The sequence below is a fragment of the Galbibacter orientalis DSM 19592 genome, assembly GCF_000260115.1.
Lineage (GTDB): Bacteria > Bacteroidota > Bacteroidia > Flavobacteriales > Flavobacteriaceae > Galbibacter > Galbibacter orientalis.
In genome coordinates, this window is record NZ_JH651379.1 from 2734837 (window position 1) to 2965522 (window position 230686).

The following is a 230686-nucleotide window of genomic DNA, read 5'->3' on the forward strand; positions in this document are numbered from 1 at the left end:
TTTTGAATCCCTCCAATAATTTTATCACTAACTTTTTCCAGCCAGCGTTCAAACTTTCCAAACCAGTTCTTTTTATTCTGAATTGGTTTCATAAATAAAGCAGACATCATAGGGACATAGGTAAGGCATAAGAAAATAGCACCTATCATGGCAAAACCAAAAGTAAATGCCATTGGCCGAAACATTTTCCCTTCTACCCCCGTTAGAAAAAGAATGGGCGCAAATACGATAAGAATGATAATTTGTCCAAAAAAGGCGGAACCCATCATCGTACTTCCGGCATCATAGGCTACTTCATCCATTTTAGCCTTATTAAATTTTATTTTGCCGGAACGCATCCGTTTTTGTATTTCATATACCGTACCCTCAATGATGATCACAGCACCGTCTATAATAATTCCAAAGTCAATAGCTCCCAAACTCATTAGATTGGCCCAGACATTAAATTGCTTCATTAATATAAAAGCAAAAAGAAGTGATAAAGGAATGGTAGTCGCTGTTATAAGTCCACCTCTTAAGCTACCTAATAGTATCACCAGGGCAAAAATCACGATTAAAGCACCTTCCAGAAGATTCTGGGTCACGGTACTCGTAGTTCTTTCAATTAAAACACTTCTGTCAAGAAAGGGTTCTATTGATAAACCTTCAGGCAAAGATTGTTCTACCGTCTCCATACGATCCTGAACATTTGCAATTACTTTATTAGGATTTGCACCTTTCAACATGAGCACCATACCGCCAACAGCTTCACGGCCGTCCTGGGTAAAAGCACCATAGCGTACCTGGCTACCAAACTGGACCTCTTCAGCTGCATCTCCAATTGTTACAGGTACTCCATTTTCATTCTTGATAACAATAGATTTTATATCATCTAGTGACCTGATTAAACCCTCACCACGGATAAAATTGGCCATATTATTTTTTTCTATATATGCACCGCCTGTATTAACATTATTTTTTTGCAGGGCATCGAAGACTTGGGAAATAGAAACGTTTAACGCATTCAGTTTTTCGGGATTAATGGCAATTTCATATTGTTTTATAGAGCCCCCAAATGAATTTACCTCTACTACACCTTCGACGAGGGTCATTTGACGCTTTACGATCCAATCCTGGATGGTACGCAATTCCGTAGGGGAATAAACAGTGTCATACTCTTTTTGGGGCTTTATCGTATATTGATAAATCTCACCCAAACCTGTAGTAATGGGCCCCATAGCGGGACTTCCAAATTTTTCAGGTATTTGGTCCCTGACTTCGTTCAGTTTTTCCTGAACCAGTTGACGGGGTTTGTAAATGCCCATATCGTCCTCAAAAACAATTGTAACCACGGAAAGGCCAAACCGGGAAACAGATCGTATTTCAGTAACCCCGGGCAGGTTCCCCATGGAAAGTTCTACGGGGTAGGTCACAAATTGTTCAATATCTTCTGTGGCAAGGTTAGGGGACTGGGTGATCACCTGAACCTGGTTGTTAGTAATATCTGGTACCGATCCCAGGTTGACGGTCATCATGGACCAAATACCCGTCCCTATCAGCGCTAAGGTAAGTAATCCAATAATAAATTTATTATTAATGGAAAATGCGATTATCTTATTAATCATATAAATAAAAATTTAATTCAGTTAAAATTCTTGATAATAATTTTGTGCCTAACAAAATCTATCAATAGGACCAAGGATCTAGTATGAGAACCAGGATTTGGTCAAAAAAGGATATAATTATCCTTTAAAAAAACTGAATTAAACTTTTGGGGGATCTAAAAAGGAAAGAATAGGTTCTTCCACTGAGCTGTCAAAATGGACAAAGGCTTTTGATGGAATTTCAATAATCAAAGCCTTGAAATTTGAAGAACCGAAATCTACTGTATGCACATGGCAGCAATGACAACTACAAAAAGGAGGGCATAAATCTGCTACTTTATCATGTGAATGGTCGATATCTAAATTCTGCGTAGCAACCACTGTTACTTCTGAATCAGAAATCACTTGTGAAGTATCACTATCATTACAGGCTAATAAGTTAAGCCCGAATATATATAGAGATAATATGATAGCGATCATTTTCACACTACAAAGATAAAAAAAAATCAATGCACAGATTGTGCAATGATATAATGAGTACGTTTTTAAAGTATATTCAATTATTTCAAATCTTGAAATAATCGCGAAAATCTATACCACAATGAACAGCCAAAATACAATAATTATGTCCCCGATCATCCAATTGTTATTTTTGTTCCATTAGTAGTTCTTTGCTTTTATCAAACACTTCGCTTTTACATCTTCAGGAACAAGCCTTCCGATGAAATAAATCCCAATCGGTATTAAGATTAGGCTGTCAAGATATCCAATTATCGGGATGAAGTCAGGAATAATGTCAATTGGACTTAACGCATAACCGATAATTATAAAAATCGAAAGTTCGGCTTACCAGGGAGTTCGCTTTTCTTTCGAAGTCAAATGGAGCATCACTATTCGCTGCTTTAGGTTCTTCCCCAGGTTTTTAGATTTTCAATAATACATTAGGCCTGTTCAAAATACTTAAGAATTGTTGCACAAAGGGGGAGCCAAATAGAATTTGATTCTATTTATTGTCTTTTAGTTTAAGATAATCATATATCTTTGCATTTACGAATAAAATCGGTGCAAAGGTTACCTATCCGGTTACCTGATTTTATTGAAACAGTGTAAGTGTCTGGTTATTAAAATATTGTCTAGTGGTAATTTAGTTCTGCCACCCCGACTAACCTAGAAATAGGTCAAAACAAAACACTGTTAATCTTTTGATTTTCAGTGTTTTTTGTTTTTTATGCATTTGTTTGATTTCATTTAAAACCATATAAAAGGTGTGCAATTCGGTGTGCAATGTTTCATCAAAATTGTACTATCTTTATAGGACTTTCGAGTATGATTTGACTTTCGATTTAACACTATTGTTTAACTCAAAGTCATTGAAAATGAAAACAAAACACACTTTTACGGTAATTTTCTTTACTAGAAAATCAAGAAGTAATCCCAAACAACTTTCTATTTATGTACGGATTACGATTAACGGAAAACGATCAGAAATCAGTTTAAAAAGAAGCATTCCTTCCAAAGATTGGGACAACAACAAAAGCCGAGGCAGAGGCAGTTCGCAAAAGGTAAGAACCCTAAACACTTATTTAGACGAGGTATATAACAAGCTTTTGGAATGTCATAAAGAACTTTTGGTAGAAGATAAGTTTATATCTTCAGAAGCTATCAAAGCGCGGTATTTGGGAGAGGATGATAATAGTAAAACCTTACGGGAACTTATTGCATACCATCACGGTAATATGGCATTTGCCCTGAAAAAGGGCACAATGAAAAATTATTACACTACCGAGAAATACTTGTACAAATTCCTGCTTAAGAAAAGAAGATTAAAGGACATTTATCTAAAACAATTGAACTACGAATTTGTAACTGATTTTGAACATTTTCTTCGTAATTACAAGAATTCCAAGAAACAACTCATGTTGAGTAATAATGGGGTTATGAAACATTTGGAACGTTTCAAAAAAATGGTAAACCTTGCCGTTAAACTAGAATGGATGCACAAAAACCCGTTTAACCAATTCCAATTAAAGTACCAGAAATACGATAGAGCATTTTTAAGTGAGAGAGAACTGGAACTATTAGAAAGTACAGAATTTAAAAATGAAAGGTTACAGCGAGTAAAAGATTGCTTTCTGTTTTCCTGCTATACAGGCTTGTCTTATATAGATGTAAAGGAGCTTACCGAAGACAATATCGTAAAGGGTATCGATGACAGGTATTGGATATATACCAAAAGAGAAAAAACCGATGAATGTGTTAAAGTACCATTACTGCCTAAAGCGTTGGAGATTATTGAAAAATATAGAGCCTTACAAAAAGAAGACTATACAGATGGTCTATTACCCATAAGTTCTAACCAAAAGACCAATAAATACTTGAAGGAGATAGCAGGATTATGCAACATCCATAAGAATATTACATTTCACGTTGCCCGGCATACCTTTGCCACAACCATAATGCTTTCCAATGGTGTTCCTATTGAAACGGTGTCAAAATTATTAGGACATTCCAAGCTTACGACAACACAGTTATATGCAAGGGTAATAGAAACAAAAATTAGTGAGGATATTTCCAATTTATTGGAGAGATTTAAAATAAGAGGTAAAAAATTAAAGGCCAAAAGCTAAGTTAATGAGAGTTTTGAATTGTTCAGTTTTAAGGGAAGCATACATGCCAGTGTCTTATAACCTCAAAAAATACCTGAAGTTCCCCCAAAAATATGCTAAAAGTGGAATAGGAAGCCTAAAAGTCTCTTCTTCTTTTTTAAAAACCTTACTTAAACACATTCTATGCTGTTTTAAGCACTCTGATTTTAACGTACAACTTAATTGGGCGGTAAAATAAAACCCTTAAAGGGCTTAAATCTATCTTATTTTTATAAAATTAATGGCTTGTGCAACGGTTACCTTTGCTAGCGTGCGTTACTATATAAATCTTTTCCAAATTTCCTTTTCTTTATCTCTTTTTACCTCAATGGTATTTGTAGAATGTCTTTCGTAATATTTGTTTTCAAATCGAGCAGGCTCATCTAAAGCCTCAATCTTCAAAATCATTACAGATTTTCCATAATATTTGAAGTAGTCAATATTGCGTAAAATTTGGTCTTTATAATTACTTGGGGTAATATCAATTCTTGAAATTATATTTTCGATTTTTTCTCGATACTTTTCGTCACTCGGATAATTTTTCACTTCTGCATCTAAGCCTGTGACATAAAAGTCTTTGTACTGCTTTGAATTTATTTTATAAAAATCCTCAAATCTATTTTTGTCTTTTAGGCCATCTGCTACACCTATTACAATATATCCAATACTATTCCTGCCTGCATTAGCTATGGCAGTTAAAGTTCGTATCATTTTGGTTAAACTTTGTTCATCAAATTCATTTCCTTTTGTCAATCGGTGAGTACCAATTTTAAAGTCATAACTGGTGTTTTCAGTTTTGGAAGCACCCAAAAGACCTTCCAATTTCATAACTCCATTGTTTAAAACAGGGTCAGTTTCGCTTCTATTTATAAAATAAGGGTTGCAAATCCCTTTAATGGCATTAATTGCGTCCTCTCTTGGTCCAGATAAGTTAAGTTCTTCTGCATTACTTGTTATAAACTTATCTCCAACTCCTTCAAAGGCTTTAGCTAATTTTTTGTGGTCATTTATTATTTTTTGTTCTTTAACTAACATATCATAAAATGTCAAAAAGACCACTTGAAATGACCGATTAACATATTTTGTTCGTTTTTTGAACAACGTTTTTTCAAAATTTGACCCTGTTGATTCAAAGGTTTTTCTGAATTCACTATATACCGCCTGAAATGTATTAATAATGTAATCGTTACCCATTTTTTTTATTTTATCATCAACAATCTTGTGTCTAGACTTATCTTGTGAGTAAAAATTATCAATATTGCCAGCAGTAGCTGAAGGTCTTGGGTTCAAAAGAATAGCACCTAACAAATGAGCGACCATTTCTTCATCTCGAGACTGTCTAATGTTTTTGTTTGATACGAGATTGTGTTTTCTCCAAAATATTCCGCCCATATCAATTCCATACTTTAAACTTTTGTTATTTATTGATATGGACTTCATATTATTTAGTAGTAATTTGTCACTTACAGAAACATCTCCACGAATGCTCTCAGAAATTTTCCGAACTAAATAACCAAAAGAATTATCGAGCCCAGCTTGTCTCAATTCTTGATTGGATAAATGACGACCATTAGAATTGATTCTTTTAAATATGTCGTCAATAATGCTATCATTTTCAATACTTGTAACGGATAAAGGAATTGGATAGCTTGCAATGTTTTTACACAACTCTCTATCTAAAACTGGTTGTTTTTGTCGAAGCTTCTTGCTATCCTTTAAAAGTTTTGTGCTAGCAATAGTTTCCAAATCAAAATATTTTCCATTTAGTGTGAATTCTCCTTCGATAAAGGTTGTAATCGCATCAAGTCTTTGCATTCCATCAATAATTTCAAAGCATTTGGATTTTTTGTATTTAACTTCCGCAACTAAAATTAAGGGGACTGGTAAATTCAGAGACAATGAATCGATGAATGCTTTCTTTTCTTTTATTGTCCAAACTAATTTTCTTTGATATCTTCTATTAACAAGTAGCTTTTCATTTTGGTAATAGTCGAATATAGTTTCAACTGTTTCTGGTCGGATGGTTAATTTTTTTGATATTTCCATTGGTTGGTTTTAATGCACGCTAACGGTTCCTGTGAGAGGTTTAGGGGTGAGATTCCCCTTTACCTACTCGACTTTATTCCACGTTTAGTACTTCAATCGTTTGATTTAATTCAGGTGGATTTTTAATTCGCACGTTTATTTTCGTGTAATTCCATTCGCTTTTTATTCGGTCTGCTGAAATATCTAAACTCGCTTTTCCTTCAGTCCCAACAATCCGAACAGATGAATTTACAGTTTTGTTATCATTCGAGTATTCAACTTGTCCTTCTAAAATCGCGAGTTTGTCAATCGGCTCAATTTCACCCAGTAATTCCGTTACTCTTATATCGGATTTAGCTTTTTCGAGTGCGTTTTCATAAAGTTCAGTATCGGCATATGCTTGAGCCAAATCAGTTGTAATTCCGCCCATTCCAGATGAGAAAAAAATCACGAGTGAAATTATCATTATTCCGCTTACTGGAACGAGCCATTTCCAGTTTAGTTTCCACCAACTTTTTTGTTCAATCAGTTCGTTATTCATCTCGGTTTTTTATTAGTCACAGGTTTAATTATTCCACCAAAATTTTCTCGCTTGCACGATTTTTTTCAAATGGTGGGCAACGTCTGTATAAACACATATCATGTATTTATCTTTATTATATTTATTTGAACTAAAATAAATATAATCCTTTCAAATTAAGTAATTTTTCTAAGAAAGAAAGCATTTTATAGATATAAGTATCTTTAATACTAAGCTAAATAAACTCCTTAAGCATAAAAATTACTTAACAAAGAAAACTAAAAATTAAATATTATCATTACGGAAATCCTCATTTTGTATTTTAAAAAGTAGCTTTTCAGGAATATTAAATGAAGAACTATGATATTTAATCTATTCAAGTGGACAAAGGGGGTATAGCAAGAGGGTAACACGCTAAAGCCATGTTACTGGTTTTCATTTTCTCGAAATTCCCTTTATTTATAGGAGTTATCGGCGATTTTCACACATTTTATTTTACCCTATTTTATTTCATTTTACAGTAAAAACCTGCTCATGCCTATAAAACCCGTAGATTTTTACAGTAAAAAGTATGATTTCGCATGTCTGTTCTATATAAATTTCAGATGTATTTTAAGAAAATTTCTTGAAATGAATTTAGGTGTTTTCGAAAGGTTTTTTACTAAAAAATGCGCTCAGCCTTTTAAAACTAGGGTGTTTTTTAGTAAAAAATGAATAGGAAGCCTTTTTAGACTTCCTATTTAATTTGTAGTTGAGAGAACTTTAAAAGCCTGCCTAGCTTCAATGTAGAGTTTTTAAGTAAATGTTTCTTATCTCGAAACATTATAGTATTTTAATAGCTCCTATAAAATCCCATTCAAAAAATAGTATTAGTTATGGTAAGATTTGGGGGTGATTTTCGATTTCTTAGAAATCTCGTTTTTCAACTGTAGAGTGAAACGCTATTTTTAATATTTTAAATGGTGTTATTAAGTATTCTACTTTAAAGCCTCAGGAAAATATCTATGTTCAATATCATTTTCTAGAATCGCTTTGATACGTTCGTATTTAAAGATATCATCAAACGGAAGTAGTTCAATAATCATTTGCAAAACCATCTGAACACTATCTTTAGCTGTTTTATGGCGTAGCATAGCAGTGTAAAATTCCGCATTACCGTCTAATGCTAAAATACAGACTTCTAGTAAAGCTGAAACTTGCAATAAATGCTCTTCATGGCTTTCAACATTAAAACTTCCTTCCATGAACTTGCGGTTTCCGTAATTCTTAGGTTGTAGACCATGATGCTTTTCAGCAATGATATCCCTCATTACCTGTAATTCTCTTTTTTTGCGATTTTTTAGTTTCTTCTTCTTCATAACTGCTCGGTATTATTTTTAACTAACATTTGATACGCATCGTCTAGAAATTCCCCTTCTTCAAAGGGCATGAGGCTACTGGCTAATTCCAAAGTTTTGCGAATATCCAATTCAAGTTCCTTGCTATGGGGTTGAGGATTGTTATCTTTTTGGGTGACTAGAATACAGACATTGATTAAAGCATCAATAGTGGTAAATAAATCTGAATACCCATTGAAATACACAAATGAAGGCTTGAACTTACCCTTTCGAGATTGTGAAGGGTGGAGAACATTCAGCTTACTATGTGCTCCCCTTTTTAATTTTTTTACTAGTTTATGCTTCTTTTTCATAAGGCAATCCATTTTCTTTTATGATTTCTTCCAAACATCCCATTTCTTCAAATGGTAACAATTGTAGGATATGTTCCAGTGCTGTCTGAATATTGACATGGGGTTGAGGGATTAGCCTATTAAACCTACTATCCGCATGCTCCAAGGCTATGATACAGACTTTCATAATCCCCGCTATATCATAAAGGATATCCGAAAGTTCATGCACCATAAAATTTGTTTTGTAGTAATATTTATCTGAATCAGGACTTAGCCTGCATAGCTTTATGTTAACCAGTTCATTAATTTTTGCCTTAATCAAATCATCATCTTTTGGTTCTTTAGGAGCATCTTTCTTAGAGGAATTATTTACTACTGCTGTGTTTAAAGTTTCATCATCTTTATTGTTTGTCCCATTAATCAGTTGTTTGCAATGGTTTAAATGCTGGTTGTATAAGGCATCAACCTCTTTGAAAAAATTATTGAATTCAGCACGTATGTTACGAACCTGTACTTCACTTATCTGATATTCATCCCCATACCTTGCCACACTATAGGCATGTTCCAACAAGATGAGTAATTCGCTTTTGTCAATTTTTGAAACATCTGAAAAGGGTTTAAGCTTGGGAAGGAACGGTTCACAATATTTTATATGGCTTATAATACTGTGGGTGATTTTACTTTTTCCTATACACATTTGCTCTATAAACCGAAAGGTCAGCTCAAAGGCTTGATGCAGGTTAAATGTAGCAATGCCATATTGTTTTTCAGCTATGAGCTTATCAGCGGCTTTTACAAAGGCATCGATTTTCTGCATTTCTGTATTATAGTATCGGATAGCCCTTTTATGTAGCGTGTTTAATTCCAAGTTTTTATAATCCATTATATTCTCCCCTTCGGAATGAGCAAATAGCGTGAACCCCAAACAACAATGTTCTACAAAATAAAGACTGCCACGTTCCAAAGCTGTTTCTGATGTAGCTTCTGTATAGATTCGTATTTTAAAAACGGGATATTCCTTTTCTATTTTAGCAATAAGATTTATCACTTCATTGGGGATAGGTTCGATATTGGCATCCACAAACGCAGTGATAAAATAATATGGGTTTTCTCCTTCGTTTTGAAGTTCTGATAGAAATATACTATCAAGGGTAAGCATATTGAGCATTCCATCAAGTAAAGCTGATAGTTTATCTTTCTGCTCAAAATTCTCTGGGATATTAACGTGATTGGTCATGATTATAAATTTTAAGTGTTCCTATTTATTTATGAGTTGATGAATCTTAGCTTTGGGTATGTTGCTTTTTACTAGCTCCCTGAATCCCATGCGTTCCCAAACAATACCTTCGTTTAACCTTAAAACTTTTGTAAAACAACCTGTTTTAGAGAGTATAAAGGGAACGAGATTAAAGGGGATATTAAGCTCATGGATATCATTATGTTTCTTGTCAATCCTAAGTATCGTATACCTCGCATTGGCATAATCATTTGAAAAAATTGGCCATTCAAAATATTTCATGATGGCAATAGGTTCTTGGCTATTGATGATTTCTTTTATAAGTTTGGAATCCATTTTATTTTCCTTTTGGTTTTCCATAAAAGAACTATTGAAATTTGGTGTACCGAACCAAAAGGGCTTGTAGATTACCAATAGTATCTGGTATTTTACCAAGAATGTTTATGGATTTTCTACTATCTTTACGTATTGAATACATACAAATAGTATTATATTTGAATTATGAACACAGCAACAAAACCAAATCATATAGGCAGAAAGATTAGCCGAATCAGGGAATTACGAGGGATGAAACAAGAAGCCCTTGCCATAGAGCTAGGCGTTAGTCAACAAAGTATTTCACTCATAGAACAAAGTGAAACCATTGAAGATGAAAAACTGGAACAGGTAGCAAAAGTTTTAGGCGTTACCGCTGAGGCAATTAAGAATTTTTCTGAGGAATCTATGATTTACAATATTCAGAATAATTATGAAGGCTCTAATAAAGGAGCTAATTCAATTAGTGTATCAAATTTTAACTGTACTTTCAATCCGCTTGATAAATTGGTAGATGCCTACGAAGAAAATAAAAAATTATATGAGCGTTTGTTGGAAGCTGAAAAGGAAAAGATTGCCTATTTAGAGAAACTATTAAATAAAAAATAATTTTTCTTTGTTAATAGAGAATTTAAAGTGTTTAAAACCATAAGTGATTTCACCCAAAGACGAATCGCTTATGGTTTTAAATTTTTATATAAGAAATAAACCCTTTGCGACCTTCGGGAGTAAAGCAAGATGGTTTTTGTGGCAACAAAAACACATCTTGAATTACCGTTCAGAATTTATTTCAATCCTTTTGTGGTTTCCCGTAATGACAACATTTTTTAATAATCTATTTTTGGTAGAAAAATGAAAAGGGAAGTAAATTTTATTGAGAAATAGGAATATAAAACGTCATCATTATTATATGTAATACAAGAAAACTATAACAAATTTGGTAATTGCCATACACAAGCCTACGCCTCAAAAAACCAAAAGAACTCACTTTTCTTCCACTTCCAACAAACATAATGATATTTTTTAACCTCATTTAATGAGATAAAATAAAATCTTGATTATTTTTGTTGATTGATGAGCGACATAAAACAATGCAAAAATGAACCGAATAAAAAAGGTTTTGGAAGAAAAAGGAATTAAACAAGTTTGGCTCGCTGAACAATTGGGAAAAAGTTACAATATGGTAAACTCATATGTTCAAAACAGAAGACAACCGAGCATAGAAGACCTATACAAAATAGCTGAACTGCTCAAAGTAGATGTGAGAGATTTATTAGAGGATAGACCAGATAAGAATGACTAAAAAAAAATTAAAATTCATAGACCTATTTGCAGGACTTGGAGGGTTTCATAAAGCATTACACGAGCTTGGACACGAATGCGTATTTGCAAGTGAACTTGACCCTACTCTGAGAAATGTTTATCAAGCAAATTGGGGGATTGAAGCCCAAGGCGACATCAAAAGAATAGTTGAAAAAGAAATAGAGTCAATTCCTCCACACGATATTTTGTGTGCTGGATTTCCGTGCCAGCCATTCTCAAAAGCGGGAAAACAATTAGGAAGAGATGATGACAGAGGAACTTTGTTTGACGAAATCGCTAAAATTCTTGCATTTAGAAAACCTAAATTTTTCATTCTTGAAAATGTTCCATTTATCAAGCAACATGACAATGAGGAAACTTGGAACTATATGCACAATGAACTTTCAAACTTGGGTTATGAAGTTGACCACCAAGTATATTCTCCACAGGATTTTGGAGTGCCACAGCACAGAAAAAGAATTTTTATTGTTGGCTCATTAATTGGGCTCGACCATTTCTCATTTGATGAAATTGACGAACAAAAAACATCTCTAATTGACATACATCAATTTATCGAAGAAAAACCAAAATTATTCAAGGAGCTCCCAAAAACAAATCAAGAATGCTTGAAACTTTGGCAAACATTCATCGACCAAATTCCAAAAGAAACCAAACTGCCCGGTTTTCCGATTTGGGGAATGGAATTTGGAGCGACTTACCCTTATGATTCAACTCCGCCAAGTAAAATGCCTAAATATGAGTTAGCAAACTATAAAGGCAATTTTGGAAAACAACTAACCCTTGAAATGACCAAAAAAGAACAACTCCAAAACTTACCTAGTTATGCACGGGTAACACGAAAATTTCCAGATTGGAAACAACGATACATAAAACAAAGCAGGGATTTTTACGAGGATAACAAAAAACATATTAACGGTGTTGTGGCAGAAATTGCAAAATACCCATCACAAAGTTGGCAAAAATTAGAATGGAATGTTGGTGATGGAGAAAGAAAATTGGATAACTACATTTTACAATTTAGGGCTTCAGGAATTAGGGTTAAAAAGGTCGATTTTTTTCCATCACTTGTTTGCACAAACACTCAAATCCCAATCATAGGTTGGCAAAAACGTTACATCACAAGAGAAGAAGGCTTAAAGTTACAATCATTGGATGGAATTTCATTACCACAAAATGATAATGCCGCTTTTAAAGCTTTGGGAAATGCTGTCAATTCTAAAATCGTCAAATTAATTGCGGAAAAACTTATACAGGAACAACCCAAGATTGTCGAATTGAATGGTGCTAAAAAAGTAATTAATGGAACTTCAATATGTTCATATGAAACAAATGAGATAAAGTATGAAAGAATTAAGTAACGTAAACATCCGACCAGGTGTAACGATTCTTTCTGTTTTAAAGCACCTTAATTACAAATCATATTACGCATTAGCTGAATTTGTTGATAATGCTATCGACAGCTATTTGAAAAATGAAGAAGAATTAAAGAATATTGAAGGCGATAGATTCAAGTTAAGAGTTGATATTGAATTTGACACCAATAACAATAGAATCAACATAAAAGATAATGCAGCTGGGATTCATTCAAGTGATTATCAAAGAGCATTTAGAACTGCTGAATTACCTCCTGATAATACTCGACTATCGGAATTTGGTATGGGAATGAAATCTGCGGCTTGTTGGTTTTCCAACATATGGCAGGTTAAGACAAAAGCAATTAATGAAAATGTTGAGCGAACAGTCGCTTTTGATATTTCAAAAATTGTAGAAGATAAGATTCAAGAACTACAAATTGATACAAAATCCGCAAAACCCGATTCTCATTACACCTTAATCACGCTATATGGGATTGAAGAAAAAATGCCTATAAGAAGAGGACTTGGTAAGGTAAAAAGGCATTTAGCAAGTATTTACAGAGATTTTTTCAGAAAAGATATTTTAGACTTATACATTAATGGAGAAAAACTAACATACAAAACTCCAAAAATTTTAAGTACTGCTTATTATGAAACTCCTGATGGTGAAAACATAAAATGGAAACAAGAAGTTGATTTTGACTTTGGTGATGACCATAAAGGAGGAAAATTGAGAGCCAAAGGGTTTGTTGCTATTATGGAAACAATGTCCGTAAGCGATAGCGGATTTGCTTTGTTTAGAAGAGGGAGAGTAATTGAAGGAAGTGCGGATAATGATGAAGGGTTTAGACCACCCGCTCTATCAGGCTCTTTGGGTAGCCATAGATATAAAAGACTTTTTGGAGAATTGCATCTTGAAGGCTTTAAGGTAAGCCACACAAAAGATGGATTTCAGTGGGATGACAATATGGATGCCTTTTTGGAAATTTTAAAAGAAGAATTAGAAAGTGAAAACTCTATACCTATTTTAAAGCAAGCTGATAAATACAGGGTTCGTGAAAGTGCAAAAAAATATCAAGAAGTATCTAAAAAGGTAGTTGACAATACAACAGACAAGATTAAAGATAACATATCACAAGATGTACAATATGTTGTAACAAAACCTATTCCTAACAAAGTTGAAGAACCCTCACTAAAGGAAGTTTATAAATCGTACCATAAAAAATTTCCTTTGAATATTTCTAATATTGATTATATGGTTCACATAGAGTTATCGTATGATGAAGCCATTGATGAATTAATTCAGGTTGGAGACCATTTAATTCCAGAAAGAACACCAAACTTTAAGAATATTGGAGTTAGATTATCTCTTATTCACCCTTTTATGGTAGAGTTTGCAGGAGATGACCATAAAGTAATTGAACCTCTTTTAAGGATGGTTGTAGCTTTAGGCTTGTCTGAAATAATTGTAAAAAAATCAGGTGCTCCAATAACAGAATTAAGAAATAATATGAACGAACTTTTACTTGGTTCTTTATCAAAATTGTAACATATGTCCGAAACTGAAAACATAAATATTATGTCTGATACTCCAAATAATTATAATTGGATGCCTCAATATGGTGAAGAAACAGAAAAGCTTTTGAGCAAGGTTTTTGGTGATGACACAGATGCCAAAGAAAAAGTTAAAGAAGAAACCTACCACATAATGAAATTGTGTGGCAACCCTAATGAAGCAACCAACAATGACACAGGGTTAGTTTTTGGTTACGTTCAAAGTGGAAAAACGCTGTCTTTTACTACACTAACAGCTTTGGCAAGAGACAACAATTATCAAATTGTAATTGTACTTGCAGGCATTTCAACAAATTTGGTAAACCAATCATTTAACAGACTACAAAATGATTTAGGAGTTAATCAAGGGTTTCATAGGAAATGGGTAATGCTTAATAACCCAAAAGCCCCAAATAGAAATCCCCAGGACAAAAACACAATTCAAAGAGAACTTCAAAATTGGAAAAAGCCCAATACTCCTGATGACTTCAAAAAAACATTGCTAATTACGGTAATGAAAAACACAAGTCATTTGAAAAATTTACTTACAGTCCTTAAAAAACTTGATTTATCCCACGTTCCCACTTTGATAATAGATGACGAGGGAGACCAAGCAAGTATGAATACAAAAGCAAGTTCCAATGCTAAAAGAGCAAAAGAAACTGGAATTCATACTGAACAAGAAATGAGTACAATCTATGGTAGAATAAGAGATTTAAAAAACATATTGCCACACCATACTTTTATTCAATATACTGCTACTCCACAAGCTCCTTTATTTATTAATATTTTCGATAATCTGTCACCAAATTTCATTCAACTATTAACTCCGGGAGATAAATACACAGGAGGTCGTGCATTTTGTTTGGAAAACCATTTTATAATAAGGCCAATCCCTTACTCTGAAATTTATAGTGACGACAATGTATTTGATGAAGCACCTGAAACTTTAAAGGAAGCTATGCGGACTTTCTTTTTAAGTGTTACGTCAGGACGTTTATTTGGTGCAAAAAAAGGAAATCCAAAGAATCGTTCTATGATGGTGCATCCATCCCGATTAGTAGATGACCACGGAGTTTATTATGAATGGGTTATTCACATAAAAAATCTTTGGGGAAAGGTTTTATTGGAAAGGCCTGATGATGACGAAACCAAACAGCAAATTATTTCGGAGTTCAGAAAGGCTTATAAAGATTTGAAAGCAAACGCTCCTGAAGTACAGCCTTTTGAAGAACTTCTAGAAACCTTGGGGCATAATATTAGCAGTACCGCAGTCGAACAACTCAACTCAAAGGCAGGAAGTTCTGTTGATTGGGGAAGTAACTATTCTTTTATTCTTGTTGGCGGGCAGGCTATGGACAGAGGGTTTACTGTTGAGGGCTTGACCATTACATATATGCCAAGAAATAAAGGGGTAGGAAATGCTGATACCTTACAACAAAGAGCTCGTTTTTTCGGTTACAAAAAAGATTATTTGGGCTATTGTCGAGTGTATCTGGATGCTGAAAACATTCACCTTTTTAGCGAATATGTCAATCACGAAGAAGATATACGGAAGAAACTTTTAGAGCATAAACTTTCTGGACAACACCTAAATGAATTAGAAAGAAGATTTGTCCTTGATGAAATGTTTAAACTAACAAGAAAGAATGTACTATCCAAAGATTTAACAAGAACCACGTTTGGCAATAAATGGGTTAGAATAAGAGCCCCTCACGACAGTGAAATAATCATTGAAAACAACAGAATCGTAGTTGACAGATTTACTGAAAAATACAAAGAATTATTTGTAGAAGACGAAGGACATAAAGAAAGAACAGAGGAGCAAAAACATCTCGTAGCAAAATTACCCTTGAAAGACCTGTTCACAGATTTGTTGAATGAATTGAAATTTACACGACAGACAGATTCCACAACCTATACCAACCTAAAATCTGTGATTGACTTATACACAGACGAGTTCCCGCCAGAGGATAGTTTAGTATATCTTATTGCCAAAGGTAATGCACGAACAAGACGATTAAAAAAGGATGAAATTCAACAATTATTTCAGGGTAAAAACCCAAGAACAGGAGAAGTGATTTATCCGGGAGACGAAAAAATTAAATCTGATGATTCAGTAACTGTTCAAATTCATAATCTTGATTTCCGAGACACAGACTATAACAATGTAATCACAATAGCAGTATGGATTCCTGCACGTCTTTCACAGTCGCTAATTTCTAAAGAGAATGATTGATTTAAAGAAAATATATGACAAACTTCCCTTGCCTCAAAAGCAAAGCCCTTATAGTTTTTCAGCAAAAACTATTGAGGGGTTTGAAAATCATAGAATAGCCAAAAATCATAGTGATAACCCAAGCCTTTTAATATTAATTTCAGAGAATAACCAAGACTTTTTTATTGCAAATCAGAACCTGTTTAATATTAAGGTAACACACAATACAAAATGCGAAATTGAGACAGATAAGAAAGTAAGTCATAACAATTTTTCTGTTGTTTCTTACATTGGTCAGAATGATGATGTTAAAGATGTTTTTTTGAAGACCTGTCAAGTCTTGATTAAATCACTTGGTCAAAATCCATCCAATAAGAAAATAAAATACACCGTAGATAAATTTATAGAGCTATTTAAAGCAATAAAAGAGCCTCCGAAAAAATCCATTCAAGGACTTTGGTGTGAATTGTTCTTAATAGGGCAGTCTAGTTTCCCTGAAAAAGCTATTTTGGGTTGGCACAGCATTCCCGAAGAAAAATTTGATTTTAGCTTTGATAAACTAAGAATAGAAGTAAAAAGTTCTGCAACAGAATCAAGAACTCATCATTTTAGTACGGCTCAATTAAATCTTATACCCGATACAGAAATCATCATTGCTTCAATTCTCGTAAACACAAGTGTCTCAGGATTAAGTATTGTTGATTTGATGAAGAAAATTAACAGTAAATTAGATGATTTCCCAAGACAAAAAGAAAAGTTACATCTTTTGGTTTATTCAACACTGGGAGTTGATGTTGAGCGTGTTAATGAAATCAAATTTGATTACGGGTTAGCGAAAGAATCTTTACGATTTTATAAATCAAAAGATATTCCTAAGATTGAAACGGTCAACATTCCCAAAGGAGTTTCCAACGTTCGATTTACGAGCAATTTGATGAGTTCTAGTCATTTAGAAATTAAAATTGACACTATTTTGAAGCATTACACTATTACCAAAGAAATTTAAATAAGATTATGGCAGACAAACCTTCAAATACTAAATTTTTCTCTCAAATTGTTGATTTGCTTCAATCAGCAAGAAACAACATAGTACGTACCATTAACCAAACTATGGTGCAAACCTACTTTGAGGTTGGGAAAATGATTGTTGAAGAAGAACAAAAAGGTAAAGACAGAGCTGAATATGGAAAAAGTCTTTTGCAAGACCTTTCAAAAACACTAACTCGTGAATTCGGTAAAGGGTTTTCGGTAACCAATATTCAGCAGATGAGGAACTTTTACCTCACATATCAAAAACAGCAGACAGTGTCTGTTAAATCCGAGAAAACAATTCAGCAGACGGCATCTGTTGAATTTAAACTAAGTTGGTCTCATTACCTAAAACTAATGCGGATTGATGATGAAAATGAGCGAAAGTTTTATGAAATAGAAGCTGTTAAAAACAATTGGAGTGTACGAGAATTAGAACGTCAATATGATTCCGCACTTTACACCCGCCTTATTTTAAGTCGGGACAAAAACAAAGTGAAAGAACTTTCAGAAAAAGGGTTGGTTATTACAAAACCCAAAGACGCAGTAAAAGACCCCTACATTTTAGAGTTTTTGGGATTGCCCGAACATTCAGCGTATTCCGAAAACCAATTAGAAAGTGGATTGATAGATAAACTCGAACATTTTTTATTGGAGCTAGGTAACGGATTTACTTTTGTAGCCCGACAAAAACGAATTTCATTTGACGACAAACATTTTTGGATAGACTTGGTCTTTTATAATCGAATTTTAAGGTGTTTTGTACTGATTGACCTGAAAATAGGGGAGCTAAAACATCAAGACCTCGGGCAAATGCAAATGTATGTAAACTACTATGACCGGGAAATAAGGTTGGAGGATGAAAACAAAACTATTGGGATGGTACTTTGTCAAAACAAAAGTGAATCGGTTGTAGAATATACACTTCCCGAAAATAACGAACATATTTTTGCAAGCCGATATAAAACTGTACTGCCGAGTAAAGAAGAATTAAAACTTTTAATAAAACAAAGTGAATAACTTAATGCTAAAGCATTCATGTTGTGCTATTTAATAATTTTCATACCTTTATAATATCAAAGGAGTTCAAATTATATCTCCAAAGTTCTTTTCTTGGTTTTAGTGTGCAATCAGGTGTGCAAGGACTAACGGAAATCTAAAAATAGCAGTGATAATAAGGGTTAAGGGACTTTTAAATTAGGCCTGCCACCCCGACAAAATAGCTTATAAAAAGCTATAATGAAAATGTAAAATGATGATTTTCAGTAAATTACATTTTTATTAAAAACATTTGATTGTATTTAAAATCAATGAAAAAGTTACCTAATCGGTTACCTCTCAGGTAACCGATTTTTTTTATTACCTTGTATTCGGGAGCGATTACTAGCTCTTATGATTTGACTTTCGTTTTGTATCACTGAATTATTCATGAAAAACGAGAGATTATGCACGTTTCAAACACATTTTCCATTCTTTTTTGGTTGCATACAGCCAAGCAAAAAGACAATTTAGCCCCTATTTACGCACGTATTACTGTTAACGGTAAAAGGACAGAAATTAGCTTAAAACGAACTGTATCGGTTACCTCTTGGGACAGTTCTAAAAATCGGGTTACTGGTAGGACAGATAGGGTGAAAAGTATTAATTCCTTTTTAGACCAGACACATGCTAAATTGCAGGATTGTTATAGTCAACTACAAAGTGAATTAAAGCTCATTACAGCACAAAGTATCAAAGCACGGTTTCTTGGTGCTGACGAAAACCATAAGACGCTTCTAGAGCTTATAAAGTATCATAACACAAACATGAATGGTACTATTAAGCGAGGAACGATGAAAAATTACTTTAGTACAGAAAAATATTTAAAAAAGTTTCTGCTAAAGAAAATAAAAAGCAACGACATCTACCTAAAGCACATCTCTTATAGTTTTATTGTTGATTTTGAAACTTTTTTAAGAACAGCCCCCACCTTAAATAAGCATCAACCATTGAGCAATAATGGTATTATGAAACATTTGGAACGTTTAAAAAAACTCATCAACCTTGCTTTAAAACTGGAATGGATAGATAAAGACCCTTTTGCAAGATATAGCTTGAAGTTTACAAAATTTGACAGGGTTTACCTTAATAAAGAAGAGTTGGAACAGTTGGAGGGTACATCCTTTAAAAACACAACGCACCAAAAGACAAGAGATGTATTTGTATTTGCCTGTTATACTGGGTTATCTTATGCGGACATAAAAACATTAACTTCTTCACATATTGTAAGAGGTATTAACGGAGAGTACTGGATTTATACCCGAAGAGAGAAAAGTAATACTTCGGTTAAAGTTCCATTACTTGATAAAGCATTGTCAATTATTAAAAAATATGACGAGAATCAAGATAGCAGCTCTAATCAAGTATTACTTCCAGTTTACAGCAATCAGAAAATGAATAAGTATTTAAAAGAAGTAATGCAAGAATGTAAGATTCACAAAAAGATTACATTTCATGCAGCAAGACACACTTTTGCTACCACAGTTACGCTTTCTAATGGAGTTCCCATAGAAACCGTTTCTAAACTTTTAGGACATACAAAAATAACGACTACTCAAATCTATTCAAGAGTATTGGAACAAAAGATTGGAGATGATATGTTTGCGTTAAAGTCAAAATTAAATATGGCTACAAAAGATGATATTTGCAATCAAAATTAATAATGGTGGCAGACCTAATTTAAAAGTCTCTTAACCCTTATTATTACTGTTATTCTGTAATTTTTATTTATGCACACCTAATTGCACACTAAAATCAAGAAAAGAACTTCGGAGATATAATTTGCTCTCCTTTCGTATCATAAAGATATGAAAATTATTGAATATTAATCTTGAAGGTCAAGAGTTAACGATTTTTATAAATATTTGTTGTGTGGTTATATTTTTTTCCGTTCTGTTTGTTTGTCAGCGGTGGGGCAGCCAGACTCTTTGATAAGTTTTGGTGTCGCTATAGCTGGTGTGACTTGGCAAAGTGTATGGCTTCAGCGTTGGCTACTCTGAAGTGTTATTCTTTTTTGGTTCAATTTTAAAATTTCCAAGCCTCAGTAATGCTACAATTAATAGCAGCATTTTTTCAGATGAATAATTTTTGGTGCTGTAAAAACTATGGGCAATATTGTTTCTCAAATCCATTCCGTCTGATGTAAACAGAAATTTGAAAAATGCAATGTCATCTTCCGGGATCAATGCTCTTACTTTTTCGTTATCCAATAGTTTGTCAAATGAGATACGTTCTTTTGTTCCGTTTTTCTTAATTTCAATCGTTTGAGCACCAAGTGCTCTGGAAAATTCACGCAATAAGCCTTCAAATTTTAAAACCAAACTGTCAATTGCCAAAACATAGCCTTGTGAATTATGACTGCTTGTTTTTAAATCAATTTCTTGTTGAACAAAGAAAGCCTGTAATGAAGGTGATAACAAATCAATCCAATTAATGCCTTCAATTTTTCCGTCCGGCATTTCATAGGTGAAGTCATAGCGATACCAAGTCTTACTTTTTAGGTAGTCCATTAAACTTTCAAATGATATTTTCCCGCTTTCAATGCCCTTTGAAAAAATCAATCCAATTTGTTGAAGGGAAAATTTAATTTGAAGAAAGTAAGGGTTAAAAGCCATTGATTTATCCTTACTTATATTTTTGTTGACATCAAAAACATAAGTTGATACCAAATCAAGAATTGACATATTGGTTTCGTCTTTTACTTCTACCGATTTTGTGAAAAGCTTCTCTACAGTTAGGTATTCATAAATGTCTTTGCTGTCGCCTTTCTCAACAAGTACAGATGTTTTTGTTTGGATTAGTTCCCACCATAGATTTAGGACTTTATTAAATTCTTCATCTTTCATCTCAACAGAAACTTTTTTTAAATCAATCTTCTTTTTAGATTGTTCAAGAAGCACGGCTGTTTCCTCGATTTTTGATTTATTACCTGCCTTTCTGTATTCCTCTAACGCTTTTGAATAAAAGATGCTGTAAACAAAACTCTCTTTCTTTTGTGTTTCGATTTGTGAAATTTGGTAATCTCCTAACTTTTCGTGGAATTCACTTGGGGAAGCACTTAGTTTTTGGCTAAGAGTTACAAGTAAATTGAGGTAGCTTTCCAAAACCCTTGATTCCAAATTTTCGATTATTTTTTTTGAATAATCGAAAAAAGTTTGAAATGTTTCTTTGTCGATTTTTTTGCCATTTGCAACAATAAAATCCATTATTGAATACTTGGTGAAGTCATTTAATTTGTCTGTTTCTAATAGCGAAACAAAACGCCCAACAGCTTCATTTTTTTTGTAGTTTATGGTTTGACTTAGAACAAAAAGGTTTTCAAAGTATTTACCAAAAGAGCGACATAATAAATTATCCTGATTGGAAAATGATGAGTTTTGCAAAAGCGAAAAATAACTTTCTATCGCTTCTTTGGCATAATCAATATGTTTTTGTGGACTTAGCTGTAAATTCCTGTAAAGTTGACCCACCCATTCCTGTTTAAATTGAGCATAGTAAAACAGGTTCTAAAAAGAGCAGTTTTGTGCTTATAAAAATATAAAATTTATCATTGTTTTTTTCTTTTTTTTCTCATGGATTCACCTTTAAGTTCCACTCTATGTGCTGCATGTACCAGTCGATCTAAAATAGCATCAGCAATAGTTTGTTCTCCGATAATTTGATGCCATCCCATAATTGGTAGTTGTGAGGCTATGATAGTAGCACGTTTTCCATGTCTATCTTCGATGATTTCCATAAAAGCTTGTCTTTTATTAGTATCAAGTTCTTGAAGTCCAAAATCATCAAGAATGAGCAAATCCTGTTTTTCTATTCTATCGATTTCTTTCATGTATGAACCGTCTGCTTTAGCTAGTTTGAGTTTAGCAAAAAGCTTATTGATATTGTAATATTTGACTTTATACCCTAGAGAACAAGCTTGGTATCCAATAGCTGAGGCAATAAAGCTTTTACCAACACCTGTGCTTCCTGTAATGAGTATGTTTTCCTTGTTTTAATAAACTCGCACGATGTGAACCTAATTAATAGGTTTTTGTCAATCATTCGGCTGGATTCAAAAGATATCTCTTCTACAGAAGCTTTATATCTAAACTTGGCTGCTTTGGTTAATCGTTCTATTTTTCTATTGTGTTTATCATCCCATTCAGATTGTAATAAATACGCTACTAGCTCATCATTAGTATATGCTAGATGATTTGCTTCTAGTGTTGTCGTAAAGGCTCTATGCATGCCATATAGCCTTAGTTGTTTCATTTGTTGTAATGTTTGGTCATTCATAATTTATAATGATTTAATTATTTATAATAATCGCCCCCTCTGATGTTTCCATGCTTAGGGATTGTAGATTCTGTATTGGTATCTTCCTGTATAAAATCCAATCCTTTTTCAAGAATACTTTTAACACTTTGATAATTGATGCGTTCATAATCTAAAGCTCGTTTACAAGCATTATCAAGACGTTCATTCCCAACTTTTTTAGCTAGCCCTAATACACCAGCACAAGATTTATAGGATTGTTCAGGATGTTGTCTTTTTCCTAATAATAAAGTGATGAAAGTTTTACAATGGCCTCCAATACCTTCAGCCCAATTTAAAAAGGTGTCAGGATTCCAATCAGCTACATAACGATGTGTTGAAGGCATATGCTCGCTATCGGTAGTGTAACCATGACGTTTTAAGCCTCTTTTATGAACAGCAATCCGTTTTTGCTTATAGTAAATTTCAACGGTGTCTTTTGTATAAATGATGCGAACCTTCTTTCCTATATAACGATAAGGAACGCTGTAATAATGCTTATCTTTATTAATGTGGATATGAGAGGTCTTATATACTGTTCCCATTAGGTAGGCACGTAGTTGATATTTATCTGTAGGCAATGGCAATAATTCTTCTTGCTCCAAAGATGTAAATAAATCTAACCTAGAACAGTCCCTTGCTTGAAAGTTAATTTTATTATGCTTCCCCGTGAGTTCTAATACAGCTTCATTTAAAGCACTTAAGGTATAATAATCATTCCCATTTAATGGAGCAAAAACTCTTGTGTAGATAATCTTTACAGCATTTTCTACTAGTGCCTTATCTCTTGGACGATAGGTTCTTGTTGGAAGTATCGTGGTATCATAATGAGTTGCCATAGCCAATAAACTCTCATTAAGGATAGGCTCATACTTGCTACTTTTTGTAACAGCTGACTTTAAGTTATCAGTTACTATTGCTCTAGGAACGCCTCCGAAAAAATGTAATGCACCTACTATGCACCCAATAAAATCCTCTCGTTTTTGTGAACGACAAGCTTCTACATAGGTATAGCCGCTTGCTCCTAGTACAGCAATAAATACTTCCATTTCTTTTAGTAAACCAGTAGCGGGATCTATGATAGCTAATTTCTTTCCTGTGAAGTCCACAAACATTTTATCCCCAGCCTTATGGTTAAATCGCATGACTGGATTTTGAGTACGAGACCAAACTCTATACAAATGACAAAATCTAGAATAAGAGATAAATACCTTTTTATTTTGATAATAGTCCTCCCAGATCATGTAACGAGTAACTCCAACCTTTTTAAGGCGTTTGCTTACCTCTGGGTATAACTTAAAAACATACTCATGACGAGTCGTTATGTGGGTCTCATCAATATGCAATAATATACGTAAATCTTCAAAACCAAGCTTATCAACCTCTTCACTTGTAAGCTTGCTCTTTAGTAATAATTCGATGTATTTGCGAACAGTATTCCTGGATATACCAAGTTGTTTACTGATGCTCCGCTTACTAACTCCTTGAGTATGTAAACGATATAGTTGTTTGATTTTTCGCATGTCTAAATGTATGTTTGCCATGGTTATTTTTCTTGATTATAACCATACAAGTTATTTAATACATGCTCTTTCTAGAGGTGGGTCAATTTAGACAGGAATACCCGGGTCACTTTAAATAGGATTCAGTGGGTCACTTTCGCAGGATTACATGGGTCAGTTTGGCAAGAATTTCCACTTAGCCAAAGCAAATGATTGTACTTTGCTTTATATTTTGGGTTTTCTGTATTTTCTGCTCGTTTTTTGATGTATTGAAAATCATCGTCAAAAAGTTCTAAAGAGGGATAAGAATTCCCTCCAACCTGAAATTTTGGTAATTGGACTCCTTTTTCCATAATGAAATCCGCAAAATACAGTTCAAATGAACACAGTCTCTTTACTTCTTCGTCTTCTGTTTTATCCCGTAAAACTGTGATATACTTTTCTGTATTAAAATCCAAGTGCGAAAAATTTGTGTCATTTTCAATATAGGTATAATATTCATCCAAGTTTTCAAATTCCATCTTCCAAATTTTTTGTCTATTTAGATAAATTCAATTTTATCAATTTCCCTCATCAACCTGTCCGTTTCACTCAAAGCCACAATGATTTTTTAGTAGTGCAAAATGTCATCAAATTCTAATGTACGACCTTTTCTGTCTTTTAGCCATTTTTGGGCGGGTTGGTAGCCGCTAATGTAGAACTCCCTAGCGGATAAGGGCACGTTATCAAAATATTTATCATCATTTATCCAAACTTTCCCGTGTGTATCTGTGTCGGGAATATAACCTGGACTTATTTTGGTGATTTTTCGGATGAATACATTCTTGTAAATCTTCGACCATTTTCATCATAAATTTTTTGTGTCTTCATCGGTTTCTTTTAATTACACTCAACTTATTTATATGCGGAACTCTTATCATTAGACACCGCTATATACCTGGCTATGCGGAAGTTTTGAAATACCTTATACTTTTAGTTTTCATTATTTCAAACAAGAGTTCCTACTCTTTGACAATTTAATTATGTTCTACAACATATCAAATGGATTTTTTAAATTCTTGTTTTATTAATCTGTATATGATATATCTTCCTGTTTATTCCTCTATTATCGAAATTAATTAATAAAAAGTTATTACCATTACGAAAAACCACAAACAGAAAAACAAACCATACGAATGGGAATTTCAAGATGTGTTTTTTGTGCCTAGAAAACACCTTGTTCTGCACCCGATGGCTGCAATCATATATGGTTTTAAATACTTTAAGTTCTCAAAACTTAGAATTTAAATAATTCGTATAAGTCTACCTCTAAACCATGAGCTATTTCACATAAAGTATATGCAGTAGGATTTACTTTTCCATTCTCTAGCTTCTCAATTGCTTGTCTATCTTTTCCACATGCTCTAGCTAAGTCAGATTGACTCCATCCCTTTTTATTGCGTAGCTCAACAATTTTTTTCCCGATCTGCTTTTTTAATTGATCCCTTGTCATATAACAAATGTCATTCTATTCTATGACAAAAACGTCATATAAAAAGTTGACAATTAAAATATTAATGTTATATTTGTCATACAATTATATGACAAATATGTGTTTTATGTTATCAAAATACTATTTAATCTCGTACACCTTATACTTTCTATAACAGACTGCTTTGTGGAAGTTTTAAGACTAAAGGAAGGTGTTATATGGGAGCGCATAGGGTTTAGGGAACTAGTAAAAAGTAATATCTCCAAGACTAAGATTCATCAACTCATAAATCAATAGGAACACTTAAAATTTATAATCATGACCAATTACGTTAATATACCAGAGAATTTTGAGCACAAAGAAAAACTATCAGCCTTACTCGATAGCATGCTCAATATGCTAACCCTTGATAGTATATTTCTATCAGAACTTCAAAACGAAGGAGAAAACCCATATTATTTTATCACTGCGTTTGTGGATGCCAATATCGAACCTATCCCCAATGAAATGATAAATCTTATTGCTAAAATAGAAAAGGAATATCCCGTTTTTAAAATACGAATCTATACAGAAACTACATCAGAAACAGCTTTGGAACATGGCAGTCTTTATTTTGTTGAGCATTGCTGTTTGGGCTTTACACTATTTGCTCATTCCGAAGGGGAGAATAGAATGGATTATAAAAACCTGGCATTAAACACGCTACTTAAAAGAACTGTTAGGCATTATAATACAGAAATGCAGAAAATCGATGCCTTTGTAAAAGCCGCTGATAAGCTCATAGCTGAAAAACAATATGGCATTACTGCATTTAATTTGCATCAAGCCTTTGAGCTAACTTTTCGGTTTATAGAGCAAATGTGTATAGGGAAAAGTAAAATTACCCACAGTATTATAAGTCATATAAAATATTGTGAACCATTCTTTCCTAAGCTTAAACCCTTTTCAGATGTTTCAAAAACTGACAAAAGCGAATTACTCATCTTGTTGGAACATGCCTATAGTGTGGCACGATATGGCGACGAATACCAGATAAATGAAGTACAGGTTCGTAACATACGTGCTGAATTCAATAATTTTTTCAAAGAGGTTGATGCCTTATACAACAAACATCTAAGCTATTGCAAACAACAGATTAATGGGACAAACAATAAAGACAATGAAACTTTAAACACAGAAGTAGTAAATGATTCCCCTAAGGAAGATGCTCCTAAAGAACCAAAAGATGATGATTTGATTAAGGCAAAAATAAATGAACTGGTTAACATAAAGCTATGCAGGCTAAGTCCTGATTCAGATAAATATTACTACAAAACAAATTTTATGGTGCATGAACTTTCGGATATTCTTTATGATATAGCGGGGATTATGAAAGTTTGTATCATAGCCTTGGAGCATGCCGATAGTAGGTTTAATAGGCTAATCCCTCAGCCCCATGTCAATATTCAGACAGCCCTGGAACATATCCTACAATTGTTACCATTTGAAGAAATAGAATGTTTGGAAGAAATCATAAAAGAAAATGGATTGCCTTATGAAAAAGAAGCATAAACTAGTAAAGAAATTAAAAAGGGGAGCACATAGTAAGCTGAATGTTCTCCACCCTTCACAATCTCGAAAGGGGAAGTTCAAGCCTTCATTTGTGTATTTCAATGGGTATTCAGATTTATTTACCACTATTGATGCTTTAATCAATGTCTGTATTCTAGCCACCCAAGAAGATAACAATCCTCAACCTCATAGCAAGGAACTTGAATTGGATATTCGCAAAACTTTGGAATTAGCCAGTAGCCTCATGCCCTTTGAGGAAGGGGAGTTTTTAGACGATGCGTATCACATGTTAGTTAAAAATAATACCGAGCAGTTATGAAAAAGAAGAAACCAAAGAATCGTAAAAAAAGAGAATTACAGGTAATGAGGGATATCATTGCTGAAAAACATCATGGTCTACAACCTAAGAATTACGGAAACCGCAAGTTTATGGAAGGGAGTTTTAATGTTGAAAGCCATGAAGAACATTTATTACAAATTTCAGCTTTACTAGAAGTCTGTATTTTAGCATTAGATGGTAATGCTGAATTTTACACTGCTATGTTGCGCCATAAAACAGCTAAGGATAGTGTTCAGATGGTTTTGCAAATGATTATTGAACTACTTCCATTTGATGATATCTTTAAATACGAACGTATCAAAGCGATTCTAGAAAATGATATTGAACACAGATACTTCCCTGAAACTTTAAAATAGAAAATTAATAACGTTATTTAAAATATTAAAAGTAGCATCTCACTCTAAAGTTAAAAAACGAGATTTCTAAGAAATCGAAAATCACCCCCAAACCTTACCAGAACTAATACTATTTTTTGAATGGGATTTACAGGAGCTATTAAAATATTTCGAGATAAGAAACGTATACCTAAAAACTCTACATTGAAGCTAGGCAGGCTTTAAAGTTCTCTCAACTACAAATTTAATAGGAAGTCTAAAAAGGCTTCCTATTCATTTTTTACTAAAAAACACCCTAGTTTTAAAAGGCTGAGCGCATTTTTTAGTAAAAAACCTTCCGAAAACACCTAAATTCATTTCAAGAAATTTTCTTAAAATACATCTGAAATTTATATAGCATAGATATGCGTAATCATACTTTTTACTGTAAAAATCTACGGGTTTTATAGGCATGAGCAGGTTTTTACTGTAAAATGAAATAAAATAGTGTAAAATAAAATGTGTGAAAAACGCCGAAAACTGCAATAAACAAAGGGAATTTCGGGGAAATGTAAACCAGTAACATCGCTTTAGCGTGTTACCCTCTTGCTCTTCCCCCTTAGTTTTACAATCACACTTATATAGAGAATTTTTAACTGTTTTCTCATCTAATAAAACACCAAATCCCTTTTGGATAAAGATAAATTTGGTAACACTATTTTTCCTTTCTAATGATCAAGATTTCGTCATTTGAAAATTCCATCCATGCAAAATCATAAACATAGTGGTAGGTTTTACCTTTACTATTTACATGCAAATGCGTATGGTACTTAAAAGTAAAATTCTTTTTTTCTAGCACCACCCGTTGTACTGTTATTTGACCCTTTCTTTTACCAAGAACTTCCAAAAGAATACTTCTGTTTCTATGAAGAATGTTGTCCAGTTCCTTTACGTGGCTGTTTGTAACTTTTCTTAAGTTGACATGGTAATAATTTTTACATTTTACGGAACAGAATAATTTATCATTTCTTCCTACAACTTGTTTACTGCATATTTTGCACTTCCTTTTATCCATAGGTTATAAATAAATATTTAAAATACTGATTATAAGTTTTTTGCACGTAGTCGTTTTTAACGGTTAAAATACAATTATTTAGAATAAGCCTCTATTAATTATAGTCTTTTGAGCTATTTTTATATCAGAAAAATAAATATAAAAAAACAAAATTATGCAACCCGTTATATACCAACCCTTTAAAAAAGCAAAGCGTATCAAGGTTTTTATACCCTATGATATGATTGCTGTTAGAGAGTCCATAAAAAAAATGGATGGTAGTTTTTGGCACCCGCACCAAAAACTTTGGTCGGTCGTCAATACATCGCAAAATTTTGAGCAATTGAAGAGAATTTGTGGCGGAAACCATATTATTGAAAAAGATATGCGTTTTGCCCCGGTACCAAGTGTCCTCCTAAATGAAAATGCATCGGAAGCTCTTTTTGAGCTTGAAAAGGCACTGGTCTTAAAGCAGTACAGCAATTCAAGCATTCAGGTCTATAAAAAAATGTTCAGTGTTTTTTTGGGGAAATTCATGAACCGAAACTTAAGGGAGGTTACAAAAGAGGAAATTGAAGGCTTTTTGTATGAACTTATCACAAAAAGCAAGATCAGTGAAAGCTATCAAAACCAATTGATAAATGCCATAAAAGCATATTATGAGCACGCCCTTAAAATGCCCAGAGAGTATTATGATATCCAACGCCCAAAAAGGGCGGTATCCATACCGAACGTATTGAGTAAAAGTGAGGTTTTGAATATCATCCAATCGCCTAAAAACATAAAGCACAGGGCCATTTTACATACCATTTATGGCAGTGGGTTGCGAATATCGGAACTTTTGAATTTACGGGTTGCAGATGTCCATTCCGACCAAGGGTATTTATTTATAAAGGACAGCAAGGGAAAAAAAGACAGGAAAACCATTTTGCCAGAACAGTTATTGGTATTATTAAGGGCTTATTATAAGGCCTATAAACCATCCTACTGGTTATTTGAAGGGCAGACTGGAGGTAAGTACAGTACAGCCAGCATACGATCCATATTTCGAAAGGCAGTGGACGACACCAATTCCAACCCATGGGCAACAGTCCATACCTTGCGACATTCGTTTGCTACACATTGTATTGAAAACAACATAAACATTAGACATTTACAGAACATGTTGGGGCATAATTCCCCTAAAACAACAGAAATTTACACAAAAACGATTGAAATTAACAATAAGACTATAATTAGTCCATTGGATACTTTGTTAAAAAATAATATATTGCATACATAATAAATATAACTACAATTGTATGGCTATTTATTGTAGTTATACAAGTGTTGTACACAAGCTGATGAAAACCAAGTTACATATATTCAAAATTGTTGCTAAACATTTAAGCTTCACAAAAGCTGCCGAGCAATTGTATATTTCACAGCCTGCTATATCCAAGGCAATTAAAAATTTAGAGCAAGAATATAAAACAACGTTATTTATTCGAAAAAGAAACTCGATAGAAATGACCAAGGAAGGAAAGTCATTTCTTATATACGTTAATAAAATTTTAGCTATCTATTCTGAAATGGACGAACAGTTTCTACATAAGAAAGAAACCTTCCCAAAACTAATAAACTTCGGAGTAAGCACAACCTTGTCTAACTACATTATACCTAAAATAATTGCGAAGTTTAGAGTACAATTTCCTGAAACAAATTTTAACATAATCAGTAATAATTCTGAAAATATTGAAAATTTAATTTTGAATCAGGAAATTGATTTCGGAATTACTGAAGGAAGTATTTCGAATCCAAAATTACAATTTGAAAAATTTATTAAAGATGAAATTGTCCTCGTAACCAATGTTAATAATAATTCTTTTAAAAAAGGAAGTATCGATATCGAAAAGTTGCAAAGAATTCCAATGATTGAACGTGAAAAAGGTTCTGGAACTAAAGTAATTATTAATAAATTTTTATTGGAAAATAATATCAAAAAGCTTAATGTAGCAGTAACTTTAAACAGTACTGAAGCTATTAAAAATTATTTATACAATTCTGATGATTATGCACTTCTTTCAATTAGTGCTATCACTGAAGATTTGTTAAATAATAAACTCAAAATTATAGATATTAAAGATTTAAGTATTGAAAGGTGGTTTTATTTTGTAAAAAGAACAGGTTATCTTTCAAATACCGTGGAATATTTCGAAAAATATATTCGGCTTAACTATAACTTTTAGTTATCTCAAACAACTAATTAATTTGCTTAAAGGTTATTAATTCAATCTACTTTTGTATCAAATAATACTAAATGATATGAAAGAGATTTTTTCAAAAATAGTTTACTTCCTTATAATTATTATTGCCCTTTTAGGCATTATAAACAGTCCAACTGCATTGTTACTTGGTTTTGTATATACACTTATTTTCAATAATCCGTTTAAAGCATACAGTCATAAAGCAATTCATTATTTTCTAAAAATTTCGGTTGTAGGGCTGGGCTTTGGGATGTTTATCAAAGAAACTTTGGAAACAAGTAAAGAGGGATTAAGTTTAACTATATATTCAATATTTTTAACCGTATCGTTAGGTTTGTTGTTAACAAGACTTTTGAAGTTAGATTTAAAACTAGGTCATCTAATTACATCTGGAACAGCAATTTGTGGTGGAAGCGCAATTGCTGCAATTTCCCCAGTAATTAAAGCTAAAAGTAAAACTATAAGTATTGCTTTAGGTATCGTATTTCTATTAAACTCTATTGCGTTGTTTGTGTTTCCTGCAGTCGGTCATTTTCTAAATTTAACACAAGAACAATTTGGCTTATGGTGTGCTATTGCTATACACGATACAAGTTCGGTAGTCGGAGCTGCGCTAGGTTATGGAGACGAAGCCTTGAGAATAGCAACAACAGTAAAACTATCTAGAACTTTGTGGATTATCCCTTTATCAATTTTTTCAATGTTTCTATTCAAAACAAAAGGAGAAAAAATAAAAATTCCTTACTTTATTGTTTTATTTATTATTGCGATTATTATTAATAGTTACCATATTTTACCTGAACCAGCTACTAATTTTATTGTATTAATGGCTACACGATTATTAATAATAACATTGTTTCTTGTAGGTTCTACCATTTCTATAAAAGATTTGAAATCTACAGGAATGAAACCCATTGTATTCGCACTAACTTTGTGGATTTTTATTTCAATTTTTTCATTAATATATATATTGAACTAAAGCCAGTGTACAACACCGTATAAAATTAATTGCTAGTGCAAGCCTACTTACGAAAATCCTCGCGTATTTGCAATTCGGTTATTATTTGCTAAATTAAGTGCTTAAACAACGCAACTAATCTTATACAAAACCGTTGGTGCGCCCAGCCGCTGCACTATTCCAGTAGGTGAAAATCCTATCCGGACAATTGACTGTTCACCCGGAAGAAAGACGAACAGGAATTACCGTGAGGTAGTGAACTGAAGCTTCGTTCTTTCAAATCATCAAGCCGTAATGCTTAGGCGTGAACCCATAGTAGCTTCGAGATGTGTAACCGTAGATTTGGGGAGTGTGTTGACGTATACGAACCCTGCCATACAAGTTGGATCAACAGTCGGGGGAAAACTTGTAAACTACCGGAGTCATAGGGATGGCGTGATGATAGATGGAACAGTGCGGAACTGGGGAGGTCTGTACATTCAAGCTGGCTACTTAAAACCTTGTTTTATAAGCATAGCGAAGTAAGCAAGGGGGTGTACAGAAGTCGGAGAAGCCCATATTACCGAAGATTTGTCGGACAACAAAACCGACAATAGGGAAGGGGCTTTACTTTAGTAATGCTTATATGAAAAACAGAACGACCTATATTGACGAAAGTCTATTAGTAAGTCCATCCGGAGAACCGGATGAGCGTGTTCGTGTATTTCAAAGAAAGCTATACATTAGGGCCAAGCAAGAGGCAGGTTTCAAGGCATACAGTTTGTGGGACAAGGTCTGTACAGATTACGTCTTGATAACAGCCTACCGCAGGGTAAAATCGGGAAAGCCTCAGGGAACCGGAGTAGATAGCGTTAGTTTTGATGATATTGAAAGTAATGGATTACATCAATACCTTAGCGAGATACAATCAGAATTACGCACCAAAACCTACGTTTGTTTACCGGTTAGGCGAGTAAGAATACCCAAAGAGAAAAAAGGAGCATATAGAGTTCTAGGTATACCGACCATCAAGGATAGAATAGTTCAGATGGCAGTAAAGATGGTTCTTGAGCCCTTATGGGAAGCCGACTTTATACCCCACTCTTATGGATTCCGCCCCAAGCGGGGAGCAAAAGAAGCAGTCAAACAAATCAAGAAGAACTTATATGAGGGGCATCAATTTATATATGATGCAGATCTATCAAATTACTTTGATACGATACCTCATACCAAGTTGTTCAAGATGTTAAAAGAACGCCTCAGTGACAAATCGATATTGGCGGTTATTCACCAATGGCTAACGGCACCGGTACAATTAACGAACGGTAAGCTGATAAAGTCAACAAGTGGCACCCCACAGGGAGGAGTCATATCGCCCTTGCTCTCGAACATTTACCTGCACGCTTTTGACCGTATAGTAAACAATCCAAAAGGGAAGTTTGCTAGATCGAACATTCGTATAGTGCGTTATGCGGATGATTTTGTACTGATGAGTACCCAAAGATACAGTCAGGATATGCGAAGGTATATCGGTTTGATTATGTATCGGATGGGATTAAAACTCAATAGGGAAAAGACAACGATATTGCATATAAACAAAAGTAGTCTTTGTTTTCTGGGATTTGAATTCAGGGTAATCCGTTCCAAATTTGATTGGAACCAAAAGAATTATACGAATATACGTCCCAGTCAAAAATCCCGGTCAAAATTGTTTACACAGATCAGAGAGCTACTGTCCAAACGCAGACATTGGAAAATAGAGCACATCATCTATAAACTTAATGAACTGCTAATCGGATGGTTGAATTATTTCTCGATCAGTAAAATAACCCATATATGGGAAACGATAAAGGTAATCATACCACATTTGGATTACAAACTATATAAATGGTTAAAAAGCAAAGGAAGGAAAGCGCATAAGCTGCTACGCCAGCAGCCATACAGGAATTTTGTAAAATACAAAAACCTGTTGGATATAGAAAAATATGCCCGCTTGAAAACCCTTGCGAAAGCTCAATGAAGAATACTATCGGTAAGCCGTGTGAGGGAAAACTTCATGCACGGTTTGATGCAGGGGGTACTGCTATCCGAAATTTATTAACTTAGCAATTAATTCGGGTAGCAGGCTCTACTCTACTAGCAAATACTGAAAAAAACCAAACTAATCAATGACATTAGGATTAATAATCACAATTTTAGCTTTGGGAATTGTACTTTTTATTTTACTTAATCAAAGTAAGAAAGCGAAAACCAAACTAATTTCTGAAATTGAAAAAAAGAATTCAGAACTCACTTCAAAGGTTGACGAAAATAACAAGCTAAATTCTGATTTAGAAAGGTTTAGCGTAATTGTATCCATCGAGAACGAAATAGAATTAAAAAACAAAGAACTTTTAGGAATTAAAACAAGCGCAACTGAATTGAATGACAAATTCATCAACGCAAAATCAATCTTTAAAGAATTAGAAAAAGACATAAAACTCTACCAAAACGATTTAGAATTCGTTGAACTTGGGATTTACGAACCTATTTTTGATTTAGAAACTTCCGAAAAGTATAAAGAAAGAATTAAGCAAATTGTTGCCAGACAAAAGCAATTAATAAAGGGTGGAAACGCCTGTATCTGCCAAACTGAATGGGTTGTGGGAAATAGCCGTAAACAAGGTGAAATAATGACAAGAAGGTATATCAACTTGACGTTAAGAGCTTTTAATGGCGAATGTGATGCACTAATTTCAAAAGTCCGTTGGAATAACGTAAAGCGCTTTGAAGAAAGAATTAAAAAATCATTTAATGCAATAAACAAACTCGGTAAATCCAACAACACCTATATAACAGATCAGTATTTAAATTTGAAGTTGGATGAACTCCATTTAGTCTATGAATTAGCACATAAAAAATATCAGGAAAAAGAAGAAGTAAGAGCAATTCGAGAAGAACAACGAGAGGAAGAAAGAGCGCAACGAGAATTTGAAAAAGCAAGGAAAGAAGCTGAAATTGAGGAAAAGCGTTACCAAAAAGCATTAGAACGAGCAAGAAAAGATTTAGGTTTAGTCAGCGGACAACAATTAGAAGAACTTAATTCTCAAATTGCACAATTAGAACAAAATTTAAGAGAAGCGCACGAAGCAAAGGAAAGAGCAATATCAAGAGCACAGGAAACAAAATCTGGACACGTTTATATTATTTCAAACCTTGGCTCATTTGGAGAAAATGTTTATAAAATAGGAATGACAAGAAGACTTGAACCATTAGACCGAGTGAAGGAATTAGGAGATGCTTCAGTGCCTTTTACGTTTGATTTACACGCAATGATTTTTTCAGAAAATGCACCTGAACTTGAAAATTTATTACACAGAGAATTTGATGATAGACGTATAAATAAAGTAAACTATCGTAAAGAATATTTTAGAGTAACTTTAGACGAAATAGAACAAGTAATAATCGATAAATTCGAGAAAGAAGTCGATTTCATTAAAGATATTGAAGCCCAACAATTCAGAGAAACAAAATCCATTATAAAACAATTAGAGCAAGCTAAAGAAGAACAATCTGAAAAAGAAATTGAGAAATATCCAGATAGCCTGTTCTGAAAAAGTACTTGCTACAACACCGTTTATAATTAATGGCTAGGTCGAGCCTACTTACGAAAATCCTCGAGGATTTTCTATTCAGTTTTTATTTGCTAAATTAGGTGCTTAGACAACGCCACTAATCATACACAACAACGTTAGAGCCAATTAAACCAATATGAGTAACCACATCTTTGCAATAGGAATTGACAACTATAAAAACTGTACAAAACTAAACAATGCAGTAAGAGATATAGAAAATATAGTTGATATCCTAACTGATAAATATGATTTTAATAAGTCAAACGTAACTAAACTTTTGAATGAAGAAGCAACACTAGAAAATATTACGAATGAACTAGAAAATTACTTAACTTCTCAAGACGAAAGTCAAAATCTGATAATCCTCTTCTCTGGGCACGGAGAATTTGACGATTTATTACAAATGGGATATTTAATTCCTCAAGAAGCATTGCCCTATTCAAAGTCAACTTATTTTCCATATTCTACCTTATTTAGCTATATAAAAGCACTTAAATCACATCATATATTGCTTGTTTCAGATTCTTGCTTTTCAGGTAGTGTATTTACGCCATATAGAAAAATAGAAACATCTAAAGAAAAGCTTGACAAAATCCCTTCGAAATGGGCAATTACGTCTGGTAGAATTGAACCTGTATCAGATGGAGAACCAGGAAAAAACAGCCCTTTTGCTGAAGCTTTAATAACCGTTTTGAATAAGAATACAGGCTCTTTAAGCATATCAGAAATATCTAACCGAATAGTTTCAGAAGTAGCAGAAAAAGTAGACCAAATTCCAAGAGGAGAACCTTTGCAGTCATATGGTCATAAAGGGGGAGAATTTATATTCACTAGGAAGATTGATAATAAAGCATCAAACCCTAAAAAGTCTAAAGACTTTTCTGAACGGGAAGAACTTCTTAAACTAATAGAATCTAATTATGAGCTTGAAGAAAAAATAGAAGAAGCTGAAAATGAAAACAAAACTGGTACAATTAGAAGATTAACGAAAGAAAAAGAGAGTTTAACGAATATCTTAAATAAGGAATTACTTAAAGAGCTAGAAATTCAAAGAGTAAATGTTTCTCAAAACATAAAAAATGAAGATAAACTTCCAAAGAATTATTTTGAAAAATATGAGGAAATAATGGAAGTCAGAAAAAAGAAAAATGCAGTAGTTAAAAAGCAAAAATATCAAGAAGCTGCGATTTTAAGAGATGAAGAAAAAAAGCTTGAGAAAGAACTTCAATCCATATTAAATCAAGACCAAGTTTTGGAGAAATTAGATTTAAGCACGGAATCTTTGTATAGTGATTATTTTTTAAGTCAACTAATTATGAACATCCAATCTGGAGTGAAATTTGATAGAAGAGATTTGATAGAAAATATTTTCGGTAGATTATTATTTTTCGACCTTTCATTCAAAAGTGGAAAAATATCACCATTTATCTTTAAGGATACTAGAGCTAAATTAGTTGAAGCATTAAAAACTGAATTAAATAAAACTGGCTCTAATAACTAAGCGTTCGTGTGGTCGGTACGACCAAACATGAACGCCGTGTTGACTGAACCGGTAGTTGATCGGTTAGCCTACTATGGGGATTGGTTTATTTTTTAAGAGGAGTTTAAGGGGGTGTTCCAGATTTATTTTTATTTCGTATGTCACTCAACAATCGTTTTTCTGCCTTTTCAAGATAGCTAAATCAAGTATTCATGTTTTACAAAGTTTTTTTCTTTCATTAATTTAAAATTTAGCCAATAGCTGCCTGTTACGTGCTTGGCAACGTTATTTTATTGAGGGGTATGTAACTGATCTATCCAGTATTTTGGCGGACCTCGAGCTGTAAATGTTGTAATGGTTATTAAGTGTCCTTGTCGGCATTTAGGGCATATATTGTGTAATAACGGTGGTTTTTCTTTTAACCTTACAGGATCAAGCGTTTTCTTTAATTCAGCTAAATTTTGCCTTTTATGATAAGAGCTCAGCATACCATAATGTCTGATACGGACAAAACCTTTGGGCAGTATGTGTAAAGCAAAACGTCTGATGAACTCGGCATCTGGTAAGCACATTGAAGAGCGTTTGCCGCCATGCCGGTAATCTTTCATCGAAAAGGTCACAGAACCATTCCCGACATCCTGTATGCGATGGTTACTAATGGCTATTTTATGGGTGTAGCGCCCTAAGTATTCTATTACTTGTTCGGGACCTAAAAAGGGACGCTTACAATACACTACCCAGGGCTTTTTAAATAGGCTATTATAAAAACCTGATAACATCTCCAGATTAGGCTCTTTTCGTAATTGTGACACAAAGCGTGCTCTGAACACCTTACTCATGGCTTTTACAGGGAACAGGTATTTTCCTCTGTGTTTTACTGGTTTCCATCGTCCTGAAGGTGTTAATCCGCCTCCAGGAACAATACAATGCAGATGCGGATGCAACGATAAATTTTGTCCCCAGGTATGCAGTACTGCAATCATTCCCGATCGAGCGCCTAAAAATTTAGGATTGTTCCCAAAGTCATGAATCACCTGCCAGGCCACTTTAAAAAGGATGTTATAAAGTGGTTTAGGCATATAAAGGCACAAGCGGTTAAGTTCCTGTGGCAGTGTGAATACCACATGAAAGTAAGGCACGGGTAACAGTTCAGCTTCGCGAGCCCGTATCCACTGTTCTTTTTGATGTCCCTGGCACTTGGGACAATGACGATTTCTGCAACTGTTATAGCTTAAGTGTAAGGTGTTACAATCTGGATTATTACAACGGTCTATGTGACCACCCAAAGCTAGGGTTCTACATTTTCGGATGGCATGTAAAGTCCGATGTTGCCAACTGGTATAGCAATAGGCCTGTAAATGGTCTTGATTGCGTTCTAACACCTGAGCTACTTCGTAGGTAGCACAACGCATAGCTATTCGCTATATAACCGATCTAACGGACTAAAAGGCTTTTGCCTACCTAATTGCGCCACATGAAGGTAAACCAGCGTGGTTTGGATATCGGCATGCCCCAACAACTCCTTTATACTAATAATATCCAATCCCATTTCCAGTAAATGGGTAGCATAACTATGCCGAAAACTATGTGTAGTCACCTGTTTTTTAATGCCACTATGTTTACGGGCTTCGCGTATAATCCACTGTATACCCCGGGTAGATAACGGCACAGGTGTACCTTCTGAATGATTGCCGTTAAAGCACCAGATACGAGGATGTTCGGCTGAGATATAGGTTTTAAGACCTCGAATTTGCAGATCAGATAAAGGAACGTAACGATCCTTGTTACCCTTACCCTGACGGATATGTAGCATCTTTCGATCGAAATCCAGATCCTTTAACTGAAGGTTACGAAGTTCGAAGCAACGTAGTCCACACCCGTATAGCATAGCCAGTACCAATCGGTGTTTGAGTAGTTTTGGCGTTTTAAGAAGACGTTTTACCTCTTGACAGCTTAATACTACGGGAAGTCTGTTTGGACGCTTAATGGCTGGAAGTACCACGCGCATCTTCTGTAACTCATAGATACGATACAGATACCTTAATCCGTAAACCGTATGTTTAAAAAAACTCTCTGATGGTGTTTTGTTTTTAGATTTTAAAACATGGAGATAATCTAAAATTTGTTCCTCATCCAAATCTAGTGGACTACAGTTAAAATGCAAGGTGATGTGTGCTAAACAACGTGCATAATTGGTAAGCGTGCTTTGGCTTTTTCCTGATAACGTTACAGAGCGTTCTAGTTTGCGATATAAATCTGTAAACTCAGGTACAGAATGACACGCTTTTTCAATGAGCGTATGACTTTTTTTTCATAATTTTAATATTTCAAGATTTAATATGACTTAAAGGTAGCCAAAAGTGACTTTACTGCACTGGAAAGCTACCTTTAGGTTTAGTTCAACAATGGTAACCGTTGCACAACTCTAAATTTATAAGAAAAGAGGATTATCCTAAATTTTAATAATAGGTAAGTTGTTGTTTTCTAGGCATATGTTGTTTTAAAGAACTGCTTTTAATTTGAAAATTGGTTAAAAGAAAGCTTGTGCAACAGCCACAATGGCTATAAGTAATTGCTTGTTCTCGCCTACTTCTGAAAATCCTCGCGGATTTTCAGTTTGGTGTGTACTTGTAAAGTTAACCTCTAAACCACGCAACTACTCATAGCCGAGACCGTTGTGCATAATACAGCAACCGACTCTAATTTCTATCCTTATAAAACAGATAAATCCAAATAGATCTTGATAATTTAAAATTGGTTGTACTGAATAGGAATGCTATTAGAACTATAATGGCAAAAACTCTTAAAGGTGATATATCAATTATATACCAAAATATCACGAGGCTTGTTATCATTTGTGCCGCAGCAAGTGCATAACTTACGAACATAGCACCAAAAAAGAAACCAGTTTCTCTTTCAAATTTATAATTACATTGCGGGCATCTATCGTTCATTTTAGGAATGTTCAACAGTAAGATATTTCCTTTAGTATTGAAAATCTTTCCCTTTTTACAATTCGGACACTTGCATTTCAAAGCATTCAAAACTTTACTCATTTCACAATATTATTTGTACTGCAAAATTAAGTCAGTTAATCAGTTTTAATCATATAGTATGTTCGCTATTTTTTGTACTTTTAGGACATAAACGATGAAAATACCAGTTCTAAATATTAATCAATTTGAAGAATCTGTACCTCTCAATGATGTGTATATAAATTCTTTTTCGAATCACATACAGCGTAATAAGGATTTAATTAACAAACCGCATAGTCATAATTTCTATCTATGTGTACTATTTACCGAAGGTAAAGGTACACACGAAATTGATTTTAATTCTTATAGTATAAACCCTGGCAAGGTATTTTTTTTAAAACCAGGACAAACACATTTTTGGAAATTTGAAACACAACCTCAAGGATTTATCTTTTTTCATTCTCAAGAATTTTATGAATTAAAGTTTTTACAACATAAACTCCATTCATTTCCTTTTTTTTATTCCAGTCAGAATCCTCCTGTTTTAGAATTAGCTCCTAAAAAACTTTACGAATTAAATCTTAAGTTTCAGGAAGCTTATACCGAATATTTACAAAACAATCTTTTAAGAGAATTAAAAATAGTAAATTCAATAAACAACATTTACATAGAATTAACAAGGATATATACAGTTGATATCAATTTAGAAAAGCTTAATTCTCAAAACTATTCTAATATACTTGAAGCTTTAGAGAATTTAATTAACGCACATTTTTATAGTCAAAAATTTCCTAAATTTTATGCTGACAAATTAAATATAAGTACCAAGCATCTAAATAGAGTAGTAAACAAAACATTAAATAAAACGACAAGCCAATTAATATCTGAAAGGATAATTCTAGAAGCAAAAAGATTGATTGTACATTCTCAAGACAATTTGGCCAATATAGCCAATACACTCAAATTCTCGGACTATTCTTATTTTTCCAAGTTTTTTAAATCAAAAACAGGTATGACACCATTGGATTTTAGAAAAAAATATTATTGATTAAATTATGATTATTTAAAAGTACTATGCACAACAAAGACGTATATAACTCATAGCTAGTGTTTTGCTTAATCGAAGTTAAAGCATATTTGGAAAGGCGCCAAATTTTTAAATTTGACGATTTCCAATAAAAAGATAAATAGTAAAATTTAAAAATCTGGCTTGTGCCTAACCGAAAAATAATCGCTAATTTACACGCTACGAGCCATATGTGTGCCGAGAGTAACGAACGGCTGAAATTCGTTACGTAACTGTTTATAAGATGGTGGAACCGCCTGTGCTGAGCGCAGTCGAAGTGACCCACCGGTGCTGTTCTACAGGGGAGAGCATCAAACCCCCATAAGGTGCTTTGGTAAAGAGTCAAGGTATTGAGCGTTATGGAAACGACTGTGCCATGAGCGTGGTCAGGTATGAATAAAGGAGATGAATGCAAATGAACCTCTGATGAAGTGTCGAAAAAGTGCAACCTTCTGTCAAAAGTGTTTGAAGTATGACAAACATGATAAGTTTAGCGGTTACCTGTTTACTGGCTAAGCGGCAGGCGTCATTTAGGAGGCATGACCTTTATTCGGGCTTATAAGCGGAACTCGGGAATCTGCTCCAAGATGCAAAGTGAAAAGTACAATAGCGCAAACTAGAGGCTAAATAGCGATGCTTGGTTCAGGGACGGACCAGTCTGTAGTAGTGATGAAAGTTTTGTAATGAAACTGGAGCAAAGGGACTGGCTTATACAGTTTATCAATTTTTACAACTCGTAAGAGGATGATTCAATTTGAGAAGACAAAATCAGTGCCTATTACCAAAGAAATGGTATGGGAAGCCTACTTACAGGTAAAGCGAAAAGGAAAAAGCGCAGGGATAGATAATCTAAGTATGTCAGATTATGACAAGCAAAGACATCGACACTTGTACAAGGTATGGAACCGCTTAGCCTCTGGTAGTTATTACCCACCACCAGTTCTACAAGTTGAAATTCCAAAGAAAAACGGATCCATTCGCCAATTAGGGATTCCAACCATTAGCGATAGAGTAGCCCAAACGGTGATAAGAAATCAAATAGAAGAAAGACTGGAAATGATCTTTCATCCAGAATCCTATGGTTATCGACCTAAACGCAGTGCTCATCAAGCACTTGAACAGGTACGCAAAAACTGCTGGAAATATGATTGGGTGATTGATTTAGACATCAAGAATTTCTTTGATGATATCGACCATGACAAGTTGCTTAAAGCGTTAAAGAAACATGTTGAGGAAAAGTGGGTGCTTAAATACATCGAAAGATGGCTCAAAGCTCCACTTCAAACCCAAAAAGGTGAAATCGTAGCAAGAACAAAAGGCACACCACAAGGTGGGGTGATAAGTCCACTATTAGCCAATCTGTTTCTGCATTACACCTTAGATGTTTGGTATGGAAGAATGAAGCCTGCAATTGAATTTGTACGCTATGCAGATGATATTATAATTCATTGTCAGACACAAAAAGAAGCAGAGCAAATTTTGCAAAGCATAAAAGTAAGACTGGAATCTTGTGGATTAACATTGCATCCTGATAAAACAAAAATTGTGTATTGTAAGGATTTTAGAAGGCAAGAAAAGTATGAAAAAGTAAAATTTGACTTTTTAGGATATACATTTCAGCCACGCAGCTCAAAATCGAAGAAATCAGGGAAGCTGTTTCTAGGGTTTGACTGTGCAATCAGCATCCAATCACGCTCACGAATATTTGAAGTGATTAGGAAGATGAAAATTCCAAGAAAGCAATGTGATAGTATTGTAGGTATAGCACATTATTTAAATCCTAAACTTAGAGGGTGGATACGTTACTTTGGTAAATACCGAGGTTATAGTTTGTCCAAGGTGTTTTATGTACTTCGTATAAAACTAGTAAGATGGGCAAGATATCGCTATAAACGGTATAGAAATAATCTAACAAATGCTTATAGATGGTTGGACAGGGTTAGAAAACAATTTCCTAGTCTGTTTTATCACTGGTATGTTGGATATTCGAATTAAGTGTATAGATTTGTATAAGAAGAGCCGTATGATGGGAGACTATCACGTACGGTTCCCTTTAGATTTGAAATAAGAAACAATCCATAATTATATTATTGATATTGTTGAAAAGAGGGGGTCTGGGGGAGACTAATAACTTATTAAAATTGTTCATATTTTTATCAGGAAGAGTGGGGTGAACTTTGTACGGTTCTAGAGCTTAAATCTCTAATCACAGTATTAGTCCCCGCTTTTTTATTCACGGTTACAAAGGACCAGATAGAATACTAATTAGTAATAATTACTAAAGGTTTTAGTCAAAGTAACCATTAATTTAAAAATTTGAAATATGGAAATTTTAGAAACCCTTGGTGTTGATATCAGCAAAAAAGTAATCGATACCCATCTTCACAAAGAAAACCTATTTCAGCAATTTGAAAACAATAAAAAAGGTTTTAAGCAAATGGTTAAGTGGTTAGAAAAGAGTAGTAAAGTCCCTACGGAAAACCTTCTGTTCGCTATGGAACATACTGGGATATACTGTCACAGTATATCTCTCTTTCTGTTTGAAGAAAACTTTAATTATGTGATATTGCCTGGCTTGGAAATTAAACAATCCATGGGAATGACCAGAGGGAAAAATGACAAAGCAGATGCTAAAAGAATAGCTCTTTATTCCTATGAAAAACGGGATCGGCTAAAATCTAATATTCCAAGTTCTGAGAGCATTGTTAAATTAAAACGCTTGTTCTCGCTACGTGAACGCATGGTAAAACAAAGAGCTGGCTACAAAATGAGTTTAAAGGAGCAATCGGAAATACTGTCAAAAAGTAAAAATAAACTACTTCTAAAAATTCAGAAAAGACTTATTAAATGTCTCACTAAAGAAATAGATATTCTTGAAACAGAAATAGAAACTATTATTTCGGAAGACGACAATCTTAAATTCCAGTATGATTTAATAATCACCATTAAAGGTGTAGGTAAACAAACTGCACTTTATATGATAGTATTTACAGAGGGTTTTAGAAAGTTTGACAGTTGGAGGAAATTTGCTTCTTATTGCGGTATAGCTCCTTTTCCTAATACCTCTGGTTCAAGTATAAGAGGAAGAACCAAAGTAAGCCATTTAGCAAATAAAAAATTGAAGAGCTTGTTGGATTTATGTGCTAAATCTTCTATCCAATACAACGAAGAGATGAAATTATATTACCAGAAAAGAATCGCCTTGGGAAAAAACAAGATGTCTACAATAAATATTATCAGGAATAAAATACTGGCTAGAATCTTTGCTGTTATTAACAGAAAATCCCCTTATGTAGATTTAATGAAATATGCAGCATAAACTAATTAAAAAATATGAAATATAATTTGTTTTAGTCATAGAATACCTTTAGAGAGGCTCGGGGTGAAACTCCCCTTGTCTACTCGACACACGACCGTTGGCAACAAGCTTGACCCGTCCTGAAATATGTATACACTAAAACAAATGTATATGTATAAAAATGATGGATATGTAAGACGCTATAGTGAAAGTTTTAAGCTCAAAGTCCTTGAAGCCTTCAAAAAAAAGAATGCACTAATGTAATTCTACTTTTGATTGTAAATATAAATAATTGTGAAAAATTGATTTACCATAGTCCTCTGTATGTTTATCCCTAGAAAAATTCAAATGCTATTTACTGAATTACAATCACTTAATTTATACGTTGCAAAAAATTAATTTATTTTATTGTTTTATTCAAAAACCTCATTATATTTGCACCGCTTTACGGATAAAGCAATACAAAAGGAAAGTTCTTTACTAAATGAGTTACCGATTCGGTTACCTGAATATTTTAAACTAGGATAACTCATTGATTTTAAATAATATACTGTTGGGTTCAGGCAGGCTGCCACCCCGACAAAATAGAGTTACGGGCTCGTAGCTCAGCTGGATAGAGCACCTCCCTTCTAAGGAGGCGGTCATAGGTTCGAATCCTATCGGGCTCACAAAAAGCTTCACTTGTAAAAGTGGAGCTTTTTTGTTTTATGTTAGTTATAATTATTAATTTTTTAAATATTCTTACACACTATTCAAATAAAAAGTAACTGTAGGGAGGTAGATTTAATGTGTTGATTTTATAAACCTTTAGTTCTCTTAAAAATAAGAAGTGTTTTTAAAAGTAAAAAAAGTAGTTTCTATGCTCCTAAAATACATTCTTATAGACCAATTTTTTTACTTTTTTATTATGATTTTAAAGTGTGAAGCTATCAATTAAAAGTTATATTTTTGAAAAAAAATTAAGCGTGATTTTAGATATTCTTATTGCTATGTTGTGGAGTGTATCTCCGTTTGGAGAAGCAAAGGTGGGAATTCCCTATGCAATATTTAATAATGTAAATATGTATGTGTCTTTCTTGACATGTTTCTTAGCAAATGTGCTTGTTTTTCCTATAATGACTTTTTTCCTAGATTACTTAAATAAACATTTATTGCGTTGGAATTTTTACAAAAGAAGCGCCATAAAGATAGCTAGAAGAGTAAAAACTGGTGCTGGATCTAATATTGGTAAATTTGGCTTTTGGGGAATTATACTTTTTGTAATGCTCCCAATACCAGGAACTGGTGTTTATGCTGGTAGTATAGCGTCCTATCTTTTTAGAATGCCGTATAAGCAAGCTTTTCTAGCAAATACTATAGGAATTTTCTTTTCTTGTGTAATGGTGATGGCTATGACAATGGCTACATATCATGGTATAAATTAATGTTTTAATTTGCTAGGTACAAATCCAAATTTCTTTTTGAAAGCTGTTGAGAAATGTTGCGGGTTTTTATAGCCTATTATTTCTGAAACTTGAGTCACCGATAAATTTTTATCAGTTAGCAACTTTTTGGCTTTTGTCATTTTTAAATTATTGACGCAACAAAAAATTGTTTCTCCGTAGAGGGTTTTAAATCCTTTTTTAAGTGTAAATTCATTTGTACCAACAATTTTAGATAATTTTTGAATGGTAATAGGCTCTTTATAATGTTTTAATAAATATTCTTTGGCCTTTTTAATTTTCATGGTGTCTATAACAGAAATATCACTTTCCTTTTTTGTTTTCAAGGAATTATATTGATCAAGCTGTAATAATAACAATTCTAATATTTTTGAGTGAAGAAATAACTTCCTATACTCTCCTTCCCATGGGGAATTTATAATGTCTTCAATAACAATTTTCATAGCGGAATGAATAGCATTATTTTCTTTGCTGATGCACCCCGTTTTATTCTCATTAATAAGCTCTTTAAAGTCGTTAAAATTTGCTTCAGAAGGAATTAGATTTTTAAAGAATTTGGTGTTTAGTTGGATGATTAAAAAATGAGACTTTGTATCCTTAAATTCAATTTCAGTAGAATCATTTTTACAATGGAATATAGTATGTGTATTGCTCGTAAATAGGTGCAAAAAACGGGCATAGTATACCACCCACAGCGGATTAAATTGAGCATAGTGCGGCGGGTGAAAGTGAACCACCTACAGCGGACGAAAGTGAACCACTAAAAAATCGATTCTATTTGTAAAGCTTTAAATATCTTTTTTTATAAAAAGATATTATGGCCAACAAACAAATAGATATGCGAAAAATAAAACAGATTTTCAAACTCTTCAGTGAAGGAATCAGTAAGCGCCAAATAAGCCTAATCACAGGGCTGTCGCGTAATACCATCACTAAGTACATTGACTTTTTTAAGCGCTATCGGCTTACCGATTACGAAGTGTCCGCCATGACGCTCGAGGAGCTGAACAGACTTTTTAAAACCAACCAAAAAGGTAAGAGCCAGCAACTATTGACCCTAGAGACGTATTTTCCCTATTTTGACAAAGAACTGCGCAAAACAGGGGTAACCAAAGAGTTGCTTTGGCAAGAGTACCTTTCCAAACATCCAGATGGCTACAAACTTTCCCAGTTTAGGTATTGGTATCGTGAGTGGGTTAAAGAAGTGTCTCCAGTGATGCATTTTACACACAAAGCGGGCGATAAACTTTTCATTGATTTTACGGGCAAGAAGCTTTCCATAGTAGATCGTTACACAGGTGAAATACAAGATCTAGAGGTCTTTGTCTGTGTATTGGGCAGTAGCCAATATACTTATGTTGAGGCCTGTGAGAGTCAAAAGAAAGAAGATTTTATAGCTTGTATAGAAAACGCACTTTGGTTTTATGGCGGTGTACCACAGGCTTTAGTGCCCGATAACTTGAGGGCAGCAGTCACTAAAAGCAGTCGTTACGAACCAAAAGTAAATGAAACTTTTATTGATTTTTCTGAGTATTATGAAACCTCGGTACTTCCAACCAGGGCCTACAGGCCTAGGGACAAGGCCATCGTCGAAAATGCCGTGCGTATTATATATACACGGGTCTTTGCGCCACTGCGCAACCAAACTTTTCATACTAAAGCTGCACTGAATAAGGCTATATTAGAACTTCTTAAAACCCATAACAACACATCTTTTAGGGGGCGTGAATATTCTCGCTATTCGTTATTTGAAGAGATTGAAAAACATCAGCTTAAACCATTGCCAGCAAAACGCTATGAGATTAAACGTTACGCTAATGCAACGGTTCATAAAAACAGCCACATTTATTTTAGCAAAGACAAACACTATTATAGTTTGCCCTATCAGCATATAGGCAAACGTATTAAAGTGGTTTACTCAGATAGCACCATAGAGATGTTCTACCAACAGGAACTACTTACAGTCCATCCAAGAAACAAACAAAAATATGGGTATAGCACGATAAAGGAACACATGCCTTCCCGTCACCGCTTTATCAGCGAGTGGAGCAGTGAAAAATTCATTGCCTGGGCAGAGCAGGTTGGTAAACATTGCAAGGTGCTAATCATTAACATATTAGAAAAGAAACAACACCCAGAGCAATCCTATAAATCATGTCTGGGCATATTGCACCTCACTAAGAAGGTAGGCAATACGAGGTTGGACAATGCCTGCAAGCGTGCCTTGGACTATGGTGCTCATAACTATAATATCATAGAACGTATCCTTAAAAACGGCTGGGACACTTTAGATGAAAATATCGAAGACCAACCAGATATCCCAAACCATAGCAATATTAGGGGAAGTCATTATTACAAATAAATTTAAGCCAAAAACAATGAATAAACAGACATTGGAACACATGAAACAACTAAGGCTATACGGTATGTACAGAGCCTTTGACAGCAGTTTATCGCCACAAAGTATAAACTACACCAATGATGAACTCATCGCATATCTGCTCCAAAGCGAATGGGATGATCGTCAAAACAGAAAAATAGAACGGTTAACAAAAGCGGCGCGTTTTAGGTACAGTGCCGTTATGGAAGCTATCGATTTTGATGCTTCAAGACATCTGGATAAAAATCAAATACAACGCTTTGCTAGCTGTGAGTTTATAAAGCAAAAACAGAATATCCTTATCACGGGAAGTACAGGTGCTGGAAAAAGCTATATGGCATCAGCTATCGGTCATCAGGCGTGTTCATTGGGATATAAGGTCATGTATTATAACACGAATAAACTTTTTACCATGCTTAAAACATCAAAAGCAGATGGCTCTTATCTAAAACAAATCAATAAACTAGAAAACAAGACCTACTGATTATTGATGATTTTGGACTTAAAGCTTTAGATGCCATAAATAGGCATTCCTTTATGGAAATTATCGAAGATAGGCACGGAGAACACAGTATTATTATCGCTTCACAATTACCAGTGGAAGCATGGCATGAAATTATAGGAGAACAAACCATCGCAGATGCCATTTTAGACCGTCTTGTACATAATGCACACAGAATAGATATTAAAGGAGAATCTATGCGTAAAAAAATGAAAAATAAAGACTAAATTTAACCACAAATGAATCGATTTTGAGCACTTACTTTGCTATGCTCACTTTCATCCGCTGTAGGTGGTTCACTTTGCCCGCCCTATCCAAATAGGTGAGGGGTGTTATTTTTATTAAAATATACTTTTGAATACCCTTCTAAAACAAAAATCATTTCAATAACTCTCTCCGAATAATTGCAGACAATTCTTGAATTTTTAGTTGTTGAATAGTTTCCATGTCCTATTCTAAATTCTTCAAAATTAGATTCTTTATACCATCCTTTTATGCTTGATTCATCAAATACAGTTTGAGTTTCAATAGTGTTTTTCTCGTCTATTTGGATATTTGTGTCTCCAAAATTAAATTGAGTAGGCTTTGTATTATTTATGTTAATTTCAAGTGTTCTCATTATTCCTAATTGCGTAGGTTTTATTCCTTAAAGCGTAGGTTGTAGCTTTATAGGATGGTTTATTTTTGACTGTAAAAATAGTTATTTAAAATAAATCTAAATAAATATAGGCTGTTTTTTTATTTGATATATAAAATAGAAGGGGAATGAAAGTTTTAGAAAGAACTGAAAATATTGACACTGAAAAGTATTTAAATATCTCATCATCTGCGGGGGTAACTTCTAATGTGGTTACTTATGATAGGTATATTGAATTGATTATTGATTCTCTAGAGTTGAGATCAAAAGATCGGTTATTAGATTTATATTTTGGGATGAATCCTATAACATCTTTCATTCTAGACGAAGCAAAAGTTAATTATTTTGCTTTAGAAACATCTCATAAACTGGTAGAAAATGCTATAAATCGTTTTAAAAGAAGTATAGCTAAAAGAAAAGCTCTTTTTAGTGTTTTTGAAGATAATGATATTCCTTATGTAAACAACTTTTTCAATAAGATATTGAGTATCAATCCTCGTATTAATAATTTTGAGCTGCTAGAATATTTAAATTTAACATATCAAAAGCTTTCCGAACAAGGGTTAATGAGTCTTGCCTTTACGATAAAATCTTATGAAGAATCATTAAAGCTATTAGAATGTATCAACGTATCTCCATTTGCAATTAATGATTTTATGATTTTTGATGTTAGTATGTATCACAAATCTTCAGAAAATCATATAAAATCTGTATTATTTAAACTTTCAAAAAATTAAGGTTCATTCTTAAAACCTTTCCATGGTTTTTAAAACGCAGTTTCTCCGTATTGCGTACAAACAGTTCCGTTTAGCGTAGGTTTAATTAGCTTCTTATAAAATACATTTGCATTATTTATAATAAGTCTTAATAAATATTATATTTGTTAGACATAAGAATTTTTAAAATGATTAAAACAGATATACTAATAATAGGAGCAGGGCCAACGGGATTATTCACTGTTTTTGAAGCGGGATTATTAAAATTGAAGTGCCATTTAATTGATGCCTTACCACAACCAGGAGGGCAATGTTCTGAGATTTATCCAAAAAAGCCAATTTATGATATTCCTGGTTTCCCAGAGATTTTGGCTGGCGATTTGGTGAAAAATCTTTTAGAGCAAATTAAATCTTTTGAACCTACTTATACCTTGGGAGAAAGAGCGGAAACGATTGAAAAATTAGAAGACGAAAGCTTTATTGTAACTACCAATAAAGGAACAAAACACCATGCGCCAGTAGTTGTAATTGCTGGAGGATTAGGGAGTTTTGAGCCTAGAAAGCCACAGTTAGAAAATATAGATAAGTATGAAGATAATGGGGTTTCTTATATTATAAAAGACCCAGAAGTTTACAGAGATAAAAAAGTATTGATAGCTGGAGGTGGAGATTCTGCCTTGGATTGGTCTATTTATTTAGCCGATGTTGCTTCGGAAGTTTATTTAGTACACCGAAGAAATGAATTTAGAGGTGCCTTAGATTCTGTTGAAAAAGTAGCAGAGCTTTCTAAAAAAGGAAAAGTAGAGTTAATTACCGAAGCAGAGGTAACGCAGCTACATGGAGAAGATACATTGGAAGCGGTAACCGTAAAACATCTTAAAAATGGCGAATCTCATGTGGAGGTAGATAATTTTATTCCACTTTTTGGATTGTCACCAAAGTTAGGGCCAATTGCAAATTGGGGCTTGGAGATAGAAAAGAATGCTATAAAGGTGAATAATGCGTATGATTATTCTACCAATATTCCGGGGGTTTATGCTATTGGCGATGTAAATACATACCCTGGGAAATTAAAGTTAATTCTTTCTGGTTTCCATGAAGCAGCAGTAATGTGTCAGAGTGCTTACCAGCGTATTTTTCCAGACAAAAAATATGTAATGAAATATACAACTGTTGGTGGAGTTCAAGGATTTGATGGAACTAAAAAAGAAGCTAAAAAAGAAGTGATTAAAAGTATAAACTAACCTCCAATTCATGCTTACAGTATCTATTTTTTTAATCTTTATCGGATTTTACTTTTTATATATCACCTCCAAAAGAGCAGATTATAGGAGTGAATTAGGTATCTATAAATGGGGACACGCTAACGCCTCTCAATCAAAATATATAGGAGTATTATTAATTGTTTTAGGGCTTCTATTAGATATTTATCTGTTAGGGTGGGGAAGTGGAATCTTTTCATTTTTTGTTGTTTTGATGACATTAGCTAGTCTGATAATTTTAATTAGTCCTATAAGGTTTTTCTCACTTAAGAGTATTGTAGTTATTGGAATTTTAGCCCTTTTGTTAGAAATAAACATTTTATAGTATGCCTGCAAATAAAAAATATTTAACTCAGTCTCCTCTTCAACGATTTTTAAAAATAACTGCTGGTTTTGTGGGTGGTTTTATTATAACAGAGGCATTCCATATGGTTTTAGCGCTTTGGTTTGACTTTGGAGCTATTATGTTTACAATTCGTTATGCAGGTTTTATGCTTTGGGCTGCATTAATGATTGTTGCTTTTTTAGCAAAAAGCGGATGGAAAATATGGGGGATTTATCTGTCAATTACCCTTATTCTTTCCGTAATAATATACTTCAGCTCAAATATTAATTCATTATAATTTTTTACATGTCGAATAGAATTTACAATGTTCTTTTTCATACGCATACCATCAGTGGTATTTTTATAAGCGCCTTATTATACCTTATTTTTTTTACGGGTTCTATTTCTTTCTTAAGAGATGAAATAAATGCGTGGGAGCGGAATGAACCAATAGCAGAAGGCTATTTTGAGCATATAGATTTTGATTCGGCTTTAAATTCATTAAAGCAGCATGATACGCTTTATAGTAGAGATATAACTTTTTCTCAGCGTTTTTTTGAAAGAAGAATAGGTGTTTTTATGACGCCACCAAAAGATACAACCATAGTAACCGAAAAAGGAGGTGGAAGAAGAAGAGGTTTCTTTTATTTGGATATGGATAATTATTCCAAAACCGATTATGCATCTGGATATTCTCTGGGAGAGTTTTTTTATAGGCTTCACTTTTTTGCACAATTAAACTTCTTTGGGAGGTCTGGATATTTTTTAGCAGGAATAGTTGCCTTCTTTTTCCTGTTTGCAGTGGTTACGGGGGTACTTGTTCATTGGAAAAAAATAGTATCTAGTTTTTATGTGTTCCGTCCAAAGGCTAAGTTAAAAACTATTTGGACAGATGCTCATGTTGCTTTAGGGTTAATAGGATTACCGTATCAATTTATTTTTGCCGTTACCGGAGCTTTTTTAATTATAGGTTATACAGTAATGTTGCCTCCTGTACAAAAAGTACTTTTTGATGATAATCCTCGGGAAATGCAAAAAGCAATGGAGAGTCAGAAAGTAGAGGAATATGCATTTTATGGAAGTCCTTTACAAAAGGATTTTTCTCTTAACGAATTTGTAAAACGAACAAAGCAAGAATGGCCAAATCTTGAAATTAATGGCTTTAAAGTTTTTAATTACGGAAATGAAAATATGCATGTTCAAGTAATGGGGTCTCCTAAGTTTACCGATGGCTTTGTAGGAACGGGATATCAAACTTTTAACGTGAACGACGGAAAACTGGTAAGTACAAAAGATCCCTACAATGATATTTCCTACGTAGAAGGCGCAAATGATGTTATAAAAAGACTTCATTTTGGAGATTATGGAGGGTATGGAATGAAATTGATTTATTTAATCCTTGGTTTTATAACCTGTTTTGTAATTATTTCTGGGGTTCTTATCTGGCTTGTTGCTAGAGATAAAAAGAATGTAGCCGAACATAAAAAGCGTTTCAATACTTGGCTGGTTAAAATATATATGGTAGGCTGTTTAAGTTTATTTCCAGTTACTGCACTCACTTTTGTAATTGTTAAGCTATTTGCAGACGACTTTGATGGGGCTCGAAATAGCTTTATCAATAAAACGTTCTTTTGGACATGGCTTATTTTTAGTGTTTTACTACTTCTTAAAAAGAGTAATTATTTTACCAATAAGGTATGCCTAATTACTGGTGCAGCTTTTAGTTTACTTATTCCAATCTCTAATGGTATTAAGACAGGAAATTGGCCTTGGGTGTCTTATGCTAATGGGTATTCTCAAATATTAATAATAGACCTTTTCTGGCTTATTGTGGCATTAATTTCTATAACTGTTGTGTTTAAAATGAAAAGGAAATAACACTTTCTTCAACCAAATTTAATTATTCCCTTTTGCGTAGATATTAATCCGTTTTGCGTATTAATTTCAGTAGCTCATATAGGTACTTTTGCGCAAATTATATTTTTAATAAGTCTAAATAAGAATAATATGCGAATTGTTTGCATGAACAAAATACTGCTTTTGTCTTTATTAATTTGCTCCTTAACGGCATTTTCACAAAGTAATAATATAAATGTTACAGGAACAATATACGATAGTGAGGGAGCTCCAATAGCTGGTGCTACTGTTGTGATTGAAGAACTGTTAAAAGGGGTGACTACTAATGTTGATGGGGTTTACAACTTAAGTACAAATGCAAAGAGTGGAAGCTATACTTTGAAAGTTTCTTATTTAGGATTTGAAGCAAAGGAAATTTCAGTCAATTTAAAACAAGGAGAAACGGTAAATGTAGCTCTACAGTTAGAGGAATCTTCTTACGATTTAGATGAGGTTGTTGTTTCTGGACAAAGTATAGTAAATCAAGTTAGAGAAAAGGCTTTTAATGTAAGTGTGGTAGATGCAAAAGAACTGCATAATACAACTTTAGATTTGGGGCACGCTTTGGATAGGGTGTCGGGAATTAGAGTTAGAGAAAGTGGAGGAGTAGGGTCTCAGATGAATTTTTCGATTAATGGTTTTAGAGGAAAGCAAGTTCGTTTTTTTATAGATGGAGTCCCAATGGATAACTTCGGAAGCTCATTTCAATTAAATAATATCCCTATAAATCTTGCGGAAAGAATAGAAGTTTATAAAGGAGTTGTTCCAGTAGGTTTAGGGTCTGATGCTTTAGGAGGTGCCGTAAATATTATTACAAATGCGTACAGCAAAAATCATTTAGATGCTTCGTATTCGTATGGGTCTTTTAATACTCATAGGTCAATGGTCAATGCTATTTATGTTGCTAAAAACGGATTTACAGCACAATTAAATGCGTATCAAAACTTTTCGGACAATTCATATAAAGTAAATGTGGATGTAGCCGATATAAATACAGGGCAGTATTACCCAAATCAAACAGTAAAACGTTTTCACGATCAATATCATAACGAAACAGTGATAGCAAATTTTGGGGTTGTAAATAAATCGTATGCAGACCAATTGTTATTCGGAATAACACTAGGGAATAATTATAGAGAAATTCAAACAGGAGCTCGAATTGTTAGTGTATTTGGGGGATGGCATAGAAGAGGGAATGTAATTATGCCAAGTGTAAAGTATAAAAAGAAGAATTTTTTAGTAGAAGGATTAAATGTTAGAATCAATGCTAATTACAATTTAGGACAAGAAAAAAATATAGATACGCTCCATAGAAGGTATAATTGGTTTGGGGAGTATAAAGAGTATGAAGGGCCAGGAGGAGAAAGATCATATTCTTTATATAAATATAGAAATAATAATGGGGTTGGAGCCGCTGCTTTTGATTATACAATTGCAGAAAAACACCGAATATCTTTAGGGAATACTTTAAATACTTTTAATAGAGAAGGAGAAGATGAGTTAAATCCGAATAACGATACTTACCAACAGCCTAGAAAAACATTAAAAAATATTCTAGGATTGAGTTATGCATATGAAACGGAAAATTGGAATGCATCTGCCTTTACGAAACAGTATTTTCAGCAAAATAAATTTTCACAATCCTATAACCCTACTGGAGATTATGGTGATGTAGCTTATAGAGACCAAATTAATATTTATAATTTCTTCGGATATGGCTTGGCAGTTTCTCACTTTTTTAATGAAAACTTTCAAATGAAAGCTTCTTTTGAAAAGAGTTATCGTCTTCCAGATTCAGAAGAATTATACGGAGATGTTATCAACCTTCAAGGAAATATCGACCTAAAACCTGAGCACAGTTATAACTATAATTTAGGAGCTAGCTATTGGTTGGCTTTACATAACGAGCATCAAATAAATTTCAATCTAAATGGATTTTATAGAGATGCGAGCGATTTTATCCGTCCACGACTTAATAATAACCAAACCATGCAAGTTATGGATAATTTAGGGAGTGTAATCAATTTAGGTGTAGAGGCTGAAGTTAGATACCAAAGCGCTAGACATTTTAATGCAGGGGTTAATTTAACATATCAAGATTTAAGAAATAATACCAAATACGAAGAAGGACAAACTACCGAAAGCATAGTGTATCGAGACAGAATTCCAAACATGCCCTATCTCTATGGAAATGCAGATGCAAGCTACACTTTCGAGAATGTAGGAGGAAAGGGTAATTTATTGAGTATAGGTTATAATATGCTTTATGTGCATGCTTTTTACTTGTATTGGCCAAGCTTAGGCTCGGATAAACTTGATATTCCTGAACAACTTTCACACGATTTAAATGCAACCTATACATACAACGAAAAACTGCAATTTACGCTAGAGTGTAGAAATATTTTTGATGCCGAATTGTATGATAATTTTAGTTTACAAAAGCCAGGAAGAAGCATTACAGGAAAAATAAAATACACTTTTTTATAAGAAAACAGTGGCGTTATAACCGCTATTAGCATTATAAATACAGATAAACTATTTAAGTGCATTATAACAATTAAACAATAGAGTTAAGTATAAATTTTAGTTTAAAATTATTTAAAATGATCAAAAAATCAACTTATTTTTTCAGTCTATTATTTGCTGGAACTTCACTATTAATAGGATGTAGTGATGACGATTCTGGAAATCCAGATGGAGAAACAGAGAATCCAGATGCAACATCAAAGTACATTATAACCGCAACTCCAACAGCTTCGGAAGGGGTGGCAGATTATATTTTAACAGCAGACGATTTATCTCAAGGGAGCATTACTACAGAAGGAAATGGAATAGAACAAGATGGAACGTACCGTTACTATTTAACTACAAATAATAAGTTTTTTAGTTTGTTATATGGGCAAGGAAATCCAGGAGCAGTTACCACGTATGAATTAAGTGGGGAAAGTACTTTGGAAAAAATATCCGATTTTCAGTCGGAAACAGTACAAGCTTTTGGAGCTGTTAATGATGATGTGTTAATGATTAAAATATCAAGAAGTGCCGAGTCTCCAATTGCTTATTGGTATCAATTAGATACAGAAACTTCTCAATTTACTACAGAAGGGCAAATCAACACTCAAGAGCTAGCTAATAAAGAAAATGATGAAATAGCATTTTTCTCTTGGATTACACAAGTGGGAGATAAGGTGTATCTTCCTTATTTTACAGTTAAAGGATGTTGTAATGATACTTTTGGAACTGAGTATCCAAACGAAGCTAATATTGCAGTGTATTCATATCCAGAAATGGAATTAGAAACGGTTATTCACGACGATCGTACAAGTTATATAGGAAGATATTTTGATAACGGACTTTCTGTTGATGAAAATGGAGATGCTTATGCTTTCTCAGCAGCAGTTGCCACTACTAATGGAGAGTTAACTTCTACAAAACCATCTGCAATTACTAGAATTAAAAGTGGTACCACAGCTTTTGACGATTATTATTTTGATATAGAAGCAGCGGCTGGTGGTGCTTATATTGCAGATCATAAGTATGTTGGAAATGGTAAAGCAATAGGGATTTTAAGAGATGAAAAAACATCTGCTTATGAAACAGGTAATTTATTTTATGTGATAGATTTATACAACAAAACGCTAACATTTGTAAGTGGAATGCCAGCAGCTGATGCCATATTAAATGTAACAAAAGGAATGGATATTTTAGTTTCTGAAGATAAAAGTACAGTGCATGTTGGAGTTACCACAGAAACTGGAAGTGCTATTTATAATATAGATGTAGCAAGTGCTACTGCAACAAAAGGATTAGAAGTAAATGGGGGAGTAATTACTGCAATAAGTAAACTTGACCCTGCGGAATAATTAATTAGTTTGAAATTTGATTTTAAAAGTCGTCTGAAGAATATTCTTCCAGACGACTTTTTTTATAGTTAATTATATTTTGGAATTAATAATTCTATTCCATTTTTCAGCAAAAAGAACCTCAGGAATAAGTTGAGTAGATTCTTGAAGGTCAAAAATTACTAGCTTTTTTATTGCTGAAGTTTTAAAATGTAATTCAAGAAAAACCTTTACAATAGCAGCGTTACTTTTTCTATTTTCACTTTTTCTTATAATCTCTATTTTACAATTTTCAACCTCGTTCAAATTGAAGCTTTTTAATTCTTCAATTTCTTTTGTAGATCTATAATAGTAGAGTGTATTTTGCTTTTCATCTAACGCAAAACATACATCAGAAATCATTTCATGAACAGAGATTACGCCATTATTATTTTTAGCTTCTTCCAAAATTGGAATTAATAATTTTCTAGAGGCTTTTTTTATTTGTTTTCCTAAAAGCAATAAAGGAACAAGGCAAACAGTTAATGTAACTGTTCCCCATAGGATGGAAGATGTATCCATTGCTATTAATTTAAATTTTATATAAAAGATTATAGCCAATATTAATGCGTTAACTAATAGTGACAAGATCAATTGTTTTAGTGTTTTTTAGATAAAAACAATTGAATCCCTCATTGAGGGTTTTATTTCCCAGAGCCTGTCCTGAGTTTACCGAAGGGCTCTAAGTCGAAATGGATTAAAACTTTATATAAAACTTCACCAATGGTAATGGAAAGGGTAAATAATAACTTTTATTAAGAAGTGTGATAGGTTAAATTTAGCTCCAATGTATAAAGGATTAAATTTTGCAACACTTATTCCGAGAGTTATATAGTTTAAAAATATAAACTTGAGTTTGTGTAATTTAATATTAAGGTTTTCAAAAAACTCAATATTGTTTCTTGTTTGGAGTGTAGCAACGCCTTGGTATTTAATGCCTACCGCTATATTTTCTGTAGAATTTTGAGATAACGGAAGTTGAATTTTCTCAAAATGATCAATATCAGTTTTAGAAGAATTTAAATAAATAATTCCTCCTAAAATAAAAAGCGATATAATTTTCCAAATTTTCACAATGGCAAAGGTACTTTATTCATCAGTTTTGCAAACATTTTTCTTATTATTTTTAGCGGCTTGTTTCTGTTTATAGATATAGAAATACTATTTTAGTTGAAATGTGTGAATGGAATATTCACTTTCAAATGATTGTGGAATTTCTTAACTTGTAGAGAAAATTTATAAGATGAAAAATACTACTATTTTTTTGAGCTCTTGTATTTTGTTGCTTTTAATTGCTTGTGGTGGAGCGCAAGACTCGGCAACTACTGCTAAGGAATTTACAGAAGTAGAAACTTTAATTAAAGATAAAAAATTTAAAGTAGAGAATCAATGGGCTATGCCGCAAGTGAGTTCTAGTATGGTTCAGTTGGGAAATAGCGGAATTTTAGGCCCAGGAAACAATATGCAACGCATCAGTTTAATTGGAAACACAAATTATTTGGAGATAAAAGGAGATTCTGCAAAAGCATTTTTGCCGTATTATGGAGAACGCCAAATGGGAGGCGGATATAATTCTGACGGGGAAGGAATCCAGTTTGAGCAAGAAATTACAGATATGCAAGTAGATTTTATTGAAAATAAACAACGTTATAAAATCCAATTCACAGCCAATAACGGCGCAGAATCTTTTAATGTTACACTTTTAGTTTTTCCAAATAAGAAAACCTCACTCTCTGTAAATAGTTCTCAAAGAGATTTTATTACCTATGATGGAACAATTTCTGAGCTTTCTAAAGAATAAATTAATTCTAATTACTAATTTTATAAATCTATTCCCCTTTACAAACCTCATTAGATTTTCTTTTTTAAGAGTACAATTAAAAGGTATTGGCAATGTGTAGAAATACACATTTATAATTTTAGAAAAACGAATGATAAAAAGTTTCAGATTACTTCTTCTAACTAGTTTTTTTCTCTTTTTTTTCAGCAAAATAAATGCTCAAGAAGTAGAAAGAGATTCCATTCGGAAATGGAAAATAGATTATGGATTTAAGGGTTTTGAATTTAAATCTACAGACAATAGGTATTTATTACAAATCCAGAGTAGGCTACAATTCCGTTTTGCTACTCCAGACGATCAGGACCCTGTTACTTTTGATGATTATGATGATGAGAATACAAATTTGTTTAAAATAAATAGAGCACGTTTAAAAGTAGGTGGAAACGCCTATCAAACGTGGCTTAAATACTATTGGGAATACGAACTAAGTAGGTCTAATTTACTCGATTTTAGAATTATGATTGAAAAATGGGAGTGGCTTAATCTTAAAGTAGGACAATGGAAAATAGAATATTCTAGGGAACGTAGAATAAGTAGTGGAGAATAGCAAACCATGGATCGTTCTATTCTAAATAGACCATTTACGGTAGATAGGCAGCAAGGTGTAGAATTGTATGGAAGACTTAGAGGAGGGAAGGAATTATTAGATTTTAGTTATTGGGCGGCAGTACTAACAGGTTCTGGAAGAGGCGTAACTGTTAATGACGATGAGCATTTAATGTATTTTGGAAGATTTCAATGGAACTTATTAGGGGAAGATTTGGGTTTTGAAGGAAGTGATATAGAACTGCATGAAAAGCCTGCAGCCATTATAGCTATTGCTGGAGTAACAAATAGGAGTCCGTATACTAGGTTTTCGCAATCTGGAGGAGGTTCTTTAGTTGGTTTTGAGGAGGAAGAGGTTGGAGAATATCGTGTTAATCAATATAATATAGAAACTGCATTTGTTTACAAAGGTTTTAGTTGGCAATCAGAATGGCATCATAAAAATATAATTAATAAACTTGACAATGATGCCGAGACTAAGTTAGAAGGCTTTTATTTACAAGCGGGATATTTAGCACATACAAGTATTAATTGGTGGCCAAAACCTTTAGAGGTAGCTGCTAGATATGCTAGATATCAACCTGATACTAGTTTAGATACTAATTTTCAGCATGAAAAAACGTTGGCTTTTAATTGGTTTTTCACCAAGCATAAAAACAAACTAACATTAGAGGTAAGTCATTTTGATTATGAAACCGCAGATGGGAATGTAGATGATAAAATCCGATTTAGATTGCAGTGGGATATATCATTATAGCTTTAGTTACATTTCAAAATTGAAGCCTTTTTCCGTCAGTTTATTATATATTTCAGGGTCAAACTTATATAGTTTTGCGGCTCTATGAGACACATCTTGTTGTTTTTCTTTAAGGTCAACAAGAAGTTTCATCTTTAAAATCTTTCTTCTAAAATTAGGTTTATCAAGTTCTACTCCTAGAATCTCTTGATACAATTGCATTAAATGCAGTAATGTAAATTTTTCTGGTAGTAGGTTAAAACCAATAGGCGCATTTCGTACTCTATTTCTTAGATGGTGGAGGCTGTAAGTTAGAATTTCATTGTGGTCATAAATCAAGTTTGGAATCTCATCAATTTTATACCACTTAGCGTCAGAAGCTGTAAAACCAGCTCTTACATCATAATCTTCCTTTTTTATTAGTGCGTAATATCCAATAGTAATTACTCTTCCAAGAGGAAAACGCTTGGGGTCGCCAAAGGCTTTTAACTGTTCCAAATAAAGGTCGGAAATTCCAGTTAACTCTCTCAACAATCTATGTGCGGCATTGTCTATGCTTTCATCTTCTTTTATCCAGCCTCCAGGGAGTCCCCATTTTCCTTTGCTAATTCCTTCTGCGTGTTGAATAAGTAATACTTCTAACTTTCCTTGTTCAAATCCAAAAATAGCACAGTCAATAGTAATAGCATTCATTACTTTTTCTTCTACTATTTTCCCCGATTCTTCATCAATAAATTTCTTAACCATCTTTAAATAGGTCGATTAGTTTTAAGTGCATATATACAAAATAATTTCTATATGGCATCTTATCATAAAAATTATTACCAATTATTCACTTTTGATAACATTTTTTTGATAAAATAAAAATATTTAATTAGTATTGTAGTCAAATTAACTATAAGATATAGTTTAAATGACCATTAATGAACAATCAAACTAACCTAAAACCTAGCAATGTATACTTAATTACCGCGGTAGCTAGTCTTGGTGGATTACTTTTTGGGTATGATACTGCAGTAATTTCTGGAGCGGTAGGAGGGCTAAGAAGCTATTTTGTAAGTCCGCTATCAGAAAATATAAATATAGCCACAGAGGCTATTGTGGAATTTAAAGGATTAATAACTATATGTACTTTAGTTATTTTTGCATTATTTAGTTCTTTCATCTTTAAATTCTTTAAAAAAGTAACCGCTATCGGTATAATGGTAGTCTCTATTTTATTAATAGGGAGTTTACTTTATTCTAATTTTTTATCAGATTCTAATGAGCTATCAGAAAATCTAGGAAATTCTATCTTAGGTTTTATGGTTAGTAGTGCATTAGTAGGATGTATTATAGGGGCTGCTGTAGGAGACCGAATTGCAAATTCAATAGGAAGAAGAAATGGTTTAATTGTAGCGGCACTTTTGTTTATTATCTCTGCTCTTGGTTCTGCATATCCAGAAAAGCTACCATTTTTAATGGCTGGAAACCTTACTACATTTATTATTTACAGAATTATTGGTGGAATTGGAGTAGGGTTGGCAAGTATGCTAGCGCCACTTTATATTGCAGAAATGGCACCAGCCAACATGAGAGGAAAACTTGTTTCTTGTAATCAGCTCGCAATCGTTAGCGGGATGTTGGTAGTATATTTTGTAAACTATTTTATAATTAAAGGACAAGCAGATGATTGGATTAATAATATTGGTTGGAGGTATATGTTTTTATCTGAATGTATTCCTGCAATTCTCTTTTTCTTCTTTTTACTGATAGTTCCAAAAACGCCACGTTTTCAAGTTTTAAAAGGAAATGAAGATGCAGCTATTGCTGTATTAACAAAGTACAACGGTTCTTCAAGAGCTTCAGAAATTTTAGAGGATATAAAAAAATCATTTAAAACAAAGAAGGCTCCATGGCTTAGTTATGGTTGGGCTATTATAATAATAGGATTGTTACTGTCTGTTTTTCAGCAATTTGTAGGGATTAATGTAGTGCTATATTATGCTCCTGAAATTTTTAAAGGAATGGGGATGGAAACAGATGCTTCAATGATGCAAACTATTATAGTTGGAGCTATAAACCTACTATTTACGGTGGTTGCAATGTTTACAGTTGACAAGTTTGGGAGAAAAATATTAATGATTATTGGGAGTATTTTTATGGCAATTAGTATGCTCGGATTAGGAACGGTATTGTATGCAGATAGTAGTGGGATTGTCGCATTACTCCTAATGTTACTTTATATTGCTGCTTTTGCAATTTCTTGGGGTCCTGTTACATGGGTCTTACTTTCGGAGATTTTCCCTAACAAAATAAAAGGAGTAATGGCTGTAGCTGTTGCAGTGCAATGGTTGGCAAATCTTGTAGTTTCTTGGACCTTCCCAATGATGAATAATAATTCCCATTTAAACGAACTCTTTAATCATGGGTTTGCCTATTGGATTTATGGTATTATGGCGGTCTTATCGGCTTTCTTTATTTGGAAATTTGTTCCAGAAACAAAAGGAAAAACATTAGAAGAAATGGAAAGTATTTGGGAGGCAGAGGGTACTTTAGAATCAAAAATAAATTAAAGCTATGTATTTTTTAGGGATAGATTTAGGAAGTTCTTCAATTAAGCTATCGGTTTTAAATGCTGAAACCGAAAAATGTATGGCATCAATATCGGTACCCGATTTTGAATTAGAGATGAAAGCTCCAAGGCATGGTTGGGCTGAACAAGAACCCGAAATGTGGTGGCAGTATGTAAAAGAAGGGATTGCTAAGTTAAAAGAAGTACATCAAATTGAAATTGAAAAAATAAAAGGAATTGGAATAGCATACCAAATGCATGGATTGGTTTTAACTGATGAAAATTTAAATCCTGTTCGGTCTTCTATTATTTGGTGTGATAGCAGAGCTGCATCAATTGGCGAGTCTATTTATAATAAAATAGGAGCAGAAGCTTGTCAGGAACAAATTCTAGGAAGTCCTGGTAATTTTACAGCCTCTAAGCTAAAATGGGTGAAAGATAATCAGCCAGAAGTGTATGCTAAAGCAAAGTATATGATGCTTCCAGGCGATTTTATTGCTGCAAAATTTTCGGGAGTTGCGCAAACAAGTACTTCAGGATTATCGGAAGCAGCTTTATGGAATTTTAAAGAAAATAGACTAGCAACCGAAATATTAGAAGCGATGGATATTTCAGAAGAAATTATTCCAGAGATAGTTTCAAATTTCGGAAAGCAAGCAATTATAGATAAAGAAATAGCAGCAGCATTAGGACTGTCTAAAGATGTTCAGATAAATTATAGAGCAGGAGATCAACCAAACAATGCTTTGTCTTTAAATGTTTTAAATCCGGGAGAGATTGCTGCAACGGCTGGGACTTCTGCAGTAGTGTATGGGGTTAGTAATACAGATGATTACGATGCAAATAACCGAATTAACACATTTTTACATGTAAATAATACTCCTGAAGAAAAACGAAATGGAGTAATGGTTTGTATAAATGGTTCAGGGATTTTATACCAATGGCTACGAAAAACATTGTCTGAAGATTCGAAGAACCTTATGGATTATGACAAATTAAATGAGCTAGCATCGCAAAGCGAAATAGGAAGTAAAGGACTTCGATTTTATCCATTTGGAAATGGTGTGGAGCGTATTTTTAATAATAAGCCAGCTTTTTCTGGAATTGAAGGGATGAATTTTAATATTCATCAGAAAACAGATATGGTAAGGGCTGCTTGTGAAGGAATTGTTTTTGCGCTGAATTATGGTTTCGAAATCATGCGTAATGTAGGGGTGGAAGGAAAAGTGGTCAAAGCAGGAAAAGCAAATTTATTTCTGAATCCAGTTTTTAGAGAAATTTTTGCAAATACAACAAATACAACAGTAGAATTATACAATACTTCTGGTGCTGAGGGCGCTGCAAGAGGAGCAGCCTATGGATATGGTTATTTTTCAACCATAGAAGCTGCTTTTAAAGGATTAGAATGTTTAGAAAAAATAGAACCTAATGCAACTTTAGTAGCTCAATATCAGGAAATATATCAAGATTGGAAAAAAAATATAAAATAGATTATCAACATTAAAAGTAAGCACATATGAAATCAACATTTTTTAAGAACATAGACAAAATTAAGTTTGAAGGAAGAGAAAGTGACAACCCTTTAGCGTTTAAATGGTATGACGAAAATAGAGTTGTAGGAGGAAAAACCCTAAAAGAACACTTAAGATTTGCAACTGCATATTGGCATACTTTTAATAATAAAGGAGGCGATCCTTTTGGAGCTCCAACCGAAACTTTTGCTTGGGATAAAAAGGAAGATGCTATTGGAAGAGCTAAAGATAAAATGGATGCTGCTTTTGAGTTTATGAGTAAACTAGGCACTCCATACTATTGTTTTCATGATGTAGATGTTGTAGATGAAGCGCCAACACTTGCAGCGTTTGAAGATAGAATTCAAGAAATGGTAGCCTATGCAAAACAAAAACAACAGGATACGGGAATAAAATTATTGTGGGGAACTTCTAATCTATTTAGTAATCCTCGCTATATGAATGGAGCTGCTACCAATCCAAATTTTGATGTACTAGCTTATGCAGGAGCGCAAGCTAAAATTGCCATAGATGCTACAATAGCGCTTGGAGGAGAGAATTATGTTTTCTGGGGAGGCCGAGAAGGATATATGAGTCTTCTAAACACCGATATGGGTCGTGAGTTAGATCATTTAGGAAACTTCCTTAACATTTGTAAAGATTATGCTAGAAAGCAAGGCTTTACAGGAACTTTCTTAATTGAACCAAAACCTATGGAACCAACAAAACATCAGTATGATTTTGATTCGGCTACTTCCATTGGTTTTATTAATAAATATGGTCTTCAAGACGATTTCAAACTGAATATAGAAGTAAACCATGCTACTTTAGCGGGACACACTTTTGAGCACGAACTTCAAGTGGCAGTAGATAATGGAATGTTAGGGAGTATAGATGCTAACAGAGGAGATTATCAAAACGGTTGGGATACCGACCAATTCCCATTAAATCTTTACGAAATAACAGAAGCCATGTTAGTAATTCTTCAAGGAGGAGGAATTCAAGGAGGAGGAATCAACTTTGATGCAAAAGTTAGAAGAAATTCAACAGATTTAGAAGATAAGTTTATAGCCCATATTTCTGGAATGGATGCTTTTGCACGTGGTTTAATTTGTGCGGATCATGTTTTAGAAAATACAGATTTTAAAAAATTACGCAAACAGCGTTACGAAAGTTTTGACACTGGTAACGGTGCAAAATTTGAAAATAAAGAGCTTTCATTAGAGCAGCTAAGTGAAATAGCAAAAGCTAATGGAGAGCCAAAACAAATAAGTGGGAAGCAAGAATTATTTGAACAAATTCTAGCCAACGCTTTTTAAAAAAAAAGTCTATATAGCTATTAAATAGTTAGTTAAATTAACATACAGATGGGAAATTTTCCGTCTGTATGTTTAATGTAAAATAGATGAATTTTACTTCATATTTTAAGTTAGTTTTATTTGTTGCATGCATTGGATTTTTCAGTGCATGCAATTCTTCATTGAAAAATGAAAGCATACTACAAAGCAGAAAAATCAATTTTAATGAAGGATGGTCTTTTCATTTAAATGATAGTCTTCAAGACAATGACACCATCTCCAATATAACCAAATGGCAGGATGTTAAAGTTCCGCACGATTGGAGTATCGGAATGGAATTCGATGAGAAAAGTCCTACAGGTCACGGAGGCGCTTATCTTGTTGGTGGCTTAGGATGGTACAAAAAATCTTTTAAAGTTGCAGAAGAAAAAAAAGATAAACGCATTGCTATTGTTTTTGATGGGGTGTATTGCAATAGTGAAGTTTGGGTGAATAACCATTATTTGGGAAAACGTCCAAATGGATATATTGGTTTTGAATATAATATTACTCCTTATTTAAATTATGGGGATGTTCCAAACGAAATTTTGGTTAAAGTAAATAACAAAAATCAACCTAATTCTAGATGGTATTCTGGTTCTGGAATTTATAGAAACGTATGGTTAAAAACTACTCATAAGCTTCATGTAGGGCAATGGGGAACTTATATAACTACTCCAAAGGTCTCAAAAGAAACAGCAGAAGTACGTATAGAAACAACTATTAATAATGAAACCCTTCAGCAGCAATCGGCAACTCTTGTTAATACAATTTATTATAAAGGGGAAACGATTACAACTTCAGAAAATGAAATAAATGTTGAAAAAGGGTCGCATAAAAATGTAGTTCAAAATCTTAAAATAACAAATCCAAAATTATGGTCGGATGTAAATCCTACGCTTTATAAAGCAGTAACAGAAATTAAAGTTGAAGGAGAAACTATAGATACTTACAAAACTACTTTTGGAGTTCGAGCGTTTGAATTCGATTTAAATAAAGGTTTTATTTTAAATGGTAAGCCAGTAAAAATAAAAGGAGTTTGCCTACATCATGATTTAGGACCTCTTGGAGCAGCAGTAAATACACGTGCTATAGAGCGTCAATTAGAGATTATGAAAGAAATGGGAGTGAACGGTATTCGTACGGCTCATAACCCACCAGCACCAGAACTTCTAGCTTTATGTGATGAAATGGGCTTTATAGTAATGGATGAAGCTTTTGATATTTGGGAAAAAAGTAAAACTAAATTTGATTACGGAAACGATTGGGAACTTTGGCATAAAAAAGACCTAGAAGATCAGATTTTAAGAGACCGAAATCATGCTAGTATTTTTATGTGGAGTATCGGAAATGAAATTCCTGAACAATGGAGTGAGCGTGGTGCAGAAATTGGACGGGAACTTTCTAAAATAGTAAAGGATTTAGATACTACCCGTTTGGTAACTGCCGCTATGAATCCTCCAATTCATATTCAAAATAAAGAGGTAACTCTTCAGTTTGAAGATGTAGCAGCCCAACCAAATGCTTTGGCCGGATCTGGGGCATTAGATATTATTGGGTATAACTATGCGCATCAAACGTATGAAGATCATCAGAAAAATTTTCCAAAAACTCCGTTTATAGCTACCGAAACTACCTCTGGATTACAAACTCGTGGATATTACGATTTCCCTTCAGATACTACCAAAATATGGCCAGTTCGATGGGATAAAGTTTTTACAGAAGGAAATGCTGACAATACAGTTTCTGCCTTTGATCAAGTAAGGACTCCATGGGGGTCTTTGCACGAAACGACTTGGAAGATTATTAAGAGAAACGATTATTTATCTGGTTTTTATATCTGGACAGGCTTCGATTATTTAGGAGAGCCTACTCCATATGTTTGGCCTTCTAGAAGTTCTTATTTCGGAATTGTAGACTTGGCAGGTTTTCCAAAAGATGTTTACTATATGTATAAAAGTGAGTGGACCGAGGAGCCTGTGCTTCATTTGTTACCACATTGGAATTGGAAAAAAGGACAGTTAGTAGATGTTTGGGCATATTATAATAATGCAGATGAGGTAGAACTGTTCTTAAATGATAAGTCTTTAGGAGTCAAACAAAAAGAAGGAGAAGACTTACATGTTATGTGGCGACTTCCGTTTGAAGCTGGAACTTTAAAAGCTGTTTCTAGAAAAGATGGAAATGTAGTTTTAGAAAGAGAAATTAAAACAGCTGGAGCAGCAGCACAATTACAATTAACTGCCGATAGAACTACAATAAATGCTGATAGAAATGATCTTTCGTTTATAACAGTTGATATTCTTGATAAAAACGGAAATTTTGTGCCTACAGCCAATAATTTAGTAAAGTTTTCTCTTGATGAAGGGAATGGGGAAATTGTGGCAGTAGCTAATGGAGACCCTACAAATCATGAATCATTTAAAGGCAAACAGCATAAAGCTCTAAATGGTAAATGCTTGGTAGTTGTACAAGCAGGTAAAACAAAAGGAAGTATAAAACTTTCGGCAGCTTCAGAAGGGATGGAAACAGAGACTATAACGCTTCAATTAAAATAAATGGAAGTAGACTTAATTTTTTCATATAAAAAATTAATGTTGTCCGATAAAAGTTAACGGGATTTATTGTATTCCACATATATTAAGGGGTAATAGAGATTTTTAAAATAGCCTCCTTGCTATTAAGAAGAATGAATAAAAAGAGGAGTTTAGTAATGTTGTTTTCTCTTACAGCGAAGTGGTCTTGTATTTTTACTCGGACATTAATGATAAAAAATAGAAAAATTAGTTTGAAAACGATAAAAAAATGAAAAAACGAAACTTAATTAAATATTCAATAGGAGCTTTATTTCTGTTATTGATAATAAAACAAGGGAAAGCTCAAATACAAAATGCAGATGTTTTAAATGCACCTGTGGATGTAAGTGAATATTTTTACGACTACCAAAACACTTTTTATTTTGCTGATAAATTAGCAGATTTTGATCCAAAAACTGGAAAAGGAAAAGTGGAATATAAAAGATATCAATATCAAAGCAGACAGGCTTTTAATAATATGCTGATGAAACCAGATACGGTTCCAGCAAATGAGTTTCCTGCAACAGAGTATGAGGTGTCGCCAAATTTACCTTTTGAAATTCAGTTTATTTCTGATAGAACTGTTAGAATTAAAATGACATCAGGGCCACAATTTAATCCAGAAAAGGAATCTTTGATGTTGGTAGATGGGGTAGCTCCACAAAATCCAGATCAATGGAAGTATAGTAAAATAAAAGAAGGACATAAGTATACAAGTGCGCACGGAACTGTAGAAATTCAGACCAATCCGTGGCATGTAAAAATATTTGATGAAAACGGGAAACTACTTACAAGTACATTACATACTAATGATGTAGCTAATACGTACACTCCTGTTTTACCTTTTTCTTATGTTCGAAAAAATAGTGATTATTCCAGAAGTTTTTCAGCGGCATTTACACTGCAACCAGATGAAAAAATATTTGGTTGTGGGGAATCTTTTACGCAATTTAATAAACGAGGACAAAAGGTGGTTTTATATACAGATGATGCCAATGGAGTTCAGAATGAGACCATGTATAAACCAATTCCTTTCTATATGAGTAGTAGAGGGTATGGTGTGTTTATGCATCATTCTACACCAATTACTGTGGATTTTGGGAAGTATTTTAGTGGCGCTAATGAAATGATGATAGGAGATGATGAAGCTGATATTTTTATCTTTTTAGGAGAGCCAAAAGATATTTTAGATGAATACACTAATCTTACAGGGAAGTCGGAAATGCCTCCACTTTGGTCTTTCGGGTTTTGGATGAGTAGGATTACATATTTTTCAGAAAAAGAAGGAAGAAATGTGGCTAAAGAATTACGAAAAAATAAAATACCTAGTGATGTAATTCATTTTGACACAGGATGGTTTGATGTTGATTGGCGTAATAATTATGAATTTGCAGGAGATAGATTTGACGATCCAAAAAAAATGCTCTCAGATTTAAAGGATGAAGGTTTTGAAGTTTGCCTATGGCAATTGCCTTATTTTACTCCTAAAAACACTTTATTTAATGAAATTGTTGAAAACGACCTAGCTGTAAAAGACAGAAAAGGCAACATTCCTTATGAAGATGCTGTGTTAGATTTTTCCAATCCAGCAACCGTAACTTGGTACCAAAACAAACTAAAACATTTGTTTGATTTAGGGGTAAGTGTTTTTAAAGTAGATTTTGGAGAGGCAGCTCCTGCCAACGGAATATACCATTCTGGAAGAACAGGTTTTTACGAACATAACTTATACCCACTTCGATATAATAAAGCAGTAGCAGAAATTACTAAAAAAGAAAAAGGATATACCCTTATTTGGGCTAGAAGTACATGGGCTGGAAGTCAGCGCTACCCATTACATTGGGGAGGAGATGCAGCTACTACCAATACGGCAATGTCGGCAACCTTACGTGGCGGACTTTCTTTAGGGTTGAGTGGTTTTAGCTTTTGGAGTCATGATGTGGGAGGATTTGTAACAAAATCTCCAGAAGATTTATACCGTAGATGGACACCATTTGGAATGTTATCATCTCATGTTAGAAGTCACGGAGAACCACCAACAGAACCTTGGTTATACAACAAAAGTTTTTTAGAAGCTTTTAGAAAAGCTGATAATATGCGTTATAAATTAATGCCGTATATCTATGCACAAGCAAAGGAGAGTTCAGAAAAAGGACTGCCAATGATGCGTGCTTTATTTGTAGAATTCCCAGAAGATGCTGGTTCTTGGTTGGTAGATAACGAATACTTATTTGGTTCGAGTATGTTGGTAGCTCCTCTTTTTGAAAATGGAACGTCTAGAGATGTATACTTGCCAAAAGGAACTTGGATAGATTACCAAACAGGAAAAGCATATGAGGGGGGATGGCACCATATAGAAGCAGGAGATATTCCAATAATAGCATTATTTAAAAACGGAACTGTAATTCCACATATCGATTTAGCACAGTCTACAAAAGATATGGATTGGAGTAATTTAAAACTAAAAGTATTTGCTTCTTCTGAAACTACAACAGCAAAAGGCCTTGTTTATCTTCCGAAGGGAGAAAAAATAGAAACCATAGAAGTAACTAAAGAAGGGAATAATTTTAAACTGAAAAATAATCCACTTCAAGGGAAAACATCTTTCAGTATTATAAAATAAAAGAAATATATGAAAACTAAATTTTTTATAGCATCGGCGGTAGCTCTTGTTACTATAGCTTGCCAAAAAGAGCAGCCTACACAATTTGAAGTAGCTTCTCCAGAAGGGGTAAACAAGATTTCTTTTTCTCTAGAAAATGGAGCGCCAAGTTATAGCGTTACACATGGAGAAAAAACAGTTTTAAATCCTTCGAAATTGGGATTTGTTTTTAAAAATGCAGATTCGTTGAATACTAATTTTGAAATAGCTGGTATTAAAGAACGCACCTTTGATGATACTTGGGAACAGGTCTGGGGAGAGAAAAAAGAAATTCGTAATAATTATAACGAATTGGTTGTTGAATTGCAGGAAAAAGATGAAGCTAAGCGTAAGTTAAATATTGAATTTAGAGCTTTTGATGATGGAGTTGCTTTTCGATATGTTTTTCCTGAGCAAGGAATTAAAGACAGCATTTTCATTATGGACGAGTTAACAACTTTTAACTTGAAAGACGACGGGAAAGCATGGTGGATTCCAGCTTATGGGGAACAGCGTTATGAATATTTATTCAATAACGACCCTGTAAGTACGTTGGATACAGTGCATACACCGTTAACTATTGAGAGTAAAAGTGGATTGTCATTGAGTTTTCATGAGGCAAATTTGGTAGATTTTGCAAGTACAACATTAGCGCATACCGAGGGAACAACTTTAAAAACCGATTTAGTGCCTTGGGCAGATGGAGTAAAAGTTCGAACTACAGAATCGTTTAAAACACCTTGGAGAACTATTCAAATAGGAGAAAAACCAACCGATTTAATTACTTCATATTTAATTTTAAACTTGAATGAACCTAATAAAATAGAGGATACAAGTTGGATTAAGCCTTTTAAATATTTAGGAATTTGGTGGGCAATGCACATTGGAAAATATACCTTTTGGGAAGGTGAAAAACAAGGAGCTACCACTAAACATGCAAAAGAGTATATAGATTTTGCTGAAAAAGTTGATATAGATCATCTTTTAATTGAAGGTTGGAATAAAGGATGGACTCCAGATTGGTATAAAAATGCAATGCATCAGTTTAGTTTTACCAAAGAAGCCGATAATTTTGATTTAGAAGAAGTTACCGATTATGCCAAAAGGCACAATGTTAGAATTATTGGATACCATGAAACGGGTTCCAATATAGATAACTATTTAAAGCAAATAGATAGCGCATTTGCGTTGTACAATAAAGTTGGAATACACGATGTTAAGATTGGTCATGTAGGTTCACTACTTAAAATGAAAGAATGGCATCATGGTCAGTTTGGGGTGAATTACTTTAGATATGTACTTAAAAAAGCTGCAGAATACCATTTAACAGTATTGTTTCATGAGCCAATAAAAGACACTGGAGAGCGTAGGACTTACCCAAACATGATGGCTAGAGAGGGTGCAAGAGGACAAGAATATAACGCTTGGAGTGATGGGAATCCTCCTAATTATACTACAATTTTACCTTTTACAAGATTTCTTTCAGGGCCTATGGATTTCACTGCTGGAATTTTAGATGTTGAGGTTAAACAAGGATATCCAGGCAGACGTGTGCACAGCACAGCAGCCAAACAATTAGCTTTATTAGTAACCGTATTTTCTCCAATCCAAATGTTGGCAGATCTACCAGAAAATTATGAAGGGCAACCAGCATTTGAGTTTTTACATGATGTTCCTACCAATTGGGAAGATACTAAAGTATTGAATGGAGAAGTAGGAGAATATATTACAACCGTTCGTAAGGATGTTGCTAGTGATGATTGGTACCTAGGGAGTATGACCAATGAAAAGGCTAGAGATTTTGAAATTTCATTATCCTTTTTAGAGGAAGGAGCTACTTATGAAGCAAAAATATATGCTGATGCAGAAGGAACAGATGAGACTCACAATCCTTCTTCAGTAGCTATATCTACTAAAGAAGTAAAAGCTTCAGATTCGTTAAACTTACATCTTGGAGCTAGCGGAGGTGTTGCTATTAGATTTAAAAAAATAGATTAGCCATTTGATATGCAAAAGAAACCTTTCAAAAATATTTTTTTATATATAACTTTTGGGCTTGTAGTATCTTTATTACAAGCTCAAAAGTCTTATGACTACCCGTTTCAAAACCCTAAAATAGCTACAGAGAAACGGGTTGATAACTTATTGTCTTTAATGACAATAGATGAAAAAGTAAATGCTTTAAGCACCAATCCAGAAGTTCCTAGGTTAGGGGTAAAAGGGACAGGACATGTTGAAGGATTACATGGCTTAGCTCTAGGAGGCCCAGCAGGATGGGGTGGAAAAGGAAAAGAACCTTTGCCTACAACTACCTTTCCACAAGCATATGGTTTAGGAGAAACTTGGGATACAGAATTACTAAAAGAAATTGCAAAGATAGAAGGTTATGAAGCCCGATATGCCTTACAAAAATATGGGAGAGGTGGACTCGTGATTAGAGCTCCTAATGCAGATTTGGCTCGCGATCCACGTTGGGGGCGTACCGAAGAAAGCTATGGAGAAGATGCCTTTTTTAATGGAAAAATGACAGTAGCTTTTGTAAAAGGATTACAAGGTTCTGATAAAACATATTGGCAAACAGCTTCTTTGATGAAGCACTTTTTGGCGAATAGTAATGAGGATGGACGGACGTATACTTCCTCAGATTTTGACGAAAGGTTATGGAGAGAATATTATGCCTTGCCTTTTAAAATGGGAGTAGTAGAAGGTGGATCTCGCGCATATATGGCAGCGTATAATAAAGTAAATGGGATTCCTGCAATGGTGCATCCAATGCTAAAAGATATTACTGTAGATGAGTGGGGACAAAATGGAATTATTTGCACAGATGGAGGTGCATATAAACTATTATTGTCCGATCATAAGTATTATAAAGATAAATATTTAGGGGCTGCAGCTACTATAAAAGCAGGAATTAATCAGTTTTTAGACGATTTTACAGAAGGGGTTTACGGAGCTTTAGCTAACGGATATTTAACGGAAGCCGATTTAGATGAAGTTTTAAGAGGGAATTATCGGGTCATGATAAAACTAGGAATGCTTGATTCTTCTGCTAACAATCCGTATGCTAAAATTGGTGCAGAAGCAGATAGTATGGATCCATGGGAATTGGAGGCTCATAAAAAACTAGCTTTAGAAGCAACCGAGAAATCGATTGTATTACTTAAAAATGATCCAGCTAAGAGATTGCTGCCTCTTCAAAAAAAGAAAGTAAAAAAGATTGCTATTATTGGAGAATATGCAGATGCTGTTTTGTTAGACTGGTATAGTGGGACTCCGCCATATACAATTTCTCCTTTACAAGGAATAAAAAATAAAGTAGGGGAAAATGTTGAAGTACTGTTTGCAAAAAATAATGCTGATGGCAAAGCTGTAGAAATAGCTAAAAATGCAGATGTAGCCATTGTTTTTATAGGAAATCATCCTACTTGTAATGCTGGTTGGGCGCAATGTCCCGTGCCAAGTAATGGAAAAGAAGCTGTAGATAGACAGGCATTAAATTCGGAATATGAAGATTTAGTAAAATTAGTTTACAAGGCTAATCCTAATACGGTTGTAGGATTGATTAGCAGTTTTCCTTATACAATCAATTGGACTCAAGAAAATATTCCTGCTATTTTCCATGTAACCCAAAATAGTCAAGAATTAGGAACAGCTATTGCAAATGTGCTTTTTGGAGCATACAACCCTGCGGGGAGACTTACACAAACTTGGGTTAAAGATATTAGTGATTTACCGCCTTTAATGGATTATAACATCCGTAATGGTCGTACTTATATGTATTTTAAAGGAAAACCTTTATATGCTTTCGGACACGGATTAAGCTATACTACTTTTAAATATAAGGATATGGAAATTCCGAAGCAAATTAAAGAAAATGAGGAAGTATCAGTAAAGGTAAATATTACAAATGCAGGAGAAGTGGATGGAGATGAGGTTGTTCAGCTTTATGTTAAACACATAAACTCGACTGTAGAGAGACCCATTAAAGAACTAAAAAGCTTTAAACGAATTCACATTAAAGCAGGAGAAACTAAAACTGTGAGCTTGCTATTAAATCCGAAAGATATGAAGTATTGGAATAAAGAAAAGCAAGATTTTATTTTAGAAAAAGATACTATTGAAGTTCAGATAGGGAGTGCTTCAAATAAAATATTTCTTTCAGAAAAAGTAGCTGTTAAGTAAGAGCATACAAGTTGTGAGATACAATAATTTAAAATATATAAATGAAGAAAATAGGATTTACATTATTTATAGTGTCAGTACTTTTAATGTCTTGTAATTCGGAAAAGAAGTCGGCCACATTAAAAGAAGAACCAGTTTATGAAGCTAATTGGGATTCTTTAGCCAAATATGAGGAAACTGCAGAGTGGTTTAAAGATGCAAAATTCGGAATTTATGCCCATTGGGGAGTTCTTTCGGTTCCTTCTTATGCAAATGATTGGTATCCTAGGAATATGCATATTGTGGGTTCAAATGAATATAAGTACCATGTAAAAACGTATGGAGAGCCTAAGGAATTTGGATACCACGATTTTGTACCTATGTTTAAAGCTGAAAAATTTAATGCAGAACAATGGGCTTCTCTCTTTAAAAAAGCTGGTGCTAAATTTGGAGGAATTGTAGCAGAGCATCACGATGGTTGGTCAAATTGGAAGAGTAGCATTAATCCATGGAATTCCTTTGAAAAGGGGCCTCACAAAGATATTGTTGGTCAGCTAGCAAAGGCTATAAAAGCCCAAGATATGAAGTTTGTAACTTCTTTTCATAAAGCTAGAAATCTTCAGCTTTTTCAGAAAGATTCTACAAAATGGTTAGACGACACCTCATATTTCCCCTACAATCCAGAAATGCCAACTTCTTCTGAAGATTCAGAAATAAGCATTATGTATGGAAATATTTCTCCTGAAAAATTCTATCAAAACTGGTTTGGAGAACTTAAAGAAGTGATAGATAGTTACAGTCCAGATTTAATTTATTTTGATAGTAAACTGACTAAAATTCCTGATACTTATAAAAAAGAATTTACAGCCTATTATTTTAATAATTCAGTAAAAGAAAACAAACAAGTTGTAATTACACATAAAGAAGGAGAGCTTCCAAAATCTGTTAGTATTGAAGATTTTGAAAAGGGAAGAATGAATAAAAAGACCGAAGAATTCTGGTTAACAGATGAAACTGTTTCTGTAGGAAGTTGGAGCTATACAAATACTTTAGGATTAAAATCGGCTAACGAAATAATAGATTTATTAGCAGATATTGTTAGTAAAAATGGTGCTTTGATGCTAAATGTTTCTCCAAAACCAGATGGCGAGATTCCAGTAGATCAACAAGAAGTTTTATTACAAATAGGAGCGTGGTTGGCAGTAAATGGAGAGGCTATTTATGGTACTAGAACTTGGGAGATTTTTGGAGAAGGTCCTACGAAGCAAGAGAAGTCGGGGATGTTTTTAGATAAACTTACCTATACAGCTAAGGATATTCGTTATACTAAAAAAGGGAATACGGTGTATGCTATTGTTTTAGGATGGCCTGGAGAGAGTGCAAAAGTGGATTTAACTAGTTTTACTAAAGAGGAATTAGGGAGTCTAAAAATTCAAAGCCTAAGTATTTTAGGAACGGATAGCAAAATTGATTATAATTGGGACGATAGCGGTTTACACATTATAACTCCTAATAAAAAAGTTGATGATAGAGCATTTGTAATTAAAATTGAAATGAAGTAATTCTATCAGAAATAAAAATAAAACGTGGTTGTATAAAAAGTAATTAAACTCTAAATGTCATTCTGAGCTTGTCGAAGGATTATTTTTGAGTGTTCATTGTTTGAAACTTCGACAAGCTCAGTTAGATTTGTCATAGAAATCAGTTATCAAACTATGCGAAAAGCCTAGTTCGATAACTACATATTGCTTTTTTAAACAACCACGTTTTTTATAATAGTGTAATTTTTTTATAAGCTTAGCTTACTCGCAGCTGCTTTATCTACCATCCAAGTTACGTTGCCGTCGTCTTCATTTATAAGCTGAGAAGGGTATAAGTTGCTATTTCGTTCTCCTTGAAGAACTTCATAAAGAGCATTAGATTTTTTCTCTCCAAAAACAATAAAAACAATTTGTTTTGCTTTATTAATTAATGGTACTGTAAGTGTAATTCGGTACATGTCTTGAGGAGCTAAGAAATAAGCAGCAACCTTCTTTTCTTTTTCTTTTAAAATAATTTCTTGATTAGGGAATAAAGAGGCTGTATGTCCGTCGTCTCCCATTCCAAGTATAATAAGGTCAAAAATATCTCCTAATTCTAAATGATCTTCTAAAATAGCTTCGTATTCCTTAGCATAGACTTGAGGTTCAATGCCTTCTTTCCACATAGGAAAGATGTTTTCTTTAGGAATAGGAATATGGTTTAAAAAATTTTTTATAGCCGCTCCAGCATTACTTTTTTCATCATTTAAAGGAACCCAGCGCTCATCGCCCCAAAAAACAAATACTTTATTCCAATTTATTTTGTTTTTATAAGCATCAGAGGCAAGTAAACGATGAAGTTCAGCAGGAGAAGAACCTCCAGTTAATGCAACTGTAAATTTACCTTTTGTTTTAATAGCGTTTGTAGCTTTTTCAACAAATAAATCGGCTAATTGGGTATTTAAATTATCTGTATTTTCAAAAACTTGAATCATTATTTTTTGTCGTTTGAATGTTTATTTACTGCCCAAACATGTCCATTTCGAGCAATTAATGCTTCGGCTGTTTCTGGTCCCCAGCTTCCTGCAGGATAATCAGGGAAATCTAGAGAATCTCTATTTTTCCAAGCTTCCTGAATAGTAGAGATAACATCCCAAGCTTCTTCAATTTGATCAGATCTCATAAAAAGAGTGGTATCTCCAACCATAGCATCTAGGAGTAAAGTTTCGTAGGCTTCTGGAGTTTGATTTGACCCTGTGTCGTAGTCAAAAATCATTTCCGAAGGATTCAAATTCATTTCTAAACCAGTTCTTTTAGTCATAAAACGTAATCTAATATCCATTTGTGGTTGGATATTAATGGTAAGTCTATTAGGTTTAATGCTATCTACTTGCGTTGCCGGAAAGGACGCATGAGGAACAGGTTTAAACTGAATGGTAATAGAAGATGTTTTTTCTTGCATGCGTTTTCCTGTTCTTAGGTAGAAAGGAACATTTTGCCATCTCCAGTTATCTAGGTAAAACTTTATAGCAGCATACGTCTCGGTATTGGAGTTTTTGTCTACCCCATTTTCGTTTCTATATCCTGGAGCTTTCTCGCCTTTTATCCAACCCTCTCCATATTGTCCACGAACTGCGTAATGATGTACTTCTTCGGGTTTTATTCTTCGGATGGCTTTTAAGGCATCGTACTTTCTACTACGGATTTCCTCTGCATCAAAAGAAGCAGGCGGCTCCATAGCTACCATACAAAGTATTTGCAATAAATGATTTTGAATCATATCTCGCAAGGCTCCAGCACCTTCATAATATCCGCCTCGATCTTCCACACCAACTTCTTCGGCTACTGTAATTTGTACAGAATCGATATAGTTTCTGTTCCAAAGCGGTTCGAATAAGGTATTAGCAAAACGGAAAGCAAGAATATTTTGTACAGTTTCTTTACCAAGGTAATGGTCAATTCTAAAAATCTGTTCTTCATCAAATGTTTTAGTAAGCATTTGATTAAGTTCTACAGCCGATGCTTTATCGTATCCAAAAGGTTTTTCAACAATAATTCTATCTTTTGTTTTATCGCAGGCTAGACCAGAACCACTAATATTTTGAGTTGCAGTTTCTATAAATCTAGGCGAAACAGACAAGTAAAATAATCGGTTAGCTCTTACTCCCCAAGTATCATCATATGCTTCGATTTCTTTAAGTAAATCTGTATAAGATTGAGCATCGTTAATATTGGAAGTGAAATAATGAAGCGATTCTTTAAATGTATTCCATTGTTTATCTTCTGGAGCACCGCTTCTCGAAAATTCAGCGAGTCCTTCATGTAGATTATCTCTATACTCATCGTTGCTTAATTCTGTTCTTCCTAACCCGTAAATCGCAAAATTTTCAGGCATCCAATTTTCTATAAAAAGATTGTAAAATGCAGGAATAAGTTTTCTTTTAGCAAGATCGCCAGTACCACCAAATATTACAATAACTGTAGGGGTTACCTTTTTATTCGTTTTCATATTTTTATTAATTTACAGAATGCTATTTTTCATCCCATTCTGTGTGGAAAATACCTTCTTGATCTATTCGTTCGTAGGTGTGTGCACCAAAATAATCTCTTTGCGCCTGTATAAGGTTGGTAGGTAATACTTCACTTCTATACGCATCAAAATAAGCAAGGGTTGTATTGTAAACAGACATAGGGATTCCTTTGTCGATTCCAATTTTTACTACTTCTCTTATTGCTTTTTGCTGTGTATTTAAAGTAGAAGCAAGACTACTGTCGAGCAATAAGTTTGGTAAGTTTTTATCTGCTTTATATGCTTTTCTAAAATCTTCTAAAACGGCAGCACGTATAATACATCCACCACGCCAAATTTTAGCAACTTCTTCTAAATTTAAGCCATAATTAAACTCTTTGGAAGCAATAGTTAATTGTGCCATTCCTTGTGCATAAATGGTTACCATAGCAAAATGGAAAGCATCTTTAAATAGCGCTACTAGATTTTGATTGCTAACATCTTTTGCGTCTCCATTCCATGGATACATAGTAGCTGCTTTAACACGCTCTTCTTTATATTTAGATATATCTCGCATAGTTACAGCCAAATCTATAGATGGCACTGGAGCTTGAATATCCATTGCATTTTGTGAGGTCCATTTTCCAGTTCCTTTAGATTTTGCAGTATCAGAAATAAGACTAACTAAACGTTTTCCGGTAATAGTGTCTTCTTTTTTAAGAATTGCAGCTGTAATTTCTATGAGGTACGATTGTAGCGCTCCTTGATTCCAAGTTTCAAACACCTGTTGAAGCTCGTTATCTTCAAAATTATATCCACGTTTTAAAACATCATAAGTTTCGGCGATAAGCTGCATAATAGCGTACTCAATACCGTTATGAACCATTTTAACATAGTTTCCTGCCGAGCCACTTCCGAGGTAAGTAACACAAGGCTCTCCATCTACTTTTGCAGCTACTGCCTCAAAAATAGGGCGTAATCTTTCGTATGCATTTTCATTTCCACCAGGCATCATACTAGGGCCAAAACGAGCTCCTTTTTCACCTCCAGAAATCCCCATTCCGAAGTAATTAATACCTTTTGCATTTAATTCTTTAACACGTCTATTGGTATCTTCAAAGTAAGAATTCCCTCCGTCAACAACAATATCACCTTCTTCTAAATGTGGTAAAATTGAATTAATAACGCTGTCTACAGGTTTTCCTGCTGGAACCAAAAGCATAATAGCTCTTGGTTTTTTTATAAGTTGAATAAACTCTTTAGTATCTGTAGTTCCTTTAATTGTATGTTTTTCGTCGGCTTCATTTTCAAGGGAAGCTGCTTTTTCGGCATCTAGGTCTAAACCTGCAACAGAGAAACCATGATCTGCCATATTTAGCAAAAGATTTCTTCCCATAACACCAAGACCAACCATACCAAAATCAAAATTTTCCATAACCTACTATTGTTAATTTATTTCTTTAAAGTTATTTTTTTCAATTTCTAAAACCTTATTTAATCTTCTTTTAAAGCGTTCTTCTTCATGGAAGGTGGCATTTAAAAAAGTTTCTGTGAGCTCCCAAATTAAAGCAGAACCAATTACACGTCCTCCAAGGCACATAAGATTCATGTTGTCATGCTCAACACCTTGATGAGCAGAATAATTTTCGGTAATTAACGTAGCACGAACCCCCGAAAATTTATTAGCAGCAATAGAAACCCCAACCCCGCTTCCACAGATGGCAATTCCTCTTTCTATTTTTCCTTCTGAAATAGCTTTGGCTAAAGGAATAATAATATCAGAATAATCATCAGTAGCATCGTAAGAAAAAGCGCCGAAATCTTCAAAAGAATACTTATTGTCCTTTAAAAGTTGTTTTAATTCTTCTTTTTTCTCAAATCCTGCATGGTCGGCTGTTATTCCTATTTTCACTTAAAAATATTTATGAATTTCAAAAAGACGTTAGAAAGTATAAAATTAAGTATTTCTAGATGATTAGCGTAATTTTATTTAGTTATATAACGATAGTTTAATCAAATAGTGATTTATTTAAATCCTTCACAGAGGGTTTAATTCTCCGAAGTTTGTTTTGAGCTTGTCCAAGAGCTCTGCGTTAAAATGAGTTAAAAGTTTTTCGAGAGAATACCTAGTGGCTTCTCTGAGATAGTTTACTTCTTGGTTGTGTTATATAAAAAGGTTAGCTAATTTTATGGCTTTAATTTTTTATAATGAATAAGAAGCACGAATACAAAGCATCAATATTGTGGCCTGTAGCGCAGGGAGGGAGTACAAAAGATTATAAATCTTATTCCCGAAATCATATAGTATCGATTGAAGGGAAACCTACTATTTTAGCCTCTTCGGATGTTGCTTTTAGGGGAGATATGGAACGGCATAATCCTGAAGATTTGTTTCTATCGTCTATAGCTAGTTGCCATATGCTTTGGTATTTACATTTTTGTGCCACTTCTGGGATTGAAGTGTTGAATTATACTGATACTGCTTATGGAGTTATGGAAGAAGAAAAAAATGGTAGTGGAAAATTTACCAAGGTAATTCTGAATCCTATTGTTACAGTTTCCGACATTTCTATAAAAGAAAAAGCTATAAAACTACATCATAAAGCAAATGAATATTGTTTTATAGCTAATTCTTGTAATTTCATTATTGAGCATAAGCCCATTATTAAAATTAAAGAAATAGAATAATTTCTTATTTTGTTTTTAACATTTCTGGAGTAGCAACAGTTCTAAAACCAAGGTGCTCCTGTCCAGAATCTAGGGCTGTAGCCATTCTTGCAGAAATGCGGTAACTAGAACAGTACGTATCGCTACATAAAAAAGACCCTCCTTTAATTACTTTTTCCTGAACATAACGATTGTTTGGGTTGTAGGCTTTAGTTGCTCCTTGAGGATTTACAACAAGACCTTGTTCTAACATTTCTCCGTAATAGTTTACATTAAACCAATCTTGAGTCCATTCCCAAACATTTCCAGACATTTCATAAAGTCCATATGCGTTTGGAGGAAAAGATTTTACGGGTGCTTTGTTTTCATAACCGTCAGCTTTGTTGTTAGTTGTAGGAAATTCTCCATTCCATGTATTTGCTTGAGCGGTTAATTTTGATTTATCTTCTCCCCAAGCATACATTGAGTTATTAACCCCTCCATGAGCGGCTAATTCCCATTCCGATTCTGTAGGAAGTCTTCTTCCTGCCCATTCACAATAGGCTATTGCATCTTCATAAGCTATATGTACTACAGGGTAATCTCCTTTTCCTTCAATAGAACTATCAGGGCCTTTAGGATGCTTCCAATCGGCACCAATTTTCCATTCCCACCATTGAGAAAAATCGTATAAATTAGGCACACTTGTTTTTGTTTTTTTGAAGATAAGTGAACCCGGTTGGAGAATAGAATCGTGAGGCTTAGGAGTTCCAGGAGGAACTTGTTTCTTTATCTCTTCCCATTCAATTGCTCTTTCCGCTACAGTTTTGTATCCGGTAGCGGCTACAAACTTTGCATATTCATCATTTGTAACTTCGGTAACATCCATAAAAAAGCCATCTACTTCCACAGGATGCGCAGGTTTTTCATGATTTAAAGCAAACTTATCATCACTTCTTGCACCTTGGGTATAACTGCCTCCAGGAATCCAAACCATGCCTTCTGGAGTTTTAATATCCTTAGGTTTTTCAATAGCAATAGTAGCGGTTTCTTTAGATTCAAGAACTTCAGAAGTTGCTGTTTTATTTTCTTTACATTGTGTAGTTAAAATTCCAATATAAAGAATGGAAAGGAAACGAAATACCTTCATTTTTTACTTTTTAAGTTGAATTATACCAAACTTACGAAAGTCTTTTTTAAAAATACTTATGTTTTTAGTAGTGTTGTAAGATTTATTTTACGCCCAAGCTATTAACGATACTATGTTTGTAATAACTATAAAGGTAAACTTCCAGATAGGGCTTTTAAAGCTATTTCTGATAGTTTAGCTTGAAAATTAGCATTGCTAAATCGTAATTGTGCATTTATATAATTAAGCTGAGCTGTTCTAAATTCTATAGTAGGAATAGCTCCAATACGATATTTCTGCATTGTTATTTCCAAGTTTTCTTTTGCAATGGCTTCATTATTTTGCTCTAATTCTATAAGGTCTAAATTAGTTTGATAGGTTTGGTAAGCTATGCTTAGTTGAGATAATAAAGCTTTTTCTTGTTGTTCAATAAGAAGTTTGCTGTTATCTATTTTCAGTTTAGCTATTTTTTCACTTCTGTTTTGATTGAAACCATCAAATACATTTACATTCACTCTAAAACCATAATTTAATCCATGAGCAGAAGAACTCGTTGTAAATCCTAAACTAGATTCAGAATCGCTAAAATTATACCCAGTAGTTGCAACTAGGGTAGGGTATCTTAATGCACGAGTCTGCTTTAAATCGAGTTCTGCAATTCGTTTATTTATAACCTGAGCCATCAACTCTGGATTGTTTTCTTTTGCTGTGGTTTCAAGATTAGGGAGAAACAAACTATTATCAACAAGAATTTCATCAACTACTTTAAATGCGGTTTTTTCATCACGAGCTAGAAGTTGATTTAGTTCTACTTTTGTATTTGCATAAAGCTCTTTTTGACGGAGCATTAATGTTTGGTCTGTATTTAAATCTACTTTTGCATTTAAAACTTCTAGTTTAGAAGCTTTTCCAATGGTAAATCTATTTTGGGCAAGATCCACACGTTGCTGAGAGATCACTAGCGTGCTATCCAAAGCAGAAAGCTGTTGCTGTTGCTGAACAAGATCGTAATACGTTATTAAAACATTACTAACATTGGTGAGGATTGATTTTTGTAGTTCAACATCTCCAAGCTTTTTATTTTCTTTGAGTTGGTCATACTTTGCAAACATTTTAAAACCATCAAAAAGAGTCCAATCCATAGCAACTCCATAGCTTAAGCTATTATTTTTTGCATCTTCTAATGAGTTTTCAGTTCCGTCTGAACGTACTTGCGATAAATTCTGAATGCTATTATTGTCGTTTAGGGTACCATATACTTGAGGCAACATTCCAGCAAAACCTAGAGAAGTACTAATTTCATCAATTTCTAAATCGTTTTTTGCAAGTCTAATTTCGTAATTGTTTTCTAGCGCAATTTGTATAGCATTTTCTGCGGAAAGAGTTTCTTGTGCCCTTCCGTAGCATACAATAAAAACTAAAAGTAATAATATGGAAAATTGTTTGTTCATTTTTATAGGTTTTCTAGCGCATCAAATTCAGGTCTATGTTTTTTATTTCTGGACCACATGGAATAAATAGCAGGAATAATAAATAATGTTAGAACTAAGGAAAACATAGTTCCTCCAATAATAACAACTCCCATTCCAATTCTACTAGTAGAAGCAGCTCCAAGCGATAAAGCAATAGGCAATGCACCTAAGGCAATTGTAAGACTCGTCATTAAAATAGGGCGTAGTCTCGATTCTGCAGCTTGGATAATAGCCTCGCCTTTTGGAATCCCTTCTTCTCTTAATTGATTGGCAAATTCAACAATTAGAATTCCGTTTTTGGTAACTAATCCAATAAGCATAATAGTTCCTATTTGGCTAAAAATATTCCAAGTTTGACCGAAAATCCATAAGGAGAACATAGCTCCAGCAACTGCCATTGGAACTGTAAGAATTATAATTAATGGGTCTATAAAACTCTCAAATTGGGCTGCCAAAATCAAGAAAATTAATAATAAAGCCAATCCAAAAGCATACATAGTATTGGAGCTACTTTCAACAAAATCTCTAGATTCTCCACCCAAATCGGTAGTAAACGACTCATCCAATACTTTTTCTTTAATAGAATTCATAGCGTCAATCCCATCACTAATACTCATTCCGGGAGCTAAATTAGCAGACACTGTAGCAGATAAATATCTATTGTTATGGAATAATTGTGGCGGACTACTATGCTCTGATGTGGTTACTAAATTATCAAGCTGAATTAAAAGGCCATCTTTATTTTTAACAAAGATTGAAGTTAAATCTGTAGGTGCATTTCTATCTTTTTTATCAAATTGACCTATTACCTGATATTGTTTTCCATTCATCAAAAAATATCCGAAGCGTTGTCCACTAAGAGAGAGTTGTAATGTTTGAGCAACATCTCTAACAGAAACTCCTAAGCTTTCTGCTTTTTCTCTATTAATGGTTACATAAATTTCGGGTTTATTAAATTTAAGGTCAACATCGGTATATGAAAAAGTAGGGTTTTTTTCGGCTTCCTTCATAAATTCAGGAATCTTTTCTTCTAACTTTTCAAAATTTGGTGCTTGAATAATATATTGAATAGGAGGACCGCCTCTTCTGTTAACAGAAATGGTAGGTTTTTCGGAAACATTTGTTTTTGCTCCAACATAACTTTTGGTCCAATCTCCAAGATTATCTGCAATTTCATGTTGAGAGCGCTCTCTTTCATGAATATCCTTTAAAGCTATAAACGCTCTTCCACTATTTACAGAAGAAGATCCAAAACCAGGAGAGGTAAGAATTAAACTCACTTTTTTTTCTGGAACAGAATCGTTTATAAGCTTAGTAATATGGGTCATATATTGATCCATATATTCATAAGAAGAACCTTCTGGAGCTGTAATACTTAAACTTACAAAACCACGGTCTTCATAAGGAGCTGTTTCTTTTTGCAGGATGTTGTAAAAAAGGCCAATCATTCCAATGCAGACTAATAAGATCGGAAAACTCAACCATTTACGTTTCATAAAACTACTTAAAGAACTGGCATAGCTTTTATTCATCTGAATAAAATAAGGCTCGGTAAGATTGTAGAATTTAGTATGTTTTTGTTTTCCACCTTTCATTAAATACGCATTCAGCATCGGGGTAAGAGTTAACGATACAAATGCCGATACTAAAACAGCTGCAGCAAGTACAACCCCAAACTCTCTAAATAAGCGACCAACAAAGCCTTCAAGGAAAATAACAGGAAGAAAAACAGCAGCTAAGGTTACAGAGATAGAAATTACAGCAAAGAAAATTTCATTAGAACCTTTTATAGCAGCTTCTATAGGACTCATCCCTTCTTCCACCTTTTTATAAATGTTTTCGGTAACTACAATTCCGTCATCTACCACCAATCCAGTTGCTAAAACAATAGCTAAAAGGGTGAGTACATTTATGGAATATCCTAATGCCCACATTATAAAAAATGTAGCAATTAAAGAAACAGGAATATCTATTAATGGACGAAGCGCCATTGACCAATTTCTGAAGAATAAGAAAATTACTAAAACAACAAGAATGATAGAAATTAATAGAGTTTCAGCAACTTCAGTAACCGCTTTTTTCACGAAAACAGTGTCGTCAATTACTACATTCAATTTAAAACCTTCAGGAAGATCTTTTTTAAGCTGTTCGTATTCTTTATAAAAAGCATCCGCTATATCAAGATAATTTGTACCTGGCTGTGGAATTACAGCTACAGCAACCATAGGCTGACCAGAATCGCTCATTTTGGTCTCCATATTTTCACCTTCTAAAGTGGCTTTTCCTACATCGCTAAAACGAACTACTTTTTCACCATCAGCTAAAATAATAATATTGTCAAATCCTTCTTCAGTAGAAAGATTTCCAATAGTTTTTACTGTTAGTTCTGTATTGTTACCAGTTAATTTTCCTGACGGAAGTTCTACATTTTGCGCTAAAAGTGCGGTACGTACATCTCCAACTGTAGCACCATAAGATGCAAGTTTTATAGGGTCTATCCATAGGCGCATGGCGTACTTTCTTTGTCCCCAAATTTGTACACTACTTACTCCCTGAATGGTTTCTATACGTTGTGCAATAACATTTTCTGCATAATCAGAAAGTTCAAGGATGTTTTTAGTATCGCTCTGTACGGTCATTGATAAAATCCGTTGCGCATCTGCATCCGCTTTTGAAACTACTGGTGGCGCATCTATATCGTCTGGGAGACTACGTACTGCTTGCGATACTTTATCGCGCACATCATTAGCTGCTTCTTCTAAGTTTTTATCTAAATTGAATTCAATATTTATTCTACTAGAACCTTGAATACTCGAAGAGGTAATATTTCTAATACCATCAATTGAGTTGATAGATTTTTCTAGTGGTTCTGTAATCTGAGATTCAATAATATCTGCATTTGCACCAGCATAATTGGTTCTAACAGATACTTGTGCAGGATCAATAGAAGGGAACTCTCGAATCCCTAAAAAAGTATAACCAATTATTCCAAATAGAATAATGGTAATGTTCATTACAATGGTAAGAACAGGCCGTTTTATGCTTAAGGTAGAAAGATTCATGGGGTTTCTGAACTAGCGTCTTGGGTTAAATTAACTTTAATAGGAGTGCCGTTATTAATGGCCATTACTCCATATGTTAAAATGGTATCTCCAGACTTAAGTCCAGAAATTATTCGGATTGAATTAGCAGTTCGTGATCCCGTTTTAACTTCTATCTCTTGCGCTTTACCATTATGAGCCACAAATATTTTTTTACCATTCTGAATAGGGATTAATGCTTCGGTGGGAACCATTAATGCATCTGGAACGGTTTCTAAAGGTAAAAGTACATTTACATACATTCCAGGGTATAAATTTCCTTCAGAATTATCTGTTATGGCTCGTATTTTTAAAGTTCTGGTAGCAATATCAACTTCTGGTTCTATGGCGTAAATTTCTGCGGTATATTCTTTATTAGAACTGGTAGTTGTAAATGTAAATGCTCCATTTAGTCTCATTCTAGAAGCATATTTTTCAGGAATAGAAAATGTAAGTTTTAATTTAGTAGTGTTTACTAGTTTAGCAATCATTGTAGTTGGGGTAACATAACTTCCTTTAGAAATAGAGCGTAATCCAATAGTTCCAGAAAATGGAGCTCGGATAGAAGTTTTAGAAAGTTGCGCGGCTATCAAATCAGATTCGGCTTTGGCAGATTGAAAATCGGCACTAGCTACATCATATTCTTCCTGACTTATGGCTTGTTTTTCTAGGAGAAGTTTGGCTCTCCTTTCATTTTCTGAAGCTAATTTTTGTGCGGTTTCTACTTTAGATAATTGTGCACGTAATTCAATATCATTAACCTTAATTAATATTTGTCCTTCGTTAACTTTACTTCCTTCATCAAAATTAATACTTTGAACAACCCCAGTAACCTCACTTCGGATATCTACTTGCTCATTTGCCTCTAAAGAGCCCGAAAGCGATAAATTATCTTTGAATTCTTGCGGTTTTAAAATCATTCCTTTTACGGTAACAGGGGCGCTGTTTTTAGCTTTGGAATTGCTACCATTTTCATTATTGTTTTTATTTATTCGATAGGCAATAAGTCCGCCAATACCAATAAGTAATAGGAGGTAGATAATATGTTTAATTTTCATAAGGAGTACTAATTAGCAGGTATTTAAATAGGTTTGTTATAAATTTTAGTTATAGGGATTGCTAAGAACTTATAGAATCTTCAAAAAGAATAGTATTTTGTCAATTTGACAAGTTAAAGTTTGTTAAAGTTTTAATTTTAACTTTTTGAATCTCTCATTGAGGGTTTTATTCACCAGAGCCTGTCCTGAATATCTTGAAGGGTTCCACGTCGAAATGGATTAAGAATAATAAGAGGCTGTCTAAAAAATAATTAAACTCTAAATAATCCTTCGACAAGCTCAGGATGACATTTAGAGTTTAATTACTTTTTAGACCTCTTAATGATGTAGTATTGATTATAATTACTTATTATTAAACGACTTATCTGGATATGCGGGCGGATCTGGAACTAAACGTGGATCTTTTTTAATTAATTCCATTAAATGATTAATAGCAGCCTCTAATTGCGCATCCTTACCGTTAAAAGTAGCATGTGGTAAATTGTTAACTTCAATATCTGGCTCGAAACCATGTCCTTCTATAACCCATTCACCTTCATTATTATATACTCCCATCATTGGAGCTCTTGCAATTCCGTTATCCGATAGCTGATTGACGCCGCTAAGCCATATTTCTCCTCCCCATGTTCTGGTTCCAATAGCTTTTCCGAGATTTAATTTTCTAAAACCTTCTGCAAAAGCTTCTCCGTCTGAAGCAGTATTTTCATTAACCAAAATTACAATATGACCTCTAAATGCGTATTGCATATTCCAATAGGGTTTTCCAGATCTTTGTTTCCAATACATCCATGCTTTGCGGAGTAGTTTTTCTAAAATAAAACTTTCTATATTTCCACCTCTATTATTTCTAACATCAATAATGAGTCCTTGTCGGTCAAAAACAGGATAGAATTCTCTATACCATTGGTTAAGATCTGGCGCAGTCATAGCCTGCAAATGCACATACCCAACCTTGCTATCTGTTTTATTTTCAACTTCTAATCTTCTAGAATATTCCCAGTCTCTGTAACGTAAACTGTATTCATTTTTAATTGGTTTTACAATTATATCTTTAGTTCCAGATTTACTTTTAACAGTAAGTCTAACTTGCTTTTCTTGCTTATTGCGAATCAAAGCTCCAATATCTAAAACCTCCAATGCCGCATTCCCATTAACTGCAGTTATAATATCTCCAGTATTAATATTTAAATAAGGATCGTCTAAAGGAGATTTTTCATCAGGATAATCTGGATCTGCTTTGTAAATATGTTCAATTCTATATCCGTTATTTTTTGGATCTCTACTAAAAATAGCACCTAAGCTAGCCACCGAAACATCTTCTTTATCCTCTCTTAAATCGCCTCCTCGAACGCTTGTATGTAAAGCAGAAAGCTCTCCAACATACCTTCCAATTAAGTCTGAAAGTTCTTCTCTAGTAGTAATTCTTTCCAGTAGTGGAGCGTACTTTTTATGCATAGCGTCCCAATTTACACCATGCATATTTTGATCATAGAAATAGTCTCTTTCCATTCTCCAAGCATCTGTAAAAATTTGTTTCCAGTCTTCTTTTGGAGAGATAGGAAATTTCCAATTACTTAGGTCTATTTCATTCTCGCTTAAATCACTTACTTTTTTTGTAGTAGCTTCAAACATATAGTATTTGTTGCTTTTTTTTAGTAAGATTTTAGACTTATCTCCAGATAACTTAAAGTTCTGAATATCATTTATAATAACGTCTACTTTCTGAGTTTCGTTGCTTATTTTTACTGAAGCCAAATGAGTTTTGGCGTCTACACCAGTTTCTCTTACAGTAAAATATAAAGCATTTTTTGTAACCGCTAAATTGCTATAATTTCCAGGTTTTATAGGAAGCTCATAGACTCTATTTATAATATTTTGAGTATCTATTTTAACGCTCAATTCAGTTTCTTTCTCTTTCTCTTTCTCTTCCTCTTCCTTTTTCTCTGAATCAACAGTTAACTCATTCTCTTCGGCAAAAGCAGTTTTAGTATCTTTTTGTAAAGGAATACAATATATTTTTTCGCTCGCATCAAAATACGGCTCTGGTTGTCTGGTGCCCCATGGAGAACCAACTAAGGAAGTAAAGCTTCTATCGGAAAGGAAATATATGTATTTTCCGTCATCACTCCATTGTGGGTTTTTATCATTAGCTCTATCAGTAGTAATTGGAAAGTTATCTTTTGAGCTTATATTATAAATGTATAGTTGATTCATGGTGTTATAAGCTGTTTGCACGTATGCCAAATACTTACTGTCTGGCGACCATGAGAAAGAGCCAATTCCTTCATGTTTAGTAGGAATTTCAACACTTTCTCCAGAAGAGATATTTAAAATAAAAAGTCTGTTTTCTAAATCATCGTAGGCTATAAATTTACCATCGGGAGAAGGAATACCGGCATAGCGTAAAACGCTTCCGTTTTTTGTAATTTGTTTTGCTTCTCCAATGCCATTTGCGGGTAATGAAACAAATTCAAATTCTTCAGATTCATCAGATAAAGCATATATATTTTTACCATCAGTAGAAAAAACAGCATCTCTATATCTAACATTACTTTTATTAGTAAAATCTATAGTTCTTCCGCTTTTAGTAGGAAAAACAAAGATCCTTCCCCTAGAAGTAACCACAATTTTTTCTCCAGAATAATCTGGTTCTACAGCTGTAATATATTTTTTAGGATTTTCTTCCCATTTTTCTTGAAGTTGCTCTAAATCTGATACAATTTTTATATTGATTTTTTTATCGGTGTTTTCTTTAATATTGTATACCCATATATCTGCTCCTCTTTGATAAACAATATTTCCTTGGTTTTGTTTTGCATACCTAATGTCAAAATCTTTATGAAAAGTATGCTGTTGTAGGTCTTTTCCATTAAGGTTTACAGACCAAATATTCATTGTTCCATCTCGATCTGTAATATGGTAAACTCGATTATTAAAAAACATAGGATGATGACTTTCTCCTAGATAATCTGTAGTTAGTTTGATGGCTTCTGGTGCTCCTTCTGTATACTTCCAAACCTGTCTTGCTGTTCCACCTTTGTATCTTTTGGTAACATTACCATGATAGGCTGGAGTAACAAAAAAAACGGTTTTTCCGTCATCACTAAAAGAAGCTTCACTTGCCTGACTTAATTGGATAACTTTTTTCTCTTTTGAAGTTAAGTTAATAGCAACTAGTTGTCTGTTAGGTAAGGTAGAGTAGGCTCTGGTATCATAAACTAACTCTTGATTAGGAGTCCACCCATTTACTAAAGAAAAATCACTTTCGTAAGTCCATCGTGTAGGAATTCCACCATCTATAGGAATTGTATAAACTTCTGTTGGACCTTCATAACTAGCAGAATATGCAATTAACTTTCCGTCTGGAGAAATTGCAGGAGCTATTTCTTCCTCCAAATGTGAAGTAATTTTTTGAGCCAATCCTCCTTGGATAGAAACTTTCCATAAATCTCCTTCCGCAGTAAAAATAATAGTATTGTTATGTATGTTTGGGTATCTATAATAACCTTCAAACCCTTGGGCTTGAACTTTAATTGAAAAAAATACTAACCATAAAATACTTGTGAGAAAAACATACTTACTTAATGCTTTTTTTGAGGGTAAATGTGGATCCATTTAAATTGGTTTAAAGTGAGAAAAATAATGAAAGTAAGGTAATAATTTTATTTAATTGAAAAAGTATAGTTTCGCTTCTAAGTTAAATTTACTTCCTTTGAATACCTTGTGGGCTTGTCCTGAGGTAGTTACTTAGTATAACATACTTTTTTATAGAATTCGCAATAACTATAAATTATTATTATATAAAAATAACATATCGATAGTATTTTTCTATTTATAGCTTATCAAGTATCTTGCATACAGAAAAATAAACAGATATAAAATGAATTTACAAGAGTTAAATAAAATAGGATTAACCCATGAAGGGTCTAAAAATACAGCAGAAAAGTTAAATGAGCTTTTAGCAAACTATCAAATATTTTATATGAACGTGAGAGGTTTGCATTGGAATATTAAAGGGAAAGATTTTTTTGTATTACATGAAAAGTTTGAGGAGTTGTATAATGGTTCTTTAGAAAATATAGATGAAGTTGCGGAGCGTATTTTAACTTTAGGGGTAACACCATTACATTCTTATAAAGTCTATACTAAAATTTCAAAAATAGAAGAAGTTGAAAATGTTTTTGATAGTGTTGCGGCTGTTAATACTGTTTTAGACGGATTGAGGCAGCTACTTATTATAGAACGAGAAATTTTAGCAGTTGCTTCCGAAATAAATGATGAAGGAACAGTATCTTTAATGAGTGATTATATTACTGAGCAAGAAAAATTGGTTTGGATGTTTTCTGCAGTAGTAGCAAAATAATTATTAATATTTTTAGAAAAAATAACAATGAGGTTTCATACTAGAAAATGGGTAAAACCAGAAGATTTAAATGCCAATGAAACCCTTTTTGGAGGGAAATTATTAGCATGGATAGATGAAGAAGCTGCACTATATAGTATTATTCAGCTTGAGAATAATTATGTGGTAACTAAATATATGTCTGAAATAAATTTTATCTCTTCTGCTAGAAAAGGAGATATTATTGAAATAGGGATAGAGGTTAAAAAATTTGGAAAAACATCCTTAACATTGAGTTGTGAGGTTCGTAATAAAATGACTAGACAAACCATAATTACAATTGATAAAATTATTATGGTAAATCTGGATGAAGATGGAAAACCACTGCCACATTATAAAACGGAAATAGAATATGTTAAAGACCGATTAAAGTAATTATAAAATCATGCATAAAAGCGCTCAAGAAATGGAGCGCTTTTTTTATTTGGTATGCCTAGAAAAGGCAAATACGTACTGTTTTTTCGTTTAAACGTGAGCGCTAAATTAATATTATTGTATCCACAGATATTACTGTTAGTTTTTTCCATATTTTTTCTTGAATAGTAGATTGTATGGAATAATCTTGGAATACACTAATTTTCTGAATACGCCTCGTTAATAGAGGTTTGAATATTCCTACACTAGTTACTGGTTAAAAGAGTTTACTTCAGTAGAAAAATAAACAATAGAGAAATAACAATGGCTATTCCAAAACTAAGGAGGGTTCCAATTAATATATACTCGGTAAGTTTTCGATCTTTAGCCTCTGTGAGATCGCTAAATCTAAAAATCGATTTGGCTGCAATTAAAAAACCTACTCCTTCCCAATGGTTTGTAGCAATAAAAGTAAAAACAAGTAAACGCTCTAGCATCCCAATATATTTTCCTGCATTTTCTAAGGAATCTCCTTTATCCATTTCTGTTTTAGGAGTGTAAATTGAGATTAATGTTTTTATTAAAATTGAAGTAGGCTGTGTTAGAAATAATATAGCCGTAATAACAAGTAATGTTTGTGTGCTGCTTAAAATATCTAAGTTGAAATTTAAGGATCCTTGTAATTTACTGATAATGAAAATTACTAATATGTGTAAAATTTGATCAATAAAAAATAAAAGTCTTTTAGATTTTTCGGTTTGAAATAAAAGCTTTCCAGCATCAATAAAAAAGTGTGAAACTCCTATAATTAAAGGGATATACCATAAACTTAGATCCCAAATAAATAAAAAAGCTAGCAGCGTATGGAGGAGTATATGTAAATAAAGTTTTCCTGAAGTTAGTTTCTTTTCTTCTTTTTCTACGACCCATTTTTTTGATTGAAATGTAAAGTCTCCTAATAGATGCGCTAAGAATAGTTTTAAAAATAACTCCATTTTTGCTGTTTTATAAAGTGCTTATTTTATGGCGATACATTTTATCAACTTCCATAATTTCTTCAAACGATGCTCTTTTTAAATGTTCGCTCACAGTATTTTGCTTAATTCCTATAATATTCCCTAATTCCTCTTGAGGCAATTCAGGATTTTTGATGGAAAGTGTTACAATTTCTGCCGATTTTTTTGTCCAATTATCCATGGCAATTAAAGCAAGTTTAAAATATAGATTTAACTCTTTATTTAACTCGTTATTAGCCGTTTTTATTGCCAAATTGACCTTATTTTGTTTTAGTTTTTCAAACTCTTCTCCAGAATAAATAAAAGCACTTCCATTAGATTCAGAAATACGTTTGGCTTTGTGTGTTTTCTCTCCAACTCCAATTGCCATACGTACATCTAGCGCCTTTATACTTTTTATAGTAGCTTTTATCAATACAGCCATTTCAAAAGCTTGATACCAATCTCTTATTTCTATTTGAAAACTGTCTCCTCTATAAATTTCCCAATACTTATTTGAAGAATCGATGTTATAAAAAATTTCTTTTAAGGGTGCTAACCATTCTTCGGGATTTTTTATTTCCCTAGAATTAATAATATCTCCTGTTATAATACTTGTCATAATATATTGGGTTTTTACCCGGGAGCATCAAATATCGTGTTTTTTAACGATATATACAAATATCGTCTATTTTAACGATAATTAATCTTATCGCTTATTTAAACGATAAACAGAGATATCGTTTTTTAAATCGATAAATTACAAATCTATTTGAACATTATAACCTTCTAATTCATGGATCAGTTGGTTAACTGTATAATCCAATTTATTAGCATAGTCATGGCGCTCTTTTCTCAGTTGGTTTCGTTTGATACTCTTAAAAAAACGTTTTAAATCGTTTTCTGTCTTTAAAATAAGACCTGGTACTTTTACACTTTTACCATCGTCATCTTTGGCAACCATTGTAAAATAAGAAGAATTACAATGTTTGATTTCTCCAGTTCTAATATTTTCAGCTTCAACACGAATTCCAATAACGATAGATGTATTTCCGACAAAATTAACGGAAGCTTTCATGGTTACTAATTCGCCAATTTCTATCGGCATTAAAAAATCTACAGTATCTACAGAGGCTGTAACACAATAAGATCCTGAATGTTTTGAAGCACATGCAAATGCTATTTGGTCTAGAAGAGAAAGTATGAATCCCCCATGGATTTTCCCACTAAAATTAGAGTGGGAGGGAAGCATGAGTTCAGATATTTCAACAGTGGAAGCGCTTACGGGCTTGAATTTTGGAGTCATTTTAAGATAATTAGTTATTCAAATTTAAAAATTGGTAGGTGGTTTTATAGTAATTTATTTTGATCAGAAGCAGGGAGTTCATCCAATTCGTCTTGCTCGTCTGAAACTCGATTTAGCCATTTCTGGTCTATTTGCTTACTTGCTTTGGCTCCTAACTTTTTAAGTTTTTCTACACGTCCAAGCAGATTCCCTTTTCCTGTAAGTTTAGTCATAGAACTTGCGTAGGAAGTTTGAACAGTATTAAGCTGTTTCCCTACTTTTTCTAAATCGTCTAAAAGGTTTTTAAATTGATCGTACAGCCGTCCGGCTTGGATAGCAATATCTAGTGCATTTTTATGTTGTTTATCGTTTTGCCACATGCTGTCAATGGTGCGTAGTGTTGCCAAAAGGGTGGAAGGGGTAACAATAACTATATTTTTTTCAAAAGCAATATTGTACAATTGTGGTTCTTGTTGGGATGCTATGGCAAAGGCAGGTTCCATAGGGATAAAGAGTAATACAAAATCAGGACTTTCAATTTTGTATAAGTCGTGATAATTCTTTGCACTTAATTGCTCTACGTGTTTTTTAATAGAATTTACATGCTCTTTTAATAAAGCAGGCCTTAAATCTTCATCTTCTTCATTTACATAACGTTCATAAGCAATTAACGAAACTTTTGAATCGACAATCATTTTTTTATTATCTGGTAAATGAATAATTACATCAGGCAATACACGTTTACCTTCATCCGTAGTAAAACTATTTTGCACCGTATATTCACTTCCTTTTTCTAGACCCGATTTTTCGAGGACGCGCTCAAGCACCAATTCTCCCCAATTTCCTTGCATTTTTGTATCGCCTTTTAGCGCTTTGGTAAGGTTGGAAGCCTCTTTTGTAATTTGCTGATTTAAGTCTTTTAAGTTTCTTAATTGTTCTTGTAAAGCAGAATGGCGGGTAATACTTTCCTTATTACTGTCTTCTACTCGTTTCTCAAAATGTTGAATTTTCTCCTGAAGAGGTGTTAAAATATTTGTTATATTTTCTTTATTCTGAAGTGTAAATTTCTGAGATTTCTCTTCTAAAATTTTATTAGCTAAAACCTGAAATTTTTCTTCAAACTTTACTTGGAGTTGTTCTACTTCTGCTTTTTGCTCTTTATTTCGCTCTAATAAATTATCAAAATCTACTTCTTTTCTAGATAGCCGAATTGCAAGGGAATCTTTTTCTTGTCTAATAGCTTCTTTTGCTAAAACTTCTTTTTCTATACTGTTTTTTAACTGTGCTATTTGCTCTAATAATTGGGCTTCTTGGGCGTCAAAAGCCCCTTGGGTATTATTGTTTTTTAATTTCTGAATATAGATACCCAAAAAGATCCCACCAATGGCAAATATAAATGCGACAATTATTAAAAGAAGATTTTCAGTCATTATGTGTATTTTCGTTGAAAATTTTAAATTGAAATTTAGTTGTAAAGATAAAAGAATAGCTTCAATTTAAAACTTTCAAGAATAACAATTACGATTCCTTTTTTAGGATTTTAGTATTTTAAAAGAAATTTTCGCAAAGCATGAGCTTCTATCAACGCTACCATAAATTTAGTATTCTAGCAATTCTACTTTGTTCTTTCCTATTAAATGGACAGCGGAGACCACCTATTCATAACTTTAATGTAGGAGATTATCAGGCTGGAATCCAGAACTGGGGTATTGCATATGGAGACAAGAATTTATATGTAGCTAATAATGAAGGTTTGCTAGAGTTTGATGGCAATACTTGGCGATTTTATGAATTGCCTAATAAAACAATTGTTCGCTCTGTAGCTTATTTTGATAATAAAATTTACACTGGGTCTTATGAGGAGTTTGGATTTTGGGAAAAAACATCCACCGGAGAGTTGCAATATACTAGTTTGAGTAATCAATTAGCAGCAACTAATATTGAAACGGAATCTATTTGGTCTATTTACAAATTAAAAGACGCTATAATTTTTAAATCCTTCAGTGGCATATTTATTTATAAAAATGAAAAAATAAATGTACTAAAATCTGAAACCACCATTTTAGGTGCTAATGTAGTTAATGGCGAATTTTTTGTTTTTGGAAGGAATAAAGGGATCTATAAATTAATAGATGATGAATTAATACTTCAGCAGCAAACAACACTTTTAAAAGATTATAAAGTACAATCTATTGCTTCTTTTGAAGGCAATAAAATTATAATAGGAACATCTCTTAACGGTTGTTTTATATGGGATAATAATAGTTTAAAACCTTGGAAGCATCCTCTTAATGAGTTGATGAAGCATAATCAGCTCAATAAAATAACTATAAACAAGGATTATATTTTCTTGGGAACTATTAAAAATGGAATGTATGTTTTTAATCGTAAGACAGAACAGTTTTACAATTTAAATGTTCAAAATGGACTTCAAAACAACACCATTCTTGGAAGCTTATTTACAGATAGAGGAATTTTATGGCTCTCATTAGACAATGGAGTCTCTGCAATTCCAATACATTTTGATGCGTATTATTTAAACCCTTCTAAACTCGATATTGGCGGTGTTTATGATATGGTTTCTTTAAATAATCAAACCTATATTGCTACCAATACAGGAGTATATGTAGGAAACCAAGATAGTATAGAATTTATTGAAGGTTCTCAAGGACATATTTGGGATTTAACACTGGTTGACGGTGTTATTGTTTGTGGGCATAATCTTGCAACATATCAAATAAAAAATAAAAAATTGGAAGTCATTTCTGATAAAAATGGAGGCTACGTTTTTAAGAAGATAGATGGAAAGCAAAATACGTATATACAAGGAAATTATTCTGGACTTACACTTTATAAAAAAAATGGTAAAGAGTGGAAGGTAAATGATGTAGAAGGAATAGATTTTCCTGTTAAAAAAATAGTTTTCGAAAAAGACCATATTGCATGGGTAGCTCATACTTATAAAGGAATTTATAGAGTTCATTTTTCTGAAGATTACGCTAAAATTCTTCGAATAGAAGAGCAATATAATACAGCGTTATCAAATATTTATTTGGTGAAAATTTTTAAAATAGAAGGACAAATAGCTTTTTATAACAATAATAAGTGGTTTGTTTATAATCCTATAGAGCAAAAAATTGAACCTTTTGAATCGTTAAGAACTATTTTAGGAAAAGATGCTGCGGCCTATCCAATTACAGATGATGGAGTGCAACCTGTTATTTTTAAAAAGGCGGATGGGATGTTATTTATGCGAGAGCAGTTAAATGATGAAAATTCTCAATTTTATATTCCTTCTAGGTATTATGCAAATCGATTGTTAAAAAATGACGAAAGAGCCATTGTGGTAAACGATTCATTAGTTCAGATAGCATTATATAACGACATCCTAGCGGTTAATACAAAAAAGATTAGCGGAAATAAAAAACATGAAAATCCCATAATAAATAGAGTTTTAAAGAACGGAAACCCTTTGCCTTTAGATAGTTTGCATGTATTTAAGCCGCGAGATACTATTATAATTGAAACTTCTGTTCCTTTTCTTACAAATAACTCTATTGTTTATAGCTTGTCTAATGGAGAAAAAACAGAATATAGAGATGCACAAAATGGTAAAATTATAGTTACAAATTTGCCTTATGGAGAAACTACTATAGATATCCGCTCTAAAATGAAAACAGAAATTTCCAAAACAGGAATTAAACTTGAGTTGGAAACAAAAAAACCATGGTATCTAGGTGTTTGGGGAATTCTTCTTGCATTAGGAATTTTAGCAATTATTATAGTAGGAGTTTTTACGGTGAATAAGTTTGTTTTAATTCGCCATAAAAAATATTTAGATGATCAGTTTGAGCATCAAAAAGAGCTTAATAGAAAGGAAGAGGCACTAAGGCATGAGAAAAAACTTAATGAGATTGAGAAGAGACAGCATGAACAAGAGTTAAAAAAGAAAACTAAAGAATTGGCAAATACCGCCATGGAGATGACTAAGAAAAATGAGATTCTTGTAGATTTAAAAGAAGAGTTAAATCATTTTAAGTCAGAAATAATTGATAAAGTACGTTTTAATAAACTCCTTAAAAAAGTAGATCGTAATATTAATAACGCAAACGACTGGGAGATTTTTGAATCTAATTTTAATGAAATTCACGATTCATTTTTCAAAAACCTATTACAACTTCATCCAGATAAGCTTACTTCTAAGGATTTAAAGTTATGTGCATATCTAAAAATGAATTTATCTAGTAAAGAAATTGCACCACTTATGAGTATTTCGGTGAGAGGAGTAGAAATCCACAGATACAGATTACGTAAAAAGTTGGACTTAACCTCAGAACAGAATCTTAATGAGTATTTAATGAATATATAGTTTCTATTTTTTATTACTGTTGTCCGATAAAAGTTAACGGGATTTATTGGACTCCACTTATATCAAGGTTTAAAAGAGGTTTTTAAAATACCTCCCCCTTACTATCAAGAAAAATGAATAAAAAGAAGGAGTTGGTAATGTTGTTTCTTTAAACTACTCATTTTGTAATAGTTTAGATTTAGTGCTTCTTCTTTTCTCTTACAGCGAAGCGGTCTTATATTTTATTCGGATATTAATGGTTTTTATTTAAAAAATCTCCTATACCTAGGCTGCAAAGTTTTTCTGCCACGAATTCACAAATATTTTTTTGCCTTCCCTTACCCATAACCTTAATAAGAGAAGAGAAGAAAAATAAATCTGTGAATCTGTAGCTTAAACTTATAAAACATATTATTGTTGTCCTACAAAAGTTAACGGAATTTATTAGCCTCTACTTATATCGAAGTTTAAATGAGATTTTCAAAATAGTCCTTTGCTATTAATCCCTCATTGAGGGTTTTTTCCCAGAGTCTGTTCTGAGTATATCGAAGAGTTCTACGTTAAAATGGATTAAATTATTTTACTTTGAATACCTCGTAGACTTACCTCGAGGTAGTTGATTTAAGGAGTTATCTATCCTTATTTTAACAAAACTTAGAATGCTATAATCTTAAAATTTTAGGTTTTAAATGAAAAATCATCATTTTTTAGGGTCTAAAAAAACGAAATTAACATTGAAATAATACATCATCACTACTACATTTTGTAATTTTGTATAGAATTACTTCATTTTAACACACTTGAATCCCTCTAAAAACCTGCCTTAAGAACAGTTCTCACTAATGATGTATTTAAGAAGTGGTGTTTTTTTACTACATCGTTATAGTTTATGATAGTTTTAAGAAGCTAACTTTAATATGTAAATAGAAATGAAAAATTATTTGTTAACATTTATATTGTTATGTTGTTTTTCAGGGTTCGCCCAACAGCAAACAATTTCTGGTGTAATTACGGATGATCAAGACATGCCGTTACCAGGAGCATCAGTTTTAATTAAGGGAACCACAACAGGAACCCAAACAGATTTCGATGGAAATTATTCTATTGAAGCTACTAATGGAGATACACTTGTATTTTCTTATGTAGGAATGGAGCCTCAAGAAATTGTAGTAGGAAACACTTCTTCAATAAACGTTTCTCTTACAGTTTCTACCAACCAATTAGACGAAGTAGTGGTGGTAGGTTATGGTACACAAAGGCGTTCCGATTTAACAGGAGCTATTGTATCTGCAAAAGCTGAAGATATAGCAGAACAGCCAGCACTTAATGCAATGCAGTCTTTACAAGGTAAAGTTGCAGGGGTAAACATTATAAATAGTGATGCGCCAGGTACAGACCCTAAGGTTGTTATTAGAGGGGTTGGAACGGCATCTGCTGGGAGTAGTCCTTTATATGTTGTAGATGGAATTATGGTAAGTAATATTCAGAATATCAGTCCTAGCGATATTGCTAGTGTTGATATTATGAAAGATGCTTCTTCCGCAGCAATTTATGGTAGTGATGCTGCCAATGGGGTTGTTTTAATTACAACAAAAAGTGGTAAAAGTGGAAAAGCTAAAATTAAAGTAGAATCTTTCTACGGAGCTAAATCTGTGCTAAATCCAGTAGAGATGGCTAATGGACAGGAGTATATTAACTACTTTAATGAAAAGCAAACGTCAACAGGAGGATCTTATCAATTATCGCCAAATCAAGCGTATGATACAGATTGGTATGATGAACTAATAGGAACGGCTTTTTCTAACAATAATAATGTAGCTATTTCTGGAGGTTCGGAAAATGTTGATTATTTCTTCAGTGTAAATAATTATAATGAAGATGGTTTATTAAAAGATCAACGATATAATAGAACTACTATTAGGACTAACAATACTTTTAAGCTTTTTGAAGGAAGATTAAAATTAACTCCTAATGTAAACTTATCTTTTACAAATGAGAATCCTAAAGGATATGGAGTATTTAATGATGCTTACAGACAATCTCCTTTAGTTCCTGTTTATTATGAAAGCGGTCAATATGGGCAAAGCTTTGTAAATCAATCTACTGGATTAGTTGGTTATCAAGGTGCTCCGGGAGAAACAATTGGACGTTTAAATTCTATTGGGAATCCAGTTGCTAATGCTTTTTATGATAATCAGAAGATTCAAACTACAAACCTTCAAGGGTTATTTAAGGCGGAATTTGATGTTACAGATTGGTTAAAATTGAGTTCTAGATTTGGGGCTACAAAATATTACTACAAAAAGAGAGTATTTAATGATGTTAAAGGGAGATGGTTAACTTCAGACCCTACAAGAACATCAGGTCAATTTGATCAGTTAAAAGAAGAAAATCCTACCTCATTAACTTATGTCAATAACGATCTTTCTTATGAAAATAAAGAGGAATTTCGTTATAACTGGGATACTTTTATAACCATAGATAAGTCGTTCAACAAGCATAACTTTAATATGTTACTTGGGCTTACTAGAGATTTAAGAAATGATAATTATAGAAGTTATGTAAAAGGGTATGATGTTCCAAGTCAAGAACAATATTGGAATATCGATATGGCTTCATCAGATTATGATAAAATAGCTGAACAAGGCTACAGTAATATCAGAACAAAGCTTTCTTATTTTGGAAGACTTCAATACAACTTTGATAATAAATATTTTATTACTGCAAACTTTAGAAGAGATGGAGACAGTTTCTTTAAAGAGAATGAAGAATATTGGGGTAATTTCCCATCATTCAGTGCAGGTTGGGTAATTTCTCGTGAAGAATTTATGAGTAATTCAGGGATTGATTTCTTAAAAATCCGTGGAGGATACGGTAAATTAGGAAATGCAAATGTACCTCAATTAAACACAAATACAGTGAGTACAGATCCTGGAAGTAATAGTAATAACTATGTGTTTGGACCAAACCAATCTTTAATTTTTGGTTCTAGTTTTGGAACCCCAGTAACAGAATTAACTTGGGAAAAAACAAATGAGATTTTTGCAGGATTAGATATTTCAATATTAGAAAGTAGACTGTCTGCTAATTTAGATTACTATAATAGAACTACCGAAAATGCTATTATGAATGTAAAACCTTTATTAAACTCTGCCTTCCAAGCTTCTTATTATGATCATGGAGGGGAGGTAAATAACGAAGGTTTTGAAGTTGCTTTAAACTGGCAAGATCAGGTAAGTGAAGATTTTTCATACAGCATTGGAGTTAACTACGGATATAACAAAAATGTTTTGCAAGATGTTAAACCAGCATACGATGGTAATACAGGAGGTAGTTTGGCAAATGGACAAATAACCAAAAGACTGCAAGAAGGTCAGCCTCTTTACGCTTGGTGGATGTATGAAGCAGATGGTGTATGGCAAACACAAGACGAAATTGATAATAGTGCGAGTTTAGAAAGTGCAAAACCTGGTTATTTAAAATATAAAGACCAAAATGAAGATGGTATTATAGATGATAGAGATAAGGTTTTTATGGATTCTTATTTACCTAAATTTAACTACGGAATTAATTTAGGATTAAATTATAAAAGATTTGATTTTAACGTAGATGCATTTGGTGTTGGAGGAAATAAAGTTTATAACGGACTCAAAGGAGTGCGTATTGATGGTGGGGAAAATGTAACCAAAGAAGTTTACGATAACCGTTGGACAGGACCAGGATCTACAAATGTAAACCCAGGAGCAGATAGAGATGCGGTGGCTTCTAGTTATTATTTAGAAAACGGAGATTATTTAAGGATTAATAATATTTCTATTGGATATACTTTATCTGAAGATGCTATAAAATATTTCTCTAAATTAAGAATCTACGCTACAGCTCAAAATCCATTTTTATTTACTAAATACACAGGATTTACACCAGAATTATTACAATCTGGAGCACCAAATGAGACTGCTGGGATAGAGCTTTCTGCATATCCAAATGTAAAAACATTTATACTCGGGGTTAATATAGAATTGTAAAAAATTAAAGAATAGAAATCATGAAAATAAAATATAATAAATCGCTTTTACTATTGGCAGCTATAGTTACATTAGTTGCTTGTAGTGAAGATTACCTAGATGTAGATTCTAGAGAAGACATCTCTCAGGAAGATAGCGAACAAACCTTGAAAGGAGAGAATTTTGTGACAGGAGTATATGGAATGTTAACAGATTTTTCCTATGCTTTTTCCTACTTGGGAGTTACAGAAATTATTTCGGATAATGCAGACAAAGGAAGTTCTCCAACCGATTCTGGAGCAGATAAAGAGGCTTTAGATAATCTTCAGCACACAACATCTGCTGGGTCTGTTAGAGCAATGTGGGAATTATGGTATAAATCTATTGGTCGCGCTACAAGTTCAATAGAGTTTCTAGAAACATCTTCCATGGAAAATGCTGCCTTAAAAAATAGATTGATTGGAGAAGCTAAATTTTTAAGAGCTTTAAATTACTTTTGGTTGGTACGTTCTTTTGGGGATGTAACAATTCAAGGAGTTTCAGAGCCTTCGGAGAGAGCTCCTAAAGAAGAAGTTTATGCTTATATAGAGCAGGATTTGAAAGATGCTATAGACGCCCTTCCAAAGAAAAGCGAATATGCAAGTAAAGATTTAGGGAGAGCTACTAAAGGTGCGGCACAAGCTTTACTTTCTAAAGTTTTTTTATATGAAGAAAAATGGGATGAGGCGCAAACGTATGCCGAAATGGTTATAAATTCTGGAGAGTATAGCTTAGAACCTAATTATGAAGATATTTGGAGAGTTTATACTGAAAATGGAGTAGAATCTATTTTTGAAGTTCAAGCAAGAGGAGAATCAATTGCTCATGGAGTACAACAGTATTCTCAAACACAAGGAGCTCGAGGAACCAGTGGTTGGGGCTGGGGCTTCAATACTCCATCTCAAAATTTAGTAGATGCTTTTGATGCTGAAGGAGATGAAATAAGAAAAAATGCTACGATTATTTTTCCTGGAGAAACCCTTTGGGATGGGAGAGAAGTAAGTGCTTCTGTAGAAAATGCTGCTTATAATGAAAAAGCATATTCTAGTGCAAACGCAGGAGCTAGTGATACGGATAAAAATATTAGGATTATCCGTTATGCAGAGGTGTTGTTAATTCATGCGGAAGCAGCAAATGAACAAGGAAACGCTTCAGCAGCGTTAGCTTCTTTGAAAAAAGTTAGAGATCGTGTTAATTTACCAGAATATACTAACACAGATCAAACTGCATTACGAATGAAAATTTGGAATGAAAGAAGACTTGAGTTAGCATTTGAGCACGACCGTTGGTTTGATTTGTTAAGAACTGGTCAGGCAAAAGATGCAATGGCTGAAGATGGGAAAACATTTATTACAGGTAAGCATGAACTTTTTCCAATTCCTAATGACCAATTAATTCAAACTCCAGAAATCCCTCAAAATCCAGGGTGGTAAGAAAATTTTAAAAAATATATAATATGCGATTATTATTGGCATTTATAGCTGTCACATTCACATTAGTTGGATGTGACAGTTCTAAAAAATCAGAAAAAAAAGAGACATCAAAGTCAGATGAAGTAGCTGTGGAAGATGGAGAATTTCATCCTTCAACAGAAGACAAAGCTTTGATGGATAAGGTGCAAAAGCAAACCTTCGAATATTTTTGGAGTGGCGCACAACCAAACTCTGGACTTGCAGCAGAGCGGATTCATCTGGATGGAATTTACCCTTCAAAAGACAAGCATGTGGTTACTACTGGAGGTAGTGGATTTGGTATCATGGCTATTTTAGTTGGGGTAGAACGTGGGTATATAACCAAAGATCAGGCATTAGAGAGGTATATAAAAATTGTAGATTTTTTAAAGAATGCAGATCGTTTTCATGGGGCTTGGCCACATTGGATGGATGATAATACAGGAAAAGTAAAACCTTTTAGTAAGTATGATGATGGAGGAGATTTAGTAGAAACTGCTTTTTTAATTCAAGGACTTTTAACAGTTGCTGAATATTATAAAACTGACAATTCGGAACAATCAAAACAATTGGTTGCAGATATCCAAAAACTATACGAAGAGGTGGAATGGGATTGGTATACTAAAGGAGAGAATGTTTTATACTGGCACTGGTCGCCTAACAATGGTTGGAAAATGAATTTTCCTGTTGGTGGATACAATGAGTGTTTAATAATGTATGTACTTGCAGCAGCTTCTCCTACACATCCTATTTCTAAAGAAGTTTATGAACAAGGATGGGCTCGTGGTGGAGCTATAGCAAAGGACACAACATATTATGGTTTAAAAACAGTTTTAGATCATTATGAATATGATAAAGACCCTGTAGGGCCAATGTTCTGGGCACATTATTCTTATTTAGGATTAAATCCAGAAGGACTTAAAGACCAGTATGGAGATTATTGGAAATTAAACCGTAACCATGCTATGATTCAATATAAATATTGTGTTGACAATCCTCATAACTATAAAGGTTATGGAGAGAATTGTTGGGGACTAACCTCTAGCTATTCTATGAAAGGATATGCTGGTCACCATCCAGGAGATAAAGATTTAGGAGTTATTTCTCCAACGGCAGCATTGTCTTCAATGCCATATACGCCAAAAGAGAGTATGCAGTTTTTAAGATTTATGTATAAAGAGCAAGATTCTTTAATAGGTAAATATGGACCGTACGATGCTTTTAGTTTACAAGATAATTGGTATTTACCTAGGTATTTGGCAATAGATCAAGGACCAATTCCTGTTATGATTGAAAATTATAGAACAGGTTTATTTTGGAAATTATTTATGAAGAATGAAGATGTTCAAAAAGGACTAGATAAATTGGGGTTTACCATAACTAAATAAAAAGAAAGTAGTACTCTGTATCATTTTTGTTGATTCTCGAAATATTTATAACTATCTGTAATTCAGATGTTAAATCTTCGTTTTCATTGGGAGCGGCAGCTAATTTATATAGTTAATTTAATATGACTTTTTAAAATAAATGCTTAAATGAAAAATAAAATTAGATTAATTAGTTTTTTTCTGATGTGCTTTCCAGTACTAATGATAGCTCAAACGAAGCTTTATCAAAAGGATAATTTTGTAAAAGGAAAGGAAACGTTGAAATACAGAATACTGCTGCCTGATAACTTTTCAGAAGACAAACAATATCCTTTGGTTCTTTTTTTACATGGTGCTGGAGAGCGTGGAGACAATAATGAGAGTCAGTTAACACACGGAAGTAGTCTATTTACTTCTGAAGAAAATAGAGCTAATTTCCCAGCTATTGTAATTTTTCCACAGTGTCCAAAAAACGATTATTGGTCTAATGCTGATGTTGATCGCTCTGGCGAGGGAGTGAAACTTGTTTTTCATGATGATAAAAAGCCTACAAAGGCCTTGAGCTTAACAATGGATTTATTAAATCAATTTATAGAAAAATCCTTTGTAAAAAAAGAGCAAGTATATGTTGTAGGATTGTCTATGGGAGGAATGGGAACTTTCGAAATATTATCTAGAATGCCTACAACCTTTGCCGCAGCTATGCCTATTTGTGGTGGCGGTAGTGAAGAAGCTGTAAGTAAATACGTAAATACACCAATGTGGGTATTTCATGGCGCACAAGATGATGTTGTAAATCCGTTACATTCTGTAAAAATGGTAGAAGCTATTTTAAAAGCAGGAGGGCATCCTAAGTTTACACTTTACAACGATGCAAACCATAATAGTTGGGATTCTGCTTTTAGTGAGCCTGACTTTTTACCATGGTTATTTTCGCATCAGAAGGACAAATAATTGAGAATATTTTAAAATTCATAAGAGAATAAAAATTAAATAGAAATAAAGAAAATGAATGTATTGAAACCCATATTAGTTGCTTTTGTTTTAAGCCTTACTACTATTGGAATTGCTCAAAGTAAAAAGCAAATACCCGAAGTGGAAGCTTTATTAAAAAAAATGACTATTGATGAAAAAATAGGGCAATTAAACTTATTAACTCCTGGAGGTGGTGTTGCCACTGGGTCTGTAGTGAGTGAAAATGTAGAAGCCAAAATAAAAGCTGGTAATGTAGGGGGACTTTTTGGAGTGGCTAGTCCTTCTAAAATGAAAATTGCTCAGGATATTGCAGTTAAGCAAACCCGTTTGCAAATACCATTACTTTTTGGGTCGGATATTATTCATGGATACAAAACAACGTTCCCAATTCCACTCGGACTTTCTTCTAGTTGGGATATGGATTTAATTAAAAGTACAGCACAAATAGCAGCAAAAGAGGCTACTGCAGATGGAATAAATTGGAATTTTTCTCCAATGGTAGATATTGCTAGAGATCCAAGATGGGGAAGAATAGCAGAAGGAGCAGGAGAGGATGCTTATCTAGGTTCTGCCATTGCTAGAGCTATGGTAACTGGTTACCAAGGAGATAACCTTACCGATGCTAATACAATGTTGGCTTGTGTAAAACATTTTGCATTGTATGGAGCTATTGAGGGAGGACGCGATTATAATTCGGTTGATATGAGTCGTGTAAAAATGTTTAATCAATATTTACCACCTTATAAAGCTGCCATTGATGCTGGTGCAGCAAGTGTAATGACATCTTTTAACGATGTTGATGGAGTTCCTGCAACTGGGAATAAGTGGTTGTTAACCGATTTATTACGAGATCGTTGGGGGTTTGAAGGTTTTGTAGTTTCAGATTATACTTCCTTAAATGAAATGATTGCGCACGGATTAGGAGATTTACAGGCAGTTTCTGCTTTGGCATTGAAGGCTGGTTTAGATATGGATATGGTTGGAGAAGGATTTCTATCGACTTTAAAAAAATCTTTATCAGAAGGAAAAGTTACCGAAGCTGATATAACAAATGCTTGTAGAAGAGTTTTAGAAGCTAAACATAAGTTAGGATTATTTGATAATCCATATCGTTACATTGATAATAGTCGCCCTGCAAAAGATATTCTTACGAAAGAGAATAGAGACGTAGCTCGACAAGCAGCAACACATTCGTTTGTTTTATTAAAAAATGAAAATAATGTGTTGCCTCTTAAAAAGGCAACAAAAATTGCTTTAGTTGGACCATTAGCAGATAGCAGAAATAATATGCTTGGAACATGGGCACCAACGGGAGATGTTAAAAATGCAATAACTATTTTAGAAGGATTTAAAAATGTAGCTCCAGATGCAACCATAACATATGCAAAAGGGAGTAATATTTTAAATGATGCTGAAATGGCTAAAAAGATAAATGTTTTTGGTCCTCGTGTTGAAATAAGTAAAGAGTCTTCAGAAGCTTTATTAAATGAAGCTTTAGCTGCAGCCAAAAAATCGGATGTTGTAGTAGCCGTAGTTGGAGAAGCAACAGAAATGAGTGGAGAAGCAGCAAGTAGAACAGATATTACAATTCCAGATACTCAGAAAAAATTAATAAAAGCACTAGTTGAAACTGGAAAACCTGTTGTATTAGTTTTAATGAGTGGAAGACCATTAGCAATTCCAGAAGAATTTAATTTACCAGTGAGCATATTACAAGTATGGCATCCTGGAGTAGAAGCAGGGAATGCAGTTGCAGATGTAGTTTTTGGAAATTATAATCCATCAGGAAAATTAACTGCTACATGGCCTCGTTCTGTTGGACAAATTCCTGTTTACCATAGCATGAAAAATACCGGAAGACCAGCTCCAGCTTCTGAAGAGTTTCAAAAGTTTAAATCGAATTATTTAGATGAGAAAAATTCTCCTTTATTTCCTTTTGGATATGGATTGAGTTATACTTCTTTTGAATATGCTGATTTAAAAATTAATAAGGATAAAATTTCTCAGGGAGAGGCAGTAGAAGTATCTGTTACTTTAAAGAATACTGGGAATTTCGATGGGGAAGAAGTTGTACAATTATACTTACATGACGTGGTGAGAAGTATTACGCCTCCTAATCGCGAATTAAAAGGATTTAAAAAGGTATTTTTAAAGAAAAACGAAAGTAAAGAGGTAACAATTACTTTACAGCCTGAAGATTTGAAATTTTATAATTCTGATTTAGAATTTGTTGCAGAACCAGGAACTTTTGAAGTTTTTGTAGGTGGAGATTCTAATGCAAGCTTGAAAAAAGAATTTATTTTAGAATAAAAAAGAATTTATAATGAAGAAAACATACGTTTTATTTTTAGTAGGATTTTTATTTGTGACTATGCAAATAAAAGCTCAAGAACGTTTTAAAGACGTTGTTTTTAATACGGTGAAGTCAGAAACTTTTACGTATTCAGATACGCTTCAATTAGATTTTTACAGTTCAAAACAGGATATGTTAGCAAAAAAACCGCTACTTATATTAGTACATGGTGGCGGTTTTTCTTCTGGAAAAAGAGACAATCCAATGGAGAAAGAGTTTTGTAGAGAGATGGCAAAAAGAGGGTACGCTGTGGCTTCTATGAGTTATCATCTTACCAGAAAAGGAAAATCTTTTGGGTGTGATTATTCTTCAGAAGGGAAAATAGAAACCTTTGATTCGGTAACTAATGATATTCTTGACGCTACTGATTTTTTAATTCAGAAGTCAAAAAATCTAAAGTTTGATCCAAGTCAGATTGTATTAGTAGGAAGTAGCGCGGGAGCAGAAGCTGTTTTAAATACAGTCTATATGCCTAATAGTTCAAAAATTAAGTATGCTGGAGTTGTTTCTTTTGCGGGAGCGCTTGTAAGTTTAGAGCATTTAACCAAGGAGACTGCTATTCCTTCGGTTTTTTTCCACGGAAAGAAAGACAATTTAGTTCCTTATTACATTGCACCACATCATTATTGTAAACCTAATCAGCCTGGTTTTTTAACGCTATTTGGAGCTAAAGCAATTACAGAGAAACTTCAAAAATTAGGAGCTTCGTATTTGTTGGCAACAGATCCTGAGGGAAATCATGATTGGGCAAATTTAGCTTACAAATTCACCGATGAAATAGCAGATTTTATATCGAATGCAATAATTCATAAAGAGCAAATTACATATAATCTTCAATTAGCATCTAAAAAATGAAAAGCATATCTAAATTAATACCTTTTTTAATTTTAGCTATTTTACTTACAAGCTGTAAGGAAAAAACTGATCAGGAAGAAAACAATACGGAGGTTGTAGCAGGAGCAGAAAAGCCTAATATTTTATTTATAATGGCAGATGATCATGCTTTTCAAGCTATTAGTGCTTATGGTTCTGAAATAAGTAAATTGGCTCCAACTCCAAATATTGATAGAATTGCTAAAAATGGCGCAATTTTTAATCATACCTACTGTACAAACTCTATTTGTGGTCCAAGTAGAGCGGTAATTTTAACTGGAAAACATAGTCATATTAACGGTTTCAGGCAAAATGGAGAGCGCTTTGATGGAGACCAGCCTACCCTCCCAAAAAAGCTACAAACGCTAGGATATCAAACGGCTTTGGTTGGGAAATGGCATTTGTATGGATATCCACAAGGGTTTGATTATTGGAATATAATAGACGACCAAGGGCATTATTACAACCCTGATTTTGTTAAAATGGGCGATTCTATACAAATAGAAGGCTATGCAACAGATATTATAACAGAGGATGCGATAAGTTGGCTAGAAAATAAAAAAGTGGATAATAAGCCTTTCTTTATGATGTTGCATCATAAAGCACCGCACAGAAATTGGATGCCACCTTTACGTTATTTAACGGTTTACGATTCGATAAAATTTCCTTTGCCCGATAGTTATTTTGATAAACATGAAAGCCAAGTTGCTGCACAACAGCAATTGCAAACTATCTATGACGATATGTATGAAGGGCATGATTTAAAGTTGAGTAAAAAGTTTGCTAGTACTGAATTGTCAAATAACCCATGGACAAACGATTTTGATAGGATGAATGCCGAACAAAGAAGAATTTGGGACGAAGCTTATCTGCCAAAAAATAATGCTTTTTGGGAAGCTAATCTCCACGGAAAGGCATTGGATGAATGGAAAGGACAACGTTACTTACACGATTATTTAGCAACGGTAAAAGCTGTTGATGATGGCGTTGGAAAAGTTTTAGATTACCTAGAAGAAAATGGATTGTCTGATAATACAATTGTTGTTTATACTTCGGATCAAGGGTTTTATTTGGGAGAAAAAGGTTTTTTTGATAAGCGATTTATGTATGAAGAATCGTTTAGAATGCCTTTTTTAATTCAGTATCCTAAAGCAATAAAACCAGGAACTGTGGTAGATGCTTTGACTCAGAATTTAGATTTTGCACAAACATTTTTGGATTATGCGGGGGGGAATGATTTAACAGAAGGTATGCAAGGAAAATCTATAAAGCCTTTACTAGAAGGAACTGTTGAGGATGACGATTTTAGAGATGCCATTTATTATCATTATTATGACTATCCAGCTTTTCATATGGTGAAAAAGCATTATGGAGTAAAAACAAAGCGTTATAAATTAATGCATTTTTATGATGATATAGATACTTGGGAGTTTTACGATTTGGAAGAAGATCCAAATGAACTTCATAATGCCATTAATGACGAGGATTATGAGGAGGTAATAGCAAAATTACATGCTAGATTAAAAGAACTTCAAAAAGAGTACGGAGTTACAGAAAAAGAATTTGAGCAAGCATCAGAAAAGAAAATAGATAATAATTTCAAGAATTTTGATAGAATGCGTGGCACTCCAATTGAATAATTCAATCCCTCATAGCCTGTGCTGAGCTTCTGCATCAAATTGAATTGAAATTGTTTCCTTTGGATACTTAGTGGGTTCCCTCCAAGATAATTTAATGTTCCATTAAGGACCGAAATAAATTAATTTGTTTTCTTTGTGTATCTCTAGTACTGCCTAGAAAAAGTTAATATTAAGCTTTAATATAAATAAAAATGAATAAAATTTTATCTGTTGTATTTTTTACTGTTTGTTCTTTGTTAAGTGCTCAGGATTTAAAAGTAATGACGTATAATATTAAATATGATAATCCTTCTGACACAGCCAATAATTGGCAAAGTCGTAAGGAATTTCTTATTTCTCAATTAAATTTTTATGCTCCTGATATTTTTGGAACTCAAGAAGGACTTCACAACCAATTAGAAGACATTCAGAGGGAGTTGAAAAACTATAAATACATAGGAATTGGAAGAGATCAAGGAGATACAAAGGGAGAATACTCTGCTATTTTTTATAATACCAAAAAGTATGAAGTTGAAAATGAAAGTACATTTTGGTTGTCTCCAATGCCAGAAAAACCTTCTAAAGGATGGGATGCTGCTTTAAATAGAATTTGTACGTATGCTACTTTTAAGGACAAGGAATCAGGGAAAGAATTCTTGGTTTTTAACACACATTTTGACCATGTAGGTAACGTTGCGCGACTTGAAAGTTCTAAGTTGATTTTGAAAAAAATGAAAGAATTAAATCCCAAAAATCTTCCAGTAGTTTTAACAGGAGATTTTAATTTAGACAGTACTTCGGAAGGAGTTGTTGCTATCAAAAAAGAAATGCTCGACAGTCATTTAGAAGCTGGTGAAAATGCTTTTGGACCTGATGGAACTTTTAACGGATTTCATTTTGAGAAACCTGTAAAAAATAAAATCGATTTTGTATTTATTTCAAAAAACGATTTTTCAGTTTTAAAAAGTGGAATTTTAAGCGATTCTAAAAATTTAAAATATCCTTCAGATCATTTTCCTGTAATAGCATATTTAGATTTTAAATAGGATTAAGAAAATCATATTTAAAGAGGAATCATTATTTTTTCACTTTAAAAGAACCTGTGGTAGCATCAAAAGATATTAAATCTTCAGGAAAAAGATTTTGAAAACTTCCTCTTTCAATAAGTTGGCAAGGTTCTCCAAATGTAGATTTCTGAGTATCTAATATGAGCATTTTATCACATAATTGAATAGCCAATTCTATTTCATGTGTAGAAAATAGAATGGCTTTTCTTGTTTTTTGAGCTATGGTTTTTAGGAGTTTTAGAATATATGCTTTGTGGTAAATATCTAAGTGAGTAGTAGGTTCATCTAAAATAATAATAGAGGTATCTTGCGCCAAAGCTCTCGCTATCATTACACGTTGTAATTGTCCGTCGCTTAATTCAAAACACTTTTTATGTTTTAAATGTTCAAGTCCCACAAGACTAACTACTTCTTTTACTTTTTCTTGATCGGTTTGAGAGAGAATCCCAATCCAATTTGTATAGGGTTGTCTTCCTAAGGCAATAACTTCTAGAACGCTTAAATTTTTAGCAGGAATATGTTCTGTTAATACAATACTTATTTCTCTAGCTAGATCGCTATTTTCATATACATCTAAAGCCTTATTTCTAACATTAATTTCTCCTTTTAGCTTGGGTTGAACGCCTGCAAGTGTACGTAAGAGTGTTGATTTTCCAATTCCATTTGCACCAACAATTGCAGTTAGTTCTCCTGCGGATAATTTAAAATTAATATCCTTGGCAATAATATTATTTCCTTTTTTAGAAGGATATCCTACCGCTAAATTTTTGGTTTGTAAAATGATATTTTGCTCTTGCGTATTGATGTTTGAATAAGTTTTAGATGAAGGAGTTATATTTAGTTAGCTGAAAAGTTAAAATGACTCCGAAAAAATGTAAGTAAAAGTATAAATATTTTCTGTAAACTCGATTATCGAGGTTTGATTGCTTTAAATCTTATCATTAATGTCCGAGTAAAAATACAAGACCGCTTCACTGTAAGAGAAAAGAACAAAGACTTAATCTTAACTATTACGAAAAGAGTAGTTTAAAGAAAAAAATATTAAACTCCTTTTTTTATTCATTTTTCTTAATTGCAAGGGGGCTATTTTAAAAACCTCTATTACCCTTTAATATATGTGGAATGCAATAAATGCTGTCTGCTTTTATCGGACAACAATAAAATCTTATAATGATTTATCGAAATGCTTACACTTAAATTCCTCATTGAGGGCTTTATTTCCCAAAGCCTGTCCAGAGTTTACCAAAGGACTCTACGTTGAAATGGATTAAATTATTTTCATACTTTTTTCTAATGCCTTTTAAGCTTGCTTCAATAATAGGTTACTCTTTTTAAAAAATCATTTTTCGTTTATGTACCAAAAGCCATATTACCACAGGAGCTCCAATAATAGAAGTTATAGCATTAATAGGTAATGAATATTCACTTGTTGGTAGTTGGGCAATGGTATCGCAAAGGAGCATCAAAATTGCTCCAAATAAAATTGTTGCAGGTACTAAAATATGATGATTTTGTGTATTAAATAACTGTCGGGTTAAATGCGGTACCGCCAAACCTATAAAAGCAATTGGTCCAGCAAATGCGGTAATACTCCCCGCCAAAAGACTTGTAGCAATAATAATTAAATATCTAGATTTTTTTAAATGAATTCCCATGCTTTGCGCATAGTTTTCTCCTAATAAAAGTGCGTTTAAAGGTTTTAGCACAAGAATTGTGATGATAATTCCAATAACAAATAGAATGGCAAGGAGCGCTAATTGGTTCCAGCTTAAGTTTCCTAAACTTCCAAACGACCAAAAGATATATTGTTGTAATTGATCTTTACTAGTAAAATAAGAAAGTACACTTACAACGGCTGTAGTAATACTCCCAAACATGAGTCCGATTATAAGTAGTGCCATACTATCTTTAATACTACTTGCAACAATAAATATGGCAAGGAGTACCAAAAAGCTTCCTATAGTAGCAGCAATAGCAATAGAAATACTATTTAATAAAAAACCACTAAAAATTCCTGCAAAAAGAGAAGATCCCATAATTAAAATGGCAACTCCCAAACTGGCACCAGAACTAATACCAAGAACAAAAGGGCCAGCTAACGGATTTCTAAAGAGGGTTTGCATTAATAAACCACTAATTGAGAGTCCGCTACCAACTAAAATAGCAGTAAATGCTTTTGGAAGTCTGTAATTTAAAATAATATATTCCCACGATTGTTTTTCTATTTGATTTCCTGTAAGAATATTTACAATTTCTTTTATAGGAATTTTAACCGAACCTAAACTTATATTTATCAGAAAAAAAACAACTAATAAAATAGCCAGTACGATAAATTGTAATCGGTATGTTTTTATTGAATTCAAGGTTTTAGAGGCTTAAAGAAAACGGGATTGTAATCTGATAAAATTTCGGGATGCAAAATATGAATTATATCTTTTAAAACAAGATCTGGTCTATTTGGAGCTAGTTCATAATAAAGTAAACCGCCCGTAGCGCCCGCTGTTAAACTATATGTATAAATGTTTTTGTTTTTATAAGCATCAAATTGCGTGTAATGGATATTACTTTCTTGCAATTGATTATAACTTGTAAATTGCCCAGGACCAATCCAGTAATCGGTAGTTTTTGCTTTTGCTAAAACACTTTCAAAGTTTAAAGATAAACTTCCACTCCCAAAAGAATCTTTCCAAATATAATTGGCATTCGCATCTTTTAAAAAATGAGCAACCCAGCTCTCTCCTGCTGGAGCATACCAAATATCTTTAAACATAGAACCACTTAAAACAGAAGGTGTTTTCTGAGCTTTAGAAGCCAGTTCTTTTGCTTGGTTATAAGATTTTGCAATGCTATTAAAAATGCTGTCGGCTGCTTTTTGCTTATTAAAAAAAACACCAAAAAATTTAATCCATTCTGCTTTTCCTAAGGGAGTGGCCTCAACCCAATCGCCATTATACACTACAGGAGTTCCAGAATTTATAATATTTTCATAGGTTTTATTTTCGCCTTCAACAGTAAAACCCATTACTAAATCGGGTTCAAGGTTTATTAGAACTTCGGTATTTAAAGACTCATTAAGCCCTAAATCCTTTACTTTTCCAGCTTCAATTTTTTCTCTAATAGGTTTTGAAGAAATATAATCTGTTCCAGGAAAACCAATTAAAGTATTTTCTATTCCTAGTGCTTCAATAGAAGGTATATGAGTGGTAGATGTAGCCACCATGCGTTTAACCGGAATAGGGATTATAGCATCATATTTAGAGGCATCAAGGGTAATTGTTTTAAAATCCTCTCTTGATATTAAGGCATATGTAAAGGTTTTATTAGCACTTGGCCAAGGAGCATTTACTTTTACTACAGTTATTTTTTCATGTTTTTCAATGGTAAACCCTTTTGCATACTTAATAGGAAGAGCGTCAAAGTTTTCCTTTTGTTTGACTACATTGTTTGTGATTTGAGTGTTTTTTTTGGGAGTTTCTTTACAAGCCCAAAATAGTATAAAGGTTAGGAATAATATTTTTTTCATTTATAGGTTCTTAAGTATTGGTGTCAGAAAAATTCAGCAATAAAATTAAGATTAATATATCTTTCTGATGGTAAGCTTAAGGAAAATGTTTAATTTCGTGCCGAATTTATGGTTTTAAATCTGTTGTCAACAGGTTTAAATTAAAAGGGAATACGGTGAAAAACCGTGGCTGTTCCCGCAACTGTAAGCTTTATGCCAAATTTGTTTTTGGTGTCTTTTAAAAAGGTAAGATTATTTTTTAAAAGTATAGTATTGACTACTAGAAACCACTGTTTCAAATTGAAATGGGAAGGTGAGATACTATAAAAGCAAGCCAGGAGACCTGCCAAAATTCAAATTTTAGTTATGTCAAACTTTCGGGATAAAGGTTTGCGTATGGGTAAACTCATACTTTTTTCCCTTTATAAAAATTTAGAATGAACAAAAGAATTTTTTCTCTTTGTGCACTAGGATTTGTATCTACATTGGCCATTGCACAAGAAAAAACGAATGCCCAACAGGATGAAGACATCCAAAAGTTGGAAGAAGTAGTAGTATCCGATTCGCGATTTTCATTAAAGCGCGAGCATTCAGGAAAAACAGTAATTAAAATTTCTCAAGAAGAACTACAGCGTAATCAAGGGCGTTCTGTAGCTGAAGTTATTAATACCAAAAGTGGAATTGAAATTAATGGAAGTAGAAGTAATGCTGGTCAGAATTTATCTTACTTTGTTAGGGGAGGAAACAACCGACAAGTATTAGTATTGATAGATGGAGTACAAGTAAGTGATCCTTCACAAATTGCCATGGACTTTGATTTACGTTTGTTAGATCTTAACCAGATAGAATCTATTGAGATTGTAAAAGGAGCAGCGAGTACACTTTATGGAAATAGAGCGGCTACAGCGGTAATTAATATTACAACTAAAAGCGCAGGAAAGAATAAAATAGGAGCTAATTTTGAGAGTAGTATTGGTTCTAATCAATCTTCAGAAGAAAACGATTATAACTTATCTGATTTCTCTAATAGAGCATCTGTAAATGGAACTTTAGGGAAGTTTACTTATTTAGCTGGTTTTGGAAATCAATACACAAACGGACTTTCAGCGGTTATAGGAGAAGAGAAAGACCCTTTTAATAGAGTTAATTCTAATATTAATTTAGGGTATACATTTTCAGATCATTTTTCATTTAAAGTATTAGGATATTACGATAAATTTAAAGCTGATTTTGATAGTTCATCTCCACAAATGGATACCGATGATTATTCTGAAAGCGAACAATTTCGAGTAGCTATAACACCAGAGTATACTTACAAGAACGGAAGTATAACTTTAAATGCTTCTTACAATACTATTGATAGAGATATTTATTCTGCATATCCAAGTGCATATGAAGCCAATAGTACAGTGGTAGATTTATTTAATAAATACAATTTTAGCGATAAATTCTACACAATAGTTGGATTAAATTATATTAAAAGTGAAGCGACTTTAGGAGCTGAAACAGATTTTAATATGACCGATCCGTATGCTAATGTTGTTTGGGTGTCCGATTTTGGTTTAAATATGAATGTAGGTGGACGTATGAATAACCATAGTGACTATGGAAGTAATTTTACCTATAATTTAAACCCATCTTATACTTTAAAATTTACAGATAGCTACTTAAAATTTTTAGGGTCTTATAGTACTTCGTTTATAGCGCCAACACTATCACAACTTTTTGGAGCTTATGGTGCAAATCCAGATTTAGAGCCAGAAGAAGATAGAACTTTAGAAGGAGGAATGGAATATAATACCGATAAATTTAGAGTTAGCGGAGTGTATTTTAACCGATATGAAGAGAATTTTATTAGTTATACTGACATAGGATATTCTAATTCTGAAGAAGATTTTACAGTAAATGGAGTGGAGATAGAAACTACAGTAACTCCAATAGAATCTTTAATTATAGATGCCAATTATACATTTACTGAAAATAGAGATAAAGTGTCTTTACGTATTCCTAAACATAAAGTAAATGCTGGAATTCAGTATGAATTATTGAAGAAAACTAACTTTGGACTTCAATATCAATTTACAGGGAAACGATTAGATATTCAGTACAATCCAGATTTTACTTCTGAAAATGTAGAATTGGATGCTTTTTCTTTACTAAATTTTAATGTAAATCATCAATTCTCAAACAAATTTACGGTGTTTCTTAATCTGGATAATATCTTCAATGAAGAGTATGCAGAGCTTGTAGGATATACTACAAGAGGAAGAAATATACGTGTAGGATTTAGGTTAGGTTTGTAGAAAGTTCGGGGGTTAATTGAGGGAACATCCCGAACTTTTGTTTTGTTGTTAACCAAAAAAGTCTCAGATTTTCTGAGACTTTTTTTATGTTATGAAGCTTAGTTTGTATTACTTCAGTCTATATAAATCGTAATTTGATATTTTTCTATATGGTAAGAAATCATTAGAACTTTTTAGAGTTTTAATATTTAAATCATCTGAAAATTTACGCTTTAAAGATTTAGCGCTAACTCCAGTAATTTGTTCAATTGCAGTAGCTAAAAGAGGTTCATTGATATCTCCTAAAGTTCCTAAATCTCCTAATACTTCAAATTTTTCAATATCTGGAATTAATCCAGTGGTAAAGTCAGAAAAACCATCAGCATTTTCATTAGTTCCTACTAAAGGTTGTAAGGCATATTTATGATTTGGATTGGCATTAGCCAAAGAGTTTTCACCTGTATATGCATATGGTGTAGCTCCACTTGGATTGTCTATCAAAGTAATTGAAAATTCGTTTTTACCTACTGTTGTATCTCCAATATGAATTACTTGAATCCAAGGATCTAAACCATTTATTAATAATTCACTAGCAGAGGCGCTATCGTCAGTAGCAATAATATATACTTTCGATAAGTTTAGGCTGTTTAGTGCAGTACCATCTATATTATCTACAAAATTATTATTTTCATCAAAGTCGCTCCATTTTGAATTCCATGTAGCCTTGGAGAATAAACTTCCTGTAAATTGCCCTGTAATTAAACTTGCTAGTCTTGTAGAAGAAGTTACAGAGCCTCCAGGATTATACCTTAAATCTATAACAAGTTCTGTAGCACCACTAGATTTAAACTGACTAAAGGCATCATTTAACTGTTCATCAAAATCGGCTACAAATTGATTATACATTAAATAGCCAATTTTTGTTCCATTTACATCTAAAGTTTTATGGATGTGAATAGGATTTTCTGTAAGTTCACTTTTATTAAGTTCTACATTCACATTATTTGCTACTACTTGATTATTTTCAATGTTAGCAAAATTCATTGTATATGAATCTGAGTCAAAAAGCGAAAAATTACTTTCAGTAATTCTACCTTGAGAATCTGTAACGGCATATAATTCCGTTCCGTCAATAGCATAAAAAATATCTCCTCTTTTTATTCCTTTAACATCAGCATCACTACCATTGACTACGTATCTAACAACACCAATAACTTTAGTACCTCCTTCAGGAGGTCTAGTTACAACAAATTGAACACCATTAGTTTTAGCAACCCCAGAAAATGAATTAAATAAATTATTGTAATCACTTTCTATGTAACTAAATCTATCTTTAGACGATAAAACATTAGAAAATAAACCTTCTGGAGTGTCATATCCGTTTAGAAATTCATAATAAGAGTTGGTATTGTCATCTTTAGAGTCTGCAAGATTGCCAACTTCAGACTGCCATAGATACCAAGAATTCATAGACTTCCATACAAAGTCATTAACATCACTCTCTAAAGTTATTTCTTCGCCACCGCCACCGTCTGTAGCATCATCATCTTTACTACAACTGTAAGAGAAAATTAGTACAAAAAGTAAAGCCCATCTTAGTTTAAATAGGTGTTTCATTTGTTATTTTTTAAAAAATTATCTGGTTTCATTTTAATATGTACTGCCTAAGCAACTCTAAAATATCAAAATCCATTCCAGTTTATAATTAGCGTTATAAACGTAATATTACTTACATTTATTGAAATATAAAATTTTTTAAATAAGAAAACTCTGCCTTGCGACAGAGTTTTCTTGTAGTACTTATACTATTTTTATTAATTATTCACTTTAATAGTGGTTTCTTTTTTCTTCACAATATATCTATTTTTTGGAAGTTGACTTAGCAATAATCGTTCTTCAGCTTCACTGCTTACTTGCTTTGAAAGAACTCTTTGACCATTAAAATCAAAGACTTGGACTTTATAAGGTTCTAACATCTCACAATCAAAACAATTTGATTTTTTAGAGGGCTTTATATAGTTAAAATTAAAAGTGAAATAATTATCATTATAATTACTCTCTTCTACTTTTCTATTTAAATTTATGTCGTAAGTTAGATAATATGCCATCCCTGATCTTAATTGAAGAGAGGCAATATTATCGCTAACATATAATCTTTCTATAATACTCCCCAAATTTAGGACAGGAAATTAAGTTGTAATTTTAACCCTGTCAATATGAAAACATCAAGAAGAAAATTCAGCGCATCCTTTAAGGCCAAAGTAGCCATTGAAGCGATAAAAGAGCAGACAAGTATACCTGAACTTGCTGCCAAATTTGAATTGCATCCAGCCCAAATATCCAATTGGAAGCGAGAGTTTTTAAAAAACGCAGAACTTGCTTTCGAGTCCAAATCAGAAAAAGATACTCCAGCTGTGGATACCGCACCGCTTTATAGTAAGATCGGTCAATTACAAGTTGAGAATGATTTTTTAAAGAAAGTCTTGGGCAAATGAGTACTACTGAAAGAAGACAAAAGGTAGTAAAATCTCATCCAAGGCTGAGTCTTGCACAACAATGTAAAATCCTTAACATTCATCGCTCTGGTCTGTATTATAAGCCTAAAAGTGAGAGTCCATTGAATTTAGAACTGATGAAGGCAATAGATGCGCAGTTCCTGGAACACCCCTATTATGGAGTCGAACGGATGACTGATTATCTCATCCTTGATCTTGGCTACCACGTAAATGTGAAAAGAATAAGACGGCTGTATAAAATTATGGGATTACAGACCATATATAGAAAACCTAAAACCACCATCAGGGATCCTAAAAACTATAAGTACCCTTATCTCTTGAAGGGCTTAGTAATAGACCGCCCTAACCAAGTATGGCAGACTGACATCACCTATATTCCTATGTTCCGTGGCTTTATGTATATGAATGCTATCATTGATGTATATAGTAGAAAAATACTTAATTGGAGTATTTCAAACTCAATGGACAAACAGTGGTGTATCGAGCTTCTTAGAGACACTATCGCTCAATATGGCAATACGGAGATCCATAACTCCGATCAAGGGTCACAATATACCAGCTCCGAATATATTGAAGTGCTTAAAGAACATGATATTCAAATATCTATGGACAGCAAAGGAAGAGCTTTGGATAACATTTTTATTGAGCGCTTCTGGAAGTCTCTTAAATATGAAAAGATCTATCTAAACCCACCAAACGGAGGTCTAGATCTCTATCAAATGGTCACGGAATATATTGAATTCTATAACACCAAAAGAAGGCATACTGAAATAGGAAAAGTACCACCTGATCAAATTTATAATACAAAAAGAATAGCATCATAAATAATTAGATATATATTTAAACTGTCTTACAGATGGGGAGTAGTGTATTCTGTAGAAGAACTACTAGAATTAGCACTAATACTATTAATGTTATTACTAGAGACTGGATAAACAGCTGTTTTTGGATTAGTATAATTGTGTGATTCAGAAAATAGAAGTTGGTAATTAACATTGTTTGCTGTAGTACCTCCGTTATTTTCTATGGTAGTTTTAAATTCATAACTCTTTCCTGATTCTAATGTTAACACTTGTCCGCTATACACATTTATAGATTTTGAGCTGCCAGATTCTTTTACAGTAATACTTTTTATTTTTAAATTGGCTTTAGTCTTAGGAGCAGGGGTGGGAGGTGATGTAGGATTATTGTTAAGGCTTACTATTTTACGTAGATTTCCTGGCACCTCATCTCTAAACAAGACATCTTTTTCACATGGATCATTTACACCCGCAAATGGGCAAGTAATAATTTTTATTACTCTAATAGAATATACTATATAAGGATTCTTATCCATAGCAAAGTTTGAGTCATTTATATTCTTTAGATCTATTATACCTTTATAGTTAATATTTGTATAAGGATTTGTTCCAGAATATTTTGTGAAGTTTACTTTTTTTATAAGCACCAATTTATTTTTAAATCTTATTAATACTTCGATATAAGCCTTGCTATTAAAACGTTCATATTTTTTGTTAAATTCATTTCTTATATCAAAGTTATATTCATAACATGTTGAGCATTCTTTATTTTCAATAGTTAGGTGATATACATCATAATCACTAGTGTATCCATCATATATAACTTGTTGTCTTATTGGAAAGCCTATTTGAGAGTATAAGTTATTATATATTAGAAGCAAAACCAGAAATATCGGTAATATTGATGTAATTTTAGTTTTCATAATAAAGTATTTAAGAGTTAATACTCTATAAATATATATTTTTTACTCCTTAAACAGAGTTTTTAATCTATATATTAAAAAATATAAAATTAATTGTAACAAAAGTTATTGTTATTCGTCTAGAAAGTAGAGAGCAGTTAAAAGCTGTCTAATCAACCAACAAAATGCAACAAACGGAGTTTTTACATAAAGTAATGCCTTTTAAAGATAAGCTGTTTCGATTAGCAAAACGGTTATTAGTTTCTACGGAAGAAGCAGAGGACGCTACGCAAGAAGTTTTAATGAAATTGTGGTCTAATAAAAAAAAGATCGACAATTATAATAATGTGGAAGCGTTTGCAATGACAATGACGAAGAACTATTGTTTAGATCGTTTAAAGTCAAAACAGGCTGGAAATTTAAAATTGGTTCATACCAATTATGAAGATAATAACACATCTTTGCAGAAGAAAGTAGAGGTAAATGATAGCTTAGAATGGATGCAAAAAATAATGAATACGCTTCCAGAACAACAACGAATGGTATTACAATTAAGAGATATAGAGCAATATGAATATAATGAAATAGAAGAAATGTTAGAAATGAATCCAACTGCAATTAGAGTCACATTATCGAGAGCTCGAAAAGCTGTTAGGGAACAATTACTAAAAAAACATAGTTATGGCATCAGTAAATAAAAATAATCAATCTGAAGATAAGCAAGTGAGAAAGATTTATGAAAATTCTCTATCTGCTGGCGTTCACTCCGAAAAAGGAATATCGGAAAAAGAGATTGAGACAATATTAGAGAAGTATTTTGAAGCCACCACAACGGTAGCTGAAGAAAACGAATTAAAAGTTTATTTTTCTCAAGAAGAAGTTGCGCCTCATCTTGAAGAATATAAACCTTTGTTCAACTATTTTTCTATAGCCAAAGAAGAAAAAAGCACACAAGACATACCATTAAAACCTAGAAAAAATAGAAATTATTTAAAATGGATTTCTGTCGCCGCTGTCGCTGTATTTGTTTTTGGAATATATTTAAATAATAGACCATCTACTCAAGTAACTCCAACTATAGCGCTAGAGGAGGAGTATACACCAGAAGAAATTAGGTCTGCGCAATTGGCGTTGGCTTTGCTAACCGATAATTTTAGTAAAGGAACTCAAGGAGCATCTTATTTAAAAGAGTTTGAAAAGAATACAAATCGTTTTTTGAATAATTAAAAAAGAAAATCAGATGAAACATCCATGTCTAGTTTATAGGCATACAGTAAAAAAATAATTTGGATGTTCCATGTGGCAGTTAAAAACAATAAAAAGGAAAACATGAAAAAAATAGTTTTAATAATAGCACTAACGGTAGTACCGTTTTTATCTCAAGCACAATCAATTTTTGATAAGTACTCAGAAAATAATGAGGTAACATTTGTAGCGCTACAACCAAAAATGTTTCAGATGTTGAGTAAAATCAATATCAGTACCGAAGATCCAGATGCTGCTGCAGTATTTGAACTTGTTAATAATATTACAAGCTTTAAGGTTATTACTACAGAAAATGCAAAAATAACGAAAGATATTGATGGTTGGGTTTCCAATCATTTAAAAAGTTCTTCTTTTGAAGAGTTAATGCGTGTTCGAGATGGGGAGTCTAACGTTAAGTTTTATGTAAAAGAAGGAGCAGATGAGAACCATGTAAAAGAACTTCTCATGTTTGTAACCGATTTAAATTATGAGGAATTAGAATTTAATGGTAAAAAGCCTGAAACTGTACTATTGTCCTTAACAGGAAATATAGATTTACGTCAGATTTCTAAACTTACTAGTAAAATGGATCTTCCTGGAGGAGACCAGTTAGGAAAAGCAGGGAATAATAAATAAAAATGATACTGCCTTTTGAGCGAAGTTGAGCATTTATTTCGACTTCGCTTGATGGGGCATGTATTAATTATAGAACTTAAAAATCAATCAAAATGAAAATCTTAAAAAATATAGTAGCATTAGTAACTCTTGTTTTAGTGGTTGCTTCCTGCGGAAATGGAACGCCAAGTTTGCAGGAGTATTATGTAAACAATGCTGACAATCCAAATTTTATTTCTTTGGATATTCCTGCTAGCATATTGGGTGTTGCTAGTAATTCTTTAAATGAAAAGCAACAGGAAGCTTTTAACTCTGTTAAGAAATTAAATGTTCTAGCTTTTAGAGTAAATGAAGACAATAAAACTGATTATGAATCAGAAAAAACTACAGTTCAATCTATTTTAAAAGATACTAAATATGAAGAACTGATGGTAATTAACAGTGGAAAGCATAAAGGAGTTGTAAAATATTTAGGAGATGACGATACTGTTGATGAAGTTATCCTTTTTGGAAGTGACGACGAGATGGGCTTTGCACTAATTCGTGTTTTAGGGAACAAAATGAAACCAGAAAATATGATGTCTTTAGTAGAAGCAGTTCAAAAAGGAGCGGTTGACTCAGGAGCTTTAGAATCACAATTAAAAGGGATTTTTAATCCTTCATAAAGAGTTAATTCCTCTAAATCTTAACTATTTTAAAATGAGTAGTTTAAAGAAACAACATTACTAAAATTTTCTTTTTATTCACTTTTATTAATAGCAAAGGGTCTATTTTGAAAACCTCAATTAAACCTTAATATAGGTGGAGTCTAATAAATTCCGTTAACTTTTATCGGACAACAATATTTTTATAGATAACAGTCATGTCGACCAACGGGAGACATCTCATTACAGAAAATCCCCTTTTTGGGTTAAAATGAGTTAACCCTATTTTTTGAAGAAGTAAAAAGTAAAAATAAAGGTCTAAAAAGTAATTCATAGTTGTCAAACTGAGCTTGTCGAAGTTTAAACAACTAACACTCAAAAAAATCCTTCGACAAGTTCAGGATGACATTTAGAGTTTAGATACTTTTTAGACCTTTATTATTTAATGAAATATTTAAACCTTATAAATTAATTAGATTCCTGTATAATTTGCAGGAGTAATAGCTTTTAATTCAGCCTTAATAGCATCAGAAACATCAAGAGTTTCTATAAAAGATGCAATAGATTTTTGATTTATTTTTTCGTTAGTACGTGTAAGTCCTTTTAAAGCTTCATATGGATTTGGATAGGCTTCACGTCTTAAAATAGTTTGGATTGCTTCTGCAACAACAGCCCAATTATTTTCTAAATCTTCTTCAAATTTAGAAGTATTCAGTAATAATTTATTCAATCCTTTTAAGGTAGACTGAAATGCAATTAAGGTATGCCCAAAAGGAACCCCTACATTTCTAAGTACCGTACTGTCTGTTAAATCTCGTTGCAAACGAGAAATAGGAAGTTTAGCCGACAAATGTTCAAAAATTGCATTTGCAATACCTAAATTCCCTTCAGAATTTTCAAAATCAATAGGATTTACTTTATGAGGCATCGCAGAGGAACCAACTTCTCCTGCTTTAATTTGTTGCTTAAAATAATCCATAGAAATATATGTCCACATATCTCTATTGAAGTCAATAATAATTGTATTGATACGTTTTAAGGCGTCAAATAGAGAAGCCATATGGTCATAATGTTCAATTTGTGTAGTAGGAAAGGAGTGTCGTAATTGTAAAGATTCTTCTACAAATTGAGTTCCAAAAGCTTTCCAATCGATAGAAGGATAAGCAACTTTATGAGCATTATAGTTACCAGTTGCGCCTCCAAATTTAGCAGCAATCGGAATGTTTTTCATACCATTAAACTGCTCACTTAAACGTACAATAAAAACCTCTATTTCTTTTCCTAATCTTGTTGGAGAAGCTGGTTGACCATGTGTTCTAGCCAACATTGAAACATCCTTCCATTCTTTTGCTAGACTGTTTAGTTTATTAATAATTTCTTCGTAAACAGGCAAATATATTTGCTCTAGAGCTTCTTTAATAGAAAGTGGAATTGCTGTGTTATTTATATCTTGAGATGTTAATCCAAAATGAATAAACTCTTTGTATTCTTGAATTCCTAGTCCATCAAATTTTTCTTTTATAAAGTATTCAACTGCTTTAACATCATGGTTTGTAACCTTCTCAATTTCTTTAATTGCAGCTGCATCTATAGGAGTAAAATCGTTGTAAATAGCTCTTAAATCAGCATAAAGATTTTTATTAAAGTCTTTTAATTGAGGTAAAGGCAGTTCACAAAGCGAAATAAAATATTCGATTTCAATACGAACTCTATATTTTATAAGTGCTTCTTCAGAAAAGAAGTCTGCTAATTTTTCAGTTTTATTACGATATCTTCCATCTATTGGAGAAACTGCGTTAAGTGGTGTTAGTTGCATGTCTTTATTTTAAGAAAGTGCAAATTTAACCTTATATAATAAAAGGGTCAACTATTTTGAGGAAAAGTTGTTAGGGAGAAGTATAAAAGTTGAAAGTATAAGGGTTGAAAGTGAAAAAGTTAAAAGTTAAAGAGATGGATAGAGAAAAGTGAAGAGATAGAGAATAGAGTGAGAGTTAAATTAAAGAAAGTTGAAAAATTAAATTTTATCAAGAATATGTTTTGCTCTGGCTTTGTAGGCGGCAGAATGGTCTGGGATGTCTTTTAAAAGAATAGGTTTTAATTCGGGGTAAATCCAATCGAACTTTTTTCCTAGTAAGTATAAATTTCTCATGGCATATGCCTTAGTAGCTACTTTTACATCAGAAATAAGCCAATCGAAGTTAATTTCTATAAGTTTTTCTAAAAGTGGCTCTGTTAAATAGGAAATAGATTCTTTATTTTTCTTCTGAAAATAAGATTCGCATAAAATTTCACAAACTTTAGCCATTGGTCGTATAGAAGAATCGTTTGTTAGACTAGCTAAATTCTTAATAAAATAGTTAAGTTCTGGAAAAAGCATTGTCAAATTACTCTTACAAACAAACTCTGTAATCCAGCATGCCTTATGTGAGATTTCTTTGTTGTCTAAAAAACATAGATTTAATAATGTAGGGAACTCTTCTTTGTTTAAAAGAATGTATTCCGCTACTTCTATACGGTATTTTCTGTAGCCGCTAACGTAGGAAAGTTTTTTCTCTAAATTAGTTTTCAATTTTTATTTCATTAAATTTATGATTATAAATATACTAATATACCCGCTTTATTTCTTACTTTATAGAAGTATAGTTTTTAATAAAATTATTAAAATGCTTAGAAAAATCGTAACCGTATTGATTGTAATTATTGTAGTGATGCAGTTTTTTCCTCCAGTAGAAAATAAATCAGATACAACACCTCCAACAGACTTATTATTAGTAGAAAATGTACCAGAGAATGTAAAGGCAACTTTAACAAACGCATGTTATGATTGCCATTCTAACAATACAAATTATCCTTGGTATGCATCTATAGAGCCAGTTTCTTATTGGCTTTCTGGACATATAAATGATGGAAAAGAACACTTAGATTTTTCTCAATGGGATTTATATTCAGCAAAAAAGAAAGCTCATAAATTGGAAGAAATAAATGAAGCTGTAACCGAAGGCTGGATGCCTCTAGATTCTTATAAATGGCTTCATGCAGACGCTACTTTAACAGAAGAGCAGAGTCAAGCAGTAGCAAATTGGGCAAATATGTTGCGACTTAAATACGAGACAAGTGCTCAACCGCAATAGGAACACCTACAGTAGCCCTTTCTGCAATAATTTCTACTCCTTCCATGGTCTTTTTTGACATTGATGGTTTAGGATCTATAAAATAGATAGGAGTATTCCTTTTTTTGTAGTTTATTAATCCTGCAGCAGGATAGACTTGCATTGAAGTGCCCACAATCATAATAATATCTGCAACACTAACTTCTTCAATAGCCTTATCTATGAGAGGGACAGCTTCTCCAAACCATACAATATGAGGTCTTATTTGATGGTGATGTTCACAGAAATCTCCTACATTAATATCTTTGGTCCAATCAAAAACTAAATCTTCATCAAATGTGCTTCTCGCTTTTAACAGTTCGCCGTGTAGGTGGATTACATTGGTACTCCCAGCACGCTCATGTAGGTCGTCTACATTTTGAGTAATAATAGTTACTTTGTAGTCTTTTTCAAGATTAGCAATTGCAAGATGTGCCTTATTAGGCTTCACTTCTAGTAATTGTTTTCTTCGGTCGTTGTAAAACTTTAAAACTAATTCCATGTTATTTTTCCAGCCTTGGGGAGAAGCCACTTCCATAACATCGTGTCCTTCCCATAATCCATCGGCATCTCTAAAAGTTTTGAGTCCGCTTTCCGCACTAATCCCCGCTCCAGTAAGAACTACAATTTTTTTCATCTTAATTTTTTATTTGAAGTTATAGTTTTAAAATAGAACAACCAAGTTTTATAAAAAGAGTTGATAGTAAATAATTTTATTATTTATGCTCTCAAAAGGTTGAGGAGCATAAGAAGGAATAAATTTTTTAAATTTACTCGATAATCGAGATTTGAACGTTCCGAGGCTTTTCTCGAAGTAACTTATCTTATTAATTGAGGGAGGAAATTTTAAGCAGTTGTGGATGTCATTAGAGTTATTAAAATATTTGGAGGGTTTTATTACTGAAGAAAGGAAAAAGCGTTTTATAGAAATATTAGCCGAAAGAACGAATCATTTTACAGTTGCAATTGAAGATGTGTATCAACTCCATAATACAAGTGCTGTTATTCGTAGTTGTGATGTTTTTGGAATTCAGAATGTTCATATTGTAGAAAAGCAATTTGGGGAAAGATTGGATAAAAATATAGCTATGGGCTCTCAAAAATGGGTGGATACCACAAAGTATAACAATGTTTCAGATTGTGTTGAGGCATTAAGAAAAAGAGGATATCAAATAATTGCTACGAGCCCTCATGTAGACGCTAATATGCTACAGGATTTTGATTTTTATAAAAAATCTGCACTTTTCTTCGGAACAGAAAAAAGCGGATTGACGCCAGAATTAATCAAGCAAGCAGATGGTTTTTTAAAGATTCCGATGTATGGTTTTACGGAGAGTTTAAATATTTCGGTTTCAGCAGCTATCATCCTCCAAGACCTTACTACCAAATTACGAAGTTCCGACATTAATTGGCAATTAACTTCAGAAGAAATAATAGAAAAAAGAATCGATTGGACTAAAAAATCTATTAGAAGTCTAGATGATGTATTAAAAAGATTTTAGTTTATTTACTAAATTGTAATATTTTTACTATTTTTTATAAATTTTTAGATTTAAATAGGATCCGTATGATTTCAACTTTATTGTACATTCTCGGAGGAGTTATTCTTTTAGTTGCTTTTTTGGGTTTAATTGCTCCTAAAACCTACAATATAAGTAGGAGTATACAGGTTAATAAACCGTTGCCTAAAGTTTTTGAATACATCAAGTTTTTGAAGAATCAAGATCAATGGTCGCCATGGACTAAGAAAGATCCTGAAATGATACAAACTTTTACCGGAGTGGACGGTGCTGTTGGGGCTATTAGTACTTGGAAGGGAAATAAAGATGTAGGAGAAGGGGAGCAGGAACTACTTAAAATTATTTCGAATGAATTAGTGCAAAGTGAATTACGATTTATAAAGCCGTATAAATCAACATCTAATGCTTATCTAAAAGTAGAAAAAGTACTACCAGAAGTAACTACAGTAGAGTGGGGTTTTTCTGGAGATTATAAGTTTCCTGTAAGTATTTTTATGATTTTTATGAATATGGATAAGGCAGTAGGAAAAGACTTTGAAGCAGGTTTAGCAGATTTAAAACAATTGTTAGAAAGAGAACATTAATAGCTTCCCAATTATTTTTAAACTAATAGTATTGACAATCGTATTAGAAAGGAATTTATATCTGAATATTCTTTTATGTATAAAAGATTGAATCATTTTACAATTATCAGAAAAAACTTAATGCCGTAAACAAAATAGAAAGCTTAGTTCCCTCTATTTAAAACCTTATATTCTTCATAGCAATTACTTATAGCATCTAGAATTTGTAAATCGTTTGCAGTTTCAATAAAACTGTCAGAATAATTACAGTTAATAAGAATTTCTTCAATTTCTTGTTTGTCAACTTGAAGTAATGCCATTAAAGTTTCTCTATCAAATTTAGAAGAAAGTAAATTTCGAATCTTGTCATCTTCTTGCATTTTTCGGAGTTTCTTCATTTGTTGTGGTTTCTTTCCGAAGAGATTGTGCAGAAAGTCTGCGGGGTTAAAAATAGAACCCATAATTTTAGAAAAGGCACTCGGATTTCTACTTCCTCCTTCATAACCAACATTTAAACCAGAGATACTGTATCTAGCAGATTGATTAATAGGAATATTTTTAGCATCAATTTCTAAGAAACCTGTTAGCTGAAAAGGTCTAACAACCACTTCCTCTAAAGCAAAAGCCAATTCTGTTAAGCCTATTTTAGTGTTTTGAAATTTCAACATATCATTAGTAACGCGCACCTTAATCGATTTAAAACCGATGTAAGAAAAGTATAGCGTATCATTAACACGTGCTGGAATTATAAAGTCACCATTTTCATCGGTAACAGTACCAATAACTTGGTTTAAGTTTAATACATGGACATTATCAATAGTACTATCGTCGCTTGTATTAACAACAGATCCTTTCAGTTCCTCACCGCTATGCTGAGAAAATGCAATACCAAAAGTTAGAAGGGTAATTATTAAAAATATTTTTTTCATTACTTCAAACATACTAAAAAAGTAAGCTGATGCCTAAAGAAAGTGATTTGGTTATATACAAATATAGTAGGGATCACAATAGACCAACAGTTCGTTACATAGTTATTAATTGGAGCTAAAAGTAGTAAACAAAACAAAAAAATGCGCCATAAGGCGCATTTTTAATTTATTATTAACTAAAATCTTTTTTTAGATCTTCTGTTACCACCATTGTTGTTACCTCCAGAATTGTTTCCTTTTCCGCCTTTTTTACCAAAACGTTTTTCTCCAAAACTTTTAGAGGAACCACTATCGCTTCTACGGCTTCTTTTTCTGTCACCTCCACCTCCAGAACGTCCTCCGCGTCCGCGTGAGTTCTCTCTAGAGTTTTTAGAAACTTCAACATTAACAAAGCGTCCGTCTAATTTAAAGTCGGTAAAGAAAGCCAAAATAGCTTCTGTGTGGTTAGCATCTGTATTAAAGAAAGAGAAACTTTCTTTAACATCCACTTTAAAAATATCGTCTTGACCTAATTGTAATTGCTCACGAAGGAAATCTTTTAAAACCATCCAATCGTAACCATCTCTAGATCCTACATTTATAAAGTAACGTACTTTTCCTTCGCCTCCAGAGAAATCTTGATCTCTAGAACTAGAATTAGCAGAAACATTAATATCTCCAGCTTTTTTATAATACTCAGCAAAACGACCAAATTCAACAGAAACCATTTTTTTAATAAGTTCCTCACGATCAATACCGTCAAAAACATCATTAATTGCAGGTAAGTAATGTTCTACTTCTTTGTTAACTTCTGTATTCTTTATTTTGCTAGCTAAGTGATATAATTGAATCTCACAGATTTCTTCAGCACTTGGAACTTTTTTAGCTTCAAATTTTTGCTGAATAATACGCTCTATGGCTCCAATTTTTCGTAATTCACTTTTGGTAACAATTACCATTGAAATTCCCGATTTACCAGCTCTTCCTGTTCTACCACTACGGTGAGTGTAAGTTTCTATTTCGTCTGGAAGTTGGTAATTTATTACGTGTGTTACATCGTCTACATCAATACCACGTGCGGCAACATCTGTAGCAACAAGCATTTGGATTTGCTTGCTTCTAAAAGATTTCATTACCATGTCACGTTGATTCTGACTTAAATCTCCGTGTAAAGCCCCAGCATTGTATCCGTCTTCAATAAGTTTTTCGGCAACCTTTTGTGTATCGCGTTTTGTTCTACAAAAAATTACAGAGAATATATCAGGATTTGTATCTGCCAATCGTTTAAGTGCTAAATAACGGTCTCTTCCACCAACAACATAATATTCGTGTTGTACATTAGAAGTAGCTGCATTTTTTGCTCCCACAGTAACTTCTTGTGGGTTTTTCATAAACTTTTTAGCAATGGTAGCAACTTCTCTCGGCATAGTTGCAGAGAAAAGCCATGTGCTTTTTTCTTTTGGGGCATGAGAAAGAATTTCATTGATATCCTCATAGAATCCCATATTTAGCATCTCATCTGCTTCATCAAGTACACAATACTCAATTTTAGAGATGTCAACCATATTACGGCTTATCATATCCTTCATTCGCCCTGGAGTAGCTACAACAATTTGTGCTCCTCTTTTTACCTGTTTCGCTTGGTCGGTAATACTCGCACCACCATAAATAGCTACCACATTTATATTTGGTAAATATTTAGAGTATAGTTTTAATTCATTAGCAATTTGCAAACAAAGTTCACGCGTAGGCGATAAAATAAGCCCTTGAGTGGTTCTGCTGTTTACATCTATTTTCTGAATCATAGGAAAGCCGAAAGCAGCTGTTTTCCCCGTACCTGTCTGTGCCAAAGCAACCATATCGGTATCATTGGCTAGTAGGACCGGAATAGCTTTCTCCTGTACTTCAGAAGGCGATTCAAAGCCCATATCTGTAATGGCTTTAAGTAGCTGTTCGTTCAGTCCTAATTGTTCAAATTTGTTCATATATGTGTTTAAAAATAAGGGCGCAAAGGTAGGTTTATTAATTGACACTACACTATATATCTTAAGAATTATTTTAATTCTTTGTTGTTGATTATGAGGTTTTTAGTGGTTGCTTTTTTATATAGAAAGCTATTGGATGTCAAAAAGTAGTATAATATAGGTTGAAAGTTGATTATTTAACAACTTAATTGAAGAATAAGTGAGGAATTGATAATGGTTTAGTGTTGCAAAAAAAAACTTTTTAGAAGATAAGCAAGGTTACTTTACACTCTTGTAAATAGAAAAAACTAATACTATCCAATAAGAGGAAGTTTAGTTTTTTCTCTTTTTTCTAACAACAAAGTAATCCTACCTCTTTATTTGGAAAACATTGGAAAGATCCAAAAGAGATTAATAAAGATGTTCTAAGGTGCTATTGATTATTTTAAGTAAATTAGATTTCTTTTTGGTAGCCTACTACGTCTAATATTTTACCAAATTTTTCTCCTACATTTTTAAAATTAGCGCATTCAAAATAACCACATTTAGAGAATAATGCTATACTTCCGGTATTGTCACCAGTAATTATTCCTAGTAAGTTTTTAATACCGTTATTCTTTGCTTTTTCTTCTATAAAATGCAGTGTTTTCTTACCTATTCCTTTTCCGCCAAATCCGTTTTTAAGATAAATAGTTACTTCTGCGGTACGGTTATATGCTTGGCGTTTTTTAAAATGTGTGGTAAAGCAATAACCTGCTAATTCTTCATCAGCATAAATTAAAAAGGAATGGTATAGATGATGGTCAAAATAAAGTAATTCCTTTAATTCATCTAAAGAAATTGGTTGTGTATGAAAAGTGGCAGTAGAGTTTTCAATATACCAATCATAGATTTCTTTTACTAATGGTAAGTCTTTTTCTTGAATGTTTTTAAAGTCAAGTTTCATCAATTATACTTAATTTTTAGGATTATTAATTAGCTTAGCTATTTGTTTTATTTATCTTCTCTCTTCTCTCTTCTCTCTTCTCTCTTCTCTCTTCTCTCTTCTCTATACTTTATAATCTACTATTTGCAATAGACAATAGATTTTTTGATTATGGTTTTAAATAATCAATGAGTTGTTTCATCGCTTTTGCACGGTGACTCACTTTATTTTTTTCTTCTGAAGAAAATTCAGCAAATGTTTTTGTAGTTCCTTCTGGTTGAAATATAGGGTCGTATCCAAAACCATTGTCGCCTTTTTTTTCAGTGGTAATAACTCCATTTACGATACCATTAAAAATAATTTTTTCTTGATCTGTACGAAGTGCTATTACAGTTTTAAATCTTGCAGCACGGTTGTCTTTTTCTGCTAGTTCTTGTAATAACTTGTCCATATTGTCATCACTATTTTTTTGAGGTCCCGCATAGCGTGCAGAGTATACGCCAGGGGCATTGTCTAAAATTTCTACCTCTAGTCCAGTATCATCTGCAAAACAATTTAGATTGTAATTGTCAAATACATAATTAGCTTTTATAGCGGCGTTTTCCTCAATAGTATCTCCGTTTTCTTCAATTTCTTCAGTGCAACCAATATCCTCAAGAGATAGTAGTTCTATATAATCTGGTAATATGGACTTTACTTCCTTTAATTTGTTTAAGTTATGAGTAGCAAAAACTAGTTTCATGTAGGAGGACTTTATAAGAATTAAATTACTTTATGTTGTTTTTTGATTGTATATTTAGAGTAAAATTATTGGATTTTAACTATTACTTACAAATAAATCAAAAAGAATATATGCAAAAGTATACATTAATAGTTTCTTTTTTCTTGTTAAGTCAGTTTGGTTTTTCACAAATTCAAGTAGTAGATTCTACAAGATCGGAAGAGGTAAAGCCAGAAAAACGCGTTGATTTTACCGTGATGCCATTTCTTAGTTATAATAGAAATTTAGAGTTTATGTTTGGAGTTATTCCAATGATGATGTATAAATTGGATCAGAATGATGATATTTCTCCAAAATCTATGTCAGGTGTTTCGGCAGTTTATACTACTAATGGTTCTTACTTTGTTGCTTTTTTTAATAGGTTTTTCTTTGCTGAAAATAAATGGAGAGCCAAATTTTTTGCTGTAAAAGGAGACCATATTTCACAATTTTATGATGATGATACTGAAGTGCCAGGATTTTATGAATATGCCACTAACACTACTGTTTTAAGTGTAGGAGCCCAACGAAGAATTGTTGAGAGTTTATATGGAGGTCTTACTTATACGTATGCAGATTATGATACCAATTATGATAATGGAAATCCTTCAACAGCGGTAACTACTAATGCTATTGAAATGAATTTATTGTATGATACCAGAGACGCTATTTACTATCCAATGAACGGACATAAAGCACAGCTTCGCTGGATTTCTTACCCAGAGTGGTTTGGTAATGATATGGAAGCTAATAAAATATTGATGGAGTATAATAAGTATATCCCAATGAAGAATGGAAAAGATATTATTGCTGCACGAGCTTCTGCTAAGGTAGGGTTAGGAGATATTGCTTTTGAACAGCAAGTAACTATTGGGAATAAAGATATTAGAGGATATTCTCAAGGGGAATTTCGTGGCGATGGAATAATGGCTATTCAGGGAGAATATCGATATAATTTTGGAGGAAAAATGGGGCTTGTTGGGTTTGCAGGTATGGCAACTTTATATGGGTCGGATGTGGAAGATAATAACTGGAAAATGTATCCTGGAGCAGGGGTTGGTTATAGGTATCAAGCGTTTAAAAAAGCAAAATTTAATATCGGACTTGATGCTGCTGTAGGAAAAGACGATTGGGGAATTTATTTTAGAATTGGAGAAGCCTTTTAGTAGGATTAGTATTAAAACTAATTTTTTTACCTATGGTGATAGGGCTCGTTTCTTAAAATTGTAAATCCTCTATACAGTTGTTCAACAAAAAATAAACGAATCATTTGGTGTGAGAATGTCATTTTAGAAAGTGAGATTTTTCCTTGAGACTTTTTATAGATAGTATCCGAAAATCCGTACGGACCACCAATTACAAAAACGAGTTGCTTAACTCCGCTATTCATGTGTTTCTGTAGGTAATCTGCAAAAACTTCCGAAGAAAATGTTTTTCCATTCTCATCTAATAGAATTAAAATATCTGTAGGATTAAGCTTTTTTAAAATTAATTCTCCTTCTTTTTCCTTTTGCTGAGCTTCGGAAAGGTTTTTTACATTTTTAATATCTGGAATAATTTCAAAGTCAAAATTTACATAAAAACCTAAACGTTTAACGTATTGGTCGATAAGAGAATTAAGCTCCTTTCCGTCTGTTTTGCCTACAGCAATTAATTTGATATTCATGATGCAAAATTATGAAATCTTATAAAATATTCGGAGTTTGCAATAGAATTACATAAAATAAGTCGGTTCAGGCTACTAGCTAAAAAGGTTTTTAATAAATTAGCGCAAAACATTAGGGAATGATTTCTGAAAAACAATTTCAAGAGGAACTCGAGCTAATAATAACAAATGCCATACGAGAAGATGTAGGAGATGGCGATCATAGTTCGTTAGCTTGTATTCCATCTGAGGCAAAAGGAAAAGCAAAACTTTTAGTTAAAGATAAAGGTATTATTGCGGGCGTGGAATTTGCTAAACGAGTCTTTAATTATGTAGATGCTTCTCTGGAAATAGAAACGCTAATAAACGATGGGGCTACAGTAAAAGAAGGAGATATTGTATTTTATGTAGAAGGGAGTTCTCAGTCAATTTTAAAAGCAGAGCGTTTGGTGCTCAATGCTATGCAGCGTATGAGTGCTATTGCTACTAAAACACAGCGCTATGTAAAATTGTTGGAAGGAACAGGAACAAAAATTCTTGATACTCGAAAAACAACTCCTGGAATTCGTGCTATCGAAAAATGGGCGGTAAAAATTGGAGGCGGAGAGAATCATAGGTTTGCTTTGTATGATATGATTATGTTGAAAGATAATCATATTGATTTTGCTGGTGGAATTTCTCAGGCTATAGAGAAAACAAAAAAATACCTAAAAGAAACTAAAAGAGATTTAAAAATAATTGTAGAGGCTAGAGATCTTCAAGAAGTGGAGGTTATTTTAAAAGCTGGAGGAGTGTATAGAATTCTTTTAGATAATTTTAATTATGAAGAGACACGAAAAGCCGTGAAATTAATAGGCAATGAATGTCTCACAGAATCTTCGGGTGGAATTAATGAAAAAACCTTGCGTTTGTATGCCGAATGTGGGGTAGATTATATATCTTCTGGTGCGCTAACACATTCCATTTATAATATGGATTTGAGTTTAAAAGCGGTATAATATGTCAGTAGAAATAGAGGAGAAATTAGCTAAAATACCTGTAGTAAATTACTTCGTAAAACTATTAAAAAATATAAAATTGCCTGGTTTTGAAGGGCTATCGGTTTATGATTTAACCGAAATGTATTTTGTAGGAATAGTAAAAGGGGCTTTAACATACAGAGCAAGTGCTATTTCTTTTAGTTTTTTTATGGCTCTTTTTCCTTTTCTTCTATTTATTCTAAACTTAATTCCGTATGTTCCAATAGAGGGTTTCCAACAAGACTTTATTCATTTTATAGAAAGCCTATTGCCACCGCAAACCGCAAATTTTTTCGATTCTATTATAGAAGATATTGTTAGTAAACAACGTGGCGGATTACTTTCATCGGTATTCTTTTTGTCTATTTTTTTAATGGCAAACGGTATCAATGCCATTTTTGGAGGCTTTGAGACTTCTTACCATGTTGTTATTACTAGAAATATTATTAAGCAGTATTTTGTAGCTGTTGGGGTAGCTTTGTTAATGGCCTTTTTATTTTTGGCTAGTGTAATAGGATTTATTTTTTATGAAATCTATATTGTTCAGTATTTAAGTGAGTTGGCGTCTAAAACAAATGGTATGGATGTTGCAAGAGGAGATGTTATTGGGGCACGAATAGGAAGATTTTTGTTCTTTGTGATTATCTCGTTTTTAACTACAGCAATCTTATATTATTTTGGAACAACAGAAGGTAGACAAACAAAGTTTTTCTCGCCTGGAGCGTTATTAACAACAATATTGATAATTGTAACTACGTATCTGTTTGGTATTTATATAGAGAATTTTTCTCAATACAATGAAATTTATGGTTCCATTGGAGCGTTACTTATTTTAATGCTATATATTTGGATTAATTCGAATATTTTGCTTTTAGGATTTGAGCTAAATGCTTCTTTGAGAAGCCTAAAACGTAACTTTTAAATTTATAATTATGACGAGTAAGAAATTATTTTTGTTTGCAACATTTGTTGTTTTATGCGGATTTACTGCTTTTTCCCAAAGTGTTTTTGGAAAATGGAAAACTATTGATGATGAAAGCGGAAAAGAAAAATCCATCGTGGAAATTTATGAAAAAGATGGAAAAGTATTCGGGAAGGTGGTTGAGCTGCTCAATAAAGACCGTCAAGATGCTGTTTGTGATAAATGCGATGGAGCCAAAAAAGATGCTCCAGTTTTAGGAATGGTAATTATAGAAAACCTTGAAAAAGATGACGACGAATATGCTGATGGAACCATACTAGATCCTGAAAAAGGGAAGGAGTATAAATGTAAAATATGGGTTGATGAGAACGATGCCAATATCTTAAATGTAAGAGGATATATTGCATTTTTATATAGAACACAAACATGGCACAGGGTTAACTAAGTTGCTATAAGGCGTAATTAGAGAAGAAATACGTCTCAAAAAAATAATACTAATAAAGAAAAGAGAACTAAGAAAATATATATTCTTATTCTCTTTTCTTATTTTTGTTTAGAATCCATTCTGGAGAAAATGGCATAAATAGGGTCTATTTAGAGTCCAAAAAAATCCAACACTTAAAACCCAGTATTCAAAGAATGCACTTTATAGATGTAGTTTTACCGATTCCGTTAGAAAAAACATTTACTTATGTTGTTTCAGAAAAGGAAGCTTCTTTTTTAAAAACGGGAATGCGGGTAGCGGTTCCTTTTGGTAAAACCAAAATCTATACAGCGTTAGTGTATAGAGTGCATCAAACGCTTCCAGAGACCTATGTTCCGAAAGAAATAGATCAGATTTTAGATGAAGCACCTATAATTTCTGAAAAGCAATTGAAGGAGTGGGAGTGGATAGCATCCTATTATATGTGTTCGTTAGGAGAGGTTTTTAAAGCTGCAGTTCCTTCTGCTTTTTTGCTAGAAAGTGAAACGCTAATTCTTAAAAATGAAAGTTTTAATATAGGCGAAGAAAATAGTTTGGCTGATGATGAATGGTTGGTTTATGAGGCGCTTCAGCATCAATCAATGCTAAAAGTGCAGGAGGTAAGTAGTATTATTGATCGGAAGAATATTCTTCCTGTACTCAAAAGACTTCTAGAAAAAAATGTAATTCATCTAAAAGAAGAAGTTTACGAGCAATACAAGCCAAAATTAGTGCGCTATATAAAATTGGGGAATGCGTATACTTCTGATGAAAAGTTAAGCGAATTATTAGCCTCTTTATCAAATAGGGCTCATAAGCAGCGAGAGGTGATAATGACCCTTTTTTCTATGGAAGCTACTACAAATAAGCCTATTAAAGTAAAGGATTTAGAGGAAAAAAGTGGTGCATCTTCCGCGGTGGTAAAAACATTGATTGAGAAAAATATTTTAGAAGAATATCACCTTCAGCAAGATCGAATTCAATATGAAGGGGATAAAGTTTCTAGCTTGAAAGATTTAAATGAATACCAAGCATCCGCATTAACCAAAATCAATAATCATTTTAAAACCGATGAGGTTGTTTTGTTGCATGGTGTTACTTCTTCTGGAAAAACAGAAGTGTACGTCAAACTGATAGAGAAAGTAATAAATGAAGGAAAGCAGGTGTTGTATTTATTGCCAGAAATAGCACTTACAACGCAGCTTATAAAGCGCTTGCAGGATTATTTTGGAGAGAAGGTGAGTGTGTACCATTCTAAATATTCGGTTAATGAGCGGGTGGAAGTGTGGAATAATATATTGAAATCGGTTTCCAAGGCGCAGATTGTAATTGGAGCGCGTTCTGCAGTTTTATTACCGTTTTCCAATTTAGGATTGGTTATTGTGGATGAAGAGCATGAGGTTTCTTTTAAGCAATTTGACCCAGCGCCACGTTATCATGCACGAGATACTGCTATTGTTTTGGCAAGTTTACATAAAGCTAAAACCTTACTTGGAACAGCTACGCCAAGTATAGAAAGTTTTTACAATACCAAAATTGGGAAGTATAAGTTAGTAGAAATAAATAGGCGTTACGGAAATGTATTGATGCCAGATATTGAACTTACAGATATTAAAGAAAAGCATCGAAAAAAACGAATGACGGGTCATTTTTCAGATCGGTTAATCGAGGCTATGCAAGAAGCTATAGAAGAAGGAGAGCAGATTATCCTTTTTCAAAATAGAAGAGGTTATGCACCTATTTTAGAATGTAATACTTGCGGGCACTCGCCACAATGCCCTAATTGTGATGTAAGTTTAACGTACCATCAATATAAAAATCAGTTACGCTGTCATTATTGTGGGTATGCTATGGCTAAGCAACTTGCATGTGGGGCTTGTGGGAGTAGTGAGTTAGATACCAAAGGTTTTGGTACAGAACAGATTGAGGCAGAACTAAAAGAAATATTTCCGAAGTTAAAAATTGGGAGAATGGATTCCGATACTACTCGAGGAAAATATGGTTATGAAAAAATAATTACTGCTTTTGAGCAGCAAGAAATAGATATTTTGGTAGGAACACAAATGCTTACTAAAGGACTAGATTTTCGGAATGTTAGTTTAGTGGGAGTAATGAATGCCGATAATTTATTGAATTTCCCCGATTTTAGAGCTCATGAAAGAAGTTTTCAGTTGATACAACAAGTTTCTGGAAGGGCAGGGCGAACCAAAAAAAGAGGAAAAGTTATTATTCAAACTTACAATCCCTTTCATCAAGTTTTACAGCAAGCTTCATTGAATAGGTATGAAGAATTATTTACGGATCAAGTTAATGAAAGACGACAATTTAAATATCCGCCTTTTACAAGAATTATAAAAATTGTTTTTAAAAATAAAGACTATAATAAGGTAAACGAAGCTAGTAGTTGGTATGCTAAAGCCCTGCATACTGTTTTTGATAGTTATACGAAGACTGAAATTTTAGGTCCAGAGTTTCCGCCAGTTTCTCGTATTAGAAATGAATATTTAAAAAATATTGTTATTAAGGTGCCTCAAAATCAATCTACAAAACAAACTAAAGATGCGTTGAGGAAAATTGATAAAACTTTTAATGCAATTGCTGCTTACAGAAGTGTAAGAATAATTTATAATGTAGACGCTTATTAAGGCTGCTGACTACTAAGTGCTTCAGAAAGTTCTTGCTTTTTGTTTCTGCTTAAAGGAATTTGTGTTCCATTTACTTCCACATTTTTACTATTAAACTTTTCTACTTTGTCTAAATTCACAATGTAAGATTTGTGAATTCTTAAGAAACGTTCCTGTGGGAGTTCTTTTTCAAAAGACTTCATTGTAGAAAGAATAACGATGTTAGCATCGTCGGTTACAAGTTTAATGTAATCTCCTAAGGCTTCTACCCAGTTTATTTCATTTAAAAAAACTTTTCTTTTCTTTAAATTACTTTTCACAAAGATATGATCGTCGTCTTCTTTGGAAGCTACTTTTAATTTGAAGTTTTCCTGCGCTCTTTTAACAGATGCTTCGAAGCGTTCTTGTGTAATTGGTTTGTGGAGGTAATCGGTAACATCGTAATCAAAAGCTTTTAAGGCATATTGTGCGCTACCAGTAATTAAAATTACTTGGGGAGGCTCATTTAAAGCCTCTAATAAATCAAAACCATTTACTACTGGCATCTCAATATCTAAGAAAATGAGATCTATTGTTTGTTTTTTAAGTCCATTTCTGGCTTCAATAGCATTACTGTATTCCGCTACTAAGTTTAGCATCGGATGGTTTTTTATTAACCTAGCAACCGACATACGTTGGATACTAGAGTCATCAACAATAATACAATTCATCTTCATTTTTACAAACTAGGTATATGGTTGGATAATATATAGTACAATTTTAGTGAAAAATTAGAGGTAAAACAAAAAAAATGTTGTCAAATACCTTATTTTTGTGGCTTAGAGGGGAAAATCATCCTTCTTTTATCGAAATAACCAAGAGAGGTTTTTTTATTAAAATAATTAATTGTACTTTTGCACCCTTAAAAATTAATAATAATATAAGTTATGAATCATTACGAAACTGTTTTCATTCTTAATCCCGTTTTATCTGAGACTCAGATAAAGGAAACAGTTAAGAAGTTTGAAGATTTCTTAACCTCTAAAGGGGCAGAGTTTGTATCTAAAGAAGATTGGGGGCTAAAAAAATTAGCGTACCCTATCCAGAACAAAAAAAGTGGATTCTACCACCTTTTTGAATTTCAAGTTGCTGGAGAAGCAATTGAGCCTTTTGAATTAGAATTTAGACGCGACGAGCGTGTAATGCGTTATTTAACTGTTAAGTTAGACAAACACGCTATCGCTTGGGCAGAAAAAAGAAGAACAAAACTTAAACAAAAAGCTTAGTAATTATGTCATCTATAGAGCAACAAGCAAAAGGAAAAAAAGACGGAGAGATTAGATATCTAACTCCACTTAATATAGAAACCAATAAGACAAAGAAATATTGTCGTTTCAAAAAGTCAGGTATCAAGTATATCGATTATAAAGATCCAGACTTTTTATTAAAATTGGTTAATGAACAAGGTAAGATTTTACCAAGAAGGTTAACCGGAACATCATTAAAGTATCAAAGAAAAGTGTCTGTAGCAATCAAAAGATGTCGTCACATAGCTTTAATGCCATACGTAGCAGATTTATTAAAATAAAAGAAGGTAACCATGGAATTAATATTAAAGAAAGACGTAGAGAATTTAGGTTTTAAAGACGATGTGGTGACTGTAAAGAATGGTTACGGACGTAACTTTCTAATCCCACAAGGTCAAGCAATTTTGGCTACCAGTTCTGCAAAAAAAGTATTGGCTGAAAACTTAAAGCAAAGAGCTTTTAAAGAAAAGAAAGTAATTGCTGATGCTCAAAAAGTTGCAGATCAACTTAAAGATCTTACTATAAAAATTACAGCAAAAGCTGGAGCAGGAAATAAATTATTCGGATCTATTGGAAATGCAGATCTTTCTGAAGCAATTCAAAAAGAAGCTAATTTAGCAGTAGAAAAGAAATATATCAGCATCTTAGGAGGTAACGTAAAAGTTGCTGGTCCTTATGAGGCTACTATAAGATTACACAGAGAAGTAGTTGTTAATTTCCCTTTCGAAGTAGTTGTAGAAGGAAAATAATAAACATCATTCTTTATAAGAAATAGCTTGAGGCTGTATTAAAATTTAGTTTTTAATCAGCCTCTTTCTTATTTTTACAAACTCATAATATTTTTTTAGTGAAGTATAGAAGACTTACAAAGGAGCAGTTAGAAGAAATGCATCAAGAATTTATAAACTTCTTGGCAGCACAAACTATAACTGTTGATGAATGGAACGATATTAAAAAGAATAAACCGCAAGTGGCTGAAGACGAAATAGATGTTTTTAGCGATTTGGTTTGGGAAGGTGTTTTAAGTAAAGTAACCTACTTAGAAAATATTTCAGCTACCGAAATGCATTTATTTCATTTAGGTGAAAAGGAAATGAGATTAATTGCAGTACGTGTACATCAACCAGGGGTAAACCTAACTACTAAAGAAGGTTTTGCTTGGTTTAAAAACAACTTTTTAACGGATGCTGTTGAAATGATGGTAGCCGCAAAAGCATATACCGAAGATAGAAATAAAGATAAGTTTGAGCTTATTGAAAAAGGTGCAGTAATTACCAAAGGAGAATTATTTACCTATTTTGATGAGATTTTACCTAATTGAGGTGAAAAAGTAGAAAGTTAAAAAGTTAAAAAACAGATAGTTATACTTGTATTATTAACTTATAATTTGATTTTAATTACTAGTAATAAACCAACAACGAGCAATAGATACAATGGCACAAAAACCCAGTATAGCAAAAGGAACTAGAGATTTTACTCCTGAGGAAGTTTCAAAACGTAATTATATAATTAGTACCATTAAAAGGCATTTTGAAACTTTTGGATTCCTTCCAATTGAAACGCCTAGTTTTGAAAACTCAGACACTTTAATGGGGAAATACGGGGATGAAGGTGACCGATTGATATTTAAAATTCTGAATTCTGGCGACTTTCTTTCCAAGGTAGACAATGCTTTGTACGAAAAGAAAGATGCAAATGCTTTAACTTCAAAAATTTCGGAAAAAGCATTGCGTTACGATTTAACTGTTCCCTTTGCTCGGTATGTAGTAATGCACCAAAACGAAATTGACTTGCCTTTTAAGCGGTATCAAGTGCAACCTGTTTGGCGTGCCGACAGACCTCAAAAGGGACGTTTTAGAGAGTTTTATCAGTGTGATGCCGATGTGGTAGGCTCTAAATCGCTTTGGCAAGAGGTGGAATTTGTACAGTTGTATGATGCTGTTTTTAATAGTTTGAAGCTAGAGGGGATAACTATTAAAATGAATAATAGAAAAATACTTTCTGGAATAGCAGAAGTTATTGGTGCTAAAGATAAACTCATAGATTTTACAGTAGCATTAGATAAGCTAGATAAAATTGGCGAAGATGGTGTGAAAAGGGAGATGTTGGAAAAAGGAATTAGCGAGGAAGCACTTACTAAAGTTCAACCTTTATTTTCTTTTACAGGGAGTAATACAGATAAATTAAACAGCCTTCGTTCTCTACTGGAAACATCGGAAGAAGGGATGAAAGGAGTAGAAGAATTAAGTTTTATAATGGAAGCAATTGCTACTTTGGGACTTAAAACTGCTACCTTAGATTTGGATGTTACGCTAGCGCGTGGTTTAAATTATTATACAGGTGCTATTTTTGAAGTAAGTGCTCCTTCCGAAGTTAAAATGGGCTCTATAGGTGGCGGTGGTCGTTATGACGATCTAACGGGTATTTTTGGCTTAAAAGATGTAAGTGGCGTTGGAATTTCTTTTGGATTGGATAGAATTTATTTGGTTTTAGAAGAATTAAATCTTTTTCCTGAAGAGGTGTTAGAAAGTACAAAAGTATTATTCTTAAACTTTGGAGAAACAGAAGCTTTATATTGTTTAAAAGCACTTAAAAAACTGCGTGAAGTAGACGTAAAATCGGAAATGTATCCTGATGATGCTAAGATGAAAAAACAAATGAATTTTGCTAACAAAAGAAATATTCCTTTTGTAGTATTAGCGGGTTCAAAAGAAATCCAAGAAGAAAAGTTTACATTAAAAAACATGAAGACCGGAGAACAATTTGAAGTAACTACAGAAGAATTAATAGAAAAAGTAAGCTAGAATATAGGCTTTATGCTGTTGTTCAGTGTTCTGTGCTCAGTTGGCAGTATTCAGTTGGCAATGCTCAGTAGGCAGATTGCAGTAGGTTTCTGGTTTTTAGTTTATGGTTTATGGTAAACTAAAATCTGACTTCCGACTCCTTCTATAATAGTAGGCAGTGCTCAGTAGGCAGATTGCAGTAAGTTTTTGGTTTGTAGTTTATGGTTTCTGGTGAACTAAAATCTGACTTCCGACTCCTTCTATAATAGTAGGCAGTGTTCAGTTGGCAGATTGCAGTAGGTTTTTGGTTTTTAGTTTATGGTTTTGGAAAACTAAAATCTGACTTCCGACTTCTTCTATAATAGTAGGCAGTGCTCAGTAGGCAGATTGCAGTAGGTTTCTGGTAAACTAAAATCTAACTTCCGACTACCGACTCCCGATTTCTTCAATCTTTCAATCTTTCAATCTTTCAATTTTTCAATAAGTAGTAGGTTTATGGTAAACTAAGAACTTTCAAAAGAATACGAACACAAAGTCTATATGATTTTGTCAGTCTTCAGTCTTGTCTCTTGTCTCTTGTCTTCCGACTAATTTCAGTTAAAAAAAGACATCAATATCCAACATAATTAAGAAGTAACAACATTTTTTTAGACCAACAACAGTAAGCTGTAGCTGAACAACATACAGAAATATATTTTTAAAAATAAGCGCTTTAATCAAAGGAATTAGCATAATAAATTTCTAATTTTAGAAGGTTATTTTATAATTAAATTTTAACCAACCTACTAAATGAAATCTGTTTGGATTCCAAATTATTAAGGAAGTACTATGCTTTTTTAACTTCATTTAGCGCTTATATTTTTTAGATTGAAAACACCTACTAGAATACTTTCTATCGACATTATGAGGGGCTTAACCCTCTTTCTCATGCTTTTTGTTAATGATTTATTTGAGCCTGGAGTTCCAAAATGGCTAGTACATAGCAAAGCTACCGAAGATGCTATGGGACTCGCAGATTGGGTGTTCCCAGGGTTCTTATTCATGGTGGGACTTTCTATTCCTTTTGCATTCCTATCTAGAAGAAAAAAGGGAGAAGGAGACCTTGAAATTCTCAAACATATTTTAGTAAGAACTTTGAGCCTTTTATTAATAGGTGTTTTTATGATTAATATCCATGAGATTAATGCTGAGCTTTCAGGAATTAATAAGTATTTATGGGCAATTTTAGTGTATATATCTATTTTTTTAATTTGGAATAAATATCCAGAAAACTCCAAATATAATATGCTTTTCAAAGTATTAAAAGGACTAGGGATAGTAGGTTTAGTAGTATTAGCCTATATTTTTAAAGGAGGAACCGAAGCCCATCCAACTTGGTTAACTACTGGATGGTGGGGTATTTTAGGACTCATAGGATGGGGGTATTTTGCTGGGGCGTTAACTTATTTATTTACAAAAGGAAAGTTAGTTGGAGTAGTGCTGTTATGGGGATGCTTTGTTTTACTAAATGTACTATCTCAATTAGAATTATTAGGTTTTTTAAATCCTATAAAACCTTATTTTGGAGTTTTAATAAGTGGTAATACGCCTTCCATTGTGCTCTGTGGTTTGGGAGTTGGAATACTTTTAAAAGAAAACAAATCTAATTTTAAAAGACTCATTAGGATTCTTTTACCATTAGGAATAATAGTGCTTCTTATTGGTTTTGCATTTAGAAATTGGTTTATTATTTCTAAAATCCAAGGAACTCCCTCTTGGGCCATGATTTGTAACGGAATAAGCATTCTAGTATTTTGTTTTTTATTTTATGTAATAGATTATTTAAAATTGTCTAGATGGACTGCCCTCTTTAAACCTGCTGGTCAAAATTCATTAACAACCTATTTAGCTCCAGATATTATTTATTATACTATTTGGGGACTAGGTTGGAATATTCTTATATACAAGCAAGAAGAATCTGTATTAATCGCTGTAGGAGGGTCTATTCTCTGGGCAATTGCTATGATTGGTTTTGCTGCCTTACTTTCAAAAATTTATATCAGATTAAAACTTTAAAAAAATGAAACAGATTTATTTAGTACTTACATTTTTGATTAGCTGCTGTTTATTACAGGCTCAAAATGAGCTCCCTCTAAAAGGAATTGCTATTGCAGCGCCCGCAAAACAAGATGTTAATCGGTTTGTTAAATTTATAAATGAAGAGCTTGCACCTCGAAATATTAATACCATGGTATTGAGAGTGGATTATAATTATGAGTATAAATCGCATCCTGAACTGGTAAATAAAAGTGCCCTTTCTTCAGAAGAAATTAATAAAATAGTGGAGGCTTGTAAAAATCATCAAATAGATATTATTCCGCAGATAAATTTATTAGGGCACCAGTCGTGGGCAGGTTCTATAGAAAAACTATTAGAGGTATATCCCGAATTTGATGAAACTCCACATGTTGAAATGCCAGAGGAATACGAATGGCCTAATGAAGATGGGTTGTATTGCAAGAGTTATTGTCCGCTTCATCCAGAAGTACATAAAGTAGTTTTTGATTTAGTTGATGAAATTGTAGAGGTTTTTCAAGCCAATGCTTTTCATGCAGGAATGGACGAAGTATTTTATATTGGAGATACTAAATGCCCTCGATGTGGCGGAAGGGATAAAGCCGAATTATACGCTGGAGAAGTTACCAAAATTAGAAACCATTTGGCAAGTAATGGAAAGCGACTTTGGATTTGGGGAGACCGATTAATAGATGGTAAAACCACTGGAATGGGAATGTGGGAAGCAAGTATGAATAATACGTACCGAGCCATTAATTTAATTCCTAAGGATGTTATGATTTGCGATTGGCATTATGAGCGTGCCGATCCAACGGCAGTGTATTTTGCAATGAACGGTTTTGATGTGGCTACCTGCTCTTGGAGAAAACCAGAAGTAGCCCTCAAGCAACAACAAATGCTTAAAGACCTTAAAGCAAATGCCACCGACGAAATGAAAAACCGTTATAGAGGAATGTTGCATACGGTATGGACAAGTGCTGGCAATTTCTTAGATATGTTTTATGCCGAAGATAGCAAAGAGGTAAATGAGGCAACAACATTTAAAGCGCTGTTTAAAGCCTCATAAACCTTATAATTCTTCGCATTGATAACCAAAAGTTTGTAAAGTATTCTTTATGGTTTTAGCGGTTAGATGTACAGTTTCGACCCTGAGGATTTTATCACAATCCTCAAGGTCAAAATTCCACTGTTCGTTTTTTTGCATTAGTTTATTTAAAGAAGGACGTATTTGTTGTACTTCTTTTTCTTTCCCTACAGAAGTTTTAAATACTAATACTGATTTCATTGATTTAAAATTTCGCAATTAATTGTTATCTAGTAACTTAATTATTCTGGATGGTGTTAATCATTACCTATTAAATCACCATTATAGGCTTTCATAATAAATTAATGTTTAACGCTCCCAAAAAAATGGAGGTTCAATATTTAAGGTTCTTAAGTAAACATAGCCTTGTCCACGGTGATGCACTTCATTATCTATAAAATACAAGATAAAAGACATTACGGTGCCATCATATTCTCCAAAAAGCTTCATTTCTCTTGAAAAATCTTTTGTTTCAAGTTGTTCCCAGTAGCTATTAATTTCTTCGGTAGATTTATCCCATAATTCTAAAATAGCCGACTTTTTCCCTCCATGGTCAAAATCTTCTCTTAGCTTTTCGGTGTTACCAATTACAATTTCTTTCATACCTGGAGCAGCTATTCCAATAAGCTCCATAGTCATTTCTGCAAAAGTTCTCATTCCTCCAATTTTATAGGTAAAGAATTCTTTTTCAGGAAATAGTTCAATAACACGGCGGGTAAGAGTTCTATGCCCTTGCCAATGTTTTAATAACTCATCTGGAGTTAGTATTGTAGTTACATTTTCCTTGGTTTGATTGTTTGAATTTTCCATAATAAAAGATTTTGTTTTTTATCTGATAACAAAATTAGAGGAGGGGGATGACAGCCTTATGTCAGTAGTAAAAAAAGTTTTTTACTGAAGTTTAAAATTATAGATATTTTTCTTCTTGTATAGGTACATTAACTTATAATAAGAAATGTTTTACTCAATAATCGAGATTTGAATGTTCCAAAACCTCTCTTGAGTTTACAAAAGGCCTTACCCCGAGATTGTTTACTCATGTTTTTACATATGGCAACGTATAATTTTAGGTCGCAAACGTAAACGAATACGTCTTAGTACGTAAAATTATACGTAAGTAGTGTAAAGGAATACGTTTAAAACGTAAAAATTTGGATTATTAACGTATGCGCATACGTCTGCCTACGTATAAAGATAGATAGTAAACGTATACAGGGATGTTTTTATAGTTTTAATATAAGTAACATTTAGGGTGTGTGTAAAAAAATAATACTGACAAAAGGCTGTCACAAGACTAGGTTAACTTTGTATAAAATCATTTAAAAAAATGGCATTATATATTGATGACGAAGTTTGGGCTTCTGGAGAATTTTATTTTTTCTGGAAGTCTTATCTTTGGAAGATATGCCAAAACATTATGAGCGATACTACCATAAAACGCTTTAACCGAATAGTTACTATTTTGACACAATTACAGTCGAAAAAAATAGTGAAAGCACAAGACTTAGCAGACCGCTTTGAAGTAAGTTTACGTACAATTTATAGAGATATTAGAACCCTTGAAGCTTCTGGAGTTCCTATTATTAGTGAAGCTGGAATTGGATATAGTATTATGGAGGGGTATAGACTTCCGCCAGTTATGTTTACTAAAGAAGAAGCGGGGAGCTTTGTTGCTGCGGAAAAGTTAATGCAACAGTTTACAGACGATTCTTTGGGGGCGTATTATAAAGCTGCTATGTACAAAATAAAATCGGTTTTAAGAGGTTATGAAAAGGATTGGATTGATGCTATAGAGTCTCAGATTACTATAAATTCGTCTCGAGAACTTTTTAATAAAGACATTCCAAATGCCTTAGAAATAATTTTTGAAAGCATAGCAGAGAAGCGCCAAATCTACCTTCAATACCAAGCACTTCATGCAGATACACATTCTGAGAGATTGATAGAACCTGTAGGGCTCTTTCATGAGCACAATTATTGGTATATGATGGCGTATTGCCATTTAAGAAAAGACTACCGCCAATTTCGAACCGATAGAATCCTACAAATAAAAAGAACGCAAACGCCATTTTTATTAGCTCATGGGGCATTAGATAATTATTTGAAAAAAGAAGATCCTGCAAATAAAACTAAGATTGTAATTTTAGTAGATAAGCAGGTTTCAAAATACATGAAAAGTAATACCAATTATTACGGACTTATTTCTGAGAAAGTAAAAGGGAAAGATGTAGAGATGACTTTTCTAACTGCCGATGTAAAAGATGGTTTTGCACGCTGGTTTTTAATGTTTTCCGATTATGCTACCATTCTAGAACCACAGTCGCTAAAACACAGAGTAAAAGAGATTATTACAGAAGCCGCTTCTAGGTTGTAGGAGGTATTGTTGTATTTGAGTAGTTATTTTTAACCCCTCATTGAGGGTCTAATCCCCCAGAGCCTGTTCTGAGTATATCGAAGTGTTCTACGTCGAAATGGATTAAAATATTTTTCCTTTGAATACCTCGTAGGCTTGCCTCGAGGTAGTTGATTGAAGTTTTTAAAATAAGACTCCTTGCTATTAATACAAATGAATAAAAAGATAATTTTAATAATTTTGTTTAGCTCTAATACGAATCCAAATGCGGGTGACTTTATTTTTTTCATTGTTTTTAACTAGCGTCTTTTGTTTCTTTAAAACACTTATTTTTTGACAGTTAAAATTTAGTCTTTGTTCTTTTTTCTAATAGCGAAGCATTCTTGTATTTTTACTCAGACATTAACGACTTTTAATTAATAAAATGATGAATCCTAAAGTTGATTTCTTTTTTGAAAAAGATACACAGTGGCAAGCCGCATACAAGAAATTGAGAACTATAGTATTGGATTGCGGACTAACAGAGGAGCTAAAATGGGGAGTTCCTTGCTATACATACAATGGAAGCAATGTAGTTTTAATACACGGGTTTAAAGAGTATTGTGCGCTCTTGTTCCATAAAGGGGTATTGTTAAACGATGGACATGCTATTTTAATTCAGCAAACAGAAAATGTACAGTCGGCTCGGCAAATTCGTTTTACAAGTCTGCAAGAAATAGTAGACTTAGAACGGATTATAAAAACCTATATTTTTGAAGCTGTAGAAGTAGAAAAAGCAGGGTTGAAAGTTGAATTAAAAAAGACTAAGGAGTATGAAGTTCCAGAAGAATTTCAGCAAAAGCTAAATGAAGATCCAGAATTAAAAACTGCTTTTGAAGCCTTAACTCCAGGGAGGCAACGCGGGTATTTATTATATTTTTCTCAAGCCAAGCAGTCTAAAACTCGGGGGGCAAGAGTAGAGAAATATATTCCAAAAATTATGGAAGGACTAGGATTGAACGATTAATTCCTAAATGCTTGAATTAAAACTGTTCAAGGACTCTTTGTGGACTTATTTAATGAGAGTTTTGAGATAGCAGCATTAACTAATTCAGGGTTTTATAGTACTCAAAACTCTATTTAAACTCCGAGGGGTAATTCCTAAGTAATTAGCAATATCTTGTTTTGATATTTCGTCTATAAGAGTAGGGAATTGATGGATTAATCGCAGTAAATTATCTTCTAACGTATGAGATTGATTGTAGGCATGTCTCACAGCCGTATAGGTGAGTTTTTTACTTAATGCTTTTAAAATATGCTTATTAAAAGTGATATCTTTTTCTAATAATTGGTTGAAATAAGAAGCTTCTATTTTATAGACTTCAACAGCGTTTATGGCTTCAATACAACAAAAACTAACCTCGCCATTAATGGCTTCTAATTCTCCGAAAATTTCTCCTTCGCCAAAAAACTCTTGGATAAAATCAACTCCATTATCTTCTGTTAAATAACATTTTGTAATACCAGATTTTATAATATATACCGAGAAAACTCTTTTCTTTTGGTCTACTATCTTTTTTCCTGAAGAAAAGGACTGAGCTATAATAGTATCTTCCGATTCTTTTAGGAGCTTTTCTGTTATATACTGAAGGAGGTCGGCGTTTTTTCGTATCATTTTATCACTTCGGACAAATGTCCTTTTTTGGTAGCATTACAATCTATTTCTTTGCAAATTAAAATTAAAAAAAGATATTCAATACGCATGGGCTTCTTAAAAAATATCGCGATAAAATATAATACACATCCTATTTATAATTTAAAATTTGCGATGGTATGTTCGAGTTCGTTATTGTTTTCTGCGAGTTACAATATGCTAATTCCCGAGCTTCCTGCGTATTTAAGTTCTTTAGGAGGCGCAAAATACATAGGACTTATTATAGCCTTGTTTACATTAACAGCAGGAATTTCTAGACCTTTTAGCGGACGCATAACCGATACGGTTGGACGTGTGCCAGTAATGGTTTTTGGAGCATTAGTATGTGTGCTTTGTGGAATGTTATATCCTGTTTTAAACACAGTTGTAGGTTTTTTGCTGCTGCGACTCTTACATGGGTTTTCTACAGGTTTTAAACCTACAGCAACCTCAGCTTATGTTGCAGATATTACACCTCAACGCTCTTGGGGAGAGGCTATTGGGATGCAAAGTTTGTTTTACAGTACAGGAATGGCTGTTGGTCCCGCAGTTGGAAGTTTTATTAAAATGAATTATTCCTATAATACATTGTTTTACCTTTCTTCTGCATGTGCTTTTCTTTCGATGTTAATTATTTTAAACATGAAAGAAACCTTAGAACCCAAGAAAAAATTTACATGGAAATTATTAAAAATAACACGAAGAGATATTATAGCTATTGAAGTTTTACCAGCGGCTTTGGTAACATTTTTATGCTATGTTTCTTATGGGGTAATGCTTACGCTTATTCCAGATTGGACTACAAATTTAGGAATAGCAAATAAAGGATTATTCTTCATTGTATTTACTATCTCATCTTTAATTATCCGATTTATCGGAGGGAAAGCTTCCGATAAGTATGGGCGTACGGTGGTAATTACATTAGGATTAATTGTATTGGCTATTGCAGTTATTGTTATTGGAATGGCAACCTCCTATGTTTTATTTATTGTAGGTGCTATTCTATATGGTATTGGAATGGGAGGCTTAACGCCGTCTTTGAATGCTTGGACTATAGATATGAGTAAAGCTGAAGCTAGAGGAAAGGCTATGGCAACTATGTACATAGCTTTAGAAGCAGGAATAGGTATTGGAGCGTTATTTTCTGGATGGTATTATCAAACAACAATTGAAAGAATCCCGAATGCATTTTATGCTTCATCAATAATTGCTATAATTGGACTTGTTTATATGCTTAGAAAAATTTCAGTAACTAAAAATAACATACATAAATAAAGAAAAAGCATGGAGAGAACTTTTCTCCATGCCATTCTAACGCTAATCAACTAAGCGTTTTACAAACCAAAAGTCGTGTAAGTTTAAATTGACAGTTATAAGATGATAATTTTCTTTTACCAATATATTCTTAACAAGTCCTTTGGTTCCATAACTGTAGGAAATATTTAGGGTTGAATTATTTCTGTTGCTAATAGGTAAACCTAAACCACCAGTAATGCTGTAATTACTTATTTTACTATTATTTATTTCTAAATATCCATCGTCGTAATTAAAACCTGCTCTGTAAGAAATCCGTTTAAAGTAACTTTTATTTCTAGCGCCATTGGTGTATTCTAATCCGATTCCGTATATATTTTGGTCGGTATATGTGCCAATATGGTCTGTTTGATTGGTATTGTCCCAAAAACTCTTCTTATAATCTCCATTAATAGTAAGCTGATTATTAAATAGGCGACTACTAAATCCAAGTCCGAATTGCATGGGAAGTTTAAAATCTGCGGCATCATCTTCCGCTTGGTCTTCAATAGTAATGCTATTATATTCTAAAGTTTTATAAGTAGAACGTTTTAGGTTTCCGTTTAAAGTAGTGGGAAGCTTTATGGTACTACCAATTGTAAGGTTTTTTAAAACGTCAATTTGTGTGCCAAAGCCTAATTGAACCCCAGAGTAAGCAGTTTCTTCTTCTAAAGAAAAAGAAGCACTACTAATACTAAAGTCTTCATTTTCCTGAATATTCCCGAACAATACAGAGGCGCTCATTCCTAAACTAATACGTGGAATAAGGGAATACCCAAAATTCCCAGTAAATTCATTTAAGCCTCCATTTCCAGAAATATTACTCTCAAAAGTTTCTGTAGAACCTTCAATATTGGTTTCTAAACCAATTAAAGAATAACCTACTTGACTATATGGAATAAGGGTTAATCCCATCCCCATTTTACTATTTATAGGAAAAGCTATCGCAATATTAGAAAAATTAAAACTACTGTTATTCTCAGAATTATTTTTATTAGCATAGGTGTTCATTTCTGCTTTTCCTCCAACATCAAATAGAAAGCTATTTTGAGGTATAACCGAATAGGAGGCGGGGTTTAAATTATTGATATAGCCATTAGACTTCATGGCAATTCCAGTAAACCCCATCCCATTTACTTTTCCAATACTACTTTGATTAATTACACCAAGCCCGTATAAGGAATAGGGGGAACTTGTTAAGCTTTCCGATTGTGCAGCTGCAGTAAGGGATAAAAAAGAGAGTATGAGTACGAGGTTAATCTTCATCATAAACAGTATATATTAAGTTTAATTCAATTTTGTAACTAGTATTGGTATTTCCATAAATTACCATTCTATCAACACTAGACTGGTAATTATTTGGAAGTAAAGCAAAGGCTTGGATATCGTCGGTCTGACTGTTTAAAAGTTCTTCAACATAGGTTCCAAAGGGAAGCGCATAATAAATATTATTAAACTCTTGATCTGTTTTATTTAGAATAGCTTGTACAGCGCTACCGTCGCTATAGGTTAGTTGCTGTGTAATGTTATTATTGTTGTCTATTGCATATACATTTAGCGTATCTCTAAGGGAGAGATTATCGTTATACGACTGTAATACTGGATTTATTTTTAACGTAGCATCAAGAATAGTTCCTGTTCCTTCAATATCAAAAAGAGATTTTATGGTAGGAAATTTAACTGTAGTAGCAACTCCAATTCCAGATTGAATAAAAGATTTATTTTCTGAAAGATTACTAGAAAGTCCTTCTTCTTGATTAGTTAGTTGTTGGAGATATTCGTTAGAATTTTCTGTTGAAATCTGATTAAAAAATGAAACATAATCTGTTCCTTTATTTATAGGGATATCAATATAACTCTGAGAGGTGTATGTATCTTCTTCTACTGAATAATAGAGCCTCATATAGCAAGAGGTGGTTTCAGTAGAAAAACCAATTACTGCCCCATCGTCATTAATTCCAGGTTGTAATGTAATTCCTCTAAAATAATTTTTAAACTCATCGGTATTTGTAATCAGTTTTGTTTGTAGTTTGTCAAATATCTCTTTGCCTAGATCGTCATTGATTTTTATTTCTAAAGTATCAGCTTCCATTGGACGTGGGCTGTAGGTAAGCATTCCGATATCTTCTAAATCATATTCAATTTTACTAGTGTTATAAAAGGCATCTTCTTTAGGTTTTATAGCTTCACTAGCTCTTTTTATATGAATTTCGTTGTAAGAAATGGTGTCGTTATAATAATAATTATCGTAATGTAAGTACAAATTAATACTGTCGTAAGTAGCTTCACTATCTATAGTATAGCTATTGGGAAGCATTTCAAAAAAACTAGCTGTTTTTACATTCCCAAATTCGGGGTCGGTATATTTTCCTACTAAAATTCGGTTGCTATTGGAGGTAATAAGACTGTCAAATTTTATGGTAGCGGTTTCAATAGTAAGCGTATCAATTTCAATAACCCTAATCTGACTATTGGCAAAAGAGTTTCCCGCATTAAAGTCTGGGTCATAACTACTGTCGTCTGTGCAGGAACACAGAAAAAATAAAGTTAGAATAGAAATGTAAATAGGTGTTCGCATATGTTTTTTTGGTAAATGTAACGGAGCTATGAGTCATGAAAAATCTTAATATATTATTCAGGGAATTTTGTATATCAACACTGTTAAGAAGCCGATTAATATTTTAAAAAGCACTGATAGATAAATTCATCCTATTGGTATATTAAAATTGAGGGTTTATATATTCAATTTTTTTAGACTTTATCACTGCTTTAGTTTTACCTGAAAATTAAATCTATGAAGCGTTTATACAGTTTAAAATTATTAGTACTATTAGCAGTAACCAGCACAACATTTACAGCTTGTTCGTCTGATGATGACGACGAAGAATTAGGGAATTGGATAGACCGTTCCATTTTTGATGGTACTCCAAGAAGTGGATCGTCTGCCTTTACAATAGATAATATTGGATATATGGGCGTTGGTTATGACGGAGATGATTATCTAAATGATTTCTGGGCTTATGATATGGATGGAAATTACTGGTCGCAGAAAGCAGACTTTCCTGGGGTAGCAAGAAGTGCTGGGGTAGGATTTCAAATAGACGGAAAAGGATATATAGGTTCTGGTTATGATGGACTAGACGAATTAGGAGATTTCTATCAATACAATCCAACTACAAATACATGGAATGCTATTGCAGATTTTCCAGGAACACACAGACGTAGCGCTACAGCTTTTAGTGTAGATGGATACGGATATTTTGGAACAGGTTTCGATGGAGATAACGACCGTAAAGATTTTTGGAAATACGATCCTTCAACCGATACTTGGGTAGAGCTTGAAGGGTATGGAGGAAATAAAAAGAGAGCTGCTACAGCTTTTGTTATTGATGGAATTGTATACCTAGGAACCGGAGTTTCTAACGGGGTATATACAGACGACTTTTGGAAGTTTAATCCAGCTACAAATGAGTGGACAAAATTATTAGATTTAGATGAAGAAGATAGTTACTCCGTTGTTAGAAGTAATGCCGTAAGTTTTACAATGAATGGTTATGGGTATGTAGTAAGCGGAGAACAAAATGGGGCAGTTGCAAGTGCTTGGCAATACAATCCTCTAACAGATGTTTGGGAAGAAATGACAAGTTTTGAAGGTTCTTCTAGATTGGATGCTATTGGATTTTCAAATGGTACAAGAAGTTTTGTTGGATTAGGAAGAACGGGAAGTCTTTATTTAGACGATTTAGATGAGTTTTTTCCTGATATGGAATACGACGATGAAGATTAAAGTGAGAAAATTTCTTACTTGTTTGTTGAGTAGATTAAGAGGTGCGCTGGATCCGCACCTCTTAAAATAAATTTAAGAATTCTTTTAGATGAGGTTAAATAAAACAAAAAGCTACTTGCTTATTATCAGTTCTTTAGTATTATTATCCGCGTTTTGGATTTTTAAGAAGGACGAATTACTCTCCGCAAAGGTTATAAAAGTTAACAACGGATATGGTTATGAAGTATTATATAAAGAGAATGTTATAATAAAGCAAGAGTATATCCCAGCAATTAGTTATAGAAAAGTCTTTGTAAGTGAAGCAGATGCATGGAAGGTTGCTACGTTAGTAAAATATAAATTGAAACAGAGAGAAAAGCCAATTATAGCAATAAAAGACTTAGATAGTTTAGATGTTAATATAAATAAATGAAAGCTCCGAAGAAATTAGTTAATGAAGTTTTACTACACTTTTTAGTGTGGCTTTGTTGGTTTGGTGTTATGTTATTTCAGTCGTATAGCAGAACAGGTACTATAGATTTCACCTCCAATTTATCGCCTAGATTTTTCATTAATATTGTACTTTTTTACTTTAACTATTACTATTTAGTGCCCAAGCTTTTATTGAAAAAAAAAATACTTCCATATTTATTTATTTCCCTAGCAATTATAGTGGTAGTAAACTATATTATGGAGTTAACATTACCTCCTGATTTATTATTTCATCGGGAGGAAATTAAAGGATTGCCTCGACCTGAAGATTTTGCAAGAAGATTTCCTAGAGACGATTGGTTTAAATTTAAAATGTTTATTGGCCCTGCAATAGGTGGCGCATTTTATTTTGTTGTGGGAACAATTATACGAGTATATATTGAATGGAATAAAAATGAACGTATTCGGGAAAAGACAGAAAATGAGAAGATTAATTCTGAACTTCAGTTTTTAAAAACGCAATTAAATCCTCACTTTTTGTTTAATTCTTTAAATGCAGTATATACGTTATCTATTAAAAAATCTCCAGATACTCCGGAGGCCATTATAAGTCTTTCAGAATTAATGCGCTACATGATTTATGAGGCAAATAAGGAGGTGGTTTACTTGGAAAAAGAGCTGGAATACATTAAAAGTTATATTCAACTTCAAAGATTGAGATTGCCTAATGCAGAAGATGTTTATTTTAATATTTATGGCGATGATAAAGGGAAAACAATCAAACCTTTACTATTCATTTCATTTATTGAAAATGCGTTTAAATACGGAACTGATTATACGGGAAATACATGGGTTAAAATAAATATTTCTATTCAGGAGGATAAGGTTCACTTGTTTGTAAAAAATAAAATAGGAATTATACAAAAATCCCCTGAAAGTTCGGGAATTGGATTGAAAAATATTCAGAATAGACTCAAATTATTATATCCTGAAACGCATAAACTAGACATAGAAAACGACGGGAATTACTATACCATAAATTTAACGATACTAAATATTCAAAGTGATGAGGTGTATAATAATAGATGATGAGCCATTGGCAATAGATTTAATAAAAGAATATTGTAGCAAATTAGACTTTATTGATGTAGTAGGCATTTTTACTAATGCCTTAGACGCTATTGTTACCATTAAAGAGAAAAAAGTAGACTTGATATTTTCGGATATTGAAATGCCACAAATTAATGGAATCGATTTTATTAATTCTCTAGACAATAAGCCGCTGTTTATTTTTACCACTGCCTATTCACAATATGCTGTTGAAGGTTTTGAACTTAATGCAGTAGATTATTTAGTAAAACCTATTCCATACCACAGGTTTATAAAAGCTGTTTCGAGAGCAAAAGAAATTATTTCAAACAAAAATTCTACTATGATTACAAATGTATTTTCTTCCGCAGGAGAAAAAAAATTAGAAAACGATTATATTTTCATTAAAGCCGATTACGAAAATGTGAAAGTTAATTTAGAAGAAATAAAATATATTCAAGGCCTGAAAGATTATTTAAAAGTTCATGTTGATGGGACTAATAAACCTATTCTAACCTTGATGAGTTTTAAGGAGCTCTTATCAAAACTTCCAGAAAAGAATTTTGTACGTATTCATAGATCGTTTGTAATTAATGTACCTTTTGTGAAAACGATTCAGAAAAATAAAGTAGTTATTGATGATATACGGATTCCAATAGGAGAAAGCTATAAAGAGGAATTCTATAACCGATTAGGAATTAAATAATAGCTAAAAATGGATAGAAAGAAATTTTTAAAGTGAGGAGTACTAGGTCTTAGAACTCTTACTTTTCTTCTGGGAAGTTTATCTGCTTGCAGTGACTAATGCTGAAAGAATTTTGAATTAGTGATCTGAACTAATTTTTGAGTATTTTGACTTATTAAAATATCTAAACAAAATATTAATCAAATTAAGAAGCTTTTTAAGCAATACAAGGTCAAAACGTTTTTCGCTTCTGCCTCAGCGACTCGTAACGATTTTAAAGACGATTCTGATATTACTTTATTGTAGATTTTGAAGAAACGGACTCTTTTAAATACACGAACTTATATTTTCAACTTAAAGAGAATTTAGAAAAATTATTTCAGCGACAAATTGATTTAATCGAAGAAAGAAATCCAAAGAATAATGGTAAAGCACTAGCCGCAATAACCTATAAGCAAACGGGCGGAAATCGCTAAACGAAATGATAGTACTTTTTATACAACCCCTCTTTAGTTTAATTACCTACCGAGTGGGTAAATAACTTAGGATTAATTACCAGCATTGCCCAAGCCCAATTATTTGTATTGTCGTTTGGTCTACCTTCTTTTATTAAACTCATACTTTCCGAAGCAAACATATGAGAATATCCTACTTTTAAAGTAGCAAATTTCATAAGTTTATGAGTATATTGTAAATCTATTTCGGTACCCAAATAAGAATCTGCATTATTAGCAAGGTCTCCATTAGCTCCAAAGTAATGTACCGAGGTTAATAGGTTTGATTTTTCTCCTGTTTTAAAAACTACTTTACCATAAACATCATTTAAACCTGCGCTATTGGTATAATTTCCCACATAGAAATAATCCATAAATCCGTTAAAAGCATGGTTGGTTCCATATAAAGGGAAAAAGGAATTATTATCTGCTCCTCCTTGGTCGGAGCCACTTAATAATTCAAATCCTAATGCGAATAAAGTATTTTGTGGTTTGTAGCTTCCTTCCAACATAAATTCATAAGCATTTAAATCAACATTTAAAGGATATGCTTTTCCAAATTGATAGTAAAAGCTCCCCGACATATTTATAACGGAAATTGGAAATGTAAAATATGTACCTGCTGTTTGTGTGTAATAAACACCGTCGGCTTCATCATTGATATCAAATTTTTGAAATCCTGTATTTAAAAATAAAAAACTTGCAGAAGCGTTTTCTAAAGTCTTTTTAGCATATAAATACTGCATAGTTTTGTAAGTAAAAAAGCCAGGGACATTGTATGCTGTACCTTCGTTTTGCTGACTTGTTTGGCTAAATGCAAAGCCTGCATCTGCCATAAAAGATTCGTTATGGTATCTTATCAATGCAGCATCATGAAAACGACCTTGCATTGCCCAATCAAGTCCTCCAAAAATACGCTCATTATCGTAAGCAATACTTTGGCGCCCTACTTTAGTCGACCAATTTTTATTTATATTCAATTCAGCCCAAGCCTGAAATAAAGAGAAAGAATCATTACCATCAATAGGCAATATTTGTCTGGTATCTCCCCATGTGCTAACATCCTGCACACTAATCATAACAGCTAACAACTCAGATTTATAATCAATATTTAATCTCGATCGTTGGGCAACAAATGCAGCAGGGTCTGCATCATCGGGAAATAACGAACTATAACCATGTCGGTATTCAAAACGCGGACGAATATCGGCGGATACTTCTACTGTTTGACTTAAAATTAGATTAGAAAAGCAGAGCAAAACAATTAAGGTTGTAGTAATTTTTTTCATACGATTAGATTTAATTTTTCAGTGTTTTAATCCCTCATAGAGGGCTAGTTCCCCGACGCTCTGCGTCGAAATGAATTAAATTTGTTTCCTTTGAATACCTTGTGGGCTTGCCCCGAGGTAGTTACTTAATTAAGCAAAGAGTCATACTTTGTAAAAACCTATGTTCTATTCAATTTATTTTGTTAAAACGATTATACTTCGGCTAAGTTTAGCACAGGTTTTGGTTATAATAAATCCTCTTATGAGGGTTTCAAAAAATGAATCTTAATCAAATCTACGTATTTAAACTTAATTATTAAGTATAAATACGTAATTATTTTATAGTTGATTAAAAATATTCATTATGTTTGTTACAGTTAAAGATAAAGAAATGATTTCTGTAAAGGAAGCTCTTGCGTTAATTCAAAATAATTCTATTTCGTTAGGAGTAGAGGAGGTAAGTGTATCAGAAGCATTAGACTCATATTTATCGGAGGCTGTGTTTTCCCCAATTAATTTACCTCCTTTTCGGCAATCGGCAATGGATGGTTTTGCAGTTCGATCTCATCAGGGAGGATTTTATACAATTAAAGAGGAAATTCAGGCTGGAGATTCAAAAGATATTAAATTGGAAGTAGGAGAAGGAGCTCGGATTTTTACAGGTGCACAAGTTCCAGATGACGCAGATAATGTTATTATGAAAGAGCATGTTTTGGAAAAAGAAGAGCAAATCTTTCTTCAGAAAAAAACAGAAAAAAATAATATTAGAATCCCTGGAGAATTAATAAAAAAGGGTGCGTTAGCATTGCCAAAAGGGACTTTATTAAACAGTGCAGCATTGGCTTTTTTAATTGGTTTAGGAATTGCTAAAGTAAAAATTAATAAAAAACCTAGTGTTGCAATTTTAATAACAGGAAATGAATTAGAATCTGCCGGTGAGAGTTTAACACGAGGGAAAATTTATGACAGTAATTCCATAATGTTAAAAATGCTATTAAAAAAAGCTGGAATAGAAAAAATTGCCTGTTATAACGTAAAAGATACCGAAGAGGATTCTGTTGAGGTGGTAAAGAAAGCAATAGAAAATTATGATCTGCTAATTGCATCTGGAGGTATTTCTGTGGGAGATTACGACTTAATGCGAAATGCTTTTCAAACAAATGGTGTATGTGAGAAGTTTTATAAAATTAATCAGCGTCCAGGAAAACCTATTTATTTTGGAAAGAAAGAAAATACATTGGTATTTGGATTACCAGGAAATCCAGCCGCTTGTTTTATAAATTATCAAGTATATGTACTGCCTGCAATTCAATTAGCTCTTGGTAACGAATCTATTCTATTATTAAAAAAGGCAACCTTAGAAGAGGAATTATTAAACCCTACCAATAAGAGTTTGTTTTTGAGAGCTGAAGTAAGAGGGGGTTCAGTGAAAATAAGCGAGAATCAGAATTCTGCAATGCTTCAAAGTTTGGTAGCTGCAAATGCCTTAGTATATATTCCAGAAACTATAAAAAAAATAGAAAAGGGAGAAGAAGTTCATTATCTAGAGATTCTTCAGTAACTTTATAATCCGAATAGATTTTTACACGATTTTAAGATGAAGAAAAAGAAAAATGTATTTATGGAAGGGGCTATTTTGCCAGACTTTATAGCTAATTCTATTGCAAAACACCAGTCAAAACATTCTATTGGAGCTCATAATATTTTTTTGGGACAAGTGCGTGCAGATGTAATTGAAGGTAAAAAAGTAAGCGCTATTGAATATACAACATACGAAAGTATGGCCGACGAAAAGTTATATGAAATTAGAGAGAAAGCCTTTGCAAAATTTAATTTAACATGTATGCATATTTATCATAGTCTAGGAAAAGTAAATGCTGGAGAAATTTGTCTTTTTGTTTTTGTTTCTTCAGAACGTAGAAAAGAGGTTTATGAAGCAACAGAAGCTATAGTTAATATGATAAAAGAGGAAGTTCCCATTTTTGGCAAAGAAATTTTTGAAGATGAAACTCATCAATGGAAAGTGAATAGTTAGTATTCTAAACATAAAATTAAATACACTTACCAAATACCCAAACTTTAGTAAATGAAAGATATTTCCAACGAAATAAAAACAGCTTGTGTTTCTGTAGCAGAAATTAATATAGAGTTGCACGAAGAGTTGATTCCGTTATATACTAAAGAAGTTTTTGCTTCTATAAAAGGAGGGGTGCAACTGGCTGTAAAGAATGCATTTTCAATACTTCCAGAGGTTTATCCAACTATAATAGATGCAATAGAAGTGTTAGATACTTTAGAAGGAACTTGTTTAAAGTTTACAGTAACAGTTAAGGCAATCCATAAAGATAATTTAGATTCGGAGGCTATGTTAGGTGCTTCTGTTGCTGCTATTATTCTTTCAAAAATGCTAGAAACGACTCATGCAGGAGTTGCCATTGGGGCGGTTAAAATTTTAAAAAGTAAGAGTGCATTACAAGGTTTTAAAAGGATGTTTCCTTCTAATTTAAAGGCGGCAGTAATTGTTTGTTCTGATACTATTTCTGAAGGAAAGAAAGAGGATAAAGCAGGGAAAGCTATAATAGAGAAGTTAAAAGAATCTTCTGTAAAAGTGTCTCATTATGAAGTGATTCCAGATGAAAAAGATAGTATTGCTGAAAAAGCTTTGGAGCTTTCTAAAACCAATAATTTATTAATTTATACTGGAGGAACTGGTCTGTCATTTAGGGATGTCACTCCAGAGGCGTTAGCACCACTTCTAGAGCGAAATATTCCTGGAATTGAAGAAGCTATTCGTAGTTATGGACAAGAGCGAATGCCTTTTGCAATGCTCTCAAGAAGCGTGGCTGGAACTATTGGAAATTGTTTAGTTTTAGCTTTGCCAGGCTCTACCAATGGAGCCCGAGAGTCTATGGATGCTATTTTTCCTCATGTATTGCATGTATTTAAAATTCTAAGAGGGCAATCGCATGATTAGTTGAGAGTCGGGGAGTTGGAAGAAGTAAAAAAGTTAAAGGAAACAAGAATTAAAGAATCAAGAACAAAGATTTGTACATGTCTCTTGTCTTGATTGATAGTTGAAGAAGTTGGAAGTCCGAAGTCCGAAGTAAAAAAGTTAATGAGTTAAAGAGAAAAAGAATAAAGATTTTATGTTGTTTCTCTTGTCTCTTGTCTTTTGTCTTTTGCCTCTTGCCTCTTGCCTCTTGCCTCTTTGTCTCTTTGTCTCTTGCCTCTTTGTCTCCTGTCTTGACTGATAGTAGGTTGTTGTTAGTTGAACTATAAAAGACAAAGATATTAACTAACAACAATTAACTATTAACTATTAACGAATAACAATTTTTTTGCTTCAAGCCATTAACTAATTTCTTTAATCAAATTCAATTTATTAAGAGAAGATTTTGGTGCTTCACATAACGAGCAGCAATAGGCTTCGGGAAGTTCTTCAAAGGGAGTATTTGTAGGAATATCTTGCGTAGAATCTCCATATATTGGGTCGTAAATAGTAAGACATTCGCTACATTGGTAGACTTCGGTTTCTATTTCTTTCTTAGCTTCAGTTTCTTTCTTAGGGGTTTCTTTTTCATCGCCTAAAGTTTCAAAATACATTTTACTCAGTTCCATTAACAATCCTGGTAACTCAACCTTATCTATATCTTGGACATGTGTAATGTACTCTAGCGTATTTGGATCGAAGTTTTTGGCGTATAATAAGTTATAAGTATTTCTAATTTTAAAACTGCCTAACGCTTCTGGTTGTTTATTTTTTTCAATAACAATAGCTGTAAAGTAATATGCTTTTTTATTGTAATCTGTAATTCCAAAAGTAAGACCATAGGTACTTATGTCGTTTTGGTCGAAATTAGCAACCAAGAATTTTTTTAATTTTACGGCTTCTTTATTTGCTACAGGGAGATGCCAATTAAGTTCAAGCATTGAATGGCGAACGTTAATTCCTCGTTTTCCTAGAAATTTTTCCCACTTTAACTTAAATTCTGTTTGAATTCCCTTAATAATAAACGATTTCCATGGCGTAATGCAGATCTTTCCAATTTTGCACTCAGCGCATAAATCGCACATAGCTTTTAAAAAATCTAGATCGTATTTATTGTTTCTCCAATAAAGCCCTAACCAATATTTATCGGAACCCATTCTATTCATTCCTTCATAATAAGGGAAAGGATGAAATGGTACATCCAATGGAGTGTCTACAGTTCTATTATTTGTATCGATGGCATCGTTCACCAATTCAAAAACCATAGTAATTTCTTCTGGTTCTTCTTGTAATAATTCTTCAATAGCAAGTGATACTTTTGAAATATCCCAACTGTAAATAAGCGCTGGGTACATTACTGTTTTTTCCCAATGCGGCAATCTTACGTACAAGTACCAATAATCTTCGTGAGGAGAAGCTATAAAATTTAGATGTCCCGTAAAGAGAGGAACAAGTCGTTGTTTGGGGTCGGTAATATTTATTTTTAGTAAAGGATGATGTCTAAATTGCTCTAAAATATACAGGTAACGATCGCCCGTTAACCAAGAACTTTTTGGAAAAATATCAGCAGAAACGTAGGAACTCATAATGTTTTCTGTTCCTTTTTCATTTGGAGCAATCCATTCTAAGCTATTAAAATTTGAAATGTTTTCTTTAGCTATTTCTTTTGAAAAAAGAATATCTTGTCGAGAGCCAAAAGATATTGTTTTTAAGCCAGAATTCTCTGCCGCTTCTGCAATCGATTTTAATTCTCCAGGAGATAAAACGCCTCCTTTTATAATTAATCTATTTAATTCCTTCTTCATCCCATTCTATTTTACTCGATAATCGAGGTTCTATTATTTAAAAAGCTCGTTTTCAGATGTTCTATTAGTTCTTCTTTTAATGTCTCGTTAACTTATTCAGAAGTAGTTTATTCGATAATCAAGGTTTTACTATTTAAAAAACTTTATTAGTTTTATCAGAAATGTCTTAAGCTAAAACACTATTACTTTTTAATAATTCTCGAACTTCTGTTTTACAACTTCCACAGCCTAAACCAGCCCCAGTTTGCTTACATAATTCAGTAAAATCATTACATCCGCTGTTAATAGCCTCTTCAATATTTCCAGCACCTACTTGACTACAAGAGCAAACGAGTTTTCCTAAAACGGGCTTGGTGTTTGTAGCACCTCGTAAAAGGGTGTTTCTTTTGTCGGAGAGTTCCATTTTCCCTTCAATCATTTCTTTAAACTCAGCAAACTCATCTTTATCGCCCATTAAAATAGCACCCACTAAAAGATCGTCTTTTACAATACATTTTTTGTAATAGCGTTTACTAACATCCATAAAAATGATCTCTTCATAACTAGAGTCGTTTTCAGGAACATTTATTTCTCCAATACTACAGAGATTTAAATCGTTGAATTTTAAAATATTCATTAAAACAGAACCTTTGTAACCGCTACTTATATCCCCAGCAATAAAGTTTGAGAGGATATTTGCTTGCTCTTCTGCTGCTGAAGTAATTCCAAACAATTCATTGTTAAATTGAGCAATTTCTCCAATAGCAAAAATGGAAGCATCAGAGCTTTGCAGATGTTGATTTATTTTGATGCCTCTACCACAGTCAATCCCTGCTTGTTTTGCTATTTCTATGTTTGGCCGTGTTCCAATAGCATATACAATAGCATGGGCGTTAAAGCTTTTTCCACTTTTTAAGGTGATGGATAAATTTCCTGTTTCATCATCGTCAAAAACAGTACTTACTTCATTATCAAAATAGATTTGAACTCCTCTTTCTTGCACATCTAGCGCAAGTAATTTACTTGAAGTTTTATCCAATTGGCGCTCCATTAATCTAGAAGAGCGTTGTACAATGGTAATTTTTACACCTTGATGTTTTAAAGCAGCAGCTAATTCAAGTCCTAAAAGTCCGCCACCAACAATTACTACATGCTGGTCCTGACTAGGAAGTGCGGTATTTTCTAGATGTTTTTTAAATTCATCAGCATCAGTTTTACTTCGCATTGTAAACCTTCCAGGAAGCTCTAATTGTACATCATTAGGAACAAAAGCACGACTCCCAGTGGCTAAAATAAGCTTGTCATAAAAATGTTTATTTCCGTGACTGTCGATAATAAATTTATTGTCTTTATCTATAGAAATTATTGAAGTACTCCCGTGTAAGGCAATTTTAAGCTTTCCAAGTTCCTTTTCTTTTACCTTCTGAAGTTGCTCCCATGAAAGTTCTTCAGTAATATATTCCGGTAATAAAACCCTGTTATAAAAAGGATGTGGTTCTTGTGAGAAAACAAGAATTTCGTCATGGATATTATGCTCTCTATAATTTTGTACAAATCTGAAAGCAGCAGCACCAGCACCTACTACTATTATTTTTTCAGTTTCTTTTTTATATTTTGAAACGGCAACAGCTGTAAATTTAAAATCAGGTTCTTTAGACTGTGGGTCAATAATATTATTTGTAAGATTATTAGCCCTATTTAGATCGCTTTTTAAGACTTTTCCCCAGTGCATCGGAATAAAAATAACACCTTCTCGTACAGAATCTGTTATTTTTGCTCGTAATCTAACTACTCCATTTTTACTTTTTATTTCTGTAATATCTCCGTTTTTAACTCCATAAACATATGCATCTACAGAATTAATTTCTAAAACAGGAGCAGGGTAGTGCGTATGTAAGCGAGCTACTTTGCCTGTTTTTGTCATGGTATGCCATTGATCTCTAACCCTTCCAGTAGTTAAGATTAATGGAAATTCACTACTCGGTTGTATGGATGCATTTTCAACGCTATAAGGAATATTAAAAATAGCTTTTTGAGAAGGAGTATAAAATTTTTTATCTTCAAAAAGGCGTGTAGTTCCTTGATGTCTATACTCAGGAACAGGCCATTGCATGGTACCTTCATTTTTGAGTCGGTCGTAATCTAAAAAAGAAATATCAATATTTGTGCCTTTAGTCATAGCACAATATTCTCGATATATTTCTTCGGTAGCATTATAATTAAACCCTCTGAACCCCATTTTATTGGCAAAATCACACAGAATTTCAACATCTGGTCGTGCTTCTCCAGGAGCGTTTATAGCTTTTGGAAGGTAGGAGATACGGCGCTCCGAATTAGTCATGGTACCTTCTTTTTCCAACCATCCTGCTGCAGGGAGTAGGAGATCTGCCATTTTTGTAGTATCAGATTTGTGAGAAATATCTTGAACCACTACAAACTTTGCATTTTTAAGAGCTTTTTCAACCCTTCTAACATTTGGCATACTTATAAGCGGATTGGTACAGACAATCCAAATAGCTTTAAGTTTTCCTTTTTCTAGCGCTTCAAACATTTCTGTAGCAGTGTAGCCAGGTTTCCCCGAGATACTATTTACTCCCCAAAATTGAGCAACTTCTTTGCGGTGCTCTTCATTAAACAGGTTTTTATGAACCGCCAATAAATTTGCCATTCCGCCAACTTCTCGTCCTCCCATGGCATTTGGTTGTCCAGTAAGTGAAAAAGGACCAGCACCTGGTTTTCCTATTTGTCCTGTTATGAGCGATAAATTGAGTAATGAAAAATTCTTATCTGTCCCAACCACACTTTGATTTAGTCCCATAGCCCACATGCTTATAAAGCCTTTGGCGAGACCAATCATATCGGCTGCTCTTTTTATATCATTTTCTGAAACTCCACAGATTTTGGCTGCTTTTTTAATTGAAGTTTCTAAAATTTGTTCTTTATATTTCTGAAAATCCTCAGTGTGCTCTTTAATAAAATTATAATCAATAAGACCACGTTCTAACAGACGCCTACCTATAGCATTATGAAGCACAACGTCCGTTCCAGGAATAAGTTGCAAATGTAAATCGGCAAAGTTTGCTGAATCCGTTTTTCTAGGATCTATAACTATAATTTTAACATTCGGATTTTCCTCTTTGTGTTTTTCAATTCTTCGGAAGAGAATAGGATGACACCAAGCTGGATTAGCCCCAGAAATAAGGAAGCAATCCGCTAATTCAATATCTTCATAAGCAATAGGGACAGAGTCTTCTCCAAATGTTTTTTTATAACCTACAACAGCCGAACTCATGCATAAACGAGAATTGGTATCAATATTATTAGTGCCTAAAAAGCCTTTTGTAAGTTTATTAGCAATGTAATATTCTTCTGTTAAACATTGTCCAGAAACATAAAAACCAACACTATCTGGACCGTGTTTTTTTATAATCGATTTAAAAACTGAAGCTGCTCGTTCCATTGCATCATCCCAAGAAACACGCTCTCTAGGATGCGATTTACTCCATCTCATTTCGGGATACAGAATCCTATCAGAAGTATCATTCGCAACATAATGGAGGTTCATTCCTTTAGAACATAACATTCCTTTGTTAACTGGGTGGTCTTTGTCGCCTTCCACATAAACTTTGTTTTGAGCGTCTTTTTTAACAACAATTCCACAGCCAACACCACAATACGAACAGGTAGTTTTTACTTCTTCTTTCAACATGAATGTTTGTTTTTTTAGCTAAAATAACTTCGCATTTTGTGCTTAATTATAATAGCTTGAATTCAATTTCCGATATTTTTTTCTGATATAAAATAGGTTCAAGCAATTATTACGGATGTAGTAATTTAGTGGCGTTTAGATTTTTATATTCAGAATTTAACCCCATAAAGTTTATCCATTTACTTACTCAGAGAGACTTTAATGCTACGGCGCTGGCGTAGATTTTTCTTGTTGCTTCTTACAACAAATGCATCTCGGTTTTGTTTTGAACCTCTCATTGAGGGTTTATTCCCTAGAGCCTGTTCTGAGTATTTCGAAGTGTTCTACGTCGAAATGGATTAAATTATTTTTCTTTGAATACCTCGTAGGTTTGCCCCGAGGTAGTTGATTTAATTGACAGTTGCAAACTCTCTAGATGTTTGATGTAATTCCTTTTGGGCAATTTTTTCATCTTGAGCGGAAAATCTAATTGCCAGCGCACAAATTCCAGTAGCTACAACTAACATTCCAATCATTAAATAACCACTAGATACTGCAGAAGCTGCTGCTTCTGATTGAGCTGCTTTTATAACAGCCTCTCCCATGCCTTGATGATCTTCAATTGCAATTTTTTCTGCAATAGCCGATTTAGATTTTAAGAGAATAGCCGCTAAAAAAGCTCCTACATTTCCTCCAGCTCCTACAATTCCAGAAATAGAACCAATAGCTTTTTTATTTATAAATGGAACTACCGAAAATGTTGCTCCTTCTGCCATTTGTACAGACAAGCTAAAGGCAACTAAGAATACGATTCCTGCAATCAAGCTCGTCATGGTAGAAAATACGGTCAGCATAACGCCTTCTATAGCTAATATGGCTACCAAAAAGAGTACGCGACCACGTAAGCCTTTTGTTTTTCCAAATTTATCTCCAAAGAATCCGCCAAGAGTTCTAGCAAAAATATTCATCAAAGCAAATGATAAAACAATGTTACCTGCTGTAATTCTTTCTAATTGAAAGGTGTTTTGTAAATAGTCGTCCATAGTACCATACACTGTAAGTTCAATACCAAAACACGCGGCATATACAATAAATAAAATCCAAACTCTATAATCTTTAATGGCTTCAAGAAACCCTACTTCGTCTTTTTTTCCATTCGGTATTTTCTTACCTTTCTCTTTAAGCGCTTTTATATTTCCTTCAGGAGTATCTTGAGTGAAAAAGAAGTATACAATTCCCATCAAAAAACAGATGGTTCCAGCAATAATCATAGCATACCTCCAGGCGTCGGTTTCTGCTACTCCAAAACTTATTACTGCCGCCGCAATTAAAGGCATTCCTAATCGGTTTGCACCACCACCAAGATTTCCCCATCCTGCAGAAGTTGCATTTGCAGTTCCTACAATATTGGAAGCAAACATTAAAGAGGTGTGTACTTGAGTAATTACAAAAGAAGCTCCTATAAAACCTATTAAAAACCTACAAATTAAAAATTGCATAGGAGTTTGACCTAAACCACTTAATATTACTGGAATAGACCCAATTATTAATAACCATGTATAGCATAAACGTGGGCCGTATTTATCGCACAACTTTCCAATAAGTAAGCGTGCAAATACAGTTCCTGTTACCGCTAATATCACTGCATTCCATTTTTGGTCTGGAGTTAATCCTAATTCTTTTACCACATCGGGCATAAAGGGAACAATACCAAACCATGCGAAGAAACACATGAAAAAGGCTATTGATGAGATCCAAAATGTTCTAATTGGAATGCTCTTTAAATTTGTTAAATTTAACTTGGTTGCTTTGGTTGTTACTGTTGTCTTCATAATACTTAAATTTTCTTTTATAAAATTAAGTATTAATACGTAATAATTAAAATAATAAGTAAGTATTTGAGCGGAATTATGAAATATTGAATTTTAAAGGAATTAAATAAAAACTATTTAATTCCTTGGTTTTAAATTGAATAATATTTAAAAAATCAAGAAAGATGTAGATGAAGGTTTTGTTGTAAATACGTAGTTTTTAAGTTGAATTCCTTATGAGGGAGGGGTTAAAGTAGGTTATAAGTATTTGCTTTGTTAGCAAGCTCCATCTGATTTTTCACTTCTAATTTTTTCATCAAGTTAAAGCGGTGTACTTCTGCTGTCCGTTTACTAATTTTTAATTCTTCGGCAATTTCTTTGTTACTTAATCCTTTAAGTACGTGTTTCAGAATTTGTTTTTCTCTTTTGGTAAGATTAAAGTCGTTTTCAACAGAAGTATCAGTAACTTTTTTAGGTTTTCCATCAACAAAATTATTGATGATTATAGAAGAAACATCACCAGAAAAATATTTCCCACCTTCCGCAACGGTATGTAAAGCTTTTAAGAATTCTTCTTTACTAGAACCTTTTAATAAATAACCGTCTGCTCCAGATTGTATGGATTGTACTACGTATTCTTCAGAATCGTGCATAGAAAGTACCAAGGCTTTTACTTCGGGGTTTGATTTTTTGAGTCGTTTTACAACTTCTATACCATTCATTTCTGGCATTCTAATATCTACAACTAATAAATCAGGTTTATTTTTCGCAATAATTTCCAATGCTTCTTTGCCATTAGAAGCTTCATCAATTACATGTATTGATTTATCGTCTTCCAATAAAGATTTGATTCCATCTCTTACAAGAACATGGTCGTCTGCAAGAATAATATTAATATGTTCCATAGTTGCGTTAGTCGTATTCTAAGTACGAAAATACGGAAAAATACTTAACCTACTAAGTAATGCTTTTATTGAGCTCATAAATTTTAGCCACAGATTCACGGATATAAATTTTCCCTTTTCCTGTAGGGGTTCATGGTAGGATTAAAAAAATAATATAGATGTATTTGTAAATTGGTGGCTAGTAAATTTTTTCGTCAATTATAACAAATCCCTTATTTCTAAATAGGCACATTCATGGTTACTCGTGTTCCTTCTCCAGGGTTAGAGCTCATAAATAATCGTCCGTTGATGTAGTTAATACGCTCTTTCATAAAGGTGAGCCCCATACCACCCTCGCCATTTTCTCTTGGTTTTAATTTATTAGTATCAAACCCTCTACCGTTATCATCAATAGTAATGCTAAGTAACTCTTTACTATGAGAAATTGTAATAATTATATGAGTAGATTCGGCATATTTAATGGCATTATTAACAGCCTCCTGCGTAATTCTGTATATGTTAATTTCTGTAAGAGAATCCAACCGATCGTTAAACTCAGTTTTATTAAACAATACAATATTCTTGCCCGTAAACTTTGCTAATTCTTGAGAGAGCTTTGTAAGTGCTGGAACTATACCATGGTCGGTTAATTCTGGTGGTGTTAAATTAAAAGTAGCTGTTCTAACTCCTTTAATAATATTAGTTGTTAGCTCCTTTAAATGCTCAATTTTTTCAGCGGTTCTCTCTGTGTTTTTAACGTCAATACTTTCAATATTAAATTTTAATCCAGTTAGCATTTGTCCAATTCCGTCATGGATATCTTTGGCAATCCGATTTTGTTCTTGTTCTTGGTTTTCAATTATTTTTGCTGAAAGTGTTTTTTGTTGATCAATTTTAGCTTCGAAACGCTCTTTAGTGAGACGTTCTATTTGAAGCTGCGCTTTTTTACGTTCCGTAATATCAAAGCAAATAAGCAATAATTCATCTTTTTGTTCGCCAGAATGATAAGGAATAATAGACATTTCTAACCAAATAGCTTCACCATTGGCTAGAGTTCCTTTTATTTCTCCCTGCCAGCCCGTATTTTGATGGTTTGCAAGGAGGGTTTCGATATATTCTTGTTCTTTTTTATCCGTAGAAATTACTTCAGAAAACTTTGTTGTATTGCTAAAACTTCTATAATTAAACCGACTGGAAAATTTATTTCCTAGATGAATTAAATAGCCGTCTAAGGAGATACGAGCAAATAATAATGTTTGCTCCATAACTAAACTTAATGCTTTTAATTGATTTACAGATTTTTCTTTTGCCTGACTAAGGGCATCTGCATTAAAAGCCATTTCTTTTGCTTTTTCTTCGGAAACTAATAGGTTTTTAATTGTTTGTTTTGTTCGTTTTGCTGCTGGCCAAAAGATGAATAAAAACTCGGCTAATAAAATGGCGAGGGTTACAATAAGTAAAATGAATTCTAACTTCTGAAGTTTTTCTACTTTTAGTGTTGCCTCTTTATCATATTGATTTACAATACGATCCATAATAGTTAAAAACTGTTGTTCTTGAATTCTTAAATTAGCGGTTTCTTGCTGAATTTGCTTTTTAAAAATTGAAGCATTAATACTTGACTCCTGAAGTATGTTTTTTACAGAAGTTTGGATTTTTGTAAAAGAAGGTTGTAGCTCCTTAAACATAAGTTGTATAGCTTCAGAATTATTACCTTCTATTTGTAAACTATCATTCCCATTTTGTAAAGACTGGTGAGAGGATTCCCACAATTGGAGCGTACTTTTGATATTGTCTAAAACCTCTCCTTTATTAGTAGTAAGGTTTGCATTTGTGTATAATAATACTTCTTTGGTAAGTTTCTGACTTAACATTCGCTGCCTTCCAGCAATGTTAATAATTTTAGCATCATCTTGTTGGTCCCTTAAATATTTACGTACTAAAATCTGACTTAGAATAACAGACACCGCAATAGCACTTAAGGCTATAATGTACAGTTTTCTAAGTTTGTTAAAAGTATTTTGGTCTAAGGAAGTGACCTTTGTGCTCATAGTTTTTAAGCTAATGCTTGTTTAATAAGCGATAAACTCTTGTTGTTCAAGGGGAGTTTTAGAGCTGCTTTATGACCTTTATCCGACATTTTTCCCCATGTTTTTTGTAGAATGTCAATTATCTTTTCATCGGAATGTTTGTCGGCAAAATCTTCAAAATAATACTGAAGAAAGACTAAACATACTACATCTTCTAAAGTTTGAGTTTCTTCATCTTTTTTAAGTAATTTCTTCTTAATTAAAAAAGAAACTCTTTCAGAAAAACTGTCATCGTATCCAACTTCATTTAAAATATCAGCAGTAATTTCAGCATGCATTTTTTTGAGTTCTTCTCTCCATTTTAAATACCCAATTCGGTCCATAGGGTAAGAGTTCCTGTTTATTTTCCAACGCTCTATATGTTGAGCTCTGGCAGCAATTTGTAATTCTTCACTAGCATTAGGCTCAAAAGAAAGCAAGGTTTCTGTCATACGTTGTGAGTACAACAATTCTTTTGGGTATTCTTTTCCTTGATAGGTTTCTGTATTCGGATCTTGAGCGTTTGCACGATCTATTTTTTCAATGGCTTCTTTAAAATTGGGCTGGCTCATATATTGTTTTCTTAATCTGTGAAGCCAATATACACATTTTCATTTTCAATTTTAACAGGATAGGTAGCAATTTTATAATCTTCCCCGTTTAAATTTTCTCCATTTTCTAAGGAAAATGTTTTTTTGTGTAGCGGACAAGCAATTTTTGGAATCCCACTTAAATCGCCCACCATACCTCGAGAAAGTACCATTTCCATTTTATGAGGACATAAATTCTGACAGGCATACCAAGCCGATTTTCGGGTGAAATTGTATACCGCAATTTGCTTTGTTTTGTATTTAACACAAGCGCCTCCATTTTCTGGGAAATCGTTAATATTTCCAGCGTTGAACCAATGCATAACTTTATTTTGTGTAACCGATTGATATTGTTGAAGTAGTTGTTCCATAATTTAAAAATTGTAAGATTAGTATTAATCCCTCATAGAGGGTTTTATTCTCCAGAGCCTGTCCTGAGTTTACCGAAGGACTCTGCGTCGAAATAAATTAAATTTGTTTCCTTTGACTACCTTGTGGGCTTGCCCCGAGGTAGTTGATTGTTATAAACTATTTTTCAGTTTGCAGTTGGCAGAATTCTCACAACTAACTTCCTACCAACTGATAAACTGACCACTGTAAAATTTACCTCAGTGCAAGCACTCGAGAGATAATGAGTTGGAATATTCTTTAATTTGAGCCATGCCAAAGTAAGTAAACCCTTACTATGAGATTAAATCCAAGCTTTAGGCATTTTTTGATCTCTAAGCGCTACATATTCAATGTTGTTATCTCTATCTTCTGAGTTGACAAAATGCTTAAATCTTTTCATCATTTCTGGATCTTCAATAGCTTGTTTCCATTCGCATTCGTACTTATTAACAAGGCTTTGCATTTCTTTTTCTAAATCTTCAGCAATGCCTAAAGAGTCTTCTATGATTACTTTTTTTAGGTGTTCTATACCTCCATCTAATTTTTCTAACCATGGAGCAGTGCGTGTAAGAGGTGCGGCAGTTCTTATGTAATACATTAAAAATCTATCAAGGTACTTTACGCAAGTTTCATCATCTAATTGTTCTGCTAATAGAATTGCATGTTTAGGGGTTGCACCACCATTACCACATACATATAAGTTCCATCCACCATCTACAGCAATGAGTCCAAAATCTTTTCCTCTTGCCTCTGCACACTCTCTAATGCAACCAGAAACGCCTCCTTTAAGTTTGTGAGGGGAGCGTAATCCGCGGTATCTGTTTTCAATTTCAATAGCAAAAGAAACACTTTCATGCATTCCATATCTACACCATGTAGAACCAACACAGCTCTTTACGGTTCTTAAGGATTTTCCATATGCGTGTCCGCTTTCAAACCCAGCATCTATTAATTCTTTCCAAATAAGAGGTAATTCATGGAGTTCCGCACCAAAAAGGTCAATGCGTTGTCCGCCTGTTATTTTTGTATAGAGGTCATACTTTTGAGCTACTTTTCCTAACACCATTAATTTTTCAGGTGAAATTTCTCCTCCAGCAACTCTTGGAACTATGGAGTAGGTTCCGTTCCGTTGAATATTCGCTAAAAATTTATCGTTGGAATCTTGAATGGTAACTTGCTTATTTGCAGTTTCCATATAAATGCTTGCAAATAAAGATGCTAAAGCAGGTTTGCAAGTTTCACAACCATCGCCTTTTCCAAATAAATCTAAAGCTTCGTCGTAATTCTTAACCTTATTTACTTTAATAAGATCATATAATTCTTGTCGGTTATAAGCAAAGTGCTCACACAAGGTTTCTTTTACTTCTTTTCCTAAAGATTTTAAAGTTTCGTTTACTAAATCAACAACCATTGGCTTACATCCACCGCAACCGCTAGTAGCTTTTGTTGCTTTTACAACATCAGAAAGAGAACAACAAGATTCGTCTTTTATCATCCCGCAGATACTCCCTTTAGTAACACTCTCACAAGAACAAATCTGTGCAGTGTCAGGAAAATCCATCACACTTCCTACAGAAGAACTTTCGCCTCCCCGAGCTCCTAAAATTAAGTCTTCAGGATTTTCTGGAAGTTTCATTTCATTTATATGTAACTGAAATAAAGTATTATAATCTGAAGAATCTCCTACTAGAATTCCTCCTAAGAGTTTTGAACCATCTTTAGTTACGTTAATTCGTTTGTAAATTCCTTTGTGTTTGTTTTCAAAAGAGATAACCGATACATCATCATTTTCAATAAAAGGATCTCCAAAGCTAGCAACCTCAGTTCCAATTAATTTTAGTTGAGTGGACATGTCAATAGATGAAACCATGGTAGTATCTCCACCAGTAATTTGCTCTACAGCTACATTTGCCATATCGTAACCAGGAGCTACCAATCCATAAATACCATCATTATAAAGCGCAACTTCTCCAATGGCATACACATTTTCTGCTGATGTTTGCATTTTATTATTTACCCAAATTCCACCACGTTCTCCAACTTTTATTCCAGCTTCTCTAGCTAATTCGTCTCTCGGGCGAATCCCCGCAGAGATAATTAACATATCTACTTTTAAAGAAGTATTGTCGTTAAATTGCATTGCTTCAATAGCATTTTCTCCAATAATTTCTGAGGTAGCTTTTTCCAAATGAACTTTAATATCCATTTGTTCTATTTTACTTTTTAATAGATTACTGGCAGGTAAATCTAGTTGTCTAGGCATTAACCTAGGAGCAAATTCAATAACATGAGTTTCCATGCCCAGTTCTTTGGCTGCATTTGCGGCCTCCAAACCTAATAACCCGCCACCAAGTACAGCGGCTTGTGCTTTTCCTTCTTTTTTTATTTTAGAAGCATAGGTTTTCATTGCGTCTAAGTCTTCTAACGTTCTGTATACAAAGACCCCAGATTTTTCGGAGCCTTTAATTGGAGGGATAAAAGGAGACGAACCAGTAGCTATAACTAGATAATCATATGTATAAGTTTCATTTTTATAAGTAGTTATTTCTCTTTTCTGAGTATCAATATTTGAAATTAATGAAGAAGTATGAAGTGTAATGTCGTTTTCTAAATACCAATTGGTTGGAGCAAGTAAAAGTTCATTGGCAGATTTTTCTCCAAAATACTCACTTAGATGCACTCTATCATAAGCAGGTCTTGGTTCCTCACCAAAAACTTCAATTTTAAAATCATTTCTATTGGTTTTATTTACTAGTTTTTCGCAAAACTTATAACCAACCATTCCATTTCCGATTACTATGATTTTCTTCATGACTACGTAATTTTGAATCAAATATAAGTAAAAATACTTAATTTTAAATACGTAGATTACTTAATTCATGTTTTGACTTTAATTTTTAGAGAATCATAGATTTTCGGCATTTAAAATTTTTAGATGTGTAATATAGAAGGGTTTAAATAAAAATATCCGCACTCAAATTAAAAATATAAAGAGTGCGGATATTGGTAAGTTCTAGGGGAACTTAAAATTTGGTTATTAGAACATGAATCCTAAACCAGCTGAAAATACTGAGTTGTGAATGTCTGTATCTTCTACAACTTCAGATAATCCATAAGAGTATCTGGCTTGTAAAAAGAAGCCGTTTTCAAATTTATATTCGGCACCACCGGTTAACTGAAAATCGATATCATTAATTTGGTCGGTATCAAAATCTCCAGCATCTTCCGTTGGTTGAAAATCTAATTCTTCATTCACTTTAAAACCTACTTGTGGACCTGCATGTAAGTTAAATCCTTCAGCTAAATATACTTTTGCCAAAAGTGGAACTTGAATATAATCTACTTGGAATTCTGCATCGATATCATCCAAATCAAATCCTTGACCTGAATAGAAAACCTCTGGCTGAACAGAAAAACGCTCACTTAATGGCGCTTCAGCAACTAAACCAGCATAAAAACTGGTTCTGTTATCTGGACTGTCAATATCATCTCCAGCTACACTAGAAAAGTTTAAACCCCCGCGGGCACCTAATTGGACCTCATCAGACCAAGATTGTGCGCTTGCTATGGTTCCTACTAATAAAGTTGCTATTACTAAAATGTGTTTTTTCATGATTAAATAGTTTTAATTATTAATTAAAAATTGGTTTGCTGGTTCAAATGTAGGATGCTTATTTAAACGAAATTGTTAACCACTTTATAAGTGTTTTATAAGAAAAGCTTAAAACTATCAACGATTATTTACTATTAAAGTGTGTATGTATTTCAACGGATTTAGCTATCCGTTTATCTATAGAGTCTTACAAAATTTTAGTTAAATATTATTTTCTATTGTATGAGTTTTAAGTTTTGTGAAAACTTTAATGTTTAGCTTTTTTATACCTTTACTCACAAATTGGAATTGTACCTTTTTGAGGGGTATAACGGTAAATTATTTAGAGAAGCTAAAAAATAACCATATTTATTCCCTAATACTTACAAATAAACAGTAACAGATGAAAAAAATATTAGTTGTAGTAATGTTTATAGGTTTATTATCCTGCAAACAAAAGTCAAAAACTCCTCAAGTTTCTAATGAGAATGCGTCTGAAGTTGGAGTAGAAGTAGCTGAAGACACAATAGTAGAAGAAGAAGCTACTACAATACCCGAAAAAAATATAACTCCTCTGGCATCTATTTCTGATACTACTTTTGTAAGATTAGCAGATTATAGTGATGATTTTGTCTATGAAATGAAGTATGCTACAGAAGACAATTTTTTAAAAGCACAAGTTTACGATTGTGGAGAATGTTATGTTCGGGCTGTAACCGCTAGAGGGCTGCTAAAAGCAAATCAGGCTTTTATGGAAAAAGGGTATCGGATTAAGTTTTTTGATTGCTACCGTCCGCATGATGTGCAGAAGAAAATGTGGAAAATTGTTCCAAATGCTACTTATGTTGCCAATCCGGCAAAAGGCTCTATACATAATAAGGGAGGCGCTGTAGATATTACGTTGACTACTTTAGAGGGCAAAGAACTGGAGATGGGAACTCCATTTGATTTCTTTGGAAGAAAGGCAAGACATGCGTATACCGATTTGCCAAAAGAAGTGTTAGATAACCGAAAATTATTAAAAACTACAATGGAATCTTTCGGTTTTGGCGCTATAACTTCAGAGTGGTGGCATTATAATTATAAGCCTACTTTAAACTATAAAGTAGCTAATTTTACTTGGGATTGTAATTAAGAATTTATCAAGGAAACTATGTGGCAGGCTACAATAGCAGCGGTTTCTGTACGTAAACGATTGTCGCTTAAACTTACAGGAGTAAATCCATGATCTACTGCTGTTTTTATTTCATTTAAAGAAAAATCGCCTTCTGGCCCAATAAGAATTAAAACCTTATTGTCTGCCATAATTTTTCGTTTTAAATCGTATTTCTCTTGCTCTTCGCAATGTGCAATAAATAATTGACCCTCTCTTTTTTCATCTAAAAAAGAAGTAAAATTTATGGCATCGTTTAGTTTTGGTAAGTAGCAATTTAAAGATTGCTTCATAGCTGCTTGTAGGATTTTTTCGTAGCGTTCTATTTTTATAGTTTTTCGCTCGGAATGGTCGCAAATTATAGGCGTAATTTCATCAATACCAATTTCTGTAGCTTTCTCCAAAAACCATTCAAAGCGGTCGTTCATTTTTGTTGGAGCCACCGCCATATGTAAATAGTAATTCTTTTTATATTTTAAATTGGCGTCCTTAATAGTTACAACGCAATTTTTTATGTCAGCATTAATTATTTCAGCATCAAAAAGCCATCCTTTACCATTGGTAATATATAAGGTATCTCCTTCTTTTTTACGGAGCACTTTACTAATATGCCTACTTTCTTCTTTGTCGAAAGTAAATTGTTGTGCGTTGCTTTCTAATTCTGGTGCGTAAAAAAGTTGCATAGAGATGTGAGTTAATATGTTGAAAGTTGAAAGTTTAAAAGTTAAGACGTTGAAAGTTGAAAAGTTAGTTTATCAAATCAAGATTAGAGCGCAAATCTAGCTTTTGCTGTAATTGTTTGATTTGTAAAATCTTGGTTTAAAAATTTATAATATCCAACAATTCCAATCATTCCAGCATTGTCTGTTGTGTATTCAAATTTAGGAACAAAAGTTTTCCAACCAAAACGTTGTTCTCCTTCTTTTAAAGCTTTTCTAATTCCAGAGTTTGCAGAAACGCCACCGCCAATGGCTATTTGTTTGATTCCTGTTTGCTTGGAGGCTTTTTTCAGTTTATCAATTAAAATTCCAATTATTGTATATTGAATGGAAGCACATATATCGTACAAATTTTCTTCAATAAAATTAGGATTTTCCTTTACCTCTTTCTGAATAAAATAAAGAACCGCTGTTTTAAAGCCGCTAAAACTAAAGTTTAATTCGCCAACTTTAGGTTTAGGAAATGGAAATGCTTTTGGGTTACCTAATTGGGCATATTTATCAATTAAAGGACCACCTGGATAGGGGAGTCCTAATATTTTAGCCGATTTGTCAAAAGCTTCTCCAACAGCATCATCTATAGTTTCCCCAATAACTTCCATTTCAAAGTGGTTATAAACTTTAACAATTTGGGTATGTCCGCCGCTAATAGTCATTGCTAAAAAAGGAAAACTAGGTTTTGGAGTATCAGGCTCGTCAATAAAATGTGCTAAAATATGCGCTTGCATATGGTTAACCTCTATGAGAGGAATGTTTAAACCTAGCGCCAAGGACTTAGCAAAGGAAGTTCCTACAAGCAAAGATCCCATTAATCCAGGGCCACGCGTAAAAGCTATTGCAGCTAACTGTTTTTTATCGATATTTGCCTTGCTTAATGCTTGATGAACCACCGGAACAATATTTTGTTGATGTGCCCTTGAGGCAAGCTCTGGAACCACGCCGCCATATTCTTCGTGAATTTTTTGGTTGGCAACAACATTGCTCAACACTTTATCGTTGTGTAATACAGCTGCCGAAGTATCATCGCAAGAAGATTCTATCGCTAGTATGTAAACATCTTGAGTATTCATGCTATCTTTGAAACTGGAAATTAATAAGCAAAGGTAAAACATTAAAATCTATCAAAAAACTAAGGAAAATATTATTTAGGGTACTACTTGTTTTAATACTAATAGTGGTATTGACTAGTATTTTTCTGTCGTTACCTTTTGTCCAAACTTCTATTGCTAAAAGGGCTACCAATTATTTAAATGAAACTTTTAATACCCGTATTTATATTGATGGCGTTCAGTTTATGCCATTTTTTGGAGATGTAAATATTAAAGGGGTTTATATTGAAGATTATAAAAAGGATACCTTAGTTTATATAAATAAATTAAATACCTCAATCCTTAGTTTACGCCATGTGGTTAAAGGCGATCTAGAATTTGGCGATATCCGAGCTGATGAATTATTATTGAATTTAAAAATTCATAAAGGAGAAGATAATACCAATTTAAACGTTTTTGTAGATAAGTTGGATAGTGGAGAAGGAGACCCTAATAATCCTTTTTTGATGACCTCGTCTCATATTTCTGTTAATAAAAGTGAGTTTAGGTTGGTGGACGAAAATAAAGAAAATCCGCTTATTGTTGGCCTAGAAAACCTTCATATAGAAGCCGATTCTTTTCAAATTTTAGGACCTAAAGTTACGGTTGGTGTAGACCAGTTAGATTTTACTACAAAAAAGGGAGTGGTTGTAAATCGTTTGCAGACAGATTTTTCTTATACTAAAACAGCAATGAGATTGGATAGTTTATCTATAGAAACTCCAGAATCTTATATTAAAGGAAATGTTGTTTTTGATTATAAAATTGAAGATTTTAAAGATTTTTTAAATGAAGTAAATCTTACAGGGAACTTTGAAGAATCTACTGTAGCTTTGGATGAGATTAATCTTTATTTTGATGAATTTGGAAGCGGAAAAAAGGTAGAATTATCAACAGATTTTGAAGGGGTTTTGAATAAGTTAGCCATGAATAATTTAAAGATGACTTCTGGAAACACCTTGATTGATGGCGACTTTGTATTTAATAATTTATTCGAAAAAGCAAAGCCTTTTAGTATAGATGCTCATATTAATAATGTTTCTTCAAATTATTATCAGCTTACCAATTTATTACCTGGAATTCTCGGTAAAACCTTACCTTCTTCTTTTAGTAAATTTGGTCAACTTTCCGTTTTTGGAAGTATGAGAATTACAGAGCAATCGGTTTATGCAAAAGTAAATTTGATTTCAGATATAGGAAAAGGGTATTCCGATTTAACACTTACAAATATTGACAATATAGACAATGCATCTTATAAGGGATTACTGTCTTTACAAGATTTTGATATGGGAATTTTCCTAGAAGATGAATCGTTGGGGTTAACCAATTTAGATGTAAATGTAGACGGACAAGGATTCAAACAAGAATCGCTTAATACCGAAATAATAGGAGAAATCTTCAGTGTAAATTATAACGGATACGAATATAAAAACCTTAAAGTTTCTGGGATTTTAAAAGATCAATTGTTTGATGGTTCTGTTACCTCAAAGGATCAAAACTTTGATGTTGCTTTTAAAGGTTTGGCAGACCTCTCTGGAACTACCAACGAATTTAAATTTGTGGCTTCTGTAAATAATATTGATTTAAACCGATTAAATTTTGTCTCTAGAGATAGTATTTCGGTTTTTAAAGGAAATATTGTGGCAGATATGTCTGGAAATAGCTTGTATGATCTTGCAGGAGAAATAAGTTTTTATAAAACAAATTATACCAACCAAAATGATAGTTATTATTTTGATGATTTTACGGTTACCTCCGAGTTTAAAGAAGAAGAACGGATTATAACTGTAAATTCTCCAGATATTATAACGGGCTCGTTAAAAGGTAAATATAGAGTTAGGGAGTTGGGGAATTTAGTAAAGAATTCTATTGGAAGTATTTATACCAATTATAAGCCAGAACCCGTAGCCGAAGGGCAGTATGTAGATTTTAATTTTAAAATTTATAACAAAATTATAGAAGTATTTTTCCCAAAAATTGAGTTTGGAAGTAATACATTTATAAAAGGAAGTATTGTTGCAGATGAAGGCGACTTTAAACTAAATTTTAATTCTCCTAAAATTAATGCCAACGGAAATATATTTGATAATATTCAAATTCAAATAGATAATAAAAATCCGCTGTATAATACCTATGTAGAAGTTCAAAATATCGAATCTAATATTTATGATGTTACCGATTTTTCTTTAATAAATACCAAAATTAACGACACGCTATTTTTTAGAACTGAGTTTAAAGGAGGGAAAGAATTTAATGATATTTACAATCTTAATTTTTATCATACCTTTAATAATAAACAGGAGTCAGTAATTGGTTTGAAACGCTCTCAGCTAGGGTTTAAAGGACGAGATTGGATTATAAATGAAGATAACGATACAGATAATAAAGTAAGTTTTAGTAAGACATTAGATACCATAAATATAAGTAGGGTAGTGATGAATTACCAAGACGAGCAAATTAGTTTGGAGGGGACTCTAAGAGATAGTACTTATAAAGATATCGACCTTCAGTTTGATAAGGTTACCTTGGATAAAATAATGCCAGAAGTAGATAGTTTAAAACTAGATGGAATTGTAGATGGTTACTTAAATATTCTTCAGCGTAATAGTAATTATACACCTTCATCTAATGTTAAAATTTCTGACTTTAAAGTAAACGATTTACCGTTAGGGAACTTATTTCTCTCCATTCTTGGGAACGATAATTTGAGTCAGTTTGCAGTAAATGCCAAAATTGTAAATCAGGATAGAGAGTCGTTAAATATTTTAGGAGACATTATTTCTACTGAAAAAAGTACACAACTAGATTTAAGTGGACGGTTGGAAAGTTTAAACCTTAAAGCGTTAAGTCCGCTTGGAGGAGATGTAATTTCTAATATGCGTGGATTAGCTTCTGGAGATTTTAAACTCACTGGCGCCATAGAAAATCCAGAAATGAATGGTGCCCTACAAATAACCGATGGCGGATTAAAAATTCCTTATCTAAATGTAGATCTTGATTTTGAAAAGATAGCCGATGTAAATTTAGAAGGACGCTCATTTAAATTTGGTGATATTGGAATTATAGACACCCAGTACAAAACACAAGCTAAACTAAATGGATCTATAACATACGATCATTTTAAAGACTGGTATCTCGATCTTTATTTGGATACTGAAGACGAACGCTTTTTGGTGCTAAATACAAAAATGCAAGAAGAATCCTTATATTATGGAACAGGATTTATAAGTGGGAAGGCTCAAATTTATGGGCTTACCAATAAAATGATAAATATTGATGTAAATGCAAGAACAGAAAAAGGAACAACTTTTGTAATTCCTGTTAGTGATATTACTGAAATAGGAGATACTTCAATTATTAATTTTATTGATAAAAATGAATCAAAAGAAGAAGCAGAACGTCAAAAACTTGCAGAAGTAAAAGGTGTAGAAATGCAGTTTGATTTAGATGTAACTCCAGATGCCGAGGTAGAAATAATTATAGATCCCAAAACCCGAAGCACTTTAAAAGGTACAGGCGCAGGAAACTTACTTATAGAGATTAATACCAATGGAAAGTTTAGAATGTATGGAGATTTTATTACCTATACAGGAGAATATCTATTTAAATATGGAGGTTTTATAAACAAACGTTTTGTAGTACAACCAGGAGGAACTATCAATTGGGAAGGAGATCCACTAGATGATGTAGATATGAATATTGCTGCCAAATATTCGCTTTACGCAAATCCTGCTGTTCTTTTGGAGAACAGTTTGCTTACTCGTAAATTAGAAACCGATGTTATTATAAAATTACAAGGACAATTAATGCAGCCTTCTTTGGATTACGAAATTAATTTTCCGTCGGCTAATGCTGTTATAAATGCAGAATTACAATACCGTTTAGACGATAACTCTAAAAGAGAGCTCCAAGCTTTTTCATTACTATCTCAAGGGGTATTTTTAAATGAATTAAGTATTAATCAAACCGCTGTAACCGGAAACTTAGTGCAAACTGCTTCGAGTTTATTTAACCAAGTACTAAATTCTGGAGATGGTAAATTTGATGTTGGAGTATCTTATGACATTGGAGAAAAGAATCCAGAATTGGATTTTGTTTCTGAAGACCGATTAGGAGTTACCGTTTCCACACAAATTAGTGAACGGATTTTAATTAATGGTAAAATTGGAGTTCCTGTGGGAGGGGTTACAGAAACAGTTGTTGCGGGAGATGTGGAAGTGCAAATACTTTTAAATGAAGAAGGAAGTTTAATTGCACGAATATTTAACCGCGAGGATCAAATTCAGCAATTCTTTGCACAGCAGCAAGGGTATACACAAGGGTTTGGGATTTCTTACCAAGTAGAGTTTGATACTTTTAGACAACTTTTAAGGAAGATTTTTGAAGCCAATCCTGATAAAGAAAATCAGCCTAAAAAAGAAGCTAAAAAAGAAGAAGAGGAAGAGGAAAGTATGGGGAATGGATTGGTGAATTTCAAGATAAAAAAACGTAAGGAGTCTTCTTGATTTTCGTCTAAAATGTAAAATGCGATTTCCTTAATTTGTAAGATTTGATTTTTATAAATTTCTACTTTCTTATTAATAGTCCCAAAATTTAACATTTTACCTTTCTAAAAGGTACTTTTTTAATCAAATCGGAAATCAGCATATAAAAAAAAATAACGCATTTGTTAAGAATTTATCAACGAAAACGATTGAAACTTTCAATATTGTATTTTTAATCAAAACAATATGAGAAAATTGAAATTTCTTTGGTAGTTTTACGATCCAAATATTAAAATTAATGTCTACGAGTATTAAAAAAATAGGAGTTTTAACCTCTGGAGGAGATGCTCCAGGAATGAATGCTGCACTTCGTTCGGTTGTTAGGACTTGTGCATATCATAATATAGAGTGTGTTGGTATCTATAGAGGATATCAAGGACTTATTGAAGGAGATTTAGAAGTATTAGATGCTAGAAGTGTAAGAAATATTATTAACCGAGGAGGGACAATTCTAAAATCGGCTAGATCTAAAGAGTTTAGAACAAAAGAAGGAAGAGCAAAAGCACACCAACAATTATTAGATAACCAAATAGATGCATTGGTATTAATTGGTGGAGATGGTACTTTTACAGGAGGGATGATTTTTAATGAAGAATATGGATACCCTGTAATTGGAATTCCTGGTACTATAGATAACGATATTGACGGAACCACTTTTACTTTAGGTTATGATACTGCTTTAAATACTGTGGTAGATGCTATTGATAGAATTAGAGATACAGCAAGTTCTCACGACCGTTTATTTTTTATTGAAGTAATGGGGAGAGATTGCGGGCAATTAGCTTTAAATTCTGGAGTTGGAGCAGGAGCAGAGGAAATCCTTATTCCTGAAGCTAACTTAGGATTGGATCGTTTATTACACTCTCTAGAAAGAAGTAGAAAAAGTGGAAAAACATCAAGTATCGTTGTAGTTGCTGAAGGAGATAAGTCTGGTAAAAATGTTTTCGAACTTGCAGAATATGTAGAAGAAAACCTACCAAACTACGATATTAGAGTGTCTGTATTAGGGCATATGCAGCGTGGAGGATCTCCTTCATGTTTTGACAGAGTATTAGCTAGTAGAATGGGAGTTCGTGCAGTAGAATCGCTTATGGAAGGTAAATCTAATCTAATGGTTGGAATTATTAAAGATGAAATAGTTCTTACTCCAATTGAGCAAGCTATTAAAGGAAAAACAACTATTGATTCCGAGCTCATGAGAGTTTGTGAAATCATGTCAACATAAATAACAAACCAAAATAGTAAATGTCACATTGTGACAAAATGATAATTAATAATTTAAAAATTTAGAATAACATGTCAACAGTTAAGATTGGGATAAACGGATTTGGACGTATTGGAAGATTGGTTTTTAGAGCCACAGTAAAAAGACCAAACGTAGAAATTGTAGGAATAAATGATTTATTAGATGTAGAACATTTAGCATATTTATTAGAGTATGATTCTGTACACGGAAGATTTGATGGAAAAATCGAAGTGAAAGATGGAAACCTAGTAGTTGATGGGAAAACAATCAGAATTACTGCTGAAAGAGATCCTAAAAACCTAAAATGGGATGCTGTAGGAGCAGATATCGTTGCTGAATGTACAGGTATTTTTACTACTTTAGAGACTGCTCAATACCACTTAGATGCAGGAGCTAAGAAAGTAGTTATTTCTGCACCTTCTAAAGATGCACCTATGTTTGTTATGGGAGTTAACCATAAAGATGTTAAAGCATCAGATAGAATTGTTTCTAATGCATCTTGTACTACAAACTGTTTAGCGCCAATTACAAAAGTATTACACGATAACTTTGGAATTGAAGAAGGATTAATGACAACAGTTCACGCAACTACTGCAACTCAGTTAACAGTAGATGGTCCATCTAGAAAAGATTATAGAGGTGGTCGTAGTGCTTTATTAAACATTATTCCAGCTTCTACTGGAGCTGCTAAAGCGGTAGCAAAAGTAATTCCAGCAATGGAAGGAAAACTTACAGGAATGGCATTTAGAGTTCCTACTGCCGATGTTTCTGTAGTGGATCTTACTGTAAAATTAGCAAAAGATACTTCTTACGAAGAAATCAAAAAAGTAATGAAATCTGCTTCTGAAAACGAATTAAAAGGAATTTTAGGATATACAGATGAACTAGTAGTTTCTCAAGATTTTGTGGGAGAAACTTGTACTAGTATTTTTGATGCTGATGCTGGAATTGAATTAAACTCTAAGTTCTTTAAAGTAGTTTCTTGGTATGATAATGAAACTGGATACTCAAATAAACTAGTTGATTTAGCAGAATATATCACTGCATTATAATTTAAAATAGGATCTAAAAAGTAATCTGAAAAGATTATAATTTTTATTAAGATCTGCTTACGCTTACTAAACTAACTCAAAAGCTAACTATTTGACAGGTTTAAGCCTTATTAATTTAAGGCTTTCTTCTGTTGAATTCTGGGTAACTCCAAGCAGACTTAATAGTTTTCAGAAAACTATTAACTTAAACTTAAAGTATGATTTTAATTGTAGATAGTGGTGCAACAAAATCTGATTGGATCGCATTAGATGAAGATGGTAACAAGTTATTTGTAACTAAAACATTGGGCTTAAGTCCAGAAGTTTTAACAAGCGAAATTATTAATGAACGTTTGGCTAATAACTTTGAACTATACAAACATCGAAAAGAAGTAACTCAACTCTATTTTTATGGGGCTGGTTGTGGAACTGAGAGAATGCGAAAATTTTTAAAAGGAATCTTCGCAGATTACTTTCCTAATGCAAAAACTTCAGTAAAGGAAGATACTTATGCAGCTATCTACGCTACTGTGGAGCCAGATCAACACGCTATCGTTTGTATTTTGGGTACAGGTTCTAATTGTAGTTATTGGGATGGAAAAGAGCTTTTTCAGAAGGTAACTTCATTAGGTTATATTTTAATGGACGATTGTAGTGGTAATTACTTCGGAAGACAATTAATAAGAGATTATTACTATCATAAAATTCCTGAGAAATTAGCTGTTAAATTTGCAAGTGAATACGATCTTGAAGAGGATAGTGTTAAAAATCATTTGTATAAACAGCCAAATCCAAATACTTATTTAGCAACATTTGCTCGCTTTGTAATCCAAAATAAAGATGAAGAATATTGTCAGTCTTTAATTAAAAAAGGAATGCAATTGTTTATTAGTAATTCAATTACTCAATTTGAGCAAGCAAAAGAAGTTCCAATTCATTTTATAGGAAGTATTGCTTATTATTTACAAGACGAATTAAAGCAGACACTCTCTGAAAATGGATTGTCTATCGGAAAGGTTTTAAGGAGGCCGATTGATGGATTGGTAGATTATCATAAATCTGTTTTATTCGATTAAAAAGAATAAAAACCAACTATAAATTAAAGGTTGTTTCTTGTAAAGAAGCAACCTTTTTTATTGTTCTTAGATATGTTTTTATTAATGTCCGATTAAAAATACAAGACCGCTTCGCTGTAAGAAAAAAGAACAAAGACTAAATCTTAACTATTATAAAATGAGTAGTTTAAAGAAGTTACATTGTTAAAATTTTCTTTTTATTAACAGCAAGGGGGCTATTTTAAAAATCTCTATTAACCCTTGATATAAGTGGAGTCCAATAAATTTCGTTAATCTTTATCGGACAACAATAATATGTTTTATAAGTTTAAGCTGCAGATTCACAGATTTATTTTTCTTCTCTTATTAAGGTTATGGGTAAGGAAGAAGCAAAAAAATATTTGTGAATTCGTGGCAGAAAAACTTTGTAGCCTATGTATAGGAGATTTTTTAAATAAAAATGTTTATTAACTTATGGAAGTTTTTCTTCAGTAAACAAACTCTGGTTTTCATTAGTATCCACAGCGGTAACTCCTGTTTTATTTAAGGTATTATTTTGATTATCTATAAAAGGCAGGGTATAAGAAGTAGTTTCTGAATTTAAAATAATATGATTCCAATTTTGGTTGGAATATTGGTAATAAAGCACATATTTAGAAACATCATTTTTGTTAGGATGATCCCATATAATAGCTACTTTATTTTCTTTTACAACTGCATTTACAATAGGCTTTGCTGGAGGGGTATTATCTAGCCACGGACTAGGAGGAACAAGAGTTTTTTTTGCATAAGAGTGTGTTAAAATACCTACAGCTAAGGAATCGTACTTTAAAAGCGGACCAATACTCCAATGGATGGAGCCTTTGCTTTTAGGAAGAATATTTCGAGTGATGTTGATTTGATTATCAATTTCATTAACATTTTCTAAATCTCCCCCATAATCTACTTTAATTCCAGGCCATAAATGTCTGTTTTTACTATTTTCTTCTTGCCACCAAGTTAATAGCTCAGGGAAGCGTTGCCCTTCTTTATTTATTTTCCAATACAATTGAGGCGAAAAATAATCAATCCATCCTTTATTGAGCCATAATTTAGCGTCGGCGTATAATTTGTTGTATTGGTCAAAGCCAACAACAGAAGCTGGATATCCAGGACGCCAAATTCCAAACGGACTAATACCAAATTTTACATAAGGCTTTTCTTCTTTAATGGCTTGGTAAACCATTTTGATAAAACTGTTTACATTTTCTCGTCTCCAATCGTTTCTAGTTAGTTTTCCTCCAGAATTTAAGTACTGATTCCAACTCTTGTCATCTGGAAAATCTTTGCCATTATTATAAGATTCGTATGGGTAAAAATAGTCGTCAAAATGAATTCCGTCAATGTCGTATCTGCTAACAATGTCTTTTACAACTTTAAGCGAATGTTCTTTAGTTTTATCTAAAGCAGGATCCATCCACCACATCCCATTTTCTAACTTGACAACAAGTTCTGGATGTGTTTTTATGATAGATTGTTCCGATATTTCTTTTCCTTGAGAATGATGCGCTCTGTAGGGATTTAACCATACATGAAGTTCAATTCCTCTTTTATGAGCTTCATCAATCCAAAATAATAAAGGATCGTAGTATGGAGAAGGCGCTAATCCTTGCTTTCCAGTAAGGTAATAGGACCAAGGCTCTATTTCACTTTTGTAAAGAGCATCTGCTTGCGGTCTTACTTGAAAAATAGCCGCATTGTAATGATGAGATTCTAAGAAATCTAAGAGTTCAAGAGCTTCTTTTTGCTGTTCTTCCGAAGAGAGTCCTGGTTTGCTAGGCCAATTAATATTAGCAACAGTAGCAATCCAAGCGGCTCTAAACTCTTCTATATTATAAGGAGTTTTAGGATTCCATTTTAAAGTTGAAGCTTCATCATTAGAAATATCAATCCCCTCAGGATTATTTACGTACGTACTACTGCTAGTGTTAATAGTATTGTTAACAACAGGAGTGTAAGTAGTCTTACATGCAGAAGTCAGTACTAAAATAAATACACTGAAACCTATTTTTAGAAACGACTTCATAAATTATAGAATTGAAGAACAAAAAATAATGGCAAACTTCGATCCTCTTTTATTCGAAAACCGAGATTTAGATGTTTTTGACGCTTGCAAAACGCGCTAGTAAAACACTTTGTTATTTTACTGCAATCATTGAGATTTCAACGTTTACATTTTTAGGGAGTGTTTTTACAGCAACAGTTTCTCTGGCAGGTGCAGTAGCTTCATCAAAATAAGCACCGTATATTTTGTTAATTGTAGTAAAATCATTCATATCATTTAAAAAAATAGAACTTTTTACTACATTTTCAAATGTCATATCAGCAGCGTTTAAAACAGCCTCTAGGTTTTTCATTACTAATTTTGCTTCGTCTTCAACCCCGCTTGTAATAAGTTCGTTAGTTTCTGGGTTAATTGCAATTTGTCCAGAAATATATAGCGTGTTATTGGCAAAAACTGCTTGATTGTATGGTCCTAGTGGTGCAGGTGCTTTATCGGTGTTTATTATTTTTTTCATAATTATTTATTGAATTATTGGTTGAATAAGTTTTATGTTTTTATTCGATAATTGAGTTTTTCTCGAAATATAATTTACAGATTCTTATCTGGTTCACTTCTTTTTTCCCACTTAAGATCGCTTAACATAGACGATTTAATTCCGATAAAGAAGAACCAAGAAGCTCTAGAGCTAAAAGGAACCCAGTTAAAGTTAAGTCTAAAACTTTTTAAATCTCTAGAAAATCTTAACTGTGTATATGTAAATCCTTTTTGTTTAAAGTCGTATCCCGATGAAACTCCTACTTTCCATTGCGGTGTTAGATCTACATTTCCAGAAAACATAAGAGAATTATTACTTATTTCGTTTTGCCTATTGCTATTGGAGTAGGTTAAGGAATAAGCAAGCCTCAAATCCCATGGGAGTTTGGCGGCATACGCTTCTGTGGGTAAATCTTCCTTGTCTTCCTCCTCTTCGTCGTTGGCAAAAGTTCTATCATCACTAAAGTCTTGCGCTCTACCAAATAAGTCGTCTTCCCGACCTCCACTTTGTGTATTATCTACTTGCTCTTTATCTTCTCCTCCAGAAAATGTTTTACTATTAATGGAGTAACTTACGTTTACATTAGCGTTGGTCATTCTAAACAAACTACCGCCGTTTTCGTAGTTAAAAACATCAATTCTAGTTCCATTATTATCAATAGCATAAGGATCTAATGTGGCGCCAAAGTTTACATTCATTTTATTCTGAAAAAACTGCGTTCCACCACTAACTCTCACGGGGCTCCATGGTAGGGAATCGGCTACAATATTATATGCGGTACTAAAGTTTAAGTTATTTAGAAGCATCACTTTTTTGGGCTCCGTAGCCATAGTGTCTTTGTCTCGAACCTTAGCTTCTACCACATTACTTAATGAGAAGCCAATATTATTGGAATTGCTTAAACTAGGAGTTCCATATATACCATTTTCAAATCGGGTGTATTCGCGTTCTACACCATCCTCTCCAACATATTCATCGTAATATTGGTCGAATGATGGCGTGTATCCATAACTTACCGATGGTCTAACAGTATGTCGGATAGCTTGGATTTTTTTATCCTCTCCAAAGTTAAAAGTTCCGTATAATGTTGTACCTATACTTGCATTAAAGTTGTAGGTTCCAAACCTATCAAAATTATTTAAAGTGTCTATGGTAGCTTCGTCTAATAACTCGTTATAATCGTTTCTCTTAATGGTTTTAAGTTGCCATACTTCATTATAATTTGCACCAACAGACGTACTAAAAAACTTAAATATTTTAAAGTTTGTACTAAGTGGAATGGTGTGTTGGAAACCAACTTTAGCATCATCAAACATTTCACTTTTAAACAAAAGAGTATCTATAGTGCTAATTCTATTTTCTGCTCTAAAGTTATACTGAAAGTTTATATTCTGAATAATACCTCTTTTTCCACCATCTCTACTGGCAAACGGATAAATACGCTCCATACTAGCTTGAAGGGTTGGTAAGGTAAGGTTAACCGATTGATCTCTTGTGTTTTGTTGGATAGAGGTGGTAGCATTTAAATTTACCATCGGGTAGCCTGGGAATGTTTTATTGTAGGAAATCGATGATTGTAAAGTGTTATTTAAGAAATTAGGGGTGTTTAATTGATTAAAAGAATCTTGGTAATATTGGCTACTACCAAAGTTAACAGATGCCGAAAGTCTAGAATTTGGATTTGCCTTTGCATCCTGACTATGGTTCCATTGAATATTGTAAATAGTACTTCTACTATAATCTGGAAATCCACGCTGACTCTCAATATTGTTTTCGTATCTAAACCTTAAAGCACCTCTAAACTTGTACCGTTTGGCATAGTTTGTTTCGGTTCTAAAACCATAACTTCCGTTGGTGTAATAATCTCCAAGCAACGCTAGGTCAAAATAATCGCTTATGGCAAAATAATACCCTCCATTTTGTAAAGAGTACCCACGTCTGTTTGTTTGTCCAGGGGTTGGCATTATAATTCCAGAATTTCTTCGCTCTTGAGACATAGGGAAATATGCAAACGGAACTGCAATTGGGGTTGGAACATCTGCAATATACATATTACTAAACCCTGCTATAATTTTTTTGTTAGGAACAAACTTACCTTTACGAACTCGAATGTAATAATCGGGATTTTCGGCATCTTCAGAAGTTGTTATTTTTCCTTCTTTTAAAAAGTATACAGAATCGTTTTCCTTTTTAACAATTTCGGCAAATACATTCATAGATTCCCCCATAGATTGTTCGGTTCTTGAATTAAAGATAAGTGCCTTTTTGGTGTCAAAATTAAACCGAATAGAATCGGGTTCAATAACACTATTTCCTTGTTTAAAATAAGGAGGTTGGGTAAGGTTGCCTGCGGAATCTTTTATTCTTCCAGCATAAACTTCATTGGTAACATAGTCAATTACTATAATTCCAGATTTAAGCTCATAATCTTGATAGAGTACTTCGGCTTCATTATAAAGGTAGATTTTCTTCTCCTTCCGACTCATTTTCATGTAGTCTTTAGCTTTATAATTAATTTTTCCTTGAAGAAAACCTTGTTTTGTACTGTCTTTTGGTATGGAATCTGTTTGTGTAGTATCTATAACAGCAGTATCGATTAATAACTCGGGAGCATTAATCTTTATAGTATCTTGAGCTTCTTTTTGAGCTTCAATATTGAGGGCTTGAACCTTAGGTCTTTCTTGGGCATAAAAAATGCCACTGATAAACAGAGAGAACAGCGCTAAAAGTATGTTACGTTTCTTTGCTCGCAAAGCTTTTAATCCTATTTTTGTATAAAGAATGGCTCGGTTTTTGACGTGCCAAACATACGTATATTTTTTGGTCTGTTTGTTATAGATTAACAAATTTTAATCAAATAAATAACTGTATTAAACCGTTATTATTTTATGAGTAGATTTTTTAGCACCTTATTTTTATTGATGAGTTTAAGCTTATCGCAAATTATATATTCTCATGGAGAAACGCCACCGAACGATGGGAAATTTACAGTAGTTTTAGATGCTGGACATGGAGGGCATGACCCAGGGAATTTAGGTAACGGTTTCAAAGAGAAGGACATTGCTCTTAAAATAGTATTACAAGTAGGAGCAATTTTAGAGAAAGATCCTAATATAAATGTAATATATACTCGGAAGGATGATAGCTTTGTAGACTTATATGTTAGAGGAAAAATAGCGAATGAGGCAAAAGCCGATTTATTTGTTTCTGTACATTGTAATTCTCATAATTCTAGTGCGCATGGTACCGAAACATTTGTATTAGGACTTCATGCTAATAAAAGAAACTTTGAAGTTGCTAAAAATGAGAACTCTGTAATTTATTTAGAAGATGATTATGAAGTAAATTATGCTGGTTATGACATTAACTCTCCAGAATCGTTTATTGGATTAACTATTATGCAAGAAGAGTTTTTAGATAATAGTATTTTATTGGCTAAATCTATTCAAGATAATTTTACAGGAAAACTAAAACGGGTAGATAGAGGTGTAAAGCAAGCTGGATTTATAGTGTTACATCAAACATTTATGCCTAGTGTATTGGTAGAAACAGGTTTTTTAACCTATAAGCCAGAAGGGTCTTATTTAAATTCTAGTAAAGGAAAATCTGACATGGCAACTTCTATTGCAGATGCTGTTTTAAAATATAAACATTCTGTAGACGAAAATATTGGAGATGATTTTTCTTTTGAAGTTAAAGACCATACTTCTCATGCTTCAAATACCACCGCTACAAATTCTTCGGATGGAGTAGATACGGTTGAAGGGGTTACTTTTAGGGTTCAAATTGCAGCAGGTTCGAGCGCTATTGAAACAAAATCATACAATTTTAAAGGTTTGTCTCCTATCAGTAGAGAAAAAGAAGGAAATATATATCGTTATTACTACGGAGAAGTAGCTAGTTATGAGAGTGTTAAAGAGTTGCAGCAAAAAGCTAAAAAGAAAGGGTATGGTACTAGTTTTATAGTTGCCTTTAAAAATGGAGAAAAAGTTAAAGTGAAATCCGTACTTAATTCCATGTGAAATTAGAACGAATCTTACGGAAATTATTTCTAATTTTGTTGCTTACAGTAAAAAAAGAAGCTTTTGAAATTAACTAAAGAACTTAAAACAGGGATTATTGTAATAGGGGGGATTGTCTTGTTTATTTTAGGCTTTACGTTTCTAAAAGGACATAAGTTATTCAATTCTAGTCGTACTTATTACGCCGTATACGAAAATGTAAACGGAATATCTTCTGGTACTGCAGTAAGCATTAATGGTTTACAAGTAGGAAATATAAACGATATCACTTTTATAGACAGCAAGGGTAATTTGGTTATTACTTTTACGGTAGATAGTGAGTTTCAGTTTGCAAAAAATAGTGTAGCAGAAATATATGATACTGGAATTATTGGAGGGAAGAGTTTACGGGTTGTTCCTGTTTATGATAATAGTCCGATATCCAAAGATGGAGATACACTTAAAAGTAATGTGCAACCAGGCTTAACAGATTTGGTAACCCAAAAGTTGGCGCCATTGCAAAAAAGTTTAGACGGAGTACTCAAAAATGCCGATTCGGTAATGGTAGGCGTTGATGATATTTTAGATGAAGAAACCAGAGCCAATATAAAATCGAGTATAAAAAACTTAGACCAAGTAATTGCTAATTTTAGTCAGGCTTCAGGAACGTTAAATACTTTATTAGCCAGTAATAAAGATAAGTTAGACCGTTCCATATCTAATATAGATAACCTTTCTGCTAACTTATCTAAAGTGAGTGATACGCTTGCAAATTCAGATATTGGCGGTGCTGTTGGAGACCTTAAAAGTAGTATGGCAAAACTCGATAATATAATGACGAAAATAGAGTCTGGAAATGGTTCTGTTGGGAAGTTATTAAATGATGAAGAGTTATATACCAACCTAACAGATGCCTCTATGGAGTTGGAATTACTTTTAGAAGACCTTAGGTTGAATCCGAAACGATATGTCCATTTTTCTCTTTTTGGTAAAAAGGCAAAGCCTTACGAAGCACCAGAAGAAGAAACTAACAACGAATAGATGAATTATATTCCTCAGATACTTTTTGCAATAATTTTATTGGCTGGAATAGGTTATTTTGCTAGCAATATTAAAAAGCTTGTTAGAAATATTAAACTAGGTCAGGCAATAGATCGTACAGATAATAAATCGCAACGTTGGGCAAATATGGCTAGAATAGCCTTAGGACAACAAAAAATGGTTGTTCGTCCAATAGCAGGTTTTCTGCATGTAATTGTATATGTAGGATTTATTATTATCAATATAGAAGTATTAGAAATTATTATAGATGGACTTTTTGGAACACACCGAGTTTTTGCGTCTCTAGGTTCTGTATATAATTTTTTAATAGGTTCTTTTGAAATCCTAGCGTTTTTAGTAATTGTATCGGTAACCATTTTTTGGATTCGTAGAAATGTAATAAAATTAAAGCGTTTCTTTTATTCTGAAATGAGAGGATGGCCAAAAAGCGATGGGAATATTATTCTTTACTTTGAAGTAGTATTGATGCTTTTATTTTTAACAATGAATGGAGCCGACTATACATTACAACTAGCAGGAGCAGCTCATTACACGCAAGCAGGCGCTTTTCCTATAAGTCAGCTTTTTGTACCTCTTTTTGAAAACTTTAGTGAGTCTACATTAATTATAATAGAAAGAGCCGCATGGTGGCTGCATATAACTGGAATATTAATCTTTCTTAACTACCTATACTTTTCAAAGCACCTTCATATTCTTTTAGCATTTCCAAATACATGGTTTGCTAATTTAAATCCTAAAGGGCAGTTTGATAATTTAGAATCTGTTACCAATGAGGTTAAATTAATGATGGATCCAGATGCCGATCCATTTGCAATGCCTGAAGAAGGAGAGGTTGAAGATGTTCCTGAAAAGTTTGGAGCCTCGGATGTTACAGATTTAAATTGGGTACAACTTTTAAATGCCTATACCTGTACGGAATGTGGGCGTTGTACAAGCGAATGCCCTGCAAGTCAGACAGGGAAAAAATTATCTCCTCGAAAAATAATGATGGATACTAGAGATCGTTTGGAAGAGGTAGGAAAAAATATGGATGCCAATAAAGGGGTTTTTGTGGACGATGGAAAGCAATTACTAAACAATTATATCACTCCAGAAGAATTATGGGCTTGTACCACCTGTAATGCATGTGTAGAAGCGTGCCCTGTAAGCATTAGTCCGCTTTCAATTATTATGGATATGCGTCGTTATTTAGTAATGGAACAATCGGCAGCGCCAATGGAACTTAATAATATGATGGGGAATGTAGAAAACAATGGAGCGCCATGGCCATATAACCAAATGGACCGACTGAACTGGAAAAATGAATAAAAATTAGCTTATAGTTAAATCTTGTAAGTGATTAAAAATAACCAATTAATTTCGACATTACCGTCGGAGAATTTTACCCCGAGAATTCGGGACTCACAAAGTGAGGAAACCAATAAACATAACTTTAAAAAATGAACAAAGAAGACGTTGAAAAATTGCTAAATGAAAAATTGGAAGATGGAGAACACATAAGTCCTGTCTTGCCAAAAGGGATTAAAAATTATTTAATCGATATAGACGGTACTATTTGTGATGATATTCCGAATGAAGAGCCTGAGCGTATGGCAACAGCACAAGTGTATCCAGATGCTTTAAAAACGTTAAACAAGTGGTTTGAAGAAGGGCATGTCATATATTTCTTCACATCTCGTACAGAAGATCATAGAAAAACCACAGAAGATTGGTTAAATCGTCACGGATTTAAATATCATGGAATGGTAATGGGAAAACCAAGAGGAGGAAATTACCATTGGATAGACAACCACTTAGTTAAGGCTACACGTTATAACGGAAAATTTACAGACCTTATTGACAAGGAAGTAACTATTCAGGTTTTTGACGATGGAAAACACGATTAAGATAATAGATAATTCTGTTATTAACTTATAATTCTATAGTAGGATTGATTACTGTCATTTCGATTAAGGCATAGGGATATTATTTTTTCGAAATGACAGTTTAAAATATAACAGCAAATTAAGGGAAAATAAAGCAGTATGAGCGAAGCAATAAAAGTGCCTACAATGGCAGAAATGATGGCCGAAGGAAAAACTCCAGAAGTATTATTCTGGGTTGGTTGTTCTGGAAGTTTTGATGATAGAGCTAAAAAAATTACAAAAGCCTTTGTTAAATTATTAAACAAAGCTCAGGTAGATTTTGCTGTTTTAGGAACAGAAGAAAGCTGTACTGGAGATCCAGCAAAGCGTTCTGGGAATGAAATGTTGTTTCAAATGCAGGCCATGACAAACATTGAGGTTTTAAATGGTTATGAGATTAAAAAAATAGTTACTGCTTGCCCACATTGTTTTAATACATTAAAAAACGAATACCCTTCTTTGGGAGGGAGCTATGAAGTGGTTCACCATACACAATTTTTACGTTCTCTTTTAGAAGAAGGAAAACTAACTATTGAAGGAGGAAAGTTTAAAGGTAAAAGAATAACGTTCCATGATCCTTGTTATTTAGGAAGAGCTAACGATGTGTATGAAGCCCCACGAGCGCTTATCCAAAAGCTAGATGCAGAACTAGTAGAAATGAAAAACTGTAAAAAAAGAGGGTTATGTTGTGGTGCTGGAGGAGCTCAAATGTTTAAAGAACCAGAAAAAGGAAATAAAGACATTAATATAGAGCGTACCGAGCAAGCCATAGAAACAAAACCAGATATTATTGCAGCTGGATGTCCTTTTTGTAACACTATGCTTACAGATGGGGTTAAAGGAAAAGATAAAGAGGGAACTGTTGAAGTAATGGATGTTGCCGAGCTTATTGCAAATGCAGAAGATTTATAAACGGAACTTTTGCTTTAGTCCCTCATAGAGGGTCTAATTCCCCAGAGTCTTTACTGAGTTTACCGAAGGGCTCTGCGTCGAAATGAATTAAATTTGTTTCCGAATACCTTGTGGGCTTGCCCCGAGGTAGTTGATTAAAAAACACTCTTTAAAGAAAAAATAGAAAAAGGAATCTTTTAAATAAAAAGAAAATGTTTGTAGCTTTTAACGATTTATCAGAATCTGCTAGAGTTTGGATTTACCAAGCAAATAGAAGTTTTACTGAAGAAGAAATAGCAGAATTAACCACAAAACTCGAGAGTTTTATAGAGCAATGGACTGCTCATGGAGCAAATCTAAAAGCCTCTTTTGAAATACGTTACAAACGTTTTATTATCATTGCATTAGATCAAGAATTTAATATGGCTAGCGGATGCTCAATCGACGCCTCAGTTCGATTTATCCAACAGCTAGAGGTAGATTACAATGTTAATCTCCTCGATAAAATGAATGTCTCCTACAGACAAGGCGATTTTATTGCCTACAAGCCCCTTATCGATTTTAAGAAAATGGCTAAACAAAAAGCCGTTTCTCAAAACACCATCGTATTCAATAATTTGGTAACTAATAAAGAAGAATACCAAAATTATTGGGAAGTTCCAGCTAGAGATAGTTGGCATGCACGATTTATGAATTAGAACTCTATTCTACTTTTTTAATGATTCGTTAATTAAAAAGTTAGTGGGGTTTTTATGTTTTATAGGGATGTTTTTATATGCTCAAAGTATAAAAGCCGTTCCTGTATTAGGTTATTTTTAAAGATTGTACCTTATAAATAACTATCATAATAGGTTTTATATTACAAAATAGTCGAAGGTTTAAGTCTCATTTACTGAGTAAAAATTATTCAATGGTTTTAAAAAAAAATAGTGTTGTTTTAGGGCTTCTATTTATTTTCATACAAGGGTTTAGTCAGCAAGTAGACCCATTAGTAACTACCGATAGCGAGCAGCAAAAGGTTTGGGTTGATAGTATATATAATTCGCTTTCACTTCAAGAAAAAATAGGACAATTATTTATGATCAGAGCTTTTTCCGACAAAGGAAAAGCACATATTGACGATGTAAAAAAATTGGTTTCCGAATACCAAGTGGGAGGAGTAATATTCTCAACTGGAGGTCCGTATCGTCAAGCTAAACTTAATAATGAATTACAAAGTCTTTCTAAAGTAAAAATGTTAATGTCAATGGATGCCGAATGGGGTTTATCCATGCGTTTGGACTCTACATTTGCTTTTCCATACAACATGGTTTTAGGAGCTGTTAAGGATAATGATTTAATTAGACGTGTAGGAAAACATATTGGAGAACATACAAAACGGATGGGAATGCATATTAATTTTGCTCCCGATGTAGATATTAATACCAATCCTAAAAATCCAATTATAGGAAACCGTTCTTTTGGAGAAAATAGGGATAAGGTTACAGAAAAAGCAATGGCATTTATGGAAGGAATGCAATCTGCTGGAGTTTTGGCTAATGCAAAGCACTTCCCAGGTCACGGAGATACAGAGCAAGATTCTCATAAAACATTACCAACAATAACATTTAGTAAAGAAAGAATAGATAGCGTAGAGCTCTATCCATATAAACAACTTATTCCAAAAGGATTGGCTAGCGTTATGGTAGCACATTTAAGTGTTCCTAGTTTAGAGTCTCGACCAGGTTTTCCTTCTTCAATTTCAGAAGGTATTGTAACAGGATTATTAAAAGATAAGCTTCAGTTTAACGGACTTATTTTTACAGATGCTTTAGAGATGAAGGGAGTAGCTAATTATGCAGATTCTGGGAATGTAGACCTTTCTGCTTTTTTAGCGGGAAATGATATGTTGCTTATATCAGCAGATACTCCAGAGGGAATAAAAAAGTTAACAGAAGCCTATACTAATGGAATTATTACAGAAGAACGTTTAGCATATTCAGTAAAAAAAGTATTAAAGGCTAAATATAAAGTAGGTTTAAATAATTATAAACCGGTAGCTCAAGCACATTTATATGAAGATTTAAATCGTGTTGAGGATACAATTTTATTTGAAGAAGTAATGGAAAATGCCATTACAGTTGCTAAAAACGATGAGCAAACAATTCCAATTAGAGATCTAGATAAGAAAAGTATTGCTTATATCGGGATGGGAGATGGAGATAATTCTACTTTTGTAGAAACATTAAAAAAATATACCTCTGTAGCTTATATTCATGGAGATGATTTAAGTGATATTGTAAACAGAATAAAACCTTATGATTTAGTTATTATTGGGCATCATAGAAGTACACAAACACCTTGGAAAGCGGCAGATTTTACAGATCAAGAGAAGGTTTGGATTTATGAAATAGCACGACAAAAAAAGGTTATTCTTGATGCTTTTGTAAAACCTTATGCACTTTTAGACCTTCAAAGTATTGATAATATAGAGTCTATAATTGTAAGTTATTTAAACGATCCTATTTCTCAAGAAAAATCTGCAGAGCTTATATTTGGAGCTCTTGCTTCTAAAGGGAGTTTGCCCGTTATGGCACACGAAAAATTACCAGAAAACAGAGGTTTTTTAACCAATTCCTTATCAAGATTAGGGTATAGCGTTCCTGAACGGGTTGGAATGAATAGTAAGACCCTGAAAAAAGTAGATTCTGTAATGAAACTTGCTATTAGTTCTGGAGCTACTCCTGGCGGACAAATTTTAATTGCAAGACAAGGAAAGGTAATTTATAATAAAAACTTCGGAAAGTTCTCTTATGGTGCAGACTCAGAACCTGTTAGGAGCAATAACTTATACGATCTTGCTTCTTTAACCAAAATAACGGCTACCTTGCCAAATATCATGCAATTGGTAGAGAAGAAGGAAATTACTTTTAATTCAACCTTAGGAGAAATGCTTCCTGAATTGAAAGGGAGTAACAAAGAAGATTTAAAATTGTTGGCAGTGCTTTCTCATTACGCTCGTTTAAAACCTTGGATTCCTTTTTATATAAGTACTTTGGATGAAGGGACCAAAAAGCCCTTAGATACGTATTATAAAGATGCTCCAACAAAGAATTTTGATACTCAAGTTGCCGATCATCTTTATATTAGAAATGATTATAAAGATTCTATTATTGATCAGATAAAAGAAAGCGAATTGCTGAGTAAACTTCAGTACAGATACAGCGACCTACCCTTTATTTTATTGCAACGCTATTTAGAAAATTATTACCATAGACCATTAGATAAAATAGCTCAAGATAATTTTTATAAATCTTTAGGGATGAATTATACTACCTTTAATCCATTAGATAAATTTGGAAAAGGAGAGATTGTTCCTACAGAAGTAGATGATTATTTTAGATATCAAACCATTCAAGGATATGTGCATGATATGGGAGCCGCTATGCTTGGTGGTGTTGGTGGGCATGCTGGACTTTTTAGTACTTCAAATGATCTTGCTAAGATGATGCAAATGTATCTTCAAAAAGGATATTATGGAGGCAAACGCTATTTTAGTTCCGAAACCTTAGATAAGTTTAATACCTGTTATTATTGCGACCAAGATAATAGAAGAGGGGTAGGATTTGATAAACCACAATTGGGAGAATCTGGTCCTACATGTGGCTGTGTATCAATGATGAGTTTTGGACATAGTGGCTTTACAGGAACCTATGCTTGGGTTGATCCTACAGATAGCTTGGTTTATATATTTTTGTCTAATAGAACGTATCCAACCATGTTAAATCGAAAATTAATTTCTGAAGGTACGCGTACTGTAATTCAGGAGATTATCTATGAATCGATTGAGAGATAACAGAAATTTAAAAATTCTTTTGTAAATATATTCCTATTGTTTCGACTCAGTTTTAAATCTATAATTAAGGTTTAATTTCCAGAGCCTGTTCTGAGTTTGCCGAAGGGTTTTATGTCTAAATGGATTAAATTATTTTCCTTTGAATACCTCTTGGGCTTGCCCCAAGGTTGTAGATTTAATAGATAGCTTTAAGACCGTTCTATTTTCAGAAAAAGAAAAAGCTATTTAGCACCTAAGAAATTAGTGAGATCTTAAAAGTTTGCCATTAAATCTCTCTGGTGTAATTAATATTTTAACTTAGTATATTCATTTAAATTAAAAAGTATGCGAATAGGGATTGTGTGTTATCCAACATTTGGCGGAAGTGGAGTAGTAGCAACAGAGTTAGGAATGGCTTTAGCAACACGCGGACACGAAATTCATTTTATAACTTACAAACAACCCGTTCGTTTGGCATTACTTAGTGGAAAAATCCATTTTCATGAAGTAAATGTACCAGAATACCCATTGTTTCATTACCAACCATATGAACTAGCATTGTCTAGTAAATTAGTGGATATGGTAAAACTTCATAAACTGGAAGTGTTACATGTTCATTATGCTATTCCTCATGCATATGCTGCTTATATGGCTAAAAAGATGCTGAAAACACAAGGAATTGAGATTCCTATTGTTACAACACTTCATGGTACAGATATAACCCTTGTAGGAAATCACCCTTTCTACAAACCTGCTGTTACTTTTAGTATCAATAAATCTGATGTGGTTACTTCAGTTTCACAAAGTTTAAAAGAGGATACAAACCGACTTTTTGATATAAAAAAGAAAATACATGTAGTTCCAAACTTTATAGATGTATCTAAATATAAGCATAGCTTTACTGATTGTCAGCGTGGGATGATGGCTACAGATAAAGAGCGTATAATAACACATATAAGTAACTTTAGAAAAGTAAAGCGCATTTCAGATGTAATCAATATTTTCTACGGAATTCAAAAAGAAATTCCTTCCAGACTAATAATGGTAGGCGAAGGTCCTGAACGAGAAGGAGCAGAAGCTTTGTGTGATGAATTAGGGATTGGCAACAAAGTTGCTTTTCTTGGAAATAGTAATGAAGTAGATAAAATACTTTGTTTCTCCGACTTATTTTTATTGCCTTCTGAAACCGAAAGTTTTGGTTTGGCAGCATTAGAAGCAATGGTAAATGAAGTTCCTGTAATATCTAGTAATACAGGAGGAATTCCTGAGGTAAATAAAGATGGGTTTAGCGGTTATTTAAGCAACGTTGGCGATGTAGAGTCCATGACAAATAACGCTATTAAGATTTTAAAAGAAGATAAAGTTTTAAATCAGTATAAAAAACAAGCTAGAGAACAAGCTACTTTGTTTGATATTAACCAAGTAGTCCCTAGGTATGAAGAAATATATGAAAAAGCTTATAAAAAGGCTTTTTAGTATAATTTAACTTTGAGTTACTTTCTATAGAATTGTGGTATCTTTGAATTTTACAAATTCTATGAAAACACTAAAAAGTACTTCCTTAGAAGAATTTTATAAAGAAGCTGCTGCATTTACTGGTAGAGATATAGATACTTTATTACCACCTGGAATTAATAAAGAAATAGGGCATTTTAATATTTTCGATATTTCAGAAACTATAAAGCAGGTAAAACGTAAAAATATAATGCCTTATAACCGTAGAGCTTATTATAAAATAAGTTTAATACGTGGGAAGAATAGGGCAGAGTATGCAGATAAAGTTATAGATATTGAAAAAAATGCACTACTCTTTGCTACCCCAAAAGTACCGTATCATTGGTTTCCATTAGAAGAAAATCAAGCAGGTTCTTTTTGTGTGTTTACGGATGAGTTTTTAATAAAAAATTTAACGGGAATAGTTTTAGACGAGTTGCCTATTTTTAAATCTGGAGGCTATCCTGTTTTTGAAATAGAAGATGAAGAAGCAGAGGAACTTCAACTGATTTTCAATAAAATGAAAACAGAAATAGCTTCAAATTATGTATATAAGTACGATTTGCTTCGGAATTATGTAATGGAACTTATTCATCAAGGACAAAAATTACAACCAGCTACACAATTACATACCGATAAAAATGCATCAGCAAGGATAATCTCCTTATTTATAGAATTATTAGAACGTCAATTCCCTATAGAATCTCCCGAACAAAAACTAGTACTGCGTACAGCAAAAGAATATGCAGAGCGCTTGGCTATTCATGTAAATCACCTAAACAAGGTGCTTAAAGATAATATGGGGAGAACAACAACAGATATTATAAGTAGTAGAATTATCCAAGAAGCTAAAATTTTACTAAAGCAAACCGATTGGAATATTTCTGAAATAGCTTATAGTTTGGGCTTTGAAGAAGTAGCTCACTTCTCTAATTTCTTTAAAAGACAAACTTCTGTAGCTCCAGTTAGTTTCCGTTCTTAAATCTTATTATTTGAATTTTGCAAACAATCCTTTGATGTTTGCAAACAGTCCCCTTTGTTTTTAGTTGAACTTTGTACTATCAAAATTTTAATAATAATTAATAATTAAAAAAATGAAAACAGAAAACAACAAAGTAGCTTTGGTAACAGGAGGGAGCAGAGGTTTAGGTAGAGATATGGCTATAAATCTTGCAAAGAAAGGGATTGATGTCATACTTACTTATAGAAGCAATAAAGAACAAGCAGATAACGTAGTAACCGAGATTCAGGCAATCGGACAAAAAGCAATAGCATACCAATTGGACACCTCAAAAATAGCTACATTTGATGCTTTTATCACTCAAGTAACTAATCATTTACAAGAGCATACAGGAAGTCCCAACTTTGATTTTCTAATAAATAATGCAGGAACAGCATTGTATGCACCTTTTATAGAAACTACCGAGGAGCAATTTGATGAGATGCTTAATATTCACTTAAAAGGTGTTTTCTTTTTAACACAAAAGACAGTTCCTTTTATAAATAAAGGGGGACGAATTATCAATATATCTTCAGGACTGGCTCGTTTTTCTTTCCCAGGTTCTTCTACCTATGCAACAATGAAAGGCGGAGTAGAAGTTTTTACCAGATATTTGGCAAAAGAATTAGGAGAAAAAGGTATTGCAGCCAATATAGTAGCTCCAGGTGCTATTGAAACCGATTTTGGAGGTGGACGTGTAAGAGATAATAAAGAAATTAACAATCACATTGCAGGTATAACAGCATTAGGTCGTGTTGGTTTACCTCAAGATATTGGTGGTGTAGTAGCTTTTTTATGTACCGAAGAAGCACGCTGGATTAACGGACAACGCATAGAGGTTTCTGGGGGAATGATGGTTTAAAAACAGATATAGCAAAAAAAAGGTCTAAAAAGTATCTAATCTCTACGTGTTGCAGTGAGTTTGTTAAGCTCCTTTTGACAATTGGAAATTGCTTTTTAGACCTTTTCTTTTGATGTGTTTCTAAATTACCTAACTAAATTATTGTCCAATTAAACTATCAAAAACAAGGCATCAAAAATTAAAATATCCCCTATATTTGTAGCAAGAAAATAATACAATACTATTCATGAGTAATACCATCACAGCAACAGATTTTAATTTTCCAAATCAGGAAAGTGTTTATAAAGGAAAGGTTAGGGAAGTTTATAATATTGGAAACGATTTGTTAGTGATGATTGCTACAGATAGACTTTCTGCTTTTGATGTAATTATGCCAAAGGGAATTCCTTACAAAGGTCAGATTTTAAATCAGATTGCAACCAAAATGATGGATGCTACAAAAGACATTGTTCCAAATTGGTTGGAAGCTACTCCAGATCCAAATGTAGCTGTTGGTCAGCTTTGTGAACCTTTTAAAGTAGAAATGGTTATTCGTGGATATTTATCGGGTCATGCAGCTAGAGAATACAAAGCAGGAAAACAAACGCTTTGTGGAGTTACAATGCCAGAAGGACTAAAAGAAAATGATAAGTTTCCAGCACCAATTATTACGCCTTCTACAAAAGCAGATCAAGGAGATCATGATGAAGATATTTCGAGAGAAGCTATTTTAAAAAAGGGAATTGTTTCTGAAGCAGATTATTTAGTATTAGAAAAATATACCCGTGCATTATTCCAAAGAGGAACTGAAATTGCAGCAGCACGCGGATTGATTTTAGTAGATACTAAATATGAATTTGGAAAAACAAAAGACGGTGAAATTGTTTTAATAGATGAAATTCATACCCCAGATTCTTCACGTTATTTTTATGCTGATGGATATGAAGAACGTCAAGAAAAAAGTGAAGCACAAAAGCAACTTTCTAAAGAGTTTGTGCGTCAATGGTTAATAGAAAATGGTTTTCAAGGGAAAGAAGGACAGCAAATTCCAGAAATGACCGATGCTTATATAACGTCTGTTTCAGAAAGATATATTGAGCTTTATGAAAATATTACAGGAGAGAAGTTTGTAAAAGCAGATGTTAGTAATATTCAATCGAGAATAGAAGAGAATGTGCTCAATTTTTTAAAAGCATAAACCCTTTATAGAGGGTTTAATTTCCAAAGCCTGTGCCGAGTTTACCGAAAAACTTAAGTTCGAAATAAATTAAGATTGTTTGGTTTGACTGCCTCGTGCGCTTGAATCAAGATAGTTGATTTAATAATATAATAGTGATAAATTTTAAGCCTTGACAGTAAATGTTGAGGCTTTTTTGTTTGTGTATTTTTTGTTCTAGATACCTATATGGGAAACAAAAGGGAGAAAAGTGGTTGAAACTTTTACGTTTTAAGATTGACAATTTTAATAGATCAACTAAAGAAGGCTTATGAGTTATCTGGACATCCATACTATCAAGTAAAACATAACTTTTGTTTTAACACAAATAACATTGTATTAACTTACCTTTTATAAAAAATAGTTTTTTTTGCTTACTTTTAGAAAATAGTCTCATTATAAAATAGGTATCGTCTAGAGTGGCATCTTATAAAATTCATAGAAACATAAAATTATCTTCTGAGATAGATATAAACTCTAAAGAAGGGTTTGATCTTATCTTTAAATTATACTATGGAAAACTGTTTCATATTGCCAAAGGATATTTAGTGTTTAATGAAGATGCTGAAGAAATAGTACAGAATGTATTTTTACAACTTTTAGAAAATAAAGATACTGCCTCTAAAATCAATAATCTTAATAATTACTTATATACCTTAACCAAGAATGCTTGCCTAGATCATTTAAAGCATTTAAAAGTTAAATCAAATTTCTCCGAGCAAAAGAAAAAAATTCAACAAGGCTTAATTAATGACGAAGCAGCTTCTTTACTGATAGAAAATGAGTTGAGTAAAAGGATAGAAGAAGCAATTGCGTTACTACCTGAAAAATGTAAAGTAGTATTTGTAAAAAGTAAGTATGAAGGCTTAAAACGAAAAGAAATAGCTAGTATATTAGATATTTCACCACGTACAGTGGATAATCATTTGGCAAATGCTTTAAAGCATATGCGACTGCATTTAAAAGAATACATTACATATTTATTTTAAAAAAAAACTAAATTTCGTTTAGGTAATTCTTCATTTTAAATCGTCTATAATTAAAGAGGCAATTTTTTAAATGAAAGAATTATTAAAAAAATATATTGAAGGGAAAACCGATGCTACAGAAACGGAGACTGTAGAAAATTGGATTCTTAGTAGTGATAAAAATCAGAAGACTTACAATATTTTAAAGACTGCTAATACTATTAATTCCTTTGAGGAAACCGAAGCCCGAATTAATGTAGATAAAGAATTAATTAAGCTTAAAGCGAGCAAGACCAAATCTTCAAAATCAATACGGACTTATTATAAATACGCAGCTATTTTTATAGTGCTGTTAGGAGGGGCGTATATATTTTTAATTCAAAATTCCTTTCAGCAAAAATCCATTCCAGAAAATGCAATAACACTTACGTTAGATGATGGTACAATAAAGGTTATTTCTGAAAACTCTGAAGAAGAAATACTAAGTAGCACAGGAAAAATGGTAGGAGTAAAAGGTTTAAATAAGATTGTATATAAAAACATAGCTAATAACATTGAAACGGAAGCGGTTTCTTATAACACCTTAAATGTACCCTACGGAAAACAATTTAACCTAGAATTGGCAGACGGTTCTGTTATATACTTAAACGCTGGGAGTAGAATAACTTACCCAACAAATTTTAACGGTCAAAAACACAGAGAGGTTTTAATTAGTGGAGAAGCATTTTTTGAAATAGCAAAAGATACATTACACCCATTTGTGGTGAGAGCAAATAACCTTGGAGTACAAGTTTATGGTACAAAATTTAACGTGTCGGCATATAAGGAAGATGCTACCGTACAAACAGTTTTGGTAGAAGGTTCTGTAGGGCTGTATTCTGAAAATGAAGATAAAAAAACAGAAACTACATTTTTAAAGCCTGGATATATGGCAATCTGGGAGAAGGCTGATGAAAATATCTCAATAGGTAAAACAGATGTATCTATTTATACCTCATGGATGCAAGGCGAGTTAGTATTTAAGCATATGCCATTTAGAAATATTTTGAAAAAATTAGAAAGACACTACAATGTGTCAATAGATATGCCTACAGATTCAATTGCAAATTTAACTTTTACAGCAAGTTTTAATGAAGATAAGGCGTTGCCAGAAGTATTAGAAACTTTTAAACAATATTATGGAATTCATTATCAAATAAACAATAATAAAGTAAATATATATTAACACATAAAACTATGGAGTCTATGAATAAATAAAGCTAATGAAACATCCATGTCTAATTTTTAGTCATACATCGGAATGCTTATCTGGATGTTCCGCATGATTACTAAATACAATAAAAAAGCACATGAAAGCTAACTAAGAAACTCTTGATATAAAAAAATCGGAAAATGCAGCCACATTTCCCGATTTAGAGAGTGATTAAATTATTTAACCACATTTTTAAGAAAAGCAAAAATATGAAAAATCTAACTAGGATTAGGAAAAACATTCCTATTCACCAAAGTCATGTTTTAAAAATGAAATTGTCTGTTGTACTATTTTTTTTCATGATAATTCAAGTAAACGCCAATTTAACTTACGGACAAAAAGATAAAGTATCCGTTAACCTCCAAAATGTAAATTTAGATAGAGTACTAACAGCTATTGAGTCGCAAACAGATTATCGATTTATTTATAAAGACGATGAAATAGATTACAAAAAGAGTGTTTCAATCAAGGTAGAGAAATCGCCAATAGAAGAGGTATTACAAGATTTATTCAGAAATACTTCTATAGACTACCAAGTAGTTGGAACCCAAATTATTTTAAAGCCGAATAAGCATATTAAAACAGAGGTTTTAACGCAAAAAACTACTATTGTACAAGTATCTGTAAATGGAAGTGTATTAGATGATAATGGGCAACCCTTACCAGGAGCTAGTATTTTAGAAAAAGGAACAACTAATGGTGCTACCACAGATTTTAACGGGAATTTTTCTTTAACACTTACTAATTCTGATGCGGTTCTAGTTGTATCTTATATTGGATTTGTAGCTAAAGAAGTAGCAGTAAATGGGAATGAAAATATAACAGTAACACTTGAAGAAGATTTTGCAAAACTCGATGAGGTAGTAGTAATTGGGTATGGGCAACAATCAAAAGCTAAAGTAATAGGTTCTGTAGGTAAAATAGAGGAAGAAGAACTTTCCAAAGTAGCGTCATCATCTGTAGGGCAACAATTAGCGGGGAAAATGTCAGGAGTTGTAGTTAATCAATCAAATGGACAACCAGGAGCGGCATCTCAAATTGTTATTAGAGGTACTGGTACGTTAACTGCGGGGACAAATCCATTGATAGTTGTAGATGGATTTCCATTATCCGAAGGGAGTTCATTAAACTCAATTAATCCAGATGATATTGCAACAGTTAATGTTTTAAAAGATGCGGCATCTGCATCTATTTATGGGTCTAGAGCAGTAAATGGGGTTATTTTAGTAACTACAAAACAAGGGAGTAAGAATGAAAAAACTACAATTACGTTAGATACTTATGTTGGGATGCAAGAACAAAGTTCTGGTGTAGAATTGGTGGATGCATACCAATTTGCACAATTTATAACAGAAGCACGAAATTGGGGGTATGTTTCCAAAGATCCAGCAAACCGTAGCGCAACAGATCCTAATTCTGTTCGAGTTACTAAAACTATAAACGGTCAAGGGATAGACGGACGAGAATTGTATTTAGATTTTCTGCAACCCTACCTAGATGGAAAACCAGGTCTTACAAATACAGATTGGATGGATGTTGCCTTTAGAGCTGCAGCAATGTATAATTATAACCTTTCAGCCTCAGGAGGTAATGAAAAAACAAAATTCTATACTTCTTTAGGTTATTTTAATCAGGAGGGAATTGTTATAGGAAGCGATTTAAAAAGATATTCTGCTAACATAAATTTAAATTCGAAATTAACAGATAAGATAAATATAGGTGTAAGTGTAAAACCTTCATTTACAGATCAAAATGCATTAGATCAAGGTAGTAGAAGTTCAGGAGCTATCGCCTTAGTTCCTTTAAATTTTTCTTATTACAGTCCATATACAGACAATGGAGATATTAATATAAGTGAGCAAATAATAAATGAGCAACGAGAAATTGAAGGAGTACGTATTAATGGTACCCCTGTTGAAAATTTATTAGCAACCTCAACAATGGTGAAAGATAATAGGCAACAATTTAGAGTATTTGGAAACGTATTTGCCGATTTTGAAATCGTTAAAAATTTAAAATATAAAATTTCATTAGGCGGAGATTATGAAAACTACACTCGCAATTTTTATTATCCATCCTCGGTTGGTTCATATAGAACGCCAGCTCCTCGTTCTGATGCCGAAGCTACTCAGGATAAACAAACTAGATATAATTATTTAATAGAGAACACATTGAATTATGATTTTTCTTTAGCTAAACATAATTTTGATTTATTAGCAGGTTATACATTTCAAAAGGAAAACATAGATTTTTCAAGTACTGTAGGTACTGGATTTGCCGATGATAATATTAAAAATATAGCAGGAGCAAGTTCTCATACTACAAATTATAATTTAGCAATATGGGCTTTAGAGTCATATTTTACAAGGTTGCAATACGACTATGATGCAAAATATCTTTTTAGCGCAGCTATAAGAAAAGACGGTTCCTCAAGATTTGGTAGTAATAATAGATGGGGATATTTTCCTTCTGTATCTGGAGGATGGGTTTTCACTAGAGAATCGTTTATGCCTTTAGAAGATATACTAACCTTTGGTAAAATATCTGCAAGTTGGGGACAAACAGGGAATAATCAAATAGGGAATTATGGATCGTACGCATTGGTTACAGATTCTAACTATGTTAACGGGAATTCTCTAGCAGCTGGTTATATAACTACATCTGCTCCAAATCCTAATTTAGGATGGGAAGTAGCATCAGCAATGAATATTGGACTAGATCTTAGCTTTTTTCATAAGTTAAACTTCAGCATGGCTTATTATAAAACTAATACCAAAGACTTATTATTAAATGTTCCTGTTCCTCAGCAAACTGGGTATGAGAATGTGTTAGCCAATATAGGGGAAATGGAAAATAAGGGTTTAGAATTTGAATTGAGCGGAAGAAATTTCATGCTAGGAAATGTAGGACTTGGCTTTAATGCTAATTTAACGTCATATCAGAATAAAGTATTGGCTTTGGGACCTGGACAAGAAGAGATTGCAACAGGAAGAGATCAACTTTTTGTTACTAAAGTTGGAGGTTCTATTGCTGAAATATATGGATATGAAGTAGATGGAGTTTTTAAAACTCAACAAGAAATAGATAATACCCCACATTTATCGGGAACACTTACAGGAGATTTCAAAGTGAAAGATATTAATGGAGATGGTAAGATTAATGATGATGATAAGGTGTCTAAAGGAACATATACACCAGATTTTACCTATGGTTTTGGAGGAAGTGTAGCTTACAAAGGTTTTAACTTTAGTTTTAATTTTAATGGAGTTTCAGGACGTACTTTAATGGATGGAGATATGGCTTCTTTAACGGAAGCTGGAGAAGGCTTTTCTGTACCTACAACGTATTATTTTGAAAATCGATACCATCCAGTAAACAATCCAGATGGATTTTTAGGGCAACCTAATTTTGGAAACTTTTCAAATTCTAGAAAAATTTTACGTAGCTCGGTAGTTGTAGAGGAAAATAATGGAGATTATATCAGACTTCGAGATATCAGAATAGCATACGATTTTAGTAAATCAATATTAGAAAGGTTACGTTTATCAAAACTTCAGTTATACGTATCTGGAAATAATGTATTTACAAAGACAGATTATAGAGGATGGAATCCAGATGGAACATCGTCCAATATTCTTACTTCAGGATATAATGATGGATCTAATTATCCATTAGCAAAAACCTATTTAGTAGGATTAAGAATAGCATATTAATCATTAACTGATAAAATACCAGAGATGAGAATATTAAAAATAATATTGATAGGGGGCTTATTCTTTATAGTTTCATGTGAAAAAGAATTAATCCAAAACCCAAATACAGACAAAGTTGCAAATAACTTTTATACAAATGAAGCAGAACTTGAAGAAGGAGTAAATGCAGTATATGCTACCTTACAGTTTGGCGGAAATTATGACATTGCAATTCCAGCATTAGGAGAAATACCTGGAGAAGATGCTTATGATGAAACTCCTGCAAATGATGGAGGAGTGTATGGAGAAATAGACCAATATAATGTAATTCCTCAAAATGGACTCATTGAAAATGTTTGGAGAGATGCTTATAAAGGGATACAACGTGCAAATATAGTTTTAAATAGAATTGAAGATATAGCGTATGATAATGCAACCACTAAAAAAGCAAGAATAGGTGAAATGTTATTTATTAGATCTTTATACTATTTTAATTTGGTGAGAATATTTGGAGATGTACCATTAGTTGTGGAGGAAATAATAAATCCTCAGGATAATTTTGGGCAGACTAGAACCCCAAAAGAAGATGTCTATAATCAAATTATAACAGATTTAACTCTCGCTGTAGACTTGTTACCAAATAGAAATGAGGACAACAAAATGAGAGTTGTAAAAACTGCAGCATATACACTTTTAGGAAAAGTATATTTAACTCTAGGAGATTATCCAAACGCTTATGACAATTTAATTGAAGTTGTAAAATCAAAAAGTCATAAACTTATACCTATAGAAGAAGTTTTTTCAACTGAAAATGAATTGAACGAAGAAATCATTTTTGCAGTACAATTTGCTTCTGGGATTAATGCAAATAGTGAAGGAACAGATGCTTATAGAATGTTTAATCCAACAGGAAGAGTAGAAGGGAATATGACAGGAACTAAAGGACATGGAGTATTAAAACCTGATTTTTATGATTTGTATGAGGAAGATGATCTACGAAAAGGAGTGTATGTAGATGTTTTAGAATCTGGAATTGCTTATAGCAAAAAACTAGCAATCCCATCTACCGTAATTGGAGATTCGGAAAGTGACTGGGTGGTTTTGAGATATGCAGAAGTACTTTTAATGTTAGCTGAGATTGAGAACCAAAGAGGTAATATAGACATTGCAATTGGATATTTAAATGAAATTCGAGAGCGTGTAAATCTAGGACTTTATGAAGGTTTAGAGGATAAAAATTCAGTATTTAACGAGATAGATTTACAACGTAGATTAGAATTAGTATGGGAAGGACACAGATGGTTTGATATTTTACGACAAAATAGAGCAGGAGAAGTATTAGGAGTTTCAGATTCAAATCGTTTGCTAATGCCTATCCCTGCTAAACAAATAGCTACAGATAGTGCTTTAGAGCAAAATCCAGGATATTAATCCTATATAGAGGTCTAAAAAGTATTTAAACTCGATATGTTATCCTAAGCTTGTTAAAGGATTTTTCAAATGTTTGGAGCTTAAAAAATTGATGAGATTGAAAGCTATAAATTACTTTTTAGACCTCTTAAACTATATGTTAATCAAAAATATTACATCAGACCAATTAAAAACAATAAAAAAAAGATGAATCAAACACATAAAATAATAGTCTCTTTATGTTGCTTTTTACTTTTTTCAATAAATATTTCATCTCAGAATTCAAGAGGTTACTTTCAGTCGTATCAAGATATTATTGAGATGATAGATAACCCAAGTGATGATCACGTAATGGTGGTAGCGCATAGAGGGGATTGGCGAAATGCACCAGAAAACTCCATAAAAGCCGTTCTAAACTGTATTGAAATGGGAGTTGAGATTGTTGAAATAGATATTCGAATAACAAAAGATAATCAATTGGTTGTTATTCACGATTTAACGTTAGATCGTACCACAACAGGAACTGGAAAGGTTAAAGACAAAACGCTTGAGGAGATTAAGGAGTTGTCTTTAAAAAATGGAGCCAATGGAATAACTGCTCATAAAGTGCCAACGCTTAAAGAAATGATGCTTGCTGTTAAAGACAAATCTATTTTACTAAACTTAGATAAAGCATGGGAATATTTACCTCAAACAGTTTCAATTTTAAAGGAAACAGGAACTTTAAAACAATGTATTTTTAAAGGAAATGACCCCTATGAGGTAATGATAAAAAAACATGGCAATTTGCTAAAGCAAGTTAATTATATGCCAATGGTTTGGCCAGCAGATTATAATATTTATAAAGCAGAAGATGAACTGATTAAAGATCCTGTAAAATACACAAACGATTATATTGAGCAGTTAAATCCTTTAGCTTTTGAAGTTATTTACAGTGATGAGGAATCCTCTATTTTTGATGCAATTTCTAAAATAAAAGAGCATAAAATATCCGTTTGGGTAAATACTTTATGGGGTAAGTTATGCGCATTTCATCAGGATGATGTTGCAGTTGAGAATCCAGATAAGCATTATGGTTGGGTAATAGATCATGGGGCAAATATTATTCAAACGGATCGTCCTCAATTTTTAATTAATTATTTGAAATCTAAAAATTTAAGAAACGCAAATAGTAAATCTAAAATCCCACTTTTAATAGGTAACCTTGAAGACTCTACTAATAAGGAAATTATGGTTGTAGCGCATCGAGGAGATTGGCGAAATGCTCCAGAAAACTCTTTGCAAGCTATTAAGTCGTGCATAGATATGGGGGTAGATATGGTGGAAATAGATGTTCGAGAAACAAAAGATGGTAAGCTTGTACTAATGCATGATGAGATTTTAGATAGAACAACAAATGGACAAGGATTGGTTAGTAATTGGACGCTGGATAGCCTAAAAACGCTACATTTATTAGATGGCTTAGGGGTTAAAACGCCAAATAAAATACCAACTTTAGAGGAAGCTTTACGTCTATGCAAAGGGAAAATATTAGTAAACTTAGATAAAAGCTATAGTATTTTTGACAAATGTTTTGAGATAGCTAAAAAAACAGAGACCTTAAATCAGATTGTAATTAAAGGGAATAAAACTAAAAAAGAAGTGGAAGCCGAATTTGGGCAGTTTTTAGATGAGGTATATTTTATGCCAATAGTTAAACTTAATAATCCTAATGCCGAACATATCATTGAAGAATATCTAGAAAGTGAAGTGCCTATAGCATTTGAATTTACGGTGCCACAAGATACAATTAGTCTTATTAAAAAATTTAAGGATATCAGAGATAAAGGAGCAGGAGTCTGGGTCAATTCATTATGGCCACAACATAATGGAGGTCATGACGATGAGAAAGCCTTACTAAATCCAGAAATTTATAATTGGTTTATAGATGCTAATGTAGATATGATACAAACAGATAGACCTGCATTACTTCTTCAATACTTAAGAGCTAGAGGGTTACACCAGTAATAATATGATTTATTCGATAATCGAAGTTTAAATACTCGAACACTTGCGTCGAAATATTTTTTAGTATTTCCTTTTAATACTTCGTGCGCTTGAATCAAGAGAGTAGATATAATAATATAATAGTGATAAACTCTAAGAGACTGTCTAAAAAGTAATTCATAGTTGTTATCCAGCTTGTCAAAGGAGCTTGTGAACTGAGTTTGTCGAACTGAGCTTGTTGAACTGAGCTTGTCGAACTGAGCTTGTCGAAGTTTCACAACTAACACTCAAAAAAATCCTTCAACAAGCTCCTTTAGATTTTAGTTTATTGTTGTCCGATAAAAGCAGACCGCGTTTATTCCATTCCACATATATCAAGGGTTAATAGAGGTTTTTAAAATAGCCCCCTTGCTATTAATAAAAATGAATAAAAAGAGGAGTTTAGTAATGTTATTTCTTTAAACTACTCATTTTATAATAGTTAATATTTAGTCTTTGTTCTTTTCTCTTACAGCGAAGCGGTCTTGTATTTTTACTCGGACATTAATGATTTCAGTTATTTTTTAGACAGCCTCTTTTTTGTTATCAATTAATTATATAAAAGTTGTTTTTTCGCTTAACTACTTCTGTTAAACTATTAACAGCTATTATTATCTTACAAACTGCTAATTTTTGGATTTTTGATTATAAATATATAATTGTAAAGTAAAATATTGTATTTAGCTGATAATTAATTATTTGTAGTTTGTGTTTTTGATTTTCTACTACTTTGAATGTTACATTTCTATCGTTTTCGTTTTAGGTATTTTCCATAAAAATAAGTACATTAGTCACCATGAGTAATTACCACATCAAACACTTAGAAGAGTATTTTCAAGTTTACCGAAAGTCTGTTCGCGACCCAGAGAGTTTTTGGGGAGAAGTAGCCGAAGAGCACTTTATATGGCGAAAAAAATGGGATAATGTTTTAGAATGGGATTTCACCAAACCCGAAATTAAATGGTTTGAAGGAGCCAAATTAAACATTACCGAGAATTGTATAGATAGGCATTTGCGCACCCGAGGCGATAAAACCGCTATTATATGGGAGCCCAATAGTCCTGAAGAAGAAGCTTTACATATTACGTATAAAGATTTACACGAGCGTGTTTGCAAATTCGCAAATGTGCTAAAATCAAAAGGAATAAAAAAAGGAGATCGTGTATGTATTTACCTTCCTATGATTCCAGAATTGGCCGTTTCTGTTTTGGCATGTGCTAGAATAGGAGCAATTCATTCGGTTGTTTTTGCAGGGTTTTCTTCCACAGCATTAGCAACACGAATTAACGATTCCGATTGTAAACTATTAGTTACTTCGGATGGTTCTTTCCGAGGAAATAAATCAATAGATTTAAAAGGAATTGTAGATGAAGCATTGGAGAAATGTGATTGTATAGAAACTGTTTTAGTAGCAAAACGTACTGGAACAGATATTAATATGAAAGAAAATCGAGATGAGTGGCTAGCACCATTACTCGAAGAAGCCGACTCAGTTTGTGAACCAGAAATTGTAGATGCAGAAGACCCATTATTTATTTTATACACCTCTGGTTCCACAGGAACGCCAAAAGGAATGGTTCATACCACAGGAGGTTATATGGTAAATACGGCGTATACCTTTAAAAATATATTTCAATACCAAGAAAACGATGTCTATTGGTGTACTGCAGATATTGGCTGGATTACTGGGCACAGTTACATTGTTTATGGACCTCTTGCCAATGGGGCTACAACGGTGATGTTTGAAGGAGTTCCCTCATATCCAGACTTTGGTCGTTTTTGGGAAATTATAGACAAACATAAAGTAAGTCAGTTTTACACAGCACCAACGGCTATTCGTGCGTTGGCAAAAGAAAATTTAGATTTTGTAACTAAACACGACTTGTCTTCTTTAAAAGTATTGGGTTCTGTTGGAGAGCCTATAAACGAAGAAGCTTGGCATTGGTATAATGATAATGTAGGAAAAGGGCAATGTCCTATTGTAGATACTTGGTGGCAAACCGAAACTGGTGGGATTATGATTTCTCCAATTCCATATGCTACGCCAACTATTCCTACCTACGCTACTTTGCCGTTGCCAGGAGTGCAACCTGCATTGATGGATGAAGAAGGGAAAGAGATTAAAGGCAATCGCGTTAGCGGTCGTATGTGTATAAAATTTCCTTGGCCTTCTATTGCCAGAACTATTTGGGGAAATCATCAACGGTATAAAGAAACCTATTTTTCTGCTTTTGAAAACATGTATTTTACCGGAGATGGCGCTTTGCGAGATGCTGTTGGTTACTACAGAATTACGGGCCGTGTAGACGATGTTGTCATTGTTTCTGGTCATAATTTAGGGACTGCACCAATCGAAGACGCTATTAATGAACACCCAGCAGTGGCAGAATCCGCTATAGTAGGTTTCCCACATGACGTTAAAGGAAATGCACTTTATGGTTTCGTTATTTTGAAAGAAGTAGGAGAAACACGTGATAGAAATAACGTTCGTAACGAAATTAATCAGCAAATTACTGAGCATATTGGTCCGATTGCAAAACTCGATAAAATTCAATTTGTAAGCGGATTACCAAAAACACGTAGTGGAAAAATTATGCGACGTATTTTACGTAAAATAGCTTCCAACGATTTATCAAATTTGGGAGATACGAGTACGCTGTTAAATCCAGATGTTGTTGACGAAATTATTAAAGAGAAATTAGATTAGGAGCATAGCGGTATGCGTTAAAAGCAATGTTGTTTCCCGCTCTCGCTCATACACGCTTGCTCGGCGCTGCCTCACAAACGGGGTATCCGCTCCATCGGGGCTAGCAGCTAAATTGTAAGAATAAAATAATTCCAAGGTTGTCTAAAAAGTATCTAAACTATAAATGTCATCTAAAGGAGCTTGTCAAACTGAGCTTGTCGAAGTTTCACAACTAACACTCAAAAAATCCTTCGACAAGCTCGACAATTATGAATTACTTTTTAGACAGCCTCTTTTCTATTTTAAAAATATTTAAGAATTATATAATTCACAATGTAATGAAGTTGTTTTATTTTCGTCAAAGTAGCTATATCTAATTCAATCATGAAAAAAATAATTACCCTAATCATTCTAGTTGTAATAATTATAGCTTGTTCTTCCGAAAATAAAAAGGAAACCTCACAATTAAATTTAGAAAAATACCCTTCAGAATTAGCAGAAGTTTTTAAAGCGCATGGAAGTTTGGATGCGTGGCAACAGAATAAAACACTTCTCTTTACAAAGGGAGAAGAAAACTATACGGTTGATTTAAATTCGAGGAAGTCTATAATAGAATCGTCTAATTATACAGTAGGTTATAACGGAGAAGAAGCATGGCTTATGGAAAAAGATAGTGCTGCTTTTAAAGGGAATCCAGATTTTTATCACAATCTATTCTTTTATTTCTACGCTATGCCGTTTGTTCTAGCAGACGATGGAATTAAATATAGCGAGACAGAACCTTTAGTGGTTGATGGAAAAACGTACCCCGGAATAAAAATTGCATATCAAGATGGAGTAGGAGCTTCCTCAAAAGATAACTACTACCTTTATTACAATAAAGATACACATCAAATGGAATGGTTAGCATATACCGTAACGTTTTTTGATAATAAACCAAAGGACCAAACCAGTGTTATAAAATATGATAATTGGCAAGTGGTAAACGGAATTAAATTACCAAAAACTTTGGTATGGTATGCAAAAGATTCTTTAGGGAATGTTGTTGCTCCAAAAGATAAATCCCCTGTAACTTTTACAAAAGTATCTTTAAATACAAATACTTTAGATAGTAAGACGTTTGAAAAGCCTAACTAATTAGGGTTTCTTTACGTAGTTATAAATCATAATAAATAAGTAAAATAAATTAAGTTTTTAGGTGTTTTTACACTCATACTCATAGTCATGTCGACCAACGAGAGACATCCCATCACCAGAAAACTCTTGAGTTATATATTGGAATGCAATTTCTCCTTTTAGTCAAAACGACTAAAGCCTCACAGTCATGTCGACCAACGAGAGACATCCCATCATCAAATACTGTTGAGTTATATATCGGAATGCGATTTCTCCTTTCAGTCAAAACGACTAAAGCTTCACAGTCATGTCGACCAGCGGGAGACATCTCATCACCAGAAATACTGTAGATTTAAATGTAGGAATGCGATTTCTCCTTTTACTCAAAACGACTAAAGCCTCGCAGTCTTGTCGACCAACGAGAGACATCTCATCACCCGAAAACTCTTGAGTTAAGTGTCGGAATGCGATTTCTCCTTTTACTCAAAACGACTAAAGCTTCACAGTCATGTCGATCAACGGGAGACATCTCATCACCCGAAAACTCTTGAGTTATATATTGGAATGCGATATCTCCTTTCAGTCAAAACGACTAAAGCCTCGCAGTCATGTCGACCAACGAGAGAAATCCCATCATCAAAAACTGTTGAGTTATATATTGGAATGCGATTTCTCCTTTCAGTCGAAACGACTAAAGCTTCACAGTCTTGTCGACCAACGGGAGGCATCTCATTACAGAAAATATTGTTGAGTTATATATTGGAATGCAATTTCTCCTTTCAGTCAAAACGACTAAAGCCTCGCAGTTTTGTCGACCAATGGGAGACATCTCATTACAGAAAATATTGTTGAGTTAAGTGTTGGAATGCGATTTCTCCTTTTAGTCAAAACGACTAAAGCCTCGCAGTCTTGTCGACCAACGGGAGACATCTCATTACCCGAAAAACTCTTGAGTTATATATTAGAATGCGATTTCTCCTTTCAGTCAAAACGACTAAAGCCTCGCAGTCATGTCGACCAGCGGGAGACATCTCATCACCCGAAATACTCTTGAGTTAAATGTAGGAATGCGATTTCTCCTTTCAGTCAAAACGACTAAAGCCTCGCAGTCTTGTCGACCAACGGGAGGCATCTCATTACAGAAAATATTGTTGAGTTAAATATTGGAATGCGACTTCTCCTTTTAATCGAAATGACTAGATGATTTTTTATAATGAAACCATTTTGGAGTAGTATCTTTATTTTATTTTAAATAAATCTTTAAGCTTTCCTCTTTCATTTTTGTAGAGCCTAGAAATAGTTTTCAAAAAAGCAATAGCAGTAATCATGGCATCTCCAGAAGCGGTATGTCTATCTTTTAAAGAAATATTTAAATTTTCAGCAAGCTCATCTAAACTATAATGTTTATTTCTATCAATAAGATTAGAGTTAATTCTAGTAGCTCGATACAATGTCATGGTGTCTAACACCTTATTTTTTAACTTAGGAAGTTGCAACCTTTTTAAAGCATGATTAACCATTCCAATATCAAAATTTGCATGATGAGCAACCAAAACAGCATTTCCAATATAATCTAAAAATTGCTGAATGGCTTCTGCTTCTGTGGCCGTATTTTCAGGGTCGTTTTTTACAATTCCATGAATTTTTACGGTTTCAGGATTAAATTGCTCTTGGTGGAGGTATATTTCAAATGCATTAGCAACTTCAATTGTGTTGCTTTTTAATTTGACAGCGCCAATGCAAAGGATTCTATCTTTGTCATAATCAAACCCAGTGGTTTCAGTATCAAGGATAATAAATTCGTTTTCATCAATAAACTCAGGAAGCTTTTCTGAAAACTTAGCTTCATATGCCTTCCAAAAATCTGGATCTTCTGGTCGATGTTTTTTAAAAAACCGAATCATATAAAAGTACTTATTTTGTAACGCAATTTTATGAGTTCTTGAACTTCGTTAATCGATTTAAAACAGCGCTTTAATTTTATTTTCTCCTCTTTACTTAAGGTTTCTAATTCTATAAATCGTCCAGTATCGTTGTGTAAAAGTCCTTGTTTCGTTCTAAATTTTAATAAAGCCTTGGCGGTATAAGAGCAGGAGAGATAGAGTTCTTTATTATGGGGCTCTAATTCGGCTAATTTCTCAAAACGTTCAGCAGTATTATTAATGTTTTTTATTTTATGTTGAAGTGTTAGCACTCTTCCAGCATCGGTAATTGGCATGATGGCTCTTTTCTTTAAATCAAAAAAGTCTTTATACTCTCCATTGGCTTCTACAAGAAACTGTCTAAAAAATCCAAGCGGCGATGGATTTCTAAGAGAACTAGCCGCCAGAGCATTTAAAAATAACTGATTGGAATCAAGATGGTTAAAAATAGTTTCCGAAAGTTGATTGGTAAGACTGCTATCACCGTAAGAAATATCGTAATCAAAGAAAATAGAACACAATAATATTTCATTATTCCCAGGGTCGGTCATCCATTTAATAAATTGTTTTTTCCATTCGGTTAAAGACAAGGTGTAGTTTGGATTGCGAGCCATCATGTCTGCAGGACAATATTCATACCCTATAGTACTCAGTCCTTTGTTTACTATTTTGGCAAGTTCAATAAAATATGCTTTTGTTTCAGGGTATATAGCTTCTGCTACATCTTCAAAAACAATGGCATTATCTTGGTCGGTATGTAAAAGTTGTTCTTTTCTACCTTGACTACCTAAAGACATCCACGCAAATTTAACTGGTGGAGAGGAGCCTATTTTATCAATACTTCTTTCAATAACTCTCTTAATGGTGGCATCATTTAACTCAAACATAATTCTAGACACATGCGTCATCGGAATGTTTTGTTGAAGATAACCCGACAATAAGTGCATAACTCTACCACGAATAGCTCTTAAAGTTTTTGATTTATTCGCCCTTTTTATAGCTTTCATCAGTGCAGCTGGATTGTTTCCTTGACTTACAATAATATCGTGTTCCGATACTATTCCAATAGCTTTACTGTTTGGAGTGCCATCCTTTGTAATGCAGATATGGCTAATTTTATGTTTCATCATTGCTACTTGTGCTTGGGCTATGGTAAGTCCTTTTGGGTAGCAAATTACTGGAGAAGACATTATTTTTTCAACAGCAATATCAATAGGGAATAAACCCACCGCAATAGTATTTCTAATATCCTTATCGGTTACTACCCCAATGGGGAGATCGTTCTCGATAACGAGGATGGAACCCACATTTTTTTCAGACATTAGCTTTGCTACTTCAGAAACTGCCTCGTTTTTTTCGCATCCTATAATATTTTTAACATAGCGAACAGGTTGTAGCTCGTATAATTCTGGAGATGCTTGCTGCGGAATTTCTTCTCCTTCTGTATATAATTTCCCACGGTGTTCCCGTGAGTAGGGATTTCTGGTGTTGGATGCAAAACTTTCAATTAAAAACTGACCAACACGATAATTTCTTTTGATGATGGGTTGAAAAGAATCAATCGGAATTGCATACAATATAGACTCTTCTTCTGCAATTGCGCTTATCATGTAGTTTTCTTTGGCAAAAATTGGTCGCAGACCAAAAATATCTCCTTCATCGCATTTGTCGAGCGTTTCTGTTTCATTGTTTTCATTTCGCTGAATAGCAATTGCTCCTTTATGAACCACATAAAACTGATTGTGTCCAGCTTCCTCTTGATTAAAAACAACTGCTCCCTTTTGCTTATAAATTACTTTTACCTCCTTAGCTACTTCCAAAAGTTGATGCGGTTTTAGTAATTCAAAGGGAGGAAAACGCTTTAAAAAATCGGCTATACGTTCGGCTATAGTATTTTTCATGTTTTATAATCTTGAGGTTAAAGCAAATTTAACCAAAAAGCCTCTGAAATTTCAGAGGCTTTAAATTTATATTATTTTTCTTCGGATGGCAGAAAACACCAAATCTAGATAATCGGGTTCCAAAGGAACGTAATCTTTCATGAGCGTGTGGTTTTTTAGCGCTGCTAAATACACATTTATAGGTGTTAGTTTTATTTCCGCTACTTCACTCTCCTGAAGACTCAATGTTTCTAGAGGTTGTTTTAATTCAACTAAAAAAATATGATGAAATTCACAATCAATCACATCCTTACTATGAACTACCGAAGAACGATGAACTCCAATTTTTTCTAAATCCTTTTCAGAAATGGTAAGTCCTATTTCTTCTTGGACTTCTCGAACTGCGGAAACTTCTGCAGTTTCCCCAGCAGAAATATGTCCAGCTACAGAAACATCCCACTTATTTGGAAATGTTTTCTTATCGGCAACTCTTTTTTGAATGAGTACTTTTCCTTCTTGCGTATATAGCCAAACATGGGCAGTAGGATGGAAGAGTCCCTTTTTATGAGCCTCCGATTTTAAAAGCACTTTCCCAGTTGCATTTCCTTCGCTATCTAATATGTCTACTAGTTCGTCCAAAAAATTTTATTTATTAATTATATTTTAGGTTACCAAAAAAAATAAAATTCATCCATACAATATGGAGTGTAATTATATTATCGATAAAGTCCTCGTAAATGTTTAGTCAAAATAACTAAAAGTTTCATTTGGTTTTATCTTTAAAAGACTTTCATAAATTAACTTAATTACATTTTCAACATCATCTCTATGCACCGTTTCTACTGTAGTATGCATATAACGGAGTGGTAACGATATTAATGCAGAGGCAACGCCTCCATTGCTGTAGGCAAATGCATCGGTATCGGTTCCAGTAAATCTTGATGCAGCCATACGCTGAAAAGGAATATTTTTTTCTTCCGCAGTCTCAATAATTAACTCTCGTAATTTATTTTGAACTGCTGGAGCGTAAGAAATAACAGGTCCTTTCCCGATTTCGGTATGTCCTTGTTTTTTCTTTTCTATCATTGGAGTAGTGGTGTCATGGCAAACATCTGTAACAATGGCTACATTCGGTTTTATTGTTTGCGTAATCATTTCTGCACCACGTAAACCTATTTCTTCTTGTACAGAATTGGTAATATAAAGTCCAAACGGAAGTTTTTGTTTGTTTTCATGTAAGAGACGAGCTACTTCTGCAATCATAAATCCACCAGCACGATTATCTATAGCGCGACAAACAAATTTATCTTCATTTAAAATAAAAAATTCATCAGGGTATGTAATAACACATCCTACATGAACGCCCATTTTTTCTACTTCCTCTTTGTCTTTTGCACCTATATCTATAAATATATTGTCTAGTTTAGGACTGTTTTCATCCTTATTGTCTCTTGTATGTATAGCTGGCCATCCAAAAACACCTTTTACAATTCCGTTTTTAGTGTGGATATTTACTACCTTAGAAGGAGCTATTTGATGATCGCTTCCTCCATTTCGTATTACATATATAAGTCCGTTGTCCGTAATATAATTTACGTACCAAGAAATCTCATCAGAATGCCCTTCAATAACAACCTTATATTCTGCTTCAGGATTAATAACTCCCACAGCAGTTCCGTAGGTGTCGGTTATAAATGTGTCTACATAAGGCTTAAGATATTCCATCCATATCTTTTGTCCTTCCCATTCATAGCCTGTAGGAGAGGCATTGTTTAAATATTTTTGAAGAAACTTAATTGAATTTGAGTTTATAATCTTCTTATTCGCCATAAATCATATATTTTAAGTTCACGAAAATACTAATATTCGTATACATTTAATAAGTGTCGCAAAACTAATTTGCTATTTTTGAACACACAAAAGCAAAAGTTTACTTGAAACAGTTAATATATATAGTAATTTTCTTTCAAACCCTCAATGTATCTGCACAGATTAGGGAGGGGGATTCCATTGTAGAACCAGTTAAAGATTCGTTGGCAGGACAATATTATTTCTTTGATGGCGACTCTATTCCCAGGAGTATGATCGAATTGGATCCTGTAGTTGTATTTCAGAGATTGAGATTTGCCTCTTATAAAGATAAAGTACGTTATTATATATTGAAGAGGAAAACTATAAAAGTGTATCCCTATGCAAAACTGGCCGCAGATAGATTAACAGAATTAACTGCCCGATTAGATAAAATAGAATCTAAATCGAAGCGTAGGCAGTATACAAAAATTATACAGCGTTATATAGAGGATGAGTTTTCTGCGGAATTAAAAAAACTTACCCGAACAGAAGGACAAATATTAGTGAAGCTTATACACAGGCAAACAGGAGTTACAGCTTTTGATTTGGTTAAAGAGCTAAGAAGTGGTTGGCGCGCTTTCTGGTATAATACTACCGCTAGTTTGTTTGATATTGATATAAAGATAGAATACCAACCAGAAGCAGTTCATGAAGATTATTTAATTGAAGATATTTTACAACGTGCTTTTGCCGACGGAAAGCTAGAAAGACAAGAATCGGCTCTCGATTTTGACTATACAGAACTCACAAATAAGTGGAAAGATGCTAATGATAAGGTGTCTTTTCAGTCAAAAAAGTAACGAAAATCCTGTAAGTACCTCATTTGTAAATAAATAGTTGTAGGATTCATTTTTTTTAATTACATTAGCTACCCTTTCTTCTGAAATTTTTATCGATTGAAGAAGTTTGAAGTAGAAAAGGAGACAAGAATAAAGAGCAAAGAGTATAGATTGTTTCTAACTTTTTTCGAATTTGTAGTTTGCCATTAACCATTAACCATTAACCATTAACCATTAACTAAAAACTAAAAACTTACTGCTTATTGAAAGAAGTCCGAAGACCGAAGTCGGAAGTAAA

Annotated in this window: 184 protein-coding genes, 1 tRNA gene, 2 pseudogenes and 1 riboswitch (1 of these 188 cut by a window edge); of the genes and pseudogenes, 111 read left to right on the forward strand and 76 right to left on the reverse strand. The window is 33.2% G+C overall.

The window, feature by feature from the left end:
- The 3 genes from JOOMADRAFT_RS12065 to JOOMADRAFT_RS20745 form a co-directional block, all read right to left on the reverse strand.
- Positions 1-1604: the start of a CusA/CzcA family heavy metal efflux RND transporter gene (locus JOOMADRAFT_RS12065; RefSeq protein ID WP_008613766.1), read on the reverse strand. 2830 nt of this gene lie to the left of the window's left edge; only the first 1604 of its 4434 coding nucleotides appear in the window; its start codon is at positions 1602-1604; its stop codon lies beyond the left edge, outside the window.
- 138 nt (positions 1605-1742) lie between these two features.
- Positions 1743-2063 carry a DUF6660 family protein gene (locus JOOMADRAFT_RS12070; RefSeq protein WP_008613768.1) on the reverse strand — a complete coding sequence of 107 codons (321 nt, stop codon included), beginning with the start codon at positions 2061-2063 and terminating at the stop codon, positions 1743-1745.
- Positions 2064-2243: 180 nt separating this feature from the next.
- On the reverse strand, positions 2244-2417 hold the full coding sequence (locus JOOMADRAFT_RS20745) for a DUF1232 domain-containing protein (protein ID WP_083833498.1): 174 nt from the start codon (positions 2415-2417) through the stop codon (positions 2244-2246).
- 542 nt (positions 2418-2959) lie between these two features.
- Here JOOMADRAFT_RS20745 and JOOMADRAFT_RS12075 point away from each other — a divergent pair.
- Positions 2960-4210: a site-specific integrase gene (locus JOOMADRAFT_RS12075; protein WP_008613770.1), complete on the forward strand. Its 1251-nt coding sequence runs from the start codon at positions 2960-2962 to the stop codon at positions 4208-4210.
- A gap of 297 nt (positions 4211-4507) precedes the next feature.
- Here JOOMADRAFT_RS12075 and JOOMADRAFT_RS12080 read toward each other — a convergent pair whose 3' ends face one another.
- The 6 genes from JOOMADRAFT_RS12080 to JOOMADRAFT_RS12110 all read right to left on the reverse strand — a co-directional run bounded on the left by JOOMADRAFT_RS12080 (position 4508) and on the right by JOOMADRAFT_RS12110 (position 10039).
- Complete coding sequence (locus tag JOOMADRAFT_RS12080) at positions 4508-6274, reverse strand: GmrSD restriction endonuclease domain-containing protein (RefSeq protein WP_008613777.1); 1767 nt, start codon at positions 6272-6274, stop codon at positions 4508-4510.
- 73 nt (positions 6275-6347) lie between these two features.
- Positions 6348-6794, reverse strand: a complete 447-nt coding sequence (locus tag JOOMADRAFT_RS12085; RefSeq protein ID WP_008613779.1) for a cytochrome c oxidase assembly factor Coa1 family protein — start codon at positions 6792-6794, stop codon at positions 6348-6350.
- Positions 6795-7750: 956 nt separating this feature from the next.
- Positions 7751-8131 carry a hypothetical protein gene (locus tag JOOMADRAFT_RS12095; protein ID WP_008613781.1) on the reverse strand — a complete coding sequence of 127 codons (381 nt, stop codon included), beginning with the start codon at positions 8129-8131 and terminating at the stop codon, positions 7751-7753.
- Positions 8128-8463 carry a hypothetical protein gene (locus JOOMADRAFT_RS12100; protein ID WP_245547674.1) on the reverse strand — a complete coding sequence of 112 codons (336 nt, stop codon included), beginning with the start codon at positions 8461-8463 and terminating at the stop codon, positions 8128-8130. The genes JOOMADRAFT_RS12095 and JOOMADRAFT_RS12100 overlap by 4 nt, the downstream gene beginning before the upstream one ends.
- Complete coding sequence (locus JOOMADRAFT_RS12105; protein WP_008613786.1) at positions 8447-9679, reverse strand: HEPN domain-containing protein; 1233 nt, start codon at positions 9677-9679, stop codon at positions 8447-8449. The genes JOOMADRAFT_RS12100 and JOOMADRAFT_RS12105 overlap by 17 nt, the downstream gene beginning before the upstream one ends.
- A 21-nt stretch (positions 9680-9700) precedes the next feature.
- Positions 9701-10039, reverse strand: coding sequence for a hypothetical protein (locus JOOMADRAFT_RS12110; protein WP_040879730.1), 339 nt, complete (start codon positions 10037-10039; stop codon positions 9701-9703).
- Positions 10040-10180: 141 nt separating this feature from the next.
- Between JOOMADRAFT_RS12110 and JOOMADRAFT_RS12115 the strand changes: the two genes are divergently transcribed.
- The 8 genes from JOOMADRAFT_RS12115 (at position 10181) to JOOMADRAFT_RS12150 (ending at position 20172) form a co-directional block, all read left to right on the forward strand.
- Positions 10181-10603, forward strand: coding sequence for a helix-turn-helix domain-containing protein (locus tag JOOMADRAFT_RS12115; protein ID WP_008613788.1), 423 nt, complete (start codon positions 10181-10183; stop codon positions 10601-10603).
- Positions 10604-11093: 490 nt separating this feature from the next.
- Entirely contained in the window at positions 11094-11297 is a 204-nt protein-coding gene (locus JOOMADRAFT_RS12120; RefSeq protein ID WP_008613789.1) for a helix-turn-helix domain-containing protein, read from the forward strand.
- Entirely contained in the window at positions 11290-12675 is a 1386-nt protein-coding gene (locus JOOMADRAFT_RS12125) for a DNA cytosine methyltransferase (RefSeq protein WP_008613791.1), read from the forward strand. The genes JOOMADRAFT_RS12120 and JOOMADRAFT_RS12125 overlap by 8 nt, the downstream gene beginning before the upstream one ends.
- A complete protein-coding gene (locus JOOMADRAFT_RS12130; protein WP_008613793.1) occupies positions 12659-14221 on the forward strand; it encodes an ATP-binding protein in 1563 nt (520 codons plus the stop codon). The genes JOOMADRAFT_RS12125 and JOOMADRAFT_RS12130 overlap by 17 nt, the downstream gene beginning before the upstream one ends.
- 3 nt (positions 14222-14224) lie before the next feature.
- Positions 14225-16465, forward strand: coding sequence for a Z1 domain-containing protein (locus tag JOOMADRAFT_RS12135; RefSeq protein ID WP_008613795.1), 2241 nt, complete (start codon positions 14225-14227; stop codon positions 16463-16465).
- A complete protein-coding gene (locus JOOMADRAFT_RS12140) occupies positions 16458-17450 on the forward strand; it encodes a PD-(D/E)XK motif protein (RefSeq protein ID WP_008613797.1) in 993 nt (330 codons plus the stop codon). Before JOOMADRAFT_RS12135 ends, JOOMADRAFT_RS12140 begins: the two co-directional genes overlap by 8 nt.
- Before the next feature lie 8 nt (positions 17451-17458).
- Complete coding sequence (locus tag JOOMADRAFT_RS12145; protein ID WP_008613799.1) at positions 17459-18493, forward strand: PDDEXK nuclease domain-containing protein; 1035 nt, start codon at positions 17459-17461, stop codon at positions 18491-18493.
- A gap of 425 nt (positions 18494-18918) precedes the next feature.
- Complete coding sequence (locus JOOMADRAFT_RS12150) at positions 18919-20172, forward strand: site-specific integrase (RefSeq protein WP_008613800.1); 1254 nt, start codon at positions 18919-18921, stop codon at positions 20170-20172.
- A gap of 330 nt (positions 20173-20502) precedes the next feature.
- Here the strand turns inward: JOOMADRAFT_RS12150 and JOOMADRAFT_RS12155 are convergent, their stop codons facing one another.
- The 6 genes and pseudogenes from JOOMADRAFT_RS12155 to JOOMADRAFT_RS12175 form a co-directional block, all read right to left on the reverse strand.
- Positions 20503-21981, reverse strand: coding sequence for a DUF4209 domain-containing protein (locus JOOMADRAFT_RS12155; RefSeq protein WP_008613802.1), 1479 nt, complete (start codon positions 21979-21981; stop codon positions 20503-20505).
- Positions 21982-22058: 77 nt separating this feature from the next.
- Positions 22059-22786 (reverse strand): annotated as a pseudogene (gene istB, locus JOOMADRAFT_RS20750) (IS21-like element helper ATPase IstB).
- A gap of 17 nt (positions 22787-22803) precedes the next feature.
- Positions 22804-24348, reverse strand: a complete 1545-nt coding sequence (istA, locus tag JOOMADRAFT_RS12165) for an IS21 family transposase (RefSeq protein WP_008610833.1) — start codon at positions 24346-24348, stop codon at positions 22804-22806.
- A 101-nt stretch (positions 24349-24449) separates the two neighbouring features.
- Positions 24450-24827 carry a hypothetical protein gene (locus JOOMADRAFT_RS12170; protein ID WP_008613803.1) on the reverse strand — a complete coding sequence of 126 codons (378 nt, stop codon included), beginning with the start codon at positions 24825-24827 and terminating at the stop codon, positions 24450-24452.
- Between the two features lie 89 nt (positions 24828-24916).
- Complete coding sequence (locus JOOMADRAFT_RS20625) at positions 24917-25138, reverse strand: type ISP restriction/modification enzyme (RefSeq protein ID WP_317133730.1); 222 nt, start codon at positions 25136-25138, stop codon at positions 24917-24919.
- Positions 25139-25582: 444 nt separating this feature from the next.
- The gene (locus tag JOOMADRAFT_RS12175) at positions 25583-25798 is read right to left on the reverse strand and encodes a helix-turn-helix domain-containing protein (protein WP_008613808.1); all 216 of its coding nucleotides are present in this window, start codon (positions 25796-25798) and stop codon (positions 25583-25585) included.
- A 297-nt stretch (positions 25799-26095) separates the two neighbouring features.
- On the opposite strand from JOOMADRAFT_RS12175, the gene JOOMADRAFT_RS12180 reads away from it, so the two are divergent.
- The 3 genes from JOOMADRAFT_RS12180 to JOOMADRAFT_RS12190 are packed head-to-tail and all read left to right on the forward strand — an operon-like array spanning position 26096 to position 28024.
- A complete protein-coding gene (locus JOOMADRAFT_RS12180; protein ID WP_008613810.1) occupies positions 26096-27328 on the forward strand; it encodes a HEPN domain-containing protein in 1233 nt (410 codons plus the stop codon).
- A complete protein-coding gene (locus JOOMADRAFT_RS12185) occupies positions 27312-27647 on the forward strand; it encodes a hypothetical protein (RefSeq protein WP_157136681.1) in 336 nt (111 codons plus the stop codon). The genes JOOMADRAFT_RS12180 and JOOMADRAFT_RS12185 overlap by 17 nt, the downstream gene beginning before the upstream one ends.
- Positions 27644-28024 (forward strand): hypothetical protein, encoded by a 381-nt coding sequence (locus tag JOOMADRAFT_RS12190; protein WP_008613813.1) that lies wholly within the window; start codon positions 27644-27646, stop codon positions 28022-28024. The genes JOOMADRAFT_RS12185 and JOOMADRAFT_RS12190 overlap by 4 nt, the downstream gene beginning before the upstream one ends.
- A gap of 673 nt (positions 28025-28697) precedes the next feature.
- Here JOOMADRAFT_RS12190 and JOOMADRAFT_RS12195 read toward each other — a convergent pair.
- Complete coding sequence (locus tag JOOMADRAFT_RS12195; protein WP_008613816.1) at positions 28698-29057, reverse strand: hypothetical protein; 360 nt, start codon at positions 29055-29057, stop codon at positions 28698-28700.
- A gap of 154 nt (positions 29058-29211) precedes the next feature.
- On the opposite strand from JOOMADRAFT_RS12195, the gene JOOMADRAFT_RS12200 reads away from it, so the two are divergent.
- From JOOMADRAFT_RS12200 to JOOMADRAFT_RS12230, 6 genes are all read left to right on the forward strand, one after another.
- Complete coding sequence (locus tag JOOMADRAFT_RS12200) at positions 29212-30318, forward strand: tyrosine-type recombinase/integrase (protein ID WP_008613818.1); 1107 nt, start codon at positions 29212-29214, stop codon at positions 30316-30318.
- Between the two features lie 61 nt (positions 30319-30379).
- Positions 30380-31264, forward strand: a complete 885-nt coding sequence (locus JOOMADRAFT_RS12205) for a LysR family transcriptional regulator (protein ID WP_028284074.1) — start codon at positions 30380-30382, stop codon at positions 31262-31264.
- A gap of 76 nt (positions 31265-31340) precedes the next feature.
- On the forward strand, positions 31341-32261 hold the full coding sequence (locus JOOMADRAFT_RS12210; protein WP_008613822.1) for a YeiH family protein: 921 nt from the start codon (positions 31341-31343) through the stop codon (positions 32259-32261).
- A 604-nt stretch (positions 32262-32865) separates the two neighbouring features.
- Entirely contained in the window at positions 32866-34239 is a 1374-nt protein-coding gene (gene ltrA / locus JOOMADRAFT_RS12220; RefSeq protein ID WP_008613824.1) for a group II intron reverse transcriptase/maturase, read from the forward strand.
- A 148-nt stretch (positions 34240-34387) separates the two neighbouring features.
- On the forward strand, positions 34388-35812 hold the full coding sequence (locus JOOMADRAFT_RS12225; RefSeq protein WP_008613829.1) for a DUF4041 domain-containing protein: 1425 nt from the start codon (positions 34388-34390) through the stop codon (positions 35810-35812).
- 157 nt (positions 35813-35969) lie between these two features.
- Positions 35970-37334, forward strand: a complete 1365-nt coding sequence (locus JOOMADRAFT_RS12230; protein ID WP_008613831.1) for a caspase family protein — start codon at positions 35970-35972, stop codon at positions 37332-37334.
- 269 nt (positions 37335-37603) lie between these two features.
- On the opposite strand, the gene JOOMADRAFT_RS12235 is transcribed toward JOOMADRAFT_RS12230, so the two are convergent.
- From JOOMADRAFT_RS12235 to JOOMADRAFT_RS12245, 3 genes are all read right to left on the reverse strand, one after another.
- The gene (locus JOOMADRAFT_RS12235) at positions 37604-38725 is read right to left on the reverse strand and encodes an IS91 family transposase (protein WP_008611912.1); all 1122 of its coding nucleotides are present in this window, start codon (positions 38723-38725) and stop codon (positions 37604-37606) included.
- A gap of 2 nt (positions 38726-38727) precedes the next feature.
- Positions 38728-39606 (reverse strand): tyrosine-type recombinase/integrase, encoded by an 879-nt coding sequence (locus JOOMADRAFT_RS12240; protein WP_394359000.1) that lies wholly within the window; start codon positions 39604-39606, stop codon positions 38728-38730.
- Positions 39607-40012: 406 nt separating this feature from the next.
- Positions 40013-40369, reverse strand: coding sequence for a DUF983 domain-containing protein (locus tag JOOMADRAFT_RS12245; RefSeq protein WP_008613833.1), 357 nt, complete (start codon positions 40367-40369; stop codon positions 40013-40015).
- A 94-nt stretch (positions 40370-40463) separates the two neighbouring features.
- Here JOOMADRAFT_RS12245 and JOOMADRAFT_RS12250 point away from each other — a divergent pair, with 94 nt between their 5' ends.
- From JOOMADRAFT_RS12250 to JOOMADRAFT_RS12270, 5 genes are all read left to right on the forward strand, one after another.
- A complete protein-coding gene (locus JOOMADRAFT_RS12250) occupies positions 40464-41336 on the forward strand; it encodes an AraC family transcriptional regulator (RefSeq protein ID WP_008613835.1) in 873 nt (290 codons plus the stop codon).
- Between the two features lie 762 nt (positions 41337-42098).
- On the forward strand, positions 42099-43349 hold the full coding sequence (gene ltrA, locus JOOMADRAFT_RS12255) for a group II intron reverse transcriptase/maturase (RefSeq protein WP_008613836.1): 1251 nt from the start codon (positions 42099-42101) through the stop codon (positions 43347-43349).
- A 328-nt stretch (positions 43350-43677) separates the two neighbouring features.
- Positions 43678-44673, forward strand: a complete 996-nt coding sequence (locus JOOMADRAFT_RS12260; protein WP_008613838.1) for an IS110 family RNA-guided transposase — start codon at positions 43678-43680, stop codon at positions 44671-44673.
- Between the two features lie 573 nt (positions 44674-45246).
- A tRNA-Arg gene (locus JOOMADRAFT_RS12265) sits at positions 45247-45320 on the forward strand.
- 297 nt (positions 45321-45617) lie between these two features.
- Complete coding sequence (locus JOOMADRAFT_RS12270) at positions 45618-46076, forward strand: COG2426 family protein (protein WP_040880085.1); 459 nt, start codon at positions 45618-45620, stop codon at positions 46074-46076.
- On the opposite strand, the gene JOOMADRAFT_RS12275 is transcribed toward JOOMADRAFT_RS12270, so the two are convergent.
- The gene (locus tag JOOMADRAFT_RS12275) at positions 46073-46831 is read right to left on the reverse strand and encodes a helix-turn-helix transcriptional regulator (RefSeq protein WP_050989694.1); all 759 of its coding nucleotides are present in this window, start codon (positions 46829-46831) and stop codon (positions 46073-46075) included. The two genes, JOOMADRAFT_RS12270 and JOOMADRAFT_RS12275, sit on opposite strands and share 4 nt — an antisense overlap.
- Before the next feature lie 80 nt (positions 46832-46911).
- Between JOOMADRAFT_RS12275 and istA (JOOMADRAFT_RS12280) the strand changes: the two genes are divergently transcribed.
- Both istA (JOOMADRAFT_RS12280) and istB (JOOMADRAFT_RS12285) read left to right on the forward strand, forming a co-directional pair.
- On the forward strand, positions 46912-48456 hold the full coding sequence (gene istA / locus JOOMADRAFT_RS12280) for an IS21 family transposase (RefSeq protein WP_008613842.1): 1545 nt from the start codon (positions 46912-46914) through the stop codon (positions 48454-48456).
- A gap of 16 nt (positions 48457-48472) precedes the next feature.
- Positions 48473-49203: pseudogene (gene istB / locus JOOMADRAFT_RS12285) on the forward strand (IS21-like element helper ATPase IstB).
- An 83-nt stretch (positions 49204-49286) separates the two neighbouring features.
- Here the strand turns inward: istB (JOOMADRAFT_RS12285) and JOOMADRAFT_RS12290 are convergent.
- Entirely contained in the window at positions 49287-49595 is a 309-nt protein-coding gene (locus tag JOOMADRAFT_RS12290; protein WP_008613843.1) for a hypothetical protein, read from the reverse strand.
- Positions 49596-49741: 146 nt separating this feature from the next.
- On the opposite strand from JOOMADRAFT_RS12290, the gene JOOMADRAFT_RS12295 reads away from it, so the two are divergent.
- The 7 genes from JOOMADRAFT_RS12295 to JOOMADRAFT_RS12325 all read left to right on the forward strand — a co-directional run bounded on the left by JOOMADRAFT_RS12295 (position 49742) and on the right by JOOMADRAFT_RS12325 (position 57675).
- On the forward strand, positions 49742-50350 hold the full coding sequence (locus tag JOOMADRAFT_RS12295; protein WP_008613844.1) for a hypothetical protein: 609 nt from the start codon (positions 49742-49744) through the stop codon (positions 50348-50350).
- Positions 50351-50517: 167 nt separating this feature from the next.
- A complete protein-coding gene (locus JOOMADRAFT_RS12300) occupies positions 50518-51573 on the forward strand; it encodes an NAD(P)/FAD-dependent oxidoreductase (RefSeq protein WP_008613846.1) in 1056 nt (351 codons plus the stop codon).
- 10 nt (positions 51574-51583) lie between these two features.
- Positions 51584-51916, forward strand: a complete 333-nt coding sequence (locus JOOMADRAFT_RS12305; RefSeq protein WP_008613848.1) for a hypothetical protein — start codon at positions 51584-51586, stop codon at positions 51914-51916.
- Position 51917: 1 nt separating this feature from the next.
- The gene (locus JOOMADRAFT_RS12310) at positions 51918-52214 is read left to right on the forward strand and encodes a hypothetical protein (protein WP_008613850.1); all 297 of its coding nucleotides are present in this window, start codon (positions 51918-51920) and stop codon (positions 52212-52214) included.
- An 8-nt stretch (positions 52215-52222) separates the two neighbouring features.
- Entirely contained in the window at positions 52223-53794 is a 1572-nt protein-coding gene (locus JOOMADRAFT_RS12315; RefSeq protein ID WP_008613852.1) for a PepSY-associated TM helix domain-containing protein, read from the forward strand.
- Positions 53795-53956: 162 nt separating this feature from the next.
- Positions 53957-56299 carry a TonB-dependent receptor gene (locus JOOMADRAFT_RS12320; protein ID WP_245547677.1) on the forward strand — a complete coding sequence of 781 codons (2343 nt, stop codon included), beginning with the start codon at positions 53957-53959 and terminating at the stop codon, positions 56297-56299.
- 116 nt (positions 56300-56415) lie between these two features.
- Positions 56416-57675 carry a DUF4374 domain-containing protein gene (locus tag JOOMADRAFT_RS12325; RefSeq protein WP_008613855.1) on the forward strand — a complete coding sequence of 420 codons (1260 nt, stop codon included), beginning with the start codon at positions 56416-56418 and terminating at the stop codon, positions 57673-57675.
- Positions 57676-57747: 72 nt separating this feature from the next.
- Here JOOMADRAFT_RS12325 and JOOMADRAFT_RS12330 read toward each other — a convergent pair whose 3' ends face one another.
- Positions 57748-58215 carry a hypothetical protein gene (locus JOOMADRAFT_RS12330; RefSeq protein ID WP_008613856.1) on the reverse strand — a complete coding sequence of 156 codons (468 nt, stop codon included), beginning with the start codon at positions 58213-58215 and terminating at the stop codon, positions 57748-57750.
- Between the two features lie 195 nt (positions 58216-58410).
- Positions 58411-58767: a hypothetical protein gene (locus tag JOOMADRAFT_RS12335; protein ID WP_008613857.1), complete on the reverse strand. Its 357-nt coding sequence runs from the start codon at positions 58765-58767 to the stop codon at positions 58411-58413.
- Between the two features lie 169 nt (positions 58768-58936).
- Here JOOMADRAFT_RS12335 and JOOMADRAFT_RS12340 point away from each other — a divergent pair, with 169 nt between their 5' ends.
- From JOOMADRAFT_RS12340 to JOOMADRAFT_RS20550, 3 genes are all read left to right on the forward strand, one after another.
- Positions 58937-59494, forward strand: a complete 558-nt coding sequence (locus tag JOOMADRAFT_RS12340) for a DUF4251 domain-containing protein (protein ID WP_008613858.1) — start codon at positions 58937-58939, stop codon at positions 59492-59494.
- Between the two features lie 130 nt (positions 59495-59624).
- Positions 59625-60080: a porin gene (locus JOOMADRAFT_RS20545; protein ID WP_245547678.1), complete on the forward strand. Its 456-nt coding sequence runs from the start codon at positions 59625-59627 to the stop codon at positions 60078-60080.
- Positions 60081-60086: 6 nt separating this feature from the next.
- Positions 60087-60836, forward strand: a complete 750-nt coding sequence (locus JOOMADRAFT_RS20550) for a porin (RefSeq protein WP_245547679.1) — start codon at positions 60087-60089, stop codon at positions 60834-60836.
- Between the two features lie 6 nt (positions 60837-60842).
- Here JOOMADRAFT_RS20550 and JOOMADRAFT_RS12350 read toward each other — a convergent pair whose 3' ends face one another.
- A complete protein-coding gene (locus JOOMADRAFT_RS12350) occupies positions 60843-61562 on the reverse strand; it encodes an NUDIX hydrolase (RefSeq protein ID WP_008613860.1) in 720 nt (239 codons plus the stop codon).
- Positions 61563-61738: 176 nt separating this feature from the next.
- On the opposite strand from JOOMADRAFT_RS12350, the gene xylE reads away from it, so the two are divergent.
- From xylE to JOOMADRAFT_RS12390, 8 genes are all read left to right on the forward strand, one after another.
- Positions 61739-63370, forward strand: a complete 1632-nt coding sequence (gene xylE, locus JOOMADRAFT_RS12355; RefSeq protein ID WP_008613862.1) for a D-xylose transporter XylE — start codon at positions 61739-61741, stop codon at positions 63368-63370.
- A gap of 4 nt (positions 63371-63374) precedes the next feature.
- Positions 63375-64859: a xylulokinase gene (locus JOOMADRAFT_RS12360; protein ID WP_008613864.1), complete on the forward strand. Its 1485-nt coding sequence runs from the start codon at positions 63375-63377 to the stop codon at positions 64857-64859.
- 26 nt (positions 64860-64885) lie between these two features.
- Positions 64886-66199 carry a xylose isomerase gene (xylA, locus tag JOOMADRAFT_RS12365; RefSeq protein WP_008613866.1) on the forward strand — a complete coding sequence of 438 codons (1314 nt, stop codon included), beginning with the start codon at positions 64886-64888 and terminating at the stop codon, positions 66197-66199.
- 86 nt (positions 66200-66285) lie between these two features.
- On the forward strand, positions 66286-68775 hold the full coding sequence (locus JOOMADRAFT_RS12370) for a glycoside hydrolase family 2 TIM barrel-domain containing protein (RefSeq protein WP_008613868.1): 2490 nt from the start codon (positions 66286-66288) through the stop codon (positions 68773-68775).
- 247 nt (positions 68776-69022) lie between these two features.
- Positions 69023-71416: a glycoside hydrolase family 31 protein gene (locus JOOMADRAFT_RS12375; RefSeq protein ID WP_008613869.1), complete on the forward strand. Its 2394-nt coding sequence runs from the start codon at positions 69023-69025 to the stop codon at positions 71414-71416.
- 9 nt (positions 71417-71425) lie between these two features.
- Positions 71426-73432: a glycoside hydrolase family 97 protein gene (locus JOOMADRAFT_RS12380; RefSeq protein ID WP_008613871.1), complete on the forward strand. Its 2007-nt coding sequence runs from the start codon at positions 71426-71428 to the stop codon at positions 73430-73432.
- A 9-nt stretch (positions 73433-73441) separates the two neighbouring features.
- Positions 73442-75619: a glycoside hydrolase family 3 C-terminal domain-containing protein gene (locus tag JOOMADRAFT_RS12385; protein WP_008613873.1), complete on the forward strand. Its 2178-nt coding sequence runs from the start codon at positions 73442-73444 to the stop codon at positions 75617-75619.
- 41 nt (positions 75620-75660) lie between these two features.
- The gene (locus tag JOOMADRAFT_RS12390; protein WP_008613875.1) at positions 75661-77160 is read left to right on the forward strand and encodes an alpha-L-fucosidase; all 1500 of its coding nucleotides are present in this window, start codon (positions 75661-75663) and stop codon (positions 77158-77160) included.
- Positions 77161-77387: 227 nt separating this feature from the next.
- Here JOOMADRAFT_RS12390 and pgl read toward each other — a convergent pair whose 3' ends face one another.
- Genes pgl through JOOMADRAFT_RS12410 form a run of 4 tightly spaced genes read right to left on the reverse strand, consistent with a single transcriptional unit; the run spans position 77388 to position 81539 of the window.
- Positions 77388-78113 carry a 6-phosphogluconolactonase gene (pgl, locus tag JOOMADRAFT_RS12395; RefSeq protein WP_008613877.1) on the reverse strand — a complete coding sequence of 242 codons (726 nt, stop codon included), beginning with the start codon at positions 78111-78113 and terminating at the stop codon, positions 77388-77390.
- Complete coding sequence (zwf, locus tag JOOMADRAFT_RS12400) at positions 78113-79627, reverse strand: glucose-6-phosphate dehydrogenase (RefSeq protein WP_008613879.1); 1515 nt, start codon at positions 79625-79627, stop codon at positions 78113-78115. Before zwf ends, pgl begins: the two co-directional genes overlap by 1 nt.
- A gap of 22 nt (positions 79628-79649) precedes the next feature.
- Entirely contained in the window at positions 79650-81062 is a 1413-nt protein-coding gene (gene gndA / locus JOOMADRAFT_RS12405) for an NADP-dependent phosphogluconate dehydrogenase (protein WP_008613881.1), read from the reverse strand.
- A gap of 12 nt (positions 81063-81074) precedes the next feature.
- Positions 81075-81539, reverse strand: a complete 465-nt coding sequence (locus JOOMADRAFT_RS12410; RefSeq protein WP_008613883.1) for an RpiB/LacA/LacB family sugar-phosphate isomerase — start codon at positions 81537-81539, stop codon at positions 81075-81077.
- Positions 81540-81835: 296 nt separating this feature from the next.
- Between JOOMADRAFT_RS12410 and JOOMADRAFT_RS12415 the strand changes: the two genes are divergently transcribed.
- Entirely contained in the window at positions 81836-82315 is a 480-nt protein-coding gene (locus JOOMADRAFT_RS12415) for an OsmC family protein (protein WP_008613884.1), read from the forward strand.
- 4 nt (positions 82316-82319) lie between these two features.
- On the opposite strand, the gene JOOMADRAFT_RS12420 is transcribed toward JOOMADRAFT_RS12415, so the two are convergent.
- From JOOMADRAFT_RS12420 to JOOMADRAFT_RS12440, 5 genes are all read right to left on the reverse strand, one after another.
- Positions 82320-83423 (reverse strand): formylglycine-generating enzyme family protein, encoded by a 1104-nt coding sequence (locus tag JOOMADRAFT_RS12420; RefSeq protein ID WP_008613885.1) that lies wholly within the window; start codon positions 83421-83423, stop codon positions 82320-82322.
- A 125-nt stretch (positions 83424-83548) separates the two neighbouring features.
- Positions 83549-84853: a TolC family protein gene (locus tag JOOMADRAFT_RS12425; RefSeq protein ID WP_008613886.1), complete on the reverse strand. Its 1305-nt coding sequence runs from the start codon at positions 84851-84853 to the stop codon at positions 83549-83551.
- Positions 84854-84855: 2 nt separating this feature from the next.
- A complete protein-coding gene (locus JOOMADRAFT_RS12430) occupies positions 84856-87936 on the reverse strand; it encodes an efflux RND transporter permease subunit (RefSeq protein ID WP_008613887.1) in 3081 nt (1026 codons plus the stop codon).
- A complete protein-coding gene (locus JOOMADRAFT_RS12435; RefSeq protein WP_008613888.1) occupies positions 87933-89012 on the reverse strand; it encodes an efflux RND transporter periplasmic adaptor subunit in 1080 nt (359 codons plus the stop codon). The genes JOOMADRAFT_RS12430 and JOOMADRAFT_RS12435 overlap by 4 nt, the downstream gene beginning before the upstream one ends.
- Positions 89013-89354: 342 nt before the next feature.
- Positions 89355-92627, reverse strand: a complete 3273-nt coding sequence (locus tag JOOMADRAFT_RS12440) for a S41 family peptidase (RefSeq protein ID WP_008613890.1) — start codon at positions 92625-92627, stop codon at positions 89355-89357.
- Between the two features lie 265 nt (positions 92628-92892).
- On the opposite strand from JOOMADRAFT_RS12440, the gene JOOMADRAFT_RS12445 reads away from it, so the two are divergent.
- Both JOOMADRAFT_RS12445 and JOOMADRAFT_RS12450 read left to right on the forward strand, forming a co-directional pair.
- Positions 92893-93375: a Dps family protein gene (locus tag JOOMADRAFT_RS12445; RefSeq protein WP_008613891.1), complete on the forward strand. Its 483-nt coding sequence runs from the start codon at positions 92893-92895 to the stop codon at positions 93373-93375.
- A gap of 27 nt (positions 93376-93402) precedes the next feature.
- Positions 93403-93789 (forward strand): acyl-CoA thioesterase, encoded by a 387-nt coding sequence (locus JOOMADRAFT_RS12450; RefSeq protein ID WP_008613892.1) that lies wholly within the window; start codon positions 93403-93405, stop codon positions 93787-93789.
- Between the two features lie 266 nt (positions 93790-94055).
- On the opposite strand, the gene JOOMADRAFT_RS12455 is transcribed toward JOOMADRAFT_RS12450, so the two are convergent.
- The 4 genes from JOOMADRAFT_RS12455 to rmuC all read right to left on the reverse strand — a co-directional run bounded on the left by JOOMADRAFT_RS12455 (position 94056) and on the right by rmuC (position 97478).
- A complete protein-coding gene (locus JOOMADRAFT_RS12455; protein ID WP_008613893.1) occupies positions 94056-94763 on the reverse strand; it encodes a DUF3307 domain-containing protein in 708 nt (235 codons plus the stop codon).
- Between the two features lie 10 nt (positions 94764-94773).
- On the reverse strand, positions 94774-95385 hold the full coding sequence (locus JOOMADRAFT_RS12460; RefSeq protein WP_008613894.1) for a hypothetical protein: 612 nt from the start codon (positions 95383-95385) through the stop codon (positions 94774-94776).
- Between the two features lie 138 nt (positions 95386-95523).
- Positions 95524-96069: an acyl-CoA thioesterase gene (locus JOOMADRAFT_RS12465; RefSeq protein WP_008613895.1), complete on the reverse strand. Its 546-nt coding sequence runs from the start codon at positions 96067-96069 to the stop codon at positions 95524-95526.
- 44 nt (positions 96070-96113) lie between these two features.
- A complete protein-coding gene (rmuC, locus tag JOOMADRAFT_RS12470; protein ID WP_008613896.1) occupies positions 96114-97478 on the reverse strand; it encodes a DNA recombination protein RmuC in 1365 nt (454 codons plus the stop codon).
- Between the two features lie 140 nt (positions 97479-97618).
- Between rmuC and JOOMADRAFT_RS12475 the strand changes: the two genes are divergently transcribed.
- From JOOMADRAFT_RS12475 to JOOMADRAFT_RS12515, 9 genes are all read left to right on the forward strand, one after another.
- Positions 97619-100417 carry a helix-turn-helix and ligand-binding sensor domain-containing protein gene (locus JOOMADRAFT_RS12475; protein WP_008613897.1) on the forward strand — a complete coding sequence of 933 codons (2799 nt, stop codon included), beginning with the start codon at positions 97619-97621 and terminating at the stop codon, positions 100415-100417.
- 908 nt (positions 100418-101325) lie between these two features.
- Positions 101326-104421, forward strand: coding sequence for a SusC/RagA family TonB-linked outer membrane protein (locus tag JOOMADRAFT_RS12480; RefSeq protein WP_008613898.1), 3096 nt, complete (start codon positions 101326-101328; stop codon positions 104419-104421).
- 20 nt (positions 104422-104441) lie between these two features.
- Positions 104442-105872, forward strand: a complete 1431-nt coding sequence (locus tag JOOMADRAFT_RS12485) for a RagB/SusD family nutrient uptake outer membrane protein (RefSeq protein ID WP_008613899.1) — start codon at positions 104442-104444, stop codon at positions 105870-105872.
- 23 nt (positions 105873-105895) lie between these two features.
- Positions 105896-107278, forward strand: coding sequence for a glucoamylase family protein (locus JOOMADRAFT_RS12490; RefSeq protein WP_008613900.1), 1383 nt, complete (start codon positions 105896-105898; stop codon positions 107276-107278).
- A 147-nt stretch (positions 107279-107425) separates the two neighbouring features.
- Positions 107426-108211: a carboxylesterase family protein gene (locus tag JOOMADRAFT_RS12495; RefSeq protein ID WP_008613902.1), complete on the forward strand. Its 786-nt coding sequence runs from the start codon at positions 107426-107428 to the stop codon at positions 108209-108211.
- A gap of 54 nt (positions 108212-108265) precedes the next feature.
- The gene (gene bglX / locus JOOMADRAFT_RS12500) at positions 108266-110542 is read left to right on the forward strand and encodes a beta-glucosidase BglX (protein WP_008613904.1); all 2277 of its coding nucleotides are present in this window, start codon (positions 108266-108268) and stop codon (positions 110540-110542) included.
- A 13-nt stretch (positions 110543-110555) separates the two neighbouring features.
- Positions 110556-111440 (forward strand): alpha/beta hydrolase, encoded by an 885-nt coding sequence (locus tag JOOMADRAFT_RS12505; RefSeq protein WP_008613905.1) that lies wholly within the window; start codon positions 110556-110558, stop codon positions 111438-111440.
- Positions 111437-113098, forward strand: a complete 1662-nt coding sequence (locus JOOMADRAFT_RS12510; RefSeq protein ID WP_008613906.1) for a sulfatase family protein — start codon at positions 111437-111439, stop codon at positions 113096-113098. The genes JOOMADRAFT_RS12505 and JOOMADRAFT_RS12510 overlap by 4 nt, the downstream gene beginning before the upstream one ends.
- Before the next feature lie 191 nt (positions 113099-113289).
- The gene (locus JOOMADRAFT_RS12515; RefSeq protein ID WP_008613907.1) at positions 113290-114123 is read left to right on the forward strand and encodes an endonuclease/exonuclease/phosphatase family protein; all 834 of its coding nucleotides are present in this window, start codon (positions 113290-113292) and stop codon (positions 114121-114123) included.
- 31 nt (positions 114124-114154) lie between these two features.
- Here the strand turns inward: JOOMADRAFT_RS12515 and JOOMADRAFT_RS12520 are convergent, their stop codons facing one another.
- From JOOMADRAFT_RS12520 to JOOMADRAFT_RS12530, 3 genes are all read right to left on the reverse strand, one after another.
- The gene (locus tag JOOMADRAFT_RS12520) at positions 114155-114979 is read right to left on the reverse strand and encodes an ABC transporter ATP-binding protein (RefSeq protein ID WP_317133732.1); all 825 of its coding nucleotides are present in this window, start codon (positions 114977-114979) and stop codon (positions 114155-114157) included.
- A gap of 496 nt (positions 114980-115475) precedes the next feature.
- Positions 115476-116507 carry a FecCD family ABC transporter permease gene (locus JOOMADRAFT_RS12525; RefSeq protein ID WP_008613909.1) on the reverse strand — a complete coding sequence of 344 codons (1032 nt, stop codon included), beginning with the start codon at positions 116505-116507 and terminating at the stop codon, positions 115476-115478.
- The gene (locus tag JOOMADRAFT_RS12530; protein WP_008613910.1) at positions 116504-117667 is read right to left on the reverse strand and encodes an ABC transporter substrate-binding protein; all 1164 of its coding nucleotides are present in this window, start codon (positions 117665-117667) and stop codon (positions 116504-116506) included. The genes JOOMADRAFT_RS12525 and JOOMADRAFT_RS12530 overlap by 4 nt, the downstream gene beginning before the upstream one ends.
- 92 nt (positions 117668-117759) lie before the next feature.
- A riboswitch (cobalamin riboswitch) is annotated at positions 117760-118010 on the forward strand.
- A 73-nt stretch (positions 118011-118083) separates the two neighbouring features.
- Between JOOMADRAFT_RS12530 and JOOMADRAFT_RS12535 the strand changes: the two genes are divergently transcribed.
- Positions 118084-119949 carry a TonB-dependent receptor plug domain-containing protein gene (locus JOOMADRAFT_RS12535; RefSeq protein WP_008613911.1) on the forward strand — a complete coding sequence of 622 codons (1866 nt, stop codon included), beginning with the start codon at positions 118084-118086 and terminating at the stop codon, positions 119947-119949.
- 108 nt (positions 119950-120057) lie between these two features.
- Here JOOMADRAFT_RS12535 and JOOMADRAFT_RS12540 read toward each other — a convergent pair whose 3' ends face one another.
- Both JOOMADRAFT_RS12540 and JOOMADRAFT_RS12545 read right to left on the reverse strand, forming a co-directional pair.
- A complete protein-coding gene (locus JOOMADRAFT_RS12540; protein WP_008613912.1) occupies positions 120058-121545 on the reverse strand; it encodes a S41 family peptidase in 1488 nt (495 codons plus the stop codon).
- Between the two features lie 197 nt (positions 121546-121742).
- Positions 121743-122036, reverse strand: a complete 294-nt coding sequence (locus JOOMADRAFT_RS12545) for a hypothetical protein (RefSeq protein WP_157136682.1) — start codon at positions 122034-122036, stop codon at positions 121743-121745.
- A 108-nt stretch (positions 122037-122144) separates the two neighbouring features.
- Between JOOMADRAFT_RS12545 and JOOMADRAFT_RS12550 the strand changes: the two genes are divergently transcribed.
- Positions 122145-122423: a transposase gene (locus JOOMADRAFT_RS12550; protein WP_008611014.1), complete on the forward strand. Its 279-nt coding sequence runs from the start codon at positions 122145-122147 to the stop codon at positions 122421-122423.
- Positions 122420-123268 carry an IS3 family transposase gene (locus tag JOOMADRAFT_RS12555; RefSeq protein WP_008611013.1) on the forward strand — a complete coding sequence of 283 codons (849 nt, stop codon included), beginning with the start codon at positions 122420-122422 and terminating at the stop codon, positions 123266-123268. Before JOOMADRAFT_RS12550 ends, JOOMADRAFT_RS12555 begins: the two co-directional genes overlap by 4 nt.
- Before the next feature lie 26 nt (positions 123269-123294).
- Here the strand turns inward: JOOMADRAFT_RS12555 and JOOMADRAFT_RS12560 are convergent, their stop codons facing one another.
- Positions 123295-124167 (reverse strand): hypothetical protein, encoded by an 873-nt coding sequence (locus JOOMADRAFT_RS12560; RefSeq protein WP_008613916.1) that lies wholly within the window; start codon positions 124165-124167, stop codon positions 123295-123297.
- 164 nt (positions 124168-124331) lie between these two features.
- On the opposite strand from JOOMADRAFT_RS12560, the gene JOOMADRAFT_RS12565 reads away from it, so the two are divergent.
- The 4 genes from JOOMADRAFT_RS12565 to JOOMADRAFT_RS12580 all read left to right on the forward strand — a co-directional run bounded on the left by JOOMADRAFT_RS12565 (position 124332) and on the right by JOOMADRAFT_RS12580 (position 126671).
- A complete protein-coding gene (locus tag JOOMADRAFT_RS12565; protein ID WP_008613918.1) occupies positions 124332-124844 on the forward strand; it encodes an RNA polymerase sigma factor in 513 nt (170 codons plus the stop codon).
- Positions 124828-125373 carry a hypothetical protein gene (locus JOOMADRAFT_RS12570; RefSeq protein ID WP_008613920.1) on the forward strand — a complete coding sequence of 182 codons (546 nt, stop codon included), beginning with the start codon at positions 124828-124830 and terminating at the stop codon, positions 125371-125373. The genes JOOMADRAFT_RS12565 and JOOMADRAFT_RS12570 overlap by 17 nt, the downstream gene beginning before the upstream one ends.
- 102 nt (positions 125374-125475) lie before the next feature.
- Positions 125476-126027 (forward strand): DUF4252 domain-containing protein, encoded by a 552-nt coding sequence (locus JOOMADRAFT_RS12575; protein ID WP_040880090.1) that lies wholly within the window; start codon positions 125476-125478, stop codon positions 126025-126027.
- A gap of 92 nt (positions 126028-126119) precedes the next feature.
- The gene (locus JOOMADRAFT_RS12580; RefSeq protein WP_008613923.1) at positions 126120-126671 is read left to right on the forward strand and encodes a DUF4252 domain-containing protein; all 552 of its coding nucleotides are present in this window, start codon (positions 126120-126122) and stop codon (positions 126669-126671) included.
- A gap of 451 nt (positions 126672-127122) precedes the next feature.
- Here JOOMADRAFT_RS12580 and purB read toward each other — a convergent pair whose 3' ends face one another.
- Both purB and JOOMADRAFT_RS12590 read right to left on the reverse strand, forming a co-directional pair.
- On the reverse strand, positions 127123-128466 hold the full coding sequence (gene purB, locus JOOMADRAFT_RS12585) for an adenylosuccinate lyase (protein WP_008613924.1): 1344 nt from the start codon (positions 128464-128466) through the stop codon (positions 127123-127125).
- A gap of 198 nt (positions 128467-128664) precedes the next feature.
- On the reverse strand, positions 128665-129219 hold the full coding sequence (locus JOOMADRAFT_RS12590) for a hypothetical protein (RefSeq protein WP_008613925.1): 555 nt from the start codon (positions 129217-129219) through the stop codon (positions 128665-128667).
- A gap of 94 nt (positions 129220-129313) precedes the next feature.
- Between JOOMADRAFT_RS12590 and JOOMADRAFT_RS12595 the strand changes: the two genes are divergently transcribed.
- A complete protein-coding gene (locus JOOMADRAFT_RS12595; RefSeq protein WP_008613926.1) occupies positions 129314-129781 on the forward strand; it encodes a heme-binding domain-containing protein in 468 nt (155 codons plus the stop codon).
- Here JOOMADRAFT_RS12595 and JOOMADRAFT_RS12600 read toward each other — a convergent pair.
- Positions 129750-130436, reverse strand: a complete 687-nt coding sequence (locus JOOMADRAFT_RS12600) for an SIR2 family NAD-dependent protein deacylase (protein ID WP_008613927.1) — start codon at positions 130434-130436, stop codon at positions 129750-129752. The genes JOOMADRAFT_RS12595 and JOOMADRAFT_RS12600 overlap by 32 nt on opposite strands.
- A 223-nt stretch (positions 130437-130659) precedes the next feature.
- Between JOOMADRAFT_RS12600 and JOOMADRAFT_RS12605 the strand changes: the two genes are divergently transcribed.
- Positions 130660-131301 carry a TrmH family RNA methyltransferase gene (locus JOOMADRAFT_RS12605; protein ID WP_008613928.1) on the forward strand — a complete coding sequence of 214 codons (642 nt, stop codon included), beginning with the start codon at positions 130660-130662 and terminating at the stop codon, positions 131299-131301.
- A 65-nt stretch (positions 131302-131366) separates the two neighbouring features.
- Positions 131367-131903 (forward strand): SRPBCC family protein, encoded by a 537-nt coding sequence (locus JOOMADRAFT_RS12610; protein ID WP_008613929.1) that lies wholly within the window; start codon positions 131367-131369, stop codon positions 131901-131903.
- A 143-nt stretch (positions 131904-132046) separates the two neighbouring features.
- Here the strand turns inward: JOOMADRAFT_RS12610 and JOOMADRAFT_RS12615 are convergent, their stop codons facing one another.
- The 4 genes from JOOMADRAFT_RS12615 to JOOMADRAFT_RS12630 form a co-directional block, all read right to left on the reverse strand.
- Positions 132047-132811, reverse strand: coding sequence for a carboxypeptidase-like regulatory domain-containing protein (locus JOOMADRAFT_RS12615; RefSeq protein ID WP_040880091.1), 765 nt, complete (start codon positions 132809-132811; stop codon positions 132047-132049).
- A 176-nt stretch (positions 132812-132987) separates the two neighbouring features.
- On the reverse strand, positions 132988-134775 hold the full coding sequence (locus JOOMADRAFT_RS12620; protein WP_008613931.1) for a DEAD/DEAH box helicase: 1788 nt from the start codon (positions 134773-134775) through the stop codon (positions 132988-132990).
- Positions 134776-135208: 433 nt separating this feature from the next.
- Positions 135209-135700, reverse strand: a complete 492-nt coding sequence (locus tag JOOMADRAFT_RS12625; RefSeq protein ID WP_008613932.1) for a GNAT family N-acetyltransferase — start codon at positions 135698-135700, stop codon at positions 135209-135211.
- A 148-nt stretch (positions 135701-135848) separates the two neighbouring features.
- Positions 135849-136421: a non-canonical purine NTP diphosphatase gene (locus tag JOOMADRAFT_RS12630; RefSeq protein WP_008613933.1), complete on the reverse strand. Its 573-nt coding sequence runs from the start codon at positions 136419-136421 to the stop codon at positions 135849-135851.
- A 110-nt stretch (positions 136422-136531) separates the two neighbouring features.
- On the opposite strand from JOOMADRAFT_RS12630, the gene JOOMADRAFT_RS12635 reads away from it, so the two are divergent.
- Complete coding sequence (locus JOOMADRAFT_RS12635) at positions 136532-137605, forward strand: BamA/TamA family outer membrane protein (RefSeq protein WP_040880093.1); 1074 nt, start codon at positions 136532-136534, stop codon at positions 137603-137605.
- Between the two features lie 26 nt (positions 137606-137631).
- On the opposite strand, the gene rlmH is transcribed toward JOOMADRAFT_RS12635, so the two are convergent.
- Positions 137632-138105, reverse strand: coding sequence for a 23S rRNA (pseudouridine(1915)-N(3))-methyltransferase RlmH (gene rlmH, locus JOOMADRAFT_RS12640; RefSeq protein ID WP_008613935.1), 474 nt, complete (start codon positions 138103-138105; stop codon positions 137632-137634).
- 119 nt (positions 138106-138224) lie between these two features.
- On the opposite strand from rlmH, the gene nadC reads away from it, so the two are divergent.
- The 4 genes from nadC to priA all read left to right on the forward strand — a co-directional run bounded on the left by nadC (position 138225) and on the right by priA (position 143133).
- A complete protein-coding gene (gene nadC / locus JOOMADRAFT_RS12645) occupies positions 138225-139082 on the forward strand; it encodes a carboxylating nicotinate-nucleotide diphosphorylase (protein ID WP_008613936.1) in 858 nt (285 codons plus the stop codon).
- 1 nt (position 139083) lies between these two features.
- Positions 139084-140025 carry a YihY/virulence factor BrkB family protein gene (locus tag JOOMADRAFT_RS12650; RefSeq protein ID WP_008613938.1) on the forward strand — a complete coding sequence of 314 codons (942 nt, stop codon included), beginning with the start codon at positions 139084-139086 and terminating at the stop codon, positions 140023-140025.
- Between the two features lie 10 nt (positions 140026-140035).
- A complete protein-coding gene (locus JOOMADRAFT_RS12655; protein ID WP_008613953.1) occupies positions 140036-140470 on the forward strand; it encodes a DUF2147 domain-containing protein in 435 nt (144 codons plus the stop codon).
- Between the two features lie 194 nt (positions 140471-140664).
- Entirely contained in the window at positions 140665-143133 is a 2469-nt protein-coding gene (gene priA / locus JOOMADRAFT_RS12660) for a replication restart helicase PriA (RefSeq protein WP_008613955.1), read from the forward strand.
- Here priA and JOOMADRAFT_RS12665 read toward each other — a convergent pair.
- A complete protein-coding gene (locus tag JOOMADRAFT_RS12665; protein WP_040879742.1) occupies positions 143130-143828 on the reverse strand; it encodes a LytR/AlgR family response regulator transcription factor in 699 nt (232 codons plus the stop codon). The genes priA and JOOMADRAFT_RS12665 overlap by 4 nt on opposite strands.
- Before the next feature lie 210 nt (positions 143829-144038).
- On the opposite strand from JOOMADRAFT_RS12665, the gene rpsF reads away from it, so the two are divergent.
- The 7 genes from rpsF (at position 144039) to JOOMADRAFT_RS12700 (ending at position 150302) form a co-directional block, all read left to right on the forward strand.
- The gene (gene rpsF, locus JOOMADRAFT_RS12670) at positions 144039-144377 is read left to right on the forward strand and encodes a 30S ribosomal protein S6 (RefSeq protein ID WP_008613960.1); all 339 of its coding nucleotides are present in this window, start codon (positions 144039-144041) and stop codon (positions 144375-144377) included.
- Between the two features lie 5 nt (positions 144378-144382).
- On the forward strand, positions 144383-144679 hold the full coding sequence (gene rpsR / locus JOOMADRAFT_RS12675; RefSeq protein ID WP_008613961.1) for a 30S ribosomal protein S18: 297 nt from the start codon (positions 144383-144385) through the stop codon (positions 144677-144679).
- A gap of 12 nt (positions 144680-144691) precedes the next feature.
- The gene (gene rplI / locus JOOMADRAFT_RS12680) at positions 144692-145147 is read left to right on the forward strand and encodes a 50S ribosomal protein L9 (RefSeq protein WP_008613963.1); all 456 of its coding nucleotides are present in this window, start codon (positions 144692-144694) and stop codon (positions 145145-145147) included.
- A 98-nt stretch (positions 145148-145245) separates the two neighbouring features.
- Entirely contained in the window at positions 145246-145719 is a 474-nt protein-coding gene (locus JOOMADRAFT_RS12685; protein ID WP_008613979.1) for a DUF6495 family protein, read from the forward strand.
- 112 nt (positions 145720-145831) lie between these two features.
- Positions 145832-147202 carry a histidine--tRNA ligase gene (gene hisS / locus JOOMADRAFT_RS12690; protein WP_008613987.1) on the forward strand — a complete coding sequence of 457 codons (1371 nt, stop codon included), beginning with the start codon at positions 145832-145834 and terminating at the stop codon, positions 147200-147202.
- Positions 147203-148108: 906 nt separating this feature from the next.
- Positions 148109-149236 carry a DUF5009 domain-containing protein gene (locus JOOMADRAFT_RS12695; RefSeq protein ID WP_245547680.1) on the forward strand — a complete coding sequence of 376 codons (1128 nt, stop codon included), beginning with the start codon at positions 148109-148111 and terminating at the stop codon, positions 149234-149236.
- A 4-nt stretch (positions 149237-149240) separates the two neighbouring features.
- A complete protein-coding gene (locus JOOMADRAFT_RS12700) occupies positions 149241-150302 on the forward strand; it encodes a family 20 glycosylhydrolase (protein ID WP_008613995.1) in 1062 nt (353 codons plus the stop codon).
- Positions 150303-150305: 3 nt separating this feature from the next.
- Here the strand turns inward: JOOMADRAFT_RS12700 and JOOMADRAFT_RS12705 are convergent, their stop codons facing one another.
- Together JOOMADRAFT_RS12705 and JOOMADRAFT_RS12710 are read right to left on the reverse strand one after the other, a co-directional pair.
- Positions 150306-150521: a hypothetical protein gene (locus tag JOOMADRAFT_RS12705; protein WP_008613997.1), complete on the reverse strand. Its 216-nt coding sequence runs from the start codon at positions 150519-150521 to the stop codon at positions 150306-150308.
- A gap of 108 nt (positions 150522-150629) precedes the next feature.
- Positions 150630-151130, reverse strand: coding sequence for a DinB family protein (locus JOOMADRAFT_RS12710; protein ID WP_008613999.1), 501 nt, complete (start codon positions 151128-151130; stop codon positions 150630-150632).
- 607 nt (positions 151131-151737) lie between these two features.
- Between JOOMADRAFT_RS12710 and JOOMADRAFT_RS12715 the strand changes: the two genes are divergently transcribed.
- Positions 151738-152694 (forward strand): helix-turn-helix transcriptional regulator, encoded by a 957-nt coding sequence (locus tag JOOMADRAFT_RS12715; protein ID WP_040880096.1) that lies wholly within the window; start codon positions 151738-151740, stop codon positions 152692-152694.
- A gap of 406 nt (positions 152695-153100) precedes the next feature.
- Positions 153101-153679 (forward strand): YdeI/OmpD-associated family protein, encoded by a 579-nt coding sequence (locus tag JOOMADRAFT_RS12720; RefSeq protein ID WP_008614002.1) that lies wholly within the window; start codon positions 153101-153103, stop codon positions 153677-153679.
- 84 nt (positions 153680-153763) lie between these two features.
- Here the strand turns inward: JOOMADRAFT_RS12720 and JOOMADRAFT_RS12725 are convergent, their stop codons facing one another.
- Entirely contained in the window at positions 153764-154327 is a 564-nt protein-coding gene (locus JOOMADRAFT_RS12725; protein ID WP_008614005.1) for a Crp/Fnr family transcriptional regulator, read from the reverse strand.
- An 87-nt stretch (positions 154328-154414) separates the two neighbouring features.
- On the opposite strand from JOOMADRAFT_RS12725, the gene JOOMADRAFT_RS12730 reads away from it, so the two are divergent.
- Positions 154415-155620: an MFS transporter gene (locus JOOMADRAFT_RS12730; RefSeq protein WP_040879743.1), complete on the forward strand. Its 1206-nt coding sequence runs from the start codon at positions 154415-154417 to the stop codon at positions 155618-155620.
- 42 nt (positions 155621-155662) lie between these two features.
- Here the strand turns inward: JOOMADRAFT_RS12730 and JOOMADRAFT_RS12735 are convergent, their stop codons facing one another.
- Positions 155663-156907 (reverse strand): membrane protein, encoded by a 1245-nt coding sequence (locus tag JOOMADRAFT_RS12735; RefSeq protein ID WP_008614008.1) that lies wholly within the window; start codon positions 156905-156907, stop codon positions 155663-155665.
- Entirely contained in the window at positions 156894-158216 is a 1323-nt protein-coding gene (locus tag JOOMADRAFT_RS12740; protein WP_008614009.1) for a DUF4270 family protein, read from the reverse strand. The genes JOOMADRAFT_RS12735 and JOOMADRAFT_RS12740 overlap by 14 nt, the downstream gene beginning before the upstream one ends.
- A gap of 216 nt (positions 158217-158432) precedes the next feature.
- Between JOOMADRAFT_RS12740 and JOOMADRAFT_RS12745 the strand changes: the two genes are divergently transcribed.
- From JOOMADRAFT_RS12745 to JOOMADRAFT_RS12760, 4 genes are all read left to right on the forward strand, one after another.
- Positions 158433-159425 (forward strand): Kelch repeat-containing protein, encoded by a 993-nt coding sequence (locus JOOMADRAFT_RS12745; RefSeq protein ID WP_008614010.1) that lies wholly within the window; start codon positions 158433-158435, stop codon positions 159423-159425.
- Between the two features lie 88 nt (positions 159426-159513).
- Entirely contained in the window at positions 159514-159837 is a 324-nt protein-coding gene (locus tag JOOMADRAFT_RS12750; RefSeq protein ID WP_040879744.1) for a DUF4907 domain-containing protein, read from the forward strand.
- Positions 159834-160925, forward strand: coding sequence for a sensor histidine kinase (locus JOOMADRAFT_RS12755; protein ID WP_008614015.1), 1092 nt, complete (start codon positions 159834-159836; stop codon positions 160923-160925). The genes JOOMADRAFT_RS12750 and JOOMADRAFT_RS12755 overlap by 4 nt, the downstream gene beginning before the upstream one ends.
- Entirely contained in the window at positions 160903-161631 is a 729-nt protein-coding gene (locus JOOMADRAFT_RS12760; RefSeq protein ID WP_008614016.1) for a LytR/AlgR family response regulator transcription factor, read from the forward strand. The genes JOOMADRAFT_RS12755 and JOOMADRAFT_RS12760 overlap by 23 nt, the downstream gene beginning before the upstream one ends.
- A 493-nt stretch (positions 161632-162124) precedes the next feature.
- Here JOOMADRAFT_RS12760 and JOOMADRAFT_RS12765 read toward each other — a convergent pair whose 3' ends face one another.
- Positions 162125-163393: an alginate export family protein gene (locus tag JOOMADRAFT_RS12765; protein ID WP_008614018.1), complete on the reverse strand. Its 1269-nt coding sequence runs from the start codon at positions 163391-163393 to the stop codon at positions 162125-162127.
- A 343-nt stretch (positions 163394-163736) separates the two neighbouring features.
- Here JOOMADRAFT_RS12765 and JOOMADRAFT_RS12770 point away from each other — a divergent pair, with 343 nt between their 5' ends.
- Genes JOOMADRAFT_RS12770 through JOOMADRAFT_RS12780 form a run of 3 tightly spaced genes read left to right on the forward strand, consistent with a single transcriptional unit; the run spans position 163737 to position 166346 of the window.
- Positions 163737-164933, forward strand: a complete 1197-nt coding sequence (locus tag JOOMADRAFT_RS12770) for a molybdopterin molybdotransferase MoeA (RefSeq protein WP_008614019.1) — start codon at positions 163737-163739, stop codon at positions 164931-164933.
- Positions 164934-164969: 36 nt separating this feature from the next.
- Positions 164970-165407 (forward strand): molybdenum cofactor biosynthesis protein MoaE, encoded by a 438-nt coding sequence (locus tag JOOMADRAFT_RS12775; RefSeq protein WP_040879745.1) that lies wholly within the window; start codon positions 164970-164972, stop codon positions 165405-165407.
- A 51-nt stretch (positions 165408-165458) separates the two neighbouring features.
- Entirely contained in the window at positions 165459-166346 is an 888-nt protein-coding gene (locus JOOMADRAFT_RS12780) for a molybdenum cofactor synthesis domain-containing protein (RefSeq protein WP_008614022.1), read from the forward strand.
- 377 nt (positions 166347-166723) lie between these two features.
- Here the strand turns inward: JOOMADRAFT_RS12780 and JOOMADRAFT_RS12785 are convergent, their stop codons facing one another.
- The 9 genes from JOOMADRAFT_RS12785 to JOOMADRAFT_RS12825 form a co-directional block, all read right to left on the reverse strand.
- The gene (locus tag JOOMADRAFT_RS12785) at positions 166724-168166 is read right to left on the reverse strand and encodes a rubredoxin domain-containing protein (RefSeq protein ID WP_008614023.1); all 1443 of its coding nucleotides are present in this window, start codon (positions 168164-168166) and stop codon (positions 166724-166726) included.
- A 166-nt stretch (positions 168167-168332) separates the two neighbouring features.
- A complete protein-coding gene (locus JOOMADRAFT_RS12790; RefSeq protein ID WP_008614024.1) occupies positions 168333-171854 on the reverse strand; it encodes a nitrate reductase in 3522 nt (1173 codons plus the stop codon).
- 389 nt (positions 171855-172243) lie between these two features.
- Positions 172244-173665, reverse strand: a complete 1422-nt coding sequence (locus JOOMADRAFT_RS12795; protein ID WP_008614025.1) for an MFS transporter — start codon at positions 173663-173665, stop codon at positions 172244-172246.
- Positions 173666-173892: 227 nt separating this feature from the next.
- Positions 173893-174549, reverse strand: coding sequence for a response regulator transcription factor (locus JOOMADRAFT_RS12800; RefSeq protein WP_008614026.1), 657 nt, complete (start codon positions 174547-174549; stop codon positions 173893-173895).
- 218 nt (positions 174550-174767) lie between these two features.
- Complete coding sequence (locus tag JOOMADRAFT_RS12805; protein ID WP_008614027.1) at positions 174768-176579, reverse strand: sensor histidine kinase; 1812 nt, start codon at positions 176577-176579, stop codon at positions 174768-174770.
- A gap of 5 nt (positions 176580-176584) precedes the next feature.
- Positions 176585-177169, reverse strand: a complete 585-nt coding sequence (locus JOOMADRAFT_RS12810; protein WP_008614028.1) for a DUF4202 domain-containing protein — start codon at positions 177167-177169, stop codon at positions 176585-176587.
- A gap of 11 nt (positions 177170-177180) precedes the next feature.
- Positions 177181-177558, reverse strand: a complete 378-nt coding sequence (gene nirD, locus JOOMADRAFT_RS12815; RefSeq protein WP_008614029.1) for a nitrite reductase small subunit NirD — start codon at positions 177556-177558, stop codon at positions 177181-177183.
- A 320-nt stretch (positions 177559-177878) separates the two neighbouring features.
- Positions 177879-180389 (reverse strand): nitrite reductase large subunit NirB, encoded by a 2511-nt coding sequence (nirB, locus tag JOOMADRAFT_RS12820; protein WP_008614030.1) that lies wholly within the window; start codon positions 180387-180389, stop codon positions 177879-177881.
- 225 nt (positions 180390-180614) lie between these two features.
- Positions 180615-181190, reverse strand: coding sequence for a porin family protein (locus JOOMADRAFT_RS12825; protein WP_008614031.1), 576 nt, complete (start codon positions 181188-181190; stop codon positions 180615-180617).
- 382 nt (positions 181191-181572) lie between these two features.
- Between JOOMADRAFT_RS12825 and JOOMADRAFT_RS12830 the strand changes: the two genes are divergently transcribed.
- Positions 181573-182304 carry a M15 family metallopeptidase gene (locus JOOMADRAFT_RS12830; RefSeq protein ID WP_008614032.1) on the forward strand — a complete coding sequence of 244 codons (732 nt, stop codon included), beginning with the start codon at positions 181573-181575 and terminating at the stop codon, positions 182302-182304.
- Here JOOMADRAFT_RS12830 and JOOMADRAFT_RS12835 read toward each other — a convergent pair.
- A complete protein-coding gene (locus tag JOOMADRAFT_RS12835; RefSeq protein ID WP_008614033.1) occupies positions 182301-183005 on the reverse strand; it encodes a 16S rRNA (uracil(1498)-N(3))-methyltransferase in 705 nt (234 codons plus the stop codon). The genes JOOMADRAFT_RS12830 and JOOMADRAFT_RS12835 overlap by 4 nt on opposite strands.
- 83 nt (positions 183006-183088) lie before the next feature.
- Entirely contained in the window at positions 183089-184111 is a 1023-nt protein-coding gene (tsaD, locus tag JOOMADRAFT_RS12840) for a tRNA (adenosine(37)-N6)-threonylcarbamoyltransferase complex transferase subunit TsaD (protein WP_008614034.1), read from the reverse strand.
- A 104-nt stretch (positions 184112-184215) separates the two neighbouring features.
- Here tsaD and JOOMADRAFT_RS12845 point away from each other — a divergent pair, with 104 nt between their 5' ends.
- The 4 genes from JOOMADRAFT_RS12845 to JOOMADRAFT_RS12860 all read left to right on the forward strand — a co-directional run bounded on the left by JOOMADRAFT_RS12845 (position 184216) and on the right by JOOMADRAFT_RS12860 (position 192026).
- Positions 184216-188634: a translocation/assembly module TamB domain-containing protein gene (locus JOOMADRAFT_RS12845; RefSeq protein ID WP_008614035.1), complete on the forward strand. Its 4419-nt coding sequence runs from the start codon at positions 184216-184218 to the stop codon at positions 188632-188634.
- 277 nt (positions 188635-188911) lie between these two features.
- Positions 188912-189898, forward strand: a complete 987-nt coding sequence (pfkA, locus tag JOOMADRAFT_RS12850; protein ID WP_008614037.1) for a 6-phosphofructokinase — start codon at positions 188912-188914, stop codon at positions 189896-189898.
- Between the two features lie 71 nt (positions 189899-189969).
- The gene (gap, locus tag JOOMADRAFT_RS12855; RefSeq protein WP_008614038.1) at positions 189970-190971 is read left to right on the forward strand and encodes a type I glyceraldehyde-3-phosphate dehydrogenase; all 1002 of its coding nucleotides are present in this window, start codon (positions 189970-189972) and stop codon (positions 190969-190971) included.
- A 197-nt stretch (positions 190972-191168) separates the two neighbouring features.
- A complete protein-coding gene (locus JOOMADRAFT_RS12860) occupies positions 191169-192026 on the forward strand; it encodes an N-acetylglucosamine kinase (RefSeq protein ID WP_008614039.1) in 858 nt (285 codons plus the stop codon).
- A 451-nt stretch (positions 192027-192477) separates the two neighbouring features.
- Here JOOMADRAFT_RS12860 and JOOMADRAFT_RS12865 read toward each other — a convergent pair whose 3' ends face one another.
- From JOOMADRAFT_RS12865 to JOOMADRAFT_RS12875, 3 genes are all read right to left on the reverse strand, one after another.
- Positions 192478-194070, reverse strand: coding sequence for a glycoside hydrolase family 10 protein (locus tag JOOMADRAFT_RS12865; RefSeq protein WP_008614040.1), 1593 nt, complete (start codon positions 194068-194070; stop codon positions 192478-192480).
- 112 nt (positions 194071-194182) lie between these two features.
- Entirely contained in the window at positions 194183-194563 is a 381-nt protein-coding gene (locus tag JOOMADRAFT_RS12870) for a Rid family detoxifying hydrolase (RefSeq protein WP_008614041.1), read from the reverse strand.
- A 74-nt stretch (positions 194564-194637) separates the two neighbouring features.
- On the reverse strand, positions 194638-197430 hold the full coding sequence (locus JOOMADRAFT_RS12875; RefSeq protein WP_008614042.1) for a putative LPS assembly protein LptD: 2793 nt from the start codon (positions 197428-197430) through the stop codon (positions 194638-194640).
- Positions 197431-197472: 42 nt separating this feature from the next.
- Here JOOMADRAFT_RS12875 and JOOMADRAFT_RS12880 point away from each other — a divergent pair, with 42 nt between their 5' ends.
- The 18 genes from JOOMADRAFT_RS12880 (at position 197473) to JOOMADRAFT_RS12965 (ending at position 223977) form a co-directional block, all read left to right on the forward strand.
- On the forward strand, positions 197473-198606 hold the full coding sequence (locus JOOMADRAFT_RS12880) for an N-acetylmuramoyl-L-alanine amidase (RefSeq protein ID WP_008614044.1): 1134 nt from the start codon (positions 197473-197475) through the stop codon (positions 198604-198606).
- A gap of 63 nt (positions 198607-198669) precedes the next feature.
- Positions 198670-199626 (forward strand): MlaD family protein, encoded by a 957-nt coding sequence (locus tag JOOMADRAFT_RS12885; RefSeq protein ID WP_008614045.1) that lies wholly within the window; start codon positions 198670-198672, stop codon positions 199624-199626.
- Positions 199627-200955 carry a (Fe-S)-binding protein gene (locus JOOMADRAFT_RS12890; protein WP_008614046.1) on the forward strand — a complete coding sequence of 443 codons (1329 nt, stop codon included), beginning with the start codon at positions 199627-199629 and terminating at the stop codon, positions 200953-200955.
- A gap of 131 nt (positions 200956-201086) precedes the next feature.
- Positions 201087-201533, forward strand: coding sequence for an LNS2 domain-containing protein (locus tag JOOMADRAFT_RS12895; protein ID WP_008614047.1), 447 nt, complete (start codon positions 201087-201089; stop codon positions 201531-201533).
- A gap of 138 nt (positions 201534-201671) precedes the next feature.
- Entirely contained in the window at positions 201672-202463 is a 792-nt protein-coding gene (locus JOOMADRAFT_RS12900; RefSeq protein WP_008614049.1) for a (Fe-S)-binding protein, read from the forward strand.
- Positions 202464-202654: 191 nt separating this feature from the next.
- Complete coding sequence (locus JOOMADRAFT_RS12905) at positions 202655-203140, forward strand: hypothetical protein (RefSeq protein WP_008614050.1); 486 nt, start codon at positions 202655-202657, stop codon at positions 203138-203140.
- A gap of 212 nt (positions 203141-203352) precedes the next feature.
- Entirely contained in the window at positions 203353-206277 is a 2925-nt protein-coding gene (locus tag JOOMADRAFT_RS12910; protein WP_008614051.1) for a glycoside hydrolase family 3 N-terminal domain-containing protein, read from the forward strand.
- 324 nt (positions 206278-206601) lie between these two features.
- Positions 206602-207732, forward strand: a complete 1131-nt coding sequence (bshA, locus tag JOOMADRAFT_RS12915; RefSeq protein WP_008614053.1) for an N-acetyl-alpha-D-glucosaminyl L-malate synthase BshA — start codon at positions 206602-206604, stop codon at positions 207730-207732.
- 61 nt (positions 207733-207793) lie between these two features.
- Positions 207794-208732 (forward strand): helix-turn-helix domain-containing protein, encoded by a 939-nt coding sequence (locus tag JOOMADRAFT_RS12920; RefSeq protein WP_008614055.1) that lies wholly within the window; start codon positions 207794-207796, stop codon positions 208730-208732.
- 112 nt (positions 208733-208844) lie between these two features.
- Entirely contained in the window at positions 208845-209612 is a 768-nt protein-coding gene (locus tag JOOMADRAFT_RS12925; RefSeq protein WP_008614057.1) for an SDR family NAD(P)-dependent oxidoreductase, read from the forward strand.
- A 226-nt stretch (positions 209613-209838) separates the two neighbouring features.
- The gene (locus JOOMADRAFT_RS12930) at positions 209839-210789 is read left to right on the forward strand and encodes a phosphoribosylaminoimidazolesuccinocarboxamide synthase (RefSeq protein ID WP_008614059.1); all 951 of its coding nucleotides are present in this window, start codon (positions 209839-209841) and stop codon (positions 210787-210789) included.
- Positions 210790-211226: 437 nt separating this feature from the next.
- Positions 211227-211796, forward strand: a complete 570-nt coding sequence (locus tag JOOMADRAFT_RS12935; protein ID WP_008614072.1) for an RNA polymerase sigma-70 factor — start codon at positions 211227-211229, stop codon at positions 211794-211796.
- A gap of 70 nt (positions 211797-211866) precedes the next feature.
- Positions 211867-213000, forward strand: coding sequence for a FecR family protein (locus JOOMADRAFT_RS12940; RefSeq protein WP_008614074.1), 1134 nt, complete (start codon positions 211867-211869; stop codon positions 212998-213000).
- 236 nt (positions 213001-213236) lie between these two features.
- Positions 213237-216740 (forward strand): TonB-dependent receptor, encoded by a 3504-nt coding sequence (locus tag JOOMADRAFT_RS12945; protein WP_008614076.1) that lies wholly within the window; start codon positions 213237-213239, stop codon positions 216738-216740.
- Positions 216741-216764: 24 nt separating this feature from the next.
- Positions 216765-218150 (forward strand): RagB/SusD family nutrient uptake outer membrane protein, encoded by a 1386-nt coding sequence (locus JOOMADRAFT_RS12950; RefSeq protein WP_008614077.1) that lies wholly within the window; start codon positions 216765-216767, stop codon positions 218148-218150.
- A gap of 186 nt (positions 218151-218336) precedes the next feature.
- On the forward strand, positions 218337-220136 hold the full coding sequence (locus JOOMADRAFT_RS12955; RefSeq protein WP_008614078.1) for a glycerophosphodiester phosphodiesterase family protein: 1800 nt from the start codon (positions 218337-218339) through the stop codon (positions 220134-220136).
- A gap of 814 nt (positions 220137-220950) precedes the next feature.
- On the forward strand, positions 220951-222861 hold the full coding sequence (acs, locus tag JOOMADRAFT_RS12960; RefSeq protein WP_008614079.1) for an acetate--CoA ligase: 1911 nt from the start codon (positions 220951-220953) through the stop codon (positions 222859-222861).
- Positions 222862-223224: 363 nt separating this feature from the next.
- On the forward strand, positions 223225-223977 hold the full coding sequence (locus JOOMADRAFT_RS12965; RefSeq protein WP_008614081.1) for a DUF6503 family protein: 753 nt from the start codon (positions 223225-223227) through the stop codon (positions 223975-223977).
- Positions 223978-225194: 1217 nt separating this feature from the next.
- On the opposite strand, the gene JOOMADRAFT_RS12970 is transcribed toward JOOMADRAFT_RS12965, so the two are convergent.
- The 4 genes from JOOMADRAFT_RS12970 to JOOMADRAFT_RS12985 form a co-directional block, all read right to left on the reverse strand.
- On the reverse strand, positions 225195-225860 hold the full coding sequence (locus JOOMADRAFT_RS12970) for a 3'-5' exonuclease (protein ID WP_008614082.1): 666 nt from the start codon (positions 225858-225860) through the stop codon (positions 225195-225197).
- Positions 225857-227779 carry a DUF294 nucleotidyltransferase-like domain-containing protein gene (locus tag JOOMADRAFT_RS12975; RefSeq protein WP_008614083.1) on the reverse strand — a complete coding sequence of 641 codons (1923 nt, stop codon included), beginning with the start codon at positions 227777-227779 and terminating at the stop codon, positions 225857-225859. Before JOOMADRAFT_RS12975 ends, JOOMADRAFT_RS12970 begins: the two co-directional genes overlap by 4 nt.
- Before the next feature lie 66 nt (positions 227780-227845).
- On the reverse strand, positions 227846-228397 hold the full coding sequence (locus JOOMADRAFT_RS12980; protein ID WP_008614084.1) for an NUDIX hydrolase: 552 nt from the start codon (positions 228395-228397) through the stop codon (positions 227846-227848).
- A gap of 102 nt (positions 228398-228499) precedes the next feature.
- A complete protein-coding gene (locus JOOMADRAFT_RS12985) occupies positions 228500-229588 on the reverse strand; it encodes a M42 family metallopeptidase (protein WP_008614085.1) in 1089 nt (362 codons plus the stop codon).
- A gap of 104 nt (positions 229589-229692) precedes the next feature.
- On the opposite strand from JOOMADRAFT_RS12985, the gene JOOMADRAFT_RS12990 reads away from it, so the two are divergent.
- Positions 229693-230409 carry a DUF4294 domain-containing protein gene (locus tag JOOMADRAFT_RS12990; RefSeq protein ID WP_008614086.1) on the forward strand — a complete coding sequence of 239 codons (717 nt, stop codon included), beginning with the start codon at positions 229693-229695 and terminating at the stop codon, positions 230407-230409.
- Positions 230410-230686 lie beyond the last annotated feature (277 nt).

What these genes read in the sequence shown, in the direction of transcription:
- JOOMADRAFT_RS12070 (WP_008613768.1), bottom strand. Translation starts at nt 2,063, where the DNA reads ATGATCGCTATCATATTATCTCTATATATATTCGGGCTTAACTTATTA.
- JOOMADRAFT_RS12075 (WP_008613770.1), top strand. Translation starts at nt 2,960, where the DNA reads ATGAAAACAAAACACACTTTTACGGTAATTTTCTTTACTAGAAAATCA.
- JOOMADRAFT_RS12080 (WP_008613777.1), bottom strand. Translation starts at nt 6,274, where the DNA reads ATGGAAATATCAAAAAAATTAACCATCCGACCAGAAACAGTTGAAACT.
- JOOMADRAFT_RS12085 (WP_008613779.1), bottom strand. Translation starts at nt 6,794, where the DNA reads ATGAATAACGAACTGATTGAACAAAAAAGTTGGTGGAAACTAAACTGG.
- JOOMADRAFT_RS12095 (WP_008613781.1), bottom strand. Translation starts at nt 8,131, where the DNA reads ATGAAGAAGAAGAAACTAAAAAATCGCAAAAAAAGAGAATTACAGGTA.
- JOOMADRAFT_RS12100 (WP_245547674.1), bottom strand. Translation starts at nt 8,463, where the DNA reads ATGAAAAAGAAGCATAAACTAGTAAAAAAATTAAAAAGGGGAGCACAT.
- JOOMADRAFT_RS12105 (WP_008613786.1), bottom strand. Translation starts at nt 9,679, where the DNA reads ATGACCAATCACGTTAATATCCCAGAGAATTTTGAGCAGAAAGATAAA.
- JOOMADRAFT_RS12110 (WP_040879730.1), bottom strand. Translation starts at nt 10,039, where the DNA reads ATGGAAAACCAAAAGGAAAATAAAATGGATTCCAAACTTATAAAAGAA.
- JOOMADRAFT_RS12115 (WP_008613788.1), top strand. Translation starts at nt 10,181, where the DNA reads ATGAACACAGCAACAAAACCAAATCATATAGGCAGAAAGATTAGCCGA.
- JOOMADRAFT_RS12120 (WP_008613789.1), top strand. Translation starts at nt 11,094, where the DNA reads ATGAACCGAATAAAAAAGGTTTTGGAAGAAAAAGGAATTAAACAAGTT.
- JOOMADRAFT_RS12125 (WP_008613791.1), top strand. Translation starts at nt 11,290, where the DNA reads ATGACTAAAAAAAAATTAAAATTCATAGACCTATTTGCAGGACTTGGA.
- JOOMADRAFT_RS12130 (WP_008613793.1), top strand. Translation starts at nt 12,659, where the DNA reads ATGAAAGAATTAAGTAACGTAAACATCCGACCAGGTGTAACGATTCTT.
- JOOMADRAFT_RS12135 (WP_008613795.1), top strand. Translation starts at nt 14,225, where the DNA reads ATGTCCGAAACTGAAAACATAAATATTATGTCTGATACTCCAAATAAT.
- JOOMADRAFT_RS12140 (WP_008613797.1), top strand. Translation starts at nt 16,458, where the DNA reads ATGATTGATTTAAAGAAAATATATGACAAACTTCCCTTGCCTCAAAAG.
- JOOMADRAFT_RS12145 (WP_008613799.1), top strand. Translation starts at nt 17,459, where the DNA reads ATGGCAGACAAACCTTCAAATACTAAATTTTTCTCTCAAATTGTTGAT.
- JOOMADRAFT_RS12150 (WP_008613800.1), top strand. Translation starts at nt 18,919, where the DNA reads ATGCACGTTTCAAACACATTTTCCATTCTTTTTTGGTTGCATACAGCC.
- istA (WP_008610833.1), bottom strand. Translation starts at nt 24,348, where the DNA reads ATGGCAAACATACATTTAGACATGCGAAAAATCAAACAACTATATCGT.
- JOOMADRAFT_RS12170 (WP_008613803.1), bottom strand. Translation starts at nt 24,827, where the DNA reads ATGGAATTTGAAAACTTGGATGAATATTATACCTATATTGAAAATGAC.
- JOOMADRAFT_RS12175 (WP_008613808.1), bottom strand. Translation starts at nt 25,798, where the DNA reads ATGACAAGGGATCAATTAAAAAAGCAGATCGGGAAAAAAATTGTTGAG.
- JOOMADRAFT_RS12180 (WP_008613810.1), top strand. Translation starts at nt 26,096, where the DNA reads ATGACCAATTACGTTAATATACCAGAGAATTTTGAGCACAAAGAAAAA.
- JOOMADRAFT_RS12185 (WP_157136681.1), top strand. Translation starts at nt 27,312, where the DNA reads ATGAAAAAGAAGCATAAACTAGTAAAGAAATTAAAAAGGGGAGCACAT.
- JOOMADRAFT_RS12190 (WP_008613813.1), top strand. Translation starts at nt 27,644, where the DNA reads ATGAAAAAGAAGAAACCAAAGAATCGTAAAAAAAGAGAATTACAGGTA.
- JOOMADRAFT_RS12195 (WP_008613816.1), bottom strand. Translation starts at nt 29,057, where the DNA reads ATGGATAAAAGGAAGTGCAAAATATGCAGTAAACAAGTTGTAGGAAGA.
- JOOMADRAFT_RS12200 (WP_008613818.1), top strand. Translation starts at nt 29,212, where the DNA reads ATGCAACCCGTTATATACCAACCCTTTAAAAAAGCAAAGCGTATCAAG.
- JOOMADRAFT_RS12205 (WP_028284074.1), top strand. Translation starts at nt 30,380, where the DNA reads ATGAAAACCAAGTTACATATATTCAAAATTGTTGCTAAACATTTAAGC.
- JOOMADRAFT_RS12210 (WP_008613822.1), top strand. Translation starts at nt 31,341, where the DNA reads ATGAAAGAGATTTTTTCAAAAATAGTTTACTTCCTTATAATTATTATT.
- ltrA (WP_008613824.1), top strand. Translation starts at nt 32,866, where the DNA reads ATGAAAAACAGAACGACCTATATTGACGAAAGTCTATTAGTAAGTCCA.
- JOOMADRAFT_RS12225 (WP_008613829.1), top strand. Translation starts at nt 34,388, where the DNA reads ATGACATTAGGATTAATAATCACAATTTTAGCTTTGGGAATTGTACTT.
- JOOMADRAFT_RS12230 (WP_008613831.1), top strand. Translation starts at nt 35,970, where the DNA reads ATGAGTAACCACATCTTTGCAATAGGAATTGACAACTATAAAAACTGT.
- JOOMADRAFT_RS12235 (WP_008611912.1), bottom strand. Translation starts at nt 38,725, where the DNA reads ATGCGTTGTGCTACCTACGAAGTAGCTCAGGTGTTAGAACGCAATCAA.
- JOOMADRAFT_RS12245 (WP_008613833.1), bottom strand. Translation starts at nt 40,369, where the DNA reads ATGAGTAAAGTTTTGAATGCTTTGAAATGCAAGTGTCCGAATTGTAAA.
- JOOMADRAFT_RS12250 (WP_008613835.1), top strand. Translation starts at nt 40,464, where the DNA reads ATGAAAATACCAGTTCTAAATATTAATCAATTTGAAGAATCTGTACCT.
- ltrA (WP_008613836.1), top strand. Translation starts at nt 42,099, where the DNA reads ATGATTCAATTTGAGAAGACAAAATCAGTGCCTATTACCAAAGAAATG.
- JOOMADRAFT_RS12260 (WP_008613838.1), top strand. Translation starts at nt 43,678, where the DNA reads ATGGAAATTTTAGAAACCCTTGGTGTTGATATCAGCAAAAAAGTAATC.
- istA (WP_008613842.1), top strand. Translation starts at nt 46,912, where the DNA reads ATGGCCAACAAACAAATAGATATGCGAAAAATAAAACAGATTTTCAAA.
- JOOMADRAFT_RS12290 (WP_008613843.1), bottom strand. Translation starts at nt 49,595, where the DNA reads ATGAGAACACTTGAAATTAACATAAATAATACAAAGCCTACTCAATTT.
- JOOMADRAFT_RS12295 (WP_008613844.1), top strand. Translation starts at nt 49,742, where the DNA reads ATGAAAGTTTTAGAAAGAACTGAAAATATTGACACTGAAAAGTATTTA.
- JOOMADRAFT_RS12300 (WP_008613846.1), top strand. Translation starts at nt 50,518, where the DNA reads ATGATTAAAACAGATATACTAATAATAGGAGCAGGGCCAACGGGATTA.
- JOOMADRAFT_RS12305 (WP_008613848.1), top strand. Translation starts at nt 51,584, where the DNA reads ATGCTTACAGTATCTATTTTTTTAATCTTTATCGGATTTTACTTTTTA.
- JOOMADRAFT_RS12310 (WP_008613850.1), top strand. Translation starts at nt 51,918, where the DNA reads ATGCCTGCAAATAAAAAATATTTAACTCAGTCTCCTCTTCAACGATTT.
- JOOMADRAFT_RS12315 (WP_008613852.1), top strand. Translation starts at nt 52,223, where the DNA reads ATGTCGAATAGAATTTACAATGTTCTTTTTCATACGCATACCATCAGT.
- JOOMADRAFT_RS12325 (WP_008613855.1), top strand. Translation starts at nt 56,416, where the DNA reads ATGATCAAAAAATCAACTTATTTTTTCAGTCTATTATTTGCTGGAACT.
- JOOMADRAFT_RS12330 (WP_008613856.1), bottom strand. Translation starts at nt 58,215, where the DNA reads ATGGATACATCTTCCATCCTATGGGGAACAGTTACATTAACTGTTTGC.
- JOOMADRAFT_RS12340 (WP_008613858.1), top strand. Translation starts at nt 58,937, where the DNA reads ATGAAAAATACTACTATTTTTTTGAGCTCTTGTATTTTGTTGCTTTTA.
- JOOMADRAFT_RS20545 (WP_245547678.1), top strand. Translation starts at nt 59,625, where the DNA reads ATGATAAAAAGTTTCAGATTACTTCTTCTAACTAGTTTTTTTCTCTTT.
- JOOMADRAFT_RS20550 (WP_245547679.1), top strand. Translation starts at nt 60,087, where the DNA reads ATGGATCGTTCTATTCTAAATAGACCATTTACGGTAGATAGGCAGCAA.
- JOOMADRAFT_RS12350 (WP_008613860.1), bottom strand. Translation starts at nt 61,562, where the DNA reads ATGGTTAAGAAATTTATTGATGAAGAATCGGGGAAAATAGTAGAAGAA.
- xylE (WP_008613862.1), top strand. Translation starts at nt 61,739, where the DNA reads ATGAACAATCAAACTAACCTAAAACCTAGCAATGTATACTTAATTACC.
- JOOMADRAFT_RS12360 (WP_008613864.1), top strand. Translation starts at nt 63,375, where the DNA reads ATGTATTTTTTAGGGATAGATTTAGGAAGTTCTTCAATTAAGCTATCG.
- xylA (WP_008613866.1), top strand. Translation starts at nt 64,886, where the DNA reads ATGAAATCAACATTTTTTAAGAACATAGACAAAATTAAGTTTGAAGGA.
- JOOMADRAFT_RS12370 (WP_008613868.1), top strand. Translation starts at nt 66,286, where the DNA reads ATGAATTTTACTTCATATTTTAAGTTAGTTTTATTTGTTGCATGCATT.
- JOOMADRAFT_RS12375 (WP_008613869.1), top strand. Translation starts at nt 69,023, where the DNA reads ATGAAAAAACGAAACTTAATTAAATATTCAATAGGAGCTTTATTTCTG.
- JOOMADRAFT_RS12380 (WP_008613871.1), top strand. Translation starts at nt 71,426, where the DNA reads ATGAAAACTAAATTTTTTATAGCATCGGCGGTAGCTCTTGTTACTATA.
- JOOMADRAFT_RS12385 (WP_008613873.1), top strand. Translation starts at nt 73,442, where the DNA reads ATGCAAAAGAAACCTTTCAAAAATATTTTTTTATATATAACTTTTGGG.
- JOOMADRAFT_RS12390 (WP_008613875.1), top strand. Translation starts at nt 75,661, where the DNA reads ATGAAGAAAATAGGATTTACATTATTTATAGTGTCAGTACTTTTAATG.
- pgl (WP_008613877.1), bottom strand. Translation starts at nt 78,113, where the DNA reads ATGATTCAAGTTTTTGAAAATACAGATAATTTAAATACCCAATTAGCC.
- zwf (WP_008613879.1), bottom strand. Translation starts at nt 79,627, where the DNA reads ATGAAAACGAATAAAAAGGTAACCCCTACAGTTATTGTAATATTTGGT.
- gndA (WP_008613881.1), bottom strand. Translation starts at nt 81,062, where the DNA reads ATGGAAAATTTTGATTTTGGTATGGTTGGTCTTGGTGTTATGGGAAGA.
- JOOMADRAFT_RS12415 (WP_008613884.1), top strand. Translation starts at nt 81,836, where the DNA reads ATGAATAAGAAGCACGAATACAAAGCATCAATATTGTGGCCTGTAGCG.
- JOOMADRAFT_RS12420 (WP_008613885.1), bottom strand. Translation starts at nt 83,423, where the DNA reads ATGAAGGTATTTCGTTTCCTTTCCATTCTTTATATTGGAATTTTAACT.
- JOOMADRAFT_RS12425 (WP_008613886.1), bottom strand. Translation starts at nt 84,853, where the DNA reads ATGAACAAACAATTTTCCATATTATTACTTTTAGTTTTTATTGTATGC.
- JOOMADRAFT_RS12430 (WP_008613887.1), bottom strand. Translation starts at nt 87,936, where the DNA reads ATGAATCTTTCTACCTTAAGCATAAAACGGCCTGTTCTTACCATTGTA.
- JOOMADRAFT_RS12435 (WP_008613888.1), bottom strand. Translation starts at nt 89,012, where the DNA reads ATGAAAATTAAACATATTATCTACCTCCTATTACTTATTGGTATTGGC.
- JOOMADRAFT_RS12440 (WP_008613890.1), bottom strand. Translation starts at nt 92,627, where the DNA reads ATGGATCCACATTTACCCTCAAAAAAAGCATTAAGTAAGTATGTTTTT.
- JOOMADRAFT_RS12445 (WP_008613891.1), top strand. Translation starts at nt 92,893, where the DNA reads ATGAATTTACAAGAGTTAAATAAAATAGGATTAACCCATGAAGGGTCT.
- JOOMADRAFT_RS12450 (WP_008613892.1), top strand. Translation starts at nt 93,403, where the DNA reads ATGAGGTTTCATACTAGAAAATGGGTAAAACCAGAAGATTTAAATGCC.
- JOOMADRAFT_RS12455 (WP_008613893.1), bottom strand. Translation starts at nt 94,763, where the DNA reads ATGGAGTTATTTTTAAAACTATTCTTAGCGCATCTATTAGGAGACTTT.
- JOOMADRAFT_RS12460 (WP_008613894.1), bottom strand. Translation starts at nt 95,385, where the DNA reads ATGACAAGTATTATAACAGGAGATATTATTAATTCTAGGGAAATAAAA.
- JOOMADRAFT_RS12465 (WP_008613895.1), bottom strand. Translation starts at nt 96,069, where the DNA reads ATGACTCCAAAATTCAAGCCCGTAAGCGCTTCCACTGTTGAAATATCT.
- rmuC (WP_008613896.1), bottom strand. Translation starts at nt 97,478, where the DNA reads ATGACTGAAAATCTTCTTTTAATAATTGTCGCATTTATATTTGCCATT.
- JOOMADRAFT_RS12475 (WP_008613897.1), top strand. Translation starts at nt 97,619, where the DNA reads ATGAGCTTCTATCAACGCTACCATAAATTTAGTATTCTAGCAATTCTA.
- JOOMADRAFT_RS12480 (WP_008613898.1), top strand. Translation starts at nt 101,326, where the DNA reads ATGAAAAATTATTTGTTAACATTTATATTGTTATGTTGTTTTTCAGGG.
- JOOMADRAFT_RS12485 (WP_008613899.1), top strand. Translation starts at nt 104,442, where the DNA reads ATGAAAATAAAATATAATAAATCGCTTTTACTATTGGCAGCTATAGTT.
- JOOMADRAFT_RS12490 (WP_008613900.1), top strand. Translation starts at nt 105,896, where the DNA reads ATGCGATTATTATTGGCATTTATAGCTGTCACATTCACATTAGTTGGA.
- JOOMADRAFT_RS12495 (WP_008613902.1), top strand. Translation starts at nt 107,426, where the DNA reads ATGAAAAATAAAATTAGATTAATTAGTTTTTTTCTGATGTGCTTTCCA.
- bglX (WP_008613904.1), top strand. Translation starts at nt 108,266, where the DNA reads ATGAATGTATTGAAACCCATATTAGTTGCTTTTGTTTTAAGCCTTACT.
- JOOMADRAFT_RS12505 (WP_008613905.1), top strand. Translation starts at nt 110,556, where the DNA reads ATGAAGAAAACATACGTTTTATTTTTAGTAGGATTTTTATTTGTGACT.
- JOOMADRAFT_RS12510 (WP_008613906.1), top strand. Translation starts at nt 111,437, where the DNA reads ATGAAAAGCATATCTAAATTAATACCTTTTTTAATTTTAGCTATTTTA.
- JOOMADRAFT_RS12515 (WP_008613907.1), top strand. Translation starts at nt 113,290, where the DNA reads ATGAATAAAATTTTATCTGTTGTATTTTTTACTGTTTGTTCTTTGTTA.
- JOOMADRAFT_RS12530 (WP_008613910.1), bottom strand. Translation starts at nt 117,667, where the DNA reads ATGAAAAAAATATTATTCCTAACCTTTATACTATTTTGGGCTTGTAAA.
- JOOMADRAFT_RS12535 (WP_008613911.1), top strand. Translation starts at nt 118,084, where the DNA reads ATGAACAAAAGAATTTTTTCTCTTTGTGCACTAGGATTTGTATCTACA.
- JOOMADRAFT_RS12540 (WP_008613912.1), bottom strand. Translation starts at nt 121,545, where the DNA reads ATGAAACACCTATTTAAACTAAGATGGGCTTTACTTTTTGTACTAATT.
- JOOMADRAFT_RS12545 (WP_157136682.1), bottom strand. Translation starts at nt 122,036, where the DNA reads ATGGCATATTATCTAACTTACGACATAAATTTAAATAGAAAAGTAGAA.
- JOOMADRAFT_RS12550 (WP_008611014.1), top strand. Translation starts at nt 122,145, where the DNA reads ATGAAAACATCAAGAAGAAAATTCAGCGCATCCTTTAAGGCCAAAGTA.
- JOOMADRAFT_RS12555 (WP_008611013.1), top strand. Translation starts at nt 122,420, where the DNA reads ATGAGTACTACTGAAAGAAGACAAAAGGTAGTAAAATCTCATCCAAGG.
- JOOMADRAFT_RS12560 (WP_008613916.1), bottom strand. Translation starts at nt 124,167, where the DNA reads ATGAAAACTAAAATTACATCAATATTACCGATATTTCTGGTTTTGCTT.
- JOOMADRAFT_RS12565 (WP_008613918.1), top strand. Translation starts at nt 124,332, where the DNA reads ATGCAACAAACGGAGTTTTTACATAAAGTAATGCCTTTTAAAGATAAG.
- JOOMADRAFT_RS12570 (WP_008613920.1), top strand. Translation starts at nt 124,828, where the DNA reads ATGGCATCAGTAAATAAAAATAATCAATCTGAAGATAAGCAAGTGAGA.
- JOOMADRAFT_RS12575 (WP_040880090.1), top strand. Translation starts at nt 125,476, where the DNA reads ATGAAAAAAATAGTTTTAATAATAGCACTAACGGTAGTACCGTTTTTA.
- JOOMADRAFT_RS12580 (WP_008613923.1), top strand. Translation starts at nt 126,120, where the DNA reads ATGAAAATCTTAAAAAATATAGTAGCATTAGTAACTCTTGTTTTAGTG.
- purB (WP_008613924.1), bottom strand. Translation starts at nt 128,466, where the DNA reads ATGCAACTAACACCACTTAACGCAGTTTCTCCAATAGATGGAAGATAT.
- JOOMADRAFT_RS12595 (WP_008613926.1), top strand. Translation starts at nt 129,314, where the DNA reads ATGCTTAGAAAAATCGTAACCGTATTGATTGTAATTATTGTAGTGATG.
- JOOMADRAFT_RS12600 (WP_008613927.1), bottom strand. Translation starts at nt 130,436, where the DNA reads ATGAAAAAAATTGTAGTTCTTACTGGAGCGGGGATTAGTGCGGAAAGC.
- JOOMADRAFT_RS12605 (WP_008613928.1), top strand. Translation starts at nt 130,660, where the DNA reads ATGTCATTAGAGTTATTAAAATATTTGGAGGGTTTTATTACTGAAGAA.
- JOOMADRAFT_RS12610 (WP_008613929.1), top strand. Translation starts at nt 131,367, where the DNA reads ATGATTTCAACTTTATTGTACATTCTCGGAGGAGTTATTCTTTTAGTT.
- JOOMADRAFT_RS12615 (WP_040880091.1), bottom strand. Translation starts at nt 132,811, where the DNA reads ATGAAAAAAATATTTTTAATAATTACCCTTCTAACTTTTGGTATTGCA.
- JOOMADRAFT_RS12620 (WP_008613931.1), bottom strand. Translation starts at nt 134,775, where the DNA reads ATGAACAAATTTGAACAATTAGGACTGAACGAACAGCTACTTAAAGCC.
- JOOMADRAFT_RS12625 (WP_008613932.1), bottom strand. Translation starts at nt 135,700, where the DNA reads ATGAAACTTGACTTTAAAAACATTCAAGAAAAAGACTTACCATTAGTA.
- JOOMADRAFT_RS12630 (WP_008613933.1), bottom strand. Translation starts at nt 136,421, where the DNA reads ATGAAACTAGTTTTTGCTACTCATAACTTAAACAAATTAAAGGAAGTA.
- JOOMADRAFT_RS12635 (WP_040880093.1), top strand. Translation starts at nt 136,532, where the DNA reads ATGCAAAAGTATACATTAATAGTTTCTTTTTTCTTGTTAAGTCAGTTT.
- rlmH (WP_008613935.1), bottom strand. Translation starts at nt 138,105, where the DNA reads ATGAATATCAAATTAATTGCTGTAGGCAAAACAGACGGAAAGGAGCTT.
- nadC (WP_008613936.1), top strand. Translation starts at nt 138,225, where the DNA reads ATGATTTCTGAAAAACAATTTCAAGAGGAACTCGAGCTAATAATAACA.
- JOOMADRAFT_RS12650 (WP_008613938.1), top strand. Translation starts at nt 139,084, where the DNA reads ATGTCAGTAGAAATAGAGGAGAAATTAGCTAAAATACCTGTAGTAAAT.
- JOOMADRAFT_RS12655 (WP_008613953.1), top strand. Translation starts at nt 140,036, where the DNA reads ATGACGAGTAAGAAATTATTTTTGTTTGCAACATTTGTTGTTTTATGC.
- priA (WP_008613955.1), top strand. Translation starts at nt 140,665, where the DNA reads ATGCACTTTATAGATGTAGTTTTACCGATTCCGTTAGAAAAAACATTT.
- JOOMADRAFT_RS12665 (WP_040879742.1), bottom strand. Translation starts at nt 143,828, where the DNA reads ATGAAGATGAATTGTATTATTGTTGATGACTCTAGTATCCAACGTATG.
- rpsF (WP_008613960.1), top strand. Translation starts at nt 144,039, where the DNA reads ATGAATCATTACGAAACTGTTTTCATTCTTAATCCCGTTTTATCTGAG.
- rpsR (WP_008613961.1), top strand. Translation starts at nt 144,383, where the DNA reads ATGTCATCTATAGAGCAACAAGCAAAAGGAAAAAAAGACGGAGAGATT.
- rplI (WP_008613963.1), top strand. Translation starts at nt 144,692, where the DNA reads ATGGAATTAATATTAAAGAAAGACGTAGAGAATTTAGGTTTTAAAGAC.
- hisS (WP_008613987.1), top strand. Translation starts at nt 145,832, where the DNA reads ATGGCACAAAAACCCAGTATAGCAAAAGGAACTAGAGATTTTACTCCT.
- JOOMADRAFT_RS12695 (WP_245547680.1), top strand. Translation starts at nt 148,109, where the DNA reads ATGCTTTTTGTTAATGATTTATTTGAGCCTGGAGTTCCAAAATGGCTA.
- JOOMADRAFT_RS12700 (WP_008613995.1), top strand. Translation starts at nt 149,241, where the DNA reads ATGAAACAGATTTATTTAGTACTTACATTTTTGATTAGCTGCTGTTTA.
- JOOMADRAFT_RS12705 (WP_008613997.1), bottom strand. Translation starts at nt 150,521, where the DNA reads ATGAAATCAGTATTAGTATTTAAAACTTCTGTAGGGAAAGAAAAAGAA.
- JOOMADRAFT_RS12710 (WP_008613999.1), bottom strand. Translation starts at nt 151,130, where the DNA reads ATGGAAAATTCAAACAATCAAACCAAGGAAAATGTAACTACAATACTA.
- JOOMADRAFT_RS12715 (WP_040880096.1), top strand. Translation starts at nt 151,738, where the DNA reads ATGAGCGATACTACCATAAAACGCTTTAACCGAATAGTTACTATTTTG.
- JOOMADRAFT_RS12720 (WP_008614002.1), top strand. Translation starts at nt 153,101, where the DNA reads ATGAATCCTAAAGTTGATTTCTTTTTTGAAAAAGATACACAGTGGCAA.
- JOOMADRAFT_RS12725 (WP_008614005.1), bottom strand. Translation starts at nt 154,327, where the DNA reads ATGATACGAAAAAACGCCGACCTCCTTCAGTATATAACAGAAAAGCTC.
- JOOMADRAFT_RS12730 (WP_040879743.1), top strand. Translation starts at nt 154,415, where the DNA reads ATGGGCTTCTTAAAAAATATCGCGATAAAATATAATACACATCCTATT.
- JOOMADRAFT_RS12735 (WP_008614008.1), bottom strand. Translation starts at nt 156,907, where the DNA reads ATGATGAAGATTAACCTCGTACTCATACTCTCTTTTTTATCCCTTACT.
- JOOMADRAFT_RS12740 (WP_008614009.1), bottom strand. Translation starts at nt 158,216, where the DNA reads ATGCGAACACCTATTTACATTTCTATTCTAACTTTATTTTTTCTGTGT.
- JOOMADRAFT_RS12745 (WP_008614010.1), top strand. Translation starts at nt 158,433, where the DNA reads ATGAAGCGTTTATACAGTTTAAAATTATTAGTACTATTAGCAGTAACC.
- JOOMADRAFT_RS12750 (WP_040879744.1), top strand. Translation starts at nt 159,514, where the DNA reads ATGAGGTTAAATAAAACAAAAAGCTACTTGCTTATTATCAGTTCTTTA.
- JOOMADRAFT_RS12755 (WP_008614015.1), top strand. Translation starts at nt 159,834, where the DNA reads ATGAAAGCTCCGAAGAAATTAGTTAATGAAGTTTTACTACACTTTTTA.
- JOOMADRAFT_RS12760 (WP_008614016.1), top strand. Translation starts at nt 160,903, where the DNA reads ATGAGGTGTATAATAATAGATGATGAGCCATTGGCAATAGATTTAATA.
- JOOMADRAFT_RS12765 (WP_008614018.1), bottom strand. Translation starts at nt 163,393, where the DNA reads ATGAAAAAAATTACTACAACCTTAATTGTTTTGCTCTGCTTTTCTAAT.
- JOOMADRAFT_RS12770 (WP_008614019.1), top strand. Translation starts at nt 163,737, where the DNA reads ATGTTTGTTACAGTTAAAGATAAAGAAATGATTTCTGTAAAGGAAGCT.
- JOOMADRAFT_RS12775 (WP_040879745.1), top strand. Translation starts at nt 164,970, where the DNA reads ATGAAGAAAAAGAAAAATGTATTTATGGAAGGGGCTATTTTGCCAGAC.
- JOOMADRAFT_RS12780 (WP_008614022.1), top strand. Translation starts at nt 165,459, where the DNA reads ATGAAAGATATTTCCAACGAAATAAAAACAGCTTGTGTTTCTGTAGCA.
- JOOMADRAFT_RS12785 (WP_008614023.1), bottom strand. Translation starts at nt 168,166, where the DNA reads ATGAAGAAGGAATTAAATAGATTAATTATAAAAGGAGGCGTTTTATCT.
- JOOMADRAFT_RS12790 (WP_008614024.1), bottom strand. Translation starts at nt 171,854, where the DNA reads ATGTTGAAAGAAGAAGTAAAAACTACCTGTTCGTATTGTGGTGTTGGC.
- JOOMADRAFT_RS12795 (WP_008614025.1), bottom strand. Translation starts at nt 173,665, where the DNA reads ATGAAGACAACAGTAACAACCAAAGCAACCAAGTTAAATTTAACAAAT.
- JOOMADRAFT_RS12800 (WP_008614026.1), bottom strand. Translation starts at nt 174,549, where the DNA reads ATGGAACATATTAATATTATTCTTGCAGACGACCATGTTCTTGTAAGA.
- JOOMADRAFT_RS12805 (WP_008614027.1), bottom strand. Translation starts at nt 176,579, where the DNA reads ATGAGCACAAAGGTCACTTCCTTAGACCAAAATACTTTTAACAAACTT.
- JOOMADRAFT_RS12810 (WP_008614028.1), bottom strand. Translation starts at nt 177,169, where the DNA reads ATGAGCCAGCCCAATTTTAAAGAAGCCATTGAAAAAATAGATCGTGCA.
- nirD (WP_008614029.1), bottom strand. Translation starts at nt 177,558, where the DNA reads ATGGAACAACTACTTCAACAATATCAATCGGTTACACAAAATAAAGTT.
- nirB (WP_008614030.1), bottom strand. Translation starts at nt 180,389, where the DNA reads ATGAAGAAAATCATAGTAATCGGAAATGGAATGGTTGGTTATAAGTTT.
- JOOMADRAFT_RS12825 (WP_008614031.1), bottom strand. Translation starts at nt 181,190, where the DNA reads ATGAAAAAACACATTTTAGTAATAGCAACTTTATTAGTAGGAACCATA.
- JOOMADRAFT_RS12830 (WP_008614032.1), top strand. Translation starts at nt 181,573, where the DNA reads ATGAAAAAAATATTAGTTGTAGTAATGTTTATAGGTTTATTATCCTGC.
- JOOMADRAFT_RS12835 (WP_008614033.1), bottom strand. Translation starts at nt 183,005, where the DNA reads ATGCAACTTTTTTACGCACCAGAATTAGAAAGCAACGCACAACAATTT.
- tsaD (WP_008614034.1), bottom strand. Translation starts at nt 184,111, where the DNA reads ATGAATACTCAAGATGTTTACATACTAGCGATAGAATCTTCTTGCGAT.
- pfkA (WP_008614037.1), top strand. Translation starts at nt 188,912, where the DNA reads ATGTCTACGAGTATTAAAAAAATAGGAGTTTTAACCTCTGGAGGAGAT.
- gap (WP_008614038.1), top strand. Translation starts at nt 189,970, where the DNA reads ATGTCAACAGTTAAGATTGGGATAAACGGATTTGGACGTATTGGAAGA.
- JOOMADRAFT_RS12860 (WP_008614039.1), top strand. Translation starts at nt 191,169, where the DNA reads ATGATTTTAATTGTAGATAGTGGTGCAACAAAATCTGATTGGATCGCA.
- JOOMADRAFT_RS12865 (WP_008614040.1), bottom strand. Translation starts at nt 194,070, where the DNA reads ATGAAGTCGTTTCTAAAAATAGGTTTCAGTGTATTTATTTTAGTACTG.
- JOOMADRAFT_RS12870 (WP_008614041.1), bottom strand. Translation starts at nt 194,563, where the DNA reads ATGAAAAAAATAATAAACACCGATAAAGCACCTGCACCACTAGGACCA.
- JOOMADRAFT_RS12880 (WP_008614044.1), top strand. Translation starts at nt 197,473, where the DNA reads ATGAGTAGATTTTTTAGCACCTTATTTTTATTGATGAGTTTAAGCTTA.
- JOOMADRAFT_RS12890 (WP_008614046.1), top strand. Translation starts at nt 199,627, where the DNA reads ATGAATTATATTCCTCAGATACTTTTTGCAATAATTTTATTGGCTGGA.
- JOOMADRAFT_RS12895 (WP_008614047.1), top strand. Translation starts at nt 201,087, where the DNA reads ATGAACAAAGAAGACGTTGAAAAATTGCTAAATGAAAAATTGGAAGAT.
- JOOMADRAFT_RS12900 (WP_008614049.1), top strand. Translation starts at nt 201,672, where the DNA reads ATGAGCGAAGCAATAAAAGTGCCTACAATGGCAGAAATGATGGCCGAA.
- JOOMADRAFT_RS12905 (WP_008614050.1), top strand. Translation starts at nt 202,655, where the DNA reads ATGTTTGTAGCTTTTAACGATTTATCAGAATCTGCTAGAGTTTGGATT.
- JOOMADRAFT_RS12910 (WP_008614051.1), top strand. Translation starts at nt 203,353, where the DNA reads ATGGTTTTAAAAAAAAATAGTGTTGTTTTAGGGCTTCTATTTATTTTC.
- bshA (WP_008614053.1), top strand. Translation starts at nt 206,602, where the DNA reads ATGCGAATAGGGATTGTGTGTTATCCAACATTTGGCGGAAGTGGAGTA.
- JOOMADRAFT_RS12920 (WP_008614055.1), top strand. Translation starts at nt 207,794, where the DNA reads ATGAAAACACTAAAAAGTACTTCCTTAGAAGAATTTTATAAAGAAGCT.
- JOOMADRAFT_RS12925 (WP_008614057.1), top strand. Translation starts at nt 208,845, where the DNA reads ATGAAAACAGAAAACAACAAAGTAGCTTTGGTAACAGGAGGGAGCAGA.
- JOOMADRAFT_RS12930 (WP_008614059.1), top strand. Translation starts at nt 209,839, where the DNA reads ATGAGTAATACCATCACAGCAACAGATTTTAATTTTCCAAATCAGGAA.
- JOOMADRAFT_RS12940 (WP_008614074.1), top strand. Translation starts at nt 211,867, where the DNA reads ATGAAAGAATTATTAAAAAAATATATTGAAGGGAAAACCGATGCTACA.
- JOOMADRAFT_RS12945 (WP_008614076.1), top strand. Translation starts at nt 213,237, where the DNA reads ATGAAAAATCTAACTAGGATTAGGAAAAACATTCCTATTCACCAAAGT.
- JOOMADRAFT_RS12950 (WP_008614077.1), top strand. Translation starts at nt 216,765, where the DNA reads ATGAGAATATTAAAAATAATATTGATAGGGGGCTTATTCTTTATAGTT.
- JOOMADRAFT_RS12955 (WP_008614078.1), top strand. Translation starts at nt 218,337, where the DNA reads ATGAATCAAACACATAAAATAATAGTCTCTTTATGTTGCTTTTTACTT.
- acs (WP_008614079.1), top strand. Translation starts at nt 220,951, where the DNA reads ATGAGTAATTACCACATCAAACACTTAGAAGAGTATTTTCAAGTTTAC.
- JOOMADRAFT_RS12965 (WP_008614081.1), top strand. Translation starts at nt 223,225, where the DNA reads ATGAAAAAAATAATTACCCTAATCATTCTAGTTGTAATAATTATAGCT.
- JOOMADRAFT_RS12970 (WP_008614082.1), bottom strand. Translation starts at nt 225,860, where the DNA reads ATGATTCGGTTTTTTAAAAAACATCGACCAGAAGATCCAGATTTTTGG.
- JOOMADRAFT_RS12975 (WP_008614083.1), bottom strand. Translation starts at nt 227,779, where the DNA reads ATGAAAAATACTATAGCCGAACGTATAGCCGATTTTTTAAAGCGTTTT.
- JOOMADRAFT_RS12985 (WP_008614085.1), bottom strand. Translation starts at nt 229,588, where the DNA reads ATGGCGAATAAGAAGATTATAAACTCAAATTCAATTAAGTTTCTTCAA.